Origin of the sequence: Bacillus sp. FSL R5-0659 (assembly GCF_038008785.1) — a bacterium.
In the GTDB taxonomy this organism is placed as follows: Bacteria; Bacillota; Bacilli; order Bacillales; family Bacillaceae; genus Bacillus; species Bacillus safensis.
In genome coordinates, this window is sequence record NZ_JBBOZU010000001.1 from 2,420,336 (window position 1) to 2,651,021 (window position 230,686).

Below are 230,686 nucleotides of genomic sequence, written 5' to 3' on the forward strand. Positions count from 1 at the left end.
AGTACATGTTCAACCTCACTTGTACCGATCCCAAAGGCAAGTGCGCCAAACGCGCCGTGAGTTGATGTATGACTATCTCCACAAACGATTGTTTTCCCCGGAAGTGTCAATCCAAGCTCCGGTCCAACGACATGGACGATTCCCTGGTCAACACTGTGGAGATCAGCAAGACGAACGCCAAATTCCGCACAGTTGCGCTCTAAGGCACTCACTTGCTTTTTAGCAATCTCATCTTTAATCACAAATCGATTCACAGTTGGGATGTTGTGATCCATCGTCGCAAACGTGTTTTGAGGTCTTCTCACCTTACGCCCTTTTTGTCTTAATCCTTCAAATGCTTGAGGTGATGTCACTTCATGCACCAAGTGCAGATCAATATATAAAAGGTCTGGTTTCCCCTCGCCGCTTTTGACTATATGCTGATCCCATATTTTTTCGATGATTGTTCGAGGCATAACCCTTTTCCTCCCTCTATCTAATTCCACAAGATTCTATTTATACAATGGTTTGCACGCGCTGCTTGAGTGCGTCTACAACCGCATTAGTGATTTCTTCAGTCGTTTGATATGTTCCCTCTTTTGCTGCTAAATCTTTTGTTCGTTTGCCAGAGGCAAGAACAGCTTCCACAGCGTCTTCTATTGCAGCCGCTTCTTCTTCTAATGCAAAGGATGTTCTAAGCAAGCTTGCTGCTGATAAAATGGTTGCCAGAGGGTTTGCAACGTTTTGCCCCGCAATATCGGGTGCTGAACCATGAATTGGCTCATATAAATGAAGGCCTGTGCTTGATAAACTAGCAGATGGCAGCATGCCGAGTGATCCAGTAATCATCGAAGCTTCGTCACTTAAAATGTCGCCGAACATATTCTCAGTCACAATGACATCAAATTGAGCGGGCTTGTAAATCAGCTGCATGGCTGCATTGTCGACTAGCATATGCTCAAATTCAACTTCTGGATATTGAGAAGCAACTTCCTCTACTGCTTCACGCCATAGTTTACTAGAAGCAAGAACATTCGCTTTATCCACAGACGTCACTTTTTTCCGTCTCGTTAAGGCCATATCGAACGCTTCTTTTAATACGCGGACAATTTCTTCCTTTGTATAAAGGAGCGTATCAACGGCAGCTTCTTTTCCTTCATCATCTGTATAGCGTTCGCTTGGTTCACCAAAATAGAGGCCGCCTGTTAATTCACGAACGATGACGAAATCGACTCCGTTAATGTGATCCTGTTTTAACGGAGATGCCTCGCTTAAGCTATCGAACACCTTTACAGGGCGGATGTTAGCAAATAAGTCCAGCTGTTTACGAATGGCGAGCAAGCCTTTTTCCGGACGAAGCTCTGGCGGGTTTTGATCCCACTTTGGTCCGCCGACTGCTCCTAATAAAATCGCATCAGCGCTTTTGCATACATCTACTGTTTCCTTTGGAAGCGGGTTGTTTTTTTCATCTATTGCGATACCGCCAATGAGCGCAGTTTCAAATTCGAATTCGTGCTGAAATTGAGCCGCTGTCTCTTGAAGGACAGCGACTGCAGATGTCACGACTTCCGGTCCGATTCCATCGCCGGGCAAAAGTGCAATTTTCTTTTTCATGAGAACCTTCCTCCTTTCCTATGAGATCGCGTGATGTTTCTCAATTTCAATTAGATTTGATTTGAAGATTAAATGTCTGTTCACTGCATTGACGTAAGCTTTCGCCGATGCTTCAAGCACATCTTGCGCTACACCACGTCCTGCTGTTTCTTTTCCTTCTATTGAAACAGTGACATATACTTCTGCTAGTGCATCTCTGCCTTTTCCATTTGATTGAATGCGGTAGTCCAGCAAATGAATTCTTTCTTCCATACAGCGCTCAAGCGTGTTGTACACAGCTTCTACACTGCCTGCACCTGTAGCTGCTTCTTGAATGACTGCCTGTGTTTCTTGGTTTTTCAGAGAAACTGTTGCTGTTGGCATTTGTTCTGTTCCATAATGCACTTGCAGACTTTCAAATTCGTAGCCAATTTTTCGATCTGCTACTTTTTCTTCTAATATAATAGAGATCAAATCATCATCTGTAATTTCTTTCTTCTTCTCTGTCAAGTTCTTGAAAGTCTCAAAGAATTTATTGATTTCGTCTTCCGTTAGTTTAAAGCCTAGTGTTTTCATGCGGTCTTTAAACGCGTGTCTTCCGGAGTGTTTTCCAAGGACAAGCACATCTGTTGTCACACCGACAAGCTCTGGAGAAATAATTTCATAGGTTGTTTTTTCTTTGAGGAAACCATCTTGGTGAATACCTGATTCATGTGCAAAAGCGTTGTTTCCAACGACTGCTTTATTACGCGGCACAATCATTCCTGAGTATTTGCTCACTACATCACTTGTACGCTTAATTTCATTCAATTGAATCGTTGATTCGACCTGGTAAAAGTCTTTTCGAATATGAAGAGCTACTGCAATTTCTTCTAACGCGGCATTTCCAGCGCGCTCGCCAATTCCGTTGACAGCCGTTTCAATTTGATCTGCTCCATTTTCAATGGCAGCAAGTGAGTTTGCCACAGCCATTCCTAGATCATCGTGACAGTGAGCGGACAAGTTAACGCGGTCGATATTTGGAACGTGTTCCTTCATATATTTAAAGATATTCCCGTACTCTTTTGGCGCTAGGTATCCAACTGTATCTGGCAAGTTAATGACACTCGCCCCAGCGTCAATGACCTTTTCTACAATTTCTGCCAAGAAAGCAAGATCTGTACGGCACGCATCTTCTGCTGACCATTGGACAACTGGAAAACGTTCTTTCGCATATTTCACCATTGCGACAGCCTGTTCTACGACTTCTTCACGTGTTTTCTTTAGTTTATGCTTCAGGTGAATGTCAGAAGTAGCAATAAAGACATGAAGCCTTGGCTCCACTCCATCTTTTAATGCTTCCCATGCAGCATCAATGTCACCTTTCACACATCGTGCAAGACCAGCAACAGAACAGTTTTTAATCGTTCTTGCTATTTCTTGTACGCCTAAGAAATCCCCTCGGGATGAAGCGGGAAAACCCGCTTCAATGATATTAACCCCAAGGCGCTCAAGCTGCTTTGCAATAATTAGCTTTTCTTGTGCATTTAAGTTCACTCCTGGTGATTGCTCTCCATCTCGAAGTGTTGTGTCAAAAAAATTAATTTTCCGCACCGACGCTCACCGCTTCCTTTTTCTTTCCTTGTTTAACGAAAGGCATCATTTCACGAAGCTTTCTACCAACGATTTCAATTTGGTGCTCATTTTCATTTGCATTGATTGCATTGAAACGTGGACGATTCACTTGGTTTTCAACGATCCATTCTTTTGCAAAAGTTCCGTTTTGGATATCAGTCAAAACAGCTTTCATCGATTCTTTTACTTTTGCATCTACAACGCGTGGTCCTGATACGAAGTCACCCCATTGTGCTGTATCAGAGATTGAATATCTCATGCCTTCTAATCCTTCTTCATACATAAGGTCAACGATTAATTTAAGTTCATGTAGACACTCGAAATATGCAAGCTCTGGCTGATAACCAGCTTCTGTTAACGTTTCGAATCCTGCTTTTACTAGTGAAGTAAGACCTCCACAAAGAACTGCCTGCTCACCGAAAAGATCCGTTTCTGTTTCTTCTTTAAATGTTGTTTCAAGAACGCCCGCTCTTGCTCCGCCGATCGCTTTCGCATAAGCAAGTGCTTTGTCTTTCGCTTGACCAGATACATCTTGATAGATAGCAAATAGGGCAGGTACACCAGCGCCTTGCTCATATGTTCTTCTCACAAGATGTCCTGGACCTTTTGGAGCTACAAGATACACATCTACGTCACTTGGAGGAACAATTTGATGGAAGTGAACGTTAAATCCGTGTGCGAATACAAGTGAGTTTCCAGCTTCTAATTGATCTTTGATTTCTTCATCATATACTTTCTTTTGCTGCTCATCTGGAAGTAGTACCATGACGACGTCTGCTTGTGCTGCTGCTTCTTTTACTGTGAATACTTGATGGCCGTCTTCTTGTGCTTTTGTATAAGATCCGCCTTTTCTCACGCCGACGATCACATCTACGCCGCTTTCTTTTAAGTTCAATGCATGTGCATGACCTTGTGAACCGTAACCAATGATTGCTACCTTTTGACCATTTAATACGTTTTCTTGAATATCACCGTTATAATATACTTTTACCATTTGACTCTCTCCTTTTGTTTAGACAATTGAAATTGTTTTATTTGTTTGCGGCTTTTGCTGATTATCTCTCGCAAAGGCCGTGGTGCCAGTTCTGGCGACTTCTTTAATGCCGTATGGCTTAAGTAATTCAATGAGTGCTTCAATTTTTGAAGACTCACCTGTCACCTGAATGACGACACTCTCTCTGCTCACATCTACAATAGAAGCTCTAAAAGGTTCAATGACCCCCGTGATCTCCATTCTAGATGCTGGTGCAGATACGACTTTTATCAAAGCCAGCTCTCGCTGAACGATTGATTGGTTTGTAATGTCTGTTACTTTCAGAACATCGATTTGTTTGTTCAGCTGTTTTGTCAGCTGTTCGATGTCTTTCTCTTGGTCTACATGGACGACGAACGTGATGCGTGATACATCTTGAATCTCAGAATGGCCGACCGTAATGCTTTCAATGTTGTAATGTCTTTTGGTAAAGAGGCCTGTGATTCTGTTCAGTACGCCTGATCGATTTAATACAGTCAACACAATAATTCTTTTCAAGGTTTCACCCCCACCATCTCATGAAGTCCTTTCCCCGGTGCTACCATCGGGAATACTTTTTCATCTCTCGCTACATTGACATCGATGAAAACAGGCTCTCTAGAGGTTAAGGCTTCTTCGAGTTTTTCTTTCGCCTCTTCGTCTGATGAGATTCTGATTCCTTTAATGCCATAAGCTTCAGATAATTTTACGAAGTCTGGCTGCTCTGAAAATTTAGAATGTGAGTAGCGTTCTTCGTAGAAAATTTCTTGCCATTGTCTTACCATTCCAAGGCTGTGATTATTGAGTACAATCACTTTGACTGGAAGGTTCAGCTCACGGATAACGGCAAGTTCTTGCAGGGTCATTTGGAAACCTCCGTCTCCTAAAATCGCTACAACGGTTGCCTCTTGATCAGCTAGCTGAGCGCCAATGGCTGCTGGTAATCCGAAGCCCATTGTGCCAAGTCCTCCAGATGTGACCCACTTATCTGCATTTTCAAATGGATAGAACTGTGCCGCCCACATTTGATGCTGTCCGACATCAGTTGCGACAATGGCTTCACCTTTTGTGAATTGATGAATGTATTCAATCAGCTTTTGAGGTTTAAAACCTTCAGCTTCGTTTTCAACGTACCAGAGTGGATATTCTTCCTTCCACTGATCTAATTGATTTTTCCATTCGTCTGATTCCCCTTGCTTCCCGTCTTGCTTGATCAGCTCTTCAAGAACGAGCTTACTGTCTCCAACAACCGGGATATGGGTATGAATGTTCTTGCCAATTTCCGCTGGGTCGATGTCAATATGAGCGACCTTCGCATGTTTTGCAAAATGATTGAGGTTGCCTGTTACCCTGTCATCAAATCTTGCTCCGATTGAAATGAGCAGGTCACATTGATGAAGAGCCATGTTCGCTGCATATGTGCCATGCATACCTGCCATCCCTAGGAAAAGAGGGTGCTTTGCCGGGAATCCGCCAAGTCCAAGCAATGTATGAGCGACTGGGATTTGCTGCTGCTCTACATACTGTCTTAATTCTTCAGATGCTTTGCCATGAAGAACGCCGGCTCCTGCTAGAATGACTGGTTTTTTCGCTCTGCTGACAGCTTCTACTAATTTGCGAATTTGCAAATAGTTCGGCTCTACTTTTGGCTGATAACCAGGTAAATCAATTGGCTGGTCATATTCAAAGGTTCCTTCAATGCCTGCGACATCTTTTGGAATATCAATCAAGACTGGGCCAGGTCTGCCTGTTGTTGCGATATGGAATGCCTCTTTAATAACACCAGGTAACTCCTCTGGATTTCTTACCTGGTAGCTGTGCTTTGTAATTGGCATTGTGATGCCGAGTACATCTGCTTCTTGGAAAGCATCCGATCCAATGACTGACGTTGCCACCTGCCCTGTGAATACAACTAAGGGAAGTGAATCAATCATCGCATCTGCAATTCCTGTCACAAGATTTGTCGCTCCAGGCCCTGATGTTGCAATGACAACACCTGGTTTACCAGATACTCTTGCGTATCCTTCTGCTGCGTGAATCGCTCCCTGCTCATGTCTTGGCAGGACATGAAATAAACCAGAATCGTAAATTTTATCGTAGATTGGCAAAACTGCTCCGCCTGGATAGCCGAAAATGACTTCTACTTTTTCTCTTTTGAGTGCTTCAATTAACATGAGTGCACCGTTCATCGTTTGTGGCGCTTTTGATTTTTCCGTCTCCATTTGTACATTTGTCCCCATTTGATTTCCTCCTCTTTGTCTTGCTTCAGTCAAGTCCTTTCACCCTTTTCCATTCAAGATAGAGATATGAGACCATATAAAAAAGCCTTCTCACCCCACAATGACACTACTTTTCACTAGGTCAAAGGGGCGAAAAAGCTTTGTTTTTCGCGGTACCACCCTTGTTCACGGCAAACCTTGCTGCCGTCTCATGGACATCTTTCGTCCATTTTGGTAACGAGTGAGCAATGTCACTCGGCCTGCCCTACTATCATTTCAAACAGACACTCAGAGGTGAGTTCACTTTAGAAAGTAACACCGGTTTCCAGCTAGCACCGGCTCTCTGTAGATACTGACTCTAAAGCTACTAGTCCTCTTCAACGTTTATCGATATCTATTTAACTTGCATGAATGTTTTCATCTGTAAAAACGACTTTTTCTCCTTCTTCAACTACTCGCTTACGGAATTGTTCAAGAAGTTTGTTTGTGTGGAACCCAGGTTTCCCTTCACCGATTGTACGGCCGTCAACTTTTACAACGGCGATGACTTCGGCTGCGGTTCCTGTTAGAAATACTTCTTCTGCTGTATACACATCATGTCTTGTGAAAGGTTCTTCTTTCACTTCGTAGCCTAAGTCTTCTGCAATTTCCATGATGGCATTTCTTGTGATGCCTTCGAGTGCGCCGATATAACCTGGCGGTGTATAAAGCTTGCCTTTTTTATAAATAAACACGTTGTCTGCAGAACCTTCCGCCACGTACCCTTGATCGTTCAGCATCAGCGCTTCACTCACACCGGCCATATGGGCTTCGATTCGGACAAGAATGTTATTCAAATAATTTAATGATTTCACTTTTGGGCTAAGGACATCTGGACGATTTCGTCTTGTTGGAACCGTCACAATGTCAATACCCGTTTCATATAGGTGCTTTGGAAAAATGGCAAGCGGCTCTACAATGATCACTGTGTTGGCTCTCCCGCAGTTGTTAGGATCTAATCCAAGATCACCCGCTCCTCTTGAGACAACAAGGCGGATATAGGCATCCTTTAGGCCGTTCCTTTCAACTGTTTGAATCATTTTTTCCGTGAGTTCCTCAAGTGAATATGGAATGTTCAGCATAATGGATCTGGCGGAATCATACAGGCGGTCTAAATGTTCTTTCATTCGAAAGATATTTCCGTTATACACGCGAATCCCTTCGAAAACACCGTCGCCATATAAAAAGCCATGATCGTAAACTGAAATTTTCGCATCCTCTTTTTTCACGAGTTCATCGTTCAAAAAGATCCACTGTTCCTTTTGGTCTTCCATTTTCAGTGAGCACCCTCTCTTTCAAACAAAAAGTAGTTGAATTTTCAGACACTTTATTTTGAAGTGTCAATCGCTTGCACTGCGTGTTTGTTTAGCTTTTGTTGAACCCATCTTACGCCGCTTTCCATACAGTGTCAACAGCATTTTTAAAATTATTAGACAATTTAGACTAATCAAAATTAAATGTATACGCTTACACCTTTGCTAGACAAGGAATGAAAAAACTTAAAATTTTTTGTATTTTTTCTTCAATTTATTTACTTTACATGAACGCTTTTCTTTTGAGAAAACTTTTGTGATATTTTTTCACATGATTTTTGATGAATATTGTGAGATTTCAATGACTTTGTTTTTTCTTTTGGCATGCCTTTCTAAAGCGTTTTCCTATGAATTTATGATAGAATGAGAGCATCTAATAGAAGGAGGGCAATACATGGCTAACATCAGAGGTTATATCGGTACGTATACAAAGGGAGACAGTAAAGGCGTTTATACGTTTACATTAAATACGGACAAGCAGCAGATTGAGCAAGTAGAAGTCGCTGCTGAGCTTGAAAATCCTACATATTTAACCGTGTCAGAGGATCAAAAGTTTGTTTATGCTGTTGTGAAAAAAGGATCACAGGGCGGCCTTGCTGCGTATCAAATTGATTCAACAACAGGCAGACTTCACTTCATCAACCAAGAGCTTGCCGATGGAGCTTCTCCTTGTCACGTCAGCGTGGACAGTCAAACGAAAACGGCGTATACAGCAAACTATCATAAAGGGACAGCAGAGATGTATGAGATCGATGCTGAAAATGGCTCAGTGATCCGCACGCTCTCACAGGCGCAGCATGAAGGAACTGGCCCTAACGAAGATCGTCAGGAAAAGCCACACACCCACTTTATGGGTCTCACGCCAGATGAACAATTTGCTGTGGCAGTTGACCTTGGAACAGATGGAATTTATACGTATAAGAAAGAAGACGGCAAACTTGAGCTTGCTCATACATTTGAAACAAAACCAGGCAGCGGACCTCGTCATATCACATTCCACCCAACGAAACCTGTGGCATATGTTATGACAGAGCTAAGCTCAGAGGTCATTGTGCTTCGTTACTTTGAAGATGGTCATTTTGAAGAGATTCAAACAATCGCGACCATTCCAAGCGATTTTACAGAGAACAATCAAGGCAGTGCTATTCATGTCTCTTCAGACGGCCAATTTGTTTATGCAGGAAATCGCGGTCATGACAGCATTGCGATTTTTAAAGCAGACGATGACGGCCAATTAAGCCTAGTCGAGATTGCTTCTTCTGAAGGAAACTGGCCTAGAGATTTTGTGCTTGATCCAACAGAAGAATTCCTCGTCGGTTCAAACCAAGAATCTAGCAATCTCGTGTTATACAAACGCGACAAAGAAACGGGACGACTCACTGTTTTACAATCAGACATTACCGTCCCTCATCCAGTTTGCGTGAAATTTTTAGGATAAAAGAAAAAAGCCTCCAATAACGGAGGCTTCAGATTGTTGACAAAGGGCTAAAATGAAAATCATTTTAGCCCTTTGTCTTCTTTTCAGCGTGATAGAAAACCTTTGCAGTCTAGGAAGGACGAGCACCGGAGCGGAGCGAATTGAAACATTCGTGAGCACTGGAGCGCAGACCTGACAACGAATGCGAGGGTTTGTCTACACGCTAAAGCCTCTAATAACGGAGGCTTTTCTTTATGCAGACGGCATACCGCCATCCTCAAGCTTTTGATCAATCAAAGACGTATCGGTTTTTTCGCCGAACCATTTTGACAGCCTGTCTTTTGCTTTTCCTTTCACATCATCATCAATGTACATTGCTACTTGAAGCAGAGCAAATGTAATGGCTCCTAAATCATCTGTATAGCCGACACCAATCAATGTATCCGGAATGAGGTCAAGTGGAAGGATAAAGTAGCCGAGTGCTCCAATAATCAAGGTCTTTGCTTTGACAGGCACTTCGGGTTTTTGCAATGTATAGTAAAGTAATAGCACAGCATAGACAAGAGAGACACCAGCTTTTTGTGCCGTCTTTTTTAGCTTTTCCCAAAAGGCATGATCATTAAAATGCTTCTTCGAACGCTTTAATAGTTCTTTTTTCTCAGAACGATTCATCATATCGCCTCCATCTACAGCATAGCCCTTTTCCCTCAGTTATACAAGATATCCGCTGATTCGACAAACAAAAAGCAGCAGAAAGCTGCTGCATTCTACTGCTCTTTGTAAAACTTTTCAATTGCCTTATCGATGTACACCCATCCTTTATAAGACACATGAATCGTATCTTTAAAGAAATATGGATCGTACTCATGCTTAGTCAAATCTGCGACTTCATACCCATTATCTCGAATTTGACGATTGATTTTTTCATAATAACCTGTACGGCCTTCTTTCGGAAAACCAGTGTAATCATACCACTTTCCGTTGACAGGAATCGTTACAAACAAAGGCTTTGCCCCTGCCTGTTTTAAAATATCCAGCATGATTTGAAAATCTTTATATTCTGGTGATTCGGCATAAGAATGACCTTCACGGGAATCCTTCATCTTCTTCATGATCGGTTTCAGTTTGCGGTCAAACAGTTTTTGATTAATATAAAACGGGTTGTCCCCTGCTCTTTCCGCACCAAAAATGCTCGCTTCTTTTTCAAGCTCAGCCCATGTTTTTCCTTTGACTGAAGGAGACGGTTGAAGCTTGCGCTCATGCCCCGATCCAATCGTATAGTACATGTCTTTCTTTTGAAGCATACCATAATACATTTTCGCAATAGGAGAAATCGCGCCATAAGCGAACTTGTTTCCAGATAGCTCTGCTTTAAAAAGCTCTGTAATCACCATGTCGTTTTTGACTGCTTTAAACTTCATGATTCTTTTGATCAGCTCTTTTTTCACAGTTGGATCAATTTCTTTATTATAGGCGAGATTCAGCGCTTGAAGCGCTGAATAGTTAGGTGCAAAGTGATTCTCGTCAGATCCCCATTTCACAAACCACTGCGGGGACACGATAAATACAAGCTTCTTCCCTTTTAATTCATCCATATGCGCTGCAAAGTTCATCGCATGAATTAATGATTGCGATCCACCTTTTCCAATAAGATAAGGTGTAAACCCTTGAGGATTCTCATGAAAGAAATTCGAAGGGTGATATGGATCAAAACGTGATAGTTCAGAAGAACCATAGATCGGCAAATAAGTTGGATCTTTTAGCATTTCATCTTGTAAATAAAGCCCTTGAAACATCCCTGGATCTAATTCTGTGGCTGACTTTTGTAATTTGTCTTTTGGGATCAGGTGTGAGAGCCATGCATTTGGTACAAGAAGAACACCAATGAATAGAACAGCCGCTAAAATAAGCGGCCCAAAAAAACGCTTTTTCATTACTTCATCTCTGCCAGCTGCTCAGCAATATGATTCGGCGTATCCCACACATCACGATCGAATTCTGTAATCGGAACAGTGATTCCAAGTTGACTTTCAATTGCCATAAGCAGTTCTACTGTACCAAATGAATCAAGAAGACCTTCTTCAAAAATCGCAATCTCTGGATTTTCTTTCACAACGTCATCCTGACAAACCTCTGCAATAATACCGTATACTTGATTTTTAAATTCCATAATTTTCTACTCCCTTAATGATTAATGATGAAATGGTTTTCCTGAAAAAATATAAAATCCGAAACAAATCACATGGAATGTAATAATGATAGACACAACCATTGTGACCTTATTATCCGGCCACCACTTGTGCTTTTTATTCCATTTCTCAAATAAATTGTAACCGGACATGACAACTGCATGATATAGTCCGTAAATAATATATTGAAGGGCAAGACCATGCCAAGCACCCATCAATAGAAAGAGGACAAAGTACCCGATATTTGATACAGCCATACGGTTCTTGATCCACTTCTTTTTGGTCATAAAGAACACAAATCTCATAAACACGTAGTCTCTGAACCAGAAGGACAGGGACATGTGCCAGCGATTCCAGAAGTCTTTAATATTGCGGCTGATAAACGGTTTATTAAAGTTCTCTGGCGATTTAATGCCCATAATATAACTCACACCTACAGCAAATGCTGTATATCCAGCAAAGTCAAAGAACAAATACATGCTGTAAGCATACATATACGTTAACTGCTGAACAAAGTGACTGCTGCTAATGTGATGAATATTCATCAGAATATACGTGTGAATCAGATAACCAATAATGAACTTATATAAGAAGCCAATGAAAATTTTATGAATACCGGAATACAGAAGATCACTGTATGCTTCCTTTTCAGGCGGTGTATCCATATCTTTTTCAAATCGGCGGTAACGGTCAATCGGACCTGATGAAATCGTCGGGAAAAAGACAATGAAATAGACCAAACGATGAATCGGAATTTTCTTCTTAATCAAGCCGTCTCTTGTCTCGATAATTAACTGAACACCTTTAAATGTTAAGTACGAGATCCCCAAAAAGCTCAACCAGTTAATTGGCGCCGGTTGGTGCGGGTGATGAGTTAAAAAGAACGGTAATACCTTTGACAGCACAAGCGGCAAAATTGATGCCACCACTGCTGCATAGAAAACGGATGCCTGATTCGCCTTTAACCGGTATGCAAGGTACAGGCGAATGATTAAGACTTGCCACACCGTGAACAAGAAGAGCAGCAGTGCGCCATGTGCATCCTTTGAGAAAATAAGCGCGAGTGCCACAACCGTTGCAAACATGTTGTAGCCCTGCATTCTTTTGCCGCGAAGACCAAGAATGATCGTCGGCAAAAGAAGAATACCAATTAGAATGAAGAAAAAGAATGAACTAAACGGAATCATAGAAGAACCTCTTTCGCGATTCTCTTACGGTCAACCTTCCCGTTTGGCGTCATGTAAAGCTGCTCAAGATAGACAAACTTTCTTGGAATCATGTACGCTGGCAGTGAATCCGCCATTTCTTTCTTAATCGCACTTGTCAGCTGATACTCTTTTTCAAATGAATGAGCTGCTGGAACAATCGCTGCAATCAAGTACTCGACATGACCGTTTGGCTGGAATGGCACAATCACACAAGCATTGACATAGGTTGTCTCGCTTACATGATATTCAATTTCTTCAAGCTCCATCCGGTATCCATGAAGCTTAATTTGATAGTCGAGACGACCGTGGCACGTAATTAATCCATCCTGCGCCACACCTGCGTCACCTGTGCGGTAAGCAGGGCGTCCTTCGTATTCAAAGAACACTTTATCCGTTAAGGCTTGTTCACCTAAGTAGCCTCTCGTGACGCTTGGCCCCACGATGACAATTTCGCCTTTCTCACCATCAGAAAGTGTCTTGCCTTCTTCATCTAAAATGACGATATCTGTATCAGGTTTGGCATAGCCGACTGGTAAAGAATCGTGCTGATCAAGAATCTCCTGCGTGACTTCAATCGATGTGATCGCAACAGTTGCTTCAGTTGGACCATACGTATTAAAGACCTGCGCCTTTGGAAAACGCTCCAGAAGTGCACTTGCTACAGCTACAGGAAGCGCCTCACCGCAGAACAAGAAAACTTTCAGCTCTGGTAAAAGCTCTCCTGTAAAGGAAGGGTCCATTAAGCACATTTGCACAAAGGATGGTGTTGATGTCCACACTTCAACGTCAGATTGACCAAGTGCTGCAAACATATCCTTTGGCTTATTGACAAGATCTTTTACTAAACAGTAAAGCGTGCCGCCTGATTGAAGCGCTGGATAGAGATCCATCACTGATAAGTCAAAAGAAAATGGTGCTTGATTTAAGAATGTGCGTCCCTCACCAATTGGGAAGTCGCGGCACATCCACTCTGTAAAGCTTTCTAAATTATTGGCTGTTACCTGAACGCCTTTCGGTTTTCCGGTACTGCCAGACGTATAAATAATGTAGAAAACATCATCTTGTTGAACCCACTGCGTGGATGGCGGTGCTTCTTTTTCAAGTGCTAAAAGCGATGCCGCACTTTTCACTTCAATGTGCTCTTCTACATCTAATACATTCTGCTCATTTGCACATATCAATAGACTGGCTTTTGAGCTTTCAATGATTGAGACGATGCGCTCAACAGGTATTGAGATATCGACCGGAATATAAGGTCTGCCTGATTTCACACTGCCTAAGAAAGAAATCAGCATCTCTGGCTCCATATGACCGTAGACAATGACAGGTTCACTGCCAGCTGCGACCGCATCGATCGCACCAGCCATTTGGTCTGATAAATGCCAAAGCTCATCATATGTGATCGACGTCTGTTGAGAAACAAATGCTGGCTGTGTTGGTTTCGTTTGCTGGTATTCATGAATCGTGTGTAATAGTTTCATAGTTTAATCTCCAATTAAAAATCGTTGTAAATGAATGATCCCGTATTTGCTGTGTGGAATCCGTAAATAAAGAACAATAATAGCAAAATAAGTAAGTAAAAGCTTGTATATCCTATCCATTTTACAGACTTATTTTCTGATAGCTTCTTGAATAGCATATTGATAACCTCTTTTCTTTTGACACTTATAGAGACGCATGGATCATCAAAAGAGTTTCATATCAAACCATAAAATTTTTAAGAATTGCTAAAAAAATGTCGAACCTTGGAATGTCTCTTTTGAGCAAAGCTGTCTTATTGTAACAAAGATTTAATACATTTGAAATAAAATCCGAGCTTAAATTTGCCTTAAAATTGCTGAAAGCTGTCGAGCTAACTCAAAAGCCACCTAGTTTGATTAGATGGCTTTGATTTCAATTACTTCTTATATTTATTGACTTCGAACATGAGAATGTTTTTAAACACTACATAATCCTTTTTACTTTCAAATGGACCTTTGTTATTGTCATGCTCGTCAATTTCATAAAAACCTGGTCCTTCTCCTGCATCACGTTTTTTGTACCAGGATAGGAAGGCGTTGACTTCTTTCATTGAAAGGTCATACTCTTTCTGTAAGCCATTGACCATTGTGATGATGAGTAGTGCATCGCCGTCTTCATTTGTTGCATCGTCTTTAGGAGGTGTTGTTGGTTCTGTGTCTTTGTCACCAGGTGGTTCGGTTTCAGTGTTGTTTGGAAATTGCAGGTCTTTTAAAGATAAAGAGATGACAGATTTGTAGTTTTGATCTGCAATCTCTGTATAATTCAGATTATAATCTCGACCGCCAATAACGTATAAAGTATCGTCAATAATGACAGATGAAGCACCTATACGAGGATTGTGATAAGGTACATCTACACCTATAATTTCTTCTTTATTAGCATCATAAATATTTAATTTTCTAGTTGAAGAGGCAGGAAATACCATATTCCCTTTATAAGTAACGCCAGTTAAATAACCTGAAAGATTTCTTTTCTTAAATGACCAAACTCCTTTGTTTGTGTCATACTCAAAAACTTGGCGATTATCGTTCTGTCCAATTATATAAAACTTCTCTTTTAAAACTAAACCTGTCGCACCCTCTGTTTTTACATTTAGAGGAGCTTCTTCTTTCCATGTTTGACTGGTTAAATCATAACTAAAAAATTCTTTACCGCCTAGTACATAAATTTTATTTCCAATAACACCCGCTTGAACGTTATATGAGCCTTTTGATTTGCTAACAAAGGGAATATCAGGTAGTGTTTCCCATTCATCTTTTTTTGTATCATACACTTCGAACTTATTATAAGTAAAACCCGTATGTTTTCCAGCAAGGACATATATTTTTGAACCTACTACTACTGATGCTGCTCCTCCTCTTCCAGTAGGTATATCTTTCTTTTTAGTCCATTTGTTTACAGATGGATCATATTCTAACGTTTCTTTGTCGGCATTAAACCCACCAATTACATAAATTTTCCCATCTACAGCATTAGCTACAGCTCCCACTCTTGCTGTTGGCAAATCAGCTAATTGATTCCATTCATCCTTAGCTGCATGTACCATTTGAACTGACTGCGTGAATGAAAGGATTACTAGTAACATCATGACGATCCATTTTTTCAAAAATAACACTCCCTTTTCATTATCTTACTTCTTCATTATCGGAGCGTTTTTTTATTTTTATAGAATCATTGAATTTTTTAAAGAGAAATTAATAGAAAAAAGCATCGGAAAAGTGACTTACTATAGAGTCGCTTAAAATAATAGGTTTAATCAAAAAATGCCTAAGTCTATAATCAAAGAACAATAAAAACCCATGATTTCATGGGTTTCTCGTCATTTCATGATAAGAAAATCCGTCACAAGGTAAGCAGGTTTCCCTTTTTGATCTAGCCCCCAAAAGCTTGGATACATCCCGTCACTGATGACTGTTGTAAACATGGCAATGTCCACCTTGTCATAAAAACGGGTGACGAGCCAGTCCCATGTGTGCTTGTAGTTTTGTTCAAGCGCTTCTGCAAATTCCTCATAAAGATAGAAATCATTGTCCTCTTTATATCGTTTATCCTCATAAGCTTATAAATATATTGCTGCTTCCGCATCCATGAAACAACCCATTCCCGTATTCACACCGTAGCCGAATAACTCGTCTTCTTTCAACTGATTGAGTTCCTGCCCTGCTCTTGTGGCAAGCTCCCATTCTATTGCTTGCTCGTTTGTAAACTTGATCATTGCATAGGCGACGCGTTCGTCACCGCTTTCTAATCGTTTTACTACAAGTAAAATGGAATATTTCCCTAGAGTAACTTTCCTCGTAAAAGATTGATCACCTTCTGAATCAAAAGGATCACAGGCAACGATATGCCCGCTCGTGATCTCGATATGGCCTAGCTGTTTAGCAAATTATTGATCACCTTCAGGGCTGCTTGTTGTTTCTCCATTTTCATATAATAGGTGTTTTGGTTTGATATTATAAAAGAGATCATTCCTTTCATTGTTTTTCTGATTACCTTCTACTATACACTTTAGTTTTTTTAATTGAGGAAGAAGAATATTTAAAAAAGAGATATGATTCCCTTTTTAAGAGAGCTGTCGTTTTTATAAACGGCAGTTTGTGAAGCTTTAAAAGTTCCATAAAACAAAAATCCCTCAAATTCTCTCCAGCTTTTCAGTAAAAAAGCCCCTTCATCAAGCGAAGGGGCTGGCAATTAATTATTTTTCAATAAGAACTCACATACAGTTGGCTGAATATGCTGTCTTTGAAGGCTCATTAATAAGTATTTGGTTTCGATATCAGAAGAAAATATTTTCTCCTTATAATGATCAAATTCTTGTCTTGTTGGCACTTCATTTTTCAACGCTTCTTCAACAGAAATCCCAACCGCTTTCAATTTTTCATTTGTGGATGCTTTCTTGATTTCTAGAGACTCTTCTTCTCCATTTAAACGATTAGAGAAAATCCCCAAAATTTCAACGACAGCATCTACTTGCTCTTTCCTTAAATTATGATCCAAAGCAAACATGAAAAATGGATGGTCATCTCCGTCAATGATTGTCTTAAGTAAATAATTTTGATACTTGAGGAGTTCTATCTCTCTTTCTAAATTCATCGTGTCACTCCTTTGTTAATTATGCAATAATGAACATAATTGCCCAAGCAATTGTTCTTGCAGAAGATGCTGGTATCCCCAATTCAAAGATCAGGAAATCAATTAATCTTGCTTCAATACTGTTTGTAACACTGTCAAGAAAATCGGCAATTTGTTTGGAGTACTTTTTAACGTAATCTGCATTTTTCTTACTCAAAATTTCCAGAAGGTCTCCTAGAAGTTTGCCGCCATTCCTTAATGCATAGACTAAAGCGTCTTTTTTCAAACCTTTTGTACTTAGTGTAGGATCATTTACTACAGTATTATTAATTTTATTCGTTAATTCGTTTTGAACTGTAGCGTTTTGTAGAACGGTACTCTGCAATTCAACTTTAACTAGATTTTTTTCTTTTTTGTTCTCTGCTGCATACGTAGAAACTGGGGCTACAATTGAAAATAAAGTAGTCAATGCTAGTGTTCCTGCAATAATTTGTTTTTTCATTTAAAATTCTCCTTAAAAGCAGATGCATCCGCAAGAGTTTATTGGCCTATAAAGAACATTAACAAATACAGGAATTTTTTTATACACTTTTTCTTATTTTTGAATAAAATTGGTATTTAAATCCTTATTTATTTAACAAAAAATAATCTTTATGTCTCTTTTTGTTAAATTTAATAATCTATTATTCTTACTACTTTTTATCTCTCTCATAAGGTTTTATGTGTGATCAACAACCGGTTTCATTTCGTTTACCTTGTAACATACAAGAAAGGTGCTAAAATCGATCATGTTAAATCAACAAAAAGTCCTTCCATTATGGAAGTACTTTTTGTTACACATCAGTATATTTTAGATGTAGCTGTGATATATGTCTGTTATTACTTATATTTTTGATACATTAACTTTCATGGATTTATTTTATCTGCTCTTTGTTTCAATAACTATTACACATGCTTTCAAGATTATTTAAATCTAATCGTTTGTTCCAATCCTGTTTTAGCTCCACTATGTGATGAACCATGACAGCAGGGACGACACAATCTTGTTTTAAACGGCTTTGACAAAGGTAATTGTCTCGCATTAGAACAAGTTGTCTTGTCTGTTTGTTTATCTTGAACATGATTGTTGTAATACTTCGATTCCTGCTGCTTACCATCAGCATGAGTAGGACAATAACCATCGCTTGTTAACTCTCTGCACCCTCGCACCTTACACTCCCTCAACGGTTTAGGTGGCATTGGATTCACCAGCTCTCCTCTCATCTATCATCGCAAACAAAACAAAGGCATGTAGATGCCCCACTTTCTGTACAGCATTAAACTCCCTGTACTCCCGTTGATATGATGCTAGATAGGATCGAGCTGCTTCATAGGTCAGAATCTGGCTGACATGTAGGAGACTGTATATAGCTTGCCTATCCCTCACACCATAAGACCCAAGCATCCCTAACCCCCTGATGATCTCCCCATCCGCCCATTTGCATCCCCTTTTATTAAGGGCTTTAAGACCGTTATACAATTGGTCTGTCCTTATTGCGTGTCCAATTGCTGTGTTAATAATTAATTCCCTGAGTGAGTTGTCCACGTTGTGTCCCTCCCCAAAATAAAAAGCACCCCGAAGGATGCTACATCTTTATTTTCTTATTATGTATCTTGTCTAAAAAACTACCTTGAAAATAATTTAAGTTTGCCGAGTAGTATTTGAAACTTGATACCGCAATAAACACTATTACAAGTTGGATAACTAACATAATCATTACTGGTAGCGGATAATACAACTTACCATACTTAAACAGTGATGCTATCACTATAAACCCGACAGCTAAACAATGACTTACCAACACAGTACCCAAAGCATGAATTGTCGATAGCAGATACCTATACCTTTCAACGATATAGTTTCTTTTATCTTCTTTAAGTTTTAATAAACTTTCGTGCCATAAAACTTCAAAATAAAAATAATCGTTCATATTGTTATCTTTCCAATTTGCAGGTTCGGGAAAATCCTCCACCTGCTTAATTGCATTATCAAAAATCCTATTTTTATTAAATATCCAATTCGCTACAAAGTATAAATGATGAATTATATAACCCACTACCACTCCAAATATACTTAAAGAAATGAAAACTCCTATTAATTTTCCAAACTCATTTAAATTTATGTGGGCTGATATATATGCATAATCAGTGATTGCAAAGTAGGTCCCAATCCAAAAAATTAACATCCATCCAGGTATGCCCCATCTTATTAAATACTTTGTTTCAAAGCTCACTCTATCAATCTCCAATCTTACCAACAAACAAGTAATCAAATCTATCTAAAAAGTTTTTCAAATAAAGAAAATTTACTTTTTTTAACTTTGTTTTTTTTGCTGTTTTCTTCGCTAGATTGTTCCAAAATGACTTCCTCTAACAACCCTCTATAAATACGAAATTTAAACGATTTCTTCCGTCTTCTTTCTGTGTTATGATACCATCCAAACCATAAGACGGCTTGCATCAATAAAAGAATCAAAAATACTGAAAATAAAGGCACCTTAGGTTCTCTTATCATTAAATTTGTTCCACAGGTCATTACCGTAAAAATTATAGAATAAAGGATTGGAGTAAACTTAGAATCTTCTTTTAAAATATCTAAATTATAATCTAAAATTTTTATAAGCTGTTCTATTTGAACTCTTGTGAGTTTGACCGCTTTAATTCTTTGTTTGAAATCTATATGATCCTGAAAATTTGCCCGTTTTTCATAAGGACATCCAAAACTTTCAAGATATTCTAGCACATTATCTATTTGATAAAACTTTTTTTGCTCTTTTACCTTTTTTTTGCATTTCAAGAATTTAAGGATCACTTTAGTAACTCCTTCTGATGTTTGACTAGGATAATTTAGTATTTTTTTTGCTGATTCTGAATTTATGTCTATCGAAACATCCCTGTAAATAAATTCTATATTTACTTTTTTACCTCCTGCCTCTTTATTAATTCTTTTCCATTCTGCTTTTAAGATCACTTGTTGAACATACTCAAACTGTTTAAATGTATCAAAAAATTCATACTTAGTAGGTGTAGAAGTAAGTTGTTCAATACATATTTCCATACGTTCAAATAAAATTTGATGTGGTTTCTCTCTAGGATTTAATAATAATTGGATATAACTTTGGGTCTTTTGCATAGTAGCAACTATTTCACTAAATTCATCAGATTTGTATATTTCATTTGCAGGGATTTTAGTTTTCAAACGCATTATCTGATAAATACAACCATTAAATTCAGCAAATGCATTTCTCAACCTATTAAGCCATTCTGCTCTCTCTTTAGTTATTGTGCTGATAATCATACTTTTTCGATTATTCTTAGAAGAGTTTTTAATAGAAAGATACACACCGAGTAAAGCTATTAACGAAGCCGAAATTAGAGCAAAAGGCTCTGGGTACTCAACAAAAAATTCAGTTATGAAATTCCATAAACCACTAATGATAAACAAATTGTTCCCCTCCTAAAATATATTTCGGAGTTTAAACAATTTTATTTAATCGCATGCAAATTTTGTCGAACGAAAAGCGACCTCCACAGTGGAAGCCGCTTTCAAATTATCACCTAATACCATCATAACCGTTCTCAGACAAAATGCTTTGCCAAGATCGTGCCAAAAGTGTGCCATTATCATGCCATAAAATAAGCAGCTAACAAAATGCTTATTTCATTTTTTTCACACTAACATCAGTGACATTATTTAATTGAATAAGATAATCTACTTCCAAATATTTATCAAAATGCTCAAACCAACCTCTATCAGAAGTAATATCGCTTAAAAGTTTTTCTTTGCTCTCAGCTTTCACTGTTAGAGTTCTTGTGTTTTCTTTATCAAAAGTAAAAACAACTCGGAATTTTTTCAATATAGTTCACTCCCTATCTTTAAACCGAGAAATGTGGTGAATTGTATTCTATTTACTAACTTTATCGAAAAAAGGGAGCGCTCTCAGAAGCCACTCCTCTCAAAAACTGAAGACATAAAGCTATGCACAATGTTTAATTCACTTAAAATTGTTCAACTGTTCTGTAAGTATAGAGATATCATTTTCTGTCTTTTCAAGAATGACAGACTGCATTTCTAACAAAAAATTTATGCCATTCATGGCATTTTCAAATTGTCCTTCTAGTATTAAGTGGCTCCATGAAGAAGGTTCTGAATCCATATAGGACTCTCCTGGTTTCATTAATGTTACTTTTTTGAAACCAGGATCATAAACAAAAACACGATTTGTATCACTCTCTATTCCTAATACAGGTCCAAGAGATGTATTAAAAGTAAAGTTAGGATGTGCAAATTTTAATTGACTAGTTTTATACCAATTAATTATTTCTTCAAACTCTTTAATTTTACTCTTAAGTTTTTTTAATTGTTTTTTTCTCAACTCTTTTATAGATTCAATATTAGTATCTACTTTTTCTCTTACATCTTCTAGTTCTGATAATAACTTTTTTGTATCCATTTAACCATCCTCTCATTAGATTAAATTCATAATACCACATTTATCCACACAATCCACCAATTAACCATATCTATTATTGTGTCTAACTCAGGGAATCGTTGAATCCTTTGTCCCTCTTGCTTTTCAGCCAATTCTTTAAAATGAGTTGGACATTTTCTCATTATGGTTAGTTGATGAAAAAGAGCGCAAAAAAGACCCACCTGCCATTTAAACAGATGAGCCTATAAGCCAAAGTCGTCCATTGTTCTATCCATTGTGTCCTGTGTGATCCCGATATATCTCAATGTAATATCTGGACTTGAGTGGTTGAATATTTCTTGCAGCAAGGCTACGTCCTTGAATTTCTTATAATGCCAGTAGCCGAACGTTTTTCGTAGCGTATGAGTTCCTATACTATCAAGCCCCACATACTCCGCTGCCTCTCTCAATATATTGTATGCACTGCTGCGGCTGATAGGTTTGTTTAGCCCCTCCCTGCTTCTAAATACATACTCTTGATCATCATGATCTTTAATATATTGATCTAGTGCTTTCCGAAGCGTCTTGTTTATCTTGATTCTTTTTTCTTTGCCTGTCTTCTTCTCCCTCAAAGACACATATTGTTTCTTAACGTCTTTGACACGTAATTGAAGAAGATCAGATATTCTCAAGCCTAAATTGATTTTGGCCACAAAAAGCAGCAGGTTTCGTTTGTTCCGCTCTTTAAGATATTTTTTAATGTAGTGATCTAGGATTAAGGAAAAGAGTGTGATAGTTGACATAATACATTATATTACTTATTTTCGAACGCGTTCAAATATCTAGAAATACCAACCTACTCATGAAAGCTTACTGAAACCCTTCAAATAACTCCTTCACAAGTTTATTCATTATTAATACTTGGATTAGCAGTAAACAACATAGATATTAAAAGGGAATAAGTACATTTGGAGGGAATTCAATGACACAAGAATCTGATGAGCGTAAGTTGCAACAAATCAAACAAATGCAACAGATGTTTTTAGAGAAAATGAAAACTCAGCCTTATCCCATGTACCCTAATTACGGAAAAATCACACGCTATGAAGAAATCCCAATTAATTTACCTGAACAACGTCAACTACGTCATCCTGGTGTAGAAGGTTTAATGGTACCACTTCCAATTATTGAAAATACAAATTACAAAGGGAGTGGTAAGTTAGCGGGAAAAGTTGCTCTTATTACAGGAGGGGATAGTGGTATTGGTGCAGCCGTAGCCATTGCCTTCGCAAAGGAAAGTGCTGACGTTGCGATTGCATACTTAGATGAACACGAAGATGCTAATAGAACAAAAGCAAGAATCGAAGAACTCGGGCAACGTTGTTTATTGATGCCAGGAGACTTGCGAGATAAAAGGCAATGTATCACCATTGTAGAGAAAACAGTAAAAACCTTCGGGCGTCTAGACGTTCTATGTAACCACGTTGGTATCCAATTTCAACAACCAAGCCTTCTTGACATTACAGACGAACAATTCGATGACACCTTTAAAGTCAACATATACTCACATTTTTACACAACCAGAGCAGCGCTTCCTTACTTAAAACCAGGCAGTTCTATTATCGGTACTTCTTCAGTCGTAACGTATGTAGGTGAGCAACAAATGATTGATTATACAGCCACAAAAGGTGCAATTGTTGGTTGGACACGTGCTTTGGCTAAAAATGTTATAAAACAAGGAATTCGTGTAAACGCCGTTGCTCCAGGTCGAATCTGGACGCCACTTATTGCAGCAAGCTTCTCGTCAGACCAAGTGGCTGTATATGGAGCGTTTAACCCAATGGAACGAGTTGCCCATCCATTTGAACTCGCACCAACATTTGTTTATCTAGCTTCTGATGATTCACGTTTTGTTACAGGTCAAGTGCTGCATGTTGACGGCGGGGAATCCACCCATTCCTAATATAAGGAGGTCATTGGATTGAGATATGAATTTAATCCAGAAGTAGAGTTATTACTTGTGAATCATTCAATGAAAAAAGTTACTATGGTTTATATGGAGCATTCATGGCCAATGTCTGAAATTGGACGTAGACCGCCTTATTATTGCTACCCAAATTATGAACTGAATTATCCAATCATTTAAATAAATCGCAGTTATTTAGGAACGTTTAGGGCATACAAAAATGGATACAACTATGTCAATTTACGCTCATGTCATTGAAGAAGCTGATCAGAAATCAACCACTCATTTTGATAGCTTCTTTGATACAAAAACAGGGAACGGAAATCCTTAAAAATAAATCCGCTCCCAAAACCCTGTTTTGGAGCGAGTTACGAACTTAAGTTCCAAAGAACAAAAAGCCTGAAACCCTTTATTAATAAAGGGTTTCAGGCTTTTAACTTAGTACGTCCCAGGAGAGATTCGAACTCCCGACCGACGGCTTAGAAGGCCGTTGCTCTATCCTGCTGAGCTACTGGGACATGTTGTTATGTAGTGTACTTTGGTATATTACCTCAGCGACAAGATTTATTATATTACTATTGTTCTTTAAAGTCAACGGTTTTTCGAAAGTTTTTTCATAAGGGGCAAATGCTGCACCCTTATGAAATACCTTCCAATGTGACAGTGTTTTCGAGGTCTGATATGACCTGACCTTCGTCCGTGAAAAACTGTACGTTTGCTTCGCTTCCATCTAGTGTCAGTATAGCATAGCTGCGCTCTTTTCGCACTCTTGGCAGGTGTACGCTGCCTGGGTTAATGAGGAGTTTTCCTCTTAGCAGTTCACTGCCCGGGATGTGCGAGTGGCCAAAGCAGATAATGTCTGCGCCTAGCTCTTCTGCACGGTAGTAGACTTGAAGTAAGGATTGTTTGATGCCATGCAGATGTCCGTGAGTGAGAAATAGTTTTCCGCCTCCATCGAGTGGGAGCAGGAGCTCTTCTTCAAAATCGCCCATAAAGTCACAATTTCCTTTGACGACTTTGTATCCTTCGAGTGCTGGGTGGTTCGTTTCGAGTTCTGAATCTCCGCAGTGGATCATCATGTCGACTTCAGCCGCATGCCGTTTGGCAATGGTTTGAAGTTCGTCTGTGAGTCCATGACTGTCACTAATAATGAGTATCTTCATGGCTTCATTCCCCCTTATTCATTTGCGTCTAGCAGTGATGAAAGCTTTTGAAGCGCAACCGCTCGATGGCTGATCTTGTTTTTCTCCTCTGGTGATAACTCGGCCATCGTCTGGTCTTTGTCTTTGACGATGAAAATTGGGTCGTATCCGAAGCCATTTTCGCCGATTGGCTTTTCTGCGATGAAGCCTTCTACTGATCCTTCTACCGTTTTTGTTTCTTTTCCCGGTATGCTGACAGCAAGGGCACATCTGAATCTGGCTGTGCGGTCTTCTTTTTCAATGCCTTGAAGTTCGCTCAGCACTTTTTCCACATTCTCCGCATCATCTTTATGCTCACCTGCGTATCTCGCTGAATACACGCCAGGTTTCCCGCCTAGATAATCAATCGACAGACCGGAATCGTCTGCAATGACCATTTCACCTGCTTTGGCTTGAATAGCCTCCGCTTTGATGATGGCATTTTCTTCGAAGGTTTGTCCTGTTTCTTCAATCTCTTCAGTAAAGCCAATGTCTGCTAGTGTTTTGACCGTGAATCCTTTTGGCTCAAGAATGGCTTTGAATTCTTTCGCTTTGCCCGCATTGTGCGTTGCAATGATGGCTGTTTTCATCCTGATCAAACCCTTCTCTTTATTCGATGACTTCTCCTGTTACTGCTTTTTGCTTTTCGATTAATTCTTTGATGCCCTTTTCGGCTAAATCAAGCAGTCCATTTAGCTGTTCTCTTGAGAATGTCGCTTCTTCACCTGTTCCTTGAAGTTCAACAAAGCGTCCAGCGCCTGTCATGATGACATTCATATCTACTTCAGCAGAAGAATCTTCTTCATAGTTTAAATCTAACAGAAGACCTTGCTGAGAATCAATTCCGACGGATATCGCCGCTAAATAATCAGTAATCGGGTTTTCTTTGATGACTCCTTCAGCTCGCAGCTTTTGAATCGCGAGTGTCATGGCAACAAAAGCACCTGTGATGGACGCTGTGCGTGTACCGCCGTCTGCTTGAATGACATCACAATCAATCCAAATCGTGCGTTCGCCAAGCTTTTCTAAGTCAACGACTGCGCGGAGTGCTCGTCCAATTAAACGCTGAATCTCCATCGTACGTCCTGTGACTTTTCCTTTAGATGATTCTCTTATCGTTCTTTGTGCGGTTGCTCTTGGAAGCATGCTATATTCTGCTGTAATCCAGCCTTTTCCTTCTCCTCTTAAAAAAGGAGGTACGCGGTCTTCGATCGATGCGTTACAAATCACCTTCGTATTTCCCGCTGAGATTAAGACAGAGCCTTCTGGGTGCGTGATGTAGCCTGCCTCTATTTCAATTTTTCTCAATTCGTCATATTGTCTTTCATCTAATCTCATGTTTTACCTCCGTTACGATATACATTCCGCGCGTATGCCAGCGGGGTTCTCCTACTAACTTTGACAACCTCGGCTTGTTCTAACCGCTTGGAATAAAAAAGAGGCAGCGAATATGCATGCCTCTTTTTCTCCATTATATCAATGTGTGACGTTAAAAACTACCTGTATTCACTTGTTCTGGTCGTGAAACCGGCTTTGTAAGCTCTGCGCCTTTTTCGTTCACAAGCTCAGCCTTGCCGTTGACCATAACAGATACGCTTTTGACGTCCGGCAGCTCGGTTAATGTGAGCACAATGCTATTAAGAACTTTTTGTGAAATCACCTTTTTCTTTTCATCCGCACTGCCAAAAATAGATTCGTTGAAATCAAGTGTCACATGTCCATCTTTTACTTTTGGTACATCATTCAGCTTCACATCTTGATCAAAGTCTGTAAGAAGATGGCTTTTTTTGCTTGGTCCAGAGACGAGCTCATCAATTGCTGCTGTAATCGGATCATCCTCGTCTTTTGGTGCTCTTGTGGTGACCGGAACATAGTAGGTCTGTTCATCAGATTCAGCTAAATAGTAGACAGTTACAGGCTTTGTTGAAGTCATATCAGCTGCAGCCTCGTGCTGGATATTAATCCCGTCTTCTCTGCTTAAATCATCTGAGATAGGTGTACCGTTCACAGGCATTTCTTTTAGTTCATGTCCATTCATCTTCAATTTGACTTTGGCTATGGAATCAAACTGTGTTAACGTCCAAGTAACAGATTGCAGGATTCGCTGTTCGTCTTCTTTTTTATAGTTTTTAAATTCATTTGAAAAATCCACAATCGCCGTTCCATCTTTAATATCGACAGATACGCTCGTGTCCGCAGGTAACACTGCTCTGAATCCGTTCGGCATTAAGTTAGAAATAGGTCCCCCGTCCACGAGATATTCAAGGGTTTGTTTGGCACTTCCTTCATTTTTCGGCAGCGGAATGGATTGAGATACGACATACCCGTTTTTATCAATTAAATATAATTCTCTCATGACTGTATCAGCCTGCTTCTCTTCTTTTCCTTCTTTGGCTGTTTGTTTGTCTTCTTTATTTTCTTTCACATATGTGACGTTTTGTGGTGGATCAATCTCTGTTTTCGCTTGGTCTGTTTGAAACAATCCGCATCCTGACAAAAGCATGGCTGACGCGATACACGTAACAGCTGCTGTAGATCCTTTTTTCAGCATACTTCACCCTCCTCTAGTAGTTTGTACTACTATGTATACGAGCTCCATCAGAGGATTAGACCCTTTTCATAAAAAAATAACCCGCTTCAAGTAGAAGGGGTTATTGCTGGTAGATGTGTTCAAGTGACACGGTTTCGACCTTTCCTGGCAGGTAGCCAAACCAGTCACGAGCGATGTTTTGGAAATTTTGCTGCTGTCCTGTTGTGTAAAATGTATGGACAGGTGCTTCTTTAGAGGTATTTAACAGCCCTTTATATGAAAGAATCGTACTCGCTTCTCTCGCTGTCTCATCCCCTGATGAAATGATGTTTACTTCACTGCCCATAAAGCGCTGAATCGGCTCTTTTAAAATCGGATAGTGTGTGCAGCCCAGAATAAGTGTATCAATCCCTGTTTCTTTCATTGGTTCAAGGGAGTCTTTCACCACTGCCTCTGCTGTCTGATCTAAAAACGTACCGCTTTCCACAAATGGGACAAGGAGCGGACACGCCAGGCTTTGAACCGTTAGACCTGCTTTTAGTGACAGCAGCGCTTCTTTGTATGCCTCGCTTTTGATCGTATTGACTGTGCCAATAACGCCAATATGCTGATTGTTTGTCACCTTGATCGCTGTACGGGCGCCGGGCTGAATGACACCAATGACCGGAATATCAAGCGTTGCTTTGATTTCGTCCAGTGCGATCGCTGTTGCTGTGTTGCACGCAATGACGAGCATTTTAATATGGTGGTGTTTTAATAAGTAGTGCGCCATTTCCCAAGTATATTGAAGAACTTCTTCTTCTTTACGCGGGCCATATGGACATCGTTTTGTATCGCCTACATAAATGATGTTTTCTTTTGGCAGTTGTCTCATGATTTCCTTTGCAACGGTTAAACCGCCGACGCCGGAATCAATGACGCCGATTGGTTGATCCAACAAAATCGCCTCATTTTCTTTTCATTTGCTGCTGTAGTTTCGTTAAGGATTGGTTGAAAACGATGGCTTCTTCTTCTGAGAAAGCCCCTAGAAGTTCACTGACGTATTCTTGGCGTTTAGCAATCACTTCTTGAATGATCCTCTCGCCTTCAGGCAATAAATGAATGCGAACCACGCGGCGGTCAGATGGATCTTTCACCCGTTCGACAAGTTCACTTTTTTCCATTCTATCAATTAAATCAGTGGTTGTGCTGCAAGCCAAATACATCTTTTGTGACAGCTCACCTATTGTCATATCTCCGAATTCATAGAGCCACTGAAGCCCGATGAATTGTGGAGGTGTAATTGTATATTGATTCAGGATTTCTCTGCCTTTTTGCTTAATAATTGCAGCAATGTGGCGCAATGATTTTTCAATCTCTGCAACATGGCCAGACTCATTCGTTTCCATTTTATTGATACCTCACTATAGCATCTCACTTTGATTAAAACGTACATGTCTATTTTCCTCGTTTTTCAAAGAAAATGCAAGAAGAGAGTCATGGAAACCATATAGAAATAACCGGTTCCTTCCCGATATGGAAGGAAAACCGGCTGACTTTAGAGCTCTAGCTCACCCATACGCAGAAGCTCGACTACGGCCTGTGAACGGCCTTTGACTCCTAGCTTTTGCATGGCATTCGAAATATGATTTCGAACAGTCTTTTCGCTAATAAAAAGCTCGCTTGCAATTTCTTTTGTTGTTTTATCTTGGACGAGCAATTCGAATACTTCTCTTTCTCTTTTGGTTAATAGCGGCTTGGATTGAAACTCTTTCTCCTTCAAGTATTGTAACCCTCCTTGCTAAGGTGAGAGCTCTAGTCTCTATAGAATGGGATTCTGTATAGTCGAGATATCATATGCCGGGTGCCTGAGGTAGGTGACGTTAAAATCAAGAAATCCCGCATATCAGCGTCCAATTTACTGCGCTTTCAGCCACGCAAAAAAGGACGAGTCTCCTCACCGAGACATCGTCCTTTTTTACGTGGTATTTAAAAGATTGTAATGGCGCCTGTTAACAATGCAATAAGTGTTGTAAAAAGGGCAGTTAACACGGTCCATAGGAGTGCGTATTTTTGCAAATCACCAATATCTTTGTTCAGCATACCAACAAGCAGCAGCGTTGAAGCCACAAGTGGGCTCAGTAAGTGGACAGGCTGTCCTATGATAGAAGCACGTGCAATCTCCACCGGATCAATCCCGTAAGCTGCGCCGGCTTCAGCCAAGATCGGCAGCACCCCGAAATAGTAAGCATCATTTGAAAGAATAAATGTAAATGGCATACTCGTCAAAGCAACAATCAGCGGGAAAAATGAGCTGTAGGAATCTGGAATCATGTAAATGACCAAATGGGCAATGGCCTCAACCATCTTTGTTCCTGAGAAGATCCCTGTGAAAATTCCTGCTGCAAATACAAGTGTGATAACCGTTAATGCGTTTCCTGCATGCGATAAAATTCGCTCACGCTGATCTTCAACCTTTGGATAGTTAATCATGAGAGCGATGACAAATCCAATTAAGAAAAGTACAGGAATTGGGATGATATCCATGACTAGTGTGACCATGACAGCAATTGTAAGGAAGAAGTTAATCCAAATCAGATTCGGCCTTTTGATATCGGCTACTCCATCCTCAATTGACGCAGCCAATTCAGGAGAAATGGACGGCTCTTCTTTGTACTGAATTTCTGCAATCCCAATTCGTTTTCTTTCTTTTTTTCCAAGTACGTAAGCAGTAAAAAGTATAAAAAGACCGCCTCCAACCATCGTTGGGAGTAATGGAATGAAAAATTCGCCTGCATCTAATCCAAGCGCCGCGATAGCACGAGTAGCCGGACCGCCCCATGGCGTCATTCCGCTCATAATTCCTAATGATAATAATGAAATTGTTCCTAAAATTAATGGGTTCATCCCAATTCTTAAGAAAAGTGGCAGCATAGCTGATACGGTAATCATATACGTTGTTGTTCCGTCACCATCTAATGCAACAAGCATAGACAAAATCGCTACCCCAAAAGCAATTTTGACAGGATCACCTTTTACAATACGTAGAATGAGTTTAATCAGAGGATCAAACAATCCAGCATCCAGCATGACACCGAAGAATAAAATCGCAAATAACAATAAAGCAGCTGATGGTGCAACAGTTTTCAGTCCATCAAGCATCATGTCCCCTAATCCTTTGTTAAAGCCACCGATCAATGCAAATATGATAGGTACAACGGTTAGAGCCACCACCGGATGCATACGTTTAGTCATAATGAGAAATGTAAATGTCAAGACCATCAAGATCCCTAAAATAGCTAGCACTTTATATCCCTCCATCCTCTTCTTTACATGATCTGCAAGCGCCCCCTTGCACTTGCGATCTATATGTTAGCGCTTTCTATTTCAAGGATATAATAGCTTTTTTTATAATGAAAATATCGATTTTTTCGTATATTCAATAAATTTCTTTTATAATCAACCTTGCTGATTTCTTAAAAACTCAATGAACGCTTTCACAACAGACAAATGAAGTGAGTCTGGCTGGTACATGAGCCATGTATCTCTTAAAACAGGCTGTCCATCTTTATACGAAAGACCTTTTACAAATAACTCATCACTTGGTCTGAGGCAAATTTCTGGGACAATGGCATAGCCTAAACCATGCTTCACCATCTCTTTTGATGTATCCTGACGGTCTGTCTCCATCGTGACAAGCGGAGGCATTGTGAATGTTTCCTGCCACCATCTGTTAATCAGCCGTTTCAATGAACTGTCTGTATGATAGTCAATGAGCGGCAGATTCGGGAGATCCTTTAGCTGGATTTCTGATTTTGAAATGATGCAAAGACGCTCTTTATCGAGCAAAAAACGCTCTCCATTCCAGTCATAATCGCCTCTTAAAATCCCTAAATGCACACTTGATGTTCCTAATAAATCCATTACCTTTGTGCTCCAGCCTGTGTTGACCATAAATTGAACATGTGGATACTGCTTAGAAAATTCTTTTAATATTTCTGGCAGTTTATACTGGGCAAAGTTACTTGAGACCCCTAACCGGATCGTCCCTTTGACCTTTTTTTGCATATTGAGCATGCCATCTTTTGTTTGCTGCAGCTGTTTGAGCATGTCATTTGCATATTTAGCCAAGTATTCGCCCTCTGATGTAAATTCAATTCCTCGTTTTCTTTTAAAGAAAAGCTTCATATCAAACTCCTCTTCAAGCTGTTTCAAACGATAGCTTAAGGCAGGCTGAGAGACAAATAATTTTTCTGCCGCTTTTGTGATGTTCTTTTCTTCATAAAGTACCTTTAAAAACCGCCAATCTTTTTCATCCATTGTTTGTCCTCCTTTTTTACTAATTATAAAATAATTTTATTGATTTCTCTTAAAATAATGTATTTAACTTATTTCTTATTATACTTTACCATTTTGGTTAGATAAACAGTTTATTAAAAATTGAGGGTGAGAGTAATGAGAAAAGTTCCAATCACAATCATGCGAGGCGGTACAAGCAAAGGGGTATTCATTCACGCGAACAATGCACCATATGAACACGATGAGCTCGAAGCATTTCTATTAGACATTATGGGCAGCCCTGATCGGCTGCAGGTCGATGGAATCGGCGGCGGTAATTCTTTAACAAGCAAAGTGGCGATCATCGATAAAGCCACACGCCCGGATGTGGATGTGAACTATACATTTGCACAAGTCAGCATTAATGAGAGATATGTCGACTTTAAAGGAAACTGCGGGAACATCTCATCAGCCGTTGGGCCGTATGCGATCATTAAAGGACTTGTTCAAGCGGTTGAGCCCATTACGACTGTACGTATCCTCAATACCAATACAAATAAAGTCATTACGGCAGAGGTCGAGGTCGAAAATGGAGAAGTAAAATTTGAAGGACAGGCAGAAATTCCAGGCGTAAAAGGAACTGGTTCTCCCATTTATTTATCCTTTGAGAAACCTGAAGGCGCTGTCACAGGTAAAACCTTTCCAACTGGAAACAAAATTGATACGATTCAAACAAAGTTTGGCGAGATTCCAATCTCGATCGTTGACATTGCAAACCCAATTGCCTTTATTCGCGCGAAAGATATTCAATTAAAAGGAACTGAATTGCCTGAAGAGTTTACAGACGAATTACTGGACGATTTAGAAGAAATTCGTTCCCTTGCTGCTGAAATGTGTCATTTTGCACCAAAAGAAATGGCCACATTACAGTCTCCAGCTGTTCCAAAGCTTGCGCTCATTAGTGAGCCTACTGATTATGTAGATACAAATGGAATCTTGAGACGAGCAGAAGATATGGACATTATCGTTCGTATGCTATCGATGCAACGACCGCACCAAGCACTTGCCATTACCGGCTCTGTCTGCGTGACAGCCAGCTGTTTCTTAGATGAAACGCTTCCTTCTCAGCTGTTTCAAGGAAAAGATGACACCCTTCGTATTGGGCATCCTGCTGGTATTATGCAAACTGAAATTGACATCTCTGAAAACAGAGTCAAAGTTATTCGAACCGCAAGAGAAATTCTAGACGGAGTTGTCTTCACAAAACAAGATTATGTGATTCAGCCTCAGATTAAAAGAGAAGCTTAAAGCAGACGAGAACATCGTCTGCTCAGATTGTTGACAAAGGGCTAAAATGATCTTGATTTTAGCCCTTTGTCTTCTTTTCAGCGTGATAGAAAACCTTTGCAGTCTAGGAAGGACGAGCACCGGAGCGGAGCGAATGTGACATTCGTGAGCACCGGAGCGCAGACCTGACACCGAATGCGAGGGTTTGTCTACACGCTGAGCAGACGATGCTCTCGTCTGCTTTTTTTAATGCTGTAGCGGTGCATCTATATCTCCGGCAGAATGAGCTTTTATCTGCCCTTTCTCATCTTTTAGCTGAAGATGACCGTTGTGGTTGACCCCGCAGCAAATACCCTCTTCCCATGTTTGTTTTTCACGGTCTAACGAAATCCGCAGCGGTTTATGAAGACGATATAACCGTTTGTTGTAGAGGGCAGTGAGTGCTTCAAACCCTTCATTCTTCCAGCGTGTATGATATTTTTCAAAAGCGGCTGCAAGTTCCTTCACAAGCTGATCCGATTTCACCTCTGTAAGCTCTGATAGGCAAATGGTTTTGTACGGAACATGCTCTGGCTTTGTCTTCACATTAATGCCAACCCCGATATAAATAGCGGTACGGTCCGCTTCAATCAATGTGCCTGATACCTTTGCTTCATTGATAAGAATATCATTTGGCCATTTAATCGCCAGCTGATCCTCAGCCCTTATGAGAGGTTTAAGTACATCGTAGATCGCTAGTGCCGTCAGCGGAGCAATCGTTGACTGGGTGGAGAGTTCTTCTGGCGGTAAAACTGTCATGGTCACAGCGACATTTCCTGCAGGCGTTTCCCACGGCCTGCCTAGCCTGCCTCTTCCTGCTGTCTGCTGATGTGCATAGACAGCAAATGAAGGTTTTTCTCCTTGCTGAATGAGCCTTTTCGCTTCATTATTTGTACTATCAATGGTGTCATATTGAAAAATCTTCATGTGTTCTCCTTTTGTTTCTTCTTGATATGGTCTTTTTATTATAACAAAATGAAGCTTACACGTTGACGAGGCTGCATACTACCCATTTCGCTGAGCTTGAAATGTCTCTTTTTCTTCCTCTGTAAATGGGACGGGAGCGCCTGTTTCTTTATTAATTTGGACCATGGTGACTGAGCCTGTAAAACATGGTTCCTGCTGCTCGTTTTCTCCTAAGTAATGAAGGATAAGTGAGCTTGACCCGACTTTTTCCGGCTTTACATACACACGAAGCCGCTCCCCTATCTCAACCTGTTTGATGTAATCACATTGCAGGTTTGCCACGACTGTAATCGTCTCTTTCACACGTTTCATTCGTTTATCCACAATTCCTGTTTTTTGAAAAAAGGCAATCCGTGCTTCTTCAAAATACACAAATGGGGTGACATTGTTCATATGGCCAAACATATCCGTTTCTGAAAAACGGACAGTCGTTTCGACATAAAATCGAAAGGATGCCCTCCACTCTTCAAACGGTTCCTCAATATATGACGGAAGTCTCACTTTATCATCTCCTTATTCATCAATAAACGCCTCTCCCATATTGGAAGAGGCGTTTATTCTGTGTTCCACCCAGCCTCTTTGTAAACACTCATCATGATTGGCAAAGAGGACTGAATGTGATGTTATTCTGCGTGATCGCTTCCGAAGAAGTTACGGAAAGCTTGTAATGTTGTATCTCGGTTAAGTGCTGCAATTGACGTTGTCAGCGGGATTCCTTTCGGACAAGCCTGCACACAGTTTTGAGAGTTCCCGCAGTTCGCAAGACCGCCGTCACCCATAATTTCTTCTAGACGGTCAGACTTATTCATCGCACCTGTCGGGTGTGCGTTAAATAGACGTACTTGTGAAAGCGGTGCAGGGCCCATAAAGGAAGACTTATCATTCACGTTTGGACAAGCTTCAAGGCAGACACCACATGTCATACATTTAGAAAGCTCATACGCCCATTGACGTTTTTTCTCAGGCATTCTTGGTCCAGGTCCAAGATCATATGTGCCATCGATCGGCACCCATGCTTTTACTTTTTTCAAGGAGTTGAACATACGGCTTCTATCAACCTGCAAGTCTCTCACGACTGGGAATGTCTTCATCGGCTGAAGACGGATCGGCTGATCCAACTGATCAATTAGTGCTGTACATGACTGGCGCGGTTTTCCATTAATGACCATAGAGCAAGCTCCGCACACCTCTTCAAGACAGTTCATATCCCAGTTGATCGCCGTTGTTTTTTCACCTTGTTTATTAACCGGGTTACGTCTAATTTCCATGAGTGCAGAAATGACGTTCATATTCGGACGGTAAGGGATTTCGAATTCCTCATCATAAGACTTTCCATCTGCTGTATCTTGACGTGTGATTATGAAATGAATTGTGTTTTTTTCACTCATCTTATTTCTCCACCTTTTTCTTCGAGTAATCTCGTTTACGAGGTGCAATTAACGATACATCGACGTCCTCATAGTGGAATGCAGGCTTTTGATTTTTCCCTTTGAACGTAGCCATCGTTGTTTTAAGGAATTCTTCATCGTTTCTTTCTGGGAATTCCGGTTTATAGTGTGCGCCTCGGCTTTCATTCCGGTTATATGCCCCGATCGTAATGACTCTTGCCAGCTGAAGCATGTTGTCAAGCTGACGCGTGAAGGCAGCGCCTTGGTTGCTCCATGATGCGGTATCGTTGATGTTGATCTTCTTGTAGCGCTCCATTAGTTCTTCGATCTTCTGATCTGTTTTTAAGAGTTTGTCATTGTAACGAACCACTGTAACGTTATCCGTCATCCATTCTCCAAGCTCTTTATGAAGCACGTATGCATTTTCTGTTCCGTCCATGCTGAGGATGTTGTCCCATTTCTCCTGCTCTTTCTTCACAGCGCTGTCAAATGTTGCAGAAGATAGGTCTTCCGCAGATTTCTCAAGACCGCTAATATACTTCACTGCATTTGGTCCAGCGACCATTCCGCCGTAAATCGCAGAAAGAAGTGAGTTTGCACCAAGTCTGTTTCCGCCGTGCATCGAGTAATCACATTCTCCGGCAGCGAACAGACCTTTGATATTCGTCATTTGATCATAATCGACCCATAATCCGCCCATTGAGTAATGAACAGCAGGGAAGATTTTCATCGGAAGCTTACGCGGGTCATCACCCATGAATTTTTCATAAATTTCAATGATTCCACCAAGCTTAATATCAAGCTCTTTTGGATCTTTATGAGAAAGATCGAGATATACCATGTTCTCTCCGTTGATGCCAAGCTTTTGCTCGACACATACGTCAAAGATTTCACGCGTTGCGATGTCACGCGGTACAAGGTTCCCGTATGCTGGGTATTTTTCTTCAAGGAAGTACCAAGGCTTCCCGTCTTTATATGTCCAAACTCGTCCGCCCTCACCACGAGCTGATTCACTCATGAGACGAAGCTTGTCATCTCCTGGAATCGCTGTTGGGTGAATTTGAATGAATTCTCCATTTGCATAATGCGCACCTTGCTGATAAACGATAGATGCAGCAGACCCAGTGTTAATCATGGAGTTCGTTGATTTACCGAACACGATTCCAGGACCGCCTGTTGCCATGATGACTGCATCTGAACGGAAGGATTGAATTTCCATTGTCGTTAAGTTCTGCGCGACAATCCCGCGGCATACTTCCTCGTCATCTAAAACAGCGCCAAGGAATTCCCAGCCTTCATATTTTGTGACAAGCCCTGCTACTTCATAGCGGCGAACCTGCTCATCCAGTGCGTATAATAGCTGCTGGCCTGTTGTAGCTCCAGCAAACGCTGTACGGTGGTGCTGTGTTCCCCCGAAGCGGCGGAAGTCCAATAATCCCTCTGGTGTTCTATTAAACATAACACCCATACGATCAAGTAAGTGGATAATGGACGGCGCTGCTTCACACATTGCCTTTACTGGCGGCTGGTTGGCTAAGAAATCTCCGCCGTATACCGTGTCATCAAAATGCTCATAAGGTGAATCCCCTTCACCTTTTGTATTGACCGCTCCGTTGATTCCGCCCTGTGCACATACAGAATGCGAACGTTTCACAGGTACGATTGAAAATAGTTGAACAGCTGTTCCCGCTTCTGCTGCTTTAATAGTTGCCATGAGACCAGCTAAGCCGCCTCCGACAACGATGATGCTAGAATTACTCATTGTAGCCCCTCTCCCTCTTCTACTAATCTATTTCCTCTTAAACAAAAGCGAAAATTGCTCTTAGCCCTACATATGAAAGCGCTATAAATATACCTAATGTCACATATGTGGAGATTCGTTGTGAGCGTGGTGAAACGGTAATTCCCCAGCTGACAGCAAATGACCACAAGCCATTAGCAAAGTGGAAAATAGTAGATAAAACGCCGACAATATAGAAGCCTAGCATAAATGGAGAGCTTAAAATATTCGCCATCATGTCATAGTTAACTTCAGCTCCAAGCTGAGCTTGAATGCGCGTTTCCCATACGTGCCAAGTGACAAAAATCAATGTGATAATACCTGAAATCCTTTGCAGTCTGAACAGCCAGTTTCTTAAGTAACTGAAGCGAGACGTGTTGTTTTGTGCCGTAAAGGCTATGTACACCCCATAAACAGCATGATAGATCAGTGGTAAGAAAATCACGAACAGCTCAAGTGCATATCTGAAAGGAAGCTGTTCCATAAAGTGTGCAGCTTTGTTAAACGCCTCTGGTCCATCCGTCGCAAAGTGGTTAATCACTAAGTGCTGTACTAAAAATAGACCGACCGGAATGACGCCAAGCAAAGAATGCAATCTCCGATAAAAAAATTCTTTGTTCCCCGACATTACTTTACCCCCTAGTAAAAAAAGTGCAATTGCTTGAAAATTGTCTTACCCCCGCTTCTTTCAATTGTAAGCACTTTATTCAAATTTATTGACAATTTCATTTTACTCCTATGTCAAAAAAGCGTCAAGAAACCGCGTACATAAATTAAAATTTTCCGAAATTTAAAAGTTTTAAATCAAAATTCGTTTTACTACAATAAGAATTTCTTAGACTTCAGGGAAAACTCTGTCATCATATGCCCACATAAGCTATAATAAATTGTTGAAAGAGGGGAGCCGTACAATGAATAAATTCGAATCTAACTTAGAACAGCTAAAAGAAATTGAAGTCAATGGATTTGCCTACGAGCTGATACGCGAAGTTCTGCTGCCTGATATTCTTGGTCAGGACCATTCATCTATGATGTATTTTGCGGGTAAACTGCTTGCTCGTAAATTTCCTCAAGAGTCATGGGAAAAGATCCCCGAATTTTTCCATGATGCCGGATGGGGGACTCTCACAATGGTCCATTCGAAAAAACAGGAAATTGAGTTTGAGCTCGAAGGTCCACTAGTATCCAATCGACTCACCTATCAAAAGGAGCCATGCTTTCAGATGGAAGCGGGTTTTATTGCTGAACAAATTCAGCTTCTAAATGAGCACGTGGCTGAATCCTATGAACAAGTGAAAAAGCGTGCTGAGAAAGTCATTTTAACCGTTAAATGGGATTTAAGAGACCCTAGCTAATCCTCTTGGTAAAAGGCGCGGACTTCAGGTCACGCCTTTTTTATATGCCTACATCTATCATAGCATACTTAATGAATGGGTTTACGTCCGTTTCAGCCGATTCCATATAGAAAAAAGAGGCGATCCTCTTTCATGAGATCACCTCTTTACCTTTTTAAGAGTGAGCAGCTGCGCTCACCTTTGATAAATCAAACGCATCATGCAGCGCTTCAACCGCTTTGACCATATCATCACGGCCGACCACTGTTGAGACTTTGATTTCAGACGTACTGACCATTTTCACTTGAATGTCTTTTTGCGCTAACACAGCGAACATTTCAGCAGCTACGCCTGGATTTGAGACCATTCCAGATCCCACAATGGATACTTTCGCTAATTTGCTTTCTGTCTCAATCTGCTCGTAGCCAAGCGCCCCTTTATATTCTTCTAATACTTCAACTGTTTTGGACAAATCATCCGTTTTCACAGAGAAAGAGATCGACGTCTGATTGGTGCTTGTGACAGACTGAATGATGATATCAACATTGATATTCTGTTTCGCAAGCGTCGTAAAAATGGTCGATAATGTTGTGAGACCGCTTGAAAGCCCGCATACTGTCACACGTGTAATCTGATCTTCAAACGCAATGCCTCTGACGACTAAATTTTGTTCCATGGATGATTCCTCCTCAATTAACGTACCCGATTCATTTTCAATACTAGAACGGACTTCTAGCGGGACTTGATAATTTTTCGCAAATTCAACCGCTCTTGGATGCAGGACCCCAGCTCCTAAATTAGCCAGCTCAAGCATCTCATCGTATGAAATACCTGCAAGTTTCCGCGCAGATGGTACATAACGCGGATCTGTCGTAAACACTCCTGGTACATCTGTGTAAATATCACATTTATCAGCTTTTAGTGCGGCAGCCAGTGCCACAGCAGTCGTATCTGATCCTCCGCGTCCAAGTGTTGTGATATGTAAGTCATCTGCAATTCCTTGGAAGCCTGCCACAACTACGACTTTCCCCGCACTTAATTCCTCTTTTATTCTTGCTTCATCAATGTCCACGATTCTTGCATTTCCGTGTACATGCTCTGTTTTCATACCAGCCTGCCAGCCTGTGAAGGAAATGGCATCATAGCCTCTTGCTTGGAGCGCCATCGCTAATAATGAAATGGTCACCTGTTCACCAGTTGCGAGCAGCATATCCATTTCTCTTTTGCTTGGATCGTCTGTAAGTTCTTTCGCTAGGTCTACTAGAACATCTGTTGATTTACCCATCGCTGATACAACCACAACCACATCATGTCCTGCCTCGCGTTCAGCGATCACTCTCTTTGCGGCATTGCGAATTTTTTCTGTTGACCCAACGGAAGTTCCGCCAAATTTTTGTACAATTAGTCCCATGTCTACCACCCTTTTTCAAAAGTTCACGTGTGAGAGAAGAGGCTGCTTTGGAGACTGTCCGCTCACTGCAAATAAAAAAGCAATGAGAGAACAAATCTCCCATTGCTTTAAAATCATCATTAAACGATGCAAACAATGAGATAGCCCTCCAAGAAATGAATTCTTGACAGCCCTACATTTCTTCAATGTACAGCCAGCGAATAAAATGAGTGGATTTTATTCACTTCGGCGACGCTCCCCTTTCAGCCCTCTTCTTAGATCCCATCGATCTCCGAAGGCTTACTCTTGAAGTTCGCACCTCTATCTTCAACAAACAACACGTTCATTTATTAAATTAGTCACATCTTAACAGACTTTTGGAAAAAGTACAATCTATTTTTTTAATGCTTCCATTAAAAGTTCAGCCGTCTGTTTTGGAATGCCCGCCTCCTGAAAGTCTTGGATAGAGGCTTCTTTCATCTTTTTCACAGAGCCAAAATGTTTGAGGAGCTGCTTTTTACGCTTCTCTCCGATACCTGGTACATCGTCTAAAATAGACTGGAATGCATTTTTTCCGCGCAGCTGCCGGTGAAAGCTAATGGCGAACCGGTGCACTTCATCTTGAATGCGCTGCAACAAGTAAAAGGCCTGGCTATTTCGCTCCAGCGCAACAATTTCAAGTGTATCTCCCATCATGAGATTTGAAGTCCGGTGTTTTTCATCTTTTACAAGACCTGCGACTGGGACAGACAGATTCAATTCATTTTCAAGCACATCGATGGCTGCGTTGATCTGTCCTTTTCCTCCGTCAATTAAAATTAAATCTGGCAGCGGCAGTTCATCCTTTAACACGCGGGTATATCGTCTTCTAATGACTTCACGCATGGATGCATAATCATCTGGTCCTGAGACGGTTTTAATTTTGTATTTTCGGTATTCCTTTTTATATGGCTTCCCGTCCTGAAAGACAACCATGGCAGAAACCGGGTCTGCTCCTTGAATATTGGAGTTATCAAACGCCTCAATTCTGTACGGCATATAAATATTAAGCGCATCCCCAAGCTGCTTCACCGCACCAATTGTCCGCTCTTCATCACGCTCAATGAGCGAAAACTTTTCTTTTAAGGCGATTTTGGCATTTTGATGGGCAAGTAAAAGTAAATCCTTTTTCTTTCCTTTTTTCGGCTGGTGAACGTTTGTCTCAAGCAATTGCTCAATCATCTCTTGATCGACACTGTCCGGTACCAAAATTTCCTTCGGCAGAAAATGGTTGTTCTTTTCATAAAATTGCCCCATAAACGTAAGGAACTCTTCCTCAGGGTCCTGATACATAGGGAACAGGCTGACATCACGTTCAATCAATTTCCCCTGTCTGATAAAGAAAACTTGGACACACATCCAGCCTTTATCATAGGCATAGGCAAAGACATCTCGATCTGATAAATCACTCATCGTCATTTTCTGTTTTTCCATCGTTGAGTCGATATAAGCGATTTGGTCTCTCAGTTCTTTTGCCCGTTCAAACTCTAAATTTTCAGCAGCTTCCTGCATCTTTTCGGTCAGTTCTTTTTTGATTTGCTGATGTCCTCCGTTTAGAAACCTTGTGATTTCGTCCACGAGCTGCTTATTCGTTTCCTCGGAAATGTCATACACACATGGTGCAAGACATTGCCCAAGATGATAATAAAGGCAGACACGGTCAGGAAGAGTGGCGCATTTTCTCAGTGGATATAAGCGGTCGAGCAGCTTTTTTGTTTCTCGTGCTGCTTGTACATTTGGGTATGGACCGAAATATTTCCCTTTGTCCTTTTTTACATTGCGGGTGACGATCAGCTTAGGGTGGCGTTCATTCGTAATTTTTATAAATGGATACGTCTTGTCATCCTTGAGCATGACATTGTATTTTGGGTCATATTTTTTGATTAAATTCAGCTCTAAAATGAGCGCCTCGATATTAGAAGAGGTGACAATGTATTCAAAGTCTTCAATTTCACTGACAAGCCGCTGCGTTTTGGCGTCATGTGATCCAGTGAAATAAGAGCGCACCCTATTTTTTAACACCTTTGCCTTTCCCACGTAAATGATCGTATTTTGTCTATCTTTCATTAAGTAACAGCCTGGTTGATCCGGCAGGACTGACAGCTTTTCTTTGATTAGTTTGTTCATATTTTCATCCGTCCTTGTTTTCCTCTTTCACTCCTTCTAGTGTATCACGAACATTTGTTTTATACCATGTTGAAAGAAAAGCGGCTCTCGTCTTTACGAGAACCGCTTCAATGATTATGCCGCTTGGACATAGATCGGTTTATAGATGTTTGTTGACAAGTTCAGCAAGTGCTTCTTTTGGTTTGAAACCAACAGAAGTTTCTACAACTTCACCGTCTTTTAAAACAAGAAGTGTTGGGATACTCATAACGCCGTATTTACCAGCAGTTTCTTGGTTATCGTCTACATCAATTTTTACAATTTTCATTTTGTCGCCCATTTCTTGATCAAGTTCTTCAAGAACTGGAGCAATCATTTTACAAGGTCCACACCATGGTGCCCAAAAGTCTGCAAGAACAACACCTTCTGCAGTTTCTTGTGAAAATGTTGCGTCAGTAGCTTTTACGATTGCCATTATTCATTCCTCCAATGTAAATTATGCTTTTTAGTATAGCATCTACCAATGTGACTTGCGAATGAAATGCTTACGAATCATTTTTTAGGAAATGAATTAAAAAACAAACCGTATAATCGCACCAATAACAACAATCGCACCGATGATCATTAGAATGGTTCTAAGCATATGACATGACACCCTTTCCGCTTCATTTACAATGTATGATGCCCCAACATTCTTCTCACCAAACATCGAAATATGCAATCAAGTGAGGTCCACAGTTATCATGACCACTGACATTGGCGGCAGCTCTACCGTTAATTCCCCGGGATTTACAGTCATTTGCTGAAAGTCTTTTGGCTGAACAGAATGAGGATCATCAAATGTATTATGCGCATTCATGCGATCAGCCGTCAGCACAAGTCCAGTGACTTTCGTTTGTGCATCAATCCCTTCAATGGCAAGGGATACCTCTTTTTGTTCATGCGGATTCAGGTGACAGTAGCTAATATGCATCTTACCTGATGAACGTGAGGCTGACACACTGACCTGAGGAATTTTTTCACCTTTTCGTTCATACGGCGGTGAAACGAACTCAACCTCAAGAGCTTCTTCCTCTTGATGTACTTGAAACATGTGAAATACATGATACGTAGGCGTCAGAAGCATCTTTTCGTCCTTTGTTAATACCATCGCTTGCAACACATTGACCGTCTGAGCAATATTTGCCATATGAATCCGCTCGCAATGGCGATGAAAAATATGAAAATGGAGGGCGGACACAAGGGCATCTCTTAGTGTGTTTTGCTGATATAAAAACCCAGGATTTGTCCCTGGCTCTGGGTCATACCATGTCCCCCATTCATCAATAATCATCCCAATTCGCTTGTCTGGGTCATAACGATCCATGATTTCTCCATGGTCCTCGACAAGCCGTTCCATCTCATAGGCTTTTTTCAGCGTGATAAACCATTCATCCTCATCAAATTCAGTCGCTGACCCTTTCTTCTCCCATGTACCAGGTACAGTGTAATAATGTAAACTGAGCCCATCCATCCACGGTGCAGCCCGCTCCATCAATACTTTCGTCCAATTCACGTCATTAGAGTTCGCGCCGCAGGCGATTTTATAAATACGCTGCCCGGCAAATTCTCTTACGTACGTTTGATAGCGTTTATATAAATCTGCATAGTATTCAGGCGTCATATTCCCGCCGCAGCCCCAGCTTTCATTGCCTACACCAACATAGGTCAGCTGCCAAGGTTCTTGTTTTCCATTTTGAATGCGCCAGTCGGACATAGGTGTCCCTTTTGGAAATGTCATGTATTCGACCCAATCGGCTAATTCTTGAACAGACCCGCTTCCCACATTGCCGCAAATGTATGGCTCACATTCAAGCAGCTCACACAATGCCATAAATTCATGCGTACCAAATGCATTGGATTCAACCGTACCACCCCAATGGGTATTTACCATCGGCTTTCGTTCACTGAGATCACCTACACCATTTGCCCAGTGATACTCGTCTGCGAAACAGCCCCCCGGCCACCTCAGCACCGGAATATGTAATGCTTGAAGCGCCTTCAGCACATCGGTACGAATCCCGTCAATATGGTCAATCTCTGAGTCTTTTCCTACCCAAATCCCGTCATAAATCCCTCTTCCTAAATGCTCTTGAAAGTGCCCATAAATGTGTTTAGAAATGCGTCCGATCACGTCATTGACTTTTACTGTCCCCTTCACTTGTCAACCGCTCCTTTTCTTCTTGATTACATACAAAAAAACCCAGAATACCTAGGCATTCTGAGTGTATGAGCGTTACGAGTGGATATTCATCTTTTTTAACTCTTCATTCAAAAGCGGTACCACTTCAAACAAGTCACCGACGATTCCGTAATCGGCGATTTTGAAGATTTCTGCTTCTGGGTCTTTGTTGATCGCCACAATGACTTTACTGTTAGACATTCCCGCTAAATGCTGAATCGCTCCTGATATCCCGCATGCAATATAAAGATCAGGTGTGACGACTTTTCCCGTTTGACCAATTTGCAGGGCATAATCACAGTAATCGGCGTCACAGGCGCCACGCGAGGCTCCGACTGCTGCCCCGAGCGTCTCAGCGAGTTCATTCAGCGGTTCAAAGCCTTCCTTGCTCTTAACACCGCGTCCTCCAGCAACAATGACCTTTGCTTCCGATAAATCTACACCTTCTGACGTTTTTTTAATGACTTCCTTCACGATCGTCCGAAGGTTCTGAATATCGACAGAAACCGGTGTGACTTCTCCGCCTCGTGACGCATCCCGCTCAAATGGCGCCACGTTGTTTGGCCGGATGGTCGCTAGAAGCAGGCGGTCTGTGGAAATGACTTTTTCGAAGGCTTTTCCAGAGTAAATCGGTCTAGTGAAAACAAGATGTTCACCGGTAACGCTTACATCGATCGCATCTGAAATCAAGCCAGTCTGGAGACGTGCGGCTATTTTAGGCGACAAGTCTTTTCCGATAGACGTATGGCCAAAGAGCACAGCATCTGGATCGACCTGATCTAATATGGCTTGAAGCGCCTGCGCAAAACCATCTGATGTATAATATGAAAGGTGCGGATGCTCCACAATCATGACATGATCTGCTCCATAGTAAAGCAGTTCATCCGCTAGGCTTTTGACGTCATCCCCTATTAACACGCCAATGACCTCACCGCCATCTGCCACTTTGTGAGCGGCAGCAATGGCTTCAAATGTCACATTTCTTAATTTACCGTCACGACTTTCTCCAAGTACAACAACTTTTTTACTCATCTTCAAGCTCCCCCTTGTTCTCGTGATATCGTAAAGTGGATGTTTAGATGACTTTTGCTTCATTTCTGAGTAGATCTGTCAGTTCTTTGACTTGATCCTGAAGCTCGCCGCTCAGCACCTTGCCACCCTCTTTTTTCTCCGGTAAGAAACGTTCAATTGTTTTGATTTTATATGGTACATCGTCTTCGTCCAGATCTAAATCATCAAGTTCCAATTCTTCTAAAGGCTTTTTCTTTGCCTTCATAATGCCTGGTAATGATGGATAGCGAGGCTCATTGAGTCCTTGCTGAGCTGTGACGACTAGCGGTAGTTCGGTAGAAATGACTTCCACATCACCCTCTACATCTCGTTCAATCGACGCAGAGCCGCCATCAATTTGAATACTTGTTATCGTTGTCACATATGAAAAGCCGAGTAATTCAGCAAGACGCGGGGCTACCTGTCCAGAGCCGCCGTCAATTGCTACATTCCCTGCTAAAATCAAGGAAGCCTCTTTGTCTTTTAAATAGTGATAAAGAATGGTAGAAGCTGAATATTGGTCCCACTCTTCTAAGTCATCTTCCACGTTTAATAAGACGGCCCTATCACAGCCCATTGCAAGCGCTGTTCTCAGCTGTTTCTCCGCATCCTCACCGCCTACTGTCACAACGGTCACTTCTCCCCCGTGCTCATCGCGAAGCTGAATGGCTTCTTCAATGGCATACTCGTCATAAGGATTAATAATGAACTCTGCTCCATCTTCTTGAATTGCACCAGACTGAATAGAAATTTTCTCTTCCGTGTCAAACGTACGCTTCATCAAAACAAATATATTCATCTATTTCTCCCCCTTGTGTCGTACTTATCCCTTATTCCCCTTTAAAATTCGGTTTGCGCTTTTCGATAAAGGCCTGGATGCCTTCTTTGGCGTCATTTGATTGGAAAACCTCACCAAACTTTTTGGCTTCCAGCTTCATTCCGCCGTCATACGAATACAGTTTTGTTGCGTTCAATAAATCAAGCACATATTCAAGTGATTTTGGGCTTTTCGCTGCAAATTTCCCCGCAAGTGTTTTGGCCGCTGTGAGCGCTTCTTCCTCTGTTTCTGCCAGCTTTGTAACAAGTCCGCAGGCAAATGCTTCTTCACCTGTAATCGGTTCAGCTGTTCCCATCATTTCAAGCGCTTTAGCAGAACCAACGTAGCGCGGGAGGCGCTGCGTGCCGCCGAATCCTGGAATAATGCCGAGGTTTAGTTCTGGAAGTCCAAGCTTCGCATCTTTTGTTGCGATTCGGATATCACAAGACATGGCAAGCTCAAGGCCTCCGCCTAATGCTGCCCCGTGAATCGAGGCAATGACTGGTTTTGGACATTGTTCAATCCGTTCAAAAACTTGCTGTCCTCTATCTGCGAGGCTTGCATAATCAGACTCTTCCTGTAAAGTGGTAAATTCTTTAATATCAGCACCTGCTGAGAAGAACCTGCCTTCTCCGTGAATCACAATCGCTCTTACTTCTTCATTCTGTTCGAGCTCATCGAACATGTCATTAAGCTCAGTGAGCAACTGAGAGGATAAGGCATTTGCAGGTGGGTTCTGAATTGTGATGAGCGCTGTCTGTCCTTCATGATGTAAGCTGAGTATCTTTTCCATGTCAATCATCCTTTTTCACATTGTCTTTAGGATTGATGTATTCCGCTTAACAGCAGATCATGTACATTTTCTGCGAGTGCAGGCAGATCATACTTTTGATCATTCATGACCCATGTTGTTGCGGTTTCATCAATCGTCCCAAATACCATTTGTCTCGCTAAGCGGACATCTAAATTTTGTCTGAATTCTCCGGTTTTCTTTCCTTCTGTTAAAATTGACTCGAGCATATTTAAATACCCTTTTAGCACTTCATTGATTTTTTGCCGCAGCTCAAGGTTTGACTGCCTGAGTTCAAGCTGTGTCACAAGAGCCAAATGATGATTTTGCGCCAACATGCGAAAATGCTCCTCAATCAACAGTAGAAGCTTTTCTTTGGCAGACGGCTTCTTTTGAATATCTGTTTCCATCCGTTCGATGAATTGTCCCATTTTTTCTTTGAACAATGAGATGAGAATATCCTCTTTGTTTTTGAAATAAAGATAAATGGTTCCGTCTGCGACCCCTGCTTGTTTCGCAATCTTTGAAACTTGTGATTGATGATAGCCATTCTCTGCAATCACCACAACTGCTGCATCAATAATTTGCATGTACTTCGGTCTTTTCTGCTTCAATGTGCTTCGTCCCTTTCTAAATTGAATGAGCATTCATTCATAACTTTATGTTAAAAAGAAACGGGTGATTTGTCAAGAGATCTTCTTCTTTCTTTTCAACCTTTATCATACCAGAGCAGACTGTCATCATTCAAATCATCCGGCCTCTCGACCGGATGATAAAGGTCGTTATTTCTTTAATTGATCAACAGGTGTTTCAGATGAAGCATGCTTTCTTTTTTCTTCTTCAATTAAAACTCTGCGCAAAATTTTTCCGACAGCCGTTTTAGGCAGTGACTCTTTAAATTCATACACGCGCGGTACTTTAAATGAAGCAATTCTCGTTCTCACAAAGCGATCGAGTTCATCCTCTGTTAAATAAGCATCCTTTTTCGGCACAACAAATGCTTTTACTGTTTCTCCTCTATAAGGGTCTGGTATACCTGCGACAACAACTTCTTGTACAAGCTCATGCTCATAAAGGGCTTCTTCGACCTCTCTTGGGTAAATATTATAACCGCTCGCAATAATGACATCCTTTTTCCGGTCAACGATATAGAAAAAACCGTCTTCATCCATATACCCAATATCTCCGGTAAAAAGCCATCCATCCCTTAATACAGCTGCTGTCTCCTCTGGCTGATTCCAGTATCCTTTCATAACCTGCGGTCCTTTGACGATAATTTCTCCGTGCTCATATGGCTCTTTGAGGCCACCCGTTTCCTCGCAATAAATACCTGCGTCTGTTACAGGCCACGGACAGCCAATGCTGCCTGTTTTGTTCGCTCCCCATAAAAAGTTAGAATGGGTCACTGGTGAGGTTTCAGAAAGACCATATCCCTCTACTAAACGCCCTCCTGTCAATTTCTCGAAGTTCTGTTTGACTTCAACAGGAAGAGCCGCCGAGCCGCTTAAACATGCAGTGATGGACGACAGGTCATACTTTTCAATGTTCGGATGATGCAGCAAGGCGATATACATGGTTGGTGCACCTGGAAAGAGTGTCGGTTTCTGTTTTTCAATCGTTTTGAGGGTATCAGCTGCGTCAAATCGAGGAAGGAGAATCATTGAATGCCCTTCTTTGACAGCAAGATTTAATACGGTCGTCATTCCGTATACATGAAAAAACGGAATAATGCCGAGGATTCGTTCTTTTCCTCTTGTCGTTTTATACATCCAAGAAGCGCACATTTCAGTGTTCGCTAAAATATTTTCATGCGTAAGCATGACCCCTTTTGGTAAACCGGTCGTTCCACCTGTATATTGCAAAACAGCGACATCCTCTTTCGGTTCAAAGGCAAGCTGCGGGATTTGTTCTCCTGATGATTCTTTCATGATTTGTGAGAAGTGATGAATGGTATCACTTTTCTCGACTTGGATGACCATTTTATTTTTTCTTTTTTGAACGATAGGAAACAGAATGTTTTTTGGAAATGGTAAATAATCCTGTAGTTTGGTGATGATCAAGTGTTCCATACTTGTCAGCGCTTTCATTTTATAGGCCTTTGGATACAATAAATCCAATGTAATCAGCACTTTGGAGCCGCTGTCCTCCATTTGATATGCCAGTTCTTTCTCCGTATAAAGCGGGTTCGTTTGAACGACGATGCCGCCTGCAATTAAAACAGCATAATAAGAAATGACCGATTGAGGACAGTTTGGCAGCATGATCGCTACTCTGTCGCCTTTTTTCACGCCAATTTCCATCAGGTGACCAGCTAGTTTCAATGCGTCTTCTTGGAGCTGCTCATAGGTGATGTTTTTTCCTAGAAAATGAATGGCTGTATGCTCAGGTGCAGCCTCTGCGGAGCTGAATAAGTAAGATTGTAACGTCTCATTTGGGATGGTGAGTTCGTGGGGAATTTGATTCGGGTAATGCAGAAGCCAACGTTTATCTGACTGCATAAAAACCCTCCTTCCTGAACTTTCGTACTATTTTATTATAGCAAACTTTTCCTTAAGGCAGTTTGCTTTTTTCAAATAGAGCTTGGTTCCATGACCTCTTTATTTCTTCGCTGGTGTTTCAATCGATGCTCTTTTTCCTTCATGATGCCACTGTTCATATAATCCACCGATTGCATGAAATGACTCATTTACTCTCTCCACAATCTGTTGATGGATACTTGGGTCATTAGGTAAATGCGTCTGGATGTTGTCGACTTGATACTGCCTCATCATGTCGATGTAGACTGTGAGAAAAATCGTGTCTTCTAAAATCCAGTAAATGACTTCATCCGCCTCTTTTGTTCTTTTGTGCAGCATTTGGATTCCTCGTTCATATTGAATGAGAATATAGCCGCTCGGATCAATTTGAACATAAGGGCTCAAATCATCAAAAAATCCAGTCGTTTGAAATGGACGTGCAATATACGGTTCATATATGTCTCTTGGCAGGGATGTTCTTTGGAGACATGTATCAATGCGCTTTATGATTTCGTCTTTTTGCAGAATTTGCTTCATATGATTCGCCGCCTTCGGGTGAGATAAAAGCTGCCAAGGGACCCCTGACAGCTTTCTCACTTTGTCTTTTTCATTTCACAGGAACATGTAAACGGCACCAATGACCGCAAAAGTGCAGGCAACTACGATTAAAACTTTTGCTAGCTTTTCCATGTCGTCTCCTTAAATGCCGGCTGCTACTACGTAAGACAGCCCAACTGAAATAATGAGTGAAATAAACCCGACCGCTCTATTATCATTCTCAATCTCTTTGTCTACTTTAAATCGTGGTGTTAAAAATTCAAAAATGAAATAGCTGACAAGCAGCATCACAAAGCCGTATACGCCCCATCCAATCATTTGCAGAAGGGAATTGTGCTGTGCAATAGAATGCTGAAACACATTCGCAATCCCAAATATCTTTCCGCCTGTTGCCATGGCAACAGCTAAGTTCCCACGCTGAATCTCTTCCCAGTTTTTATAGGAGGTGACGAGTTCAAAAATGGTTAGAAATAAGACAAGACATAGAACGGCTACGCTATAATAGGCGGCAATTTCCACAAGTTCATTTTCCCAAAAGGCTTTCATGCGTTTTCTCCTTTTTACTTTAATTCGACGATGGTAACGCCTGATCCTCCCTCGCCTTGTTCCCCAAAACGAGCATTTTTCACACTTCGGTGCTGTTTCAGTAATTCCTGAACCCCTTTTCTAAGGGCGCCAGTTCCTTTTCCGTGAATGATCGACACACGGGGATAACCGGCTAAGACAGCATCATCTAAATATTTCTCGACTCTGCTTAAGGCATTTTCATAACGCTCTCCCCTTAAGTCGAGCTCAAGCGATACATGATAGTCTTTTCCTTTGACTGCCGTAATGGCTTTCTCCTGCTTAAATTCAGGTGCTGATTTGATAAATTCCATGTCTTTTTCTTTTACTTTCATTTTCAGAATGCCCATTTGGACACTCCATTCTTTGTCACCTGTTTGTTCAAGCAGTGTTCCTTTTTGCCCGAAGGTGAGCACTTTCACTTCGTCGCCTGATTTTAGCTGTCTTGCTGCTTTTTTCGCCGGCTCTGGCTTTTTCTTCCGGTCAAACTCAGGCACTGCATCTTCAAGACGCTTTCTCGCATCGATGAGTTCATGCTCTTTGAATGAGCGATGCTCATTTTTTATCGAACGAAGCTCTTGAATGATGTCTTCTGCTTCTTTTGAGGCTTGTTCAATTTTTTCTGCCGCTTTTTGTTCAGCTTCTTCAAGCAGTTTGTCCTTTTGCTCATTCCATTCAAGAATTTGTCTCTGCAATTCTTTATGAAGTTTTTCTGCTTCTTTTCTATAGACTTCTGTCTCATGCAGCTCTTCTTCTGCTTGTTTCTTGCTGTCTTCTAATGAAGCAATCATTTGGTCTACTTCATTATGCTCAGCATGCATATCCGCTTTTGCCCGGTCAATGAGGTGATCTGGCAAACCAAGACGTTTAGAAATTTCAAATGCATTACTTCGTCCAGGCACACCGATGAGCAAGCGGTACGTTGGTGATAAGGTTTCAATGTCAAACTCCACGCTCGCATTTGTGACCCCTTCTCGGTTATATCCGTATGCCTTCAGCTCAGGATAGTGAGTTGTTGCGATGACGCGTGCATTTGTTTGATGCACCTCATCTAAGATACTCATGGCCAGCGCGGCACCTTCAGCAGGGTCTGTTCCTGCCCCTAATTCATCAAATAACACGAGTGAGTTAGATGTCAAATTCTTTAAGATATCCACAATATTGACCATATGAGATGAGAACGTACTCAAGCTTTGCTCAATCGACTGCTCGTCTCCAATATCAGCAAAGACTTGGTCGAATACAGCCACTTCAGAGCCTTCTTCAACTGGAATATGAAGGCCTGCCTGCGTCATCAGCGTCAAAAGACCAAGCGTTTTTAAAGTAACGGTCTTACCCCCTGTATTTGGACCAGTAATGACGATGGTTGAAAAATCTTTACCGAGCTCAATGTCGTTTGCCACAACCTGATCACGAGGCAATAAAGGATGTCTTGCCCGTTTTAAATAAATCTCCCCTTGATCGTTCACAGCAGGCTTTGTGGCTTTTTCTGCCTTTGCATACTTGGCTTTAGCAAAAATAAAATCTAGCGTTTGAAGCTCCTTTACATTGTGAAGCAGTTCTTCAATGTGTTCTGACACGCTCGCTGTCAGCATTTGCAGGATCTTTTCGACCTCTTGTTTTTCTTTTAAACGGGTTTGCTGCAAAGTGTTATTTAAATCCACGACCACTTGCGGCTCGATAAAAAGGGTTGCCCCAGATGATGACTGATCGTGAACAATTCCGCCGTAATTCGAGCGGTACTCCTGCTTTACCGGAATCACAAACCGGTCATTACGAATGGTAACAATCGTGTCTGACAGCATTTTTGAAGCAGATTGTGAACGAATCATGGATTCTAATTTATCTCGAACTTTTGATTCTAATGAACGTAATTGCGTACGTATTGTTCGTAGCGCCGGAGTTGCATGATCAAGCACTTCTCCATTATCACCGATACAGCTTTCGATTTCTTTTCTGACTTCAGGCAGTAATATCAGCGTCTCTGCATATGTATGAAGGCGCGGTATATCTACACCATCTTCATACAGGGACGTGAGAAAGTGCTTCATATTTTTCGCAGTGTATAATAGCGCTGCAATTTCCATGAGCTCAGATGGGCTTAATGTACTGCCGATTTCTGCCCGTTTGACCCCGCGTCTAATATCCGTCAGCCCGCCAAATGGCGCAGATCCCTTTAAACGGATGACATCCTGTGCTTCTGCTACCTCTTCAAGCAAATGCTGAATGGTTTCTATATCCGTCAGCGGCGTTAAATCCTGCGCTCTTTCTTTTCCTAATGAGGATGCGGTATAGGACATGACTTTTTCTTTTACTTTATGAAATTCTAATGATGCTAACACTTTTTGTTGCAGCATGGTCCAGCCTCCTAACGACTACCTGTCACGCGTTAAAAACTTTTTGATCTCGTTTAGAGAAAAAGTATTCACGACATTTGCTTTTGGTGTCCAGCCTTTTCTTGCAGCTGTTACACCAACTTCCATATGATCCAGCATGGTGATATTGTGCGCATCTGTATTGATCATGATGTTCACACCTGCTTCGTTTGCTTTCATTAAATGCTCTGTTTTCAAATCAAGTCTTGACGGGTTGCTGTTGAGCTCTAGTGCAGTTCCCGTTTTCTTCGCAAGCTCTATGAGCTGATCTATATTTAAGGCATAGCCGTCTCGTCTGCCGATCAAACGGCCTGTTGGATGTGCAATTAAATCTACATGCTGATTCCGCAGGGCATTTTCAAGGCGCTCCATGATGACTTCCTCCGGCTGAGAAAAGCTAGAATGGATAGACGCAATCACAAAATCCATGTCTGCTAAAAAGTCATCATCATAATCTAATGATCCATCCGGGAGAATATCCATTTCGACCCCTTTGAAAATGTGAAAATGCTCGAATTCTTGATTGAGCTTGTCAATTTCTTTTGCTTGCAGACGTAAACGTTCTTTTGTTAAACCGTTTGCTACTTTTAAATATTGCGAGTGATCTGTAATCGCCATGTATTCATAGCCTTTTGCGATACATGCCTCTGCCATTTCACGAATAGAAAATGCGCCGTCACTCCAAGTTGAGTGCATATGAAGGTCGCCTTTAATATCTTTTAGCTCGACAAATTGCATACTTTCTTTATACGTATCAATCTCCGCTCCGGTTTCACGAATTTCTGGCGGAATGAGCGGAAGTTGAAAATGCGCATAAAAAGCGGCCTCGTCTTCGAACGTTTTGACTTCTCCAGTTTCAATTGTTTCCACACCATATTCACTAATACGCTCTCCGCGTTCCTTCGCCAGCTGACGCATTCGAATATTGTGGTCTTTTGAGCCAGTGAAATGATGCAGCGTTGTTGCAAATTGGTCTGTTGTCACAAGCCGGAAATCTACACTGATCTCAAAATCAAGGGCAAGAATGACAGATACCTTCGTATCACCGCTTGCGATGACGTCTTTGACATCTTGAAGTGCAACGAGCTGCTCTCTGACTTGTTCAGGATTGTCAGTCGCGATGATATAATCTAAATCTTTGACTGTTTCCCGTGCACGTCTTAAACTGCCAGCTCTTGAAAAACGAAGAATCCCCTTCATCTGTTCAAGCGCATGATCAATCCGCTCTGCCACATCTAATGCAAAGCCAATTGGCAGTCGTTCTGGCTGTTTTCCAGCCTCCTCAAGAGCGGCGAGTATCTTTTCTTCGGTTTTTTTACCGAAGCCTGCAAGCGCTTGTACTTTTTCCGCTTCGCATGCTTCTTTTAATGATTGTGCATCATGGACACCAAGCTCTTGGTAAAGCTTAGCAATCTTCTTCCCGCCAAGCCCTTGCAACTTTAAGAGCGGAACAAGTCCTTCAGGCACTTCCTTTTTTAATTGTTCGAGTGTTTCTGATTGTCCTTTTTCGATATACTCTGTGATCACAGCAAAGGTTCCTTTTCCAATGCCGGGTAATGCTAATAGATCATCTATTTGCGAAAGGCTGCGGTCGTCTTGTTCCAGTGCCGCCGCTGCTTTACGAAAGGCAGAAATTTTAAAAGGATTATCTCCTTTTAGCTCCATATATACTGCAATTGTTTCAAGAAGTTTGATAATATCTTTTTTATTCATCTCTCATCCTCCAGCCGCTTTGGCATCTTCCTATATAAATATACAAACTTTCCCTTCATCCTACAACTTTCTGTCATGGAATGAGAAAAAACTTCTCCAGGAAAGGAGAAGTTTTTAAACTCCATACGTCGACCATAGGTCTTTGACAAGACCGGACAGGTAAGGGGTGTTGTTTACGATCACATCTGCTAACATTGATTTGCTCATCATTGTCTGCAGTGCATCTACTGGTAGTAATGCAGCGACAAACAATAGAATAAAAACAAATAGATAGGTTTCAAGAAATCCTAATACACCGCCAAGCAGTTTGTTCACCTGCTTAATCACAGGTATACTTGCAATGGTTGTGAGCAATCCGCCAATGATGGCGAGCAGGATTTTGGTCAAGATAAACAGAATGATAAACGCAATGGTATTATAATAAGCTGTTTCTAGATTTCCACTAAAGAAAGCGAGCTGCGGTTGACCGCCGCTAAAATTAGGTGCTGGAATCCACGTAAGCTGTGGTGCAAGTGACTGATAAAACATGGAAGCCACTAAGATAGAAACAACAAAGCTGATCAATTTAATAAATTGAAGAATAAACCCGCGTTTTAGACCGACAAGCGTTCCCATAAGAAGCAAAAACAAAATGATGATATCGATCACGGTAATTTCATTCCTTTTCTTTTAGCTGAATCTCTAATTTTTCGTATTGCTCTTTTAATTTCAAGTAGTCGTGGACGACATTGACTGCTGTCAGTACAGCTAATTTGTTTATATCAAGGTATGGATTTTTTTCATTTATTTCTCTCATTTTATCATCAACAATTGACGCAACATGTCGCATATGCATCTTCGTTTCTTGTCCGATGATCGTATAGGACTGTCCGTAAATCTCAACTGTTGTTTTCGTTTTACCGCCGTCAGACAACGTTTCTCCTCCATTCCACGAGAATCCTAGTCTCTATCATAACATGTTTAGACATTGAATGGAAAGACGAGCCCTTCCCTGTTATGGTACACTTTAGAAATCAATGATATCAAGGTAAAAAGGAGTTATCCACTGTGCCCCAATCCGTTTTAAAAGCAACATCAGAAGACCTCAAAAAGATGAAGAGCGCGTATGCGCACCATTTAACAGACACTTTGCCGCCAGGTGCCCTCTTTCAAGCAAAAGTCCCTGGCTGTACGATTACAGCCTATCGATCTGGGAAAGTGCTCTTTCAAGGACAAAAGGCAGAAGCTGAAGCCAGCCAGTTCAGCCACTTGCAAGCAGCTGATACGAAAAGTCAAAAAGCACCTGCTGTTACAAAATACAGTCCGCCGCCCGGCATCGCTTCCATGTCGGTCATCGGTTCAGATGAAGTAGGTACAGGTGATTATTTTGGACCGATCACAGTCTGTGCGGCCTATGTTGATGCCAGCCAGCTTGCTTTAATGAAAGAGCTTGGCGTAAAAGACTCAAAGGGATTAAAGGACCCTCAAATTATTAACATTGCCAAAGATCTCATCAAAACCATTCCGTTCAGCCTTCTCGTTCTCCGAAATGAAAAGTACAATACGATGCAGGAAAAGGGCATGAGTCAAGGGAAAATGAAGGCACTGCTTCATAACCAAGTCATTACCTCTGTGCTAGAAAAACTGGGCGGACAGCAGCCTGAGGCTATTTTGATTGACCAGTTTGCAGAACCAGGCATTTATTTCAGGCATCTGGCTGGGAAAAAAATCATTCGGGAGCGGACGTATTTTAGCACAAAAGCAGAAGGCATCCATTTGTCAGTCGCTGCGGCTTCCATTATCGCAAGGTACGCCTTTTTAATTGAAATGGACAAGTTATCAAAGGCTGCAGGCTTTGACATCCCAAAAGGAGCCGGCCCTCATGTAGACAAGGCCGCCGCCAAGCTCATCAAGCTGCATGGTGAAGATGCTTTACGTCAATTTACAAAGCTGCATTTTGCCAACACACAAAAAGCGAAAAAAATGCTATAAAAAAAGCTAGGGCCCATGAGGCCTTAGCTTTTTTTCTTTAACCGCGTAAGACGGCTTGATACGTATCTTCTAGTGCTTTCAATACTTTTGTATGAACAGCTGTGACTTCTTCCTCAGTCAACGTTTGTTCAGGGTTTAAATATTGAAGAGAGAATGCAACAGATTTTTTGCCTTCTTCCATATGTTCCCCTTCGTACACATCAAATACAGAGAGGTCTGTGAGTAGATGACCGCCTGCTTCATAGATGACTCGCTCCAGCTGTCCGCTTGAGATATGCTGATCGACAACAAGTGCGATATCTCTTGTCACAGCAGGGAATCTCGGAATCGCTGTATATTTCATATCCTTCGTTTCAGATGTCATCACATCTGTTAAATCAAACTCGAATACATATGTTTCTTTTAAATCCAATTCTTTTTCAACGACTGGATGCAGTGCGGCCACAAAGCCAATGACTTTACCATTTAAGTGAACATCTGCTGTTCGACCTGGGTGAAGACCCTCACGCTCTGCTTGAACATATGTGATTTGGTCTGACACACCAAGCTTTTCGAACAATCCTTCAGCAATTCCTTTCGCTACATAAAAATCGACGGCTTTTTTCTCGCCCTGCCAAAGATTTTTATGCCATAAGCCTGTCAGCGCACCAGCGACATGTTCTTTTTCCACTGGTTTTGCTCCTTCAGCTTCTGCTAAGAAAACAGATCCCGTTTCATAAAATCCAAATGAATCGGCTTGTCTTGCCAAGTTATATGCTACAGAATCAAGTAAGTTTGGCAAAAGACTTTGTCTCAGCACACTGCGTTCCTCACTCATTGGCAGAGAAAGCCTCGTTTCATAAGCTGGATGCAGGGCAAAAGCTGTGGACTTATGCTGATTCGTCAATGAATACGTAATCGCTTGAGAAAGTCCTGCGCCCTCTAAGAAACGTCTTACCTTTCTGCGCTTCACTTGGTATGGCGTGAGACCGCCAACCGTGCCAGCTGTTGCAGGCAGTGTAGATGGAATATTATCGTAGCCGTATAATCTTGCAACTTCTTCAATGAGGTCTTCTTCAATCGTAATATCCATTCTGCGGGAAGGAACTGTTACGACAAGAACATCATTTGATTCGCCCACTGTGAAGCCTAGTTTGTTGAAAATCTGAATCATATCTTCTTTTGAAATGTTCATTCCAAGCACCTTGTTCACACGCTCAGTTGATACGTGGATGACATTCATACTTGCTTCAAGGTGGTTTTCCTCAACTGTACCGCTTAGCACTTCGCCGCCTGCATACATGCTGATCAATTGAGCTGCTCTTTCTGCTGCCGGCTTCGTACGCTGCGGATCGAGTCCTTTTTCAAATCGTGTGCTTGATTCACTGCGAAGTCCTAAGTCTCTAGATGCTTGACGGACTGTTTGACCGTTGAAATATGCCGCTTCTAAAAGAATCGTCGTCGTCTCATCACGCACCTCTGATTCAAAGCCGCCCATGACGCCTGCTACCGCGTGCGCTTTCGTTCCATTCGTAATGACAAGATGCTTTGATGATAATGTACGCTCTTGTTCATCGAGTGTTTGAATGATTTCGCTATCAGTTGCTTTACGAACGACCACCTGTTTTGAACCAAAGCGGTCATAATCAAAGGCATGAAGCGGCTGGCCGTATTCAAGCAGTACAAAATTTGTAATATCCACGACGTTGTTAATTGGACGAATGCCTGCATTCATCAATCTTGTTTGCATCCAAAGCGGTGCTGGTCCAACCTTTACATTTTTAATGATCTTTGCTGCATAAAGTGGATTCGCTTCTTGATCCTCAATTTTTACAGAAATATAGTCTGCTGCTTTTTCAGAAGAAGTGTCATGTGCTGTTTCAGGAAGCTTGATGTCTCTTCCTAAAATGGCCGCAACCTCATAAGCGACACCTAGCATATTCAGGGCATCGGCACGGTTTGGTGTTAAGCCAAGCTCAAGTACCGCATCATCTAATTGAAGTGCTTGAAGAGCATCATCCCCTGGTTTCACGTCATTCGGGAAAACAAAAATACCTTCTGCATATTCTTTTGGTACGAGCTTGCTCTCTACGCCTAATTCTTGCAGAGAACAAATCATGCCATGAGACTCTTCACCGCGCAGTTTTGCTTTTTTAATTTTAAAGTTGCCAGGAAGGACTGCCCCAACTGTTGCGACGGCCACATGCTGTCCTTTCTCCACATTCGGAGCCCCGCAAATAATTTGCACCGGTGCGTCTTCGCCGATATCAACAAGACATTTGTTTAATTTATCTGCATTCGGATGCTGTTCACGTTCAATGACGTGTCCAACGACAACCCCTTTGATGCCTTCACCTTTATATTCAACGGCTTCCACTTCAATTCCACTTCTTGTGATTTTTTCTGCTAGTTCATCTGGCTTGATGCCTTCTAAATCGACATAGTCTTCTAACCATTTATATGAAACAAACATGTTGATTTCCTCCTCTTAGTCCTGCTTGAATTGCTTTGTGAATCTAATGTCATTTGTGTAGAAATGGCGAATATCATCAATGCCGTATTTCAGCATCGCAATCCGTTCCACACCCATTCCAAAAGCAAAGCCTTGGTAAGTTTCTGGATCAAATCCGCTCATTTTCAGGACATTCGGATGAACCATTCCTGCACCTAAAATCTCAATCCAGCCTGTTCCTTTACATACAGAGCAGCCCTTCCCGCCGCATTTAAAGCAAGACACATCGACTTCAACAGACGGTTCTGTGAATGGGAAAAAGCTTGGACGCAGTCTAATTTCACGATCTTCTCCAAACATTTTTCTTGCGACTGTCTCCAGCGTTCCTTTTAGATCACTCATGCTAATATTGTGATCGACGACAAGCCCTTCAATTTGCATAAATTGATGTGAATGAGTCGCGTCATCACTGTCACGTCTATATACTTTCCCAGGACAGATGATCTTCACAGGACCTTGTCCTTTATATTTCTCAAGTGTACGTGCTTGAACTGGTGATGTTTGTGTTCTCATCAGTGTATCTTCCGTAATATAAAAGCTGTCCTGCATATCACGTGCTGGATGCTCCTTTGGAAGATTCAATGCTTCAAAGTTATAGTAATCCGTTTCCACTTCAGGACCTTCCTCAACGGTATAGCCCATTCCGATAAATAAATCTTCAATGTCTTCGACAACTATCGTTAATGGATGTCTTGCCCCTATTTTGATTGGACTTGCCGGCAAAGTAACATCGATCGTTTGAGAAGCAAGTTTTTTCTTTACTTCTTCTGCTTCAAGCTGTTCATTTTTTTCAGCAATGGCACCAGCAATCTGCTCTCTTACTTCGTTTGCGAGTGCACCCATTTTTGGTCTTTCTTCCGCGGAGAGCTTGCCCATTCCGCGAAGTACTTCTGTAATCGGTCCTTTTTTCCCTAAATATTGAACCCGAATGTCATTGACCTCTTTGAGCGAGCTAGCTGCTTCAACCTTCGCTATCGCCTCTGTTTCAAGCTGTTTTAACGTTTCTTGCATGAGTGTAATCCTCCTTTTGATATACAAAACCGCTCGGATAAACGGCTGTTTGATCGTTTGAAGACAATAAAAAAACCCGTCCCTCCATAAAAGAAGGGACGAGTTGTGGTCGCGGTACCACCCTTGTTAAGCACAAATGCATGTGCGAATAAGCTTCATTGACATAACGGAATCAAACGAATCCGGTTCACCTTTACGCAAAGCAACGCCTGCGGTCCCGGTGACAACTCCAGAGGTGAATTCCTGTTTCAGCATTCCTTAAATGCACTTTCAGTCTACGATGCATTCTCCCTATAAGGCCGCTTCTTGAAACAATCTTCCTCTATCATGGTTTTTAAAATATTAGTTTTATTATAGTGAAAATGAACGCATGTTGCAACATTATCCACGCAAATGATAGACAAGAACAGCTGCTGCAACAGCTACATTTAATGATTCTGCCTGCCCATACATTGGTACATATAAATTTTGGTCTGTCATTTGCAGAATCTCTGGATCAATACCAGCTCCTTCATTTCCAACAATTAATGCAAATGGGCCTTCTGCCGTTACGCTTTTATACTCTTTCGCATCTTTTAAGGCACTGCCGTATACAGGTAAGCCTCGTTCTTTCAGTTCCATGATTGCCTGTTGAAGGGATTGCTTTAAGATAGGCAGGTGGAAATGAGACCCTTGTGCGGAACGGAGCGTTTTTCCGTTAAACGCATCAACTGTTCCTTCTCCTAAGATCACAGCATCAAGACCAGCCGCATCTGCTGTTCGAATGAGTGTGCCTAAATTCCCCGGATCCTGCACTGCGTCTAATAAAAGAAGCCGTTCAACCTTCTTTTCTTCAAAAACAGGAACTGTACAGACAGCGGCAATGTGCTGAGGCGTTTCTGTTTCTGTCATGGCAGAAAAGGCCTCTTCGCTCAGTTCATAAAGCTCAATGTCAGGCTGGATATGAGGAGGAAGCATATCGGGCGAAGTGACCATTAATTCCTTCACGATCCCGCTCTTTAATGCTTCTTCGACTAAGTGTATTCCCTCAACGAGAAACAGCCCCGTTTTCGTTCGTTCTTTTTTCGTATGGAGCTTTTTCCACTGTTTAATGTTTGTGTTTTTAGCTGATTCTATATATTTCAAGCGACGTTAACTCCTTTAATTATCATGAATTTATTATATCTCATGCACACTACATAATAAACCTGTCTTTGAGACAGAATAGGGCTATTACCATCAAAAAAGGAGTGTGGGCAATGGATTTTAATTTAAGAGGCGCAGTCATTCAAAACATTACTGGCCATAATCAAGAGCAGCTTGAACATACGATTTTAGATGCTATTCAAAGCGGCGAGGAAAAAATGCTGCCAGGTCTTGGCGTGTTGTTTGAGGTGCTATGGCAAGAAGCATCAGAAAACGAAAAAAATGAGATCCTTGAAACATTAGAGCAAGGCTTAAAGCCTCAGCAGCAGCAATAAAAGAAGCCGGTTTGCTTATAAAAGCAAGCCGGCCTTTTTCATTTAGCCAGTGATAGGCGTTTCCATTCGAAGCGCTGGATCACGCCAGATTTCAACCCATTTTTTAATTGCAAACACAATAATCACAAACCCTAAGATCAGCATGATGATCGAAAGCACCGCATTCAGCACACTATAGCCGGATGCTTCAGGATTGAGATATACATTCGCTACCATCCAATAGCCTGCATAATTCACCGTCACATATAAGTAAGCAAGCGGAATTAAACAAGTCAGCATATAACGTCTTTTATCTGCAATTTTTAATACAACCGTTGCCCCGATGATCAATCCAACCGAAGCCATTAACTGGTTTGAAACCCCAAACAGCGCCCAAATAGACCCGATGTCACCTGAGTAAAGTAAGTATCCCCACATAAAACAAGCAAGAGCACTTGCAAACACCGAACCTGGTACCCAGTCAGTTCGTTTAAGCGGTTTATATGCTTCACCTAAGAAGTCTTGAATCAAATAGCGTGCCACACGTGTCCCCGCATCAATAGCCGTTAAAATAAAAACAGCCTCAAACATAATGACAAACTGGAAGAAGTAAGAAGCCAAATGACTAAAGAACGGAATTCCCGTAAAGATATACGCCATCCCTACCGCTAATGTTACGGCACCACCCGTTCTTCCTTCTAAATCAAGGCCGATTTCCTTACTCAGCTGCGGAAGGTTTTCAACGCTCATACCGAGTGTCCGGAACACTTCTGGCGTACTGTTTATCGCAAAATAATCTCCTGGATGCAGGGCCGTAGCCGCAATTAAAGCCATAATCCCAACTAAGCATTCGACCAGCATTGCACCAAACGCAACAGGCTTCATATCACTCCAGCGGTCCAGCATCTTAGGTGTTGTCCCTGACCCAACAAATGCGTGAAAGCCAGAAATGGCACCGCAAGCAATGGTAATCGAAATAAATGGCCAGACAGGACCAGCTAATACAGGTCCTCCTCCGTTCACAAACTCTGTAAACGCCGGGAATTGAATGGACGGATTCACCACAAAGATGCCGGCAATCAGCGCAATGAATACACCAATTTTCATAAAACTACTTAAATAGTCCCTCGGTGCAAGCAGCAGCCAAACTGGTAGAGCCGCAGCAAAAAAGGCATAGATCGGCAGGGCAAGAGCAAGCGTTTTTGTATCAAGTGTTAAAAAATCACCTAGTGCCGTTCCTTGAATATTTGGACCAAGGAATACACCAAACATCAGCAAAATAAATCCCGCAGATGTCGCCAGCTTTAAATTGCCTGTTTTTTTATAATACAGTCCAACCCCCATCGCAATCGGAATCGTGATTCCAACTGCAAATGTCCCCCAAGGGTTTCGTTCTAAAGCATGAAGCACAACCATAGACAAACCTGCCATTGTGATTGTAATAATAAACAGCATCGCAAGCCCTGTACAAAACCCTGCAACAGGTCCCAGCTCTTCCTTCGCTACCTCTGATAATGATTTCCCCTTTTTTCGCATCGACGCAAATAAGACGACTAGATCATGTACAGCTCCGCCTATGACTGCACCAATTAAAAGCCAAAGGAGACCAGGTAAATACCCAAATTGAGCGGCTAATATCGGACCCACTAACGGACCAGCAGCTGCAATCGCAGCAAAGTGATGCCCAAATGTAACCCATTTGTTTGTCGGCACATAATCTTTCCCGTCCTCTAGTAGGTGAGCCGGTGTAGGATGATCATCTGTGACCTTTAATACCTTGACCATCATAAATGTGCCATAAAGACGATAGGCAATCGCTAAAATACACATAGATCCTATTACAATTGTAACCGCATTCATTTAACCATCCCCTTTGTATAAACAATTTGTTACAAATATAACATAAATTGATTGATTTTTCTTTCTTTTAAAACCAAGTTGACAAATAAGAATAATATGTTTATTCTTAAGGTAGCTTCACCTACTTCCATAAACTCTCTTTTGGCAGGGCATTCTATGGCTCTGTCCTTTTTATTGCTTTCATCTTACAAAAATAAACGCTTGATCACATGTGCCTTATTCACTAGGAAATATTCTCTTCTTTTGCCAAAAACAGTTCTTTTGGCGCATCTTTAAAAAAAACCGTTCATTTCCTGGGAAATTCAATAAAAAAAGCCTTTCCCCTGCTGAGGAAAGGCTTCCTTACTTATGAACCGTACGTAATTTGTTCGACAGTTTTTTGATCAAGTCTTTTGATCACTTCTGTTAAAAGCTTCACTGCATTTTCATAATCATCTCGGTGAATCATTGCAGCATGGGTATGAATATATCTGCTCGGAATCCCGATAGATAGTGATGGAACACCATGACCCGTTAAATGAATACCGCCAGCATCTGTCCCGCCGCCAGGCATTGAGTCATATTGATAAGGAATGTTCAGCTCATCCGCTGTTTGGACAACAAAATCACGAAGTCCTTTATGAGAGACCATTGAAGCATCAAAGACAACAATCGTTGGGCCTTTGCCAAGTTTGCTTGTTGCTTCTTTCTCAGTGATGCCTGGTGTATCTCCTGCCACACCTACATCAATGGCAAATCCAATATCAGGCTGAATTGTAGCCGCTGCTGTTTTAGCTCCGCGCAGGCCTACTTCCTCTTGGACAGTTGCGACGCTGTAAGCAATATTCTCATGCTGAGCGTTGTGTAAGTTTTTCATGACATCAACGGCCACGGCACATCCAATGCGGTTGTCCCATGCTTTTGCAAGGAGCATTTTTTCATCATTCATGACTGTAAACTCAAAGTAAGGAACGATTTGATCTCCAGGCAGCACACCCCACTCCATTGCCTGTTCTTTGCTTGACGCCCCAATATCAATAAACATATCCGTAATCTCAATTGACTTTTTGCGAGCTTCAGGTGACAAGACGTGTGGTGGTTTAGAACCAATGACCCCTGTGATCTCTCCCTTTTTCGTCACAATGGTGACACGCTGAGCGAGCATGACCTGTGACCACCAGCCGCCGACTGTTTGAAAACGAATGTAGCCTTTGTCATCAATTTTTGTCACCATGAATCCTACTTCATCTAAGTGACCTGCGAGCATAATTTTAGGCCCGTTTGCGTTTCCTTCCTTTTTAGCGATCAAGCTGCCAAGGCGGTCTGTAGAGACTTCATCTGCATATGATTCTATGTATGTCTGCATGACTTTTTTGACATCACGTTCATTTCCTGGGATCCCTTTTGCATCCGTTAGGTCTTTCAGCATAGTTAATGTTTGATCCAGCTTTGTCATTCCATTTATCCTCCTTTATCTTCATGGTGCATTCTTATTATACAAAACCTCTTTCGTTCAATACGATCTTTTTATGAATATTTTTTCGTTTTACGAAATATTTTTTTAAAAAAAGTTGAAACCTTTTGGCGTTTTCATTCGTAGTACATCAGATAACGGTATTGGAGGTGCATCCTGTCATGTTTGTAATCCTCATGAGACTAGCTCTTGTTGCACTGCTTGTCTACATCTTCTACATGGCGGTAAAATTCTTCTCAAATCCGAGAAGAAAGCTGAAACAAGCACAATTAAAAGAAGGCTTTTATTTTATGGACGAACAGCAAAACGCGCGCAAAAACTTTAATTTCGTCTATAAAGGTGTCTTGTTTGAAGGGGAGAAGCATGTTCCTTCTAAGGATCATCCTCTGTTTGTCCACTCCATTTACGTTTGGACGGAGTCACCTGAGAAGCTGAGTGAATTTACATTAGAAGACTTTGAAAAACTAGAGGAAAACATTATCGAGCGTTATCCTCAAACCAAAATTGATTGGGATCAGCCCATTAAAAAAATCAAACAAAAAAAAGGAGCAGACACGCCGTCCTGATGGCGTCTGCTCCTTTTTCAAGTAACTTGGATATAGCCCAATAGAATCAACTGCAAAATCATTAATACAGGCATGCCGATTTGAAAGGTAGGATGCTTTGTTTTATGCCGGAAATACTGCATTCCCAGATACGATCCAGCGGCGCCAAAAAGCACCGCAGCACTCCATAAATGCGCCTCTGAAATTCTCCATTTATGTGCTTTGGCTCGGCGTTTGTCCTCACCCATGAGAAAAAAGCCGTAACCATTCACTAAAATAAGCAGCAGGATCAAAGCCATATTCATTCATTTCACCTCACATGATGAGAAAAAAAGATCACCCCTCGAAGGAATGATCTTTTATAAAACTTACTTGTCTAGTTGTGCTTTTGCAGCATCAGCAAGCTGATTGAATGCATTTAGGTCATTCACAGCAAGGTCAGCAAGCATTTTGCGGTTTACTTCGATACCAGAAAGCTTTAAGCCATGCATTAAACGGCTGTAAGAAAGACCGTTCATACGAGCTGCAGCGTTGATACGAGTGATCCATAGTTTACGGAAGTCACGTTTTTTCTGACGACGGTCACGGAAAGCGTAGTTTCCAGATTTCATCACCTGTTGGTTTGCTACTTTGTATAATCTATGTTTTGAACCGAAATAACCTTTTGCTAATTTAAGAACCTTTTTACGACGCTGACGCGACACAGTTCCGCCTTTTACTCTTGGCATTGTAATTCCCTCCTATGATTCCTATTCCAAATTACTTGATGTTTGCAAGTTGTTGTTTGATACGTTTGAAATCTCCAGCACTTACGATTGCGCTCTTACGCAATTTACGTTTTTGCTTTGTAGATTTGTTAGCGAACAAGTGACTTGTGTACGCATGAGAACGTTTAAGTTTACCAGAACCTGTTTTTTTGAAACGTTTAGCAGATCCGCGGTGAGTTTTCATTTTTGGCATTGGATGTTTCCTCCCTCTGTTACTTTACTTTTCGACTTTTGGTGCAAGCATGAGGAACATGCTGCGTCCGTCCATCTTAGGTTTTGTTTCTACTGTTGCTACTTCAGCGCAAGCTTCAGAGAAACGGTCTAACACGCGCTGTCCGATTTCTTTATGCGTAATCGCACGGCCTTTAAAGCGGATAGAAGCTTTCACTTTATCTCCCTTTTCAAGGAATTTGATTGCATTACGGAGCTTCGTGTTAAAATCATGTTCATCGATTGTCGGGCTCAACCGAACTTCTTTTAAGCTAATGATTTTTTGATTCTTACGTGCCTCTTTTTCCTTCTTCTGCTGTTCGAATCGGAACTTACCATAGTCCATGATTCGGCAAACAGGTGGTTTTGCATTTGCAGCAACTAACACAAGGTCAAGATTAGCTTTAGCAGCAATTTCCAGAGCTTCCTGGCGGGTTTTAATCCCAAGCTGATCGCCATTTTGTCCGATCAAACGAACTTCACGCGCACGAATACCTTCATTAACTAATTGATCTTTGCTAATAGTGAGCCACCTCCATGAGATTTTGAATTGAGTTCACAATTCATTTTGACCATTTCGTTGTATGTTTTACAGGCAAACAAAAAGTGTGGGCATATAAAACACCCACACTGCGAACATTTGCATGAAAAAATAAATGTACGGTCAACCTGTCAACTACAAACATGTGTCAATCAGGTGAGAAGCGGGTGCTTCTGCTTGTGATATCTATTCAATTCGTTAACTATTCTACACAATTTTCATTTGTCCGTCAAGTAACCGAACTCTTGAAACAACTTTTTCAGTGTAACATGATGAGACGAATTGGGCAAGACTTTTTCACACAATGACGCCATCAAAGAATCAATTGCATAAAGATTGGGATGACGATAACGGTCACAACTCCTACGACCACAACGGCGATACTTGCCATAGCTGCTTCTACTTCTCCCATCTCAATTCCAACAGAAACCCCAAGCGCATGTCCTGATGTACCAAGTGCAAGACCTTTTGCCACTGGGTTTTTAATGCGGAACAATTTTAAGAAGAAGGCACCTAGTGCATAGACAATGACGGCATTAAATATGACCGCAAAGGCTGTGATATCTGCGATTCCGCCAATATCCTTTGCAATCGGGAGAGCAATCGCTGTTGTCGCTGCTTGTGGAAGCATGCTTTTCATCACAGCCGCATCTAAATGAATTCCTTTTGCGACGAGATATACGATCGTAATGGAACAAAGTGAACCTACAAAAATAGCGGATAAAATTTGCCACCAATATTTTTTAAGCAAGGCTCTCTGCTTATAAAGCGGGATAGCGAAAGCAATCGTGGCAGGCTCTAAGAAAAATTTGATAATCTTGCCGCCCTCATTATAATCTGCGTAGGAAAAACCGCCAACTTTCAAAAATAAAATGCCCAGTACCATCGCCACAAACAGCGGGGTGAACAAGAAGAAACCTTTTGATTTTTTAAATAAAAATGTCCCTATTCCAAAAGCGACTAATGAGACGACAATGCCAAAATAAGGACTCATTGTACTTGTACCCATTTTGCATCTCTCCTTTAATGCGTACTTGAAGCTGGTTTATTTGAATGAGAAGGAGCAGATTTACTCTCCTTTGTCTCTTTACGTTTCTGCGGTCTTTCTGATAATTGCATGAGAAGCTGTGAAAACAGCCCTGTCGCTGCAAGTAACATAATGGTTGCAATGATAATGACACCGACTACTTGCACACCTACTTCTTGCATGACACCTAGTGATTGAATAACTGAGATCCCAGAGGGAACAAATAGAAAGCTAATGAGTCCTGTCAATGATGTACCTAATTGCTCCACCTGCTCCAGTTTGACAATTTTCGTTGTTAACAAAACAAATAATAGAACCAAACCAATCACGGATGCGGGCATCGGAATCGGTAAATACATTGAAATGAGATTAGAAACGAACATTACGGTTGCAAAAATAAATGCTTGAGATAAAAATCCATATACTTTAGTGGCACTCATGCCCCTTCACCTCTTTCTTCGACTGCCCTCAGTATACGGCATGAAATAAATGAATAAAGCGTTTACAATAAAACTCACCAAATTCAATGACTGAAATGCAAAAAACGAGTATTGAAATACAAACAAAAAAAGCCCTCCTACTCTAGCAGGAGTGACTTCTTTAATTCTTTGGCATATGTGCGGCTGACAGGAATGATGGACCCGTCTGTCATATGCAGATTGTACGTCGAATTAAACCACGGCTGTACTTCTTTCATATGAGAGGTATTCACGATATAGCTGCGATGGACCCTCATAAAATAAGCCTCAGGGAGTTTCTTTTCAATGACCACCAGCGGTTCTGTGACCTCATACATGTGATCCTTTGTTTTCACAACCTTTTTCCCCTCGCTTAGTCCTACATACATGATCTCTTCAACTTGCAGGATCACAATAGAGTCATCAACTGATATCGCTAATTTTTGCTGATGGGGTATTTTCTCATCTAACAGCTGGTGCTCTTGCGTTTCAACAGATTTCCATTTTTTAAACTTTTGAATGGTCTGGAGCAAACGCTCTTCATCGAATGGTTTTGTTAAGTAATCAAGCGCACTTACCTCAAACGCCTTCAGCGCATATTGATCAAAGGCTGTCGCAAATACAACCGCTGGCGGATCAGACATCCGGTTGAGCCTTTTGGCAATATCAAATCCATTCTCACCAGATAAATCAATGTCTAAAAAGAGCAGATCCGGCTTCTGATCAACCATTCGATCAAAAGCAGATTCTATATTTTCTGCTTCCTCTATTTGAACTTCCTCTTTCGTTCTTCGTAATAAGTATTTTAATTCATCTCTTGCTAACACTTCATCATCTACAATTAATACCTTCATCAATGAGAATCATCCTTTTTTACATAATCCATTGGAATGCGAAATGAGATGTCAGTGCCTTGGTCACTATGAATCGATAAAGCAGCTTGTCTGCCAAAAATCCCTCTTAACCGCTGATCTAAATTAAAAAGGGCTGTCCCTGTTCCTTCTAGTGATTCGACAGGCGCTTTTAATAGTTGAGCCATCTTATCATCTTCAATTCCCTGCCCATTATCTGTTACTTTCATATAAACATGCCCATCTTTCATCAAAGCGGATACAATGACTTCACAATTTGTTTGATGTTTAGGAAAAGCATGTCTCACAGCGTTTTCAACAAGCACCTGAAGCACAAAGGGCGGAATCATCACCTGCTCCAGCTCCTTTTCAATTTGAAAGGTCACATGGTACTTATTTGGAAATCTCGCTTGTTCAAGTGACAAATATGCCTCCACATGCTGAATCTCTTTATGCATCGGAATCAGCAGCTGGCGGGCACCTTGCATATTTGAGCGAAAATAAATACTTAGTTGCAACAGCAGCTTCCTTGCCATCTCCACATTGGTTCTGCACAAAACAGAGATGGTATTAATGGCGTTAAATAAAAAGTGCGGGTTCACTTGTGCTTGAAGGGCTTTAATCTCTGCATCTTTTAGCAGGCGGCTTTGGGTTTCCGCCTCTCCAAGCTCAAGCTGTGTGGAAAACAGCATCGCCAAACCTTCTGCAAGCTCCTCTTCCACCCTGCTTAATCCGACCGGAGAATTGAAATACATTTTTAACGTCCCGATCGTTTGACCGTTAGAAGTGAGCGGCAGCACGATTGCGGCTTCAAGAGGGCAATGAGCGACGGAACAATTGATTTCGCCCTTCGAATGTGCCTTCATAATCTTGCCGCTCATCAAGACTTGTTTCGACAGCCCCGTAATCAAGCTTTTAGATGGAATATGATGATCTGTTCCATCTCCGACATGCGCTAAAATCTTTTCTGTATCTGTTAAGGAGACCGCATCTGTTTCAGTCAACCGATGAATGATCTCCGCCACACTTTTACAAGACTGTTCATTTAACCCTTGGCGGAAAAAAGGCAGTGTTTGATCGGCGATCAAAAATACACGATGCGTCTGCATCGCCTTTGCCTGCTCTTCTTGCCGAATGACTGACTGTAAAATAGATAAAAAGATAAAGCTGCCGATTCCATTCACAAAAATCATCGGCAGGGCAATGATACTGACTAGCCCCCATGCATCGGCGAATGGTCTTGCAAACAGAAGGATAATGATCATCTGTAATGATTCCATCGCCACACCAAAAAAAGCTGCTTGGCGAGGTGTCACCATTCGATTCCTCCGCTTAAACCTGCTGCCGACATAACCTGCAATGACACCGGCTAAAATGGAAGAAATCGCACAGCTGAGCGCGGTGCTTCCTCCAAGGGAATAGCGATGAATTCCAGCTAAAAGCCCTGCGCCAATCCCTACAAACGGCCCCCCGATCAAACCGCCCATTTCGATCCCCATAATTCTCGTATTGGCGATAGAGCTTGACGAGCCGAGATGATAAGAAAACTCATGATTCATGACAATTTGCTGCTGAATTTCAATTCCTGTGTAATTGCTGATAATGCTAAAAGAAGCAAAAATGAAGACAAGGATTGCCTTTTTCCGAAATCCTTGATTATGTAGCAATAGATTGCGAAAGCCCTTCACATGGGCAAGCACAAATCCTAGAATAACGATGATCCCTACACGCTCGATCATCATGATAATTAAATGAAGCAAACCGACCACCTCAAATGATGTATGTCATATCTACTGTCTTTCTATTCTATCATGTGCGGTCAATGATCAAAGATCTCTCAAATCTTTTCTTTATTGGCCTCTTCTTCTATTGTAAAATGAACATGAGCCTGTCACTTGCAATTGAAGGTAACACATACATAACAAGGGAGAAGATCATGAAAGCCGTATTTTTCGATTTAGATGATACTTTGCTTTGGGACGAAAAAAGCATTCACACAACTTTTCAGGAAACTTGCCGGGAAGCGGAAAAGAAATATGGACTCGATCCAGAATCATTTGAACAGATTGTACGTGAAGAAGCAAGAAAGCTGTACTCTTCCTATGAAACATATGATTATACTGTCATGATCGGCATTAATCCTTTCGAAGGACTGTGGTCCAATTTTAGTGAACCGATTAGCGAAGGCTTTCAAAAGCTGAACGCCATTGCACCAGAATATCGCAAAAACGCTTGGACCAATGGCTTAAGGGCAGCGGGAATTGACGATGAGGCATTTGGACAATATTTGGCTGATTTCTTTGCAGCAGAGCGCAGAAAACGCCCATATGTCTATGAAGAAACATACCCTGTTTTAAACCGACTGAAAGGCAGTTACGAATTGCTCCTTTTAACAAACGGAGATCCTAGCCTTCAAAAGGAAAAACTTGCGGGTGTTCCTGAGCTTGCTCCTTATTTTAACGAGATTGTGATTTCAGGAGATTATGGGAAAGGCAAGCCTGATCCAGGTATCTTTGAGCACTGCCTTCAGCTGTTAAACTTAACAAAAGACGAAGTGATCATGGTTGGAGATAATCCAAAAACAGATATTCTCGGCGCATCTCGCGTTGGCATCCAAACCGTTTGGATCAATCGCCATGACAAGAAAAATGAAACAGATGTGACGCCTGATTATGAAATCAAAGACTTACATGAATTGTTTGATATATTAAAATAAAACAAAAAAACACCCTTCTCCTGGGACTGACCCCCGTTTTTGAGACAGGGATCAAAACACCTTTATACAGCCAATTGCCGATAGTTTATCGGTGATTGGTTGTTTAGTTTCGTTTGAATACGAATGTTGTTATAATAATAAATGTATTCTTTGACAGTGCGTTCTACGATGGTGGTCGTAGTGCGATCAATCCTGTTAAGATAGAACGTTTCAGACTTTAGTGAGGAATGAAACGATTCGATGGAGGCATTATCAGCGGGTGTCCCTTTACGGGACATGCTCATGGTAATGCCTTTTATATGAACAGCTTTCTGATACTCGTAAGATGTATACACAGAACCTTGATCGCTATGTAACACGCAATTCTCAGGCAGTGCTGGGAGCTGATTAAGTGTGTTTAAGATAAAGTCTGTGTCCTGCTTATCACCAATCGTAAAAGCAATCACTTCTCCATTATATAAATCCAATATACTGGAAAGGTACAATTGTTTCTGTCCATAAGGCAAATACGTGATGTCCGTTACTAGTTTTTTAAGAGGGCGATCAGACTGAAAATTCCGATCCAGTATATTACCAGCCACGGCATAGGGCTGCCCATTCTTCTTACGCTTTTTCATTTTAACCTGGCATTGCCACTGGTTTTTCTGCATGATACGTTGAACAGTTTTATGGTTAATACGCATTCTCATTTTTAGTATGGCTGTGATTTTCCGATAACCATATCGATATTTGTGCTTTCGGCACAACGTGCCGATCTGTTTCTCTAATTGTCTTTTAGAATGATTTTGAGTATAATCCTTTTTCCATCTATAATACGAAGTACGTAAGATGCCTAAATGGACACAGATGTCCTGTACCGTCATCGTTTTGCACAATTCTTCTACCAGTTTGATTGACGTTTCCTTATCAACTTCCTTTCCAATTCGTTGTACTTTTTTAAAACTTCATTCTGTTGACTCAAATAGCGATTTTCTGCCTGCAGTCTCTCTAATTCGGAAGAGTACTCGGGACCCTTTCCATAGGTATATTGTTTTCCAACAGGTTGTTCGAACCTGTGTGTATCCCCAGCTTTATGCCACCTCACCCATGTCTGAACCTGCGTCTTATTCTTAATATTCAATTCCTGCATGATCTTTTTCATTGGTACGCCTGCCAATCTCATTTCCACAGCCTTCTGTTTGACTTCAACCGGATAACTCACTCTTGTCCCCATAGAAAAAACACCTCCATGTTTTATTTCGGATCACAACGATCCGTTTTCAAACTTGAAGGTGTTTTTTATTTGTCTCATCTTATGGGGTCAGTCCCCCTGACGAGATTGGGTGTTTTTTATTCACAGAGCTAAATGATTGATGCTAGACTTTGCGCTTGCCGGTCTAAGCCGCGTGCTGCTTCTCCTACAATGATGAATTCTTCGCTTGCCAGCTTTACAAGATCCCGGTTTGTAAACACGGTTGTCTTTGCCCTGCTTGTTCCGCTGCTGACCTTCTCTACTTCTGCATGGATCGCCTTCACATATTGATCTACCTTGACGATCGCTTCTTTTGAATTTGTCGCAAGCTTTCGAATTTCTGCTGCCACTACACTAAAGCCATTTCCATAGGAACCCGCATGTGCCGCTTCTATTGCCGCATTTAAGGCGAGCAGCTGGGTTTGCGAAGAAATACTATTAATGGTTGCCGCAATAGAGCTGATGGACTCTACCTGCTCCGTTAATCCTTTTAGCAAGCTCATATTTTGATCGGTTTCGTTTGCTATATGATTAAAGGATGTATTGACACTTTGACTATGCTGTATGCCAACTTCTGCTCGTTCCATTAATTTCGCAGACATCTCCTTTAAGTCTTCTACAACCTGTTTCATCGATAGTTCTCTCTCCGTAATATCTGTCGCCACTTTCACAACACCCACTACAGTTCCTTCTTCATCTCGAACAGGTGAATATGTCGCTTCAAGCCATAAGCTGCTGCCGTCTTTTGTGACCCGCTGCACTTTTTCCTGAAAGACTTGACCTTCTCTCAAACGCTTCCAAAACATGTGATAGCTTGTGTGTTCTGTAATATGTGGAGGACAAAACTGTCTATGTTTAAGACCGATCATCTCTTCTTTAGAATATCCCATGGCTTTTGCAAAAATATCGTTCACCCATAGAACTTCACCTGCCACATTAAATTCAATCATTGCCAGCGAGTGCTCTAATGCACGAAGAACAGCTGATTGCTCCAATACTTGTGACGATAAAGTGTTTGTTGTTTGCTTCATCGATTTCATTCCCCCAATTTGTCTCAAACCAATAGTACATACTTACCCTTACTTTTGTACTATCTAAACGTCTCTTTTTAGGAATTGGATCACTATTGGAGAAAGTTTTCCAAAAAGAAAAAAGCCAGTGATCTAAAAAAATCACTGGCTGCTTCATTATTTTTTCGCTTCTGCTACTGCATGTTTCACAAAGGCTTCAAGATCCATTGTTTCTGAATCTTGTTCCCCGTATTTTCTTACATTGACAGCGCCATTTTCTGCTTCTTGATCTCCGACAACAAGCATGTACGGAATCTTTTGCATTTGCGCTTCTCTAATTTTGTACCCAATTTTTTCATCGCGGCTGTCAAGCTCTACACGAAGACCTTCAAGCTGCAAACGTTCCTGCACTTTTTTCGCATAGTCTAAATGAACAGACGGTGAAACCGGGATGACTTGGAATTGTACAGGTGCCAGCCATGTTGGAAGGGCTCCTTTGTATTCTTCAATTAAGAAGGCAACAAAGCGTTCCATTGTAGAAACAACGCCTCTATGAATGACGACTGGGCGATGGTGCTTTCCATCTTCTCCGATGTATGTGAGATCGAAGCGTTCTGGAAGTAAGAAATCCAGCTGTACAGTGGATAATGTCTCTTCTTTTCCAAGAGCTGTCTTCACTTGTACATCAAGCTTCGGACCATAAAATGCCGCTTCGCCTTCTGCTTCATAGTAGTCGTGACCAAGCTCGTCCATTGCATCCTTCAGCATCGATTGTGCTTTATTCCACATCGCATCGTCATCGAAATACTTCTCAGTATCTTCTGGATCACGGTAAGATAAGCGGAATGTGTAGTCATTCAAGCCAAAGTCTTGATACACTTCTTCAATTAAGCGAACTGTACGGATGAACTCGTCTTTGATTTGATCTGGACGAACAAAGATGTGTGCATCGTTTAATGTCATACCGCGAACACGCTGAAGGCCGGATAAGGCACCTGACATTTCATAGCGGTGCATTGTACCAAGCTCTGCAATACGAATTGGCAATTCGCGATAGCTGTGCGGCTCGTTTTTGTAAATCATCATATGGTGCGGACAGTTCATCGGACGAAGAACAAGATCTTCGTTGTCCATTTCCATCACGGGGAACATGTCTTCTTGATAATGCGCCCAGTGTCCTGATGTTTTATACAACTCAACATTCGCAAGAACTGGTGTGTACACATGCTCATAGCCAAGACGCACTTCTTTATCGACAATGTAACGCTCGATGACGCGGCGGATCGTTGCGCCTTTTGGCAGCCAAAGCGGAAGTCCTTGACCAACCTTTTGGGAATTTGCAAACAGCTTCAGCTCTTTTCCAAGCTTACGGTGATCGCGTTCTTTCGCTTCTTCAAGCAGACGTAAATGCTCATTTAAATCTTCTTTGCTGAAGAAAGCTGTTCCGTAAATACGCTGAAGCATTTGGTTGTTACTGTCACCTCTCCAGTATGCACCTGCAAGGCTTAACAGTTTAAACTCTTTGATTTTCCCTGTAGACGGCAAGTGAATCCCGCGGCAGAGGTCAAAGAATTCACCCTGCTCATAAATCGTCACAGCTTCACCTTCTGGAATCGCCTCTAACAGCTCAAGCTTCAACTCATCACCAATCGCTTCAAAGCGCTTTTTCGCTTCTTCTCTTGATACTTCAATTCGCTCAATTGGCAGATTGCTGTTAATGATTTTCTTCATTTCTTTTTCAATCTTTGGTAAGTCTTCAGGTGTGATGGCTACATCGATGTCCACATCATAGTAGAAGCCATTTTCGATGACAGGACCTACGCCAAACTGAACGTGATGTTCTTTTCCATACAGGCGTTTGATCGCCTGCGCTAGCAAATGGGCTGTGCTGTGGCGCATAATGTCGAGTGCTTCTTCACTTTTATCTGTGATGATCTCGATTGTTCCACTTTCTAATAGCGGCGTACGCAGATCTATTTCTTTACCGTTCAATTTACCGGCAAGTGCTTTTTTCTTTAGGCCCGGGCTAATTGATGCCGCGATGTCTTCTGTTGTCGCTGTTTTGTCAAACTCCTTGACTGCTCCATCTGGAAATGTAAGTTGAATTTGTTCTGACATCTCTGGTCACTCCTTTTTTTGGCAATATAAAAACCTCGCCCCCTGGAAAGGGACGAGGTTGAATAAACGGAATCGTGGTTCCACCCTTTTTCCCGTACTTGCAGCTTGCTTTTCATAAGCAAATACGGCTTGCGGTTCGATAACGGGAATTCCCGTCAGCCATTACTAAAAAGTTCACAGCTGATGTTCAAAGGTGGTAAAGCAAATGGTCCTCTGCTAGGAAGCTTTCAGCCGCGGCTTCCCTCTCTTTAAGCGGGTGTTCATTTGTTCATGTCCTTATCAATACGGTCTCTGTATGAAGTTACACCGTATTATAAAACGTTTTTTCGTGAAAATCAAGAAAGCTTTTCACTTTTCTTGTCGAAATGGTCATGTACAAATTGAACATTGTGCTCTTGGAATGAATGAGATGGGAACACCTCGACCCTTTCTTGAAAAATATTTTGAATCGTTTGCACCATCGAGTGACCTGTATCATTTGTAAATAGGTCAATTTTTTGCGGTGCAATGGAGACAAGCGGTGCAATCAGCTGCGAATCAATATACATTGGATGCTCTCTTACAAACTGTCTGTCTATGTATTGTTTTTGATCACGCTCAGAAGCGTAGCGAAATTCCCAAATCACCAGGCGGTCCTGATGCACAACATGTACTTTTTCGAGCCTAGGCTCTCTTGCCATCACATAGTCTCGAAGCGATTGAATGAAGTTTTGATACTCTTGCTCCATTTTGTATTCTTCAATGGACACTTCAACATAGTTCTTCAGCCTTCGATCATACTCTGACAGCCTAAATGTCATAAATGAACCAATTGAAAAAACACCTTGCTGTAAAGAAATTGCCTCAAGCTCCTTTTTTAAAAGGGCTTCTCTTGACGGCTCTTGCTGAATGCCGGGAATACCATCTAAGTCCCCGTTCATGATACTGTGAGCGATGGAAAGAATTTGGTGCTGCTCTTCGGGATCTTTAAATAAATAGGTGTTTTCAAGGATGCTGCGCATGCGCTCATTTTCTTTGCATTCCAAAAAAAAGTGAACCAATAATGGCCGCACAATGTGCTCAAGTGCTTCTTCTGATTCCTTCGCCTCTATGAGAAGCCGGTCTTTCCCTTGTTGAATTGACATGTGATGCCGACTGTCCAAGTGTTCAGCAAGATGTAAAAAAGCGGCGGTATCATATTCATCTTCAAAGATTATTTCAAGCATGTTTGTCCCCCCTAACGACATCTGTTACATATATATGGGGGAAACATAAAAAATAGACGCCTAAAATAAATCAGGCATCTTTCTTTTTAAAATGAGTGGAACGGAGATAAAGATCAAATAAATCAAACAAACAACCACTAAGGCGGCATAATTGCCGCTGACAAAGCTTGAGCCGAGAACATTTAACGCAATTGTACCCGGTATTAAGCCTAAAAAGGTGGCTGCCACAAATGCACGATAATTTGCACGTGAAGCAGCTGCCGCATAGCTGACGAAATCAAAATGAATCGGTGCAATACGCAATAACAAAATATAAAGAAATCCATGCTCCTGAATGCGGGACGTCACCGCTTTCAGCTTTCGGCTGTTTGATTCCGTTTCCTTCTTTTTTGCACGAAAGGTTGAAGCAATCATGAAGGAGCCTGTTGCCCCGGCTGTAGCCCCAATGAGGGCATAAATCGTCCCAAGGACACTGCCGAATGCCAAACCTGCCGCCAAAGAAAAGACTGTAATCGGGACGAGAACAAACGGGCGGAAAAGAGATAAGAAAAGAAAAACAAAGGGAGCCAGTATCCCAAATTGAAGCACCCAATTCTTCACATCTTTCGGCGCGAGCTGAAGATGCTGTTTATTCAGCCACCACAGCGCAGCAGCAACAATGCCAATCACGAGAAAAAGCAGCCATTTTCGTTTGTTCATTTCATTTGCTCCTCCTTCAGGTGACATACGCTTTTATAAATGACGGCGGTTTTCTCCTTCGAGCAAGACCGGCTCTGCTAAATAGAGAATCCGTTCCATTAAACGAGCGGCTTTGACCTCTTCTTTTTCCCCGCGCTGTGAGTACGTAAAGTGATGCTTCAGCTCATTTGGTGAGAAATTAGAAGAGAAAAACGTCGGCAGCTGCTCTGCCATACGGTATTGTAAGATCGTACCGAGCAGCTCATCCCGCACCCAGCTTGTCATCGATTCTGCTCCAATATCATCAAGCATTAAAATCGGGGTGGATTTAACCATATTCAGCTTTTCTTCTAGCGTATGATCAGCTAACGAATTTTTTAACTCTCTCACAAATTCAGGCACGTAAACAAGGAGAGATGGGTATTCTTTCTCCGCTAGCTGCTGCGCAATGGCTGCCAGAATATACGTTTTTCCTACTCCAAATTTTCCGTGTAAATACAAGCCTTTTCCTTTTCCAGTCTCATCATAGCTTTGGAGGAATTGACCTACTTTTTGGATGACCTCTTGTCTTCCCACAACGTTCAGATCAGTGAACGTCGCTTGAAGGACATTTTGCGGAATATACATGCTTTTCATCAGCTCTTGCTGTTTTTTCTGTCTATCGAGCCGCAGCTTGACTGGACAAGGGGAATATTCAATATCAATACTCTGACCTTTGATTACAAGCTTCGGGTGATACCCATCTAAAATGGCATTGACGTTTTCGTCATCTAAGCAGTAAGAGCAACCCTTCGACTGCTGCACATATTCAAAGAGCCGGTTCAAGCTGCGATTGATCATGTCTTCATGTATTTCTTCTTGATGCTTCTGTAAAAAGGCCTTCACATCTTCATCAGATAACACACTTTCTTTAATCTGATTGTATCTCACGCGAAAATCTACTCGTCCTTTTAGCTGTTCAAATGAACGACCGATCGGTTTCATCCCATCTCACCTCACCTTAATGTGCATTGTACTTTTTCATATTTTTAAACTGATCTAACAGTTTTTCTTTTTCTCGTTCGAGGTCTTCTGTAGACAGATTGTCCGTTTGCTCTTTTGCCGGCTGTTCTTTCGTTTCGGTTTCTTTCATCCAGTCAGGCAGTTTCTCTTCCCTGACGACTTTTCCTGAACCGTATGTGCTGCGCTGCTTTTTCTGCTGCGCCCACTCTGTCATTTGTCTGTTCTCTTCTTTGGCAATTTTCATGGCCGCGGCAACGGTTTTGATTTTCTTTCTTACCCAATGAGCGGCAATTTTTTGCATGTATGTTTTCGACAGCTTCATATCTGTTTTGAGTAAGGTATAGTAGATGAGAACATTCATGACACCTGGCTCTAGCTGCTGCTCGAGCATGATATCTTCGACAATTCTTAAGTCGGCATACGTCGGCTCAATGCCATCTGCCATGTCTTTTAGCAGCTCTCTAGGCGAAATATGATCCAGCTTTTCAATCAATTTTGCATCTGGAGTATCCGCTGCCGGCGTCTTTGAAGCATCTTGCCGCAAGTGTCTTGGCTGTTTTTGATCAATCAGCTTTGGCTGTTCGCCTCTGTATTCAATTTGGTACCAGTCTCTTGCTGCTTTTCTCAGCTCTTCTGTTGAGATCATTTGATCCGAACCGCATGCACCTGCTACAATATTTTGCATTTGAAGCGGGGTGATGCCGTATACAACAGCTAACTTCTTAATTGTTTCTTTTACCTGCTTAGTCAAAGCCTTTCTTGGAATCATCATGTCAGACATACCCGCTAACAATAGATCGAAATCGAAGGATTCGTCTGAGAGCGGTGCCGGCTGACTCGATCCAACAGTCACATATTCATAGCCTTGATCAAGCGATGTCGCCTGATGAATCTCTTCTGTCATCTTGCGTTCGCCTGGCTGCAATACGTGAAAGACTTCTTCAAACGACCGTGAAATGTTCTTTGCTTCTGCAGGAACACCTGGGTAAGAGAAATAATCACGAAGCTGCATATATTTTGCTTTCTCTACACGATGGTACAGCAGGACATTCAGCATACCATCTTGGAAAAATTCATCCGGTCTTAGCGGCGGTACAAGCTCATATGTAAACAGTCTGCCTTCTTCCGTTTCCTGTTCATATGTGCGGAGTAAGCCGATTGCTTCAAGCTTTAAACGTTCCTCAAAAATATCATTTAAATTCGTCTGCAGCATGACCATGAGCTGCCGATGAGGTGCAGGTTTTCCCCACATACGATTTTGTTCCAGCTCTCCCCACAGCGTCATGTATAAGCTAAAAGCGGACATGCCAATAAGCGGCTGATATAAAAGAGTGATGAGCTGTCTATCGATGTCACCGAGCAATGAAGCGCTTTTGACGACATACGGATCGACGGCTAGCACTTCCTTCCAATGCTCTGTCATTTGCTGATCCTCCCCATGAATTGCGATTGTTTCCATTGTACACTCTTTTTGCGTTTTACGCTTTACGCAGGAAAAAGAGCATGAAGAATCTCCAGCTCTTTTTAGCGTTCTTTCTTTAATAGATCTTTTAATTCATCAATAAAGACATTGATGTCTTTAAACTGCCGGTAAACCGAGGCAAACCTGACGTAAGACACTTCATCAATTTTCGCCAGCTCGTCCATCACCATTTCACCTACAAGCTCGCTTTTCACTTCTGACATGCCTTGATTGCGCAGTTCTTTTTCGATATTAAAGCAGACATCCTCCAGCTGCTTTAAAGCGACAGGACGCTTTTCACACGCTTTGATGAGTCCTCTCAGCATTTTTTCCCGGCTGAATTCTTCTCGAATCCCTTCTTTTTTCACCACAATCAGCGGTAATTCTTCTAATTTCTCAAACGTCGTAAAGCGATATTGGCAGCTTTCACACTCTCTTCTACGACGGATGGATTTCCCCTCATCTACTGGTCTTGAATCAAGCACCCTTGTGCCAAGGTGCTGACATGTGGGACATTTCATATCATCAGCTCCGATCTATTCTTGGAAGTTGTTTGTCTAGTTCATCATAAAGGGACAGAACGGTCTTCTGACTATAGCCGAAATCTGTTGGCAGGGCCGTTTCTGTTGTTACATTAAAATCGACAGCTGTTTCAAAAGGACGAATTGAAATGACAGTCGCCACGAGAAAGGCTTTTTTCGGCAACCGTATGTTTGCGCTGATTTCACCTCGTTCTGCTGAAACAGATGTCACCTGATAGGAATCGTTTCGGGAAAGAATGGCTTCCACCGCTTGAAAAACTTGTGCATTCGTCGATTTGTAGTAATGGCTTTTCAGTTCTGACACTGGATGCTCGTCAGATGTTTCTGTATGGTTTGACATGAACCGTTTAAAATTTTGTCTTAAAATCATACACGTATCCCCTTTGCCATAATGACTCTTTCTTTATTTTATAAAAAAAACCTTTGTTTTCCTAGAACAAAAGTATAGACAAGCTGGGGAATGTTGGATTTTTTCTCAAATAAATATAAAAAGGAGCATAACACAAAGGCATTTAATGCTTTTGGCCAGCTCCCATTGCAATCTTTTTTATGTTTACAGTGCTTTGGCTTGTGCCTGTTTTACTTGTACAGGTCCCATGCCTCGAGGAATTTCGATGTTTTCTCTTGTTTCAGCACCTAATTCATCTCCGATATGATCTGCTGCAATATTCGGATCTAGGTCGCCGCAAGTATAAACATCTATGCTCGCATAACCATGTTCAGGAAAGCTGTGAATTGTCAGATGAGATTCAGAAATAATGACAACTCCACTTACTCCTTGAGGTGCAAATTTGTGAAAAGCAACCTCTCTTACCTCAGCTCCTGATTTCAAAGCTGCATTTACAAACGTTTTTTCAATAAAATCCATGTCGTTCAGTTTATCACAGTCGCATCCCCATAGCTCGGAGATAACGTGACGTCCGATTGTTTCCATCATGGACCCCCCTTTAAACAAGAATGAAAGAGTGAAGTTCTAAGCAGCCGGACCGGACATATACCACGGGGGAAAGTTAGTCCTAAGAGGTCCTAACCCTTTAAGTATACCCGAATGAGTCTGCGAACAAGAAGTTCACGAAAAATAGTATACTTTGTTTAGACCCATTTTGCAAGCTGTGTTTTTAGTGGGATTTTCTCTCATTTCTTGAAAAGGGACGATCGTCTTCTTCATTTCAAACAGCAGAAAGCTCTTTCATCTGTGCGCCGACAAATTTCACAAGGTCAACCACTCGGCATGAATAACCCCATTCATTGTCATACCATGCAAGAACTTTTACTTTTCTCCCTTCCATTACCATCGTTGTCAATCCATCAACGACTGCTGAGTAAGGGTTCGTGTTAAAGTCCGTAGAGACAAGCGGCTCATCTGTGTAATCTAAAATACCAGCAAGAGATGTTTTAGATGCATTTGAGAAGGCTGCATTGACTTCTTCTGCTGTGACATCTTTTTTTAAGTCTACAACAAGGTCAACCATCGACACATTGGAAACTGGCACGCGGAGTGCAAGCCCATGCAATTTCCCTTTCATGTGCGGAAGCACTAAAGAAAGCGCTTTAGCGGCACCCGTCGTAGTTGGAATAATGGACTGAGCACATGCTCTTGCGCGGCGCAGATCCTTATGCGGGTTATCGATATTTTTTTGATCATTTGTATAAGCATGAACCGTTGTCATTAACCCGTTGTCGATGCCAAATTCATCATCTAACAGTTTCACAACTGGTGCTAAACAGTTTGTTGTACAAGATGCGTTTGAAATAATGACGTGCTTTTCAGGATCAAGATCATCCTCATTGACACCCATCACAATCGTAATGTCTTCATTTTTACCTGGAGCTGTTAGAACGACTTTTTTCGCTCCAGCATCTATATGGCCCATCGCTTGATCTTTTGAATTAAATTTACCTGTTGCTTCAATGACGATATCAATCCCAAGCTCTCCCCATGGAAGCTGCTTTGGGTCTCTATTATTAAGCAAAAGCACTCTTTTGCCATTTACAATCAAGGCGTCATCTTCTGCTGTCACATCACATTCGTAACGTCCATGATTTGTGTCATATTTAATTAAATGTGCTAGCGTTTCGGCAGGATAGCTTGCGTTCACCGCTACAATTTGAATTTGATCATCAAGCATTGCTTTTCTGAAGACCATGCGTCCAATTCTGCCAAACCCATTGATCGCTGCTTTTACCTTCATGAACAGGTCACTCCTCTATTATGTGTTATACTCAATAAATTTATTTATGAAATTAGTATATCACATTAGAATGTAATTGCCAGTATATAAACGTATATTTTCTAAAAAGGGCTGTTCTTTTCAAAGGAAATAAGAATAAAGCATAAAAAAAGAAGAGTACGTGTATGTACTCTTACTTATCTGTATGTTCCCATTCATTTAATATGTTCTGCAATTGCTTTCTGATAAACGCGAGATCTTGTGTGTTCTCTATCACGCGGTCTGCTTTTTTACATTTCTCCTCAAGAGACTGCTGAGAGTGAATACGATTCAGTGCTTCTTCCTCGCTGAGGTCATTTCGATTCATGAGCCGCGACAGCTGCAATTCAGGCGTTGTATACACCACAATGATGCGGTCGACGAGGCTTTCCAGCTGACTTTCAAATAAAAGCGGGATATCGAGGACAACGAAGGTTTCTTGCTGACTAACTCCTTCATCTCTCTGTTTGAGCATTTCCTTTCTCACTTCAGGATGAACAATCGCATTCAGCTGCTTTCTTTTCCCTTCATCAGAAAAAATGATGGCTCCAAGCTGCTGCCGGTTCAGCTCCCCATTTGGCAGGAGAACATCCTCGCCAAAGGTTTGAACGATTTGTTGAAGAGCTGGTGTACCTTTGGCAACCGCTTCTTTTGCAATGACATCTGCGTCCACGACCCGGATGCCCTGCTCTTTTATCATTTGCGAGACGGTGCTTTTTCCACTAGCAATCCCGCCTGTTAATCCAATGACAAGCGTCAATTGATTTCCTCCTTTACAGCTTCCACACCCCAATTAAAATGAGCAGAAGCCCTGGTAAGCATGCAAGTTTATCGATCCAGCGCCAATTTGCCAAGTAATGACCAGAACGAAGCCCGATACACACAAAGAGTGAGCTCATTACGGCCACAGTGATACTCATGACAATTGGTGAAAAGCCTAGAATCGCAGCGCCAATCCCTGCGCCAAATGCATCAATGGATAAAGCAATCCCAAGAAGCACTGCTTCTATTCCATTGATCGTCCCAGAACGGTCAATATCTGCACTTGTCGGCTTGCGCAAAATTTGAATGACAAGACCAAGTGACTGCACTTCCACATTAAGCAATGTCTTTTCATGAAGTAGCAAATCACGCTCTTTCGCTGGTTTGTAAAATTGATAAAGGACCCAAAGTCCAATGGCGATCAAAATGCCTCCACCAAGTTTATCTGTCACTGAGACAGGGAGGAATGTCGTCAGCAGGCTGCCAATCAGCATAGAAATGAGCAGCACAATCCCTGAACAGCATGCAATAATGACAATCGCTTTAAATGGAATCTTCATTTTACGAAGTCCATACGTAAAGCCTACAGAAAAGCTGTCAATGCTGACTGCAATAGCTAAAAACAGGAGCGAAATCGAAATCATACCTGAACTCTTCCTTTCTGTTCATGCAACGATGATCAAGAGTCTCTAGGCGTCCTTAGACTCTTCTTCACTATATGAAGAGCAGGTGGGCTGTGTGTCAGTCTACACCTTGCTGAAAAATGAATGTTTTTTATCGTATGCACAGCAAAAAGGAAGCATGCTGATGGCTGATTTTTATTGAGGACGTTTTTGGCAGGTTACACAAAAATGTGTGCCGCGCCCTCCGACTACTGTTTTCTCAATGATGCTTCCGCATGTTTGACAAGGCTCTCCCCGCCGGTCATACACAAGAAGCTGCAGCTGAAATGATCCAATATCACCTTGTGAATTGATATATGAGCGAATCGTGCTTCCTCCTGCATCTACCGCTACTTGAAGTGTATCGATAATATGCCTGTGAAGCACTTTACACGATTCAAGGCTGAGCTGATTCGCTTTTGTTTCTGGATGAATGCCTGCTTTAAACAAAACCTCATCTACATAAATATTACCTAGTCCCACGACAATCTTTTGATCAAGCAGCGCTGTTTTGACCACACGAGATGTTTTTTTCAATTGCTCCCATAAATATTCCGGAGTGAATTGATCATCAAAAGGCTCATACCCCAGCTGTGAGAGCGGGATTTCCTTTTCCTCTTCCCCCGGCTGAAATAAATGCATTGTGCCAAATTTACGCACATCATGATACCGAAGCTCAGTACCATCTGTAAAAGTAAAGACGACGTGTACATGTTTATCGTATGGCTCATGCGCTTCATGTACACGGTATTTCCCTTCCATCCTTAAATGGGAGACCATTACGTAGTGGTCTAAATGAAAGAGCAGGAACTTTCCTCTTCTTTCAATGGTTTGTATCGTTTCTCCTACCATCCTTCTTGCGAACTCTTCCGGCTCCCCAGGACGTTTGATGATATTTGGCCATTTGATATCGACCGTTTCAATCGTTTTTCCTTCGACTAACCGCTTGAGTGTGCGCCGGACGGTTTCAACTTCTGGTAATTCCGGCATGCTCCTCGCTCCTTTTTCTCTCTCTATTATTTTGCGTCGTACCAAGATGGGCCTGAAGCAAAATCAACTTTTAGCGGCACATCTAGCTGAAGTGCATTTTCCATGACTTCAGGGACAATTTTTTCGAGTATGGCAATTTCTTCTTTCGGCGCTTCGAAGATCAATTCATCGTGCACCTGTAATAAAAGATTTGCCTGCAAGTTTTCTTCTTTTAACTTACGCGCCATATCAATCATGGCTTTTTTAATAATATCAGCTGCACTGCCTTGGATCGGTGTGTTCATGGCTGTTCTTTCCGCAAAGCTTTTGATATTAAAATTGCGGCTGGTGATATCCGGGATATACCGTCTGCGTTTGAGAAGTGTCGTGACATATCCTTTTTGTTTCGCTTCCTGCACAATCTCTTCCATATAGGTTTTCACGCCTTTAAAGCTTGTTAAATAGCGTTCGATAAAGGCAGCTGCTTCTTTTCTTGTGATCCCAAGATTTTGAGATAATCCATAGTCACTGATTCCATATACAATTCCGAAGTTGACAGCCTTGGCTTGTCTTCTCATAGAGGAAGTCACTTCTTCTTCTGAGACATGGAACACGTCCATCGCTGTTTTCGTGTGAATATCCATATCTTGCGTAAACGCTTCGATCAAATTCTCATCCTGAGAAATATGAGCGAGAACACGCAGCTCAATTTGTGAATAGTCAGCAGCAAACATAAGCCAGCCTTCTTTTGATGGAACGAATGCTTGACGAATCTTCCGTCCTTCCTCTAAACGAATTGGGATGTTTTGCAGGTTTGGATCTGTTGAGCTTAGTCTTCCTGTTTGCGTGAGCGCTTGATTAAATCGTGTATGCACTTTATGTGTATCCTTGCGCGTTACCTTCATTAAGCCTTCCACATAGGTCGATTGGAGCTTTCCAATTTGGCGGTAATGCAGAATAGACCGAATGATTTCGTGCTTATCTTCAAGCTTTTCAAGAACATCCGCAGATGTCGAGTAGCCTGTTTTTGTCTTTTTAATAATCGGCAGACCTAATTTTTCAAAAAGAATCACGCCAAGCTGTTTAGGAGAATTGATGTTAAACGTTTCTCCTGCTAAGCGGTGAATGGTTTCCTCATATTCTTTCAGCTTTTTCGCTAACTCTTCACCCATCTTCTCTAGGCGCTCAATATCTACCTTTACGCCAAGTGATTCCATTTCACCTAAGATGAGGGCAAGCGGCAGCTCTAAGTCTTCATACAGTTCATGTTGATCATTTTTTTCTAGTGCTTCAAGTGTTAAGTCATGCAGAGCAGAGATCGCCGCTGCTTTTCGCCCAAGATGTTCCTTCAGTTCATCTTCAGGTGGAATCGCCTGCTTTGCTCCTTTTCCGTACACTTTTTCATCACAAAATGCGATGTTCAGACCGTATTCCTTCGCCACACTTGCGACGTCCTCATAGGATTTCTGAGGATTGACGACATAGGAAGCGAGCAGGACATCGTTATCGACACCTTTTAGATCGACATCGTGCCATCTGAGGGCGACAACTGCTCTTTTTGAATCAAAGACCCATTTCTTCTTTGTTTCATCCTGTACCCATTGTTTAAATGCATCTGATTGAAGTGCATCTTCTTTCGTGATAAAAAACGCACCGTTTTCATTATGGATCGCAAAACCGATCAAATCCGCTTCATGATAATTATCTCCAAGCTGTTCTACCACAAGGGCGGCATGATCTGTCAGCATTTCATCCGTTACATCGGTCATTTTTTTCACTTCTAATGCTTCAACTTCGACCTGTTCACCTGTTTCTGGTGCTTCTCCTAGTCGCTCTAGCAGCGTTTGAAAGCCTAGTTCTTTATAAAGAGAGATCACTTGATCCATATGAGGACCTTCATATGCGAGATCCTTGCTTGATACATCAATTGGCGCTTCTACAAGAATCGTTGCGAGTTGTTTACTCATCACCGCTTGCTCTTTATATTCTTCAAGCTTTTCTTTGAGTTTTTTACCACTGACTTCGTCAATATGTTCAAGCAGGTTTTCTACCGTTTCAAACTGCTTTAACAATTTTATCGCTGTTTTTTCCCCTACACCGGGCACCCCTGGGATATTATCTGAGGAATCTCCCATCAAGCCTTTCATATCGATAATTTGATCTGGGCGCAGACCATATTTTTCTTCAATATGAGCCGGTGTGTAATATTCTACTTCTGTAATGCCTTTTTTCGTAATTGCCACCGTCGTATGGTCTGTTGAGAGCTGCGTTAAGTCCTTATCTCCTGAGAAAATTTTCACTTCAAAGCCGTCTTTTTCTGCCTCCACAGCCAATGTCCCGATAATATCGTCAGCCTCGTATTGAGGAAGCTCGTACCTTTTCACCTGATAGGCATCTAATAGTTCACGGATAAACGGCATTTGTTCTGATAGCTCTGGCGGTGTTTTTTGTCTTCCGCCTTTATATTCTTTAAATGTCTCGTGGCGGAACGTTGTTTTCCCCGCATCAAATGCGACAAGCATATGGGTTGGCTTCTCGTCCTCGAGCATCTTCATTAAAATCATTGCAAAGCCATAAATGGCATTTGTATGGACGCCTTTATCATTTGATAGTAGCGGCAAAGCAAAAAAGGCTCGATAAGCGAGACTGTTTCCATCCACTAGTACTAATTTCTTTTTGTCTGTCATGTTTTAATCCTCCATCGGCTGAGCCATTTCAGCCGTCTCTTTCACACATTGTATCATCATTTTATCAAAGTTTATTTTGAAAAGAAAATAGTCGAACCTGCATAAAAAAAGGGACGAAAACAACAAGTGTTTTCGTCCTTACAAAATTGGCTCCTTGGATGAAGGGGTTCCTATTCATCCTACCAATGATTGTTTAACTTAACATGAATCCATTGTAAAGATCATGTAAATTTTAACGTGACTTTCCTTTTTTCCCTATTTTGATTTCAGGCTCACTGTAAAAGTCGTTCCTTTGCCTTGTTTGCTATGGACTGAAATCGTCCCTTCATGCGCCTCCACAAGGTGTTTGACAATCGCAAGACCTAGTCCTGTTCCGCCTGAATTTCTACTTCTATCTTTATCAATTCGATAAAATCTCTCAAATATTCTTGGAATCTCTCTTTTCTTCATGCCGATTCCTGTATCTGCTACATCAAATTCATAGGCGCCTTTCCGCGGTCTTGCCGAAATGGTGACACTCCCTCCCTCTGGTGTATAGGTAAGGGCATTGTTCACGAGATTGAGGAAGATTTGCTTTAATCTCAGCGGATCTGCCATCACATAGACAGGCTCTTTCGGGATACGCACTTGTAATTGAATACCTTTTTCCGCAGCCTTTTGTTTTAAAAGGACTTCAATCTCTTGAATGATTTCTGACGCATTGGCGTCTTGAATATTTAGTTTGAAATGCTGCTGCTCGATTTTGGAAAGATCGAGTAAATCTTGAATGAGAGTTTCGAGTCGGACACTCTCTTTTAGAATGATGGAAAGGAATTGTGTCAGCGCTTCTTTGTCATCAATCGCTCCATCAAGAAGGGTTTCGGAAAATCCTTTAATCGACGTAATCGGCGTCTTTAATTCGTGAGACACATTGGCGACAAAATCTTTTCGCATCTGCTCGAGCTGCTTTGTTTCTGTCACGTCATGAAACACAAGGACAATTCCTTTCCATTCATCGTCTGTACTTAAAATTGGGACACCATCCACTTGGAAGTAGCGCCGTTCAATGTCAACGGCTAGGCGCAAAAACTTCCGCACCTTCGTTTCTGTCATAAAAATTTCGTCAATCAGCTCAATAATTTCGTCATGTGTAAATGCTTCATGATACAGCTTGTGCATGTAAATGTGCTTTTGCACCTTAAACTGCTTGCGGAAGGTTCGATTGACTAGGTTGATATACCCCATCTTATCAATCAAAATAATTCCTGCACCGATGTTTTCAATGACTGTTTGCAGACGGTCCCGCTGCATTTCCCCAGTGCTTGTCATTTCTTGAAGGCTTTCTGCCAGACGCTTCATTGATGTATTAAGCTCGCTTGTTTCAATGATCAGCTCTTCATAATGATTGGTATCATAGTTCCCGCGTTCCAGCTGTTTGGCTACCTTTGTGGCATAATCTATCGGTTTTACATATTTCATTGACATGCGGTATCCAAAGAAAACGATGATAATAATCGCCGAGCCAAGACAAACGGCTAATGCGAGCCAAAGCTGTCCGTCAATTTCATTTAAAGGCTGGAATGACGCATGGAGAAATAAATAGCCTGCCGGTTCGTTTTGTTTCAGAATAGGGACTGCGTAATGAAACAGCGCATCCTTCTCATCCTCAATGACGACGCCTTTTGTTTGAAGCCGTTCATTGTTCAGTGTGTTTTGAATGATGCCCCTTTGCTCCGCCTGACCCGTTGTATGTATGATATTCCCCTTCAGATCCACAATTGACGCATTCATATCGAGATGCTGCTTTGCCTGATTGAGGATCTCCTTGTTTTGCTTCGCCTGCAGATCATCACCATCCATGGAAGAAAGAAGAAAGCTCGATTCATTTTCCATTCGTTCCGTTAATTTTGTTTCATAAAACACATGGAACATGTGATCCAAGAAAAGGCCAAGTGCGACAAACACAATAAAAAGGAGAAAAATAAGTCCAGAAAACAGGCGGGTTCTTATTTTACTCATTTGGCTTTGGCTCCTCCAATTTGTAGCCTAAGCCGCGAATGGTTTTAATGTATGTTGGTTTTTTCGTATTCTTTTCAATTTTGTCCCGCAAGTGGCTGATGTGTACATCCACAATACGAGTGTCACCTGCAAAGTCATAATTCCAAACGGCACTTAGCAGAAGATCGCGTGTGAGGACACGTCCCTTATGCTTGGCCAAATAAAGCAGCAGTTCAAATTCCTTCGGCGTAAGCTCTAGGCGTTCTTCTTGGAAGTAGACTTCGTAGTGTTCTGGTAAAATGCGCAGTTCACCAATTTTGATTTGGTCTGCAATGACCTCTTCCTTGTCCTCTTGCGTGGGGACAGGCTGAGATTGCTGCGCTCTTCTTAAGATGGCTTTTACCCGAGCACCTACTTCTCTAGGACTGAATGGCTTTGTCATGTAATCATCGGCTCCAAGTTCAAGGCCGAGCACCTTATCAAATTCATCGTCCTTTGCTGTCAGCATTAAAATAGGGAACATCATTTTTTGAATTCTCAGTTGTTTGCACACTTCAATTCCGTCCATCTTCGGAAGCATTAAATCTAATACAATGAGATCAGGTTGTTCACTTGCTGCTTTTTCAAGCGCTTCTTCCCCATCTCTTGCTGTGACGACATCATAGCCCGCCCTTTCAAGGTTATAGCTTAGAAGTGTTACAATCGATTCTTCATCATCCACAACTAATATTTTTTTATTCATGTTGTGCCTCCAATTAGTGATTTCCCCTACATCCGTTTTTTTGTATCTTATGTGAAAAGCGAGAAGTCATGCTTTCTCTTTCATTTTAACGAAAGCTTAACAAGAGGACAATTTAAAATTTCGACAAGATTTGTTTTGTAAACAAAAAGAAGGCCCCTCATAAGAGAAGCCTTCCTTTTTCATATTAAGACAATACTTTCATGACGTTCTTAACAGATTCAACAGAACGGTCAAGCTGACTTCTTTCTTCTTCTGTCAGCTCAAGCTCAATGATCTGCTCAAGGCCGTTTCCACCTACGATTGTTGGTACACCAAGGTAAATGCCTTCGTAGCCATATTCACCTTCAAGGTATGCAATCGTTGGGATTACGCGGCGCTGATCTTTTAGAATCGCCTCAACCATTTCTACAAGTGAAGCAGCAGGTGCATAATAGGCACTACCGTTACCTAATAGGTTCACGATTTCGCCGCCGCCTTTTCTTGTTCTTTCAACAATCGCATCAATTCGATCTTTTGGGATCAATGTTTCAAGCGGGATACCGCCTGCATAAGAGTAACGAACAAGCGGAACCATGTCATCGCCATGTCCACCAAGGACAAAGCCCGTCACATCTTTGACAGATAGGTTTAATTCTTGAGCAACAAACGTACGGAAACGTGCTGTATCAAGAATACCCGATTGTCCAATGACTTTTTCTTTTGGTAATCCTGATTCTTTATAAACTGCATATGTCATTGCATCAACAGGGTTTGTTAACACAACAATAATGGCTTCTGGAGAATATTTAACGATTTCGCGTGTCACGCTGCGCATGATTTTTTCATTTGTTGACACGAGATCGTCACGGCTCATTCCCGGCTTTCTTGCAATTCCTGCCGTAATGACCACGACATCAGAACCGGCTGTATCTTCGTAGTTAGAAGTGCCTGTAATGTTCGCATCGAAGCCTTGAACAGGGCTTGCTTCCAGCATATCAAGAGCTTTCCCTTTTGTTGGGTTCTCAAGCTGCGGGATATCAACTAAGACGACATCCGCTAATTCTTTTTGAGCTGTTAAAAATGCTGTAGTTGCTCCAGTAAAACCTGCTCCGATGACAGATACTTTTTTACGCTTGTTTGCCATTTCCTTTTTCCCCTTTAACTTTAAAGTTTAAGAATCAAGACAAGTTTTTGATGAGCTCGTCAGCAAACTCAGAACATTTCACTTCTGTTGCGCCATCCATTAATCTAGCAAAATCGTAAGTGACGACTTTAGATGCAATTGTTTTTTCAACAGATTGAATCACTAGATCAGCTGCTTCCTGCCAGCCAAGGTGCTCAAGTAAAAGCACGCCTGATAGAAGAACAGAAGATGGATTCACTTTATCAAGACCAGCATATTTTGGTGCTGTTCCGTGAGTCGCTTCAAAAATAGCGTGTCCTGTTTCGTAGTTGATGTTCGCTCCTGGTGCGATACCAATTCCACCAACTTGTGCTGCAAGTGCATCAGAGATGTAATCTCCATTTAAGTTCATTGTAGCCACAACATCGAACTCAGCTGGACGAGTTAGGATTTGTTGAAGGAAAATATCTGCAATGCTGTCTTTGACAATGATTTTGCCAGCAGCTTCTGCTTCACTTTGCGCTTTGTTTGCCGCATCTTTTCCATCTTGTTCTACAATACGATCATATTGTGCCCATGTAAAGACTTTGTCGCCAAACTCTTTTTCAGCCACTTCGTAGCCCCAGTTTTTGAAAGCACCTTCTGTAAATTTCATGATGTTTCCTTTGTGAACAAGCGTCACAGATTTACGGCCTTGGTCAATTGCATATTGGATAGCCGCTCTGACAAGACGGGATGTTCCCTCTTCAGAAACTGGCTTGATTCCGATACCTGACGTTTCTGGGAAACGGATTTTGTTCACACCTAATTCGTTTTTCAAGAAGTCAATTAACTTCTTCACTTCGTCTGAACCTTTTGCATACTCAATACCAGCATAGATATCTTCTGTGTTCTCACGGAAGATCACCATATCTGTGTCTTCTGGACGTTTGACAGGAGAAGGTACGCCTTTGAACCAGCGAACTGGACGTAAGCATGTGAATAAATCAAGCTCTTGTCTAAGTGCCACGTTTAATGAACGGATTCCTCCGCCAATTGGTGTTGTTAGTGGTCCTTTAATCGCAATTAAGTATTCACGAATGTCTTCAAGCGTTTGCTCAGGAAGCCACTCTCCAGTTTTATTGTAAGCTTTCTCACCTGCATATACTTCTTTCCAAGTGATTTGCTTTTCACCTTTATATGCTTTTTCTACAGCTGCTTCAAGTACTCTTGATGCTGCTTTCCAAATGTCAGGACCGATTCCGTCCCCTTCGATAAACGGGATGATTGGATTATTTGGTACATTCAATACGCCGCCAGTAACTGTAATTTTTTCGCCTTGTGACAATGATATTACCTCCCAGGTTATGTAGTGAATATTTGAAACTTCTTGGCTTGATGTCTGCAAGCAAAAAAGTTTTTCACGTGATTCGTTTTTTGTTGATGTTGATATGGAGGCTGATTAGCCTTTTGAAATCAGCCCCCGCTTATTCTATAAACATTAGTCTCTTTCACTGATCGGAACAAAGGTTTGAAGATCAGGTCCAATGTAATCAGCTCTTGGACGGATGAGTCGGTTGTTGTCATATTGCTCTAGAATATGAGCAATCCATCCAGAGAATCGGCTGATCACGAAAATTGGTGTAAATAAGTCATGATCAATACCAAGACTGTGATATACAGATGCAGAATAAAAATCAACATTTGGTGGAAGATTTTTCTCTGATGTCACGATTTCCTCTGCGCGAACAGACATTTCATACCATTTCGGCTCGCCAGTGAGGTTTGTTAAACGCTGGCTCATTTCTTTTAGATGCTTTGCACGCGGGTCACCTTGACGGTATACACGGTGGCCAAAGCCCATAATTTTTTCTTTCTTCTCTAGCTTACCATGAATATAGGAATCTACGTTTTCAACTTCTCCAATTTCTGAAAGCATCTTCATCACGCCTTCATTAGCGCCGCCATGAAGCGGTCCTTTCAGCGCACCGATAGCCGCTGTCACACCAGAGTAGATATCTGATAGTGTAGCAACACATACACGTGCTGTAAATGTCGATGCGTTTAATTCATGATCCGCATGTAGAATAAGCGCCTTATCAATGGCTTCAATTTCTACTGGTGATGGCTCTTCGCCATTTAGCATATACAAGAAGTTTGCAGCATAGCTGTATTCTTCTTTTGGCTGTACAGGCTCAAGTCCTTTGCGAATGCGAGAAAACGCAGCGACTAGTCCAGAAATTTTCGCCTGTAAGCGAATTGCCTTTCTGTAATTCGCTTCTTTGTCCATAATCTCTGATTCGTCGTCTAGTAAACCTAGTAAGGATACTGCTGTACGAATCGCAGACATTGGATGAACCCCATCGAGCGAATAAGATTTAAAATGCTCAATGATTTCTTGCGGAATCTGAGCATTTTCATTGAGCTGCTGTTTTAATTCACTCAGCTCCTGCTCATTCGGCAGCTTTAAGTGCCATAACAGGTAGACAATTTCTTCGAATGTAGCTTTTTCAGTTAAATCATCGATATTGTACCCTACATAAGTAAGAGTATCATCAATAATTGAGCTTACGGATGAAGTTGTTGCCACGATACCTTCAAGACCTCTTGTTGCTGTCATGTTCAATCTCCCCTTTTTAAAAAGATTCCCCTTCGTTGCAGAATTCTCACTTTTTGAAAGCGCTATCCAATCCGAATAAGATGGCAGTTTCTGAAAAGAAAATGCTTACATTTACCTATACGGTTAGAGCGCTTTTAGCCTCATATCTCTTGTATGATCAATGAGTTCAAAATTAAGCCTATTCCCATTATAAACAATAATCAGACATTTGTTAAATGTTTAACTATAATTTTTTTTGATATTTTTTTTTCCAGTCTCCCATATCAGGCATGGAATAAAGGGAATTTGCTTCTTTTAATATATTTAATTATGTTTTTTTGCAAAAGCTCACGCAAGAAAAAATTTAAAAAAGAAAGTGGCAGGAACCACTCTCTTTTTCACCCGCTGAAAAATTTCACAGCCTGCATCGCCAAATAAGCAATTCCTGCCCCGATGAGCGGGCCAACAGCCACCCCTTTAAATAAGCTGACTGCCAAAATGGTACCGAACACAAGCGCTGCCGTAATATGCGGATCATTTTCGAGTAGCACAATCCCGTTTTTTGCAATTAATGCTACTAATATACCCGCTCCAAGAGCTATCCAAGCATAGGAAGATTTCATCGCTTCTCCAAGCTGCTTAAATCCAATGTCACCTGTTGCAATCGGGACCAGCACAGCAATGGTAATAACGGTCACTCCCCAATTAATGCCTTTAGATTGGAGAACCGGGAAAATTTTTTGATCCAGGCCAATCAGCTTAATTGCGATCAGTACAGAGACCGCTAAAATTAACGAATTGTTTTTTGCAATAAGTGCAATAACGAGTAAAAGTACCAAAAATAAATTTGCTTGAGTAAACATACGCCGCTCCTTTCTTTCTTTTTATTGCGACCTTTTCATATTACTAATCTTTTTGAATAAAATGAAGTATCGGACATGCTTGTTTTTTGGAGGGGATTGTGTGAATCACGCCTATGTGGCCATTTTTCTGCGAAGTTTGATGATAATCAGCATTGCTGTTTTTGCTGTTGTCTTTTTATATCAGTCTTTTCCGTTTTTATATCCTTTTTGGATCGCCCTTATTGTGTCATGTTTGATTCACCCTGCCGTCTGCAAAATCGAAGAGATTACCGGGATGCCAAGAGGACTTGTTGTGGTCATTGTACTGTTGCTCTTTTTAGTCGCAGCCGCCGGCTTCATGACGCTTTTAGTGGCTGAAATCATTTCAGGGAGTGCTTATTTGGCAAAGGTGCTGCCTGGCCATCTTGATCAATTGATTGGTATTGTAGAGCAATTTTTCACAGATAAAATTCTGCCTTTATATCATGATGTCACAGCCCAATTTAATACGCTTCAAGCAGGTCAAAAGGAATCGATTTTGGGACAAATTCAAGCACTCGGTGATGAAGCTGCCGCAAAAATCGGGACTTTTCTTTCAAAAACACTCGAGCTTATTCCGGCTTTTTTAGGTCTTTTGCCTGATGCAGCAGCCACTCTATTATTTTCTGCTCTGGCAACTTTTTTTATCACGAAAGATTGGTTTACATTAAAAACGTATGGCTCACGTATCTTTCCCGCAAAATGGATGCAGCATACACGCGCCATTTTATCTGAAATCAAAAAAGCCATTACCGGCTTTATGAAGGCTCAGCTTCTGCTTGTGGCCATGACGATTGGTATTGTATTAATTGGACTCATCGTTTTAAAAGTCGAGCATGCCCTTGTGATTGCTTTATGTATTGGGTTTGTCGATTTACTTCCATATATCGGGAGCGGCACTGTTTTTCTACCGTGGATCATTTATTCTGCTATGACAGGAAATCTCTCACTCGCCATTGGACTGGGCATTTTGTATATTGTTGTCCTCATTCAAAGACAAATATCAGAGCCAAAAGTCTTAAGCAAATCCATCGGACTTAATCCTTTAGCAACGCTTGTGGCGCTATTTGTCGGGTTAAAATGGTTTGGTTTTCTTGGACTTGTAATTGGCCCTGCTTCCCTTGTCGTGTGGCAGGCATTCCGTAATGCAGGAGTTTTCAGAGATATTTTTGAGTACATTCGGTATGGCATGCAAAAATAAAAGAGACCTAGGCTGAAGATCTCTTTAGCGAATGATTGTATAGCGGTTGCGATTAGACAAGTTTCTAAGCCAGCGTTCAAAGAGCGGCTTGATTCCCTTTCTCGTTACCGGAATGAGCAGCAAAGCCCCAATGAGATCCGATAAGAAGCCTGGAATGAGCAGCAGCAGACCGCCAATCAGAATACAAAAACCATCGACAATCGCTCCCCCTGGCATCTTGCCATATTGTAAATCTCGCTGTACTTTTTGGAAGGCTTCTATTCCTTGTTTTCTTGCGAAATAAGCACCTAATGCACTTGTCAGCACGATGAGCAGCATCGTTGGCAAAATGCCAATGATTTTACTTGAGATTAAAAATAAACTAATTTCCACCGCAGGGAACAGAATTAATAATAGTAGAAAATATTTCTTCAACCATATCACCTCATGGGGTATCTTTCATCGAAAGCTGTTTACTTTTTTTAGTGTAACATAAAAAAAGAGAGGAGTCAGACAACTCCCCTCTTGGATGATTTAAAGGACGCTTGCACGGCCTTTGTAGATCGCTCCGCGTGCTGGATCTACTGTAATCTCTTCGCCTTCTTTTAATAGTGTTGTTGCGCCGTCAAGACCTACAATTACTGGAATGCCAAGGCTTAATCCAACAACAGCTGCATGGCTTGTTAAACCGCCTTCTTCTGTGATAAGGGCAGATGCTTTTTCTAAAGCTCCCATCATATCACGATCTGTGCAGTTTGCGACTAGGATCGCACCGTCGTACATTTTTTCTTCTGCTTCTTTTCCGCTTTGTGCAATGACAACCGGTCCAAATGCAGATTTACGGCCAATACCTTGACCTTTCGCAATGATGTCACCGACAACATATACTTTCATTAAGTTCGTCGTACCTGTTTCACCAACTGGCACACCTGCTGTAATGACGATTAAATCGCCGTGTCTTACATAGCCTGTTTCAATAGACTTTTCTACTGCATTCTCAAGCATTTCATCAGTAGACGTCGTTTTTGATCCGCTCTTTGCAAATACACCGAATACGAGTGAAAGTTTTCTTGCGACTGATTCGTTTGCTGTAACTGCTACGATTGGTGCTTTTGGTCTATATTTTGAAATCATTCTTGCTGTATGTCCGCTTTCCGTAGGCGTCACAATTGCTGCCACATCAAGCTTCATTGCTGTATGTGCAACAGATTGACCAATCGCATCTGTAATGCTGACTTCTACTTCTTCGCTTCTACGAGAAAGAATTGCTTTATAGTTTAGTGCTTCTTCTGAACGTGATGCAATGTTATGCATCGTTTGCACAGCTTCTACTGGATATGTTCCGGCTGCTGTTTCACCAGAAAGCATAATCGCATCTGTACCGTCAAAAATAGCATTGGCCACGTCACTTGCTTCCGCGCGGGTTGGACGAGGGTTACGCTGCATGCTGTCCAGCATTTGAGTCGCTGTGATGACAGGTTTGCCTAAACGATTGCATTTTTTGATCAGCATTTTTTGAACAAGCGGTACTTCTTCTGCCGGGATCTCTACACCAAGATCTCCACGCGCAACCATTAAACCGTCAGATACCTCAAGGATCTCGTCGATGTTATCAACACCCTCTTGGTTTTCAATCTTAGGAATGATTTGAATATCAGTCGCATTGTTCTTTTCAAGAAGCTCACGAATTTCAAGAACATCAGAAGCTCGTCTAACAAAAGAAGCTGCGATGAAATCGACGCCTTGTTCAATTCCAAACAGAATATCATTGGCATCCTTTTCTGTAATACCTGGAAGGTTCACACTGACGCCAGGTATGTTGACACCTTTTTTGTTTTTGAGTGTGCCTGTATTCATGACTTTAGTGACGATTTCTTTGCGGTCCGTGTTAATTTCTTTTACTTCTAAACCAATCAGACCATCATCTAATAGAATCGTTGAACCTACTTCTACATCATGAATTAAATCTTCGTACGTCACACTAATTTTTTCCGTATTTCCAACAATGTCTTCCATACTCACGATAAGATCAGCACCAGCGACTAGCTCAATTGAGCCGTTTTCAACTGTACGCGTACGGATCTCTGGACCTTTTGTATCTAGAAGGATCGCAATGTCCTTGCCTAATGTTTTACCTGCTTTACGTATGTTTTCAATGCGTGCACCATGCTCTTCAAAATCTCCGTGGGAGAAGTTTAGTCTGGCTACATTCATTCCTGCTTCAATCAATTCAGTCAGCTTTTCAATGCTTTCACTTGCTGGACCGATTGTACAAACGATTTTTGTCTTTCTCATTACTGTTCCTCCTAAGGTCTTCTCGTTTTATATAGAGAGCTCTTGTGAAAGTCGGTACATATTTTTATCGACTGTATGTTTTTTATCTAAGATTTCTAAAATATCATGATGGACAAGTTCATTGCTTTGAATGCCTACACAGCGTCCGCCTTGTCCTTCAAGGAGAAGCTCGACTGCGTATGCTCCTAAACGGCTTGCCAGTACACGGTCAAATGCACTCGGAGAACCTCCGCGCTGAATATGTCCTAAGACAGATACACGTGTTTCAAGGCTTGTCTCCTCTTCAATCCGCTTACCAAATTCAACACCGCTGCCTACGCCTTCTGCAACGATAATAATACTATGCTTCTTGCCGCGCTCGTGACCTCTTCTTAACCTAGCAATAATTTCGTCCATGTCATAGTCTGCTTCAGGAATCAAAATAGATTCGGCTCCGCCCGCAAGACCTGACCAAAGGGCAATATCACCAGCATGTCTTCCCATTACTTCCACTACGTATGTACGTTCATGAGATGTGGCTGTATCACGAATTTTATCAATGGCATCAATGACAGTATTCAGTGCTGTATCAAAGCCAATAGTGAAATCAGTACCTGGAATATCGTTGTCAATCGTGCCAGGGACACCTACACATGGAAAACCGAGCTCTGTTAATTTCTTCGCTCCCATAAATGACCCGTCTCCACCAATGACTACAAGTCCTTCAATACCGAATTTTTTTAAGTTTTCAATTCCCTTTTCACGACCTTCAACTGTCTTGAATTCAGGACATCTTGCCGTGTAAAGTTTTGTTCCTCCACGATGAATGATATCGCCTACCGAACCTATTTCGAGTTTCTCAATTTTACCGTTAATTAGACCTGAGTATCCATTATAAATACCGTAAACTTCAACATTATGGTAAATTGCTTTCCTTACAACTGCGCGCACAGCTGCATTCATTCCTGGGGAATCCCCACCGCTTGTTAAAACTCCTATACGCTTCATCTTTTTCACCTCAGAGACCATATATGAATTAAACATACCATTTCCACTGCTTGAAAACAATCATGAGCAAATTTGGATGTTTTCAATACGAATTTCTAAAACCGTACTTATTATACAATTAAATAAACCGTTTTTAAACAAAAGTTAAGAACGTCGTGAAAGCAAATCTCTCTGAAATCTGTAAAGGCGAGTGCTATAAACCTTATCATATCAAGGTTTTCAGACGTTTCAAATTTTATGAAAACAAAAGAAAATTATTTTCAAATAGCGCTTACATGAGGTCGGTTTTCATGAAAAAAGATGAAAAAAATAAACGCCAGCCAAAAAGGCTGTACGTTTATTTAGTTTACCCCAATATATTGATTTTCAATCGATACTTTCCCGATTGCTTTGTATTTTTCATATCTTTGTTCGACTAGTTCTTCAGGTGTTAGTTTGAGCAAAGATGTAAGTGATTGTTTTAATACATTTTCCATGTAGGCTGCTTGTTGTTTCACGTCTCGATGTGCTCCACCTTGCACTTCTTTAATAACATCATCTATAATATCTAATTCTTTTAGGTCTGGAGCGGTAATTTTCATTGATTCTGCAGCTTTTTTCGCAAGTGATGAGTCCTTCCAGAGCAGTGCTGCTGCACCTTCAGGTGAAATCACTGAATACGTTGAGTTTTCTAGCATGAATAGGTGGTTTCCTACGCCTAGGCCTAGTGCGCCGCCGCTTCCGCCTTCTCCAATGACAATACAGACAACCGGTACACGAAGTCCTGCCATTTCGAATAGGTTTTTCGCAATTGCTTCACTTTGTCCGCGCTCTTCAGCTGCTTTACCAGGATAAGCTCCTTTTGTATCAATAAAGCAAATGATCGGGCGATTAAATTTATCTGCTTGTTTCATCAAACGCAGCGCTTTACGGTAGCCTTCTGGATGAGGCATTCCGAAATTACGGCGCAAGTTTTCTTTTGTATCTTTACCGCGCTGATGACCAATAACAGTGACAGGAAGCCCTTTAAACGTGGCAATTCCTCCAACGATCGCTTCATCATCACCATAAAAACGGTCACCGTGACATTCGAAAAAGTTGTCAAACAGCTCTTGAATGTAATCGAGAGTTGTTGGGCGCATCGCATGCCGAGCAATCTGCACTCTGTCCCACGGCTTTAAATTTGTATAAATGTCTGCTTCAAGCTTGCTCAGACGTGTTTCAAGGCGCTCAATTTCTGCACTTAAATCCATTTCTGAGTTTTGTGTGAACTTTTTCAGTTCATCAATTTTCGCTCGAAGTTCAATGACAGGTTTTTCAAATTCTAGTTCTCCAGCCACTCTCGTTCACCTCCTGTGCTGTGTAGCGCTAAGATTCGGCCTAGTGTTTCTTTCATTTCTGCACGATGGATGACAGCATCAAGCTGTCCATGCTTCATTAAAAATTCAGCCGTTTGGAAGTCCTCTGGCAGGTCTTCACGAATCGTTTGTTCAATGATTCTGCGGCCTGCAAAACCAATTAAAGCACCCGGTTCTGCAAAGTTGTAATCACCGAGAGACGCAAAACTAGCTGATACACCGCCAGTTGTTGGGTTCGTCATCACAGAGATAATCAACCCTTGATCTTCGCTGAACAGTTTTAATGCTGAACTTGTTTTTGCCATCTGCATCAGACTGAGAATTCCCTCTTGCATTCTCGCTCCACCAGATGCAGTAAAGATAATAAACGGAACCTTGTCCGCTTTTGCTTTCTCGATCGCCAGTGTGATCTTTTCACCAACAACCGATCCCATGCTGCCCATACGGAACGTGGCATCCATGACAGCAATCACAGCACTTTGGCCTTCAATCTCACCTTTACCTGTGACAATGGCTTCATTCAAAGATGTTTTTTCTCTGTCTTTCTCAAGCTTTTCTTCGTAGCCTGGGAAACCGAGCGGGTTTGCTGAAATGAGGTGCCCGTTAAATTCTTCAAATGTGCCTTCATCTACAAGGCTTTCGATACGCTGTTTTGCATTCATTTGCAAATGTCTGCCGCAATTCATGCAAACACGTAAATTTTTATCTAGTTCTTTGGTGAGCATTATTTTTTTACATTGCGGACATTTGGTCATGATGCCTTCAGGCACATCTTGGCTTGCCTGTTCAGAGGGTACAGATGCATATTTTTTCTTTTTACTGAAAATATTCTTGATTGACAAATGACTACCTCCCTTTTTGAAGGGTTTTTTCTTTACACGCACATCCACTATTATAGGACATGTCATAACTGTACCGAAACTATTGTACTTTTTTTGTCAAACGCTGTCATCCTTCATTCAATTTTTTCAGTGGGGAATTGATGAGAAATGAGTAGGTGTTTGGGGCGCTGAGCAGTTGATATGTTTGAATTGTGAACGTCTACAAAAAAATCTCATTCCGGATGAAAAATTTTTCGCGTAAGAGAGGAAATGTTGCACGTTTTTCCTCCAATTTCAGAAAAAACGTGCACACTTTTCCAGTTGATTATTCGCCGATAATCGTTAATTTTCTTGTTTTTTCAGCGACCGCTTCTGGGTCGACTTTGATTCTTGCAACGCCAGTTTCCATTGCTGCTTTTGCCACAGCTTTTGCTACCGCTGGTGCCACGCGTGCATCAAATGGTGCAGGGATGACATATTCAGCTGACAATTCCTCATCTGAAACAAGAGACGCTATCGCTTCAACAGCTGCGATTTTCATTTCTTCGTTAATGTGAGTTGCACGTACATCTAATGCTCCGCGGAAAATTCCTGGGAATGCCAGTACGTTGTTCACTTGGTTCGGGAAGTCAGAACGGCCAGTTCCTACAACACTTGCACCTGCTGCATGTGCATCTTCTGGCATAATCTCTGGATTTGGATTAGCCATAGCAAAGATGACAGGATCTTTTGCCATTTTTCCAACCATTTCTTTTGTTAAAGCGCCTGCTACAGAAACCCCGATAAAGACGTCTGCGCCTTCAATGACTTCTTCTAATGAACCTTCTTTGCGGTCTTGGTTCGTGAATTTAGCTACTTCGTTTTTCACTGCATTCATACCATTCGGGCGGCCTTCGTAAATGGCACCTTTCGTATCACACATAATGATATCACGTACACCGAAATGATAAAGAAGTTTGATAATCGCAATTCCTGCTGCCCCGGCGCCGTTTGCCACTACTTTGATTGAAGACATAGATTTTCCAGATAGCTTCAGTGCATTCACAAGTCCTGCTACTGTCACAATGGCTGTTCCGTGCTGATCATCGTGGAAAACTGGAATGTTTGTCTCTTTTTTCAAGCGCTCTTCGATGATAAAGCAGTTAGGAGCTGCAATATCTTCAAGGTTCACACCGCCAAAAGTCGGCTCAAGAAGCTTCACCGTTTCAACGATTTTGTCTACATCGTTCGTTGCAAGCGCGATTGGGAAGGCATCTACGCCTGCAAAGCTTTTGAATAATACGGCTTTCCCTTCCATTACTGGAAGAGATGCTTCTGCACCAATATTTCCAAGCCCTAAAACAGCGCTTCCGTCTGTGACAACAGCGACCATATTGCCTTTCATTGTATAATCATACACTTTGCTTGTGTCGTCATAAATATCTTTACATGGTTCTGCAACACCAGGTGAATAAGCCAAGCTCAAGTCTTTCGCATTTTTCACTTGTACTTTTGATTTTGATTCGAGTTTGCCTTGATTCTCTTTGTGCATATGTAATGCTTCTTCTCTTAATGACATGTGATGAACACTCCTTCAAGTGGAAAATGATTTAATGATTTGCTAAATTGATAAGCACATACTGGCAGTTTTAAATACACAGAATCTTTAAAATGATAACACAATAGGTGAATTTGTAAAACATATTCAGGCGATTTGTCATCATTTAATCACAACGTTTTGTTCACCGAGCAGCTCTTTTAACTGGAAAATCACAGCATGATCTGCATGAACTTTGTATGCATCTGGAAGTCTCATCGTCTTTTTTTGCTTCTCATAATACAAATAGACATCTGCTTCTCCGCTGTGCATCGAGAGGACTCGTTTTACTTGCTCTAGCAGCTCCTGCGTATGATTCTCTTCTTTCACCCGAATGTAGACAGACTCTTTTCTTTTTGCGTCCATCTCTTCCAGCAAAGCAGCTTCTTGCACGATGATTTGACTGCTGTCATTTCTGATCTCTACTCTGCCTTCCACATAAAGCATGGTGCCCTCCTCAAGTAAGGGGGACAGCTTTCTAAATTGCTCTGGAAAGACGACGCCTTCCATTTCTCCCGTTTCATCCCCAAATGTAACAAATGCCATCGATTGTCCATTTTTTGTCCGAATCGATTTCACTTTTGTCAAAAGACCACCCATTGAAATCTTCCGCTTAATATAGGAAGAAAGTCTGATTATTTCCACTGCACCATTCTCTCTTAAGCGGTCTCGGTATGCTTGTACTGGGTGATTTGATAAATATAACCCGAGTGCCTCTTTTTCAAATTGCAGGAGATCAACAAGCGGCATTTCTTCTATCTCCGCATATTTTGGCTTAATGGAGAAGGTTGTATCCCCAAGAAAGTCCAGCTGATCCTCTGGATTTAAAAATGACACGTGGTCTAACGCAATATCTATCGATGCTAATAACGAAGCACGATTGGGATAAAACTCATCCATCGCTCCTGAAAAAATGAGCGCTTCAATCGTTTTTCGGTTGACACTCTTTGGTGATACTCTTGCGCAAAAATCAAATAAATCTTCAAACGGCTTTTCCTGTCTTGCTCTGTATATATCCTTTACAGCTGACACTCCGACATTTTTAATCGCTCTTAAGCTGTAGCGGATCTCCCCTTTTTCAACCGTAAATGGAAACTCACTCTTATTAATAGAAGGCTTCAACACAGATATCCCTTTTTCCTTCGCCTCATAGAAATATTGAGCAATTTTGTCTTCATTTCCAATTACACTCGTTAAAAGACCGCACATAAAATATAACGGATAATGCGCTTTTAAATAAGCAAGCTGAAAGCCAATCATGCTATATGCAACAGCATGGCTTCTATTAAAACCATAGTTTGCAAATTTGACGATTAAGTCATAAACGTCATTTGCAATGTTAACAGGATACTCCTTTTTTAGGCATCCTTCAACAAAATGGCTTCGCTCTTCATCAAGGACCTTTTTATCCTTCTTCGAAACAGCTCTTCTTAATAGATCAGCCTCGCCCAGCTGAAAACCAGCCATCTTCGCTGCAATCAGCATGATTTGCTCCTGATAGACGATGACCCCATATGTATCCTTTAATATGTCATACAAATCAGGATGAGGGTAGGAGACCTTGACTCTGCCATGCTTTCGGTCGATAAAAAGCGGGATATTTTCCATTGGACCTGGACGATAGAGGGCATTGACCGCTACGATATCTTCTAAACTAGAAGGCTTCAGGCGTCTCAGCACCTGACGCATTCCCTGTGATTCAAGCTGGAATATTCCAGTTGTATCGCCCGCAGATAACAATTCAAACGTTTTCTGATCCTCATATGAAATGTCACTAAAGTTAATGTGGACGTTTTCCTGTCTTTCAATCTGGTTTTTAATGGATTCAATTAATGTTAAGTTTCTGAGCCCTAAGAAGTCCATCTTTAAAAGTCCGAGATCTTCTAAATAATTCATGGCATACTGCGTTAAATACACACCTTCATGGCCGTCTTGAATCGGAACGACCTCTGTCAGCGGCTCTTCGCTCAGCACAACGCCAGCTGCATGTGTCGAGGTGTGTCTCGGTAAGCCTTCTACCTTTAAAGCAGTTTGGAAGACCTTTCGAAGCTCTTCAGATTGCTGAAGCATCGTTTTTAATTCAGGAGATGCAGTCACCGCTTCTTTCAGCGTCGTTCCTGGCTTTGATGGAATCAGCTTGGCAAGACGGTCCGCTGCCTTTGAATCGATTCCCATCACACGTCCAACATCCCTTAAAGCAGCCTTTGCTGCAAGTGTTCCAAACGTGACAATTTGCGCCACATGCATGTCTCCGTATTTGTCTTTTACATAAGAAATGATTTCGTCTCTTCTCGTGTCGGGGAAATCAATATCAATATCTGGCATACTGATTCGCTCTGGATTTAAGAAGCGCTCAAATAAAAGACCGTGACGGATCGGGTCGACATCCGTAATAAACAGAACATATGCAACAAGTGAACCCGCTGCTGATCCCCGTCCAGGGCCTGTGACAATCCCTCTGTCATGCGCATACTTCATAAAATCCCACACAATGAGAAAATAATCACTGAAATTCATTTTTTGGATAATGCTCAGTTCATATTCAAGTCTTTTGACATACGTGTCATGTGAAGCAATCTTTCTTTGCTTCATCCCTTCTGCGCACACTCTGCGTAAAAACTGATCAGCTGTTGATTGATCAGGAGTTGGATAGGATGGAAGTTTTGTCTGCCCAAGATTTAAATCGACCTCGCAGCGGTCTGCAATCTCCACCGTTCTTGTCAGCAGCTCTCGATCATCTCTATACCATTCCAACATTTCTTCAAAGGATCTGAAATGCTTTTCTCCTCGGTCTTCCTCTATCTCTGAAAGCTGCTCCCCTGCTTTAATAGCCTTTAAACACGTATAAGCCATTTTATCCTCTCGATTGATGTAGTGAACATCCCCCGTCGCAACAAGAGGTATGTCCACACTTTGTGAGACGTCCCGCAGTTTGCTGGTGAGCGATTCGTCCTGCTGAAATGGCTGAAGTGCGATGTACACGTGGCCCTCGCCGAATATATGCTTTAATTGTTTGGCGGCTTCACGCGCTTCTTCTATCTGATCATGCTGCAAAAGCGTTTCAATATACCCAGATGCACCTGGTGTGATCGCAATGAGCCCGCGATGATAGCTTTTTAGCCATTTTTCTTTCAGTCCGGCTTTTGATTTTGATTTCAGCACACTGCTGATTTTGATCAGATTTTGATAGCCTTCGTTGTTTTTTGCAAGGAGTACCAAGGGATAAGCCTCTGTCTCTTGTTCATCTATGAAGACAGAAGCTGTTAAACCGATAACCGGCTTGATGCCATGTTTTTTACATTCCTTATAAAATTCAACCGTTCCATACATCACATGGTCATCGGTAAGAGCGAGCGCCTTGCAGCCAAGTTCTTTTGCTTTCAGTACAAGCTCCTTTACTTTAGCTGCACTGCTTAACAAGCTGTATCCACTGTGGACCTGAAGATGAACATAAGACATGCTAAATCCACTCCTTTCGTCTAAAGTCATTCTTTCATTATAAAACGCGATGCGATGAGAAACAAATGTTCTTTCTTTTCTGTCCGTTCATACTTGTCCAGCACACACCATATATTGAATAGAGTGAGGTGGACAAAATGGATGTGAAGGAAGCTTTTATTCCGAATTTTATCAGCTGTTATTTTATCGCCCTTGGGGTCATTTTGGGTGGTGCTATCATAGGCGGTGTTGGTGCGTATTTATCTGGTCAGCCGCCTTTATCCATTATTACTAGTCTTGCCAACCGTTTAAAGATTTGGGCGCTTGTCGCCGCTATCGGCGGAACATTTGATGCTGTTTATAGCTTTGAACGAGGCATTTTCGAAGGAAACACGCGTGATATTTTCAAGCAGATTTTATTAATTATCTCTGCCATGGGCGGCGCACAAACGGGGTATCTCATTATTACGTGGCTTACACAGGAGCATGTGTCATCATGAGGGTGCCGGAGCTGTATAAACGCCCAGGCTGGCAGCGTTTTTTTGCAGGAATGATGTTTGGTGCGATTGTAAGCTGGCTCATTTTTCTCTTTACATACGGAACCTTTCAGGAAAAGCAAGTGACACTGCTGAGAAGCCAGCAGCATCATATGGACAGTTTGAAGGAACAAATCACACTCTATCGGGAAGATTTGCATAAGTTAAATGAGGATAATAAGAAGCGGCTGCTGATCCAAAGCGTAGATGTTCATCTCGTGAATCGTGAGCAATATAAAATCCCAGAGCCAGATACGCTAAAGTTTGAAGACCAGGTCAAGGAGGATATCTCAGAAGTCATTACAAAGGATATTGAAAGTGTCTATAAAACAAAGGAATTACTAAAACGGACAGTGGAAAATAAAGAATATACCATTCGGGAAAAGGCATACCGAGCGAAAGTGACAGAGCTGACAATTTATACGAAGCTTTCACTTGAAGTACGTATTTCATTTGCTGAATAAAGAGGTTGTGGAATTTTTATGAATTTCTGCCCTCAATGATCGCTTTTCACGCTTCATTTTTATACACTAAAAGTAGAACGAGATCTTAAATAGAAAGAGGTGAGGACAATGGAGGTTTACAGCTATCGTCAAATGGCACGAGACAAAGCAAGCCGGATCAAAGACGGCATGTGTGCTTATGCTGAGACAGAAATGATGGCTCATTTAATTAAAAAAGAATTAAAGCATCAAAATCTCCAAGCCTATGAAGATTCAACAGACATCGGCTGCTGGTTTATCCCTGTGTGCAAGTAACCCTTTTCTCCATGACAAAAAAAGAGAGAAGGGACTTCATATCCCTCCTCTCTTATGATGATGATTTACATACTTCTTCTAAATCACGCAAAATCTCATCTGCTACGGCCCAATCATAAATGGACGCACCGGCTGCAAGAGGGTGGCCGCCGCCATGATATTTTTTCGCAATGGTGTTAATGACGACACCTTTAGAGCGGAATCTGACACGAATCTGATCGTTTTCTTCCACAAAAAAGACCCATGCCTTAATGCCTGCAATATTTCCTAGTGTCCCAACAAGCTGTGAGGCCTGCTGCGCTGTTGTTTGGAACGATTCCAAAATTTCACGCTTAATGAACACAGATGCAACCCCGTTCTCTGACAAAGAAATATGTTGAAAAATATAACCATTTAATTTCACGACATTCAAATCTGTCTCATACAATTGATTGAAAAGATCTGAAGATGAAAACGGATATTCGATGAGTTCCCCTGCATATTTGAGTGTCTTTTTCGTTGTGTTTGGGAAAAGGAAGCGGCCAGTGTCTCCTACAATGCCGGCATAGATCAATTCAGCCGCCTTTGTATTCAGCTGATATCCTTCTTCTTTCCCCTCTAAGTACAATTCATAAATCATCTCGCTCACAGAGCTTGCCTCTGTATCCACCCAAAGCAAATCACCATAAGGATCTTCATTCGGGTGATGGTCGATTTTCATCAGCTTATCGCCCATTAAATAGCGCTGATCATCAATTCTTGCTTGATTGGCCGTATCACAGACAATGACAAGGGCCCCTTTATACACGTCGTCTGGTACCTCATCGAGTTCATATAAAAATGAAAGGGATGGCTCAGGGGTTCCTGTCGCATAAATATTTTTTTCTGGATAGGTGGCACGCAAGATTTCCGTAAGGCCGCACTGCGATCCATACGCATCAGGATCTGGTCTTACATGTCTATGAATGATGATGGTGTCATATAATGATATGGTTCTAATCAGTTCTTTTTTCATAAAAACTCCTTCTCATGCGATACTCTTTTTATTATTAAATCATAATCTATCGTGACGGAAAAGTGAGGAATAGACAATTTATTCTAGTAAGCAAGCCTATTTACGTTTAAAATAGGGTTGTAACCACTTACAATGGAGGCTTGGCACATGCTTGTTTTGATTGTGTTTATTATTTGTTCTGCCATGTTTTATTTATACTACAAAGCGAAAAATGTCCGTACGAACCGGCCAGTTGAGAAAAAATTCTGGTCGGCGAAATCCAGTATGGCCCTTGGCTGCTTTGTCCTGCTTTTCGGTGTGAATCAATTATTTTTAAACCGCTCGTCACTCGCATTTGTCATCGGATTTATTTTTGTTGCTGTCGGTATCGGCAGTACGTGGGCTGGGTATAAAGCCTACAAGCATTACCTTCCGCTCTTTTTAAAAGAAGGCGAAAAAGATCACGCGTAAAAGGAAAGGGGCGACATGGGTTCGCCCTTTTTATCATTATCCCCTCTCCATCAGCTGCACCATCAGCATCGCTTTACCTACGATATTCGATTGGTGATAAACCTCGACTTCCAGCTTTCCAAACTTGCGCCCTACTTCTAAAATATTCGGCTTGATCTGGATTGTGGATTCCATTTGAACTGGTTTTAAGAAGTAGACAGAAAGACTCTCAACGATCAGCTCGCCCTTTTTATGAGATTTTAAGAAGCGGTTGGCTGATTCGATTAAAATTTGTGTGAACACCCCATATGAAATGTTTCCAAGCTGGTTCGTCATTTGCGGGGTGACCTCATATTGATAAACCGCATCTGCTTTTGGTTTTTCTGTATCAGTTTCTTTAAACCCTCTTGAGACAACATCATCCAGCTTTTCTCCGACCTGCGGCTGCTTTTGAATCATTTGGAGTGCCTTGAGCACATCCTGACGGCTGATCATCCCGATCAGCTTCGCATGATCATCCACAACTGGCAGCACCTCAATGCCTTCCCACACCATCATTTGGGCAGCTGAGGCGACAGATGTTTTGCCAATGACCGTCAGCGGATTTTTCGTCATCACCTTTTCAATCGGTGTGGAGCGGTCATGCCCCGCAATATCCTTTGAGGTGAGGATGCCGTGAATCTTCATTTGATCATCTGCGACCGGGAAACGGCCGTGGCCAGTTTCATAATTCTTTTCATACCATTTTTCAAGCTTATCCTCTGGTGATAAATACACAGTGCGTTCAATCGGCGTTAAAATATCTTCTACAAGCACAATCTCTTTTTTAATTAATTGGTCATAAATGGCTCTGTTAATGAGAGCCGCTACGGTAAATGTATCGTAGCTTGTTGATAAGATTGGCAGCTCTAGCTCATCTGCGAGCTGAATGATTTCATCATCTGTTGAGAATCCGCCGGTGACCAGCACAGCCGCCCCTGCCTCTAATGCCTGCTTATGGGCATTGATCCGGTTTCCGACGATCAGCAAGTTGCCAGCTGCCGTATAGCGCATCATCGCATCCAGCTCCATCGCTCCGATGACAAATTTATTTAACGTTTTATGTAAGCCTGCTCGTCCTCCAAGCACCTGTCCATCAATGACATTAACCACTTCTGCATATGTCAGTTTTTCAATATTTTCTTTTTTCTTCTGTTCAATTCGAATGGTCCCGACTCGTTCAATGGTACTGACGAATCCTTTATTTTCAGCATCTTTGATGGCCCGATAAGCGGTACCTTCACTCACTTTCATTTCTTTCGCTATGCGCCGGACAGAAATTTTCTCTCCGACATCTAAAGAATCAATATACGATAAAATTTGCTCATGCTTTGTCGCCAATCCCGTTCACCCTTTTTGTTTTCAGCGTTTTCATCTATGTTTCATTATAAGGGCAGGAGGCTTTTAATAGCAATTTGTCTTTTCTTTCAGCAGATGAAGGTAAACAAAAAAGCCGGCATTTGTGTGCCAGCTTCTTTCATATGGGGATTAAATCTCGATTGATTCCCCGCTGTTTAACACATGACCGACGCCGCCATGCAGGCTGTCTGCAAATGCATGCGGATCCTGTTCAATTGGCGGGAATGTGCTGTAGTGAATCGGAACGACCTGTTTTGCCCGCAGCCATTCTGCTGCAATTCTTGCATCCTCCGGCCCCATCGTGAAGTTATCGCCAATTGGAAGGAATGCGAGCTCAATATGATTCAGCTCACCAATCAGTTTCATATCTGAAAAGAGTGCAGTGTCTCCAGCATGATAAATTGTTTTGCCCTCTGCGGTAAATAAAATACCTGATGGCATCCCTGTATACGTAATTGTCTGTGCCTCTTCATCAATGACAGCAGAACCATGGAACGCTTGCGTGAGCTTCACTTTACCAAATTCAAACTCACGGCTGCCTCCAATAGAAAGCGGGTGCGTTTTCACCCCTTGCCAGCTTAAATATGTGGCAAGCTCGAAAGGCGCGACAACAAGTGCATCATTGTTTTTAGCGATTTCAATGGTGTCACCGATGTGATCTCCATGTCCATGTGTCAGTAAAATGACATCTGCTTTCACATCTTGCGGATTGATATCCGTGTGCTTATTTCCATTTAAAAATGGATCAATCCAAATATGGTATCCGTTTGTTTCAATGTGTACGACTGAATGTCCATGATATGTAGCTTTCATGTAGTATATCCACCTTTCAATTTTGATCTCATATCATTTATTCCCTCTATAAAAAGCTGAAAAACTTAATGCCTGTGAATGACGTTAAGACCACCTGTTGCTTCAATGACGGTGCCTGTAATGAGGTCTGAACGGTCATCACATAGAAATGAGATGATACGTCCTATATCCTCTCCAGTACCAGACCTGCCTATTGGCGTTTCTTCGTCTTTGATTTGGCGGGCTTCCTCTATTGTCGATTCTTTCATGTCTCCAACGATTTTGCCTGGACAAACCATATTGGCGGTGATGCCGTTTTCGGCTTCTTCAATCGCAATGGTTTTCGTCAATGACGCAAGGCCCACTTTTGCCGCTCCAAAGGCTGATCTGTGCATCCAGCCTGGCGCATGGTCTGCACCTTGAAAGCCATAAGTGATAATGCGGCCAAAGCCTTGTTTTCTCATCATTGGGATGACCATTCGGAACAAATGGAATACTGCTGATAAGTTGCCTTCCATCATTTGATACCATTCATCTTCAGAGTAATCCGCCAGTTTTTTTCGTTCAAAAATATAGGGACCAGCATTATTAATCAAGGCATCAATCCGCCCAAATCGCTCTATTGCCAGCTCTACCATGTTTTTTAGATCTTCTTTTTTTGTCACATCACCTTGGACAAATTGAAGCTTATCTTCGTACTGCTGTAATTCTTCTCTCATCTGCCGGACAGCTTCATCATCACTTCGATAATTCACTGTCACAGAATACCCCATATTCAGTAAAGACTCGGTGACTTTCCGGCCAAGTCCTTTAGAACCCGCTGTTATTAATGCGTGTCGCACACAATCTCCTCCTAAAGCAAAGGTTGCAAGTTCACGTGTTTCTTATCTTATCTTTTACTTTACTATAAACCGGCATCTGGCGCACTTATGAACCCTTTATCAATAGGAGTAAAACAGTATAGGGTGATTCATCCACTTTTTCAGATCCCATGAGCCATGGATATCGAGAAGCAGCGAAACAAAACGATAGCATTCTCTCACCTCTTGAAGCCCGCGAGGAAGCGGACAAATCTCTTCATACCCCAATTGGACATCGCGGGCAGCTTCTTTCGTCAAAAGGTATTCCAATGCAATAAAATCAAACGCAGCTGGTCCATATACGACATATTCTGTATCAACTAAACTCGTTACTTGATCATCTTTTTCAATATATTGAGACGGATCTAAATCAATTAAAATGAGACTGGCTGAATCAGGAGGCTTCAGCTTTTCAATCTTTTGCAGCACAATTTCTGCATAACAGTGAAATTCAGGCTGATCTGCGTAATAACGCTCTATGAGTTTGGGTACAGCCTTTTTTAACACCGCATGAAATTCTCTCAAATTTTTCTTTTCAGCTCCGTATACTGCACCAAAAAAGTCAGTTCGATATGAATGAAGATGTGCTAGTTTCCTCCCATAATCCTTATAAAAGTTTGATGAACGTCCATCGAAAGATGTGAAAGGTGTTCCTTCTACTTTCTCCATTACATAAAAATGTCTCCCTGCCTTCTTCACTTTACGAACAACTTCTGGAATCTGAAAGGAATTCGTATGAGACAGTTTTTGATTAATTTGATCGATATACTTTTGTGTAGTATGAGCATCTACTCCATAGATCATATTGATCCCAGTCACAAATTCACTTTCTTCTCTTACAGTTTTAGGAGATTTGATCACATACTCCGTTTTATCTTGTAAGGAGATCAGCCAAACATCATTGGCCCGTCCGTCATATTGTTCTCCTAACGTATTCACTGATACGATCGGTTGATGAAACAAAGCCTCAAGCGTTTTCTTCATGATCTGCTGTCACTCCCTTTTCTGCTTGACGCTAGTATGCTTTCATTTTCTCCAATGGTCATCAAACTCCTTTTTCCATGACAAAAAAACCATCCGTATCATACGAATGGTTTTTTGCGTGTTATGCCAGACAGGCTTTTGCTTTTTCTAAAGCGAGCTGGATTTGTTTGAATCCAGTTCCACCTGCACTTGTTCTTTTTTCAACCGCCACATACGGATCAAGAACAGTGTAAATGTCTTGTTCAAAAAGATCGCTTGCTTCTGTAAAAGTTTCAAAAGGAAGATCACTTAAGTAGATGCCTTTTTGAATACATGTATACACAAGCTTGCCAACGATTTCGTGCGCTTCACGGAATGGCATGCCTTTTTTCGCAAGGTAGTCTGCCACTTCTGTCGCATTTGAGAAATCTTCTTTTGTTGCCTTTTTCATGACATCTTCGTTGACTGACATCGTTTGAATCATACCTGTGAAGATTTGCAGGCTGCCAGTGATGGTTTTCACTGTATCAAACATGCCTTCTTTATCTTCTTGCAGATCTTTGTTATACGTAAGCGGCAAGCCTTTCATAATCGTGAGAAGCCCCATCAGGTTGCCATACACACGGCCTGTTTTCCCGCGGATTAATTCAGCCATATCGGGGTTTTTCTTCTGCGGCATCATGCTGCTGCCTGTTGCATACGTATCATCGAGTTCAATGAATTTGAATTCTTGCGAGCACCATAAAATGATTTCTTCACAAAAACGTGAGAGGTGCATCATCACAAGACTGCTATTAGACAAAAACTCTAAAATGAAGTCCCGATCACTCACACCATCAAGGCTGTTTTCGTAAATGTGATCAAAGCCAAGCTGCTCTGCAGTATATTCACGATCAATCGGGAATGTCGTTCCTGCTAACGCTCCGCATCCAAGCGGAGATACGTTAATTCGCTTCAATGAATCTTGAAAGCGCGCTTTGTCACGCTCAAGCATCCAAAAATAGGCGAGCATATGATGGGCAAACGAAATAGGCTGTGCACGCTGCAGGTGCGTATATCCTGGGAAAATCGTTTCAACGTGCTGTTCTGCCTTCTCTACAAGCACCGTTTGAAAGGAAGAGATCAGTTCAATGATATGCTCGACTTGGTTATTCAAATATAGGTGCATATCGGTTGCGACCTGATCATTCCGGCTTCTCGCTGTGTGCAATTTGCCGCCAAGCGGACCAATCTCATCAATGAGCATTTTTTCAAGGTTTAAATGAATGTCCTCATAATCTACTGAGAATTCCAGTTCATCCTCCTCTGCCTTTTTCATGAGCGTATTTAGTCCGTCTTTGATGGCAGCGGCCTCCTCATCACCGAGGATACCGCATTTATTCAGCATACTTGCATGAGCAAGGGAGCCGGTCAGATCTTCTTTCACTAATTGTTTGTCGAAATGAATGGACGCGCCAAACTCATCGACCCATTTTTCTGGTGTTTTTTGAAATCGGCCTCCCCAAAGCTTTTTCATGCTTTAACCTGCTCCTTTTTATTCACGATGCTGTTTACTTTTGTCGGTAAGCCCCAAAGGTTAATAAATCCTACAGCTGCATCATGATCAAATTCATCTGCTTTTGTATAAGTTGCGAGATTTTCATCATAAAGTGAATATGGTGATTTACGTCCTTCTACAATGGCATGACCTTTAAATAGTTTCACACGTACAACACCTGTTACGTTTTGCTGTGTTTCTTGTAAGAACGCATCTAGTGCTTCTTTAAGCGGTGAGAACCATAAGCCGTTGTATATTAATTCAGCCATTTTTTGTTCCACGATTGGTTTAAAGTGTGCGACTTCTTTAACAAGCGTTAAGTCTTCAAGCTCTTTATGTGCTTTAAGAAGTGTGACTGCGCCTGGGCACTCGTACACTTCACGAGATTTGATCCCAACAAGACGGTTTTCAACGTGATCGATTCTGCCAACACCATGCTGACCAGCGACTTCATTTAAATGAAGGATAAGATCAGATAATGAATACTGGATACCGTCAATCGCTGTCGGTTTTCCTTTTTCAAACGTGATTTCAATGATTTCTGGTGTGTCAGGTGTTTTTTCAAGTGGATTTGTCAGATCATATGCACCTTCTGGCGGCGCAGCCCAAGGATCTTCTAAAATGCCACATTCGTTACTTCTGCCCCAAAGGTTTTGGTCGATTGAATATGGGCTGTCTAAGTTAATCGGAATTGGAATACCATGTTTTTGTGCATAATCGATTTCCTCATCACGAGACCATTTCCATTCACGCACTGGCGCAAGAACTTCTAGATCTGGATTCAATGCTTTAATGGATACTTCAAAACGAACTTGGTCGTTCCCTTTTCCAGTACATCCATGAGCAACAGCTACTGCATTTTCTTTTTCTGCTACTTCCACTAATTTTTTTGCAATAAGCGGACGGGATAGTGCAGATACTAGTGGGTATTTTCCTTCATACATTGTGTGTGCTTGTAATGCAGTGAGTGCAAACTCTTCAGCAAATTCTTCTTTTGCGTCAATCATGTATGATTGAACCGCTCCGACTTGAAGCGCTTTTTGTTGAACGAATGCCAAGTCTTTTCCTTCACCTACGTCAAGGCAGCAAGCAACAACTTCGTATCCTTGCTCTTGTAACCATTTAACTGCAACAGAGGTATCAAGACCTCCGGAATATGCTAATACAACTTTTTTATTTTGTGACATGATTGAAAAGCTCCTCTCGCTTGTTTTGATTCTGTGAATGTTTTTTGCATAAAAATAAGTTTTAATTTATAAACATGCATTTAGTATGTATACACTGTAACAAGGAAAAATTGTTTTTTCAACCCCTTTATGAAAAAAACTCTGCCAAATTTTCTTGGCAGAGTCATTTTGGGCTATTTTTGATCTTTTTCAAGCTCTCGTAAGACGTGAGGAAGCTCTGGAATCACGAGTTTTGTCATGGCTAAACGAACGGCTCCGGTAGATCCCGGCGTGGCAAAGACAGCCTTTTGATTGACGACCCCTGCCGCTGCCCGGGACAAGATAGCAGCTGAACCTATGTCTTCTGTATAGCTGAGCATGCGGAAGATTTCACCAAAGCCAGGCAGCTCCTTGGAAAAAAGAGGGGTAATCGCTTCAATGGTCACATCCCTTGCAGCAATTCCTGTTCCGCCATTTAACAAGACGGCATCTATTTTCGGTTCGCTTGTTCCTTCCAGCACAGCGTCTTGAATCGATCCAATATCATCTTTTACAATATCGTATGCAAGAACAAGATGTCCCTGTTCTTTGAGCAAATCAATCATCAGGCGCCCGCTTTTATCTGTTTCCTTCGTTCTTGTATCACTGACCGTAATGACCTTCACATAAAGCCTTTCTTTCGCCTCTCGTTTATGTTCTGTCACGCTCATTTTCCGCAACGCTCCCTTTTACTTCATATTGGACAACATTATAGCATGCAGCTTTTAACAGAAAAAAGCTCTTTTCCTTATTGGAAAAGAGCTCAGATTGTTGACAAAGGGCTAAAATGATTTTGATTTTAGCCCTTTGTCTTCTTTTCAGCGTGATAGAAAACCTTTGCAGTCTAGGAAGGACGAGCACCGGAGCGGAGCGAATTTGACATTCGTGAGCACCGAAGCGCAGACCTGACAACGAATGCGAGGATTTGTCTACACGCTGAGCTTTTCAAACTTGATTACGCTAAACGCATAACGTCTCTTGCAATCATTACTTCTTCGTTTGTTGGGATGACGATCACTTTTACAGGAGAGTGCGGGTAGCTGATGAATGCTTCTTCGCCTCTCATGTTGTTTAGGGAAGGATCCCAGTAAACGCCCATGAATTCTAGACCACGAAGTACACGTGCTCTTACTTCTGAACTGTTTTCACCGATTCCAGCTGTGAAGATGATCGCATCTACGCCATTCATTCTTGCTGCATAAGAGCCGATGTATTTATGAATACGGCTCGCAAAAATATCAAGAGCAACTTCTGCACGGTCGTTTCCTTCTTCTGTTGCTTCTTCAATATCACGAAGGTCACTTGACAGACCAGACACACCTAAAAGACCACTCTTCTTATTCAAAGTAGAAAGCACTTCTTCAGCAGTATGTCCTGTTTTTTCCATAATGAATGGAATAAGAGCAGGGTCAATGTTACCTGAACGTGTACCCATTGCAACACCAGCAAGTGGTGTAAAGCCCATAGATGTATCGATTGATTTTCCGCCTTCAACTGCTGCGATACTCGCACCATTTCCAAGGTGGCAAGAAATCAAACGAAGCTCTTCTAGTGGACGGCCTAATAGCTCTGCTGCACGCTCTGTAACGAACTTGTGGCTTGTCCCGTGGAATCCGTATTTACGAATACCAAAGTTTTTGTAGTAGTCGTACGGAAGGCTGTATAGATAAGACTGCTCTGGCATAGTTTGGTGGAACGCTGTATCGAACACAGCAATCGCTGGTACGTCAGGCAGAATTTGTTTGAATGCTTTGATTCCTACAACGTTTGCAGGGTTGTGAAGTGGTGCAAGCTCTGAAAGCTGATCAATGTCGTTAATCACTTCATCAGTTAAAAGTACAGAATCGCTGAATTTCTCTCCGCCGTGAACAACACGGTGTCCTACGCCATCAATTTCATTAAAGTCTTTGATGATGTGAAATTCAGTTAGTTTTTCAAGCAGCATTTTGACCGCTACTGCGTGATCTGGAATATCTGTCACTTCTGTTTTCTTTTCTCCATCTACAGAAATCGTGAAGATACTGTTGTCCATTCCGATTCTTTCAACAAGACCTTTTGTTAAAACGGTTTCTTCTGGCATGTCGAACAATTGGAATTTAAGAGATGAGCTTCCTGCGTTGATTGCAATAATTTTGGACATTACTGTCGCTCCTTTTACTCAGTTGTTATATAAGGTTTCACGTTTTTTCCGGTGCTATATTCAACCTGTTTGACGGGTCTTTTATAGTTTAACGATAAGTCCGAAAAATATCTGACTTTTTCATTTAAACATTGAAAACTTTGCATTTCAAGTGCACCTTCAAACTGTTATCGCTTACATCAATAAGTCATTATTTTCTGAATAGTAAAATAGCCAGAATTAACTCTGGCTATTTTTTCGTTTCTTTTTCTTCTATAAACCACTGGTCTAGTTTTCTCATCACACCGACCATTGCTTCCTTTTGTGAGAAAGATGGAAGATTGGCAAACAGCATTCGTTTTGGTGCTTCCAGCCCTTCTTTTTTCTTTTGCATCACAAATAAGCTTTTGGCGTGTTTTTTATCCTTAAACATGGACACTGGCAGCTGAATTAACGCATTCATATACGCATGATCTTTGATGAAATCCTTTAATTGTACGCTCTCTTTTCCTTCAAACAAGTCGTTTGGAATGATGAAGAATAAGAAGCCGCCTTCTTTTGTGTAGCGGAGGCTTTGTTCAATGAATAAATAATGGGCAAAGGCATGTCCTTCTTTTGCCTGCAATTCAAAGTCTGCTGCACGCTCATCATTTGGATAATAGCCGACTGGCAGGCTGCATACAGTGACATCTGCCGGTGAGATTAGAAGCGGTTCAAGACTGTCCTGGTGGAAAAGCTCGACTTCCTTCTCCTCTAAATTCGCCTGGGCCCAAGCAATTTTAATGAGCACATCATCAATTTCAGACGCAAAGCCGCGCTTTGTTTCTGCAGTGAGATTGTTTAAAACCGCAAGAAGTAAGTTTCCTGTTCCCGCTGCTGGATCAAAGACAGCAAGCTCTTTTTGACCTTCTAAAAATTTATTCACCAAATAGCTGACAAACAGTCCAATCGTATCTGGCGTCATCTGGCGATTTGGATGAGAAATATCCTTTTGACCTTTCAATACGGCGAGCTGAAACGCTTTACGAATCTGCTCATGATCATAAGAAGCAAAATCTGCTTTCTCTATTAAATCCTTTAATAAACCGTTTCGATCATTTGCTTGGAAAAAGGCTTCTCCTGCTTCTGCCAATGCCTCAATATAGGAAATGCTCTGTTCCTTTTTCAATCGAATAGAAGCTGTATCGAGCAGTTCAAAAATAGTACTTACTTGATCTTTCTGCAATGCTTTTCTCTCCTCGCTTTGTTAAAAGCTATATGTTCTCATTGAAAAGAGCCCCAGGTTGAAGCCGGAGCTCTTGTCGATGCTGCTTTTATAACAGTGATTTTGCAACTTCAATGGCTTTTTCATAATTTGGGTGATTCGTTGCTTCACTTACGTATTCAGTGTAAACCACTTTTCCGTTAGGGTCTAATACGAAGACTGCGCGCGCCAATAAACGCAATTCTTTCATATACACTCCGAATGCTTCACCAAATGACATATCTCTGTGATCAGATAATGTTTCGACATTTTCAATTCCGTTTGCTCCGCACCAGCGTGCTTGTGCAAATGGAAGGTCTGCACTAATCGTATAAATATTGACCGGACCTAAACCCGCTGCCTCTTCATTGAAACGTCTTGTTTGTGCGTCACACACACCTGTATCAATAGAAGGAATCACTGAGATGATCGTCACTTTTCCTGCTAAATCAGAAAGTGAAACTTCTCCAAGTGAGTTCGTTAAAACCGTAAAATCAGGAGCCTGCTCGCCTACTTTTACTTCATTTCCTACAAGCGTGACAGGACTTCCTTTAAATGTGATCGATGCCAAAACAATTCCTCCCTTTTCAAATGTATGGTTCTATCATAGTAGAGAAAGCAAAAAACTGCAAAGCCTAATCGTCCATTTTGAAAAAAAAGTTAACTGCAGCGCAGCTAACTTTTTAAAGGTCTATGTCATCTAGTTTTCGTTCTTTATGACGGTGCTCCCGCTCATCCTTCTTAAACATGTGCTGAAGACGTTCAATTGCTTGAGGAGCAGAATCCAATATTTTATCGAGCAGATGTGTGTGTTCATCCAAATGAAGCATTCGAACTCCGTTTGTTCCTACAATTAAGAAGGCAATTGGTGTAATCGACACCCCGCCGCCGCTTCCGCCGCCAAATGGGAGTCTCGGTTCTTTTCGTTCTTGATCATCAGAACGCTTTTCCTTCTTTTGGTTCCCGTTAAATTCACTGCCGCCGGCTGCAAATCCAAAACCAACTTTTGACACAGTGAGAATGACACTGCCGTCAGGGGTTTCGACTGGATCGCCGATGATTGTATTCACATCTATCATTTCTTTTAAGTTTTCCATCGCTGTCTTCATGAGACCTTGGATTGGATGATCTGCCATTTTCGGGTTCCTCCTTAAACAGATGATTCATTCTTCGTTGCTTGAAGAGAGGCACTTTTTCTCGCCTTTCTCCCTTTTAACCAATGGACAAGTAAACGAATGGCTGCAAGCATAGCATGTCCAATACGAAAAAAAGCTATACATGTAAACTGAGTCTGTGATACGTTGTGCTGAAAGGCCGGAATGACTTCATATACTGGTTTATGCTTAAAGGTGAGATGCTCCTGCATAAAGGCAAGCAGCGCTCCTTTAACTGACCACACACCGCCGGCTGCTACACCTGTTAAAGCGGCGTCATGAAAGCCGATCCATGTCGACCAGTGAAATGAGACAACCCTTATGTGAATGAAGAACTTGCGCATGATCCGGTTTAAATCGACAATCTCTTTTGTGATGCGTTCCATTTGATGAAGAATTTGCTTCATATCACGTTTTCCTACTTTTTTATGCATCGATTCTTTTTCGTGATCAGGGGTTTTGGCGCTCTCCATTTTCTTTTCACGAATATCAATCGTTTGGTCTTCTGGATTGACCCTCACCATCGGAATCTCTTTTTTGAGTCTGACCAATCCATATAAGGTGATGACCTTCAGTGCAATATGGTCATTGTCGTTTGTATGCGAATAGTCCAGCGAAATGGTTACTTTCATGAAAATCAATAAGATCACAAGAAACAACAACGCGGCGATCCAAACGTAAAGCACTGTGCTCACTTCCTCCATAACAAATGATGCTTCCCCTACGATTATGGCTCTCATTCTGGATTTTATACCCAATCAACAAAAAAAGAGTTTGACCGGTACGCGGCCAAACTCCTCTGATTATACGTTTGATTCTGTTTTTTCATATAAATGTTCATGGACAACCACCGTATCAGCAAAGTAATCATGAACCCCTTGCTTTTTCGGCGAGAACCCAACGATAGCATAGAGAACAAAGATCGTATTAATGTAACGCCCCACAATCTCTCTAAAGAAAATAACATCCCATGCCAGCTTCTTCTCAGGCTGAAGTGAGACCACTTTAATCCCAAACACCATCTTGCCAAGTGTTTGCTGAAAGATTTTCGTCATGATGGCGAAATAAAGGAGAAATACAATTGTCGTTGTGACGGAAAATGGAGAAAACCATCCCCCTCCTTTGGACCAGCCAAACAGACTAAAGATTGGAGAAACCGTCAAATGGTTGACACCCCAGACGACGAGCCAATCAAGAATAAACGCCCAAAATCTAATCCAAAAACCTGCAAACGCCTGTGCTTCAATTGAAGCGCGCTTCACAAAGGCCGGCTTCGATTCTTCCTCTTGGCTGCGGCTTTCGCTTACTTCATCGAATGTAGAATCCATCTATGATCCCTCCTTTATTTTGAATAGAGATACATCGGTTTAGACCCATTTGAGCCAGCCAGTGTTTCTTTTAAATTCAGAAAATCGATTTCGCTTTTAAAGAGCTTGCTTGCACTCATGTTAAAGAGTGAGTTCCAGCCAAAGCTTTGAGAATAGCTGACCACTGTTGCTCCTTTTAAGCCTTTTTCATTTTTCTTCATCGCTTTTAATGCATCTTCATAATACCCAAGCTCATCGACTAATCCGTTCGATTTTGCCTGTGTCCCGTCATATACTCGGCCGTCAGCAATTTTCTTGACTTCCTTTTTTGACATGCCTCGTCCTTCAGAGATCACTTTGACAAATCCTTCGTAAGAGTTATCGACCATGCTTTGCATGATATTACGCTCATCTTTTGTCATATCACGGTTAGGAGACATGATGTCTTTGAACTTCCCGCTCTTAATTGTTTCATATTTAATCCCCAAATTATCTGCCAGCTTTGAATAATTCAAGCTCTGCATAATAACACCTAGTGATCCTGTTAATGTTTCAGGTGAAGCAAAGATTTTCTTCGCTGGAGTTGACACGTAGTAGCCGCCAGAAGCTGCCATTGAGCCCATAGATACGTAAATCGGCTTCTTCGCTTTTTTCACTTCTTCTAATTTTTTATGTATTTCAGCACTTTCATAGACACCGCCACCAGGAGAGTTAACGCGCAGCAGTACGCCTTTTACCGAAGCATCCTCTTTCGCTTTATCTAGTTCCTTGAGGAATGCACGATGATCATACCCTTCTCCGCCTAGTAGGCTCGATGCGCCGCCATTATCTTGAATGGTTCCATTAATCTCAAGAACAGCAATCTTGCCTGCACCGCTGCCATTCTCTAGTACCTTCTCTTCTATTTCATCCCCGAATTGATAGCTCATTTTATTGTCATTGAAGCTATCGAACAAGGCCATCGTGACACTAATCACAATTGAAAATCCGAAAACACCAAGTGCAATAATTAGCGCTACCCATCTTTTCGCATTCATCTTTTTCTCCTCCTTTTTGTCTCACTTCATTCATACGAATGCCCACATGAAATGTTTCACAGGAATTGTGGTTTTTTTACATTTCATGTAGGCATATGATAGCACCTCTCTTAAATAACGATCAACTTTACATCGTCTACGTAGATAAGCGCATGACGAAAAATTGGCTTTTTTATCCTCTCCCTGAACCTAATAGGCTAGATCTTCACCGCAACGAAACACCTAAACCATTCTTCCATGAGAAAACGGCTATTCAATTATGCTCAGGATTCAGCCATTTCGAATCACTCACATCGACTCATTTCTCATCATGCAAATATGATCATCAGATGGTTCTTTCTAATGTTTTTACTTTCATATGAAAAAAGTGTAAAATGTGAGCAAGGGTTTTCATGTAAGCCCTTTATTATTGGAAATTATTTTTGACAGCAAAGGGGAGAACGTCAATGACAGACAATCGACGCAATGTATTTTTCTTTTACAAAAAAGATCATGAATTGGATGGACACATTTCTTCTCTCGAGAAGCTCGCTACCGATCAAGGCTTTCACGTCGTCAAGCGTGCAGAGGATGCCCATATTATTGCTTCAATTGGCGGGGATGGCACATTTCTTCAAGCAGTCCGCAAAACGAACTTCCGGGATGACTGCTTGTATGTAGGGGTATCAAAATCAGAGAATACGCATCTATACTGTGATTTCTCGTTAGAGCATTTTGATAAAATGATTGATGCCATGAACACTGAACAGCTTGAAGTGAGAAAATATCCGATTATCGATGTAAGCGTTGACAGTACAAATCAGTTCCATTGCTTAAATGAACTGTCGATCCGCTCCAGCATTATTAAAACATTTGTGATCGATGTGTATATAGATGATTTCCATTTTGAAACTTTTAGAGGCGACGGCATGATTATTTCCACTCCGACTGGTTCAACGGCTTACAATAAATCCGTGAGCGGCGCCGTGGTTGATCCGATGCTTCCATGTATGCAAGTCACAGAGCTTGCATCTCTGAATAACAACTCGTACCGTACATTAGGCGCTCCTTTCATTTTAAGCAGTGACCGTAAGCTGACGCTGAAGGTGGTGCAGGATGGAAACGATCATCCAATTATCGGGCTTGATAACGAAGCGCTCGGTACAAAACACGTCAAACAAATTGACATTGGACTTTCAGGAAAAGTGATTAAAACGGTGAAATTAAAAGACAACTCTTACTGGGAAAAAGTAAAACGAAGATTCCTTTAATCTTTCAGATTATTGAGGGTTTAAAGCTCCTTTATGGGGCTTTTTTTTATGTCTTTTCATTCACGGTCATGGTTATGGTATGATGTCACAAGTATGATTGTACGAAAAGGAGAACACGATGACATTACAACATTTTGATCAATATCCATTAAGTGATGAATTGAAACAAGCGCTAGAAGCGCTTCACTTCCATACACCTACACCCGTTCAGCACGAGACATTATCTGTTGCTTTTTCAAAGCAGGATTTAATCGTCAAATCTCAGACTGGCAGTGGCAAGACTGCAGCATATGGTCTGCCGATTTGTGAAATGGTTGATTGGGCTGAAAATAAGCCTCAAGCCCTTATCCTCGTTCCGACACGAGAACTCGCCATGCAGGTCAAACAAGACCTCACAAGCCTTGGACGATTCAAACGAATCAAAGCCGCAGCCATTTTTGGAAAAGCCTCTTTTCAAGCGCAGAAAGTAGAGCTTTCACAGAAAAACCATATTGTGTGCGGGACACCAGGCCGCATTTTGGATCACCTTGAGAAAGGCACCCTTTCTTTAGAAAATCTCAAATTTTTCGTGTTAGATGAAGCGGATGAAATGCTGAACATGGGATTCATCGATCAGGTTTCTTCTATTATTCAGTATCTGCCGCCAAAGCGCATGTCGATGCTATTTTCAGCGACAATGTCTGAAGATATGAAGAAATTGAGCGAACAATTTTTACAATCACCGAAAATCATTGAGATCGCACGTGAAGAAACGTCTGTACAGCAAATCACCCATACCGTAATTGAAACAGAAGAGGAATCGAAATTCTCCCTTCTTCAGCGGACGATCGTCATTGAAAATCCAGATAGCTGCATTATTTTCTGTAATACACAGGACCGGGTGAATGAACTCACGATGAAGCTGGATGAATGGGATGTGCCTTGTGACAAAATTCATGGCGGCATGAGACAGGAAGACCGCTTTGATGTGATGGATGAATTTAAAAAAGGTGAATTCCGTTATCTGATCGCAACAGATATAGCAGCCCGGGGAATTGATGTCAGTGATATGACACATGTCATTCATTATGATCTTCCTTATGAAAAAGAGCGCTATATTCACCGAACTGGTAGAACAGGCAGAGCGGGAAAAAGCGGAAAAACGATTGCGTTTATGACAAAGAATGCTAAGCCGCTTATTGATGAATTAAAGCAGGATGCCGGCATAGATTTTCAAACTCAGCCTTATCCAACGAAGGAAGAAGCAGAAAAGCATGTAGAAAGATTTGAAGAGAAAATTGAAACGCCTATTCAAAAGGAAAATAAACAGGCAGGCGTTGAGAAGGATATTATGAAGCTTTATTTTAACGGTGGAAAGAAAAAGAAGCTGCGAGCTGTTGATTTTGTTGGGACTATTGCCAAAATAGAAGGCGTTGCATTCGATGACATTGGGATTATTACGATTCAAGACACGAAAACATATGTAGATATTTTAAACGGCAAAGGCCCTCTTGTGCTGAATGCCATGCGTCACACAACCATTAAAGGCAAGCAGTTAAAAGTACATGAAGCACGTTCATAAAAAGTAAAGGCCCAGCGCCTTTATTTTTTTATTGATGATGTAATAAGCGCACAAACGTTGATCCCATCAGCCTTTTTGATGACAAACATGACAAATGTCATATTGAATACATGATGGGTGCTACTATGAGCATGACACCTTCCCTTCTATACTTTGAAGTAGAAAGAAACGGAAAGGACTTGAACGTTCATGACGACTTCAACAAACACAAAGCAGCAAGCCACTTTAAGAAAACAAGTGGGTCAATTCTCTGGTGCTGATTCGAAAAAAAGTATCATTCAACTCTTTAATACATTCATTCCATTTTTAGGGCTTTGGTTTCTTGCTTATTATAGCCTGAATATCTCCTACCTTTTAACCCTCTTCTTTGCGGTTATTGCAGCTGGATTTTTAGTACGTGTCTTTATTATTTTTCACGACTGCTGCCATCAATCCTTTTTTAAACAGAAGCCGCTAAATCACCTGTTCGGTTTTTTAACGGGCGTACTCACCCTTTTCCCTTATCTTCAATGGCAACGAGATCATTCAATTCACCATGCCACAAGCAGTAATTTAGACAAACGAGGTACTGGCGACATTTGGCTCCTAACAGTCAAAGAATATCAAGAAGCATCAGCATGGACGAAATTTCGCTACAGATTTTATCGTAACCCGTTTGTGATGTTTATTTTAGGACCGATCTTTGTCTTTCTCTTAAAAAACCGTTTCAACGTCAAAAATGCTCGTAAAAAAGAGCGTTGGAACACGTATTTCACAAACGTGAGCATCATTGCGTTAGCAGCCGCAACATGTCTTCTTTTTGGCTGGCAGGAATTCCTGCTTGTTCAAGGTCCGATCTTCCTAATCTCAGGATCTATCGGTGTATGGTTGTTTTATGTACAGCATACGTTTGAGGACTCTTACTTTGAAGCAGATGAACATTGGAACTATGTGCAGGCAGCTGTAGAAGGCAGTTCTTTTTACAAATTGCCAAAACTACTTCAGTGGTTAACAGGCAATATCGGTTATCACCATGTCCATCATTTAAGTCCGAGGGTACCGAATTATCACTTGGAGCATGCACATGATCATAGTGAGCCGCTTCAAAATGTTCCAACCATCACTTTAAAAACAAGTATCGAGTCAATGAAATTTAGACTTTGGGATGAAGAAACGAAAGCATTCGTTACCTTTAAAGAAGCACGGCAATCTAAGAAGATACCCGCACCTGTCATTAAAGGAGACATTCTAAAGAAAAATGCATAATTGGTTCAAGCTCTTTCTTACACTAGAAGGAGCTTGTTATCATTTACAGGATGCAGCCGCATGTTGAATTTGATAAAGTAAGGAAAAAGAATGAAAAAGGTGGCACACGGATGAAAAAACAGTTTAAAATTCAAAAATTGCATGGGATTTCCCCTTATATATGGGCCATTTTTTTCATCCTGCCCTTCTATTTTATCTTTAAGACACCTTCGACTTTAGGCATTGTGATCGGCATTATTTTGAACGTCGTCTTTTTCGCTGTGTATCGTTTTGCGTTTGTCGCAAAAGGCTGGTCTTTATATGTCTTCGGTCTTTTATTGATCGGTATTTCAACTGGTTATGTGATGCTCTACAGCTATATTTATTTCGCTTTTTGCATCGCCTATTTTAACGGACATATCAAACGAAAAGTCCCCTTTTATATCTTGTACTATATCCATCTGGCGAGCGCCGCCGTGGCAGTGAACTTTAGTTTGATCTTAAAAAAAGGCTGGTTTCTCACACAAATTCCTTTTGTCGTCATCACACTGATTAGTGCCATCCTTCTTCCCCTAAGCATTCGAAGCAGGAAGGAACGTGAACGGCTTGAGGAGAAATTAGAATATGCCAATGAACGGATTGCTGATCTTGTGAAACTTGAAGAAAGGCAGCGCATTGCACGCGACCTGCATGACACCCTTGGACAAAAGCTTTCTTTGATCGGTTTAAAAAGTGATCTTGCCCGTAAACTCGTGTATAAAGACCCTGAACAGGCTCGGGCCGAACTCAAAAGCGTCCAGCAGACTGCCAGAACGTCTCTCAATGAGGTGCGAAAGATTGTTTCCTCTATGAAAGGCATCCGAATTAAAGATGAAATGTCGAACATCGAGCAAATTCTCGAAGCAGCCGGAATTGAATTGGTCTATGATGAAAAGGAAGCACCGAAACATATCTCACTTCTGAACGAAAACATTGTGAGTATGTGCATCAAAGAGGCGGTGACGAATGTCGTCAAACATAGTGGCGCGACGGTTTGTAAAATCACCATTCACCAAAAATCAAAGGAAGCGATCATCACCGTTGAGGATGACGGAACATTTAAAGGCGACTATCCATCCTCTCAAACGAAAGGACACGGCCTTTTAGGAATAAGAGAAAGATTGGAATTTGCAAATGGCCGCCTGCGTATTGAGACAAAGGACGGGACAAAGCTCATTATGATCATTCCAAATGATTCAGCAGCAAAAGAAAAGGAGGGGATGAAATGATCAACATCTTTATCGCAGAAGATCAGCAAATGCTGCTTGGTGCACTCGGTTCACTTCTCGATTTAGAAGACGATATGACGGTTGTTGGAAAGGGTACGAATGGTCAAGATGCCATCGATTTTGCCAAAAAACACGCTGTTGATATTTGCTTAATGGATATTGAAATGCCGGGAAAATCCGGACTTGATGCAGCGGAAGAGCTCAAAGGATCAGATGTGAAAATCATCATTTTGACAACCTTTGCCCGCTCTGGTTATTTCCAAAGAGCGTTAAAAGCTGGCGTCAGCGGCTATATGCTGAAAGACAGCCCCAGCGAGGAACTCGCAAGTGCGATTCGCAGTGTGATGAAAGGGAAAAAGGTGTATGCCCCTGAATTAATGGAAGACTTATATAGTGATGAAAATCCTTTAACGGAGCGAGAGAAATCGGTCCTTGAACTCGTCGCAGACGGTAAAAACACAAAAGAAATTGCAAAAGAACTCAGTATTAAAAGCGGCACTGTTCGTAACTACATTTCCATTATATTAGATAAGCTCGAAGTGAAAAACCGCATCGAGGCCATTACCCGCTCAAAAGAAAAAGGCTGGTTTAAATAAGAAAAAAGATCAGGACACACGCTGCCTTGATCTTTTTTTTTTGATAAAAAATCTCTTCTTTATTTTTTATCACCAGCTATCAAAATGTCATTGACAACAGCCCACAGTCCTATGATATGATATCCGAGTGATAATAATTATCATTATCACTAATTCAACCAAATATACGGCTATGTGCCGATTTCAAAGGAGTCTACATTCATGAAGAAAATATTGTTCCCTCTGATGCTCATCTTTGTACTTGCATTGAGCGCATGTGGCAATAGCAGCAGCTCTTCCTCAAATAAAGGAAATCAATCAACATCATCAGACAAAATTACATATCAATCTGAAAATGGCCCTGTGAAGCTGCCAGCGCATCCAAAACGTGTTGTTGTTCTAGGTTCTTACGCAGGTAGTGTCATGTCACTTGGTGTGAACATCGTTGGCGTTGACTCTTGGTCAAAAAAGAATCCGCGCTTCCAAAAAGAATTAAAAAATGCGGAAGAAGTATCGGATGCTAATGTAGAGAAAATTATGAAGCTAAAGCCTGATGTCATCATTGGCTTAAGCAATACTAAAAATGTAGAAAAACTCAAAAAAATCGCACCAACCGTTTTGTTTACGTATAACAAAGTCGATTACCTTCAGCAGCACATTGAAATTGGAAAAGTATTAAACAAAGAAAAAGAAGCCAAAGCTTGGGTAAAAGATTTCAAAAAACGTGCAGATGAAGCTGGAAAAGAAATCAAAGCAAAAATCGGTAAAGATGCAACAGTTTCTGTCTTTGAAAGTGGCACAAAAGAGCTCTACGTCTTTGGAGATGCATGGGGCCGCGGAACAGAAATCCTCTACCAGGAAATGAAACTGAAAATGCCTGAGAAAGTGAAAGAAAAAGCATTAAAAGCCGGCTACTATGCAGTTTCACAGGAGGTCATTCCTGAATTTGCTGGAGATTATATGATCATTAGTAAAAACAGCGAAATGGACAATTCCTATCAAAACAGTAAAATTTACAAGTCCATCCCAGCTGTCAAAAAACATCGTGTGTATGAGGCCAATGCAGAAGAATTCTATTTTAATGACCCGATCACACTTGAATACCAACTCTCATTCTTTAAAAAGCACTTTTTAGGTAAATAAGCTGAAGCAAGGGATCTCTTCCCTTGCTTTTTTCTTGTCTACTTCTAGCGGCATGGTCCTTTTTCCGCTACAATGACAACAAGCGAATACAAAAAGTGTGGTGCTGATTTTGTTTAAGATTTTACTAATTGAAGATGATACAACCCTCTTCCAAGAAATCAAAGAACGTCTAGTCAACTGGTCCTATGATGTTTATGGGATTCAAGATTTTCATCAGGTGCTGCAGGAATTCACATCTGTCCAGCCTGATCTCGTCATTATTGATATACAGCTGCCAAAATACGATGGCTTTCACTGGTGCCGGATGATTCGGCATCATTCAAATGTTCCAATTATTTTCCTCTCCTCAAGAGACCACCCTGCTGATATGGTCATGTCGATGCAGCTCGGAGCCGATGATTTTGTGCAAAAGCCCTTCCACTTTGACGTGCTCATTGCCAAAATTAATGCTGTTCTTCGCCGCGTGCATGATTATAATGCAGAACCGGCCAGCCTAAAGGTGTGGTGCGGCGCTGCCATTGACCTAGAAAAAAACACCGTAACAAATAATCACGGTGAGGTTGAATTAACAAAAAATGAGTTATTTATTCTCAAGGAATTGATTCAGCATAAAAATCATATCGTCAGCCGGGAATCACTCATTCAAGCATTGTGGGAGGATGAACGGTTTGTCAGTGACAATACACTGACTGTAAACGTCAACCGGCTCAGAAAAAAACTAGACGAGATCTCCCTTGGCGCCTTCATTGAGACAAAAGTGGGTCAAGGCTATCTTGCAAAAGAAAAGGATGATCAATGATGCTGCAAGCATTTTTAAAAGAACGAAGAAGCTGGATTCTTTTCTTTCTTAGTTTGCAGCTCCTCATTCTATTTGTTGCTTATTTGGATACGACCATTCCCATCGCTTCTCTTTTCTATATTGTGCTATTGTCTACGTTTCTCATGATTGTATTTCTCTTTTTTCGATACCGAAAAGAAACGGCTTATTATGAGAGGTTGAAAGAATGGGATGATGACATTGAACATCAAATGCGGCTAACCCCCTCTTCCCCATTTGAGCAGCTCATACATGATGCGACGTCAGAGCAAATTGCACGCTACCGGCGAATGGCAGCAGAGCAGAAAATCGCTCTCGAAGAAGAAAAAGATGAATTGCTCTCTTGGATACATGAGGTCAAAACCCCCCTTACAGCGATGCGCTTAATGATTGACCGCTTAACAGATCAGCAGCTGAAATTCAATATGACATACGAGTGGCTCAGAATACATTTATTACTTGATGCCCAGCTGCACCAAAGCAGAGTACGTCATATCGAAAATGATTTATTCATTGAAAAGCTGGACCTGCAAAGCATCATCGCAAAGGAAATCAAAGCGCTCCAATCATGGTGCATGCAAAAAGGAATCGGCTTTGAGCTGGCGCTGGAGGAACGGACCGTATTAAGTGATATAAAATGGTTATCCTTTATGATCAGACAGGTACTCACAAATGCAGTCAAATACAGCCATTCATCTGATATTGTCATTGAAAGCAAGCAAATAAATGACCAAGTCATGCTGACGATCACAGATCAAGGCAGAGGAATTGATTCAAGAGACATCTCTCGTATTTTTGAAAAAGGCTTTACCTCGACAAGACATCACAATGACACCGCCTCAACAGGAATGGGGCTCTATTTAACGAAAAAAGGAGCAGACGCTCTTCATATCACAATCGAGGTCAACTCCACGATAGATCAAGGTACAACCTTCACCTTCACCTTTCCGAAAAAGAATGATTTTGTTCATATTGCGAGCATGTGACAACAATGTCACATGCTCGTCTGTTTTGTTCGCCAAATCGAAGGACGTCTGGCAGGCTTCTTTTTATACTAGAGTTATCAATTAAAAGAAAAAGGGGTTCAGCAAATGAACATTTTAGAAGCTCGTAAAATTTATAAAAGCTACGGAAATAAATTCAACAAACAAGAGGTGCTGAGTGGTATTGATTTAACCATTGAAGCCGGGGAATTTGTCAGTATCATGGGGCCATCAGGCTCGGGGAAAACAACCCTTCTGAACGTATTGTCGTCTATCGATCATGTGTCCAGCGGATCCATTCGTATTGCAGATGCTGAGATGACGCAAATGAAGGATCAGCAGCTTGCGGAATTTAGAAAAAAGCAGCTTGGCTTTGTTTTTCAAGATTATAATTTACTTGATACACTCACAGTCAAAGAAAACATCCTTTTGCCTTTATCCATCTCCAAAACGCCAAAAAAAGAAGCTTTTGAACGTTTTCAACAGCTTGCAGAAGACATGGGGATTTATGAACTAAGAGACAAATACCCGAACGAACTCTCTGGCGGACAAAAGCAGCGGACATCGGCGGTTCGTGCCTTCATTCATGAACCAAGTCTTATTTTCGCTGATGAACCTACAGGGGCACTTGATTCCAAATCGGCATCTGACCTGCTCAACAAACTGCAAGATTTCAATCGCAAACGAAAAGCGACCATTGTGATGGTGACACATGATCCTGTCGCAGCCAGCTATTCAAGCCGCGTCATTTTTATCAAGGATGGACAGATTTATACACAGTTGAATAAAGGCGCTTTAGAAAGAAAAATGTTTTTCGAGGATATTATGAAAACGCAAGGTGTCTTAGGCGGTGTGAAGCATGAACATTAATCAGCTCATCTTTCGTAACCTGAAGAAAAATTTGAAGAATTACTATTTATATGTGTTTGCTCTCGTGTTTAGTGTGGCGCTCTATTTTTCCTTTGTCACCTTGCAATACTCACCAGCACTTGATGATGTAAAAGGCTCCATTAAAGGCGGTGCTTCGATTAAAGCCGCTTCGGTTCTGCTTATAGCCATCGTCGGTATTTTCCTGCTATATGCGAATAGCATTTTTATTAAGCGCAGAGGAAAAGAAATAGGTCTCCTGCAGCTCATTGGTATGACGAAACAAAAAATTTCCAGACTGCTCAATGCAGAGAACTTTATTCTATACGTGACAGCCATGACTATCGGCATCATTGCAGGCTTTATCGGTTCAAAGCTGATGCTGATGGTGTTATTTAAAGTGACTGGTGTTAATGCCATCGCCAATCTGCATTTTTCGGGCATGGCCCTTCTGCAAACACTCATTGTCTTTTTTATTATCTATGGATTGATTATGCTGAGAAATAGACGTTTTATTAATAAACAAACGATTTTATCTTTGTTTAGAACAACGTCTTCGACAGAACAGCGTGTGAAAAAGATCTCTGTGTTTGAAATCATCATTGGAGTGTTCGGTATTGTCTTGATCAGCTCAGGCTATTATATTTCTTCTAAGCTTTTTACCGGCTCATATACGTCCATGTTTGAGTTACTTTTAGCCATGATTTATATTCTAGCCTCTGTTATCATCGGTACCTTTCTTTTTTACAAAGGCTCTGTTTCTTTCATTGCCAATATTGTACGTAAAAGAAAAAATGGCTATCTCGCCATTCATGAAGTATTATCTCTGTCATCCATTATGTTCCGGCTAAAATCAAATGCACTGCTTTTAACGATTATTACAACCGTATCTGCACTTGCCATCGGTTTGCTGGCTCTTAGCTACATTTCCTATTACTCAGCAGAAAAAACCGCTGAGCAGATGATTCCAGCTCATTTCGCCATGGGCTCAGAAAAAGAAGCAGCAACCTTCACTCGTGCACTTTCTGACAAACATATTGCTTATGATCAAAAGCAGTTCAAAGTGATTCAAGCGAAATTTGATGCGAAAAAAATAGTGGATTCAGAGGTGAAAAATATGAAGAATGATCCAGGCGTATTGACACTGCCTGTGATCAGTGAGAAAAATGCACCAAATTTTCATGTGGAGAACAACGAAGTTATTTTAAGCGGCTACAGTGATCTATTAAAGAAAATCATGCCGATTCAAAGCTCAGGCGATGTGAAGCTTCTCATTAAGAAACCGCTTGATTTGAAAGTCATAGATATGAAGAAAGATTATCTCATTTCTTACAACTTCACTTTTGGCGGTCTACCTGTTGCCGTCGTGAGTCAAGATGTTTTTGAGCAGCTCGATCAACAAAAAGATCCAAAGCTACAGCTTGAAAATAGCCAATATATCTCAGTCAATATAAAAGATGATAAAAATCTTGAACAAGCAAATAGCGTGTTTACATCTTTAAAACTAAGTGACAACAGCATGTCTCAATTAGCTTCAGCTCAGCAGCAAAAACAAACAATAGGACTGATGATGTTTGTGGTCGGGTTTTTAGGCCTTAGCTTCCTTGTCACATCTGGCTGTATTTTATACTTTAAACAAATGAATGAAAGTGAAGAGGAACAAAGCTCCTATACGATCTTGCGTAAGCTTGGTTTTACTGAGAAGGACCTATTAAAAGGCATCCGGCTTAAACAGCTGTTTAACTTTGGGATTCCGCTCATCGTCGGATTGCTGCACAGCTACTTTGCTGTACAATCAGGCTGGTTTTTATTCGGCGGAGAATTGTGGACTCCAATGCTCATCGTTATGTCGATTTACACTGTCCTCTATTCTATCTTCGGATTCCTATCTGTCCAATATTATAAAAAGGTCATTAAGGATTCCTTGTAATCAATTCCCCATAGGCAACGCCTATGGGGTTATTTTATTTATGAAGGTGTTGATTCAAACTTGTGTGATAAAATATGGTCTCTTGCCTCATAAGCTTTTCGTTTGACCTCTTCTAGGTTCACACCGACTAGCTTTCCGTTTTGTTTCACTGCTTTTCCAGCAACATAAACAGAATCAACATTTGAAGGATGTGCCGTTTGGACAACCGCTCCAGCCGGATCTGTCATCGGAAGAAGATTCATGCTTGTCCGATCGATCAAAATAAAATCCGCTTCTTTCCCAGGTGTAAGCGACCCAATTTTATGATCAAGCTGTAATGCACGAGCGCCATTGATCGTCGCAGCCTCAAGCATTTGATGAGCTGACAGCCCAAGTTCAGGTCCCGGCATGATCCCATCCATTAACAACGATTGATTTTGGATCGCGCGCTCTGCCTGAAGCCCGAATTTCATTTGAGCAAACAAATCTCCTCCTGTCGCTGTCACTACGTCTACACCGAGCGTTGGAAGAACACCTTGTTCAATCGCAAGTCCTGTGACAGGATAACCGTGACCCATCATCATTTCAATTTCAGGGGTAATGGAGATGGAGCTTCCGCTGTCTGCCAGCATCTTCATTTGATCCGCATCGATTGCGTTAATATGCACCATGTTCAAATCAGGTCCGAGCAGCCCTGCTTTGTGAAGCCGCTCAATCGATCGATCCTCCGCTCCCCAATTTCCAAAGCCGATGTGCATACTACATAGAGCATCTAGAGACCGAGCTGTTTCAATTTCAAATACCGACGTCTCCCATGAAGAAAACTCTGGACCACGAATCGCAAGTCCCATTGTTAAAAGCTGATCTGATGATTGAAAATGCGCTTTTTTCACACGTGCTGCGTCCTCCATATTGGTGAGCGTACTCTCTCTATCCCAATATTCAGCATCTCCAGAGGAACCAAAAGCAAAAACAGCTCGTATACCCGCATCTTTTAATCCTCCAATGAGCTCTTCTGTATGATCCATTGAATTGATCATCGTCCAATCTAAAAACGTGGTCACACCTGCATCTAAAGCCTCTAATGCCCCTAAATAATTGGCGATTCGATCGTCGGATGGGCGTCTCATTGCTCCATAGTTGCCATAATAGATTTTGCTTAAATATGTCTGCAAAGACCAATCTGTCCCTATGCCCCGGATGACAGACTGCCACACATGCCGATGTGTATCTACAAGACCTGGCATAATGACCATATCAGATGCATCAACAATGTCTGCATCACTTACTTCAATTGAAGGTCCAACTTCTAAAATGTGTTTCCCTTCAATTAATAAATCTCCCTTTTCAAGAAAACCTAAAGATGGATCAAGTGTTAAGAGTGCTGCATCTTTAAACAATGTTTTCTTCATCCATATCCCCCTTTTCAAATGACGAGGATAAGTGACCCCGCCTCAATGTCATTTTAAAACAGAACAGGATCAAATTAGAAGAAAAGTGGCTTATCAAAATATATTAAGAGCTGATGTTTCTGAAATAGTTGTATGTGCGTTTTAATTTGATGTCATGCTTCCCTTTTGGACTTTCCATCATCCCAAACTCAAAGAACTTCACAGGTTTGATTCCGACATATTGCAGGAGAGCTCGTTTCATTAACATCTTGTGCGCATTTTGTAAAAAGAACAAAGGGTAGTTGGTTGGTCCTTGCATTGTCGATACACAAACGGCACTTTTCCCTTTTAATAATCCTTCTGGCAACAGACCGCTTGTTTGACGATAAGCGAAATTCGCAGCAAACATGCGGTCAATAAAGCCAAGCAGCATAGCTGGCGGCCGCCCCCACCAAATGGGATAAACGAACACGATTTTATCCGCCCACTTGATCTTATCCTGATACTGGCGAATGTCAGGATCTTTATGCATATCACGTCTCTTTTTCTCTTCATTAAAAACAAGTACAGGATCAAATTTTTCTTGATATAAATCGATGATTTTCACTTCTTGAACGATTGGATTTTCTTCGCTGCCTCTAACAATTTCTTTAAAAAAAGCACCATTTAAACTATTGTGATGAGGGTGAGTATAAATAATGAGTACATTCATCTTTTTCTCCTTTAGTTATCATTTGATAATAAAATGATATACCCCAATCGATTAGTTGTCAAATGATAATTGTTTTTTGATAATAAATTTGATATGTTACGTAGGAGGTGATCATCATGCAACATCCACATTTCTTCAAGGAATTCGTCGCATTTGCTTCTACTTTTTCAGAGTTAAAACATAATATGATGAGCAAAGTCAAACTACCAGAATTAACACCCTTGCAATATTTAATTTTAGAGCAGCTAGCGGTCAGCGAACCGCTTACCCCTAGTGACATCGCAGACTGCCAGCATATGTCTCTTCCAAATGTCAGCAGAGAACTGAAAAAGCTGCAAGAAAAACAATTCATTGCTAGAGAAGAAGACCGTAATGACAAACGAAAGCATGTCATTATACTTTCTGACAAAGGCCGGGCCTGTATGAACGAGGCCTTTCAGCATATCGAAAGGATGCTAATAGACAGCCTATCTTCCTCAGATATAGAACAAATGGATGATATCGTACAAGCTCTCCGTCTATTAAATCAAACGATTTTTAAAAAATGACCCAATGAAAAAAGCATGAGCGCTACGCTCATGCTAAGGATTTTGTATCTTATTAATGAAGGGATGCTAAAAGATACGTTATGAAACCAACAATCGGAATGATCGGGATCATTAATTTCAATGTTGTATTCGTATTCTTATATAAATTCCATAGCAATACTGGTATACCAAATGTTAACGTATCTAAAACAGCAAGAACTACTCCTTTACGCTGTTCTTTATGAGCCATTTTAAAAACCCCCCTATTCACCAAACTTTTTTCACACAATAACCGGCCAATCCCGCTGATATACCTCCATTAATCACTGCGCATGCAATACAGCTAGCAGGTCCAGTAAAACAAATATAATAACACGCTCCTAGAACCATTGAACGTAACGGAAGAGATTCATTAGGGCCGCTTTTCTTTTTTAAGCAGTCCCAAAACTTGTTCCAATTAAAACTCGTTTGAATTTCCGAATCATCTATTTGAACAATTTTTCTATTTAATTCCATCATATCTTGCTTTACACCATTTTCACCATAGGTAAAAGATCCTTTTAAAAACTCCCCTTTTTGGTTGATATGAAACTTATTTTTCAATTTTCCATTTTGAAAAAAATATGAGTGCAAATTCCCTTTCCCATCGTATTCTGCAAGTTGAATATAGTGAGCTTTTATTTGACTCAGTGAAACTGAAATGAAGGAAACATTGTTAAGCAGCTGATTATCTGACTTCTTCTTTTTCAGATAAAAATAAACAACATCTGTTTTAGCAGCGTTTATATGAACCGCCGCACTTTCTCCATTTAATAGATAACCTTTCTTTTGGGCTAATTCTTTTGCCTGTAAAAATTGAGAGCTTTTTTTGCTTTTTTTATGAGTTTTTCTGCTGTTTTATCATTTTGTATCTTTTCAAAAGGCTCGTCCTCTTTTATGGTAACAGCGTTACCTACAGGATATTGTCCGAATAAAAGTGATATGAACAAAAACATACAAAACATTTTTCTTATCTTCATCATACAGACTCCTTTAGTAAAGTTAATAAAAATCATAACCTTTTAAGGAAAAATTTTACCAATAAAATCCACTAGTGATAATGTAGCATATAACCTATTCTTTATCATTTCCTCTAGGCAATTGAATCTGATCTTCCTCCCTGAATCATGATGACACTGGCTGAAAAGTCTTATCGATACACAAAAAAGCGCTGGATCATTACGTCCAAACGCTTCTTTGTTTTATTCTCTATGTACCTTTACACAATCAATTGATACGCAATGTATAACGCAACCAGCCAGATCATGACCGCGGAAGCTTTATTGATACGGTTCATCCATATGCCGTTTGTATCTAACTTCCCTAACATCTTCCCTAAAAGGGCAAGCCCAATAAACCATAACCAGGACACGATGATACAGGCAAGTGTGAATGCCAGCTTTTCTGCGCCGCTATATTGCAGCGAATTTGTCCCAATGACACCAATCGTATCGAGAATCGCGTGGGGATTTAAAAGAGAAACGGAACAAGCAAATACAATTTGTTTTCTTGCAGGCATTAATTTCTGCTTCTCTTGATTACCTGATGATGAGCTTGTGTTCCATACGGACCATCCCATATAAACTAAAAAACAAAAACCAATGATATAAAGACCAATTTGCAGTACTGGAATGGTAAACACCACAACAGAAACACCTATGACAGCTAAAGCAATTAAAAGTGTGTCACAAAGAGCAGCCGTGATGACGACAGGCATTGCTCGATATAATCGAGGCTGCAGCGCTCCTTGTTGAAATACAAATACATTTTGTGCGCCCAAAGGTAAAATGAGACCAAAGGCAAGTACAATTCCATGAATGATCGCAATGGACATCTACTAACATTCTCCTTTTTCAGAAATTCCTACATATTTTAACATAAAGCACCCTGCCTGCTTTCAACAAATTTCATTTTCCGTACAAAAAAGCGCTGGATGCCTCCATCCAAACGCTTCTCATTTCTTCATTATTTACTTTTTCGTGCAAGCTCTCTTTCTCTCAGCTCTACACGGCGGATTTTCGCTGACGGTGTTTTTGGCAGTTCGTCAATGAATTCGATTTCTCTTGGGTATTTGTATGGTGCTGTTGTGTTTTTCACATGTGTTTGCAACTCTTTGATCAGTTCATCACTTTGCGCCACTCCATCACGAAGGACGACGTATGCTTTCACGATTGATCCTCTGATTTCATCTGGGCTCGCCACAACTGCACATTCCTTCACTGCTGAATGCTTGATCAGCGCATCTTCTACTTCAAACGGTCCAATCGTATAGCCTGAGCTGACAATGATGTCATCTCTGCGGCTTTCAAACCAGAAGTACCCATCTTCGTCTTTTTTCGCGCGGTCACCCGTAATGAAGTAATTTCCTCGGCGCTGCGCCTTTGTACGCTCTTCATCTTTGTAATATTCCTTAAATAGAGCCGGTGTTTCGAGATGGACCGCAATGTCACCAATATCTCCAGGTGCGCAGACGTTTCCATCCTCATCAATGATATCTACTTCGTTGCCAGGGGTTGGTTTTCCCATACTTCCTGGCTTGATATCCATTCCTTTTAGCACCCCTACAAGCAGTGTGCTTTCAGTTTGGCCATAGCCGTCTCGTACTTCTATATCGAAATGCTTTTTGAATGTATCAATGACTTCACGGTTCAATGGCTCTCCCGCAGAAACAGCACTATGCAGCTTCGGCAGCGCGTACTGACTCAAATCATCTACTTTTGCCATAAAGCGATATTCTGTCGGTGTACAGCATAGGACATTGATTTCATTTTTTTGAAGCAGCTCTAAGTATGTATTTGGATTGAATTTCCCTCCATACACAAAGCCTTCTGCTCCACTTCCTAACACAGATAAGAGGGGGCTCCACACCCATTTTTGCCAGCCTGGTCCTGCTGTCGCCCATACTTTATCTCCTTCATTAATGGAGAGCCATGCTTTGGCAGCTGTGCGTAAATGTGCATACGCCCATCCGTGTGTATGAACAACCCCTTTTGGGTTCCCTGTTGTACCTGATGTATAGGATAAAAACGCCATGTCTGTGCGTTTTGTATCTGCCAATTCAAGTTCGTTTGATTGTTGTTCCTTTTGGGCTAGAATGTTTGTCCAGCCATGATCGTTTTCACCGATTGAGAATGTTTTAAAATCGTTCGGCTGTTTGGTTCCGTCGAACGATTGAATGAATGAAGAATAAACGATCGCTCCCTTTGCTTCTGCGTGTTCAATTCGGTAATCTAAATCTTTCGCACGCAGCATTTCAGAACAAGGAATCACGACCATTCCTGTTTTCAAAATCGCTAAATAAATGCTGTATGCCTCGAGCATGCGCGGCACCATCACAATGATTTTATCGCCTTTTTTGAAGCCTGCATTTAATAAAACATGTCCAATTTTATTTGCCTCTTCCACTAATGCTGCATATGTTACATGCGCTTCGTGACCATTGCCGTCCTGCCAGTGCAGGGCCATTTTCTCCTTGTCATGACTGAACGCTTCAATCTCACTGACTAAGTTATATTGTTCTGGTGCAATTAAGTCTTCTCTTTTCATGGTACAGCTCCTTTTAGCCTCTTTCTTATGAAACGAAACATGTTTCAATTTACCTATTCTAACACTCATAACTGAAAAATGCTTGAATTAGGACCTACTCCTAGTATTATGCCATAATTTTTTAAATCCGTCTTCTTTTTTAAAAATATTCTAACTATTTATATGTACAAAAAGAAAAGAGCGGGAATCATCCCGCTCATAAGCCATAGCTTTTAAATTGTGTGTCTTAGAAAGATCCGCCACCCATATGTTGTTGAGCGTAAGATACAAGACGCTTAGTGATTTCTCCACCAACTGATCCGTTAGCGCGAGATGTTGTTTCTGCACCAAGGTTTACACCAAATTCAGAAGCGATTTCGTACTTCATTTGGTCGATAGCTTGTGCAGCGCCTGGTACTAGTAATTGGTTAGAACTGCTTTGTCTGTTTTGTTGAGCCATGTGTTCTCACCTCCTTGTGAATATAGAATGTGTAGAAACACATGACTTCATGCGATTGATTTTATGGTAATTATTATGAAATTTTCGTTTTAGAATAAATCAGCGAATTCATCTGCCGTTTTCTTTTCATTTGTCGCAATAATCGTTTCAATTTGCTCTACTGCCTCGTCCAGCATCGGCTCGAAATCAGCAAAGCTTTCGTAGCGTTCTACCTTCTCAAGCTTTGGTTTTGTTTTAGGGGACGGCGGCGTAAAGATCGTACAGCAATCCTCGAAAGGCTGAATGCTTGTATCGTATGTGCCAATTCTTCTTGCTTCATCAATAATGTCATTTTTATCGACAGCTATGAGCGGGCGGATGATTGGTGTATTAGTCACATGATTAATGGCATACATGCTTTCAAGTGTCTGACTTGCCACTTGCCCAAGGCTTTCACCAGTAATAATCGCAAGGGCATCACGCTTTTCTCTTATTTTGTCAGCTATTTTCAGCATCATTCTTCTTGTTGATGTCATCGTATAGTTTTCAGGTACTTGTTTGTGGATCAGCTCTTGAATTTTTGTAAAAGGTACGATATGAAGCTTCACTTCGCCTCCATATGCTGCTAGGCATTCTGCAAGATCAATCACCTTTTGTTTCGCACGTTCACTTGTATACGGAGGGCTAAAGAAATGCACAGCTTCAATTTGAATTCCGCGTTTCATTGCTTGATAGCCGGCAACTGGGCTGTCAAAGCCGCCTGAAAGCATGAGCATCGCTCTTCCGCTAGAACCAACCGGCAGGCCGCCTGCACCTTTGACATCTTTAAATGTAATGTACGTGGCTTGCTCTCTGATTTCGATGCGTAAATGCACATCTGGCTGTTTCACATTGACTGTTAAGTTTTCCGTATTTCTTAGAACATGTCCGCCAATTTCGCGATTCATTTCATTTGAATCAAGTTCAAATTGTTTATAAGAACGTTTCGTTGACACTTTAAATGTATTCCCCTGTTCATACACTTCCTGTACCGCTGTTAGTGCCGCATTTTTAATCGCATCTAGATTCGTCTCACATTTAACCGCAAGACTAAAGCTCTGAATGCCAAATACACTTTTGAGCTGTTCTGAAATCGGTTCAGGGTCTTCTCCGTTCAGCATAATCGTGATACGGTCTCTATCAGATGCATACTTTAATGCTTCAAAATCCTTTAAGACGTACCGAATGTGCTGTCTTAGTTTTTCAATGAATTTCTTTCTATTCTTCCCTTTTGTTGAGATCTCACCAAAACGGACTAAAATATGATCATATTTCATGCTGTTATCTCATTCCTTTTAATTTTTTCACACTTTGTGTGATCGATGTGATGATTTGCGATGCAAGCTCTGGTCCTTGTCCATACGTCAAGCTGATTCTCATACTGCTTTTGGCCACTTCCTCTGGTTTTCCCATCGCCAGCAGTACACGGCTCGGCTCTTTTTTCTTGGCTGAACAGGCAGAGGTTGTAGAAACATATATGCCTTCTTTTTCAAGCATATGGAGGAGGACTTCAATTTGAATACCTGGCACTGAAAAATTCACAATGTGCGGTGCACTTTGCGTCCTCGGTGTGTTCATCACAATACCTTCTATGTCTCCAAGCTGTTTTTGCAGCTGCGTTTTTAAGTTCAGCATCTCATCGTGATGCTTGTCAAGCTGTTCATATGATTGTTTCATGGCTTTTGCCAAGCTGACAGCTCCAGCAGGGTTTTCAGTACCTGAACGAAGCCCTAATTCCTGCTCTCCGCCTGTAATGAAAGGGGCGAGAATGACATCTTTCTTTAAAAAGAGTGCGCCTGTGCCTTTTAAGCCATGAATTTTATGACCTGACATCGTCAAAAGATCTACATCCAGCTGTTTATTAAGTGCTACTTTGCACATTCCCTGCACCCCGTCGACATGAAAAAGCGCGTTTTCAGTATGCTCACGAATGATGCCAGCAGCTTCTTCAATCGGCTGGATGGCACCCGTTTCGTTATTGACGTGCATCATGCTGACAAGCACTGTATCAGGGCGAAGCACTTCTTTTAAATGCGTCATATCTGCATGGCCTTGCTCATTTACTTGAATATAGGAGATGTCAAAGCCAAATAACGCCTTTAGCTGTTCAAACGATTCAATGACAGAAGGATGCTCAATTGCTGTCGTCACAATGTGCTTGCCCCGATTCATTTTGGCAAGTGCTGCTCCTTTAATGGCAATGTTATTCGCTTCTGTAGCACCAGAAGTAAAAATAATCTCATATTGTTTTAAGCCCGTGTAGTGAAGCATTTGTTTTCTCGTTTCATTTAACAGCCGGCTTGCATCTATTCCGAGCTGATGAAGCGAAGATGGATTTCCAAAATAACGCTCACTCACTTGCTGATATACTTGTAAAACTTCAGGGTACGGTTTTGTGGTTGCACTATTATCAAGATACATCATTGCGAAACTCCTTATCCTCTTGCGTTTAACTAATATGATCTGAATTCCTTTTATTTCAATATAAAGCGGTATATTGACAACCTCATCAATTCACTATATCATGCATAGTGCCATTGTCATATTTTTTCCTAAATTAACAGAATATTTAAACATGGCGGAAAAATAAAATAATAGGGGGATAACCTTATGAAAAATAAGTTAAGTCAAACAGACACATTAGCCATCGGCTTAATGTTGTTTGCACTCTTTTTTGGCGCAGGCAATATGATATTCCCTCCTGTACTTGGACAGTATGCAGGTGAAAACGTATGGCTTGCGATCGGTGGATTTTTACTGACAGGCGTGGGACTACCGCTGCTAGGCATCATTGCCGTTGCCTTGACAGGAACAGGTGCAAAAGGGCTTGCTGATAAAGCTCACCCTACATTCGGTACCATTTTCACCGTCATTTTATATTTATCCATTGGACCTTTCTTTGCAATCCCTCGTACTGGGACGGTTTCTTATGAGATTGGGCTGGCGCCGTTTCTGTCTGAAGCGCAGACTGAATCATGGATTCCATTATTCTTGTTTTCGATTGCTTTTTTCGGCATTACCTATGTTCTTGCTTTAAATCCATCGAAGCTTGTTGACCGAATCGGTAAAATTTTAACACCAATTTTACTCGCTGTCATTGCTTTAATTGTGATCAAAGCGATCGCGACACCAATGGGTGGAATTGGAAGTCCACATCCAACCTATGCAGGAAGCCCGCTGTTTACCGGCTTTTTAGAAGGCTACAAAACGATGGATGCTCTAGCTTCAATCGTTTTCGGAATTGTCGTTGTCACGGCTGTGAAAGAGCGTGGTATTACAGAACGTAAATCGATTGCAGCAGCCTGTATTAAAGCAGGGCTTGTCGCAGCTGCTGGACTAGCTCTTGTGTACATATCACTCGCTTATGTCGGAGCATCAAGTCCTGAGGCAACCGGTATGGTCGGGGCAAATGATGGCGGAAAACTCCTTTCGCTTGCGGCTAACTTTTTATTTGGTTCTGCTGGAAATATTGTGTTAGGGGCTGCGATTTTATTTGCTTGTTTGACCACAAGTATTGGACTTGTTTCATCCTGCGGGGAATATTTTTCTTCGCTATTTCCACGCTTTTCTTATCGTACAGTTGTTTTAGTTGTATCTTTATTCAGTACATTTGTAGCAAACCTTGGACTGGCACAAATTATTTCGCTCTCTGTTCCCGTGCTTGTTGCGATTTATCCGTTAGCCATCGTGATCATTCTCTTATCTTTTCTTGATCGCTGGATCAACGGAAGACGGATTATTTATTTGACTTCACTCATTTTTACAGGTATCTTTGCCGTAATCGACGGGTTAGTGGCAGCGAAGATCCCTCTAGGCGGATTCCCTAAATTTTTAGAAGCTGTTGTTCCTTTATACAGTCTTGGGATCGGCTGGGCCATCCCTGCCGTTCTTGGAGCTATTATTGGACTTCTTATTTCTTTATTGACGAGTCCACCTAAACAGCTTGCTTAATCAAGCATTAAAACAAAAAACATCCCTTTCCATAGGAGAAGGGGATGTTTTTTTATGTTCTTCATATACTAAAATAGAAAAATTCATGACTTTTGTATGAAAACACATGTTGACATCAGGCGTACATCCTTTATAATTAGTGAATGTTAATGAAGAACGGTTTTAACAACTAATTAACAGAATATTTCAACATAATATTGGAGGCTTTATATTCAATGAAGGCAACATTGTCGACGAAAGATACGGTTATTATAGGTTTTATGTTATTTGCTTTATTCTTCGGCGCCGGAAATATGATTTATCCACCAGAGCTTGGGCAATATGCTGGAACAAATGTATGGAGAGCAATGGGCGGATTTTTATTAACAGGTGTCGGTTTACCTCTACTAGGTATTATTGCGATCGCTTTAACAGGACGTGATGCAAAAGGACTTGCGGATAAGGCTCACCCAGTGTTTGGAACAGCATTCACCGTCATTTTATATTTATCCATTGGGCCGCTTTTCGCTATTCCGCGAACAGGAACGGTTTCGTATGAAATTGGTGCATTACCATTTTTATCAAGTGTGCCAGCTTGGCTGTCCCTTCTTTTATTTACACTCATCTTTTTCGGTATTACGTATTACCTTGCTTTAAATCCAACGAAAATCGTGGATCGTGTAGGGAAAATATTAACACCAATTAAATTTACGATCATTTTTATTATCATTGTAAAAGCCATTTTGACACCGATGGGCGTGATTGGTACACCAGATGTATCTTATAGCAACGGATCGTTTTTCAAAGGGTTTTTAGAGGGCTATAAAACGATGGATGCTCTTGCTTCTATTGTATTTGGAATTGTTGTCATCAACGCGATTAAAGGACGCGGTGTGACAAGTAAAAAGGCACTGGCTTCTGCTTGTATCAAAGCAGGTTTGATTGCAGCTGCTGGATTAACCTTCGTTTACCTATCACTTGCGTATCTAGGTGCTTCTAGTACACATGCCATTGGATTCGTTGGAGATGGAAGCAAAATCTTAGCTCAGTCTTCTCAGTTCCTTTTCGGAAGTCTTGGAAATATTGTATTAGGTGCTGCCATTACAGTCGCTTGTTTAACAACAAGTATCGGTCTTGTCACATCATGCGGAGAGTATTTCTCAAAGTTAATTCCTAAACTTTCTTATAAAATGGTCGTGACACTTGTTACATTATTTAGTTTCATCATTTCTAACTTTGGACTTGCTCATATCGTTGCTTTCTCTGTTCCAGTCTTAACAGCGATTTATCCTCTGGCAATTGTGATCATCGTTCTATCACTAGCTGATAAATGGCTTGGACATAGAAGACCAGTATATGTCCTCTCGTTAATTTTAACAGGGTGCGTCAGCTTATTTGACGGATTAGCAGCAGCAAAACTTCCAATCGGTCCAGTAAAAGACATCTTCCAAACAGTGCTACCTTTTTATGACCTTGGCATTGGCTGGCTTGTCCCTGCGATACTTGGAGTCGCAATTGGATTCCTGATCTCACTTTTCACTTCTTCTGCTTCAGAAGAACGCCAAAAACAGGCGTCATAATACAAAAAAGCTGAAGTCCTATCAATGGACTTCAGCTTTTTTATTGATGCTGATATTCTTTTTCGTGCTGAGCTAATAGCTTCTGAACGGCTCCAGGTGATGCTTTTTCAACAGCTGCTGCTGCTACATCAAATGAACCGTTATAATCGTATGCATAAAATCTTCGCTCTGCCTCTTTTAATTGTTCAGAAAGAATATGATTTTGGCTTCTAAAACGATTACCGTATTGAATGATTCGTTCAATTTGATCCACTTTAGTGAGCATTTCTTCCGTCTCATCCACAACATGTCTCACTGTGTCAGAGGCTTCTTTTAATTGCTCATTCACGGCTGGCATGTTGAGCGGCAGGTTCTCCAGCTGCTGCTGCACTTGCTGAATCATCTCCTGCGCTTTTTCAGCCTGCTCTTTCATGTCAGCAGGTACACCTGGAATATTGCTTTTTTGCAGCTGACGCACTGTATCTGTCAGCATCGTTTTAAGCTCAGCCAGTGTTTCTCTCGCCTGCAGCTCTTCTTTTCTTAATGATTGAAGGTGATCTTTAAACGTATCATGCAATGCTTTTGCATCATCGATAAAGGTCTCAAGCTGATTGATTTCATCCATTAATAATGAATATGCGACATGGTCACGATCAAGCTTCTCTCGAATTTGTTTCATGAGCTTTTCAATTTCTTCTAAGCGTTTTTCGAACGCCTTCTGTTGATCAAGCTCTCCGGCTGTCAGTTTGTAGCTTTCTTTTACAAGAGCTGTTTCTGCCTTTGTTTGGGTGTGATCCTGCTCGAGCTTTTCAAATGCTTCCGTCAGCTCAGGCATTTTGCTTTTAATTTCCTGTCCTGCTTTTACTTCCGCTTCCAGCTGATCATATAGCGTCTGAATTGCATCATCAATCATTTGCAGAATACTTGATGCTTCATCCAGATTGAGTTCATCAATCAGCAGTTTTTCCGCACGGATCAGCTGTTTGTTTAAATTCTCAAGCTCTTTAGTGATCTGGATGTGCTCGAGCTTGTAGCCTTTGTCTGTCATTTCTTTATATCCGTCTTTCAGCTTCGTCAGCTGGCCTGGTACGGTTTGTTTGCAGTCTGCAATGAGCTTCGGTACATCATTAATATACAGCTGCAGCTGATCGAGTCTACGGTCTTGCTCAAGCAAAATCTTTCTTGCTTTCATGTAGTTTCCGTTTTCTGTCTCTTCCTCATACTGCTTGATCCCTTCCCAGGCCTCATCTAAGTCCTGCTCCATTTTGTCATAAAGGGTGCCGTATAAATGGCTGTACGCAAGCAGATTTTTTCGAACTGTTTGATATTGTTCTTTGACCTTTTCAATGTCCTTGCGATTTTGCTCCTCGCTTGTGACAAGGTCTGCAATCTCTTTTAAAATGTCTTCAATGTTCGAATCAGCAGCACTCAGCAAGTCCTCAATGTGCGTAAGAACCTGCTTGGCTTTGGAGAATCGATATTTATCAGAATACTCTTCTGCATCATATAATAGCTCCTCAACCTTTGGAAGATGGGCTGTGACGATATCGTCCCACTCTGCACGCCATCTTTCAAAAAATTGCTCTGTTTCTCCGGTCATTTTTAAATGTTTGATTTTTGAAATTTCTTCTACAATTGATCTGTTTAAAATTTCAATTTTCCATGCTTCCAATCGGTCAATCTCTTTATATATATTTTTTCGCAGGAAATAACCGACTGAAAACAAAGCAAGCAAAATGACAATTAAACCGATGATTAACTCCATAATGAGCCCCCTTGTTGTGATCTAAGTGATGTCAGGGTAAAAGTGTCCCGAGTAGACCTGAGAACCCTTTCGTGTCCGCTTTGCATTTGTTTTTATAAGCAGGATCGTATGTTTTCCAATACCATCCATTCACGGTTTTATGTATGTTTTTTCAAGAAAGTATTTGTGCGCTTTCTATCATTTGATCACACGTATCAATGTGACCTGCTTTTATGTATGCGGAAGCTGTCGTTTTCATTGTTATTATGATACCATGTAACCAGCATTTTTGGTCATGATTTTTCATTATTTTCGCTGATAAACATCACGTTTTTCAAAATATCGACAAGAGGTGACGACATGCTGAAACAAGATGCACATCTACATACACCGTTTTGCCCGCACGGTTCGCTTGATTCTTTTCATTCTTATATTGAAAAAGCCATCAAAAAGGGATTTGATTCCATAACCTTTACCGAGCATGCCCCGCTGCCTCCATCGTTTCAAGATCCAACACCTGAGCAGGATAGTGCCATGAAGCTCCAAGACCTTGAAGCGTATATCACGAAACTGGCTCAGCTGAAACAAGAATACAAAGGACAATTAATAGTAAAAACTGGGCTTGAGGTTGACTTTATCAAAGAGTATGAAGAGGAAACTAGAACCTTTTTAGACTGCTACGGTCCAGAGCTAGACGACGCCATTTTATCTGTACACTTTCTTCCTGCTGGCGATGATTATATTTGCCTTGATTTTGACGAGCATGCCTTCCAGCAGCTAATAAGCATCTATGGCAGCATCGAACAGGTCTACCAAAGCTACTATGACCAAATTCATTCTTCTATTCTATCATCTTTAGGCCAATATAAGCCAAAGAGAATCGGTCATATCACCCTTGTCCAGAAATTCAAACAGCTTTTTCCATATGAAATGTCATCTGAACTTTGTCAAAAGGTCACCCTTTGCCTTGAAGAAACGGCAAAAAAAGGCATGTCCTTAGATTTTAATACATCAGGTCTTCGTAAAACATATGCCAGAAGTATCTATTTAGATCCATGGATGATTGACCTTGCCAAAAAGAAAAAAATTCCGCTCATATTCGGCTCTGATGCCCATCAAGCGGAAGATCTCGGATATGCGTATGATCAATTCGAGGACATCATGAGGTTCAGATGAGAATCTAATGCCGGCTCTTTTGGTTCTAACAGATGATGAAGCGAGCGGCTCAGCTCTTTAAAGTACATTTGATAGAAATACGGCTCACTTGGGTTCAAATAAAGCACCTCTGTTAAATATTGCGGCTGTAAATATGGCATCATGAGAAGTGATTTCAGCTGAATCATAAAGGATGCGAGTGACAGCTGCTCACAAATAACATGGGTGCTTTTTCCTTTTTCAATGATAAGCTGAAACAAATACTTTTCTTTTGTTAAATATGTCGACATGATTTCTCTGATGAGTGTCGAATCAATCGTCACCTCCCGATAAACGAAACGGGTTAATTGACGGTGCTTGTGCTGATAAGATAAAATATCAAAAACCACATGTAGTAAGCATTCTTTTGCGTGACGGGTTTCCATGTGATGAAGATGTGATTCAATCATATGAATGTAACCTTCATAAAAATCGGATACGAGCTGCTCAAGCAGCCCTCCTTTTCCTTGAAAGTAATAAGAAATGTGGGCAACGTTGACATTCGCTTCCTTCGCAATCTCACGGACAGAGGTTCCAGAAAATCCTTTTTGGTTAAAAAGTCTGATGGCAGCATCCATAATACGGTCTTTTGTTTGCACGGTTGTTGATGTTTTCATCCGCTCACCCCTCTTCATGTGTACATACTTCAAGATGAAGGCGGAAGTTCCTTTTACAATTGCTCGACAAATCCCACATGCGAAACGCAAGTTATGTATTTTTAAGATAGAAAGTAGGAGATTTTCATGTTTCATGTCGAAAAACAGTCTGGCGATCCTTCAAAAGACTATCAATTGCTTGTCAAACAGGTAGAAGCCATTACAGATGGTGAACCTGATCTGATTGCCAACTTGGCAAATGCAGCTGCGCTACTCTATCACTCACTTCCTGAAGTTAATTGGGCAGGGTTTTATTTAGCAAAGGACGGCGAGCTTGTGCTTGGGCCATTTAACGGACTGCCTGCATGTGTGCGCATCCCTTCTGGAAAAGGCGTTTGCGGTACAGCGTTTGCGACAGGTGAAGTGCAGCGTATCGCTGATGTCCATGCATTCCCTGGACATATTGCGTGTGATGCCGCATCGCAATCTGAAATAGTCATTCCGCTCAAGGTCAATGGACAGATCATTGGGGTACTCGATATTGACAGTCCTGTGAAAGACCGCTTCAGTGAAGTAGATGAGACCTACCTTATTCAATTTACAGAAATTCTCCAACAGGCGTTATCTGTCTCTACGGATGCGTAATCACAGAAAAAGCAGGCACATTGTCTGCTTTTTTATGTTTCTTTATATAATGGGGAACGTCACCTTTGCCTCTAAATAGGTTGACTTCTCATACCCAGCGTCATATAATAGAGTTTGTGTGAAATATGGCAGCCTTTTTGTTCGGCTTTTTTGTATCATTTTGTTCCTTCTATATGAAGGTGCATCTTGTAACTCCCTGCTGCTGGAGCGAGGATGCATGAAAACATAATGACGAAGAAGAGGAAGAACAGACGGTTTTTATTTTTCACAAATAAAAACAATAAGGAGGAGTCACATTATGGCTCGCTATACAGGTCCAAGTTGGAAGATTTCCCGCCGTTTAGGCATTTCATTAAGCGGAACAGGTAAGGAACTTGAAAAACGCCCTTACGCTCCAGGCCCACATGGTCCAGGACAACGCAAAAAACTATCTGAATACGGTTTACAATTACAAGAGAAGCAAAAGCTTCGTCACATGTACGGTGTCAACGAACGTCAATTCCGTACACTATATGATAGAGCTGCTAAACTTCCTGGTAAACAAGGTGAAAACTTCATGATCCTTCTTGAAACTCGCCTTGACAACCTAGTATACCGTCTTGGCCTTGCTCGTACTCGCCGCCAAGCTCGTCAGCTAGTAAACCATGGTCACATCCTTGTTGATGGAAGCCGTGTAGACATCCCATCTTTCTCTGTGAAACCAGGTCAAACGATTGCTCTTCGTGAGAAATCTCAAAACCTTGCAGTAGTGAAAGAATCAGTTGAAGTAAACAACTTCGTTCCTGAATACCTTTCTTTCGATGCTGAAAAGCTTGAAGGAACTTTCACTCGTCTTCCAGAGCGTTCTGAATTAGCGCCTGAAATCAGCGAACAACTAATCGTTGAGTTCTACTCTCGTTAATTTCATTACTTCTCTAAGAGAGAGCAAACAAACCCTAGATCCCTTGATTGTTCAAGGATTTCTAGGGTTTTTTGTATGTTCTCAATTATACATGAAATCATTTGAAGTCATCTTCCATTTTCAACACTTATTTTCCCCGGCTGCCTGCTCCATTCTTACTTCAATCAAACCTGTCTCAATTTTTATATACAAATATAGGAAACATTTCATTGAAGTGCCTTTTTTCTATTGGTACAATAATGATAGATGACGTATCAGTCGTATTGTTCTCTATAGTACTTAGATGGAGGAGATCCATGTTTAGTATCATAATCATTCTATTTTTACTCTTAATCTTATCAGTGATTGCCTATTCTCTTTTAAGAAAAAAACAGATTATCGATGAGCCGCCCAATAGATTTGCTGCATGTATGTTTATCTTCCTGCTCTTTTTTTCTATCTGCTTTGTGATCGCGATTCCTAGTGTATTGCTATACATCACCGTTTTAGGCGTGAATTTTCTTTTTGGAGAAACCATCACGTATGATTCATTTTTTTCTTTAATCTCTTTCTCTTTGTTCGTGAGTGTTATCGTTGTTTTTTGGTCACCTTTCCTTCTATTCATAGGAAAAGGACTATCTTATCTCCTTAAACTTCCTGTATGGCTCACTTATGTTTTGGAATGGGTGAGTTCTTGGATCGTTTTACATCTCTCCATCAAGTATGTCCTTTACTTAAATTTAATGAATATATCGATAGGGGATTCCGGCGTATTGATTTTATCATTCTTTGTCAGTTTTTTATTTATTGAGATTGATCTCTTTTACTCACGTAAGAAACAACGAAAACAATCACTGGACACATATCATTAGCATGATAAAAGCTCCTAGATCTCTTTCTAGGAGCTTTCAAACGTTCATTCTGGACTTGTCCATTTTGCGATGAGCTGCTCTGTTGTCATAACAGTCGCAAATTCATCATGCAGGGTTGCAAGTGAGAGCCGGTGGATCGTTTCTGGGTCAAAATATGTACCATTTTGATCCGTTAATCCAAAGGCAGCTGTTGCATCTGAGATCAAGTACGTATCAAAGCCAAGATTTCCGCTCATTCTTGTCGTCGTTGAAACGCAGTGAGGGGTTGTTAATCCTGCGATGACGACCGTGTCAATCTGGTTTGATCTTAGATGTTCCTCTAAGTTAGTACCAATAAAGCTGCTGTTGACTTTCTTTTGTATCACCGATTCTTCCTCTAGCGGTTTAGCAATATCTTTAAAAAGGTGCCCTTCATTTGCTGGATGAAAGACAGATTCCGGATTGTCGGATGTATGCTGAATATGAATCACTTTCCAGCTTTTCTCTCTCCAAAACGTCAATAGCCGGCTAATATTTTCCTCTGCCTTTAGGTTATTGCGTTCTCCCCATTTTTCATGCTCGAACGCTTTTTGTACATCTACAATGATGAAAGCCTTTTGATTCGTTTTCACAAACGCCCACCTCCGAAGATTCTTATTCACTACATGTAGTGTACGGAATGGCGAACGTTTTGTACATGTTTTTATTCGGTTATATACGATCCTTTATCTGTTTTGTGTCATCGTTATACTTCCCTTTTCAAGATCTCTTTCATCTAACAGCTGCCATATGCCAATTGACATTAAAAAAGACAGCATATACCGCTGTCTTTTTTCGTTTTTTAATTCGTATTCTGTCCTCCGCCGTTCAGTCCTTCTTTAATATAGCCTTTGACTTGGCTTGAGGTTAATAGACCGATATGTCCAACGCCGTGAATCAGGACGTTTTTTGCGCCAATTAAACGAGAGAGGCTGTTGACGACGATGAGATCGGCTGAACTATAGACAGATGTGTAAAGAATTTTTTGATTTGGATCTGTGCCAGGTAATGCTCTGTTTGAAACGAGTCCATTTGCTCCACCAATCGTGACAACGTTTTCAATTTTATCTCCGCCATCAAGATTCTTAATATAGTATAATGTGTTCGCCCCGCCCATACTATGAGCCACAATATCTACTTTTTTGGCACCCGTTTTGTCTAACACATCTTGGACGAATCTGGATAGACGCGGACCATTGTTGCGGTTATTTCCTGTTTTGTCTATGAAATCGATAGCATATAATTGATTTCGATCCCAGCCTTGTCCAACCAAGTAACTTTTAATAGAATAAAAGTTATAAGAGGCACCACCAATACCATGTACCATCACAACCGGATTATGCTCAGCCGCCTTCACCTCTTTCGGCTGGATAAAAGCCATTGAACCAATCACCAATGCAAGTGCAACGAGAATTTGCAAACTCCTTTTCTTAACAAAAATCACTTTCATTCCCCCTTATTCATCTTATACGACTCTATTTTATAAAAGAAAAATATGTCAGAAAAGTGAACAAGGTAATGTTTATGAGATGATTTTACAGAAATATAAATAATCAAAAAGCACCTTGGACTTTTTTAAATTCAAACAAAAAGACTACGAGACCTTCTTTCTTTCATATATAATATCAATAGAAAAAGGAGGTTCTACTAGATGCTATTTACGCAAACCCCTGCTCCACCCTACTATGCCGTGATTTTCACATCAAAACGAACAAATGTTGAGCAGAAAGAATACGCTGCGGCTGCTCAAAAAATGGAAGAATTAGCGAAAGGTCTAGATGGGTTTCTTGGAATAGAAAGTGTACGAGATGAACGTGGTGTTGGGATCACTGTATCTTACTGGGATTCATTAGCAGCCATCAAAGAATGGAAAGCACATACAGCACATCAGCGTGTTCAAAAAAAGGGGAAAAAGGATTGGTATGAATCCTATACTACCCGAATTTGTAAGGTAGAACATGCTTATACAAACAAAGATTCACTCCTTGAACAAGAAGCAGACGAATGAGCTACTTCTACATAAAAAAGAAAAGCACCTCAATGTACACGAACATTTGAGGTGCTTTTCCATGATGTTTACTGTTTCATAAAGATTTATTTATACGTCACAAGGAAGTATTTCTTTTTCCCTCTTCTTAAAACGGTAAATTGGTTTTCAATTCGGTCGTCAGCTGAGAGCACATAGTCTTTATCTGTTTGTCTCTCTCCGTTGATGGAGACAGCACCATTTGTGATATCTTCACGTGCTTGACGCTTTGATGGAGACAGCTTTGATTCCACAAGAATATCAACTAGTGTTAATTCTTCTGTACTGCTTTTCTCCATTGATGGAACATCCTTAAAGCCTACTTTCACTTCTTCAGCTGTAAGAGATTTGATCTCGCCTTTAAATAGTGCATTTGAGATGTTGACTGCCTGTTCTAGTGACTCACGGCCATGTACAAGTGTTGTCACTTCCTCTGCTAGACGGCGCTGCGCTTCACGCTTTTCAGGTGCTGTTTGCACTTTTTCTTCATACGATGCGATCTCTTCTTTTGATAAGAACGTAAAGTATTTTAAGTATTTCACGACATCACGGTCATCTGTGTTAATCCAGAATTGGTAGAACTCGTATGGAGACGTTTTTTCTTTATCTAACCAGATAGCGCCGCCTTCTGTTTTACCAAACTTTGTGCCGTCTGCTTTTGTGACAAGCGGCATCGTCAGCCCGAATGCTTTTGCCCCTTCTGCTTCAGACTTACGGATCAACTCAAGTCCAGATGTGATATTTCCCCACTGGTCACTTCCGCCGATTTGCAGCTTACAATTTTCATTTCTGTAAAGGTTTAAGAAGTCTAAAGACTGCAGGATGACGTAGCTGAATTCTGTGTAAGAAATCCCTGTTTCGATACGTGAGCTCACGATATCTTTTGCCAGCATAAAGTTTACACCGAAGTTCTTTCCAATATCACGAAGGAACGTGATAACATTCATTTGGCTGATCCAGTCGTAGTTATTCACGATGACGGCTGGGTTCTCGCCTGCTTCAAAATCAAGAAATTGAGACAGCTGTCCTTTGATTTTATCTGACCACTGTTCGACGATTTCTGCTGGGTTGAGTGAACGTTCTGCTTTTTTGAAACTAGGATCGCCAATGAGTCCAGTTGCACCGCCAACAAGAGCAATCGGGTGATGACCTGCTTCTTGGAATCTGCGTAATGTTAAAATTGGCAATAGATGACCAATGTGTAAGCTGTCAGCTGTCGGATCAAAGCCGGAGTATAGCTTGATTTTCTCTTCTGCTAATAATTTTGTTAAACCTTCTTCATCTGTTTGCTGCTGAATTAATCCTCTAAACGATAGCTCTTCCATCAATTGACTCATATCCAAATCTCCTTTGTTTAAAATGAAACATAAAAAACGCCCCTTCGAATGAACGAAGGGACGATATATATCGCGGTACCACCCTGCTTAAAAGACAAAAAATCTTGTCTTTTCACTTACACTGATAACGGACAGATCCGTTCTTTCACTAATCAGGGCATGCTCCTTTTCGTAAAAGCGGTTCGTGAGGGTAATTCGAATATCTCTTTGTACTGACTTGCACCAGCCGTCAGCTCTCTTAAACAGGGAAAGATCATTCTACTGAATCTCAGTCAAAACCTTTTCATATTCAACTAATGTCATTTTTAACACACTTTTGATATCAAGTCAACTGATGAAAAAATTAATCTTCCATTGTCGAAAGGTCGCCAGCAGGTAAATTCAGCTCCCACGCCTTTAGCACACGTCTCATAATTTTTCCGCTTCTCGTTTTTGGCAGTTTGTCTTTAAATTCAATTTCTCGCGGTGCCGCATGTGCTGCGAGTCCTTTTTTCACAAACGTACGAATCTCTTCTTTCAGCTCATCTGTCGGCTCATATCCGCTTCTGAGCGCAATAAATGCTTTAATAATCTCACCGCGGACCGGATCTGGCTTTCCAATGACACCAGCCTCTGCAATGGCTGGATGTTCAACCAGTTTACTTTCTACCTCAAATGGACCGACCCGCTCTCCTGACGTCATGATGACGTCATCGACACGTCCCTGGAACCAAAAGTATCCGTCTTCGTCCATATAAGCTGAATCTCCTGAAACATACCAATCTCCCGGCATAAAGTAAGATTCATATTTTTCAGGATTGTTCCAGATCGTATGCATCATAGAAGGCCAGCCTTTTTTAATCGCAAGGTTGCCCATCCGGTATGGCGGAAGTTCATTTCCTGCATTATCAACAATCGCCGCTTCTACGCCTGGAATTGGTTTTCCCATCGAGCCCGGCTTGATGTCCATGCATGGATAATTACAAATCAGCTGTGCACCCGTTTCTGTCATCCACCAAGTGTCGTGAATTCGTTTGCCAAAAACAGTATCTCCCCAGCGGATGACTTCTGGATTAAGAGGCTCTCCCACACTTAGCACATGACGGAGCGAGCTGAGGTCATATTTTTGAATGAGGTCATCCCCTGCCCCCATGAGCATTCTAAAGGCTGTCGGGGCACTGTACCAAACGGTTACACCGAGTGATTCAATGGTTTCATACCACGTATCAGGATTAAACCGGCCGCCTAAAATCACATTCGTCGCCCCATTAAACCACGGTGAAAAAATACCGTACACTGTGCCTGTAACCCAGCCTGGATCAGCTGTACACCAGTAAACGTCATCTTCTTTCAAGTCAAGCACCCATTTACCAGTCTGGCCTTGCTGCACCATTGCACCATGGACATGAAGCACACCCTTTGGCGTACCGGTAGATCCTGATGTGTAATGAAGCAGGAAGCCGTCTTTTTCATCCATCCATTCAATTTCAAGCTCCTTTGCTGCCTCCTCAAACGCCTCTTCATAGTGAATTGTCCGAACGCCATCGACGTCTTCATTTTCACCGCCGACAATGATGACAGATTCAAGCTTTGGAAGCTCTGCAAATGGAATTCGTTCAAGTAGATCGGGTGTTGTCACGATCACCTTTGCTTCACTATTTTCTAAACGGTCTTTGACGGCACCTTCCATAAATGCCTCAAATAACGGGCCAACGATCGCCCCAATTTTCACTGCGCCTAGCAGAAGAAAATAGAGCTCAGGTGATCTTGGCATAAAGATAAACACGCGATCCCCTTTTTCCACATGTGCCTTTTCTTTGAATAGATTTCCCGCTTTGTTTGTGTTGATTTTCATATCCCTGAACGTATACTTTTCATCCCGCTGTGAATCTTTGTAGTGAAGCGCCACCTTGTTCTGACGAAACGAGTCCGCATGTCTGTCAATCGCTTCATAGGCTGCATTTATTTTTCCTGTTTCATACCAGGAGAAGTTTTTTCTAGCTTCCTCCCATGAAAAATCTTTGTATGCCTGCTCATAATCATTTAAATGATAATCCCCTTTTACTGATGGTAGCGTTTCCAATTTCATCAAACAGTCCCCCTTTGCATACGTTTACAATGACCATTATAGTATAGATGACTTTTTTTCTCAATTTTTAAAAAACTTCTGATGAAACCGTTTTAATTCTTACAAGATTTAAGATAGAATAGAGACGACTCACTAGAATTAGGGGCGGTGGATACGTGGAGCATCCTAAAACTTATTATTCAAAAACCATTGAGCGAGAAACAGGTTCCATCCTGATTGAAGGACCGGTACCTGCATCAGAGCTTGCGAACTATACGTTTCATGAAGGACTAACGGCATTTCGCACGCCTGAGGAACAGAAGCAAGCACTTGTTGAAATAGCAGATCTTCCAGAAGGACGTATTATCATTGCAAGAGTGAATGAGCTTGTCGTAGGCTATGTCACGTATTTGTATCCTGATCCACTTGAGCGCTGGTCAGAGGGCAAAATGGAGAATTTAATTGAGCTTGGCGCAATTGAGGTCGCTCCTCCATTTAGAGGATGCTCACTTGGCAAGCATTTGCTTGATGTGAGCATGATGGATGAGCAAATGGAGAATTACATCATCATTACAACTGAATATTACTGGCATTGGGATTTAAAGGGGACAAAGAAAAACGTTTGGGAGTACCGCAAAATGATGGAGAAAATGATGAACGCAGGCGGTCTTGTCTGGTTTGCAACAGACGAGCCAGAGATTAGCTCACATCCAGCCAATTGTTTAATGGCCAGAATTGGGAAACATGTGAGTCCTGATTCGATCGAGCGTTTCGATCGTCTTCGCTTCCATCAGCGCTTTATGTATTAACGTTCAATTCGTTTTTTTGGCAAAGGGGATTGGTAAACAATGATGATTGAACAAATTATGGAGCGTGATGTGATCACGCTGCGAAAAACCGATACGATTGAAGAAGCCATTCAAAAAATGAGTGCACACCACATCCGGCATATTCCGATCGTATCTGATCAAGGATCTGTCATTGGGATGGTGACAGATCGGGATATTAAAAATGCCAGTCCAAGTATTTTTGAGACAGAGAAAAGAAAGCTCTTTATTCAGCGGCCAGTCGAAGAGATCATGGTATTAGAGACGATCACTGCTCACCCGCTTGATTTCGTTGAGGAGATATCAAGTGTCTTTTTTGAGCACGGAATTGGCTGTCTTCCGGTGGTGAGACGTGGCAAACTTGTAGGCATTATCACAAAAACAGATCTGCTTCGTACGTTTGTAAGACTGACAGGTGCAGATCAGCCTGGATCGCACTTAGAGGTTGAAGTGGAGCAGATGACTGAAGGCCTCGCAGACATTACAGCCATTTTAAAGGAGCAGCATATTCAATTGCTGAGTGTGCTTGTGTATCCTCATGCCAATGAGGCTTCTAAAGTGCTCGTATTCCGCCTTCAAACCATTCATGCAGATCATGTGACGAAGCTGATTCGCGCAAAAGGCTATAAGGTGCTCTGGCCTATGGAGCAGACGATCAAATGAAGGAAGCGACCTTTGTTTTTTCACCATCTTTTCAAACGTACCAATTTAACCAAGATCATCCCTTCAATCAGCTTCGTGTCTACTTAACTTATGATCTTCTTCAAAAAATGAAGGCGTTAACAGAGAATGAAATTGTCGCACCGCGTATGGCTACTCTGGAGGAATTAAAGCTCGTCCATACAGCAGATTATATCCAGGCCGTGCAGCGGGCAAGTGAAGGAAAGCTGTCTACAGCAGAGGGGGAACGCTACGGTCTTGGCACAGAGGATACACCGATGTTCGCAGGCATGCATGAGGCGGCATCTCTCCTTGTTGGCGGAACGTTAACAGCAGTTGATCAAGTGATGCTCGGTCATTCCCAGCATGCACTCAATCTTGGCGGCGGGCTTCACCACGGGTTCAAAGGGCGTGCATCTGGCTTTTGTATTTATAATGACAGCTCTGTGGCGATTCAATATATTCAAAAGACATATGGCGCTAGAATTTTATATATTGATACGGATGCCCATCACGGCGATGGTGTCCAGTTCAGCTTCTATGACGACCCAGAGGTATGTACAGTCTCCATTCATGAAACAGGACGCTACTTGTTCCCTGGAACGGGACAAGTACAGGAAAGAGGCCACGATAAAGGCTATGGCTACGCCTATAATATTCCGCTAGATGCATTTACGGAAGATGAATCGTTCCTCGAAGCATACCGAACAGCAGTGACTGAGATTGCTGCTTTTTTTAAACCTGATGTGATTTTGACGCAAAACGGAGCTGATGCACACTACTATGATCCGTTAACTCATTTATCTGCCACTATGAAAATATATGAGGAAATTCCTAGACTTGCCCATGAACTTGCGCATCAATATTGTGACGGCAAATGGATCGCTGTTGGCGGAGGGGGATATGATATTTGGCGCGTCGTTCCAAGAGCGTGGAGCCGTATTTGGCTTGAGATGAAAGGCATTACACCGCCAGATGAACTCCCTCGGGATTGGATTCAAGCCTGGAATAAGCAATCGCCTGTTACCCTTCCACCTACGTGGAGAGACCCTGACGATTTATATCCATCGATCCCAAGAAAAGCTGAAATTACAGAAAAGAATGCTCAAACAGTAGAAAAAGCACTCATGCCTGTTAGAAGAGAAAAGAAAAAGGCATAAGAAAAGCAGGCTTTCCGTCATAAGGTAAGCCTGCTTTTTTGTTTTATTTCGTTGATTGTCTTTCTTCAATTCTGTGCGGAAGCTCAACAATTTGATCGTCCACTTGTTCTTTGTTCATCAGCTTTGTGAGCAGTCTCATGGCAACAGCACCAATATCATATGTCGGCTGAACAACTGTTGTCAACTGAGGACGCACCATGAGAGAAAGTCTTGTGTTATCGAAGCCAATCACTTCTAAATCTTCAGGAATGGATACCCCTCTGTCTTGTGCTCCATGAATGACACCTAGCGCCATTTCATCTGTAGCTGCGATAACAGCTGTCGGCTTGTCAGATTGCTCAAGCAGATGAGCAAGTGCTTCAATTCCAGAATCATAAGAGTAATCGCCTTCAGCGACGAGTGCATCGTCAAACGCGATGCCCGCTTCTTCAAGCGCACGCTTATAACCTGCAAGTTTTCTCACGGAATTAATTGGTTCTGACATTGGACCAGAAACAAACGCAATTCGTTTATGTCCTTTTTCAACTAACAGCTGAACTGAATCATAAATGGCCTGCTCATAGTTGATGTTGACAGATGGTGTTTGAGCTTGCTCTTCAACAGATGCTGCAAGCACAATCGGAACAGGAGAGCGCTTAAATTCTTCCACATGCACGTCTGTGATGTTTCCGCCCATAAAGACAATTCCGTCTACTTGTTTACCGAGCATCGTATTTAACAAATGAAGCTCTTTATCAGTATTTTGATCTGAGTTGCTCAAAATGATGTTGTATTTATACATCGTGGCGATATCTTCAATACCGCGTGCTAATTCCGAATAGAAGATACTAGAAATATCAGGGATGATGACCCCAACTGTCGTTGTTTTTTTACTTGCTAGGCCTCGTGCCACTGCATTCGGACGATAGCCAAGGCGATCAATCGCTTCAAGCACCTTTTTTCTTGTTGTTGGTTTTACGTTTGGATTACCATTTACTACGCGTGATACCGTTGCCATACTTACATTTGCTTCTCTTGCTACATCATATATTGTAACATTATTCACATAAATCACTCCTTCAAATACACTTCATATCTATAGCATTCACCAATTGGATAGAGACATGTCAGATACGAGGAAAATAATATCCTATTTGTCATTAAAATGATGAAAAGAGACACATAATTTTTCAATCTACATCAAAATGACATTCTTTTATGAAATTATACACGTTTTTTTGTCATATGAAAACGTTCCCTTTCTTTTTATAACTAAATTAAACAAACTTTAAACAGCTTGTTACCTGTAATTTGAATCATATTTCATAAAAAACCATCGAGAACGCCAGCTATGACAATGATCTTAACAGATTCTATCGATTTTTAAAAATGAAAACATTGTGAACAAGCTCTTTTTGAACTTGCAATGTGCTTTCTTCCTTTCATTCCCAAACTTCATCGTATTTATTCCATAAAAAAACCGCCGGGCAGTTTCCGGCGGCTATTTCTATCTATGATTACGCGTGAATGTTGACAAGTGGTCTTAACGCATCTAACCATTTTTCGAATTGTGGAATGTCCATTTGCTGCGCTGAATCAGATAGAGCAACAGATGGATCTGGATGTACTTCTGCCATAACACCGTCTGCTCCAATCGCAAGAGCTGCTTTTGCTGTTGGAAGGAGAAGATCTCTACGTCCAGTTGAATGTGTCACATCAACGAAGACTGGTAAATGTGTCTCTTGTTTCAAGATTGGCACTGCCGAGATATCTAGTGTATTTCTTGTTGCTGTTTCGTATGTGCGGATACCGCGCTCGCAAAGGATGATTTGATCATTTCCTTGGGCGATGATGTATTCAGCCGCATTGATGAATTCTGAAATGGTCGCTGCAAGGCCGCGTTTTAAAAGAACTGGTTTCTTCACGGAACCGGCTTCTTTTAACAGTTCAAAGTTTTGCATGTTACGTGCCCCAATTTGGATGACATCAATATGCTCAATCGCTTCTTCAATATGAGCAGGATTAACAATTTCACTAATGACAGCAAGACCGTATTCATCCGCTACACGCTTTAGAATCTTAAGACCATCTACACCAAGTCCTTGGAAATCGTATGGACTTGTACGAGGTTTAAATGCGCCTCCGCGTAGTAGTTTTAACCCTTGTTGTTTCGCTGCTGCAGCTACTTCTGCAACTTGCTCGTAGCTTTCAACAGCACATGGTCCAACGATGAAGCGCTGCTTTCCATCACCGATCGCTTCCCCATTGATGTTCACGATTGTGTTTTCTGGTTTTTTCTTACGAGAAACAAGAAGTGCTTTGCTGTGGTCATCTTCTTGAAGCTCTAGACCCGCTTTGAAAATCTCTTTGAAAATATGCTGAATGGTTGAGTTTTCAAATGGTCCATCATTTTCTTCAAGAATTTGGTTCAGCATTGTGCGCTCTCTGACAGGATCATAACGGTTGACACCTTGCGCTTCTTTCGCTTTTCCAATTTCTTTTACAATGTTTCCTCTTTCATTGATCAGTTTTAAGATTTGAAGATTTAGTTCATCTGCTTGCTGCCTCAATTTTTCTAGTTCATTGTTGCTCATTTTTGTCATCCTTTCCTCTGCCTGTTCTCGCTTTTTATTTTTTCATTTTTGCATGATAGGGTTTATTATAAACAAAGATTTCGGAATTGTCACGAAAATTTTCTTTATTACCCAAACGCTTTTAAGCGGTAAAGTATTGTATGTAAGATTATAGCATACTTTTCGTTCAAGTAAACCTTTTTTTATAAAAAAACGTCAGCCGCTGCTGACGTTTCTTTCTTTTACAGGTTATGTTCAAGCGCTTCTTTTGTAATGCTTGAGTGGGATGCATGCCACTTCACTTTTCCACCACTAAAGACGAGTGCTTGAGGACTTTCGTGCTTTACACCCGATTTTTCAGCCACGTAGGATGAAAGCTCTCTCGTATTTTGAATTTGCAAGAAATACGTTGGCACGTCTTCATGTGCAGACGCAAATGCTTCAAACTCATGAAAAGCCGCTTGGCTGATCGGACATGTCAAACTGTGTTTAAAAAAGACAAAGGTCCCATCTTGATTCGTTAGTTGATCAAACTGTTCTTCTGTTTCAATGAGTTGTTTTGACATGATGTTCTCCTTCTTCACTTCGAGCTGTGAGGGTTAGCCTTTAGTAGATTGTTCTACTTTTTCTTTGATATCTTTGATGCCGTCTTCAATTTCTGATTTTGCTTCTTGTGCTCGTACTTTTGCTTCATCAGCTACATCTGATGCTTCGCTTGCTAAATCAGCTGCCGCATCTTCTGCTTCACTTTTCACATGATTAGCTTTACCAGCTGCACGGTCTTTTATGTCTTTCACTTTGTCTAAAATCTGATTTGACTGCTCTGCTACAAGCTGAGACAATTCAGACGTTTTATCTTTCGCAATCGTCACATATTCAGTGCCTCTTTCTTTTGCATCTGTTGCGAGTCGATCTGTTTTTTCTTTTAAAACATTCGCTTGGGTGTTCAAATCATCGCGAAGCTCTTTCCCTGACTTCGGTGCTAAAAATAATGCTGTTGTTGCACCAACAATTCCACCAATAAGTGTTCCGATCAAAAAGTCTTTGCTATTGATTCCGTCTTTGCTCATGATTATTCCTCCTATGCGAATATGGTTTATTTTTGGTGTTTACGCTGTTTCCATTTTTTATAAATTTCAAGTGCTGCGTTACTCCAGCTAACCACATCCGTCACTTTTTCTTGATTTCTTTCAACGGATGAAGAAACCGCACCAGCTGCCTGCTTTATGCTTGTATTAAATTGGTTGATCGAGCCACCAATTCCCTGCACCGCATCCACAACTGTGTTAAGTTTTGCCGATTTGTCTTGAATATCTTCAGCAAGCTGATTCGTCTTATGTAGCAACTGTGCTGTCTCTGTGGTGATACCTTGCATCTGACCTTCAAGACCTTCTAAAGTTGATGCAACATTCTTTAATGTCAGCTGTAAGGATTTTAATGTTTTGGACAAATAGATGACAAGAATGAGGAAAGCAATTGCGATCAGTGCAACGCTTAGATATAGAATAATAATCATCTGATACCTCCTTTGCTGCGGGCATATTCAATTCATTACCCTCTCGTTGTATCATTCAAACATCGCCTAGAATGACCGATTGAATAATAATTCTACACTTATTCGCTAATTCCTGTCCACAGCGAACGAAAAAAAGCGGCACATGTTGACACATTTAGCTCTTTTGTCACATTTTATTCAAAATAAAAAAAGTGCCGTTTTACACGGCACTTTTCGTTTAGCATTTATACAGCGACTTTTTCATAAGCACGCAAATATTTTTGAATGTCTCCTGCTCCCATAAAGATCAGAATTGCATCTTCGTGCGCTTTCAGCACAGATGTATCTTCTTCCTCAATCAATTGGGCCTGCGGGATTTTTTCTCTTAAATCTTCAATGCTCAGCTTCCCAATATTTTCGCGGGCTGAACCGAAAATATCACAAAGGTAGACATAGTCGGCTTTCTTTAGACTATCAGCAAATTCACTTAAGAATTGCTGTGTACGTGTGAAGGTATGCGGCTGGAAGACAGCCACAATATCACGGTCCGGATATTTTTGGCGAGCTGCTTCAATTGTGACTTCAATTTCAGTTGGATGATGTGCATAATCATCAATTAAGACCTGCTCACCGACCACTTTTTCATTAAAGCGTCGTTTCACACCGCCAAATGTCTTTAATGCGCCTTTGATAAGCTCTACATCAATGGACTCATAGTGACATAATGCGATAACAGCTAACGAGTTGAGGACATTATGATTTCCGTAGGCAGGAATGTAGAAGGTATCATAAAATGTATTGCGTACAAATACATCAAATGTAGTGCCTTCCGTATTTTTCACAACATTGCGAGCTTGGAAATCATTTTCTTCGTTGAAACCGTAGTACACAACGGGTACCTTCGCTTGAATTTTTGGCAAGTGCTCATCATCACCGCAAGCAATAATCGCTTTTTTCACTTGAAGCGCCATGTTTTGAAACGCATCAAATACGTCATCAATATCTGAGAAATAATCAGGGTGATCAAAATCAATATTGGTCATGATCGCATAATCTGGATGATAGCTGAGGAAGTGTCTGCGGTATTCGCATGCTTCAAAGACAAAATACTCGCTGTTTTCTTTCCCCATTCCAGATCCATCACCTATTAAGTACGAAGTAGGTTTTGCTGCCTGCATGACGTGAGCAAGCAGTCCTGTTGTCGATGTTTTGCCATGAGCACCAGTAATCGCAACGTTTGTGAATGAATCCATGTATTCTCCAAGAAATTTATGGTAACGAATGACAGGAATCCCTTCAGAAAGGGCACGTTCAATCTCAGGGTGTGTATCAGGGAATGCATTTCCTGCGATGACCGTCATCCCTGGCTGAATATTATCTGGGTCAAATGGTAGGATTTTAATATTTCGTTCTTCTAATGCTTTTTGTGTAAAGATATGTTTTTCGATATCCGATCCTTGGACAGTATACCCAGTATCATGAAGAATTTGGGCCAGTGGACTCATACCTGTCCCTTTTATTCCAACAAAATGATAAACAGTCATAATTGTACCTCCAACAAACGTCTATCTGACTTACAGTATATGACGCTCATTTCAATTTGCAACTTGTGATTTTTGCCTCTAGCTGATCACAGATCGCAGCTCCAAATAAAGATTTTTTCCGATCTTCCTATTCTAATCAATATTAACTATGATTAGTATCCGACAACTTTCCCATTTCTAACACCTGTTTCCGCTTATTTTACATAAAAAAGCGTTCTGACAGACATGCGAAAAGCGTCCAATTACAAAATTGCACCTATGTGCTATCATACCATGTTTATAAAAAAAATGAAGTGGTTTGTTTAGATCAACTGTTCTAAGTCACTCAGCGTCATGAGTACTTCTCTTGGCTTACTGCCTTTCGCACCAGAAATCATGCCCTCGCGCTCCATCATGTCAATCAGTCTGGCTGCACGATTGTAGCCAATTCTAAATCTTCGCTGCAAACTTGATGTACTAGCGCTATTCTGCTCGATGGCAAAACGACAGGCATCCATAAACAATTCATCTTCGTCTGTAATCGCAGAGCCTTGAAGCATTAGTTCCTCCTGTTCAAAGAGGAACACTGGCTTGCGCTGCTTTCTCACATGTGCCACCACTTGATCAATTTCCCGATCTGATACAAAGTTCCCTTGCAGCCTTGTCGGCTTGCCGGAGCCATTTTCTAAGAAGAGCATGTCTCCTTTTCCAAGAAGCTTTTCAGCACCGGCCATGTCAATGATCGTTCTTGAATCAACCTGACTTGAAACAGAAAACGCAATTCTTGTTGGGATATTGGCTTTAATAAGACCTGTGATGACATCAACAGAAGGTCTTTGTGTCGCAATCAATAAGTGAATGCCGCATGCTCTTGCTTTTTGAGCAATTCGGCAGATGCTTTCTTCGACTTCATTTGGTGCGACCATCATTAAATCAGCCAGCTCATCGATCACCACGACGAGATAAGGTAGTTTTTCACCCATTTGTTTTTCTTTTACAAGCTCATTGAATCGTTTAATTTCTCTCACGCCAGAGTGTGCAAATAGTTCATAGCGTCTTTCCATTTCATCCACTACCCATTTCAGAGCAGCTGTTGCTGTCTTGGCATCGGTAATGACAGGACTCACAAGGTGCGGAATGTGGTTATACGGCGCTAATTCAACCATTTTAGGGTCAATTAAGAGCATTTTCACTTCATCTGGTGATGCTTTAAACATTAAGCTCACTAAAATCGTATTAATGCAGACACTTTTTCCTGAACCAGTTGCTCCAGCAATTAAGCCGTGCGGCATTTTTTGCAGATCAACCACGACAGGCTGGCCTGAGATATCTAATCCAAGTGCTGCTGTTAAAGGAGATGGATTGTCTCTAAATGCACTGCTTCTGATCATTTCTCTTAAGAACACCATTTTACTGTGCAGGTTTGGCACTTCGATCCCGATCGTGTTCTTCCCTGGAATCGGTGCTTCAATTCGAATATCCTTTGCGGACAAACTAAGTTTAATATCATCTGACAGGTTCGTGATTTTGTTCACTTTGACACCTGGTTCTGGATGTACTTCAAACCTTGTCACAGAAGGACCCTGTGTGACATGGACAACACTTGCTCTTACATTGAAATTTTTAAGCGTCGCATTAAGCAGCTCTGCCCGCTCTTTCACCCATGTCCCGTCCTCTTCTTTTTGAGCTGGCGGTACGTCTAAAAGGGCGAGACTTGGAAAAACATACCCTTGTGTGTCGGCTGCTTTCTTTTGCCCTTGCACGCGCTGATCGCTTTTTAACATCATGACATTAAACGGAACCGTAGAGGTTTGACCGCTTGCACGTGGTGGCTGCGGAGATGTCTGTTTTGGTTCTTCTTTCTTGACTTCGTGCGTTTGTTCTTGCTGCTCTGTCTGTTCTATGACCGTTTCTGCCGGTTCAGATGCAGTTTGTTCCTCTGTTACTTGTTCTACTGGCATCACTTGTTCTTCTTCAATTTCAGCTTCTTGAACCAGCTGATCTTCCTGCAGGTCATGTTGGACTGGCTCAGCTTCTTCATATGCTGCCGCGGGCGCTTCTTCTTGTTTGTCTTCTATTGGATTAGCTTCTACTTCTTCCACTGGTTCTGCTGACATATTTTCTGTTAACGCCGCTGCTTCTTCTGCTAGAATGTCTGCTTCCATTTCAATCGCTGGCTGCGAAGGTTCCGGTGTTTCGAAGGTCAACATGTCTATTTCCTCAGTATGATCTTCAAACTGATGGACAGGCTCGTCTTTTATTTCTTCTTCATCGCTGGTGGCAGCCTGTTCCGGCTCGGACTGTACCGCCTGCTCCTGATAGACTTCGGCTTGCTGCTTATGTAAATCAGCTTCATGATGATCTTCTGGCTCGTTTTCTTCTAGCTGGAAAGGCTCGTCTGTTAAACGTTCCATCGTCGATTGAACATGATCTTGATAAGCGAGTTCCTCTTGCAATGTATGCGGGATTACTTCTGGCTCCTTATCCGCTCTCTCTTTTGCTGATGCTGAAACCATTTCCTCGATACGTTTTTCTTTCTGAATAGATGGGATGTTCATTTGCTGCCTGACATTCCGTTCACGCTCTGCCTCTTCTGATAACAGTGTGACACGCTGCGCCGTTTCTTCTGTTGCTTTCCTTTGAACTGATCCTGCTTCTTCTTTTGCTTCTGCCTTTTTTGGACGCATATCCTGATGGTAGCCATAAATCGGTGATGGAATTTGCTCTGGCTTGAATGGCTTTTTATTCATATCAGGCTGAAGCGTTTGTTTAGGCTGATAGGTTGTCTGTCTGGTCTTTGACTGTCTTGGTTTGGCGTGTTTTCTCTCCGGCTTCACTCCGTCACGCAGAGGTTCATCTGGAACGAGCGGAAACCGAAAGTTGCCTTTTGGATATTCATAATACACTTTCGTATCTTCGATTTTTTTATATTCTTTATGCTGTTCAAAAGCTGGCTGCTTTGGTGCAGCTAGATCTTCTTCAGGTCTTACAGCTTTTTCTTCTTTCTTTTCTTCTCCTAAAAATACACTAAAAAATTTATCTAACCAACTCATCATTTATCACTCACTTTAACTCCCCTTACGTTTTCTTGGGCGATTTTTAGTATACCATTGCTTTTTCATGCAGAAAAGCGAGAAAAGTGCCGGTTTATGCTGTTCATGCTGTCTGTAGATGAAAAAAAGTCACTAAGTACGTACTTAGTGACTTTTGGTATAACACATTCTTCGCTCCTATGTGCCCGTTTATGGGAGGTTATGCTTTAAATGGTTCGCCAGCTTGATGGCTATCATCTAAAACAAGTATCCCTTTTTCAGCAGGTGCGTCTGGAAGATCTAACTCTTTTGCTGAACAAATCATGCCGCTTGATGGAACCCCTCTTAGCTCAGCATCTTTGATGACCATACCGCTTGGCATCACTGCGCCGACTTTCGCCACCACGACATATTGGCCTTGGTCAACGTTTGGTGCACCGCACACGATTTGTAAGGTTTCATCGCCCACATCAACTTGGCAAATGTTTAATTTATCTGCATTCGGATGCTTTTCTTTTTCCTTTACATAGCCGACAACAAATTTTGGTGATAGATCCACAGTCAACGTTTCACTGACACCGTTGCGGTTTAAAATTTCATTGATATCTTGAACAATGGTTTCAGAAAGCGGGACAGATCCGTTTTCTTCAATTTTCATGTAAGTAGATGCATTGAAGATATTAAAGCCTGTTGTTTCTTTTGTTTCTTGATTGAAGATTCGTACAACATCTCCAAACGTCTCATGTCCTACTTCTTCTCTCGTCACATCTTTCAATGAAATAAGGAGTGTGTCGCCTACACCTTCTGCATTATAAAAAACATTCATTCTTCAAAATTCCCTTCTACTGCTGTTTTGGTCTGCTTTTTGCAAGTATAAAGATCGGTTCAAGCTTACCCTCATCATATAAAAATGACAATGCGGTAATCGGAACCGTACCGCTGGCGAAGAAGCTCATCGACATCTGTCCTAAAATATCATAGCCTGAATCATTGCGAACATCTGCAATGATGAATACATCTTGATGAGGAACAGAAATCGCCATTTGTCCTTCTATTTTTTGCGCGTATTCTTGTAATAACGACTCATTTAAAAGTCTGCTGGCGTCATATCCGTCATTTGCACGGAAGAAATAAAACAGGTTGCCTGCCACTTCATCCATTTTCACTACAGTTTCTAGTGAACGAACGTTGAAGCTTGCAGTTTCTCTGATTCGCTCTTTTGTCCAGTTTTCCTTTTGAAGCATCTTTTCATCAATTAATCGGTAGGTGCTTCCAAGGTCAAGTGCATAGTAGATTCTCGTTTCAGCTGTATGCTCATCAAATACGAGCGGAATTCCATCACTTGATGCCTCAGGAAAGGAAGTGGAACGAATGACCGGATAGATATGCTTTTCTTTTCCTGAAATGTGCTGCGCTTCGCCTTTCATGGCACTCAGCGCTTCTTTCACATAATAAACAATCTCATCAATTGTTTCATCAGGCTTTACTTCCCACTTTGCAATAATTGGCGGGAGCTCTAGTGTGATGCCTTTGCCTGTTTGTTTATCTTCAATACGAAGCGTATCTTTTTCCCGATCAAACTGGTGTGACCAGCTGTCGTTCGTCAGACGGCTTTTGAGTTCATTCGCAAGCTGTCTTGATGTCATTTTTGCCATCGTTTTAGACTCTCCTTTCGTTATTTAGAAAGAGAATCTGTTAAAAATGCTTCTATCTCTTCCTTTGTCTTACGATCTTTGCTAACAAAGCGGTTAATCTCTTGTCCGTTTTTAAAGACTAAAAAGCTTGGAATGCCGTAAATTTCCCACTCTGCACAAGTGTCAATGAACTTGTCTCTATCGACATAGAAGTACTCAAATTCTGGGTAGTTTGCTTCAAGCTCTGGCAAGAATGGCTCAATAAATGTGCAGTCCGGGCACCAGTCAGCTGAAAATAGCAATACCGTTAAGTCTTCTTGAATCACTTTTTGTAATTCTTCGTTAGATTCAATTTTTTTCATGTTTCATTCCTCCAGTTTGTATGGTTAAATCTCCGAATTGTATATAGCCTTTCTTTCTCATCCATTCTGATACTACCAAACTAATCACTGCCGGGCCAACGATATGCAAGAGAGCTATCGCCAGAAATACAGATGGATGAAACCCCATGACAGTGAGGGTCATGAGCTGTCCAACAAGCCCGCTCGTTCCCATTCCCGCTCCTGCCGCATTATTGACCATCCCAAAGCCAATAATACCAATTGGCGCGAGAATCAGACCAGCAATCGTCGGCGGAATCAGGATGAGGGGGTTTTTCACAATGTTCGAAAGCTGCAACTTTGACGTCCCAATGCCGACAGCCGCAAGCCCGCCAAAGCGATTTTCTCTAAAACCTGCAGCAGCAAAGCCAACCATTTGGGCACAGCAGCCAATCGTTGCAGCACCAGCAGCTGTTCCGCTTAAGTCAAGCATGAGCGCAAGTGCAGCACTTGAAATCGGAGAACTTAGAGCAAGTCCAACAATGGTCGCTACTAGCATGCCCATGATCAGCGGGCTTTGGTCTGTCCCCCACATGATAAGTCTGCCAAGCCCTGTCATCATCGCCTGAATGCCAGGACCGATGAAAGCAGCAGTGAAAAAGCCAGTGATAATGGTGACAAGCGGCGTTAAAATAATATCAATTCTTGTCTCACCACTAACCAGTTTGCCGAGTTCCACCCCAATTAGAGCAGCCACGAAGCTTCCGGCTGGTCCCCCAAGCTCTGCTCCAGCGGCACCTGAGACAACACTTGCAAAAATGATTAATGGAGAAGCATTTAAGCGATAAGCAACTGCTACACCAATTGCCGGTCCCATCAGACCCATAGCAAGCGTACCCATTTTCACAATGAGAGAAAGTGATAACAGACCACCTGCTGTTTTTAAAATCAGACCTACCACTAATGTAGCAAATAGACCTAAAGCCATATAAGAAAGTGCATCAATGAAATACACCTTTGGCGAAAGGGAGATCCCCTTTCTTTTCAAATAAGTCATCAACGTCGTCTTCCTGCTTTCTCATAGGAAAGACGAAGAGGCCTGTCCTTCCCATTATATGTAGTATTCTTACGATGAAAAATTGTCTCTACCATGAATATCATAATCATATTTTTTTTGCTTTATCAAGCACTTCTTGTGTAACATGAAAAGAAACAGGACAAACCTTTACTAAGTTTGTACAAAAGGAGGAGTTCGTTATGCAATTAACTGTTTATTTAGCTGGAGAAATTCATAGCCAGTGGCGTGATGAAATCAAGGAAAAAAGCCAATCTTTGAAGCTTCCGGTGACATTTGTCGGTCCAATGGAGAATCATGACCGCTCAGATAACATCGGTGAGGATATTTTAGGTGAGCAGCCGAATGCCATTTTCAAAGATGATGCAGCGTCTGATTTGAACAATTTTCGTACTGAAATTTTATTAAACAAAGCAGATGTCGTCATTGCACGCTTTGGTGAGAAATATAAACAGTGGAACACAGCCATGGATGCGTCTGCTGCAATTGCAAAAGGGAAACCTCTTATTTTAATCCGTCCAAAAGAGCTGCACCATCCGCTAAAAGAACTCTCAAACAAAGCAAATATCACTGTGGAAACTGTAAACCAAGCGATCAAGGCGTTATCTTACGTGTTTGAACAGCAATAAGAAAAAAGGCTGCTCTTATTGAAGAAGCAGCCTCAGATTGTTGACAAAGGGCTAAAATGATCTTTATTTTAGCCCTTTGTCTTCTTTTCAGCGTGATAGAAAACCTTTGCAGCCCTAGGAAGGACGAGTACCGGAGCGGAGCGAATTGTACATTCGTGAGCACCGGCACGCAGGACTGACAAAGAATGCGAGGGTTTGTCTACACGCTGAAGCTGCTCTCATTGAAGAAGCAGCCTTTTTCTATTCTATTTATACTTGTTGATAAATAGAATCCACTGTACTTTGATCACAATTTTTCACTAGGCGGACAATTAACTCTTTTGCCGCTGCGTAATCATCCACATGTAACACAGAATGACTTGTATGAATGTAGCGTGCGCATACCCCAATGACAGCAGAAGGCACACCTTGGTTTGAAATATGAACACGTCCAGCGTCCGTACCACCCGGTGATACGAAATATTGATATGGAATGTTGTTTGTCTCAGCAGTATCGAGTACAAAGTCTCTCATTCCGCGGTGCGTAATCATTGTGCGGTCAAAAATACGCAGAAGTGTACCTTTTCCAAGCTGGCCGAACTGTGTTTTATCACCTGTCACATCGTTTGCAGGACTTGCATCTAAAGCGAAGAAAAGATCTGGCTGAATCATGTTTGCAGCTACCTCAGCTCCTCTAAGCCCTACTTCCTCTTGAACAGTTGCTCCTGAATACAACTGGCATGAAAGTGATTCATCTTTTAATTCTTTTAATAATTCAATTGCAAGGCCGCAGCCATAACGGTTATCCCAAGCCTTTGCCAAAATCTTTTTTGGATTCGCCATTGGGGTAAATACCGTTGCAGGAACGATTTGCTGTCCTGGGCGAACGCCAAGCGCTTTTGCCTCTTCTTCACTGTCTGCACCAATATCAATAAGCATATCTGACGGCTTCACAGGTTTGCTTTTTTGTTCTGGCGTCAGAAGATGAGGAGGTGTACTCGAGACGACACCAGGAATTGGCCCGTGATCGGTATGAACGTCCACACGCTGCGCCAGCATGACTTGACTCCACCAGCCGCCAAGGGTTTGAAAACGAATCATTCCGTTTTTCGTAATCGATGAGACCATGAATCCGACTTCATCCATATGACCTGCTACCATAATTTTCGGTGCGTTTTCCGGCCCCTTGCGTACGCCAAACACTCCGCCAAGACGGTCTTGGATGAGTTCATCAGAATATTTCTCAAGTTCTTTTTTCATAAAAGCACGCACATGGTGCTCATTTCCTGGAGTTCCCTGTAATTCTGTTAAATTTCGGAAAAGCGACAATGTTTCTTCGTTCATTCTACAGTTTACCTCGTTTCTATGTAATGACCATATATATTCCTATAAAAATAACACTCACTTTATACTATAAGAATTCTTTCGGTTTTCCAAGTATCTCTCTAAAAATTTTGAATATGCTTTCAAGTATTCGGATTCCTTAACATCAATGGACAAGTTTTGTATAATGGAAAAAACAGCAATACGGAGGTGCAGCACGTTGAAGTTAAAACATGTTCTGATTGGTGCGAGTATTGGCGTAGCCGCTGCAATTGTTGCAAAGAAAGTATTTTTCCCTACGTATATTTCGTCTGAAAAAGCATTAAAAATTGTGAAATCTGCTTTTAAACAGCGCGGCCCGATTGATGGCTCTTGGATTTATACTGTACCAGAACCGTATACCGTAAATGGTGAAACGATTGATGTGTACAAATCTGGTATTACCCGCTCTGCCTTTGGCGAGCTTGAACAGTATGAAGTGATGATTGATGCCAAAACAGGCATGATCGTTGATGTAATTGATTCTGTTGCTTGATCAAGAAAGCTTCGCAAAGACATGTCCTTGCGAAGCTTTTTTTATATGGCTTTGATTTTTTTGTACACAGGATGCCACATCGCGTCCTGCACAGCCTGAATGAGGTCATCAGGCGTTTCTTCTGCTATTCCTTCATCAATTGCTGCCTGCGCCACGCGGACGGCCACTGTTGCTGAAACGGTTCGAAGCTGATCGACACTTGGCAGCATCGCTGCACCCGGCTTCCCCACATTGACCATGCTTGCAATGGCTTCAGCACTCGCAACAAACATACTGTCTGTCATCAACCTGGCTTTTGACACAATCGTGCCTAGACCAAGACCTGGGAAGACAAGGGCATTATTCGCTTGTCCAATTTCATATGTGACGCCTCCATATTCAACAGGATCAAATGGGCTTCCCGTTGTCACAAGTGCGCGTCCTTCAGTCCACTCAATCAGATCTTGCGGCTTTGCTTCTGAAAGAGGTGTCGGATTCGACATCGGTAAAATGGCAGGGCGCTCCACGTGTGACGCCATTTCTTTTACAATTTCCTCTGTAAATGCTCCTCCGACCGTCGAGGTGCCAATTAAGATTGTAGGTTTCGCCTGTTTGACGACCTCTAATAGATCAATCGAATGCTTTGGACCATTACGGGCATAATCCTTTACTTCGTCAGAACGTCTTGCATACGGCTTTTGAAATGGCAGAATGTCAGGTGAATCATCTGTGAGCAGCCCTGTTTTATCAATACACCAGAAATGATCATAGGACTCCTCTTCTTTGACTCCGTCTCTGACGATCGCATCACGGATTTGCTCGGCTATGCCAATACCTGCCGTACCCGCTCCAAAAATGACGATACGGTGATCTTTCAGCGGAACCTTCGAAGCTTTTGCACACGCCAGAACTGCAGCAAGTGAAACGGCGCCAGTTCCTTGAATGTCATCGTTAAATGTACAAATGCGGTCCTTATATTTTTCCAATATCGCACGGGCATTCTTTGTACCAAAGTCTTCCCAGTGAAGGAGCGCGTTTGGGAAAGTAGCACGGGCAAGCTCGACATATTGATCAATGAACTGATCATAGCGCTCTCCTCGAACGCGGGAGTGCTGATTGCCAACATAAAGCGGATCATTTAAGAGACTTTCCTGGTTCGTCCCGGCATCAAGCACTACCGCCAGAACGCGGCTAGGATCAATGCCTGCTGCAGCTGTATAAACAGCAAGTTTCCCGACTGAAATGGCAATCCCGCCAACGCCCCAGTCTCCAATGCCTAAAATGCCTTCTGCATCAGTTGCAACGATTAAATCAATTGATTCATCAACACCATAAGAAGCAAAAATCTCTTCCATGCCTTCCAGATCATCAATCGATAAATAAAGCCCTCTCGGCTTTCGATACTCATGGCTATAACGCTGAATAGCCGTTCCTACAGTCGGCGTGTAGACAATCGGAAGCATTTCCGCCAAGTGCTCATTAAGTAATTTGTAAAAAAGCACTTCGTTTCTATCATGAAGTGATGTTAAATACACATTTTTCCCTAGCTCATCCGGCTGTGCCTTGAACTGCTCATATGCACGCTTTGCTTGATCCTCTAAAGTTAAAACCTTAGGCGGAAGAAATCCCTTTAACCCGAGCTCCTTCCGCTCTTCCTTTGTAAATGCAACCCCTTTGTTTAAATAAGGGACTGACATGACTTCCATCCCTCTTAATGGTGTTTCGATCACATCACCATGTACACGATAAAATTGGTTCACCTGCACTCTTCCTTTCACAAGTTCATTTTGTCGTTATTTTGTGTGAAAGGCGAAAAAAACATACAGATGATCTTTTATCTTCCTGTTTCTCTTTTGATTTCGTGTGTAATCTGCCCGTCTTCGTCCCATTTTACAGCACGATAAATGGCATCATGATAAAACAAATACCACGCATTTTTTTCTTCTGCAAATGCCTGCCACTTTTGCTTGGCTGGAATCGACGTCATTGGGTAATCATCATATGCCAAAACCCAGAGTGGATTTTTATGAGCGTGTGTAGGCATGATATCAGCTAAATGAATCGCTGTTTCGCCCTCACTTGTGAGCGTTAAAATACTATGACCATTGCTATGGCCGCCTGTATGGTGGAGCTCGATGCCTTCTATCACTTCAATACTTTCTTCAAATGTGACCACTTGATCTGCCACAGGCTCCCAGTTTTCTTTCCAATATGTATTTCTTGAGCGAATGTTCGGCGCTCTCATTTCATCCCATTCGATTTTCGATGTGATGATTTTTGCCTGCTGAAAAACAGACACGAGCTTATCGCCTTCACGTTTTGTTAATCCGCTGGCATGATCAAAGTGCAGGTGTGTCATTAATACGTAATCTATATCTGATGGGCGCAGACCAAGGGCCGCTAGAGATTCTTCCAATTTGGTTTCCTCTGTCACGCCGTAATTGCGTTTTTGTTTATCTGTCAGCTTCCCTGACCCGATGCCGGAATCCACTAACAGATGCAGTCCCTTCCACCGAATGAGGATTGGATCACATCGTAATTCAATTTGATTGCGTTCATTAACCGGGTATTTTTTTGACCATAAAGGCTTTGGCACGACACCGAACATTGCACCGCCGTCCATGTGCGTATCTCCCCCGTTTAACCAAAACAGTTCCATTTCACCTATTTTCATTGTCTCCATTGCTGTCATCCCTCCTTTTTCTATCGTAGCAAATACAGCCAAAAATCGCATGCACCAATCTTTTCATAAAAAAAGCTGACTGCAATTTTTTTGCAGCCAGCTTGATGTCACTTGTTATTCTGGGAATTTGACTTCTGATCGATAGATGGGTTGTCCCATAGATGAGAATTTCTCTTCATATTCAGTCATCACGTTTCCTTCTAAGCCGTCCTCATGTAAATCTAGGCTGACATACGTTAAAAGAAGGCCATAGGCAGAAAAACTTTTTAAGGAATATTCAAATAACCCGCGGTTATCAGTTTTAAAATGTAATTCACCGCCTGGACGAAGAATATGTTCATATCGCTCTAAAAAGGTTTTAAACGTCAATCTGCGCTTTTCGTGTCTTGCTTTTGGCCACGGATCAGAGAAATTCAAATACACCCGGTCAATCTCATTTTCCGCAAACACATCTGTCAGCGTCTCAGCATTAATGTTCAAAAGCTTTACATTTTCAACATCTGTCTCTTTGATTTTATCTACTGCCGTCACAATGACACTTTTAAATAATTCAATGCCAATATAGTTGATATCAGGATGAAGCTTGCCCATTCCAGCAATAAAGCTCCCTTTTCCTGTCCCAACTTCGATATGCATTGGATGATCATTTCCAAACAGCTCATGCCATTTCCCTTTATATTGCTCGGGACTTGCTAAAGCAATATGAGCATTCTCAGCTAAGTAATCATCAGCCCATGGTTTATGTCGCATTCTCAATTTGATACACCTCTATTTTCTTTACATTTTATCAAGATACCATGAAACATAAAGACCCGCAAGACAGCATCTTCTATGTCCATATAAAAAGACCAGCCCTTCGCTTGAGCTGGTCTGCCGCATGTATAAATTGGGCGCTGATTGCACAGTTTAACCTCATAAATGACACGCAGGAAAGGAGCATTTGTATGGGTTTAAACCGTCAACATCAGCTTCAATTAATCAAAGATATTTTAACCGATCACCAGCTGGATTGCTGCGGGACTGTTGCAGAATATGAACAGGTGGGACGCGTAATTCAATTAATGCTGGCAAAAGAAGATCTGGATCCCGACATTCGTCAGCTGTTAACAGATATTTATGATTACAGCCAAAAGGGCACCTCTGTCAGTTCAATTGATGCACATATCGAGGAGCATCAATCACATCTGTCTGAGTGGGTCGAAAACATTCCACTGTCTTAATGGATGTTTAACCTTTTTAAGAGTGCATTTAGCTCCGCTTGCACTTCTTTTTGGGCCTTTTCATTCCCTTTTCGTTTATGCCAAACGACAAACGATACGGTTTCAGCGAGCACGTACCACGCCATGCGCTTTCGCAAATTATCCGTCAGCGGGGCGCCGTACATAGAGAGCCAGCTTTCCCAGTTCTCTTCCTCAACATAATGGTATAAAAGCGGTCCAAGATCAATCGCTGGGTCTGCAATCATCGCCCCATCCCAATCGATCAAATAGAGCTGGTTTTCATCTGTCAGCAGCCAATTATTATGATTGAGATCACAATGACAGACGACCTTGTCCTCAAAATGGACAGCCTCCACATGCTTCTCTAAATACTGAATGGCAAGCGTGATGTCTTGTGAAACAATTTGCTCGTTTAAAATGGACTGTTTTAGATGCATCAGAATGGATTCTGGATCTAGAGAGTGCTTCTCTAATCGTTTCAGCATATCGAGCAATTCTTTTGATGTATGAATTTTTCTTAGCTGCTCTGCTACAGGACGATCATTCATGTCCTTTGGCTTCAGCTCTCTACCGCTCAGCCAGTGCTGTGCAGTAATTACATCTCCATTTTCCATCCGTTTTGTCCAGACAAGCTTCGGCACAATGCCTTCAGCTGACAAAACCGCAAGAAACGGTGACGTATTGCGTTTTAAAAATAGCTTTTGGTCATTGTGTGTTGCGAAGTACGCATCTCCCGTAGCGCCTCCAGCCGGAGAGATGTGCCATTCGCTACCTAATATTTGTCCCAACCAGTTCATATCAATTTTCAACCCATCATTTCTTAAAATATTTTAAATCTTGCTTTTTTAGTCGACAAAATTCAGCCGATTGAGGATCAATTGGCTGTTTCTTTTTTTTATTTATATGATCATAAAAACAAAAAGGACAGCTATTGAGAATGAGATGCTAAACAATAGCCGTCCTATAGATTTTATCGTTACCTTCTTATACTCGTCAAGCAAAACTAAAAAATCAGGACAAGAACCTTACGAAAAAGAAGCCTTTTTTCATGGTTCTTTGACTGCGGACATACCGCAAGTTATTTAAGCACGTAATTTTAAGGATCGTTCACTTGCCTTCACAAAGACAGGCGTTGCACCGATCACTTCTCCATCTGCGTGAAATAAGATTTTTTCATCTGCTTCTAAGTACGCTTCCTCATGCTGAAACAGGGTAACCCCCTTCATCCCAAGGTGCTTTCGAAACACCATTGCACTTAGAAACAAGAGGACTTTGAATGGATTCAAATCTGTGACAACGATCGTTTGAAAACCTGGCTGCCTTGCACTCACTTCCGGTGCTGCTTCGAGCCCTCCCCCGTAATACGGGTGATTGCATACGATCACAAACCACACTTGTCGAAAGACTTTCTTCTCATTTTCAATAAATAACGCAAGATCAAATGGCTTAAACGACCATAGAGAATGGAGAAATGACAGCGGGTAGATGATAAAGCCAAGCCCCAGCCGTTTCAGCCACTTTTTTCCTCTAAAATGCACCGTTTTCCTCAGCACATGTGCGTCAAAACCCACACCGATATGATTGAGAAAAAGAACAGATTGCGGACTTTCGGCATGATCTTGAAAGGAGCCGAGAGAAAATGTTTTGGTGAGCATTCTCTTTTGCTTTCTCACTTCTTTTAGGACATCATGACGATGGATACCGAGACCCTTCGCAGCATCATTCCAATGACCAGCAGGGACAAAACTAAGCTGCACATGATCGATTTCCTTTAAGCCATTCAGCACTTCATGAATCGTTCCGTCACCGCCAATAACAATCAATCGCTTCAGCCTGTCATCCTGCATGGCACTGATTTGTCTTGCCAAAACTTCGGCATGGCCTTCATGCTGGGTGAGAAACGATCGATAAGAGACCTCCACCTTTTGTAATTCTTTCTCTATGCTCCTCCATGTGCGGAGTCCTTTTCCATGTCCTGCTTCTGGATTAACGATAAAGTACCATTCATTCATATATTAGCTCCACTCGGGTCTCATTTTTCGTGACCTTCCATCATGCCTTTAATCGAGCCATTCCTGCCTTCTTTTGCTGTCTGTTTCACCATAAGCAAGCAACGCCTTTGTCGCCTTAAATTGCTGATGCTTTGTCGGTGCCGTATTTTTCCGCTGCTTTTCAAACCACTCTTCTGCCTTCTTCTTATCGATAACCTCCATCCCATATGGAACTTCAGGTAAATCAATATAAGAGGTTCGGCTGATGAGGATTTTTTTCACAGGAAGGTCTACACCACTTTGCTGTAAGATCTTTGACACAACGGTGCCAGAACGCAGAAGGCTTGCACAAGGATTTAAGACGGACTGAACAGCTTTCCCGGTCGCCCGTTTTTCCCAAAAACGTTCCTTCGTTCCGATATAGACGCTGTCTGGCTCGGCCTCTAAGAAGGATAAACAGATTACTTCGAGCGGCGTTATGAGTATCGGACATAATTCCATCTCAGCTTTTTGAATGAGCAGCACCGGCTTGTACATCACAAAATAAGAATCTGGAAGCTGCCTCGCAAGCATTCGCAGCTTTTCATCATATCGAATATGATGGGAGACGGTTGAAATATGTGAAATCGTTGAGCTCGCCCATTTTAATTGCACTTCAAAGAGATGATCCTTAAAAAAGTGAATCAGCTTCGTTTCATCGGTAGGGACGTTTCTGAAAACCCCTTGCTCTATATCTGTCGGCTCGTTAAAAAGACTTAGGTCCCGTTCCTTTTTCATATCGGCTTCTTTTTGCTTTCTCTTTAAGGAGAATTTCTTTCTCTTTTCTTCCTCCTGTTCAGGCGCTTGTTGAGGAATTTGGTCAAATGGTTGCTGCGCCTCCTCTTTTGAAGCCTTTTTCAACTCGTCCCATCTTTGTTTTTTCAACCGATTGAATTGATTGATGTAGTGATGCGGGTCTTGTTCATATCGTGATATATAATCTTGAATTTTGATAATTTGCGCCATCTGCTGCTCACTCCAACTTCTAGAATCATTTATGTAATGTAAATTGTTTGATTGCGTGATAACGAGGGGTTTCCTTCGGACGTATTTCAAATAAAGTGATACGCGAAACCTCCATCACATATGGCTCTTTGCGTAAAGGCGCTTGTTCTTCATAAAGGTCATCCGCATTCCATTTGCGTGCAATCGTCATATGCGGATGAAACGGTCTCTTTTCAACAGGGTGTCCTGCTGACAAGACAGCCTCCTTTACCTTTTCTCTTAAATGCATGAGCGGCTCACTTTCATGAGGCTTTGCAAAAAAGACTCTCGGGCGTTCCTTCGCACCAAACTGCCCTACCTCATTCAGCTCTAGTGGAAATGCAGATGCTTCATTTGAAAGGAGGTCAAGCAGCTGGATGATCTTTTTTAAACGCTCTTCTGGAATGGCGCCTAAAAAGACAAGGGTTACATGATAATCATGTGGTGCTGTCCATTTTTGAAAGAACAGTCCGCTCCTTTGATCAATGTCTTGTTTGATTTGATGCGCAAGTTGTTCAGGGATGTGAATCCCTATAAAATAATGACGGTTTTCTGACACAATATCACCTGTCCTTTTTTAACAAACTTTACGAATCCCCATTGATGATAGTATAACTAAAGAAATGCGGAATGAGAAGAAAGGGTGTCATCTGATGAAAGTTGCACAAAATATAGCTGAGCTGATTGGCGATACACCGCTTGTCAAATTACAGCGGCTCCAGCCAGAAAATGCGGCAGCTGTTTACTTAAAGCTGGAATCATTTAATCCTAGCGGAAGTGTCAAAGACCGCGCGGCTTACAATATGATCGTTGAGGCAGAAAAACAAGGGAAACTCACAAAAGGAGCAACCATTATTGAACCTACGAGCGGGAATACAGGGATTGGTTTAGCCATGAATGCTGCCGCAAGAGGCTACAAAGCTATCCTTGTCATGCCTGATACGATGACAAAGGAAAGAATCAATATTTTGAAGGCATACGGGGCGCAGGTCGTCTTAACCCCAGGAGAAGAAAAAATGCCAGGCTGCATCCGCAAGGCGGAAGAACTGGCTGCTCAAATTCCTCACAGCTTTATTCCGATGCAATTTGACAATAGAGCAAACCCAGATGCACATAGAGGAACAACAGCGGTCGAAATCATGGAAGCTGTGAAACAACTTGGACAGCCCCTTGGCGCCTTTGTCGCAACAGCTGGAACTGGCGGTACTATTACAGGAACTGGAGAGGAATTAAAAAAGGCATTCCCTCATTTAACCATCCGTGTAGCAGAACCTAAGGGATCTCCAGTCTTATCTGGCGGGGAACCTGGCAAACATAAGCTCGTTGGCACAAGCCCAGGATTTATCCCCCACATCTTAAACGAGGATGTCTATGATGAGATCGTGCAAGTAAGCGACGAAGATGCGTACCACATCACACGGGAGCTCGCTATGCTTGAAGGCATTTTAGTAGGCCCATCCTCTGGGGCGGCTTGCTATGCAGCCATTGAAACAGCGAAGCAATTGCCGGCAGATCAAATCGTGATCTGTATGACAGCAGATACGGGTGAACGATACTTATCAAGTGATGTTTTTCAAGATTAAAAAAGGAACAGGGTGATGAATCCCTGTTCCTTTTTCTTCTTTCACGGTTAAGATGCTTAGACAGATTTCACCTCAGCCTGCTCCCCTGTGACGAGTAAAGCCTGTTCATCAGTAAGCGGACATAAATCAAGTGTCTGCTGATGCTTCTCCATGATTAGCTCCGCAGCCTCGCCTAAATAGGCATTGTGCATATGCGGTACTGGATAGCGGCTTATTTCATTGAAACCTTGAAATGATGAAAGCTCCGGCGCCTTCTCCTGATCATCCATCATGGAGATATATTCAATGCTCGGCGCCATAATGATACTCCCCGCAGACTCTCCGATGTACAGCTTGCCTTTGTTGATTTCTTCTTTCAACACGTCATCGAGACGATGTTTTCTTAACTCCTGCAATAAATAAAAAGTGTTGCCTCCTGAAACATAGATCACATCATTTTGTTTGATCATCTGTGTGATCTCTTCTACGGATTGTTCATCTACCTGCACAGTCTCAAGCTGCATCCCTAATTTCTGAAAGGCTTCCTTCGCTGCCTCCACATAGTGCGTGACTTCTTCTACAGCACTTGCCGTTGGAAAGAAAGTCACACGCTTTCCTTTTAATGATTCACCTGCAAAGTCAGACAAGAGAGAATAGCTGTCTTTGAATGAAGAACTTAAGAACATTTTTTTCACTATGAATCCCCTCTTCTCTTTTCCAATTTCTATTTTGCTAATTCATACATAGCTTGTGCATAAAGAGCTGCTGCTCTTAGTAAGTCATCAATTTCAATATATTCATCCTTTTGATGGGCGCAGTCTGGTCTGCCAGGAAATAGAGGTCCGAAGGCAACGCCAGCTTCTAAAGATCTCGCATACGTTCCTCCCCCAATGGCAATAAGGGTTGCAGGATCTCCCGTTTGCTCCTCATATACCCGCTGCAAGGTTTTCACAAGCGGATGATCTTTTGAGACGTGATGAGGAGGGCTGTCTTCGAATTTTAGAAGGGACGCCCCTTTGATGCTTTCAATTCCTTTTTTGACGTCCTTGCCGTCTGCAGTTACTGGATAGCGTACATTTAACCCTAGCTTTGCTTCCTCATTCTGTTTATAGCGGATTGTCCCAACATTCAATGTCAAATCTCCACTAATATCATCTTTGCAAGCAATTCCTAGCTTTTTCCCTCTTGTATCCTGATCAAATAAAGCGTTGATTTGGGAAGTAAAGGCGAGTCCCTGCTCATCTAATTCATGTCCGCATAAGAAATTCGCCATATGAATGCCCGCATTTGTCCCATGCGCCGGCTCCATGGCATGAACGGATACCCCTTTTAATGTAAAATGCAGTCCATCCGCTGTGCTTTTTACCTCACCAGATAATTGATGATCAGCAAGATAGGCTTCGAAGGCCGTTTTTAATGATTCAGCATCATGTGCCTGTGCAGCAGTCACAGTAGCAGCTGCCTCATCTGGCACCATATTGAGCCTCATACCCGATGCAAATTGCTTAAGCGTATAGCGCTGATGATTCGCTGTTTGTTGATATGTAAATGACAGGATGGCATCAATAATTCCTTTTTCCGCATGAATAATGGGAAAATCGGCGTCTGGTGCAAATCCGATTTGCGGCATTGCCTCATGCTTGAAATAATGGTCCACACAGCGCCAATCACTTTCTTCATCTGTCCCAATGATCATTCTGATTTTTTTCGACAGCTGCAGACCAGAATCTTTTAAGATCTTCAGCGCATAGAACGCTGCCATGGTTGGGCCTTTGTCATCAATAGCGCCGCGTGCAAAGATTTTATTTTCTCTGATATCCGCTGAAAATGGCGGGGTTGTCCAGCCGTCGCCAGCAGGCACAACGTCCACATGGCACAGCACACCCACGATGTCTTCGCCTTCCCCGTATTCAATATGACCTGCATAGCCATCGACATTCTTGACTGTGAAACCTTCGTCTTCTCCTTTTTTCAGCATATACTTGAGGGCATTATCAACTTTTTCACCAAATGGCTTTCCTTCTTTGCCGCCTTCTTCATCAAGGACACTTTCAATTTGTAAGAAAGATTGTGTGTCCTTGATCAAGTCATCTTTTTTTCGTATTACTTCAGCTTCCCAATTCATTTTTTCCATTCCTCCTTGAAAAAAGGTTGCAATCCACCCTTAAAACGAATATTATATAAATTGTTTTGTAATAATGTTCGTAAATGGAGGATTTTATGTTTCAGTTAAAAGAAAATCAAACCAACATAAAGAAAGAAATCATCGCTGGTATGACGACATTCTTTACCATGGTCTATATTGTTGCCGTCAACCCAGGAATTCTTTCAAAAGCAGGTATTCCTTTTGACCAAGTCTTTACTGCAACAATCATCGCTGCTGTCGTCGGTACGCTCTGGATGGCACTATTTGCAAATTATCCGATTGCCATTGCACCAGGCATGGGGCTGAATGTCTATTTCACCTTTACCGTTGTCGGCGGTGGCGGCATCAGCTATCAAACAGCGTTTAGTGCGGTATTTGTTGCTGGTATACTCTTTATTATTTTATCGTTAACATCCCTTAGAAAACAACTGATTCAAGCCATTCCAGATAATTTAAAGTACGGCATTACAGCAGGAATCGGGCTTTTCATTGCGTTCATCGGCCTCCGCCAGTCTGGAATCATTGCTGCTGATCCAGAAAACCTTGTGAAGCTTGGCAATTTAAGCTCGCCTGTTGTCGTTTTAACGCTTGTCGGCTTAATGATTTCGGTTATATTAATGGTTCTGCAAATAAATGGTGCACTGTTTATCGGCATGTTAGCGACCACATTGATTGCGCTCGCAACAGGCCAGCTTCATTTCCCTAAAATGCTGATGGACGTCCCTGCACTGCCTGAAGGCATGCTGATTACCAATCCAATCGCTGCCTTTGGTGATGTGTTCTCTCATCATTTATATGCTGTCGTCTTCTCCTTCTTACTGGTGACGATTTTTGATACAACAGGCACTATGATCGGCGTTGCCGAACAAGCCGGATTAATGAAAAACGGCCAGCTGCCAAAAGTGCGCAGAGCCCTGCTCGCTGACTCTGCTGCAACAACGGTTGGTTCTATGTTTGGTACAAGTCCAACCACTGCTTATATTGAGTCATCATCAGGAGTTGCTGCTGGCGGAAGAACTGGGCTGACTTCTTTAACAGTCGCTGCACTGTTTATTGTGGCATTATTTTTTGGCCCGCTCGTTCAAGCGATTTCGTCTTTACCATCCATCACATCACCTGTTTTAATCATTGTTGGCTGCTTGATGATGAACTCGGTGTCACGCATTCGCTGGAACGAACTAGACGAGGCATTCCCTGCTTTTCTTGTCATTCTTTCGATGCCGCTGACTTCTAGTATCTCTACAGGAATTTCACTTGGATTTATTTCATATCCGCTTGTGAAATTGGCGAAAGGGAAATGGAGAGAAGTACATGTGCTTGTTCTCATCTTTGCCATCTTATTTTTCATTCAGCTCTTTTTCTTAGAAGGATAACAGAAACAGAAAAGGCACATCCTTACATGGAATGTGCCTTTTTTGCCTTCACTGTATTTTTTATTTTGTAAATTTTCTGAGTTTATTTTTCGAACGTTTGAATGTGACAGCTTCTATCGTATCCCTTATCATTAGTGGGTTGTAACCGGATTCAAATCATGATATATACCATATTTCATTTCATGAAGACAAGTTTAAAAACACGTAAAGTTGACTTTTTGGTGGAACTAGATGCATAATAACGTGTATAATAGAATAAAACATTAAGAAACACGAACATTTACCATTGTTGCATGTCCTTATTTCGCAGTTTTAGTGTAGTAAGTTGTGGTTAGTCAAGTCCATCCGATCTTATTGATAGGGAGTGGTTTTTTGAAACCTTCAACAAACCGTATGATGACTCGAATTAAATCAGTTTATATGTTCATTCAAGAGAAAGGTCTTGTGACGACACAAGAGCTGGTTGATGAATTCGGGATCACACCTAGAACCATTCAAAGAGACTTAAACGTGCTTGCCTATAACGATCTTGTTCATAGTCCAAGCAGAGGCAAATGGGAAACAACGAGAAAAAAAGTAAAAATATCATCTTAAGCGTATAATGAATTGTCCATATAACAAAAAGAACCGGCGATATGCCGGTTCTTTTCTTTTGCAGATTGTTGACAAAGGGCTAAAATGATTTTTATTTTAGCCCTTTGTCTTCTTTTCAGCGTGATAGAAAACCTTTGAAGTCTAGGAAGAACGAGCACTGGCGCGGAGCGAATTTAACATTCGCGAGCACCAGCGCGCAGGACTGACAAAGAATGCGAGGGTTTGTCTACACGCTGAAGAACCGGCGATATGCCGGTTCTTTTCTTTTGTTCTTATGTTATTCACGATTCATTAAGCTGTCTAATTCTTCATCCGTCAATTCACGGTACTCTCCAGGTGCTAGATCTTCATCTAATGAAACAGCCCCCATCGTGAGCCTTTTTAAAAAGATCACTTCATTACCCACCGCTTGGGCCATCAGCTTCACTTGATGGTACTTCCCTTCAGTAATCGTCAATCGGATGCGTGTATCTTCCTCTTCATTCGCATCTACTTCGACCTTCGCCGGCTTCGTGTGATAATCATCTAAGATAACAACACCCTCTTCAAGACGCTTAATGTCTTGATCACCTAAAGGATATTTCAAATGAACTTCATACGTTTTTGGCACATGCTTTTTTGGAGAAAGTAATTGATGAGCAAGCTGTCCATCATTTGTGAGGAGAAGGAGACCGACCGTATCCTTATCCAGTCTCCCCACAGGAAATGGCTCCCTTGCGATATCCTCCGGCTCGAGTAAATCCACAACCGTTTCATCCCGCAGATCTTCAGTTGCTGAAATCACCCCGTCCGGTTTGTTCATCATTAAGTAAATGAATTCTTTATATTCTACACGCTCTCCGTGTACGAGCACTTCATCATTTGATGGATCAACATGATCTTTCACCTGCTTCGCCACTTCCCCATTCACTGTGACCGCCCGGGCCTTGACAAGCTTTTTCACATCTTTTCTTGAACCAAAGCCGCTGTTAGCAAGTAATTTATCAAGCCTCATGAATATCTACCTCTTCTTAACTCTTTTTTCTTAAAAATTTCGGCATACGGCTGCCAAGTACACGCTCTAGTAATCCCACCTTATAAGATAAGAACATATACACACCGCCGCCAGTGATCATGGAAATCAAAATGACGATACCCGCTTGTACTATTCCGCCTTCATAAGAAATCACTTGGCTCACAAGCTGACATGTCACATAAGCCACCACAGCCATGATCGCCGTTAAAATACCAATCAGAATAAAACGTTTGAAAATTCTGCGGAACGAATAGCCAGCATGGCGTTTAATCATGATAAACATATACAAGATAGATGCACTGTAGCCTAATGCCGTTGCCAGTACAGAACCATTTCCTTGCAGCCAGCTGATCAGCGGGATGTTCAGAACCGTTTTAATAATGATCCCTAACAAAAGACTAACGATAGCAAATTTTTGTTTGTTAATCCCTTGCAGAATCGCTGCATTAATGGTGAATAAAGAAAACAATAATGCAACAGGTGCATACCAGAACAAAATGGAGATCCCAATCTCAGGGTGAACTGATGGATAGAAAAACCAATAAACCGGTCCAGCCAATGCTGAGATACCAAATGATGCAGGCAGTACGAAAAATAAAATGATCTGCATCGTCTGGTCAATTTGTCTATTGAGCAGCTTATAATTACGTGCTGTAAATGATTCCGTAATCGTCGGAATCAAGGTTAAGCCAAACGCTGTTGCAAGAGACACAGGAATCATCACAAGCTTCGGTAAATATAACGTCACAATGGACAATACCGCTGTACTTATATCCTGATGCCCTGATGCAATCATGGCTCTGTTAATTGTGTTTGTATCAATATAAGAGTAAATTGGAATCGCAAGTCCAACAAATACATAAGGCGCCGCATAGCTAAACAGCTCTGTAAACATTTGCTTATAAGATAAATCAGAGTGAGCGCCTGTATTCGGCTGCATAGATAAGAGCCGGTCCTTCCGCTTCAGCCAATATAAATAAAGCGTAAATAAACCGCCAAATGCACCGATCAGTGCGGCAAATGTTGCATACCCGACAGCAATGACAAGCCCGCCGTCAAGCACCTTTAAAATAATAAACGTCGCCGTTAATAGGAAGATGATTCTGACAAGTTGTTCAATCACTTGGGAAACAGCTGTTGGTCCCATCATGGAGTGCCCTTGGAAGAAACCCCGTACAAGACTCATGATCGGCACAACCAAAAGGCCTAAGCTGACCATCCGAATCACATATACCACTTGATCGACAGTCAAACCGCCTGTTTCATTTGATCCGCCAAGCTGAATCTTGGCAAAAATCGGTGCGGACAAATATAAAATAGAAAAGGCGATAATCCCGGTGACAAGCATGACCGACATACCCGCCCTGAACATTTTTCTTGTTGTCTCATAATCGCCAATTGCATTATATTTGGAAACAAATTTTGATACCGCTGTTGGAAAACCAAGCGTAGCAATACTTAAAAAGATCGTATACTGATTGTATCCATATTGAAATAGCGCACCACCAGTAGCTCCAACCATTGCGCTAAATGGAATTAAATAAATCATACCAAGAATACGAGAGAGATACGTCCCTATCGTTAAAACCAACGTACCACGAAGCAGTTTATTAGACATGCGCTTAACCACCATTTTTCTAATGAATATTCAACTTAACTATTTTACCACATCAACTCAACACACAGGTAACAAATCCAATACTGAAGTCACAAAACCAATCAATTCATATTTCAGCCTTCCCTAATCTTCGTTATAATAGAAAAATGACTGAAAGTAGAAAGAGGAATGTAACATGAAACATTATGATGTCATTGTCATTGGCGGCGGACCTTCTGGACTGATGGCCGCGATTGCATCAGCAGAGCATGGCGCTACTGTTCTGTTAATTGACAAAGGAAACAAACTTGGCAGAAAGCTGGCCATTTCTGGCGGCGGACGGTGTAACGTCACTAATCGCCTTCCAGTAGAAGAAATCATCAAGCATATTCCCGGAAACGGCCGTTTTCTATATAGTGCATTTTCTGAGTTCAACAACGAGGATATTATTTCATTTTTTGAAAACCTTGGCATTGAACTAAAAGAAGAAGACCATGGACGTATGTTCCCTGTATCAAACAAAGCACAATCTGTTGTGGATGCCCTTCTAGACAGGCTCCGCGCCCTCAATGTCACCATTCGAACGAACGAAAAGATTAAAACGGTTCTGTATCAAGACGGACAAGCAGCTGGAATTGTTACAAATAATGATGAAAAAATTTCAAGTAAGGCTGTCGTCATTGCTGTAGGCGGAAAAAGTGTACCGCATACCGGCTCTACTGGTGACGGCTATGCATGGGCAGAAGCAGCAGGTCATACCATTACAGAGCTTTTCCCAACAGAGGTACCGGTCACATCAGATGAACGATTTATTAAAGAAAAAGTGCTTCAAGGTCTTTCTTTAAGAAGTGTGGCTGTCAGTGTTCTAAATAAAAAAGGGAAACCCGTCGTCACACATGTCATGGATATGATCTTTACTCACTTTGGTTTATCGGGTCCAGCTGTTCTTAGATGCAGCGGATTTGTTGTGAAAGAATTGAAAAAGCAGCCGGCAGTCCGCCTGCAAATTGACTTATATCCGAAGCTGAATGACGAGGAGCTGTTCCAAAAGCTTCATCGTGACCTAAAAGATGAACCGAAGAAAGCCATTAAAAATGTCCTTAAATCTTGGATGCAAGAACGCTATTTATTGTTTCTATTAGAACGGAACGGTATTGATCCACAAGACACATTCTCTGGTCTAGCCAAGGATAAACTGCGTGCATTTGCCCATGATTGCAAACATTTTATTGTGCATGCAAATGGTACCCTATCCTTGGACAAAGCGTTTGTGACAGGAGGCGGCGTTTCTGTGAAGGAAATTGAACCGAAGAAAATGGCGTCTAAAAAAATGCCCGGTCTTTATTTCTGCGGAGAAATTCTAGATATCCATGGCTATACAGGCGGTTACAATATCACGTCAGCACTTGTGACAGGCAGGCTTGCCGGCATGAATGCTGCACTAGAAGCAAAGGAGAGAGTTCAATGATCAGACGTGCACTACCGATTGTTCTTGCGGTCGTTATTAGTTTGACAGCTGCTGTTTTCTTGAAGCTGTCGATTACCCCGTTAAAAGTCGCCATTGTTTTGGCGTTTACCATTTTCGCTGTATGTTTAAAAGAATACGTCTACCGTCTTCGCAAACGAATTGAGGAAAAATCGTCTTCCCATATCGATAGTTGATAAATGGAAGCAAAACATGTTACGGTAAAGTAGAGGTCGAGTGAGAAGCTCGCCTCTTTTTGTTTGAAATAAGTTGAGTTAGGGGATATTAAGCTAAGTCCTCTGCTTAAACGTGTAGAACAACAGGAGAGTGAGATGGTGTGAAAAACGTATCAAGTGTATTTTGGATTGTGATTGCGATCACATTTGTTGCCGTGATGTGGGGAGCGTTTTCTCCAGACACATTGCAAAATGTCACAGATCAAATTCAAACATACATTACAAATGACTTTGGCTGGTATTACTTGTTAGTGGTATCACTGCTTGTCGGCTTTTGTCTATTCTTTATCTTTAGCCCAATCGGTAAGATTACGCTAGGAAAACCGGGGGAAGAGCCTGAATTCGGTCTATTTTCTTGGTTTGCTATGCTATTTAGTGCCGGTATGGGAATTGGTCTTGTTTTTTACGGAGCAGCTGAACCGATCAGCCACTATGCTATTCAGTCACCAACAGGGGAGACTGAAACTGCACAGGCCTTCCGCGATTCCCTTCGCTATACATTTTTCCACTGGGGGCTTCATGCATGGGCTATTTATGCCATTGTTGCACTTTGCATTGCTTATTTTAAATTTAGAAAAGATGCACCTGGCTTAATCAGTGCAACGCTGCAGCCTGTTTTAGGAAATAAAACGAATGGATGGATCGGAAAAACCATCGATTGTATTGCGGTATTTGCAACTGTAGTTGGTGTTGCGACAAGCCTAGGATTAGGTGCAGCACAAATAAACGGTGGGTTGAATTATCTTTTTCATATTCCAATTGCCTTTAGCACACAATTGATCATTATTATCATTGTGACGGTGCTTTTCCTTGCATCTGCTTTGAGCGGAATTGGAAAAGGCATTAAATACTTAAGTAATATCAACATGGTATTAGCAGCTGTTCTGATGTTTTTCTTACTTTTGGTAGGTCCAACTGTTTTTATCTTAAATTCATTTACTGACTCGATTGGACAATACTTATCCAATATCGTTCAAATGAGCTTCCGTCTATCTCCTAATGATCCTGAAAAGAGAGAATGGATTAATGGATGGACGATCTTTTATTGGGCATGGTGGATTTCTTGGGCACCATTTGTCGGGATCTTTATCGCTAGAGTGTCACGCGGGCGAACGATTCGCGAATTTTTAGTGGGTGTCTTAGTCGCTCCTTCTATCCTAGTATTCCTATGGTTCTCGATTTTCGGTGTATCTGCAATGGACTTACAGCAAAAGAATATTGTCGATGTAGCAGGTCTATCAACTGAAACGATGCTCTTCGGTGTGCTTAATGAATATCCGCTGGCGATGATTACATCGATACTAGCACTCATATTAATCGCCGTATTCTTTATTACATCGGCTGATTCAGCTACATTTGTGCTTGGAATGCAGACAACCTACGGATCATTGAATCCTTCTGGCAGTGTCAAAGTCAGCTGGGGCATTATCCAATCTGCTGTTGCTGCTGTGCTTTTATTTTCAGGGGGACTCGAAGCCTTGCAAAATACAGCCAAGCTCGCAGCCTTGCCGTTCTCCGTTGTCATCATATTGATGATTGTCTCGCTGTATAAATCACTAAATGATGAACGAAGAATCATCAAACAAGCCAATCAAGTCAATAAACCAAGAAGTCCAAGAGTAAAAAAAGCATAATCGCAAGCAAGAAAAAGCCGTTCCTCATCCGAACGGCTTTTTTCTATATACACAATTTAAGATTGTCTGGAGCTTGAGGATTCCTTTAAAATAGTATTGAATTATCACTTTCTACATAATGGAGGTTTATATGACGTTACCTACGTTCAAGTACAACCCAGACCCAGTTTTGTTAAACGTGATTAAAAAAGAGCATACGACATGTCCTGTTTGTGAGAAAGAAAGAGATTATGTGTACCATGGCCCTTTTTATGCTGTTGAAGATGTGGAGGGAATTTGTCCTTGGTGCATTAAAGATGGATCAGCGGCTAAAAAATACAATGGAACCTTTCAAGACGATGCGAGCTGTGATGACGTCGATCAAGAGGAATATATCGATGAGCTGATCTTCAGAACGCCAGGCTATCGCGGATGGCAGCAGGAATATTGGTTAAGTCATTGCGGAGATTTTTGTGCAATCGTCCAGTATGTAGGCTGGAAGGAGATTGAACATCTAGAGGAAGAACTCGCCGAGGATATCGAAGACATTTGCAGCGGCGAAGGATTAACGAAAGAGAACCTAAAGCAATGGCTCGTCAACGGAGGAGACTTACAAGGCTACCTCTTCCAATGTATTCACTGCAACAAGCACCGTTTATATATTGATGCCAGCTAACCAAAGAAAAAGGACCCTTCAAGCAGGTCCTTTTTTGATACCGTCTATTTTTTATATAAAATGAGTGCAGAAAAACAGTAGAGTTGTTCCCCTCCCTGCTCACAGATCACCGCTACATTGTACTTGATGTCAATGATTTGGTCGTCATCCATTCCTTTTAAAAAATGATTGATTTCACTCTGCAAATCTTTCTCATGCTCTTCATCAAATACAGCTACCTTTAGCACCTATGCCACTCTCCCTTCTCTCACTACTCTATCTTTATGCACATAGAGAGAGGCATATGAACAAAAAAACCTTTCATCATAGATAAGATGAAAGGCCTTCTGTTTACAGCTTCGGTTTTGTTTCTCCTGTCCAAGCAAGCATCCCACCAACAACATTGGTCGCTTGGTAGCCTTGATCTTCTAGGTAATAGCAGACATTTTCACTACGTTTACCAGAGCGGCAAATAATATAATATTCCTGCGTTTGATCGAATGCATCCAGCTTCTCAGGGATATCGCCCATTCGAATGTGGACTGCTTCCGGAATCATCCCTTCTGCTACCTCTTCATCCTCACGTACATCGACAAGCTGAATGGCGTCTTCCTGCTCCAGCTTTTGTTTTAATTCTTCTATTGAAATTTCTTTCACTGACACGAGTCTCATCTCTCCTTTTCATCACGGTGACACCATTATAGCAGATGGTTCACTTCACTGCGTATTCACCCGCTTCGATTGAAGGAAAGACGGCAGCAGCTTCTTCACTTCGGCTGTCTCGTGCTCACTTTCAAACTCTACCTTTTTAAAGACTTGATAGGCCAGCCACATATGACCGTAGGCAAGTATGCTCACACTAAAAAATGGCACGATTCCCGGTAAATAAGCAAACAGAACAAACAGCACAGCCGAGAAAACAAGCATAGAGAGTGTATATTGCAAATATGACACACCAAGCAGAAGAGAGAATTTCAGATAGAGACGTTTTTTCCAATCGTAATGAGCAAGCAGCGGAAAAATATAAAATAAGCTCACAATAAACAGAAAACCAAAAATATATATAGCAAAGCGAAGTACATGTAAGGGCCAGCTCGTCGGATAGATATAAGCAAGGTCGACATAAATAATCGTTCCAATGATGAACAGCACCACTCCAATCATGTTAGAGCGGACAAACTCCTCCCGGTATACCTTCCAAAAAGTGCGGAATACATTGACCTGCTCATGCCCTTGTATCCACTTTCTCATCACGGAAAATAACGCAGTAGTCGCAGGCATCAAGCCAAAGATCCCAAGCCCTAGGATAGTGAACAAAAGCCATAACAAATTCGTATAGGCGAGTCTCATCACCCACTCACACATCCTCAGCATTCTGCTCATTGAACCATCATGATCCATCTCTTTCCCCTCCTCTCTTTCTCTTTACACCTTCTCTTTATGAAACAATTCATCAATTTCAATTGGGCGTTTTTCTGCGGCAGATCGCCACATGCCTTCCCCTAGAGCAATCGAATAAGCACCAGCCTCTGCACCTGCTAAAATGTCATAGTGAATCAAGGGATCTTTTCCTATAAATAAATCAGCCAAAAGCAGAGGATCTCCTCCTCCATGTCCACCTGGCTGCTTGACGACTTCAATTGTCTCCTTTGATCCAAACATCGGGTAATAAGAAATTGTTTGTTCTGGGAATTGAAAAGGAATTCTTGATGGCACATGAAACTCATTCGTTTCAATACGCCCCTTCGTCCCATTAATAGCCAGACGATAGCCTTCATATGGGGCGGAGAATTGAATCGAATAGCTGAGCAGAGCCCCTTGATCATAAGCGACTGACGCCACATATGTATCCTCAATATCAATTTCCTGATCAAAAATACACGCATCCGGGCGATAATTTGAGTACTGCTGCGTTTGCTCCTGACCGGATTCAATATGGTCGTCCTCCACCTTCGAGCGCTCAACCCGCGGATTCCACCTTGCTTCATAACGACAAATATCCTTCACATGACATGTTCCGCAAAATCTATTTTCCTCCCCGTGCAAGGGATTCCAAGGGCTTTCGCTGCCGTAATAGTTCAGCGCCCCGTAGGCAAATACTTGCTTCGGCTTTTGATCAATCCACCAGTTGACCAGATCAAAATGATGCGTCGACTTATGAATAGACAGTCCGCCAGAAAATTGACGTGTACGGTTCCACCTTTTGAAATAACTAGCACCATGATACGTATCAATCAGCCAGCTCAGTTCAACGGATGTGATCCTTCCAATTTTCCCGTCTAGAATCAGTTCTTTTATCTTTCGATGGAAGGGATTGTAGCGATAATTAAAGGTGACCGTGACCTTTCCTTTACTTTCAGCCTCTTTTTCCATCACTTTTTTGGCGTCTTTTGCTGTTGTCACCATCGGCTTTTCGGTGATGACATCTAGATCATGGTCAAGTGCCTGCATGATATACGCGACATGTGTATCATCCCTGCCTGCCACAATGACGATATCTGGTTTTGCTTTCTTGACCATCTGATCAAATGCATCTTCATGAAAAAACGAAACGCCCCGGAGTGATGGAAAACGCTCCTGACAAAGTGTATACCGCTGATGATCTATATCTAGGAGCCCTGTAATCTTATACTGCTCATTGAAATCCTCTGTAAGCGGTCGAATAAACATATTGAACGCACGATGACTCAGCCCGCAAATCACGACCCGTTTCACATTCCTCACCCCATTTTCTATTGGTTTTCACGAAGCTGTTTCATGAGAGACAGCGCCTCTTTCGTCTTGTCAGCATACACGGGAATAAAAGCGACCATATCTCGATGTAATTGAAAGGTATAACCGTTGAGTTTTTTCTTTCCTTTATTGATTTGTACCGCATAATCGACCGTTTTCCCTGTCTTTTTGTCCTCGACCGTATATGGTCCTGCTGCTTGATCGCCTATTTCCATCTCTTCCAGCAGCTGAAAGCTTTCAGGATCATCATACGTTCTAAACATTTCTTCTGGGACAAGCATCACGTCCCCCTCTTTTGAGGTAATTTCAACAAGAAGCTTTTCAGGAACCGCCGGAAAGATGTGGACGCTATAAGTCTCTTGTTCCGGCTGAAAAGCCTTCTCCACTAATTGATCCTTCATTCCCTTTGACATATCAGAAAAAATCAGGACATTGATACCGTTTGTTTTCCCCTGACAGGCAGATAAACAAAAGGCAGCGATGAAACTGATGAGCCATACGGCGGCTCTTTTTTGCCTTCTCATGCCTTTTGAAAAACAGACAGCTTTTCTAGCTCAGTTAACGCCATAATAAAAGCGCCTGCCCCGTGCAAGTCATTTGTGCTCCGCTCTCTTCCAACGTAATAATCATAAAATCCCGCAGATGTTCCAATACAGATATCGTTGATAGTAAAATCACCATTTTCTTTCTCAGCCGTCTTATGCTGAATCAAGCCTTGATATGCTTTGACCACATGATCAACATAATGGAGACCTACATACCCTTCATTCATCGCCTTTGCCATGGCGTACATGAATAAACACGATCCCGAGCTTTCAAGCCAATTGTCACTGTGATCTCCTTTATCAATGATTTGATGCCAGAGACCTGTCGTTTGATCCTGGTACTTTGCCACACTTTCCAGCATGTCTGTCAGTGTTTCCTTCCACACTTTCCGCATTTCATGCTGCTCGGGCAGGTCCTCGATCATATCCGCTAATGCAAGGACATACCAGCCAAACGATCTCGCCCAAAACTCTGGGGAACAGCCGGTCTTTTGATCAGCCCATGGCATCGTTTTTCGTTCATCCCACGCGTGATAATATAGACCTGTTTGTTCATCTTTCGTATGCTTTCTCATGAGATGCTCTTGATGGATGACCATATCCACAAGTGACTCTTCACCTTTAAGCTGAGCATACTTTAAGGCAAAAGGACCGCCCATGTAGAGACCATCGAGCCACATTTGATAAGCATAATTATCTTTATGCCAAAATCCGCCCTCAGACGTGCGGTTTAGCGTACGATAAAGTCCGCGCAGCTTCTCCGCTGCGAGCACATACCGCTTTTCTCTCGTTCGTTCGTAAAGAGGGAATAAAATGAGCCCTGCTTGTATGGCATCAAGCTCATCCCTGCGAAATAATAGATTTCCGTACTCATCAATAAGTGAGTCCGCATAGTTTTTCACATAATCGAAATAAGCCTCGTTCCCTGTTGCCTCATATAGCTTCATAACGCCGCAAAGGAAAACCCCTTGATGATAATGCCACCTTCCAGCTGGCGGCAGCTCAATCGGTGTATACGCTTTCATAATGGTTTGTGCTAATTTCTCTGCATGCTCAAGCGGTGATCCCTTTTCAATCGATAATGTCATTCTTCCTCATCTCCCTTTTTAATAAATACCTTCTTCCCCGAATTTCTTCGCTAAACGGTTTGCCAGCATGACCAAAATAAGTCCAACGGCTGCTTTAAATAAACCAACAGCGGTACTATAGCTGAATTGTCCTTGCTTAAGACCTGCTGTATAAACGTACGTATCAAAAATCTCCGCTACTTCCCGGTTCGTTGCGTTCAGTAATAGATAGACATGCTCAAAGCCAAGCTCAAGCGTATCACCAATTTTCAAAATAAGCAGAACGACAATGACACTTTTGATGGCAGGAAGTGTGATGTGCCACATTTGTCTCAATCTCCCCGCACCATCCATTTTTGCTGCTTCATATAGCTGCGGATCTACCGCTGTAATCGCCGCAAGGTAAATGATCGTCGACCAGCCTGCTTCCCGCCAAATCACCTGTAAAATGTACATTGGTCTAAACCATTCCTGACTAAGAAGGAAGTTAATCTTTTCCCCTCCAAAGAAAGCAATCAATTCATTAATTAACCCGCCATCTACTGTTAACAAAACAAAAGATAAGGACACGACAATGACCCATGACATGAAGTGAGGGATATAAATCATCGTCTGTACAAACTTCTTAAACAATGCCAATCTCACTTCGTTTAAAAGAAGAGCTAATAAGATCGGAATTGGAAAGAAAATCACAACATTCATGGCAAATAAAATCAGCGTATTTTTTAATAAGATGAAAAATGTTGGTTCTGTAAACAAGCGAATAAAGTGTTTGAAGCCTACCCACTCACTGCCAAGAATACCGAGAAACGGCTGGTAATCTTGAAAGGCAATGATGAGCCCCCACATGGGCACATATTTAAAAACAAGAAAATAAATGAGCCCCGGCAAAATCATTAAATACAAAAACTTTTGACTAAGCAGTTGATTAAGTAAGCGCTTTCTTTTTTCAATTTTCAAAGCTGCCGCAGGCACACCCTTGGCAGTGACATCCTCTGTTTTCATTGATAAAGCCTCCCCTCATGCTGATGCATGTGTTAACTGTATCTTAAGGATGAAAAATCCGTCTACAATCATATCAACAGATCATATTTTCATAGGTGATGCTACTCAAAACGTTACATAAAACATAAGAAAATGATCCTAATCTCAGAAAATGATTATTGACAAACCTACCAGATTTTTGGATTAATAAATTAAGGGGAAAAGATTGTTTGTTTCGTTTGAAATGGGGGGTTTTATGAAAAGAAGGCAGTATAAATTTTATTACAAGCTTGTGACGTTTTTTTTCATACTTAGTACGATTCCTGTTATCATTGTCGGTATTTTTTCTTATCAGCATTCGCAAAAAACAGCACTTGAAAATATCTCAAATGAAAAGCTCGACAGCGTCAAACAAACGCAATCCAATATTGAGCATATTTTAAAAACGGTTGATCATTCTCTCACTCACTATGTCAGTTCGCCACCTCTCCTTCAAACACTGGCAGAACCTTTAAATCCAGACCAATTCCAGCTTTATAATCAAGTACAGCAGGAACTGAACTACCTGCAAACCTTTGACACCGACCTTTCCAATATTACACTCGTCAGTAAAATGGAAGACTGGTACATGAACAATTCGGGGCTTTATCATGTCACAAGCGAAGACCAAGAAAAAGCGCTGACCTCTTACCTCAATATACCAAGTCACTCCAGCTGGGCACTTGAAGAGAATAATCCACTTGTTGCGACTAAAGAAGGTAAAGCATCCTTTTGCAAGTACAATGTGAATTTAATCAAACAACTGCCTATGAACAGCGTTCAAAAAAAGGGAATCGCTGTCGCCAGCATTCCAAGCTGCGTGATTGCTGATAACATGCCTGACTTCTCTCAATCAGATAGCATGTTTGTCATCGACACAAACGGAAAAGTGCTGCTACATAATCGCAAAGAACAAATTGGTGAATCGCTGAAACATCAAGATTTCGTCAAGCATGTGCTCTCACTTGAAAAACGATCAGGACAATTTGATATGAAGATCGACGAACTCAACTATCAAATCACATTTCAAAAATCAGATTATAATGAATGGACGTACCTATCCTTTGTTTCTATTCCAGAACTTAAGCAGCAAACGAAATCAATCGGGTGGATTACCTTTATTATCTGCACTATTTTGTTAGCGCTTTCATTATTATTTTCATGGTTTGGTTCCAGACACTTTTATAAACCCATCCGCTTATTATACGAGTCATTTGCACGCAATGAATCATTTTTGCAAAAACAGCCTTTTCAAAATGAATTTGAGTTAATTGAATCGAGTATTAAACAAATGAAAGATCAAAACAATGATTTAGAGGAACGGATTGAGCAGCAAGTGACACACTTACAGCAATATTTTATGGTACGTCTGCTGCTTGGAAAGCTGACAGATGAAGAAGTAAACAACCGGTTCCAAAGCTTAGGCTTTCCTCAGGGCTGGTCTCAATTGTCCATGCTCGTGACCCAAATCGATACGTTAAAAGGAACTCCTTATGAAAAAAAAGATGCTGATTTGCTTTTATTTGCGATCAATGGACTGATCGAGCAGATTATTCCGCAAGAGGAGCACCTTCAGCCAACCGTTGTCAATGAACATCAAACAACGATTATCCTTAACCACTCAAAGTCAGACGAAGAGTTTACTGAATATTTAAACCAATTAGCAGAAACCATTCAGCAGCGTATCGAAGAAGAGCTTGGTTTATCGATCAGCATTGGGATCAGCCGCCAGTTTAAGGAGCTTACGATGGCAAAACACGCTTACATTGAAGGAAAAGAAGCCTTAAAATACAGACTCAAAGCAGAGAAAAAATCCATTATCTTATATGAGCATATCCAGCAAGGAAAGGCGTTCAAAACCCATTTTCCAAAGCAGCTGCAGCATGATTTATTTGATGCGGTGAAAGCTGGCGATCAAGGCAAGGCGGATCACTATTTACATGTGCTCTTGCAATCCATTTTCTCTAAAAATGCAGGACCGCACGAATACCAGATCGCCCTCGCTCGTTTTTTAAACAATTTAATTGAGCTGATGCATTTGCTAGGTATTGAATTATTTGAGATCGAAGACAACAAAATGCTCTATGATACGATTTTTGAATTTAAAACCTTTGAAGATACAGAAGCATGGCTGAAACATGAGATCATCCGGCCAATTATTGACCAGCTTGCTGCACGTGAAGACTCACAATACAAAAACATCTCAGAAAAAATCATTCATATTATTCATCAAGAATTCGACTCAGATCTCACCTTGGATGAAATCGCCACACGCCTGCATTACAATCCTAATTATTTAAGCAGTATTTTCAGAAAGGAAATGGATATCTCCTTTAGTGAATATCTCTCTTCCTACAGACACCATGTCGCTAAAAACTGGCTTGTAGAAACCGATATGTCCGTCAAAGAAATTTCGGAAAAACTGAAATATAAAAACCCGCAAAATTTCATCCGATCCTTTAAAAAGTTGGAAGGCACAACTCCTGGTAAATACCGTGACCAGAAAAAAGGCACGTAAGACAAAGAGTCCCGCTCTCACACGAAAGCGGGGCTCTTTTATTTAAACTGTTCATTTAAGATGCTGTCTTCCAGCACTGAAAGCGGCTCTCCATACACACGTTCAATATGAGCTGCTCCCCAATCGCATAGCGCATTGAGAATTCTTTCGAGTGACTGTCCGTATTCACTTAATTCATATTCCACTTTAGGCGGCACCTGTTCATAGACAATCCGGTTAATGACGCCATCACTTTCAAGCTCTCGTAGCTGCTGCGTCAGCATTTTTTGTGTGATGTTTGGCATAAGCCGCTTCAATTCGCTCGTACGTTTTTTCCCGTGTGTCAAATGACATAAAATCACACACTTCCACTTCCCGCCTATGACATCAAGCGTTGCTTCCACAGAGATATTATATTTTTTCTTTTCCATCGAATATTCACTCCTCTTTGTACGAACAGGCACTTTTTAGTACCTATATTACAAAAAAGTACGTACTTTTTTTTTCGTCATCTATGTTAGATAATAACTCTTGCCGATCGGCTTCGTCTATCAAAATGTCATCACAGAAGGATGTGAACTTACTGATGAAGAACAAGCAAAACCATTTTGCTCTGCTCGCACTAGCGATTAGTGCTTTTGCTATAGGAACAACTGAGTTCATTAGTGTCGGTCTTTTGCCAATGATCTCAGAGGACTTTGGAGTGAGCGTCAGTCAGGCGGGCTGGACTGTCTCTTTATATGCACTTGGTGTGACATTTGGAGCGCCTATATTGACTTCCCTTACTTCCACGATGAAAAGAAAGACATTGCTTTTGCTCATTATGCTCGTCTTTTTGATTGGTAATACACTTGCCACCATTGCCCCGACCTTTTCAGTGCTGTTAATTGGCCGGGTGATTTCAGCCTTGTCCCATGGAATCTTCATGTCCATTGGCTCTACGATTGCTGCAAGCCTTGTCGTGAAAGAAAAACGGGCAAGCGCCATTGCCTTTATGTTCACGGGTTTAACAGTAGCGACTGTGACAGGTGTGCCATTCGGGACATTTCTTGGTCATGAGTTCGGCTGGCGGACATCATTTGGTGTGATTGTGATCATTGGTCTGATCGCATTGATATCCAACTATTTTCTTGTTCCGTCTCAATTAAAGCAGGGTGTGAAAACATCTTTTAAAGATCAAGCTGTCTTATTAAAAACAAAAAGAATCTTGCTTTTATTTGTCATTACAGCCACAGGGTACGGAGGAACCTTTGTCGTCTTCACATATTTATCTCCTCTCTTGCAGCATGTGACAGGTCTTGCGCCTGGAGCTGTGGCGTTGATCCTGCTTTTATACGGCATCACGATCGCAGCCGGAAATGTCATTGGAGGAAAAGCTGCTAATGCACAGCCAATGAAAGCACTGATCTATATGTTTATTATCCAAAGCATCATCTTGTTTATCCTTAGCTTCACTGCAGGATTCACAGTATTAGGCATTGGAACCGTCATGCTGATGGGGCTGTTTGCTTTCATGAATGTACCTGGACTGCAAGTAGCCGTCGTTGATTTTGCCGAAAGATACACCCCTGGAGCAGTCGACGTCGCATCTGCTATGAATATCGCTGCCTTTAATGCCGGTATTGCCATTGGCTCATTTTTAGGCGGCATCGTGACAGATTCACTTGGTCTTGTGCATACAGGCTGGGTCGGCGGCATCATGGTCCTCATCGCAGCCATTCTTACGATGATCAGTTATCAAATGGAACAAAAAGAACAAATACAAACCAACTAAAGGAGTTTTTATTATGGAACATTTACAAAGTACAAAAACATTAAACAATGGAGTCCGCATGCCAGGCTTTGGCCTTGGTGTATTCAAGGTGGAAGATGGAGCAGAATTAGTTGATGCTGTCAAAACAGCCATTCAATTAGGCTATCGCAGTATTGATACAGCAGCTATTTATGGAAATGAAGAAGGTGTTGGACGAGGCATACAGCTTGGTTTAGCAGAAACAGGACTGCGCCGCGAGGACATTTTTGTCACATCAAAAGTGTGGAATGCCGATTTAGGATATGAATCTACCCTTCATGCACACGAAGAAAGCTTGAAAAAACTTCAGCTTGACTACCTTGATCTGTATTTAATCCATTGGCCGGTTGAAGGAAAATACAAAGAAGCTTGGCGTGCACTGGAAACCTTGTATCGTGAAGGAAAGGTCAGAGCCATCGGAGTGAGCAACTTCCAGCCGCATCACTTAGACGAGCTATTAAAAGATGCAGAGATCAAACCAGCTATCAATCAAGTAGAATTTCATCCAAAGCTAACGCAGGAAACACTCTATACGTATTTGAACTCTCATGGCATTCAAATGGAAGCTTGGTCACCGCTGATGCAGGGTGAACTGCTGCATCACCCGCTGATCACAGAGCTGGCAGACACGTACAGTAAAACACCTGCTCAAATTATTTTGCGCTGGGATGTACAAAAAGGTGTCATCACCATCCCAAAATCAACGAAAGCACATCGTTTAAAAGAAAACGCTGATATATTTGATTTTGTCTTAACTGATGAGGATATGAAACGTCTTTCTGACTTAAATGAAAACAAACGTATCGGTCCAGATCCAGACAACTTCGACTTTTAATCAAAACACCCCCGCTTTTTTGCTTTGCGGGGGTGTTCCTATTGATCATTTTGATTTTTTAAAGGAAGCCTCATATTCTTCTATGATTTTATTCCCACCATTTGATTTCCATTTCTCTACATCTTTCTGAAATTGATCTTCACTGATGTCTCCAAGAATGAACTTATACGTCGCATCATCGATGATTTTCTTCAATTCGTTTCCACGCTCTGATGCTGTTTCTGAATACAGGCTTTCAGCAGGATTGGCAACGATGATGTTTTTATTGTCTTCTTCTAGCTCTTCATATTTAGAACGAACTGCATCCCCTTTATTTTTCAAGTAACGTTTATCAATTCCTACAAGACTGACAAGTGGCTGGACATCTGTCTGCCAGCCTTTCACTTGGCTTTCTTCCCTGACAAATGTATTTCCTTCTTCTTTCTTATAATGCTGGCCATCGATACCGTACGTCATGAGACCATACACATCTTCTTCAGCAATGCGGTCAAAGAAGGCCAAAATCCGCTTTAATTCTGCCTCTGATTTCACGCTTGTTTTAGGGAATGCGAAGATGCCATTATGACCACCTGATGCCCACACACGTTCTTTGCCATCTGGGCCTTTGATTCGGTTGATAATATCTACTTTCATGTTTTTATCTGTCGCATCATCTCGCAGGTTCACGGCATCTACCATATTTCCAACATAGATGCCTGCTTTTCCTTGTGAGAATAATTCCTGCTGCTGTGTTTTGCTTGTCACTGGGAAGTCTTTGTTGATATAGCCATTATCACGCAGCTTTTTCATGTATTTCATTGTATTCATATATTCATCTGTCATAAAGTCTGGCGTGAATTTCCCGTTTTCTTCTTTCCAGTCTGTAGGCATACCTTCATATGAACCAAGTGTTTTAAATGCTCCATAAATTAAATCGTTCCGATCCGTAAAGCCAATTGTATCCGCTTTTCCGTTTTGATTCGGGTCTTTTTCAGTAAAGGCTTTGGCTACTTCATATAGATCATCCAATGTTTTTGGTGTATCCAAATTTAAATTTTCAAGCCAATCCTTTCGAATGACAATCCCTTGTCTTGAAAGTGGTCTTTCTCTATAGATGCCATAAAGCTTGCCGTCTATAGAGGCGTTTTTATTAATCAGTTCGTTCATCTTACTTAAATTTGGATAATCCTTTAAATACGGACCGACTTCCCAGAACATGCCTGATCTGAACGCATTAATCGCAGACGAATTTTTAATGTCTTGAATCGTCACAATTTGCGGCAAATTCCCTGCTGCAAGTGCGGAATTTAACCGATCTTCCTTCACAGCATCAGGCACCCATGTAATATCAAGCTCTGTATTTGTGAGCTTCTCAATCTCTTTTAAAACGGAATTCTTCGGCGGCTGCTGATGATATAAAATCGCCATCCATGTCAGCTTTACCTTTTTGTCTAAATCAACCTTCTCATCTGATGAGTTTGCCCCTTTACTTGAACATGCTGACAAAATACCGCTTGCTGCAAATAACAGGACAAACGCAATCAGCCATAATTTCTTTCTCCCCATAAGATCCCTCCGTTGTTCCATCTTTTTAACCCTTTACAGAACCTAGTAATGCCCCTTTGTTGAAATGCTTTTGAATAAATGGATAGACAAGCAGAACCGGAATGGTCGCCACAACAATGACAGCCATTTTAATCGTTTGGTCTGGCGGTGGTGTGGATGAGCCCATATCCGACATATCTCCCTGCATTCCGCTTGAGACAATGACAATCTGTCTCAGCAGCACCTGAATCGGCCATTTCACTGAATCATTTAAATACAGAATGGCGGTCATATACGTATTCCAATACGTCACGGCATAAAAAAGTGAAATGGTTGCAATGGCTGGCAAAGAAAGTGGCAGCACAATTTTAAAGAAAATCCCTAAATCGTTACAGCCGTCCATCTTCGCTGATTCCTCAAGACTTGCCGGTATGTTTTGAAAAAAGTTTTTCAAAATGATTAAATTGAACGCATTGATTGCAACCGGTAGAATAAGTGACCAATACGTATCAAGCAGACCAAGTGTTTTCACCACAATAAACGTCGGAATCATACCTCCGCTAAACAGCATCGTGAAGACAACGAGAAACATCAGTGTTCTCCGGCCTTTTAGCTCCTGGCGAGACAGCCCGTATGCCATAAGCGAGGACAAAAACATGCTGACAGCTGTTCCAACAAGCGTCACAAAAATGGACACAATGAGACTGCGATACACAATATCTGTAGAAAAAATGTATCGATATGCCTCTAAAGAAAACGTCGTTGGGAACAAGATAAACTTCTTCGTGATGACCTCTTCTACTGTTGCAAAAGAGGCGGCAATGACATGGATGAACGGAAGCACACAAATTAATGCGAACATGAGTAGAAAAGAGTAATTAAATAAATTGAACAATCGGCCTTTAATAGAACGATCTATGTTCATCACGCCCTTTCTTTGAAAGCGTTATCATTTCAACTGAAAGTAAGCTGCAGCCTGTGACGATATCGTGATTAAAATGTAACAAACGAGGGAAGAAAGCGTCTATAATCATCTTGACAGACCAACTGAATAGATCATGTCAGCCGTGCTTTTATACTCATGAAACAAAAGAATAAGATCATTAGCTCTTGACATGATTATGCCCTATGCCTGATCATTTTCTTCGAGTATTTCCGTCGTATTGACATCTGGTTTGTAGCCTAACTCCTGCTTCGTTTTCTCAGTAGACCATGGCTTTCCTTCATTCTCTGATACAGCATAATAGGTCCCAAAGGGAATATCCGATTCAATCGCTGCCTTTGTCATACCTGCAAGATCCTCATGTGACAGCAGTGTTCTTTTTGTTCTTTGTTTTTTGTGTAATGCCTTCATTTCATCTGTTACAACTGTTCCAATCCGTAAATTGATGACAGACATTCCCGTTTGATCGTGGAACAAACGGCCCAGCTGTTCGGATGCAAATTTTAAAATGCCATATACATTTTTAGTCGCAGGCACATCGTCAGTTGTAATCTGCCGTCCAAGTAAGGAGCGTCCATCCTCTTCATAACGATCCGTCACATGGTTGCTGCTTGCAAAAATGACTTTTCGTATGCCAAGCCGCGCGGCTGAACGAAACATATAATAGGTACTCCTCCAAAAAATATCAGTCATTTTTGCAAATTCTTCATGATCCATCACATCATGCGTCATGTCAATGTTTAGAAGATGCAAGATGACATCTGTATCCCGCGGAATTGCCTCATATACATTCTGTTCATTCGCTGCATCGGCTAAAATGACTCCTTCTACACAGCTCGTCAGATCAATAATCGTGACACTGTATTCAGTAGAGAGCGCTTTTGTTAAAAGGCGTCCAATTACACCGCACCCGCCAATGATGGTGATTTTTTTCATCTGTCTCCTCCTTTCTTTTGACGTAGTATGTCCAAGCGTTTTCTTGATTACAGCCACTTTTTCAAAAATCGTGTCGCCTCGTGACGCATAGCGGCTGTTTCAAAATGACCTGCATGAAGATGGGCAAGCTGATATCGTTCTTTCAATGAAGCAGCTTGATAGGTTTGACTCAATACCTTTTGAATCCTTCCAACGCCTTCAGCAGGCGTGAGCTGATCAAGTTTTCCAACTAAGCTTAAATGCGGTCTTGGAAAAATCATTTCTTGAATGTCCGCTGCTGTAAAATACTTTGCTAATCTCGGTACATAGTAATAAAAGCCATGCCTATCCAAATTGTTCGTTTCAATTAATGTATGATGATCCACCTGTGCGCAAAGATCAATACACACACTTACCCTCTCATCAAGTGCAGCCGTCCACCAGGAAAGGAGACCGCCCATTGACATCCCAAAGACAGCTAACCGGTCCGCCAGTACATCAGATCGAGATAGCAAATAATCAATCGCACACATGCTTTCATACAGCATCATGCCCCACATCACTTTTCCTGTTAAAAGCATTTCCTTAAAAATTTCACTTTCTGTTCTTCCCCTTCTCTCACCAAACCCTGCATGATCAATGGCCAGTACACTATATCCTTTTGACGTAAACTCTTTTGCATATGAAGGCGTTTGCAAATAATGAGCACCCTCTAACAGCTCTTCCTTCCCGTTGACATAATTACCGCCATGAGAGTGCTGAAACAGTACTACGGGTCTTTTTTTCACCGTATCCTTCGGTTTCACGAAATAAGCAGGGACTTCCTCTACGCCATTTATGGAGAGAATGAGTGTTTCCACTACATATGATTCACGTTCCTCCATTTTTAACGTATAAGCCTCCACGCGATGACGTTCTGGCATTTCTCCTAACAGACTGAGCAGTTGTTCACGTTTGTTTTCCTTTTCCATTGACGTCACTCCTCATTTTCTTGATCACCTGTTAAAATACGAGACCGATGCAGGAATCACCTTGTTTTCGACAAAATTATGTCCCGGGAAATAAAGAACACCCACCGGTTAAATACCGATGGGTGTCATCATTAGTTCGCAACAATATTGACAAGCTTCCCAGGAACCGCAATCACTTTACGAATGGTTTTCCCTTCCAGCTGTTCTTTTACTCGTGCATCATTTTTCGCAAGCTCTTCTAACTGCTCCCTTGTTGCATCAGCAGGAACGGTTAATTTTGCTTTCACTTTACCGTTAAGCTGTACGACAATTTCTACTTCATCGTCGACAAGCTTTGACTCATCATATTGAGGCCATGCTTCATAAGAAATAGACCCTTCATGACCAAGTTTATTCCAAAGCTCTTCTGCAAGATGCGGTGCAATTGGAGAAAGAAGCTTTACAAAGCCTTCTGCATATTCTTTCGGCAGTGTATCAGCCTTATAGGCATCGTTGATAAACACCATTAATTGTGAAATGCCTGTATTGAAACGCAAGCCTTCATAATGATCAGTTACCTTCATGACGGTTTCATGATAGCTGCGTTCTAATGCGCCGCCAGATTGCTCTGTCACTTTATCACTGAGTGAGCCATCTTCATTTGTAAATAGACGCCATACACGATCAAGGAAACGACGAGCACCATCAAGTCCTGTTTCAGACCAAGCAATTGACGCATCTAAAGGTCCCATGAACATTTCATAAAGTCGTAATGTATCTGCACCATGAGATTCTACGATATCATCCGGGTTGACCACATTTCCTTTTGATTTACTCATTTTTTCATTGTTTTCCCCAAGAATCATGCCTTGGTTGAACAATTTCATGAAAGGTTCTTTTGTTGGAACAACACCGATATCATACAAGAATTTATGCCAGAAGCGTGCATATAGAAGATGCAGTACAGCGTGTTCTGCTCCGCCGATATACACATCAACTGGAAGCCATTTCTTCAGCTTCTCAGGAGATGCAAGCTCTTCTGAGTTATGAGGATCAATATAACGTAAGAAATACCAGCAGCTTCCTGCCCATTGCGGCATTGTATTCGTTTCACGGCGGCCTTTCTTACCTGTTACAGGATCTACAACCTCAACCCAGTCTTTAATATTGGCTAATGGTGATTCACCTGTACCACTTGGCTTAATCTCAGTCGTCTTAGGCAAGATCAGTGGAAGCTCTTCCTCTGAAACAGCTGAAGATGTTCCGTCCTCCCAATGAATGATTGGAATCGGTTCACCCCAGTAGCGCTGGCGGCTAAATAGCCAGTCTCTTAAACGATATGTGACTTTCTTTTCACCCTTTTGATGTTCTTCAAGCCATGCAATCGCTTTTTCAATCGCCTCTTCTTTTCCTAAGCCATTTAGGAAATCAGAGTTAATGTGCTTTCCATCACCTGTGTAGGCTTCTTTTTCGATGTCTCCGCCTTCTACAACTTCTTTGATTGGAAGATCAAAGGTTTTGGCGAATTCATAATCACGTTCATCATGAGCAGGTACGGCCATAATCGCCCCTGTTCCATAAGTGGCTAACACGTAATCTGCAATCCAGATCGGCATTTTTTCACCATTTAACGGATTGATAGCATATGCCCCTGTGAAAATACCCGTTTTCGTTTTGGCAAGATCTGTCCGCTCTAAATCACTCTTCGATTGAATTTCTTTGATATATGCTTCGACTGCTTCTTTTTGAGTAGCTGATGTAATTTTTTCAACTAGTGCATGTTCTGGAGCAAGCACCGCATAAGTTGCACCAAATAGTGTATCAGGACGCGTTGTAAAAACCGTAAACTGTTCGTTATGCCCTTCTACTTCAAAATGAACGTGCGCACCTTCAGAGCGTCCGATCCAGTTACGCTGCATATCTTTGATGCTTTCAGGCCAATCAATGTCCTCTAAATCTTCTAACAGCCTGTCCGCATATGCTGTAATCTTTAGCATCCACTGCTTCATAGGACGTCTTTCAACAGGATGGCCTCCGCGTTCACTTTTTCCATCAATGACTTCTTCGTTTGCAAGCACTGTGCCAAGCGCTGGGCACCAGTTCACTGGTACTTCATCGATATAGGCCAATCCTTTTTCGTACAATTTTAAGAAAATCCATTGTGTCCATTTGTAGTAATTCGGATCTGTCGTGTTGATTTCTCGATCCCAATCATACGAGAACCCTAGTGATTGAATTTGGCGGCGGAAGTTATTGATGTTCTCTTCTGTAAAGGCCGCCGGGTCATTCCCTGTATCAAGTGCATACTGTTCTGCCGGGAGACCAAATGCGTCCCATCCCATTGGATGAAGAACATCATATCCCTGCATACGTTTCATGCGTGATAAAATATCCGTTGCTGTATAGCCCTCAGGGTGCCCGACATGAAGCCCTGCTCCTGATGGATATGGAAACATATCAAGCGCATAAAACTTCGGTTTATCTTCCGAGTCAGATGTGGCGAATGTTTTATGTGTCAGCCAATAATCCTGCCACTTCTTTTCAATTTCCCGATGCTGAAAACTCAATGTGAAAACCTCCTTTAATATGTACGGCTTTATCTGCTTAGATGACCACTGCAAGAATTCAGATTTTTCTAAAATCAACAAAAAACCCTCATCCCTGGAAAGGGACGAGAGATTTTTTGGTTCCCGCGGTACCACCCTTGTTAGCGTAACATGCTGTTCGTACGCTCACTTAATATCTTTAACGCAGACATGCGACAGAAGCTTTAACGCAACTGCAACTCTGAGGCGAGTTCAGAAGCAGATTTGATTGACTTTCACCAGCCGTCAATTCTCTAAAGACAAATACTGCTTTCCTACTACTCCTCTTCACTGTTCTTATCGTAACCGTCATCTAAGTAGTATTTTATAGAATTATGATCATAAGTGCAAGCAGGTTTGTATACAATGGGAATGTACCCTAGACTAGGGTAAAGTAGAGGATATTATTCGTGTGGAGATCGGTTATGACGGCTGGAGTCTGCATCCTGTGAACGCTGATCTCTTACAAAATCAAAGCTTCGCAGAACTGCTTCTCCTCCGTAACCTGAAATAATTGATAAGATGATCAAGTGCAGACTAGATTCGGGATTTGAGGATAAGACAAGCAGTGTAGCGGCAATCATCCCAACGAGCCAATCTTCAATAAACCCTAAGTAAATAAACTTTTTTGTCATTCTGGGCTTCTCTAGCCTGCCTTTTTTCTTTACGTGACCGAGAATGCCCATGACCCCTCCAATGGCGCAAGCAATAATGACTTGTTGCAGCATTTTCATCACCTTCCTAAAGCCCTTAGAATAGTAAAGCGACTTCAGGCTGTCCAGCCCCCTGTAATGCCATTCTGCTGTTCCGTCATAATCCATGTAAAAGGTCTATTCTCTCTAACGAAGAAAAAAAGCTTGTTTCTTCCATTATATGTGAATGACCTAAAAACAATCTTGATGCATTGGAATCATTTTTACCTAATCCATATTAACTATTTTTGTCATTTTATGAATGTTGAGTAATTGATTCCTTCTTTTTCTAATGAAAAGTCTCCTTACTTACTCTATTCTAATGGAGGACAAACTATGATGACAAATTTAACAAAGCGTTTGCAATCGTTGAAACAGAACATATGTTATGTTACGTTTATAAGGATTCATTTGGTTGAAAAGACAACCATTTGATATGTCTTATAGCAGCAAAGGAGGGTAATATGGTCAGCTCGAACATTTTCGGCTTGCAAAAACAGCTTGAACTCATCAAAAAAGCGCTGGATCATGCGCGCATCGGTGTTGTCATTACAGACCCTTCCTTAGAGGATAACCCTATCGTTTATGTGAATCATGGCTTTACACAAATGACTGGATACAAACCAGATGAGATTCTTGGGCGTAATTGTCGATTCCTTCAAGGAAAAGACACGGATCAAAAGCAGCTTGCTTTAATTCGTCATGGAATTCAAAACAAAACACCTATTACCACACAGCTAAAAAATTATAAAAAAGACGGCACTTTTTTTTGGAATGAACTCAATATAGATCCTCTATACATTGAACAAGATGACAAAACATTTTTCATTGGTTTTCAAAAGGATATTACGAAACAGAAAGAATATGAACAGCTCCTAGAAGATTCCTTACAGGAAGTCACCTCTCTTTCGACGCCAATCGTCCCAATCAAAAATGGTGTATCTGCCCTTCCGCTTATCGGGAAATTATCTGAAGAGCGCTTTGATGCCATTGTCGCTAAGTTAACCTGTATATTAGATGATTCAAAGGATGATTATTTAATTGTCGACCTTTCTGGTTTAATAGAAGTCGATGATTCCGTCGCAGCACGCATTTTCAAACTGCATCATCTTCTCAATCTAACGGGAACCGAACTAATCATCACTGGAATCAAACCGCAGCTTGCGATGAAAATGAAAGACCTCGATACAGATTTCCAGAATACGATCACTTATTTGACAGTAAAAGAAGCCATAAAAGGATTACCATTAGCTGAAAACCCTGTGTAAACAGGGTTTTTTTAGTTGAACCGCTTCCCAAAATGGAAAAATGAGGTATGATAGGTGTAAATAGCAATTTAGGGGGGCTGTTAGATATGTTGTTACTCATCATAGGTCTTTTATGTGTCTGTTTTGCCATCGGATATGCCGTCAATTTCTTCTTACTCAAACGCAAGAACGAGCTGATTTTTTCAAAGAAACTATTCTATCCTTTTTTGATCATTGGTCTCTTCTTTTCCATTATGTCATTACCGCTTGCTGCTGCAAATTCACCAAAAGCACAAGCCGATCCATCTTCCGAACAGCTTTTAAAGGATCAAAAGGAGCTCTCAGCTGACATTTCGAGCTTAAAAGCTGATAAAGAGTCGCTTACCTCCTCTTTAGAAGACGCGGAGAAGGAAAAAGAAAAGCTGGAAAAAAAGCTAGAAACGATCACCTCAGAAAAAGAAACGGTCAAACAGCAAGAAAAGACCATTCAATCGCTTGAAAAGAAAATAGACAAGCTTACCTCCAGCAATGAAACACTCAAACAAGAAAACAAGAATAGCAGCAGCGATACGAAGTCTTCCACCGTCCAGCGCTCTGCTCCTAAAGATGAAGGAAAAAACACAGGCGGTCATGAATCACAAAAGGAAACAAAGAAAGAATCAGCTGCCTGTAACATTAAAGGGAGTGTCAACGGTATTTATCACACACCAAGCAGCAGATACTACTCTAGAACAAAAAATGTAACCAAAATGTTCTGCTCCGTAGAAGAAGCAGAGCGTGCCGGATACAGGGCACCTAAGCAATAGCGATGTTTAATTAAGATTAAAAAGAACCTCCTGAGCGCCCAATCGGGTTTCCAGGAGGTTCTTTTTTAAATTTCTCTTCTTAAAGCTGATAATACATTCGTTTTTGTTGCCTTACGTGCCGGGTTCAGCCCTGAGATGATCGCTACCCCTGCGCTGATCACTGTTGCTGTAATCACAAGGCTAAGCGGAATATAGGAAAAAGTAATCGAGAATTGATCGCTTGATCCTCCCTCAGACATGGACGACAAAATGGCTGGGATGATTAAATTAACGGCGAAACTAATCAAATATGAGATGATAATACCGATGATTGATCCGATGACTCCAATATAAGCACTTTCCATTAGGAACATTCGCTTGATAATGGATGGATTCGCGCCAATGGCTTTCATAATCCCAATCTCTTGTGTTCGCTCTGTTACCGCCATGGTCATCGTATTGAAAATACCGATGGCAGAAATAATGACTGCAATACATCCGACAAAAATAAGTCCAATTTTGAAGACTGTAAAGAACATAGCCATTCCTTCTAGCTGATTCGTCACAGAGATGACTTGGTAGCCTTCATCTGTTAGTTTATCCGTGAGTGCACCGACATTGTCGAATTTATCTGCATAAACAGAGGTCATTTTCTCGACATTTCCTGCTTCAGGAGACAGGTCGAGTATTTGGCCAAATTCTTTTTCATAAGCATTCGGAATCAGAATTTTATGATCCTCCTGCCACTCCAAATTCGGCTTTTTCAAAACACCTACTACACGGAAATCAAATGTTTTTTCTTTAACGACTTCATTTTCTTCATTTAGTTTTGGCACTTTGATTTGAATCACTTTATTTAAAATATCCTTCGTGTAGCCTTTAGGCTCCTTCGGTGTTTCTTCACCATTTGACGTCTGGTTTAATTCTTTTTCATAGGCTTCGCGTTCTTTTTTTGTCCACAGTTGCTGCGCCATATGATACCCAACCACAATTTCGTTCGCTGACGTTGGGACTTTTCCTCGGTCTAGTTCAAGCCCTGCTTCTTTTTCTTCTTTCATATCGGTCAAAGCAGCATGTGTTTCACTTGAACGGTCATCGAGCTCGACGTTAACCAATGGAATGATCGATGTTCTTGAGACGACAGATTTCACATGATCATATTTCTTTAAATCATCAATCTTGACGTCTCCTTTTTCTTTTCCTAACACTTTAATTTCTGTGATGATTTGCTGCTTCATAATTTCATCTTGAGCTGATTTTTGCAAACCAAAACCGACAGAAGCTAAAACGATTAAGAAAGAGCATGCCATTGTCGTTGCAAGAATGGTCATAAACACACGCAATCTATTTTTCTTCATATTTCTTCTAATGAATTTGACCTGATCTCTAAATTTCAATGGACTGTTCCCCTTTCTTTAATACACCATCGTGAAGCTGGAACGTTGTGTCTGCGATTGAAGCGACTTCATCGTCATGTGTAATGATGACAAATGTAATTCCTTTTTCACGATTGAGCTGCTGGATAAAGGCTAGAATTTCTCCTTCAGTTTCTGAATCGAGACTCCCTGTAGGTTCATCCGCTAAAATAATAGATGGATTTAAAATCAAGGCTCTTGCAATACTCACACGCTGCTGCTGTCCGCCTGACAGCTCATTTGGGTAATGTCCTGCGTGATGTTCAAGACCTACTCGTTTCAGCATTTCTTTTACTTTCTCTTTTCGTTCAGACGGCTTCACACCTTTTAAAGTGAGCGGAAGTTCAACATTCTCATACGTTGTTAAGCTCCCAATCAACTGAAAGCTTTGAAAGATAAAGCCAAAGTGATCTAAGCGAAAGTCTGCCCATTCTTTTTCATTAAAGCCAGTCACATTGGTGCCATCAATGGTAATTTGTCCACTCGTTGGCGTAATATAACCTGATATTAAGTTCAACAAAGTCGATTTCCCTGAACCACTTCGTCCAACAATACAAGCAATATCGCCTCTTTTAATGGACAGGTCAATCCCTTTTAGTACAGGAATTTCATTTTCCCTGCCTTTTTTACCAATTTTAAATACATGATCTAATGCTTGAATCTGAATCATCTCTACTCCCCTGCTCTCTGTTTATCTTTTTCGATAGATTAAGAAATAACTCGTTAGTGCGCCCACAGCTCCACCGATGAGCATGCCAGCGATATAACCAAATATGGAATTGTCTGAAGAAAATCCAACCCAGCCAAATCCTAGAACTCCGAAGACAATGACCATAATTTGAATTGGTCGATCGATCTTTTGATAAAGAAAGAAGCGGCCATTTCGTTCAATTGGATGTTTTATAAAGCTAATTAAGCCAATTAGATAGAACAGAACCATCATGACAATAGGTATAATGATTTTTTCGCCTGAGAACCAAAGAGGATAATCAGATCGGAAAGGTTCATCTATAATATAGTTGATTGGAGACATAGGCGATATCAAATAAGCGAAGCTCTTATCTAACCAACTTCCACTTGTCTTTATAATAAAATCTAAATGAACAAGCGGTAATCCGATCACTAAAAAGGGTAAAATAGCTGTGCTGAACCCAACGATTGCTTGCGCAATGGAACTTCCGGTTAAAGTACCCGCTGCAAAAAATAAACTATAAAACATCAAGGAGGACACAAGCGAAATGACATAACCGCTATGAAAGCCAGGTGTCTCTAGTGGGTTAAGTCCTAAAATAAGTAAATAAGTAAGAACATAAGAAACGGCATGAACGACTGCAATGATTCCAGCACCTAAGAAAAACTTTGTGTGATAAATTGCACTTCTGCTAAACGGTAAAGATAAGGTAAAGTCCATGTGCCCTTTATTTCTCTCAAATCCCAGCTGAATGACAGCAAAGAAGAGCCCCATTAACCAAGAAAGGGAGAGGAAAGCATCTGTATTAAAGAAATATGAAAAACGCGGTGAATCGACAATACACTCTGTATCGTTTAGACACGTTTGAAAAGAAGAATATTCCATTAAGAATGCGAAGGGTGTCGCAAGCGTAGCAACGAGCATCACTAAAATGAATGTCAGCTCAGACTGCTTCCACTCCTTATATAATAATTGCCGCTTTACCATCTGCGTTTCCCTCCAAACTTCGCAATGAATACTTCTTCTAAATTCACAGGCAGTTCATGCCATACTTTTGGCTTTAGTGACTTCAAGTACTCTTTAGCCTCCACGTCGGTTTTAAGAACAAGCGCTGTATAGAAAACGCCCGCTTGATCCAAAATCGCAACGCCATTTTTACGAATACTTAAGTTCATATCTTCTTCAAAGGCCATTTGGATTTTGACATAGTCATCCTTTAATTCATCTAAATCCATGACACTTGTGAGTTCATTTCCTTCTAAAAATCCGATTCGATTACACATACGCTCAATGTCTTCTAAACGGTGAGATGTAATGAGAATCGATGTTTCACGTTCTGCCACTTCGTCGATCATGAGCTGAAGCACATCATTTCTTGTCACAGCGTCGATTCCATCAGTCGGCTCATCCAATAAAATGACCGCTGGTTTGATCGCAAAGCTTAAAATGAGCGACAGCTGTTTCTTTAATCCTGTCGACAATTCACGATATTTCACTTTTTCCGGGATCTCATACCGGTTCACAAGCTCATTGGCATAAGTTACATCAAATCTCGGATAAATATGCTTTAACAGCTGGACAAGCTGTCCGTAATTGTATCTGTCAAAGAATGGATTCACAACTGGCATAAACACAATATTTTGCTTCACTAGAGGGTGGTCTTTCACCAGCACGTCTTTGAAATAAATCTCTCCTTCATCCGGAAGAAGAATTTGCTGTATCAATCGGAGAAGCGTTGTTTTCCCGGAGCCATTCCGCCCTAACAGACCGAAGATCTCACCTTTTCCTATTTTGAAGGAAACGTCACTGAGGACTTGGCGTCCATTTAAAGTTTTTGATACATTTCTGACCTCAATCAACTTGTTTTCCTCCTTTAAGACTTGAGCCGATCTCTTCTAGCCATTCCTTCAGTTGATGAATATCAATACCGGCATAATGAGCTTCTATGATGAGTTGTCTTAACTGTTCTTTCATCTCGAGCACCTTCCCTTCATTCAGCTTTAACTGAGCACCTTCTGTTACATACGTACCACGGCCTCTTAGCGTTTCAATAATCCCTTCCCGTTCAAGTTCTTTATACGCTTTGCTGACGGTGTTTGGGTTGGCAATAATAATGGTGGCGAGCTCTCTGACAGAGGGCAGTTTGTCACCTGGCTTCATCACGCCTTTTAAACATAAAATTTTGAGCTGCTCAATGATTTGTTCATATATTGGCGCAGCGCTTCTTGGATCTATTTGGATCATGATGGCTCCCTCTTTCCTCATTCATGCTTTTGCAGTCCTATCGCTTGTTCATGTCCTTGCATTAAAGGGACCGAATTGGGTATCAAATCTTTTTGAACTTCAAAACCAATGAAAACGAGAACGAAAAAAAATGTACATGCTAACGCAACAGCCAGCACCATCCACTTCAAATTGATTGGCTTTTTTTCTTTTTTCATGGTTGAACACCTTTCTTCACTTTTTAAGTGTCTGTAGTGTATTAGTTGATGTAGTACACTTAATACAATATAGACACTTAATTGAAAAGTCAAGAGACTCTAGAAAAAAATAGGCTGTTTTCGTAAAGATTGTTGCTCTCTTGATTATACTGTTAAAAGGTTGTTACAGTGGGCATTCGGGAGGCGTTTAAGTATGTGGGAAAATGTTTATGAAGAGTTCAGCAATTTAACCAAATCAGAGCAATTAGCCTTGTTTAACGTAATGAAACAAGACTTGTTTCCAGACGAACCAGATAAAATGACAAAACTACTTAAAAGCATTCGTGAAGCCAGATTTGCTTCTGGTTTATGGTTGTACCCAAAATTGCTGAACGCCTTAAAATACACATTTCCGCCGCATTTTATTGGAGACATAAAATCTTGAACGCATCAGGCAGTTTCGGATTTAATCAACTTTAAGGTATCGTTGAAAGTGATGAAACTTTCTTTCGTGAGTCTATGAAGGGGCGAGAAATCACCCATAGAAAAGCCAAAAAGTGTGGAGAAAAGGACGAAAAGAGAGGTATTTCTAACCTTAAAATGCTGTTGTCGTAGCACAAGACCGTAATGGAAGTGTAATTGCTCGTAAGGCAGGAACAGATCGTGTTAAAGCAGAAGGGTGAGTATATTCACCCTTCTGCTTTGCTATGCACTGAAACAGCAACAAATTATAAAAAGTTCGCAAAGATAACAGGATTACAACATGAACAGTCAATGAGCGTCAAAAACAGCGTGTAAAGAAGTGGATTTACCACATTTAACACGTTAATAATTTTTCATAATCGCCTGTAAAAGTGGATGGAGCGTTCTCAAGGAGTTGCAACAAAATATTTGGACAACTACCTCTACTGGTTCCGATGGCTTGATAAGGAAAAGAATTTAGCATTTGAAAAACGAGTAGAGCAAAGGCTTGTTTTAGCGTGTCAAAAATCTAATTATAGTACAGTTGAGATGTTGAGAAGTGCAATAATAAAAGACCCCAATATTAAGGTCTCTACAAGGTTTTAATTAGATACTATTACTTGGTTTTTGGACTTGCTTTTGAACAGGATTAGCACCCACCATACTAATAAAAATATATAGCCTATAACTGTATAGATAGACCAAACTGCCCCCTGTTGCAATTGACTAAATAAGTGTTCAAATTCATTCATTCCTTCTACTCTACCAATGCTATTTATCAGGCTAATAATCGGAATTGTAACAGTAAATACAATGGTTAGAATGGACAATCCCCTATGTTTATTTTTCACAACACTGAATATTGCAGTTCCAAATGTTGCTAAGAAAAACAAGTAATATAATGCCCAAAACCAATTAGGAAGAGTCTCCAACATTTTTTCTACCCCCTTGATTAAAGATATTTGCAATTTCTTTATATAACATATTTTAACAGAATAAAAACCAATTACAAATATATGTCCAAAAACAACAATCTTTGCGAAAACATCCAAAAAATAAAACAGACCCTTAAAAAAGGATCTGTTCATCAAACATTATCGTAAGAAATTCCTAATATCATTTGGTTTTGCAAGCTCTGAATTTGAACACGCGCCCTGTCTAACCGTTCTCTTTGCTGGTCATTGGCGACATCTTTTAATTTTTCTAATTCGTTGACCGTATTCTCAAGCATGAGCTGTGCTTTAGAAAATTCTTCCTCATTATAATGTTCCTGTCGTGAGCTCAAATCAAATTGCTCACTTGCAAACTCAAGGGTTTCAGTACTTTTTTGGATAAATTCATCGATCGACTGCCTTGTTGCCATCTTACATTCCCTCCATTTCATCATCGCTCCCGCCTATTTTGCCCATATAAAGCTTTTTCACTAAAGAAAATGTTGGACAGATTCAATTGTCCTCCTTCATGATTTTTGTTAAACTTTAAGGATGCCTATTATTACGCAAGGAGGTTACTGACTTGGATCAGCATAACCCTTTTTTATATTCAAACAGCGAAAAACGTTATCACACATGGAACTACCATTTACGTGAACATTTTGGTCATAAAGTATTTAAAGTAGCCTTAGACGGCGGCTTTGACTGCCCAAACCGTGATGGTACCGTAGCCCACGGCGGCTGTACATTTTGCAGTGCCGCTGGTTCTGGTGATTTTGCAGGAAACCGGGCTGATGATCTCATCACTCAATTTAATGAAATCAAAGACCGGATGCATACAAAATGGAAAGACGGAAAATACATGGCGTATTTTCAGGCGTATACAAACACACACGCGCCGCTTCCTGTCCTAAAAGAAAAATATGAAACCGTCATGAACCTGGATGGTGTCGTAGGTCTATCCATTGCAACAAGACCTGACTGTCTGCCTGATGACGTAGTGGAGTATTTAGCCGAATTAAACGAACGCACTTACCTATGGGTAGAGCTCGGTCTTCAAACGGTACATGAACGAACAGCTATGCTCATTAACCGTGCTCATGATTATGAATGCTACGTTGAAGGTGTAGAAAAGCTGAGAAAACACGGAATTCGTGTCTGCTCGCATATTATCAACGGATTGCCTCTTGAAAACCGGGACATGATGATGGAAACAGCAAAAGCTGTTGCGGATTTAGATGTGCAAGGAATTAAAATTCATTTGCTTCACCTTTTAAAAGGGACCCCAATGGTTAAGCAATACGAAAAAGGAAAGCTTGAGTTTTTAAGTCAGGAGGAATATGTTCAGCTTGTTTGTGATCAGCTGGAGATTCTGCCGCCAGAAATGATTATTCATCGTATTACAGGAGACGGCCCAATTGAATTAATGGTTGGTCCAATGTGGAGTGTAAACAAGTGGGAAGTACTAAATGCCATTAATGCTGAGCTCGAAAGACGTAACAGCTACCAAGGGAAACGTTTCGTCAGATTGGAAGAAGCAGCAAAATGATTTTGAAACGCATGCTTCCTTTTAGTAAAGAGCTGTTGGAACGCGCGTGTCAAAAAGGCGACATCGTTATAGATGCAACAATGGGAAACGGCCACGATACACTCTATTTAGCTGACCTTGTAGGAACTGATGGACAAGTGTTTGCATTCGACGTGCAAGAGGAAGCCTTGCAGCAGACAAGCAAAAGGCTTGGCGATCAATATCCTTACGTTCACCTGATCCATGATGGACATGAAAAAATGGCGGAGCATCTGCCGAAGGATGTTTATGGACATATATCTGGTGCAGTGTTTAACCTTGGGTATCTGCCTGGAGGCGATAAAGCCGTTACCACTCAGGCGCATACAACCATTGAAGCGATTAAACAACTCCTCGAATGGCTCAAACCCGGAGGACTGATCGTCCTTGTGATCTACCATGGACATCCCGAAGGTAAAAGAGAAAAAGAAGTGCTTCTCGACTATTGCAGATCACTGTCTCATGAAGAAGTACAAGTTTTATCATATCAATACATGAATATTCAAAACGACCCGCCTTTTGTGGTCGCAATTGAAAAAAAGCTAAAATGATGTGCATTTTAGCTTTTTTTCTTCTTTTCAGCGTGATAGAAAACCTTTGCAGACCTGACACCGAAGGCGAGGGTTTGTCTACACGCTAAAGCTCAAATCTTATTGGATTTGAGCTTTTTATGATGATTTCATCCAAGGCATTTTCTGATAGGTCCGATAGGCTCTTCCGTTAATATAGAAAAAGAACGATGTTTTCCCGCTTGATTTGATCAGCCTTTTTGCCAGCTTGTTCATCTCTTTTTGGGCTGTCACTTTTTCATCGGACAAATAGACCGCCAGTAATCCTCTGTTAATCAATTTGTGAAAGTTCTCATGCGGAATGCCTTTCAGCTGCTCATCCGCTTTTTCGATAAAATGCTGTAGTCTATCCATCATCTCATGATGAGAGTCATAGTATGAGCAAAAGTTCAGATCTCCCCCAAGCCGGTCCTCTTCTTGATCAATTAAATAATCGAGTAATATGTGCAGACCTTGAATATAAGGGAAATAGCTTTCGTAAATTTGCTTCGCCTGCTTTTCTGTAAAATCGGGCTGCAGCGCATACGCCACAAGACAGAATATCCCTAACGTTGATCCAGCACAAGCTGAAAACTCATACCATTCCATCTTCGGCAAATCTTTTTCATATTGGCGGAACCACGACTCTAGCCTTGGCACTCGCTCATGAGGAACAACGTGCTTATGTACTTGCAGATCACTATAGTAATCACACAGCGTATGTAAATATGGCTGAATGATTGGATAATGCTCAACGCGCGTAAGCACGTCTTGACATGTGCGGACAAGCGCATGTAAGTATCCATGATCCTCTTGATCCTCACGGAATTGATAATATGGCTTGAGCTCAGCATGAATATCAAGCGCATCTCTCATCGCTTGATGTAGCATATGAAAATCCTTTGGATCAAGCGACGTGCTGCGGTCACATAGGTTATCTAAGTAATCACTGATGGTTTGATATGCCACGATGAATTCAATACACGTTTCTTTCTCTTCACCTGCTAGAAGTGATAAAATACCTCCGCCTTCACAGTGAAACGTTTTACTAGATATGCTCGCTAGTGCCTGCGTTCTCAGTTCTTCATTTTCAATCATTTCTGCATGAGCCCGCCACTTTTTCAGCTCCTGATGAACAAGCGGAAAAATATCTTTATACACCTTTGTCATCAGTGCAAAAGGACGCTCTGGTACTGACAAATCACTCCACCCCCAACTTAAAGCTCGCAATCAAATATATTGATCGGTAAAGGCTCTTGCCGCCTTAAATACATCTTCTCTTTCCGGTTCATTAAAAATTTCGTGATACAGCTCTTCCCATTCACGGTATGATTTATTGGTTGATTCTATGCCATTGAACCATTTGATCACCCTTGTTTTATCGACGATCTTATCATCGCCAGCCTGCATTAAAAGGAGCGGGATCGATTTAAAGACATTCGTCGGCTGCATCGCTGCATCGATATTTTTGATCAGCTCTCGATACCAGCGAACCGACACCTTTGTCACGTAAAGAGAATCATTTGAGTCTGCCTCAATGACCGCTTGATTTCGTGTCGCTAGTTCAATCGACAGCCCTGACTCTACTTTAAAAGACGGTGCCAGCACATTTAGACCTTTTGACGCAAAATCCATCAGCTTCTTCGGTTTAAATTGCAGACCTAAACAAGGTGATGATAAAATAAGGCCATTCAACTTCGTATGGGTATACTGCTTCATCCACTCAATTGAAATGAGTCCACCCATACTGTGTCCAAGTAAAAATGTAGGAAGCCTGAATGATTTCGCATGTTCGATCCATTCATCGACTGTATCAATGTATTCTTGAAATGAACGAATGTGGCCTCGCGCACGTGTCGATGTGCCTTGCCCAGGCAAGTCACCCATGACGACATGATAGCCTGCATTCCGCCACATTTCAATCAGCCATTTATATCGGCCGTGATATTCACTCGCACCATGTACAATCACAATTGTACCAACTGGTCTTTCAGCATGCCAAGTCCACAAAGTAAACACCTCACAAATGTTGTATTAAGAAAGGAAGTCGAAAAAGTGATTTATCCATATCATCAGTTTACACCTGAGATTCATGAATCGGTCTTTGTCGCAGAAAACGCCACCATTACCGGTGATGTCACAATTGGAGAATATTCGAGCGTGTGGTTCCAAACTGTCATCAGAGGCGATGTCGCACCTGTGAGAATTGGAAAGAACGTCAACATTCAAGATTTATCGTGCCTGCATCAAAGTCCTGGAAAAACACTTCTTATTGAAGATGGTGCTACCATTGGACACCAAGTCACATTACATAGCTCAATCATTCGAAAAAATGCCCTCATTGGCATGGGGTCCATCATTCTCGATGGTGCGGAGATTGGCGAAGGCGCCTTTATCGGTGCAGGAAGTCTTGTCCCTCAAGGCAAGGTCATCCCAAAAGGATCACTCGCTTTTGGCCGTCCAGCCAAAGTCGTTCGGCTGTTAACAGATGAAGACATTCAAGACATGGACCGAATCCGCAGAGAATATGTAGAAAAAGGACAATACTATCGTTCCCTTTTATCTCGTTAACATCATACGTGTATCTTCACTTTATCATGTTTTTTTCAGGATATTAAGCAATAACTATGAACCGCTTGTTATTTTACCCTTTTCCACCGCTTTCTATCATGACAAAAAAGGTTTTCAGCACAAAGCTGAAAACCTTTTTTCATTAACTGAAGATGACTTCTTTTGGTTGATGATTCAATTGCTCTGGATCAATACTGCGCTCCACATAAATGCTGTGCCAAATCATAAAGATCAGAACGGTCCAAATCTTACGGCTATGATCTGCCTTACCAGCACAATGTTCATTTAATAAATCAAGCACATACGCTTTGTTAATATATTCGTCCGTTTGACTGTTTTTAATGATGTCTTTCGCCCAAGCGTTCATCTCATTTTTCAGCCAATGACGAATTGGAACAGGGAAGCCCAGCTTCTTGCGGTTTAACACGTGATCAGGCACAATGCCTTCTGCTGCTTTACGCAATAAATATTTCGTTGTGCCATCTTTTGTTTTCAGCTCTTCTGGAATTTTAGAAGCCGCTTCAAATACGACCTTATCAAGGAATGGAACACGAAGCTCAAGGGAATTCGCCATTGTCATCTTATCTGCTTTCAATAAGATGTCACCGCGCATCCACGTATGAATATCAACATATTGCATTTTGTTAATATCACTGTAGCCTGCACTTTCCTCGAAGTATGTCTTCGTCACATCACGATATGTAATGTTCGGATCATACTGCTTTAAGAGATTTTTCTTTACTGGCTCTTCAAAGATTTTCGCATTACCGATATAACGCTCCTCTAATGGTGTACAGCCGCGGACGATAAAGCTTTTTCCTTTCATTCCTTCTGGCATTAAGCGCGCCAGACGAAGAAGAAGCTTTTTCAGCATAGATGGAACAGATTCAAATGGTTTAAGAGAAAGCGGCTCACGGTAAATATTATATCCACCGAACAGCTCGTCTGCTCCCTCACCAGAAAGAACAACCGTCACTTGTTTCTTCGCTTCCTTTGCCACGAAGTACAATGGAATCGCCGCCGGATCAGCTAAAGGATCATCTAAATGCCAAACAATTTTTGGAAGCTCATTCATATATTCCTCAGGAGAAATCACAGCGCTGAAGTTTTGTAAGCCCAGCTTATCAGCCGTTTCCTTCGCCACATCAACTTCACTAAAGCCATCCTGCTGGAAACCAACAGAAAACGTCTTCAGCTCAGGATGAAATTCCTTTGCGACAGATACGATGAAAGAAGAATCGATACCACCTGATAGGAATGAACCAACAGGAACATCACTTCTCATGTGAATTTTCACAGAATCATAGATTGCATCGCGGACTTCTTCAATCAGCTTTTGTTCTTGTGTTTGTTCAGGCTTGAATTGAACTTTCCAGTAAGTCTTAAATTCAATCTCCTGTCCTGGGCGTAAAGTAAACTGATGACCAGGCTCTACTTTGTGCACCTTTTGATCAAGTGTATTTGGCTCAGGTACGAACTGGAATGACATGTATTGCTGTAAGGATGTCTCATCAAATAAAATGTTCTCGTTCACTGCCATCAAGCTTTTGCGTTCAGACGCAAAGTACACTTGCTCATCCATTTGTGTAAAATAAAGCGGTTTGATGCCAAAAGGATCTCTTGCGCCATATAATAATTGCGCTTCTTTATCCCAAATTAAAAATGCAAACATGCCGCGAAGCTTTGAAGCCGCTTCTTCTTTATAATGACGGTATGTGGCAAGAAGTACTTCCGTATCTGAATCTGTGCTGAATGTATAGCCTTTTTTCACAAGCTCTTCCTTCAGCTCCACATAGTTATAAATTTCTCCGTTGAAAATAATCCAGTACTTTTCATCTTCATAAGAAAGCGGCTGCTTTCCGTGCTCAACATCTATAATACTTAAACGTCTAAATCCAAATCCTACATGCTCATCATGAAAGTAACCCTCATCATCCGGACCGCGATGAACGATGAGACGATTCATTTGTTTAATTAGCTCTTCCTGTTCAGTAGTTTCGGACAATGGACGGTGATTAAATACACCAACAAACCCACACATATTATTGCCTCCACGTTATGTTATTTCTTAAAAGTAGACCTATAATTAGACAGTATTTTGTCCGATTTTGTTTCACATTTTTTCGGTTTTTGTAGATTTTTTTTTAATCAAAAGGAAAACCGCTTAAAATAAGCGGTTTTCTATGTTGTTATTGTTCCAATGCTTCTTTACGAAGTGTTTCGGCTTTATCCGTTTTTTCCCACGGAAGATCTAAGTCGTGACGGCCGAAATGTCCGTATGCAGCTGTTTGTTTGTAGATCGGACGGCGCAGGTCAAGCATTTTAATAATGCCAGCTGGACGAAGATCAAAGTTTGCACGAACCACTTCAATTAATTTTTCTTCAGAAGCTTTTCCTGTTCCGAATGTATCAATTGAAATCGATACAGGCTGTGCAACACCAATTGCATAAGCAAGCTGTACTTCACAAGAATCTGCAAGGCCGGCAGCTACGATGTTTTTCGCTACGTAACGAGCAGCATATGCCGCAGAACGGTCAACCTTCGTTGCATCCTTACCTGAGAAAGCACCGCCGCCATGACGAGCATATCCGCCATACGTATCAACGATGATTTTACGTCCAGTTAAACCAGCATCCCCTTGAGGTCCACCGATCACGAAACGGCCAGTTGGGTTAATAAAGTATTTTGTCTGTTCATCAATCAGTTCACTTGGAACGACAGGGCTGATGACATGCTCTTTTAAGTCACTTTGGATTTGTTCAAGCGTCACTTCTGGTGCATGCTGCGTAGAAATAACCACTGTGTCAATACGAACTGGTTTGTTTTGCTCATCATATTCAACTGTGACTTGTGTTTTTCCGTCTGGACGAAGGTATGCAAGTGTCTCATTCTTGCGTACTTCTGTTAAACGGCGAGATAATTTATGCGCTAGTGAAATCGGCAGCGGCATGAGCTCTTCGGTTTCGTTGTTGGCAAAACCAAACATCAATCCTTGGTCACCTGCACCAATCGCATCAATTTCTTCTTCAGTCATTGTTCCTTCACGTGCTTCAAGCGCTTTGTCTACACCTTGCGCAATATCAGCAGACTGTTCATCAATTGATGTAAGGACCGCACATGTTTCCGCATCAAAACCATATTTCGCACGTGTGTAGCCAATTTCCTTAATTGTGTCACGCACCGTCTTTGGAATATCGACATAAGTAGACGTTGTAATTTCACCGCTTACTAATACGAGACCGGTTGTAACAGAAGTTTCACAGGCAACACGTGCATTTGGATCTTTCTTTAAAATTTCATCCAAAATGCTGTCTGAAATTTGATCACAGATTTTATCCGGATGTCCTTCTGTCACTGATTCTGAAGTAAATAAACGACGATTTTGACTCATAATGGCTATTTCCTCCTGTACAAGACCACATCATCCCAAGATGAGGCCTCCAATATGATACGGAACTCGTTCCCTCTTATATTTAATAACGTTTATATTAGAGATGTTATTGGCAATTTGTTCATATGATATCCCAAAAATAAAAAAACCATTTCCTTCATTGCGAGGAAAGGGTCTGAGATCGCATGCCTTTCACTCTTATCGCTCAAGGTGTTCTTGTACCTTGCATCAGGTTAGCACCTTGGTTTCTCAGCATGTTCATGCCTTTTTCATAAGAAACCGGTTGCTGGGCTTCATCGGGCCTGTCCCTCCACCAACTCGGGATAAGAGTATCCGTTCAATAAGATATCTTATCTTAAACCCTTGCGTCATGTCAATGCTTCATAAGAATTATCTCCCTCTTTTTTCTCCTCACCATTAGCATCACCAAAAAGCATATTTTCATAGCAGAAATGAAAAAACACACACAAAAATTTTTAAATAGTATAGACTATTATTATTAATGTGTTATACTAATCGAAACAAACAAATTCAACGGTAAAGGAAGGGTTTTTTTATGAACTCAGTGGATTTAAAAGAAGATTTGCAGTCATTGCTCTCATTAGAAAATACGCACCAAAATTTATCTGTTCCGAAACTTGTTGAAAAGATTTTGGCACGTAATGAAGGCGTTTTAACATCAACAGGAGCTGTCCGCGCGACAACTGGAGCCTACACAGGACGTTCGCCTAAAGATAAATTTATCGTCAAAGAAGAAAGCTCTGAACATAAAATCGATTGGGGTCAAGTCAACCAGCCGATCTCCAAAGAAGCATTTGACCGTTTATATACAAAGGTTGTGTCATACTTAAAAGAACGTGATGAACTATTCGTCTTTGAAGGGTTTGCAGGCGCTGATGAAAGATATCGTATGCCAATTACAGTTGTAAACGAATTCGCATGGCACAATCTTTTTGCCAAGCAGCTATTTATCAGACCTGACGGGTCAACACCTTCTTCAAATGAAAAACCTTTCACCATCTTATCTGCACCGCACTTCAAAGCAGATCCTGCAACAGATGGCACAAACTCTGAAACGTTTATCATCGTTTCTTTTGAAAAACGCACGATTCTTATCGGTGGAACAGAATATGCAGGAGAAATGAAAAAGTCCATTTTCTCTGTGATGAACTACCTGCTTCCTGAGCAAGATATTTTATCCATGCACTGCTCAGCAAACGTAGGTCAAGAAGGCGATGTAGCCTTATTCTTTGGACTTTCAGGTACTGGGAAAACGACGCTTTCTGCAAGCGCAAGCCGCAAGCTGATCGGAGACGATGAACACGGCTGGTCTGGCACAGGGGTCTTTAATATCGAGGGCGGATGCTATGCGAAATGTGTGAACTTAAGTGAAGAAAAAGAACCACAGATCTACAAAGCGATCAGCTTCGGATCAGTTCTTGAAAACGTTGTGCTTGATGAAGAAACACGTGAAGCGGATTATGATGATACATTCTTTACTGAAAATACACGCGCTGCTTACCCAATCGAAATGATTGATAACATCGTGAAACCAAGTATCGCAGGACATCCATCTGCCATTGTTTTCTTAACAGCTGATGCGTTTGGCGTCTTACCTCCAATCAGCCGTTTAACAAAAGAACAGGCAATGTACCATTTCTTGAGCGGGTACACAAGTAAATTAGCGGGAACTGAGCGCGGTGTCACATCACCAGAAACGACATTCTCAACTTGCTTCGGTTCACCATTCCTCCCGCTTCCAGCTCATGTCTATGCTGAAATGCTTGGCAAAAAGATCGATGAGCACGGTGCTAAAGTATTCCTTGTGAATACAGGCTGGACTGGCGGAGGCTATGGTACAGGCAAACGAATGAATCTCGCTCATACAAGAGCAATGGTGCAGGCAGCAATCGAAGGTGACCTT

At 41.5% G+C, this 230,686-nt stretch carries 224 protein-coding genes, 1 tRNA gene, 3 pseudogenes, 2 riboswitches and 5 other annotated features (2 of these 235 cut by a window edge); of the genes and pseudogenes, 53 read left to right on the top strand and 175 right to left on the bottom strand.

Annotated elements, in window-relative coordinates:
• The 7 genes from leuC to ilvE form a co-directional block, all read right to left on the bottom strand.
• A protein-coding gene (gene leuC, locus NSQ72_RS12415) for a 3-isopropylmalate dehydratase large subunit (protein WP_039180431.1) crosses the window boundary here: on the bottom strand, nt 1-455 show its 5' portion. The gene continues 961 nt to the left of window position 1, outside the view; the window shows 455 of its 1,416 coding nt (coding positions 1-455); its start codon is at nt 453-455; its stop codon lies beyond the left edge, outside the window.
• Nucleotides 456-495: 40 nt separating this feature from the next.
• Nucleotides 496-1,593, bottom strand: coding sequence for a 3-isopropylmalate dehydrogenase (gene leuB / locus NSQ72_RS12420; RefSeq protein ID WP_064497856.1), 1,098 nt, complete (start codon nt 1,591-1,593; stop codon nt 496-498).
• Between the two features lie 18 nt (nt 1,594-1,611).
• Nucleotides 1,612-3,165, bottom strand: a complete 1,554-nt coding sequence (locus NSQ72_RS12425) for a 2-isopropylmalate synthase (protein WP_039180437.1) — start codon at nt 3,163-3,165, stop codon at nt 1,612-1,614.
• Nucleotides 3,152-4,180 (bottom strand): ketol-acid reductoisomerase, encoded by a 1,029-nt coding sequence (ilvC, locus tag NSQ72_RS12430; protein ID WP_024423187.1) that lies wholly within the window; start codon nt 4,178-4,180, stop codon nt 3,152-3,154. Before ilvC ends, NSQ72_RS12425 begins: the two co-directional genes overlap by 14 nt.
• Nucleotides 4,181-4,198: 18 nt before the next feature.
• Nucleotides 4,199-4,717 carry an acetolactate synthase small subunit gene (gene ilvN / locus NSQ72_RS12435; protein WP_007501584.1) on the bottom strand — a complete coding sequence of 173 codons (519 nt, stop codon included), beginning with the start codon at nt 4,715-4,717 and terminating at the stop codon, nt 4,199-4,201.
• Nucleotides 4,714-6,438 carry an acetolactate synthase large subunit gene (ilvB, locus tag NSQ72_RS12440; protein ID WP_025092480.1) on the bottom strand — a complete coding sequence of 575 codons (1,725 nt, stop codon included), beginning with the start codon at nt 6,436-6,438 and terminating at the stop codon, nt 4,714-4,716. Before ilvB ends, ilvN begins: the two co-directional genes overlap by 4 nt.
• Nucleotides 6,439-6,560: 122 nt before the next feature.
• Nucleotides 6,561-6,807: a binding site (T-box leader), on the bottom strand.
• A gap of 8 nt (nt 6,808-6,815) precedes the next feature.
• Nucleotides 6,816-7,730, bottom strand: coding sequence for a branched-chain-amino-acid transaminase (ilvE, locus tag NSQ72_RS12445; RefSeq protein ID WP_106025796.1), 915 nt, complete (start codon nt 7,728-7,730; stop codon nt 6,816-6,818).
• A gap of 433 nt (nt 7,731-8,163) precedes the next feature.
• Between ilvE and NSQ72_RS12450 the strand changes: the two genes are divergently transcribed.
• A complete protein-coding gene (locus NSQ72_RS12450; RefSeq protein ID WP_034279790.1) occupies nt 8,164-9,207 on the top strand; it encodes a lactonase family protein in 1,044 nt (347 codons plus the stop codon).
• A 231-nt stretch (nt 9,208-9,438) separates the two neighbouring features.
• Here NSQ72_RS12450 and NSQ72_RS12455 read toward each other — a convergent pair whose 3' ends face one another.
• From NSQ72_RS12455 to NSQ72_RS12535, 17 genes and pseudogenes are all read right to left on the bottom strand, one after another.
• Nucleotides 9,439-9,858, bottom strand: coding sequence for a YkvA family protein (locus NSQ72_RS12455; protein ID WP_034279788.1), 420 nt, complete (start codon nt 9,856-9,858; stop codon nt 9,439-9,441).
• Between the two features lie 95 nt (nt 9,859-9,953).
• Nucleotides 9,954-11,120 (bottom strand): D-alanyl-lipoteichoic acid biosynthesis protein DltD, encoded by a 1,167-nt coding sequence (gene dltD, locus NSQ72_RS12460; protein WP_039180447.1) that lies wholly within the window; start codon nt 11,118-11,120, stop codon nt 9,954-9,956.
• The gene (gene dltC / locus NSQ72_RS12465) at nt 11,120-11,356 is read right to left on the bottom strand and encodes a D-alanine--poly(phosphoribitol) ligase subunit 2 (protein ID WP_024423191.1); all 237 of its coding nucleotides are present in this window, start codon (nt 11,354-11,356) and stop codon (nt 11,120-11,122) included. The genes dltD and dltC overlap by 1 nt, the downstream gene beginning before the upstream one ends.
• A 21-nt stretch (nt 11,357-11,377) precedes the next feature.
• Entirely contained in the window at nt 11,378-12,562 is a 1,185-nt protein-coding gene (gene dltB, locus NSQ72_RS12470; RefSeq protein WP_039180449.1) for a D-alanyl-lipoteichoic acid biosynthesis protein DltB, read from the bottom strand.
• Complete coding sequence (gene dltA, locus NSQ72_RS12475; protein ID WP_341084157.1) at nt 12,559-14,064, bottom strand: D-alanine--poly(phosphoribitol) ligase subunit DltA; 1,506 nt, start codon at nt 14,062-14,064, stop codon at nt 12,559-12,561. The genes dltB and dltA overlap by 4 nt, the downstream gene beginning before the upstream one ends.
• Nucleotides 14,065-14,078: 14 nt before the next feature.
• Nucleotides 14,079-14,228: a teichoic acid D-Ala incorporation-associated protein DltX gene (locus tag NSQ72_RS12480; protein WP_024427820.1), complete on the bottom strand. Its 150-nt coding sequence runs from the start codon at nt 14,226-14,228 to the stop codon at nt 14,079-14,081.
• Between the two features lie 252 nt (nt 14,229-14,480).
• Complete coding sequence (locus tag NSQ72_RS12485; RefSeq protein WP_251180559.1) at nt 14,481-15,710, bottom strand: Kelch repeat-containing protein; 1,230 nt, start codon at nt 15,708-15,710, stop codon at nt 14,481-14,483.
• A 213-nt stretch (nt 15,711-15,923) separates the two neighbouring features.
• Nucleotides 15,924-16,469: pseudogene (locus NSQ72_RS12490) on the bottom strand (DUF4241 domain-containing protein).
• 326 nt (nt 16,470-16,795) lie between these two features.
• Nucleotides 16,796-17,197, bottom strand: a complete 402-nt coding sequence (locus NSQ72_RS12495; RefSeq protein WP_144494540.1) for a DUF1878 family protein — start codon at nt 17,195-17,197, stop codon at nt 16,796-16,798.
• A 19-nt stretch (nt 17,198-17,216) separates the two neighbouring features.
• Nucleotides 17,217-17,678, bottom strand: coding sequence for a hypothetical protein (locus tag NSQ72_RS12500; protein ID WP_075611730.1), 462 nt, complete (start codon nt 17,676-17,678; stop codon nt 17,217-17,219).
• 433 nt (nt 17,679-18,111) lie between these two features.
• A pseudogene (locus tag NSQ72_RS12505) lies at nt 18,112-18,415 on the bottom strand (HNH endonuclease).
• Nucleotides 18,405-18,761, bottom strand: a complete 357-nt coding sequence (locus tag NSQ72_RS12510; protein ID WP_251180560.1) for a hypothetical protein — start codon at nt 18,759-18,761, stop codon at nt 18,405-18,407. Before NSQ72_RS12510 ends, NSQ72_RS12505 begins: the two are co-directional and overlap by 11 nt.
• 40 nt (nt 18,762-18,801) lie before the next feature.
• Nucleotides 18,802-19,449 carry a hypothetical protein gene (locus tag NSQ72_RS12515; protein ID WP_251180561.1) on the bottom strand — a complete coding sequence of 216 codons (648 nt, stop codon included), beginning with the start codon at nt 19,447-19,449 and terminating at the stop codon, nt 18,802-18,804.
• 41 nt (nt 19,450-19,490) lie between these two features.
• Nucleotides 19,491-20,660 (bottom strand): hypothetical protein, encoded by a 1,170-nt coding sequence (locus tag NSQ72_RS12520; protein WP_251180562.1) that lies wholly within the window; start codon nt 20,658-20,660, stop codon nt 19,491-19,493.
• Nucleotides 20,661-20,871: 211 nt separating this feature from the next.
• Nucleotides 20,872-21,072, bottom strand: a complete 201-nt coding sequence (locus NSQ72_RS12525; protein ID WP_251180563.1) for a hypothetical protein — start codon at nt 21,070-21,072, stop codon at nt 20,872-20,874.
• Nucleotides 21,073-21,210: 138 nt separating this feature from the next.
• Complete coding sequence (locus NSQ72_RS12530) at nt 21,211-21,669, bottom strand: hypothetical protein (protein WP_251180564.1); 459 nt, start codon at nt 21,667-21,669, stop codon at nt 21,211-21,213.
• 221 nt (nt 21,670-21,890) lie between these two features.
• Nucleotides 21,891-22,430, bottom strand: coding sequence for a site-specific integrase (locus tag NSQ72_RS12535; RefSeq protein WP_251180565.1), 540 nt, complete (start codon nt 22,428-22,430; stop codon nt 21,891-21,893).
• 179 nt (nt 22,431-22,609) lie between these two features.
• On the opposite strand from NSQ72_RS12535, the gene NSQ72_RS12540 reads away from it, so the two are divergent.
• Nucleotides 22,610-23,590, top strand: a complete 981-nt coding sequence (locus NSQ72_RS12540) for an SDR family oxidoreductase (RefSeq protein WP_251180566.1) — start codon at nt 22,610-22,612, stop codon at nt 23,588-23,590.
• Nucleotides 23,591-24,037: 447 nt separating this feature from the next.
• Here the strand turns inward: NSQ72_RS12540 and NSQ72_RS12545 are convergent.
• From NSQ72_RS12545 to NSQ72_RS12590, 10 genes are all read right to left on the bottom strand, one after another.
• Nucleotides 24,038-24,111, bottom strand: a tRNA-Arg gene (locus tag NSQ72_RS12545).
• A gap of 120 nt (nt 24,112-24,231) precedes the next feature.
• On the bottom strand, nt 24,232-24,756 hold the full coding sequence (locus NSQ72_RS12550) for a YfcE family phosphodiesterase (protein ID WP_041086507.1): 525 nt from the start codon (nt 24,754-24,756) through the stop codon (nt 24,232-24,234).
• Nucleotides 24,757-24,770: 14 nt separating this feature from the next.
• Entirely contained in the window at nt 24,771-25,373 is a 603-nt protein-coding gene (locus NSQ72_RS12555) for an XTP/dITP diphosphatase (RefSeq protein ID WP_162860205.1), read from the bottom strand.
• Nucleotides 25,374-25,383: 10 nt separating this feature from the next.
• Nucleotides 25,384-26,112: a ribonuclease PH gene (rph, locus tag NSQ72_RS12560; protein ID WP_024427165.1), complete on the bottom strand. Its 729-nt coding sequence runs from the start codon at nt 26,110-26,112 to the stop codon at nt 25,384-25,386.
• A 151-nt stretch (nt 26,113-26,263) separates the two neighbouring features.
• Entirely contained in the window at nt 26,264-27,325 is a 1,062-nt protein-coding gene (locus NSQ72_RS12565; RefSeq protein WP_341084171.1) for a GerMN domain-containing protein, read from the bottom strand.
• A gap of 100 nt (nt 27,326-27,425) precedes the next feature.
• The gene (gene racE / locus NSQ72_RS12570) at nt 27,426-28,244 is read right to left on the bottom strand and encodes a glutamate racemase (protein ID WP_099663515.1); all 819 of its coding nucleotides are present in this window, start codon (nt 28,242-28,244) and stop codon (nt 27,426-27,428) included.
• 7 nt (nt 28,245-28,251) lie between these two features.
• A complete protein-coding gene (locus NSQ72_RS12575; protein ID WP_024423206.1) occupies nt 28,252-28,692 on the bottom strand; it encodes a MarR family winged helix-turn-helix transcriptional regulator in 441 nt (146 codons plus the stop codon).
• A gap of 149 nt (nt 28,693-28,841) precedes the next feature.
• Nucleotides 28,842-29,066 carry a spore germination transcription factor GerE gene (gene gerE / locus NSQ72_RS12580; RefSeq protein WP_003184172.1) on the bottom strand — a complete coding sequence of 75 codons (225 nt, stop codon included), beginning with the start codon at nt 29,064-29,066 and terminating at the stop codon, nt 28,842-28,844.
• A 206-nt stretch (nt 29,067-29,272) separates the two neighbouring features.
• Nucleotides 29,273-30,589, bottom strand: coding sequence for a CitMHS family transporter (locus NSQ72_RS12585; RefSeq protein ID WP_047202680.1), 1,317 nt, complete (start codon nt 30,587-30,589; stop codon nt 29,273-29,275).
• 153 nt (nt 30,590-30,742) lie between these two features.
• The gene (locus NSQ72_RS12590; protein ID WP_024423208.1) at nt 30,743-31,603 is read right to left on the bottom strand and encodes a LysR family transcriptional regulator; all 861 of its coding nucleotides are present in this window, start codon (nt 31,601-31,603) and stop codon (nt 30,743-30,745) included.
• Between the two features lie 135 nt (nt 31,604-31,738).
• On the opposite strand from NSQ72_RS12590, the gene NSQ72_RS12595 reads away from it, so the two are divergent.
• The gene (locus tag NSQ72_RS12595; RefSeq protein ID WP_039180474.1) at nt 31,739-32,869 is read left to right on the top strand and encodes a 2-methylaconitate cis-trans isomerase PrpF family protein; all 1,131 of its coding nucleotides are present in this window, start codon (nt 31,739-31,741) and stop codon (nt 32,867-32,869) included.
• A gap of 225 nt (nt 32,870-33,094) precedes the next feature.
• Here NSQ72_RS12595 and NSQ72_RS12600 read toward each other — a convergent pair whose 3' ends face one another.
• The 5 genes from NSQ72_RS12600 to NSQ72_RS12620 all read right to left on the bottom strand — a co-directional run bounded on the left by NSQ72_RS12600 (nt 33,095) and on the right by NSQ72_RS12620 (nt 37,649).
• On the bottom strand, nt 33,095-33,814 hold the full coding sequence (locus tag NSQ72_RS12600; RefSeq protein ID WP_224929098.1) for a biotin--[acetyl-CoA-carboxylase] ligase: 720 nt from the start codon (nt 33,812-33,814) through the stop codon (nt 33,095-33,097).
• A gap of 78 nt (nt 33,815-33,892) precedes the next feature.
• Nucleotides 33,893-34,354: an acyl-CoA thioesterase gene (locus tag NSQ72_RS12605; RefSeq protein WP_039180479.1), complete on the bottom strand. Its 462-nt coding sequence runs from the start codon at nt 34,352-34,354 to the stop codon at nt 33,893-33,895.
• A gap of 122 nt (nt 34,355-34,476) precedes the next feature.
• Nucleotides 34,477-35,241, bottom strand: a complete 765-nt coding sequence (gene sdhB / locus NSQ72_RS12610; protein WP_024427169.1) for a succinate dehydrogenase iron-sulfur subunit — start codon at nt 35,239-35,241, stop codon at nt 34,477-34,479.
• 1 nt (nt 35,242) lies between these two features.
• Entirely contained in the window at nt 35,243-37,003 is a 1,761-nt protein-coding gene (sdhA, locus tag NSQ72_RS12615) for a succinate dehydrogenase flavoprotein subunit (protein WP_039180483.1), read from the bottom strand.
• A 37-nt stretch (nt 37,004-37,040) separates the two neighbouring features.
• Nucleotides 37,041-37,649, bottom strand: a complete 609-nt coding sequence (locus tag NSQ72_RS12620; protein WP_058838308.1) for a succinate dehydrogenase cytochrome b558 subunit — start codon at nt 37,647-37,649, stop codon at nt 37,041-37,043.
• Nucleotides 37,650-37,932: 283 nt separating this feature from the next.
• Between NSQ72_RS12620 and NSQ72_RS12625 the strand changes: the two genes are divergently transcribed.
• Entirely contained in the window at nt 37,933-38,376 is a 444-nt protein-coding gene (locus NSQ72_RS12625) for a YslB family protein (protein WP_024423214.1), read from the top strand.
• Nucleotides 38,377-38,530: 154 nt separating this feature from the next.
• Here the strand turns inward: NSQ72_RS12625 and NSQ72_RS12630 are convergent, their stop codons facing one another.
• The 15 genes from NSQ72_RS12630 to zapA form a co-directional block, all read right to left on the bottom strand.
• Nucleotides 38,531-39,766 carry an aspartate kinase gene (locus NSQ72_RS12630; protein ID WP_059374744.1) on the bottom strand — a complete coding sequence of 412 codons (1,236 nt, stop codon included), beginning with the start codon at nt 39,764-39,766 and terminating at the stop codon, nt 38,531-38,533.
• Between the two features lie 133 nt (nt 39,767-39,899).
• Nucleotides 39,900-40,077, bottom strand: a riboswitch (Lysine riboswitch).
• Nucleotides 40,078-40,138: 61 nt separating this feature from the next.
• Nucleotides 40,139-41,911 carry an excinuclease ABC subunit UvrC gene (gene uvrC, locus NSQ72_RS12635; RefSeq protein ID WP_024423216.1) on the bottom strand — a complete coding sequence of 591 codons (1,773 nt, stop codon included), beginning with the start codon at nt 41,909-41,911 and terminating at the stop codon, nt 40,139-40,141.
• Nucleotides 41,912-42,050: 139 nt separating this feature from the next.
• The gene (gene trxA / locus NSQ72_RS12640; RefSeq protein WP_007501629.1) at nt 42,051-42,365 is read right to left on the bottom strand and encodes a thioredoxin; all 315 of its coding nucleotides are present in this window, start codon (nt 42,363-42,365) and stop codon (nt 42,051-42,053) included.
• A gap of 246 nt (nt 42,366-42,611) precedes the next feature.
• On the bottom strand, nt 42,612-44,090 hold the full coding sequence (locus NSQ72_RS12645; RefSeq protein ID WP_341084181.1) for an alpha-N-arabinofuranosidase: 1,479 nt from the start codon (nt 44,088-44,090) through the stop codon (nt 42,612-42,614).
• A gap of 75 nt (nt 44,091-44,165) precedes the next feature.
• Nucleotides 44,166-45,143, bottom strand: a complete 978-nt coding sequence (locus NSQ72_RS12650; RefSeq protein ID WP_024423218.1) for an electron transfer flavoprotein subunit alpha/FixB family protein — start codon at nt 45,141-45,143, stop codon at nt 44,166-44,168.
• Between the two features lie 43 nt (nt 45,144-45,186).
• Nucleotides 45,187-45,960: an electron transfer flavoprotein subunit beta/FixA family protein gene (locus tag NSQ72_RS12655; RefSeq protein ID WP_039180495.1), complete on the bottom strand. Its 774-nt coding sequence runs from the start codon at nt 45,958-45,960 to the stop codon at nt 45,187-45,189.
• A gap of 31 nt (nt 45,961-45,991) precedes the next feature.
• Nucleotides 45,992-46,771, bottom strand: a complete 780-nt coding sequence (locus tag NSQ72_RS12660) for an enoyl-CoA hydratase (RefSeq protein ID WP_024423220.1) — start codon at nt 46,769-46,771, stop codon at nt 45,992-45,994.
• A 26-nt stretch (nt 46,772-46,797) separates the two neighbouring features.
• Entirely contained in the window at nt 46,798-47,382 is a 585-nt protein-coding gene (locus NSQ72_RS12665; RefSeq protein ID WP_039180499.1) for a TetR/AcrR family transcriptional regulator, read from the bottom strand.
• 168 nt (nt 47,383-47,550) lie between these two features.
• Nucleotides 47,551-49,266, bottom strand: a complete 1,716-nt coding sequence (locus NSQ72_RS12670; protein ID WP_144490389.1) for an AMP-binding protein — start codon at nt 49,264-49,266, stop codon at nt 47,551-47,553.
• A 99-nt stretch (nt 49,267-49,365) separates the two neighbouring features.
• Nucleotides 49,366-49,821, bottom strand: coding sequence for an immunity 63 family protein (locus NSQ72_RS12675; RefSeq protein WP_341084192.1), 456 nt, complete (start codon nt 49,819-49,821; stop codon nt 49,366-49,368).
• A 162-nt stretch (nt 49,822-49,983) separates the two neighbouring features.
• Nucleotides 49,984-50,388 carry a DUF350 domain-containing protein gene (locus NSQ72_RS12680; RefSeq protein ID WP_008345990.1) on the bottom strand — a complete coding sequence of 135 codons (405 nt, stop codon included), beginning with the start codon at nt 50,386-50,388 and terminating at the stop codon, nt 49,984-49,986.
• A gap of 14 nt (nt 50,389-50,402) precedes the next feature.
• Nucleotides 50,403-52,760: an endonuclease MutS2 gene (locus tag NSQ72_RS12685; protein ID WP_341085032.1), complete on the bottom strand. Its 2,358-nt coding sequence runs from the start codon at nt 52,758-52,760 to the stop codon at nt 50,403-50,405.
• A gap of 21 nt (nt 52,761-52,781) precedes the next feature.
• Nucleotides 52,782-54,494: a DNA polymerase/3'-5' exonuclease PolX gene (polX, locus tag NSQ72_RS12690; RefSeq protein WP_039180509.1), complete on the bottom strand. Its 1,713-nt coding sequence runs from the start codon at nt 54,492-54,494 to the stop codon at nt 52,782-52,784.
• Nucleotides 54,495-54,608: 114 nt separating this feature from the next.
• Nucleotides 54,609-55,142 carry a CvpA family protein gene (locus NSQ72_RS12695; protein ID WP_024423226.1) on the bottom strand — a complete coding sequence of 178 codons (534 nt, stop codon included), beginning with the start codon at nt 55,140-55,142 and terminating at the stop codon, nt 54,609-54,611.
• A gap of 7 nt (nt 55,143-55,149) precedes the next feature.
• The gene (gene zapA / locus NSQ72_RS12700) at nt 55,150-55,407 is read right to left on the bottom strand and encodes a cell division protein ZapA (protein ID WP_012010831.1); all 258 of its coding nucleotides are present in this window, start codon (nt 55,405-55,407) and stop codon (nt 55,150-55,152) included.
• Between the two features lie 134 nt (nt 55,408-55,541).
• Here zapA and rnhC point away from each other — a divergent pair, with 134 nt between their 5' ends.
• On the top strand, nt 55,542-56,465 hold the full coding sequence (gene rnhC / locus NSQ72_RS12705) for a ribonuclease HIII (protein ID WP_080967160.1): 924 nt from the start codon (nt 55,542-55,544) through the stop codon (nt 56,463-56,465).
• A 37-nt stretch (nt 56,466-56,502) separates the two neighbouring features.
• Here the strand turns inward: rnhC and pheT are convergent, their stop codons facing one another.
• The 3 genes from pheT to NSQ72_RS12720 all read right to left on the bottom strand — a co-directional run bounded on the left by pheT (nt 56,503) and on the right by NSQ72_RS12720 (nt 61,092).
• Nucleotides 56,503-58,917, bottom strand: coding sequence for a phenylalanine--tRNA ligase subunit beta (gene pheT, locus NSQ72_RS12710; protein ID WP_212043779.1), 2,415 nt, complete (start codon nt 58,915-58,917; stop codon nt 56,503-56,505).
• A 15-nt stretch (nt 58,918-58,932) separates the two neighbouring features.
• Entirely contained in the window at nt 58,933-59,967 is a 1,035-nt protein-coding gene (gene pheS, locus NSQ72_RS12715) for a phenylalanine--tRNA ligase subunit alpha (RefSeq protein WP_047202641.1), read from the bottom strand.
• Nucleotides 59,968-60,348: 381 nt separating this feature from the next.
• Nucleotides 60,349-61,092, bottom strand: a complete 744-nt coding sequence (locus NSQ72_RS12720) for a TrmH family RNA methyltransferase (RefSeq protein WP_039180522.1) — start codon at nt 61,090-61,092, stop codon at nt 60,349-60,351.
• A gap of 113 nt (nt 61,093-61,205) precedes the next feature.
• Between NSQ72_RS12720 and sspI the strand changes: the two genes are divergently transcribed.
• Complete coding sequence (sspI, locus tag NSQ72_RS12725; protein ID WP_024425725.1) at nt 61,206-61,427, top strand: small acid-soluble spore protein SspI; 222 nt, start codon at nt 61,206-61,208, stop codon at nt 61,425-61,427.
• Between the two features lie 42 nt (nt 61,428-61,469).
• Here sspI and cstA read toward each other — a convergent pair whose 3' ends face one another.
• Entirely contained in the window at nt 61,470-63,266 is a 1,797-nt protein-coding gene (gene cstA, locus NSQ72_RS12730) for a carbon starvation protein CstA (RefSeq protein WP_039180524.1), read from the bottom strand.
• A gap of 346 nt (nt 63,267-63,612) precedes the next feature.
• Complete coding sequence (locus NSQ72_RS12735) at nt 63,613-64,701, bottom strand: M42 family metallopeptidase (RefSeq protein WP_144464200.1); 1,089 nt, start codon at nt 64,699-64,701, stop codon at nt 63,613-63,615.
• 179 nt (nt 64,702-64,880) lie between these two features.
• Between NSQ72_RS12735 and NSQ72_RS12740 the strand changes: the two genes are divergently transcribed.
• Nucleotides 64,881-65,285, top strand: a complete 405-nt coding sequence (locus NSQ72_RS12740; RefSeq protein WP_024426127.1) for a hypothetical protein — start codon at nt 64,881-64,883, stop codon at nt 65,283-65,285.
• A 17-nt stretch (nt 65,286-65,302) separates the two neighbouring features.
• On the opposite strand, the gene NSQ72_RS12745 is transcribed toward NSQ72_RS12740, so the two are convergent.
• The 8 genes from NSQ72_RS12745 to NSQ72_RS12780 all read right to left on the bottom strand — a co-directional run bounded on the left by NSQ72_RS12745 (nt 65,303) and on the right by NSQ72_RS12780 (nt 70,878).
• A complete protein-coding gene (locus NSQ72_RS12745) occupies nt 65,303-65,569 on the bottom strand; it encodes a DUF1294 domain-containing protein (RefSeq protein ID WP_144491327.1) in 267 nt (88 codons plus the stop codon).
• 63 nt (nt 65,570-65,632) lie between these two features.
• Nucleotides 65,633-65,992 (bottom strand): 50S ribosomal protein L20, encoded by a 360-nt coding sequence (rplT, locus tag NSQ72_RS12750; protein ID WP_007501659.1) that lies wholly within the window; start codon nt 65,990-65,992, stop codon nt 65,633-65,635.
• 31 nt (nt 65,993-66,023) lie between these two features.
• Nucleotides 66,024-66,224, bottom strand: coding sequence for a 50S ribosomal protein L35 (gene rpmI, locus NSQ72_RS12755; RefSeq protein WP_003216324.1), 201 nt, complete (start codon nt 66,222-66,224; stop codon nt 66,024-66,026).
• Nucleotides 66,225-66,248: 24 nt separating this feature from the next.
• Nucleotides 66,249-66,764, bottom strand: coding sequence for a translation initiation factor IF-3 (infC, locus tag NSQ72_RS12760; RefSeq protein WP_024425720.1), 516 nt, complete (start codon nt 66,762-66,764; stop codon nt 66,249-66,251).
• Nucleotides 66,765-66,835: 71 nt separating this feature from the next.
• Nucleotides 66,836-66,967: a sequence feature (ribosomal protein L20 leader region), on the bottom strand.
• A 128-nt stretch (nt 66,968-67,095) separates the two neighbouring features.
• Entirely contained in the window at nt 67,096-67,791 is a 696-nt protein-coding gene (lrgB, locus tag NSQ72_RS12765) for an antiholin-like protein LrgB (RefSeq protein WP_024425719.1), read from the bottom strand.
• 14 nt (nt 67,792-67,805) lie between these two features.
• Nucleotides 67,806-68,249, bottom strand: coding sequence for an antiholin-like murein hydrolase modulator LrgA (gene lrgA / locus NSQ72_RS12770; RefSeq protein ID WP_024425718.1), 444 nt, complete (start codon nt 68,247-68,249; stop codon nt 67,806-67,808).
• Nucleotides 68,250-68,386: 137 nt separating this feature from the next.
• The gene (locus tag NSQ72_RS12775; protein WP_039180535.1) at nt 68,387-69,124 is read right to left on the bottom strand and encodes a LytR/AlgR family response regulator transcription factor; all 738 of its coding nucleotides are present in this window, start codon (nt 69,122-69,124) and stop codon (nt 68,387-68,389) included.
• Nucleotides 69,121-70,878 (bottom strand): sensor histidine kinase, encoded by a 1,758-nt coding sequence (locus tag NSQ72_RS12780; protein ID WP_341084201.1) that lies wholly within the window; start codon nt 70,876-70,878, stop codon nt 69,121-69,123. The genes NSQ72_RS12775 and NSQ72_RS12780 overlap by 4 nt, the downstream gene beginning before the upstream one ends.
• Before the next feature lie 176 nt (nt 70,879-71,054).
• Here NSQ72_RS12780 and NSQ72_RS12785 point away from each other — a divergent pair, with 176 nt between their 5' ends.
• Nucleotides 71,055-71,834, top strand: a complete 780-nt coding sequence (locus NSQ72_RS12785) for an HAD family hydrolase (protein ID WP_039180540.1) — start codon at nt 71,055-71,057, stop codon at nt 71,832-71,834.
• A 62-nt stretch (nt 71,835-71,896) separates the two neighbouring features.
• Here NSQ72_RS12785 and NSQ72_RS12790 read toward each other — a convergent pair.
• From NSQ72_RS12790 to NSQ72_RS12890, 21 genes are all read right to left on the bottom strand, one after another.
• Nucleotides 71,897-73,047 (bottom strand): IS3 family transposase gene (locus NSQ72_RS12790; protein WP_341084203.1). Its coding sequence is split into 2 segments (ribosomal slippage): nt 71,897-72,774 and nt 72,774-73,047, totalling 1,152 coding nucleotides; the frame shifts between segments, so codons are not numbered across the junction.
• Between the two features lie 128 nt (nt 73,048-73,175).
• Nucleotides 73,176-74,096 (bottom strand): methyl-accepting chemotaxis protein, encoded by a 921-nt coding sequence (locus NSQ72_RS12795; protein ID WP_341084206.1) that lies wholly within the window; start codon nt 74,094-74,096, stop codon nt 73,176-73,178.
• A gap of 156 nt (nt 74,097-74,252) precedes the next feature.
• Nucleotides 74,253-76,193: a threonine--tRNA ligase gene (gene thrS / locus NSQ72_RS12800; protein ID WP_024425713.1), complete on the bottom strand. Its 1,941-nt coding sequence runs from the start codon at nt 76,191-76,193 to the stop codon at nt 74,253-74,255.
• A 45-nt stretch (nt 76,194-76,238) separates the two neighbouring features.
• Nucleotides 76,239-76,485 (bottom strand) — a binding site (T-box leader).
• A gap of 43 nt (nt 76,486-76,528) precedes the next feature.
• Nucleotides 76,529-77,398, bottom strand: a complete 870-nt coding sequence (ytxC, locus tag NSQ72_RS12805) for a putative sporulation protein YtxC (protein WP_341084209.1) — start codon at nt 77,396-77,398, stop codon at nt 76,529-76,531.
• A gap of 60 nt (nt 77,399-77,458) precedes the next feature.
• The gene (locus NSQ72_RS12810; RefSeq protein ID WP_059374803.1) at nt 77,459-78,097 is read right to left on the bottom strand and encodes a TVP38/TMEM64 family protein; all 639 of its coding nucleotides are present in this window, start codon (nt 78,095-78,097) and stop codon (nt 77,459-77,461) included.
• 33 nt (nt 78,098-78,130) lie between these two features.
• Complete coding sequence (gene dnaI, locus NSQ72_RS12815; protein WP_341084212.1) at nt 78,131-79,060, bottom strand: primosomal protein DnaI; 930 nt, start codon at nt 79,058-79,060, stop codon at nt 78,131-78,133.
• A 16-nt stretch (nt 79,061-79,076) separates the two neighbouring features.
• On the bottom strand, nt 79,077-80,501 hold the full coding sequence (locus tag NSQ72_RS12820) for a replication initiation and membrane attachment family protein (RefSeq protein WP_058838328.1): 1,425 nt from the start codon (nt 80,499-80,501) through the stop codon (nt 79,077-79,079).
• Nucleotides 80,502-80,602: 101 nt separating this feature from the next.
• Nucleotides 80,603-81,061: a transcriptional regulator NrdR gene (gene nrdR, locus NSQ72_RS12825; RefSeq protein ID WP_003216720.1), complete on the bottom strand. Its 459-nt coding sequence runs from the start codon at nt 81,059-81,061 to the stop codon at nt 80,603-80,605.
• A gap of 4 nt (nt 81,062-81,065) precedes the next feature.
• Complete coding sequence (locus tag NSQ72_RS12830; RefSeq protein ID WP_047202651.1) at nt 81,066-81,452, bottom strand: hypothetical protein; 387 nt, start codon at nt 81,450-81,452, stop codon at nt 81,066-81,068.
• A 183-nt stretch (nt 81,453-81,635) separates the two neighbouring features.
• Entirely contained in the window at nt 81,636-82,016 is a 381-nt protein-coding gene (gene speD / locus NSQ72_RS12835; protein ID WP_003216492.1) for an adenosylmethionine decarboxylase, read from the bottom strand.
• Nucleotides 82,017-82,251: 235 nt separating this feature from the next.
• Nucleotides 82,252-83,274, bottom strand: coding sequence for a glyceraldehyde-3-phosphate dehydrogenase (locus tag NSQ72_RS12840; RefSeq protein WP_024425707.1), 1,023 nt, complete (start codon nt 83,272-83,274; stop codon nt 82,252-82,254).
• Between the two features lie 172 nt (nt 83,275-83,446).
• Nucleotides 83,447-84,052, bottom strand: coding sequence for a dephospho-CoA kinase (coaE, locus tag NSQ72_RS12845; protein ID WP_268464412.1), 606 nt, complete (start codon nt 84,050-84,052; stop codon nt 83,447-83,449).
• A 13-nt stretch (nt 84,053-84,065) separates the two neighbouring features.
• Complete coding sequence (gene ytaF / locus NSQ72_RS12850) at nt 84,066-84,698, bottom strand: sporulation membrane protein YtaF (protein ID WP_034279660.1); 633 nt, start codon at nt 84,696-84,698, stop codon at nt 84,066-84,068.
• Between the two features lie 174 nt (nt 84,699-84,872).
• Complete coding sequence (mutM, locus tag NSQ72_RS12855) at nt 84,873-85,706, bottom strand: DNA-formamidopyrimidine glycosylase (RefSeq protein ID WP_341084213.1); 834 nt, start codon at nt 85,704-85,706, stop codon at nt 84,873-84,875.
• 26 nt (nt 85,707-85,732) lie between these two features.
• A complete protein-coding gene (gene polA, locus NSQ72_RS12860) occupies nt 85,733-88,372 on the bottom strand; it encodes a DNA polymerase I (protein ID WP_341084215.1) in 2,640 nt (879 codons plus the stop codon).
• A 255-nt stretch (nt 88,373-88,627) separates the two neighbouring features.
• Nucleotides 88,628-90,370 (bottom strand): two-component system histidine kinase PnpS, encoded by a 1,743-nt coding sequence (gene pnpS, locus NSQ72_RS12865; RefSeq protein ID WP_058838291.1) that lies wholly within the window; start codon nt 90,368-90,370, stop codon nt 88,628-88,630.
• Entirely contained in the window at nt 90,363-91,091 is a 729-nt protein-coding gene (locus tag NSQ72_RS12870) for a response regulator transcription factor (RefSeq protein ID WP_041086581.1), read from the bottom strand. The genes pnpS and NSQ72_RS12870 overlap by 8 nt, the downstream gene beginning before the upstream one ends.
• A gap of 184 nt (nt 91,092-91,275) precedes the next feature.
• Complete coding sequence (gene mdh / locus NSQ72_RS12875) at nt 91,276-92,214, bottom strand: malate dehydrogenase (RefSeq protein ID WP_008356047.1); 939 nt, start codon at nt 92,212-92,214, stop codon at nt 91,276-91,278.
• A 34-nt stretch (nt 92,215-92,248) separates the two neighbouring features.
• Nucleotides 92,249-93,520 (bottom strand): NADP-dependent isocitrate dehydrogenase, encoded by a 1,272-nt coding sequence (icd, locus tag NSQ72_RS12880; protein ID WP_024424789.1) that lies wholly within the window; start codon nt 93,518-93,520, stop codon nt 92,249-92,251.
• A gap of 153 nt (nt 93,521-93,673) precedes the next feature.
• Nucleotides 93,674-94,792, bottom strand: coding sequence for a citrate synthase (gene citZ, locus NSQ72_RS12885; RefSeq protein WP_024424790.1), 1,119 nt, complete (start codon nt 94,790-94,792; stop codon nt 93,674-93,676).
• Nucleotides 94,793-95,169: 377 nt separating this feature from the next.
• Nucleotides 95,170-95,634 carry a DUF441 domain-containing protein gene (locus NSQ72_RS12890; RefSeq protein ID WP_007501699.1) on the bottom strand — a complete coding sequence of 155 codons (465 nt, stop codon included), beginning with the start codon at nt 95,632-95,634 and terminating at the stop codon, nt 95,170-95,172.
• Nucleotides 95,635-95,734: 100 nt separating this feature from the next.
• On the opposite strand from NSQ72_RS12890, the gene ytvI reads away from it, so the two are divergent.
• Nucleotides 95,735-96,853, top strand: a complete 1,119-nt coding sequence (gene ytvI, locus NSQ72_RS12895) for a sporulation integral membrane protein YtvI (RefSeq protein ID WP_039180561.1) — start codon at nt 95,735-95,737, stop codon at nt 96,851-96,853.
• 24 nt (nt 96,854-96,877) lie between these two features.
• Here ytvI and NSQ72_RS12900 read toward each other — a convergent pair whose 3' ends face one another.
• From NSQ72_RS12900 to dnaE, 7 genes are all read right to left on the bottom strand, one after another.
• Entirely contained in the window at nt 96,878-97,267 is a 390-nt protein-coding gene (locus NSQ72_RS12900) for an FxsA family protein (RefSeq protein ID WP_039180564.1), read from the bottom strand.
• Nucleotides 97,268-97,366: 99 nt separating this feature from the next.
• The gene (gene pyk / locus NSQ72_RS12905) at nt 97,367-99,127 is read right to left on the bottom strand and encodes a pyruvate kinase (protein ID WP_126681485.1); all 1,761 of its coding nucleotides are present in this window, start codon (nt 99,125-99,127) and stop codon (nt 97,367-97,369) included.
• Between the two features lie 27 nt (nt 99,128-99,154).
• Nucleotides 99,155-100,114: a 6-phosphofructokinase gene (gene pfkA, locus NSQ72_RS12910; protein WP_024424794.1), complete on the bottom strand. Its 960-nt coding sequence runs from the start codon at nt 100,112-100,114 to the stop codon at nt 99,155-99,157.
• A gap of 341 nt (nt 100,115-100,455) precedes the next feature.
• Entirely contained in the window at nt 100,456-101,433 is a 978-nt protein-coding gene (gene accA / locus NSQ72_RS12915; protein ID WP_039180569.1) for an acetyl-CoA carboxylase carboxyl transferase subunit alpha, read from the bottom strand.
• Entirely contained in the window at nt 101,418-102,293 is an 876-nt protein-coding gene (accD, locus tag NSQ72_RS12920; protein ID WP_034279640.1) for an acetyl-CoA carboxylase, carboxyltransferase subunit beta, read from the bottom strand. Before accD ends, accA begins: the two co-directional genes overlap by 16 nt.
• 304 nt (nt 102,294-102,597) lie before the next feature.
• Entirely contained in the window at nt 102,598-103,830 is a 1,233-nt protein-coding gene (locus NSQ72_RS12925; protein WP_025092260.1) for an NAD(P)-dependent malic enzyme, read from the bottom strand.
• Nucleotides 103,831-103,971: 141 nt separating this feature from the next.
• The gene (gene dnaE, locus NSQ72_RS12930; protein ID WP_341084219.1) at nt 103,972-107,307 is read right to left on the bottom strand and encodes a DNA polymerase III subunit alpha; all 3,336 of its coding nucleotides are present in this window, start codon (nt 107,305-107,307) and stop codon (nt 103,972-103,974) included.
• Nucleotides 107,308-107,444: 137 nt separating this feature from the next.
• Here dnaE and NSQ72_RS12935 point away from each other — a divergent pair, with 137 nt between their 5' ends.
• The 3 genes from NSQ72_RS12935 to NSQ72_RS12945 all read left to right on the top strand — a co-directional run bounded on the left by NSQ72_RS12935 (nt 107,445) and on the right by NSQ72_RS12945 (nt 108,580).
• Nucleotides 107,445-107,786 (top strand): YtrH family sporulation protein, encoded by a 342-nt coding sequence (locus tag NSQ72_RS12935; protein ID WP_024424798.1) that lies wholly within the window; start codon nt 107,445-107,447, stop codon nt 107,784-107,786.
• Complete coding sequence (gene ytrI, locus NSQ72_RS12940) at nt 107,783-108,286, top strand: sporulation membrane protein YtrI (protein ID WP_003216226.1); 504 nt, start codon at nt 107,783-107,785, stop codon at nt 108,284-108,286. Before NSQ72_RS12935 ends, ytrI begins: the two co-directional genes overlap by 4 nt.
• A gap of 108 nt (nt 108,287-108,394) precedes the next feature.
• Nucleotides 108,395-108,580 (top strand): hypothetical protein, encoded by a 186-nt coding sequence (locus NSQ72_RS12945; protein ID WP_003216400.1) that lies wholly within the window; start codon nt 108,395-108,397, stop codon nt 108,578-108,580.
• Between the two features lie 52 nt (nt 108,581-108,632).
• Here NSQ72_RS12945 and NSQ72_RS12950 read toward each other — a convergent pair whose 3' ends face one another.
• Nucleotides 108,633-109,574 (bottom strand): DHH family phosphoesterase, encoded by a 942-nt coding sequence (locus NSQ72_RS12950; protein WP_024424800.1) that lies wholly within the window; start codon nt 109,572-109,574, stop codon nt 108,633-108,635.
• A gap of 147 nt (nt 109,575-109,721) precedes the next feature.
• Here NSQ72_RS12950 and NSQ72_RS12955 point away from each other — a divergent pair, with 147 nt between their 5' ends.
• Nucleotides 109,722-110,024 carry a YtpI family protein gene (locus NSQ72_RS12955; protein ID WP_003216665.1) on the top strand — a complete coding sequence of 101 codons (303 nt, stop codon included), beginning with the start codon at nt 109,722-109,724 and terminating at the stop codon, nt 110,022-110,024.
• A 36-nt stretch (nt 110,025-110,060) separates the two neighbouring features.
• Here the strand turns inward: NSQ72_RS12955 and NSQ72_RS12960 are convergent, their stop codons facing one another.
• The 14 genes from NSQ72_RS12960 to sppA form a co-directional block, all read right to left on the bottom strand.
• Nucleotides 110,061-111,383 carry a CBS domain-containing protein gene (locus NSQ72_RS12960; protein ID WP_039180580.1) on the bottom strand — a complete coding sequence of 441 codons (1,323 nt, stop codon included), beginning with the start codon at nt 111,381-111,383 and terminating at the stop codon, nt 110,061-110,063.
• 147 nt (nt 111,384-111,530) lie between these two features.
• On the bottom strand, nt 111,531-112,214 hold the full coding sequence (locus tag NSQ72_RS12965; RefSeq protein WP_039180583.1) for a metal-dependent hydrolase: 684 nt from the start codon (nt 112,212-112,214) through the stop codon (nt 111,531-111,533).
• A 65-nt stretch (nt 112,215-112,279) separates the two neighbouring features.
• Nucleotides 112,280-113,035 carry an SDR family oxidoreductase gene (locus tag NSQ72_RS12970; RefSeq protein ID WP_224929123.1) on the bottom strand — a complete coding sequence of 252 codons (756 nt, stop codon included), beginning with the start codon at nt 113,033-113,035 and terminating at the stop codon, nt 112,280-112,282.
• 99 nt (nt 113,036-113,134) lie between these two features.
• Nucleotides 113,135-114,037, bottom strand: coding sequence for an aminoglycoside phosphotransferase family protein (locus tag NSQ72_RS12975; RefSeq protein ID WP_341084222.1), 903 nt, complete (start codon nt 114,035-114,037; stop codon nt 113,135-113,137).
• A gap of 121 nt (nt 114,038-114,158) precedes the next feature.
• A complete protein-coding gene (gene argH, locus NSQ72_RS12980; protein ID WP_341084224.1) occupies nt 114,159-115,532 on the bottom strand; it encodes an argininosuccinate lyase in 1,374 nt (457 codons plus the stop codon).
• The gene (locus NSQ72_RS12985; protein ID WP_024424806.1) at nt 115,529-116,740 is read right to left on the bottom strand and encodes an argininosuccinate synthase; all 1,212 of its coding nucleotides are present in this window, start codon (nt 116,738-116,740) and stop codon (nt 115,529-115,531) included. Before NSQ72_RS12985 ends, argH begins: the two co-directional genes overlap by 4 nt.
• 173 nt (nt 116,741-116,913) lie before the next feature.
• Nucleotides 116,914-117,429 carry a MogA/MoaB family molybdenum cofactor biosynthesis protein gene (locus NSQ72_RS12990; protein ID WP_039180591.1) on the bottom strand — a complete coding sequence of 172 codons (516 nt, stop codon included), beginning with the start codon at nt 117,427-117,429 and terminating at the stop codon, nt 116,914-116,916.
• Nucleotides 117,430-117,713: 284 nt separating this feature from the next.
• On the bottom strand, nt 117,714-118,898 hold the full coding sequence (locus NSQ72_RS12995) for an acetate kinase (protein WP_039180594.1): 1,185 nt from the start codon (nt 118,896-118,898) through the stop codon (nt 117,714-117,716).
• Between the two features lie 229 nt (nt 118,899-119,127).
• Nucleotides 119,128-120,102, bottom strand: a complete 975-nt coding sequence (locus NSQ72_RS13000; RefSeq protein WP_144464224.1) for a class I SAM-dependent methyltransferase — start codon at nt 120,100-120,102, stop codon at nt 119,128-119,130.
• An 88-nt stretch (nt 120,103-120,190) separates the two neighbouring features.
• Nucleotides 120,191-120,691, bottom strand: a complete 501-nt coding sequence (gene tpx / locus NSQ72_RS13005; protein WP_144464226.1) for a thiol peroxidase — start codon at nt 120,689-120,691, stop codon at nt 120,191-120,193.
• A gap of 112 nt (nt 120,692-120,803) precedes the next feature.
• A complete protein-coding gene (ytfJ, locus tag NSQ72_RS13010) occupies nt 120,804-121,256 on the bottom strand; it encodes a GerW family sporulation protein (RefSeq protein WP_024424811.1) in 453 nt (150 codons plus the stop codon).
• Between the two features lie 14 nt (nt 121,257-121,270).
• Nucleotides 121,271-121,978, bottom strand: coding sequence for a DUF2953 domain-containing protein (locus NSQ72_RS13015; protein WP_144464228.1), 708 nt, complete (start codon nt 121,976-121,978; stop codon nt 121,271-121,273).
• Between the two features lie 99 nt (nt 121,979-122,077).
• A complete protein-coding gene (locus NSQ72_RS13020) occupies nt 122,078-122,602 on the bottom strand; it encodes an RDD family protein (RefSeq protein WP_041086612.1) in 525 nt (174 codons plus the stop codon).
• A 14-nt stretch (nt 122,603-122,616) separates the two neighbouring features.
• Nucleotides 122,617-123,618, bottom strand: a complete 1,002-nt coding sequence (gene sppA, locus NSQ72_RS13025; RefSeq protein ID WP_059374781.1) for a signal peptide peptidase SppA — start codon at nt 123,616-123,618, stop codon at nt 122,617-122,619.
• Nucleotides 123,619-124,064: 446 nt separating this feature from the next.
• On the opposite strand from sppA, the gene NSQ72_RS13030 reads away from it, so the two are divergent.
• The 10 genes from NSQ72_RS13030 (at nt 124,065) to NSQ72_RS13075 (ending at nt 135,236) form a co-directional block, all read left to right on the top strand.
• Complete coding sequence (locus NSQ72_RS13030) at nt 124,065-124,868, top strand: NAD kinase (protein ID WP_024424814.1); 804 nt, start codon at nt 124,065-124,067, stop codon at nt 124,866-124,868.
• A 118-nt stretch (nt 124,869-124,986) separates the two neighbouring features.
• Nucleotides 124,987-126,429 carry a DEAD/DEAH box helicase gene (locus NSQ72_RS13035; protein ID WP_341084228.1) on the top strand — a complete coding sequence of 481 codons (1,443 nt, stop codon included), beginning with the start codon at nt 124,987-124,989 and terminating at the stop codon, nt 126,427-126,429.
• 189 nt (nt 126,430-126,618) lie between these two features.
• Nucleotides 126,619-127,674 carry a fatty acid desaturase gene (locus tag NSQ72_RS13040; protein ID WP_064497828.1) on the top strand — a complete coding sequence of 352 codons (1,056 nt, stop codon included), beginning with the start codon at nt 126,619-126,621 and terminating at the stop codon, nt 127,672-127,674.
• A 110-nt stretch (nt 127,675-127,784) separates the two neighbouring features.
• On the top strand, nt 127,785-128,921 hold the full coding sequence (locus tag NSQ72_RS13045) for a sensor histidine kinase (protein ID WP_039183258.1): 1,137 nt from the start codon (nt 127,785-127,787) through the stop codon (nt 128,919-128,921).
• Complete coding sequence (locus NSQ72_RS13050) at nt 128,918-129,517, top strand: response regulator transcription factor (protein WP_058838277.1); 600 nt, start codon at nt 128,918-128,920, stop codon at nt 129,515-129,517. The genes NSQ72_RS13045 and NSQ72_RS13050 overlap by 4 nt, the downstream gene beginning before the upstream one ends.
• A 201-nt stretch (nt 129,518-129,718) precedes the next feature.
• Nucleotides 129,719-130,639, top strand: a complete 921-nt coding sequence (locus NSQ72_RS13055; RefSeq protein ID WP_341084230.1) for an iron-hydroxamate ABC transporter substrate-binding protein — start codon at nt 129,719-129,721, stop codon at nt 130,637-130,639.
• A 109-nt stretch (nt 130,640-130,748) separates the two neighbouring features.
• Complete coding sequence (locus NSQ72_RS13060) at nt 130,749-131,438, top strand: response regulator transcription factor (protein WP_268474251.1); 690 nt, start codon at nt 130,749-130,751, stop codon at nt 131,436-131,438.
• Nucleotides 131,438-132,442, top strand: a complete 1,005-nt coding sequence (locus NSQ72_RS13065; protein ID WP_039180619.1) for a sensor histidine kinase — start codon at nt 131,438-131,440, stop codon at nt 132,440-132,442. The genes NSQ72_RS13060 and NSQ72_RS13065 overlap by 1 nt, the downstream gene beginning before the upstream one ends.
• 105 nt (nt 132,443-132,547) lie before the next feature.
• On the top strand, nt 132,548-133,309 hold the full coding sequence (locus NSQ72_RS13070; protein ID WP_024426158.1) for an ABC transporter ATP-binding protein: 762 nt from the start codon (nt 132,548-132,550) through the stop codon (nt 133,307-133,309).
• Nucleotides 133,299-135,236, top strand: coding sequence for an ABC transporter permease (locus tag NSQ72_RS13075; protein WP_064497823.1), 1,938 nt, complete (start codon nt 133,299-133,301; stop codon nt 135,234-135,236). Before NSQ72_RS13070 ends, NSQ72_RS13075 begins: the two co-directional genes overlap by 11 nt.
• 38 nt (nt 135,237-135,274) lie before the next feature.
• On the opposite strand, the gene NSQ72_RS13080 is transcribed toward NSQ72_RS13075, so the two are convergent.
• Together NSQ72_RS13080 and NSQ72_RS13085 are read right to left on the bottom strand one after the other, a co-directional pair.
• Complete coding sequence (locus tag NSQ72_RS13080; RefSeq protein WP_059374790.1) at nt 135,275-136,627, bottom strand: amidohydrolase family protein; 1,353 nt, start codon at nt 136,625-136,627, stop codon at nt 135,275-135,277.
• A 103-nt stretch (nt 136,628-136,730) separates the two neighbouring features.
• Nucleotides 136,731-137,318: an NAD(P)H-dependent oxidoreductase gene (locus NSQ72_RS13085; RefSeq protein ID WP_341084234.1), complete on the bottom strand. Its 588-nt coding sequence runs from the start codon at nt 137,316-137,318 to the stop codon at nt 136,731-136,733.
• A 116-nt stretch (nt 137,319-137,434) separates the two neighbouring features.
• Here NSQ72_RS13085 and NSQ72_RS13090 point away from each other — a divergent pair, with 116 nt between their 5' ends.
• Complete coding sequence (locus NSQ72_RS13090; protein WP_341084235.1) at nt 137,435-137,866, top strand: MarR family winged helix-turn-helix transcriptional regulator; 432 nt, start codon at nt 137,435-137,437, stop codon at nt 137,864-137,866.
• A 52-nt stretch (nt 137,867-137,918) separates the two neighbouring features.
• Here NSQ72_RS13090 and NSQ72_RS13095 read toward each other — a convergent pair whose 3' ends face one another.
• From NSQ72_RS13095 to NSQ72_RS13130, 8 genes are all read right to left on the bottom strand, one after another.
• Nucleotides 137,919-138,095, bottom strand: a complete 177-nt coding sequence (locus NSQ72_RS13095; RefSeq protein WP_180272423.1) for a hypothetical protein — start codon at nt 138,093-138,095, stop codon at nt 137,919-137,921.
• A 17-nt stretch (nt 138,096-138,112) separates the two neighbouring features.
• Nucleotides 138,113-138,478, bottom strand: coding sequence for a hypothetical protein (locus tag NSQ72_RS13100; protein ID WP_341084237.1), 366 nt, complete (start codon nt 138,476-138,478; stop codon nt 138,113-138,115).
• Between the two features lie 200 nt (nt 138,479-138,678).
• A complete protein-coding gene (locus NSQ72_RS13105) occupies nt 138,679-138,864 on the bottom strand; it encodes a hypothetical protein (RefSeq protein ID WP_341084238.1) in 186 nt (61 codons plus the stop codon).
• Between the two features lie 239 nt (nt 138,865-139,103).
• Nucleotides 139,104-139,718, bottom strand: a complete 615-nt coding sequence (locus NSQ72_RS13110; protein ID WP_144490410.1) for a LysE/ArgO family amino acid transporter — start codon at nt 139,716-139,718, stop codon at nt 139,104-139,106.
• A 131-nt stretch (nt 139,719-139,849) separates the two neighbouring features.
• Nucleotides 139,850-141,430, bottom strand: a complete 1,581-nt coding sequence (gene mbcS / locus NSQ72_RS13115; RefSeq protein ID WP_341084239.1) for an acyl-CoA synthetase MbcS — start codon at nt 141,428-141,430, stop codon at nt 139,850-139,852.
• A gap of 226 nt (nt 141,431-141,656) precedes the next feature.
• Entirely contained in the window at nt 141,657-141,869 is a 213-nt protein-coding gene (locus NSQ72_RS13120; RefSeq protein ID WP_024424829.1) for an alpha/beta-type small acid-soluble spore protein, read from the bottom strand.
• An 89-nt stretch (nt 141,870-141,958) separates the two neighbouring features.
• Complete coding sequence (gene thiI, locus NSQ72_RS13125; protein ID WP_341084240.1) at nt 141,959-143,164, bottom strand: tRNA uracil 4-sulfurtransferase ThiI; 1,206 nt, start codon at nt 143,162-143,164, stop codon at nt 141,959-141,961.
• Nucleotides 143,165-143,168: 4 nt separating this feature from the next.
• Nucleotides 143,169-144,311: a cysteine desulfurase family protein gene (locus NSQ72_RS13130; RefSeq protein ID WP_341084241.1), complete on the bottom strand. Its 1,143-nt coding sequence runs from the start codon at nt 144,309-144,311 to the stop codon at nt 143,169-143,171.
• A gap of 186 nt (nt 144,312-144,497) precedes the next feature.
• Between NSQ72_RS13130 and brnQ (NSQ72_RS13135) the strand changes: the two genes are divergently transcribed.
• Both brnQ (NSQ72_RS13135) and brnQ (NSQ72_RS13140) read left to right on the top strand, forming a co-directional pair.
• A complete protein-coding gene (brnQ, locus tag NSQ72_RS13135; protein ID WP_341084242.1) occupies nt 144,498-145,838 on the top strand; it encodes a branched-chain amino acid transport system II carrier protein in 1,341 nt (446 codons plus the stop codon).
• A 215-nt stretch (nt 145,839-146,053) separates the two neighbouring features.
• Complete coding sequence (gene brnQ, locus NSQ72_RS13140; protein WP_047203475.1) at nt 146,054-147,397, top strand: branched-chain amino acid transport system II carrier protein; 1,344 nt, start codon at nt 146,054-146,056, stop codon at nt 147,395-147,397.
• Between the two features lie 40 nt (nt 147,398-147,437).
• Here brnQ (NSQ72_RS13140) and ezrA read toward each other — a convergent pair whose 3' ends face one another.
• Nucleotides 147,438-149,141, bottom strand: a complete 1,704-nt coding sequence (gene ezrA, locus NSQ72_RS13145; RefSeq protein WP_341084243.1) for a septation ring formation regulator EzrA — start codon at nt 149,139-149,141, stop codon at nt 147,438-147,440.
• A gap of 339 nt (nt 149,142-149,480) precedes the next feature.
• Between ezrA and hisJ the strand changes: the two genes are divergently transcribed.
• On the top strand, nt 149,481-150,296 hold the full coding sequence (hisJ, locus tag NSQ72_RS13150) for a histidinol-phosphatase HisJ (protein ID WP_064497819.1): 816 nt from the start codon (nt 149,481-149,483) through the stop codon (nt 150,294-150,296).
• Here the strand turns inward: hisJ and refZ are convergent.
• Complete coding sequence (gene refZ, locus NSQ72_RS13155) at nt 150,266-150,931, bottom strand: forespore capture DNA-binding protein RefZ (RefSeq protein ID WP_034624245.1); 666 nt, start codon at nt 150,929-150,931, stop codon at nt 150,266-150,268. The genes hisJ and refZ overlap by 31 nt on opposite strands.
• A 126-nt stretch (nt 150,932-151,057) precedes the next feature.
• On the opposite strand from refZ, the gene NSQ72_RS13160 reads away from it, so the two are divergent.
• Together NSQ72_RS13160 and rpsD are read left to right on the top strand one after the other, a co-directional pair.
• Nucleotides 151,058-151,555 carry a GAF domain-containing protein gene (locus NSQ72_RS13160; protein WP_025092283.1) on the top strand — a complete coding sequence of 166 codons (498 nt, stop codon included), beginning with the start codon at nt 151,058-151,060 and terminating at the stop codon, nt 151,553-151,555.
• 298 nt (nt 151,556-151,853) lie between these two features.
• Nucleotides 151,854-152,456, top strand: coding sequence for a 30S ribosomal protein S4 (gene rpsD, locus NSQ72_RS13165; protein ID WP_039180654.1), 603 nt, complete (start codon nt 151,854-151,856; stop codon nt 152,454-152,456).
• Between the two features lie 895 nt (nt 152,457-153,351).
• Here rpsD and NSQ72_RS13170 read toward each other — a convergent pair.
• Both NSQ72_RS13170 and NSQ72_RS13175 read right to left on the bottom strand, forming a co-directional pair.
• Complete coding sequence (locus tag NSQ72_RS13170) at nt 153,352-153,918, bottom strand: cysteine hydrolase family protein (RefSeq protein ID WP_339208086.1); 567 nt, start codon at nt 153,916-153,918, stop codon at nt 153,352-153,354.
• A 209-nt stretch (nt 153,919-154,127) separates the two neighbouring features.
• Nucleotides 154,128-154,706: an esterase/lipase family protein gene (locus NSQ72_RS13175; RefSeq protein WP_371412188.1), complete on the bottom strand. Its 579-nt coding sequence runs from the start codon at nt 154,704-154,706 to the stop codon at nt 154,128-154,130.
• A 270-nt stretch (nt 154,707-154,976) separates the two neighbouring features.
• Here NSQ72_RS13175 and NSQ72_RS13180 point away from each other — a divergent pair, with 270 nt between their 5' ends.
• Nucleotides 154,977-155,333 (top strand): antibiotic biosynthesis monooxygenase family protein, encoded by a 357-nt coding sequence (locus tag NSQ72_RS13180; RefSeq protein ID WP_144464250.1) that lies wholly within the window; start codon nt 154,977-154,979, stop codon nt 155,331-155,333.
• An 86-nt stretch (nt 155,334-155,419) separates the two neighbouring features.
• Here NSQ72_RS13180 and tyrS read toward each other — a convergent pair whose 3' ends face one another.
• Nucleotides 155,420-156,688 (bottom strand): tyrosine--tRNA ligase, encoded by a 1,269-nt coding sequence (gene tyrS / locus NSQ72_RS13185; protein ID WP_039180668.1) that lies wholly within the window; start codon nt 156,686-156,688, stop codon nt 155,420-155,422.
• Nucleotides 156,689-156,741: 53 nt separating this feature from the next.
• Nucleotides 156,742-156,973: a binding site (T-box leader), on the bottom strand.
• Between the two features lie 58 nt (nt 156,974-157,031).
• Nucleotides 157,032-158,756 (bottom strand): acetate--CoA ligase, encoded by a 1,725-nt coding sequence (gene acsA, locus NSQ72_RS13190; protein WP_341084250.1) that lies wholly within the window; start codon nt 158,754-158,756, stop codon nt 157,032-157,034.
• A gap of 155 nt (nt 158,757-158,911) precedes the next feature.
• Between acsA and NSQ72_RS13195 the strand changes: the two genes are divergently transcribed.
• Genes NSQ72_RS13195 through NSQ72_RS13205 form a run of 3 tightly spaced genes read left to right on the top strand, consistent with a single transcriptional unit; the run spans nt 158,912 to nt 161,382 of the window.
• On the top strand, nt 158,912-159,544 hold the full coding sequence (locus NSQ72_RS13195; protein WP_269103170.1) for a GNAT family N-acetyltransferase: 633 nt from the start codon (nt 158,912-158,914) through the stop codon (nt 159,542-159,544).
• A 39-nt stretch (nt 159,545-159,583) separates the two neighbouring features.
• Nucleotides 159,584-160,225: a CBS and ACT domain-containing protein gene (locus tag NSQ72_RS13200; protein ID WP_024424849.1), complete on the top strand. Its 642-nt coding sequence runs from the start codon at nt 159,584-159,586 to the stop codon at nt 160,223-160,225.
• Nucleotides 160,222-161,382 carry an acetoin utilization protein AcuC gene (locus NSQ72_RS13205; protein ID WP_268417664.1) on the top strand — a complete coding sequence of 387 codons (1,161 nt, stop codon included), beginning with the start codon at nt 160,222-160,224 and terminating at the stop codon, nt 161,380-161,382. The genes NSQ72_RS13200 and NSQ72_RS13205 overlap by 4 nt, the downstream gene beginning before the upstream one ends.
• Nucleotides 161,383-161,425: 43 nt before the next feature.
• Here NSQ72_RS13205 and ccpA read toward each other — a convergent pair whose 3' ends face one another.
• The 11 genes from ccpA to NSQ72_RS13260 all read right to left on the bottom strand — a co-directional run bounded on the left by ccpA (nt 161,426) and on the right by NSQ72_RS13260 (nt 172,995).
• Nucleotides 161,426-162,427, bottom strand: a complete 1,002-nt coding sequence (ccpA, locus tag NSQ72_RS13210) for a catabolite control protein A (protein ID WP_024424851.1) — start codon at nt 162,425-162,427, stop codon at nt 161,426-161,428.
• A gap of 451 nt (nt 162,428-162,878) precedes the next feature.
• The gene (locus NSQ72_RS13215; protein WP_034279528.1) at nt 162,879-163,955 is read right to left on the bottom strand and encodes a bifunctional 3-deoxy-7-phosphoheptulonate synthase/chorismate mutase; all 1,077 of its coding nucleotides are present in this window, start codon (nt 163,953-163,955) and stop codon (nt 162,879-162,881) included.
• Nucleotides 163,956-164,176: 221 nt separating this feature from the next.
• Nucleotides 164,177-164,500 (bottom strand): bacillithiol system redox-active protein YtxJ, encoded by a 324-nt coding sequence (ytxJ, locus tag NSQ72_RS13220; protein ID WP_039180682.1) that lies wholly within the window; start codon nt 164,498-164,500, stop codon nt 164,177-164,179.
• A 33-nt stretch (nt 164,501-164,533) separates the two neighbouring features.
• The gene (locus tag NSQ72_RS13225; RefSeq protein WP_039180684.1) at nt 164,534-165,004 is read right to left on the bottom strand and encodes a YtxH domain-containing protein; all 471 of its coding nucleotides are present in this window, start codon (nt 165,002-165,004) and stop codon (nt 164,534-164,536) included.
• A 26-nt stretch (nt 165,005-165,030) separates the two neighbouring features.
• Nucleotides 165,031-165,450 carry a DUF948 domain-containing protein gene (locus tag NSQ72_RS13230; RefSeq protein WP_024424855.1) on the bottom strand — a complete coding sequence of 140 codons (420 nt, stop codon included), beginning with the start codon at nt 165,448-165,450 and terminating at the stop codon, nt 165,031-165,033.
• A gap of 224 nt (nt 165,451-165,674) precedes the next feature.
• Nucleotides 165,675-166,973 (bottom strand): UDP-N-acetylmuramate--L-alanine ligase, encoded by a 1,299-nt coding sequence (murC, locus tag NSQ72_RS13235; RefSeq protein WP_039180691.1) that lies wholly within the window; start codon nt 166,971-166,973, stop codon nt 165,675-165,677.
• A 302-nt stretch (nt 166,974-167,275) separates the two neighbouring features.
• Nucleotides 167,276-170,008: a DNA translocase FtsK gene (locus NSQ72_RS13240; protein ID WP_341084261.1), complete on the bottom strand. Its 2,733-nt coding sequence runs from the start codon at nt 170,006-170,008 to the stop codon at nt 167,276-167,278.
• Nucleotides 170,009-170,204: 196 nt separating this feature from the next.
• Nucleotides 170,205-170,810, bottom strand: coding sequence for a YtpR family tRNA-binding protein (gene ytpR / locus NSQ72_RS13245; protein ID WP_039180694.1), 606 nt, complete (start codon nt 170,808-170,810; stop codon nt 170,205-170,207).
• Between the two features lie 16 nt (nt 170,811-170,826).
• Nucleotides 170,827-171,639 (bottom strand): DUF1444 domain-containing protein, encoded by an 813-nt coding sequence (locus NSQ72_RS13250; protein ID WP_064497808.1) that lies wholly within the window; start codon nt 171,637-171,639, stop codon nt 170,827-170,829.
• Between the two features lie 20 nt (nt 171,640-171,659).
• Nucleotides 171,660-171,980, bottom strand: coding sequence for a thioredoxin family protein (locus NSQ72_RS13255; protein ID WP_024424860.1), 321 nt, complete (start codon nt 171,978-171,980; stop codon nt 171,660-171,662).
• Nucleotides 171,967-172,995, bottom strand: a complete 1,029-nt coding sequence (locus tag NSQ72_RS13260) for a PTS transporter subunit IIC (RefSeq protein ID WP_058838261.1) — start codon at nt 172,993-172,995, stop codon at nt 171,967-171,969. Before NSQ72_RS13260 ends, NSQ72_RS13255 begins: the two co-directional genes overlap by 14 nt.
• A 200-nt stretch (nt 172,996-173,195) precedes the next feature.
• On the opposite strand from NSQ72_RS13260, the gene NSQ72_RS13265 reads away from it, so the two are divergent.
• Nucleotides 173,196-173,642, top strand: a complete 447-nt coding sequence (locus tag NSQ72_RS13265; RefSeq protein WP_024426182.1) for a YtoQ family protein — start codon at nt 173,196-173,198, stop codon at nt 173,640-173,642.
• Between the two features lie 249 nt (nt 173,643-173,891).
• Here the strand turns inward: NSQ72_RS13265 and NSQ72_RS13270 are convergent, their stop codons facing one another.
• Nucleotides 173,892-174,965, bottom strand: a complete 1,074-nt coding sequence (locus NSQ72_RS13270) for a M42 family metallopeptidase (RefSeq protein ID WP_251180607.1) — start codon at nt 174,963-174,965, stop codon at nt 173,892-173,894.
• A gap of 199 nt (nt 174,966-175,164) precedes the next feature.
• Between NSQ72_RS13270 and NSQ72_RS13275 the strand changes: the two genes are divergently transcribed.
• Nucleotides 175,165-175,479 (top strand): PepSY domain-containing protein, encoded by a 315-nt coding sequence (locus NSQ72_RS13275; RefSeq protein ID WP_003217759.1) that lies wholly within the window; start codon nt 175,165-175,167, stop codon nt 175,477-175,479.
• Nucleotides 175,480-175,520: 41 nt separating this feature from the next.
• Here the strand turns inward: NSQ72_RS13275 and NSQ72_RS13280 are convergent, their stop codons facing one another.
• The 3 genes from NSQ72_RS13280 to trmB all read right to left on the bottom strand — a co-directional run bounded on the left by NSQ72_RS13280 (nt 175,521) and on the right by trmB (nt 178,897).
• Nucleotides 175,521-177,218: an NAD-dependent malic enzyme gene (locus tag NSQ72_RS13280; protein ID WP_144494616.1), complete on the bottom strand. Its 1,698-nt coding sequence runs from the start codon at nt 177,216-177,218 to the stop codon at nt 175,521-175,523.
• A 74-nt stretch (nt 177,219-177,292) separates the two neighbouring features.
• On the bottom strand, nt 177,293-178,141 hold the full coding sequence (locus NSQ72_RS13285; RefSeq protein ID WP_126681463.1) for a YtnP family quorum-quenching lactonase: 849 nt from the start codon (nt 178,139-178,141) through the stop codon (nt 177,293-177,295).
• Between the two features lie 114 nt (nt 178,142-178,255).
• Nucleotides 178,256-178,897 carry a tRNA (guanosine(46)-N7)-methyltransferase TrmB gene (trmB, locus tag NSQ72_RS13290; RefSeq protein ID WP_341084265.1) on the bottom strand — a complete coding sequence of 214 codons (642 nt, stop codon included), beginning with the start codon at nt 178,895-178,897 and terminating at the stop codon, nt 178,256-178,258.
• Nucleotides 178,898-179,085: 188 nt separating this feature from the next.
• On the opposite strand from trmB, the gene NSQ72_RS13295 reads away from it, so the two are divergent.
• Nucleotides 179,086-179,361 (top strand): YtzH-like family protein, encoded by a 276-nt coding sequence (locus NSQ72_RS13295; RefSeq protein WP_025092409.1) that lies wholly within the window; start codon nt 179,086-179,088, stop codon nt 179,359-179,361.
• Here the strand turns inward: NSQ72_RS13295 and NSQ72_RS13300 are convergent.
• The 4 genes from NSQ72_RS13300 to thpR all read right to left on the bottom strand — a co-directional run bounded on the left by NSQ72_RS13300 (nt 179,358) and on the right by thpR (nt 182,934).
• Complete coding sequence (locus tag NSQ72_RS13300; protein ID WP_039183266.1) at nt 179,358-180,158, bottom strand: phosphotransferase family protein; 801 nt, start codon at nt 180,156-180,158, stop codon at nt 179,358-179,360. The two genes, NSQ72_RS13295 and NSQ72_RS13300, sit on opposite strands and share 4 nt — an antisense overlap.
• 285 nt (nt 180,159-180,443) lie before the next feature.
• A complete protein-coding gene (locus NSQ72_RS13305) occupies nt 180,444-181,373 on the bottom strand; it encodes a YegS/Rv2252/BmrU family lipid kinase (RefSeq protein WP_341084267.1) in 930 nt (309 codons plus the stop codon).
• 48 nt (nt 181,374-181,421) lie between these two features.
• Nucleotides 181,422-182,357 carry a hypothetical protein gene (locus NSQ72_RS13310; RefSeq protein WP_039180723.1) on the bottom strand — a complete coding sequence of 312 codons (936 nt, stop codon included), beginning with the start codon at nt 182,355-182,357 and terminating at the stop codon, nt 181,422-181,424.
• A 25-nt stretch (nt 182,358-182,382) separates the two neighbouring features.
• Entirely contained in the window at nt 182,383-182,934 is a 552-nt protein-coding gene (thpR, locus tag NSQ72_RS13315; RefSeq protein WP_058838254.1) for an RNA 2',3'-cyclic phosphodiesterase, read from the bottom strand.
• Nucleotides 182,935-183,028: 94 nt separating this feature from the next.
• Between thpR and cysK the strand changes: the two genes are divergently transcribed.
• Nucleotides 183,029-183,958: a cysteine synthase A gene (cysK, locus tag NSQ72_RS13320; RefSeq protein WP_151284616.1), complete on the top strand. Its 930-nt coding sequence runs from the start codon at nt 183,029-183,031 to the stop codon at nt 183,956-183,958.
• Nucleotides 183,959-184,014: 56 nt separating this feature from the next.
• Here the strand turns inward: cysK and NSQ72_RS13325 are convergent, their stop codons facing one another.
• The gene (locus NSQ72_RS13325) at nt 184,015-184,632 is read right to left on the bottom strand and encodes a Type 1 glutamine amidotransferase-like domain-containing protein (RefSeq protein ID WP_341084269.1); all 618 of its coding nucleotides are present in this window, start codon (nt 184,630-184,632) and stop codon (nt 184,015-184,017) included.
• A 29-nt stretch (nt 184,633-184,661) separates the two neighbouring features.
• Nucleotides 184,662-186,062 carry a dipeptidase PepV gene (gene pepV / locus NSQ72_RS13330; RefSeq protein ID WP_341084271.1) on the bottom strand — a complete coding sequence of 467 codons (1,401 nt, stop codon included), beginning with the start codon at nt 186,060-186,062 and terminating at the stop codon, nt 184,662-184,664.
• A 95-nt stretch (nt 186,063-186,157) separates the two neighbouring features.
• Between pepV and NSQ72_RS13335 the strand changes: the two genes are divergently transcribed.
• Complete coding sequence (locus NSQ72_RS13335) at nt 186,158-187,456, top strand: NCS2 family permease (protein ID WP_099663548.1); 1,299 nt, start codon at nt 186,158-186,160, stop codon at nt 187,454-187,456.
• Between the two features lie 372 nt (nt 187,457-187,828).
• On the top strand, nt 187,829-188,050 hold the full coding sequence (locus NSQ72_RS13340; RefSeq protein ID WP_008356419.1) for a DeoR family transcriptional regulator: 222 nt from the start codon (nt 187,829-187,831) through the stop codon (nt 188,048-188,050).
• A 277-nt stretch (nt 188,051-188,327) separates the two neighbouring features.
• Here the strand turns inward: NSQ72_RS13340 and NSQ72_RS13345 are convergent, their stop codons facing one another.
• Together NSQ72_RS13345 and NSQ72_RS13350 are read right to left on the bottom strand one after the other, a co-directional pair.
• Nucleotides 188,328-189,044, bottom strand: a complete 717-nt coding sequence (locus NSQ72_RS13345) for a pseudouridine synthase (protein WP_047203498.1) — start codon at nt 189,042-189,044, stop codon at nt 188,328-188,330.
• Between the two features lie 16 nt (nt 189,045-189,060).
• Nucleotides 189,061-190,683: a putative polysaccharide biosynthesis protein gene (locus tag NSQ72_RS13350; RefSeq protein ID WP_047203499.1), complete on the bottom strand. Its 1,623-nt coding sequence runs from the start codon at nt 190,681-190,683 to the stop codon at nt 189,061-189,063.
• Between the two features lie 175 nt (nt 190,684-190,858).
• Between NSQ72_RS13350 and NSQ72_RS13355 the strand changes: the two genes are divergently transcribed.
• The 4 genes from NSQ72_RS13355 (at nt 190,859) to NSQ72_RS13370 (ending at nt 194,652) form a co-directional block, all read left to right on the top strand.
• On the top strand, nt 190,859-192,130 hold the full coding sequence (locus NSQ72_RS13355) for an NAD(P)/FAD-dependent oxidoreductase (protein ID WP_058838208.1): 1,272 nt from the start codon (nt 190,859-190,861) through the stop codon (nt 192,128-192,130).
• Nucleotides 192,127-192,324, top strand: coding sequence for a hypothetical protein (locus tag NSQ72_RS13360; protein ID WP_024424878.1), 198 nt, complete (start codon nt 192,127-192,129; stop codon nt 192,322-192,324). Before NSQ72_RS13355 ends, NSQ72_RS13360 begins: the two co-directional genes overlap by 4 nt.
• A 140-nt stretch (nt 192,325-192,464) precedes the next feature.
• Nucleotides 192,465-193,997, top strand: a complete 1,533-nt coding sequence (gene opuD, locus NSQ72_RS13365) for a glycine betaine transporter OpuD (RefSeq protein ID WP_039180749.1) — start codon at nt 192,465-192,467, stop codon at nt 193,995-193,997.
• A gap of 130 nt (nt 193,998-194,127) precedes the next feature.
• Complete coding sequence (locus NSQ72_RS13370) at nt 194,128-194,652, top strand: CbrC family protein (RefSeq protein ID WP_126681453.1); 525 nt, start codon at nt 194,128-194,130, stop codon at nt 194,650-194,652.
• Nucleotides 194,653-194,696: 44 nt separating this feature from the next.
• Here NSQ72_RS13370 and NSQ72_RS13375 read toward each other — a convergent pair whose 3' ends face one another.
• The 7 genes from NSQ72_RS13375 to NSQ72_RS13405 all read right to left on the bottom strand — a co-directional run bounded on the left by NSQ72_RS13375 (nt 194,697) and on the right by NSQ72_RS13405 (nt 199,981).
• A complete protein-coding gene (locus NSQ72_RS13375; RefSeq protein WP_024424881.1) occupies nt 194,697-194,879 on the bottom strand; it encodes a sporulation protein Cse60 in 183 nt (60 codons plus the stop codon).
• A gap of 103 nt (nt 194,880-194,982) precedes the next feature.
• The gene (locus tag NSQ72_RS13380; RefSeq protein ID WP_099663551.1) at nt 194,983-195,294 is read right to left on the bottom strand and encodes a rhodanese-like domain-containing protein; all 312 of its coding nucleotides are present in this window, start codon (nt 195,292-195,294) and stop codon (nt 194,983-194,985) included.
• Between the two features lie 54 nt (nt 195,295-195,348).
• Nucleotides 195,349-196,032 carry a YesL family protein gene (locus NSQ72_RS13385; protein ID WP_064497800.1) on the bottom strand — a complete coding sequence of 228 codons (684 nt, stop codon included), beginning with the start codon at nt 196,030-196,032 and terminating at the stop codon, nt 195,349-195,351.
• Nucleotides 196,033-196,056: 24 nt separating this feature from the next.
• The gene (locus NSQ72_RS13390) at nt 196,057-197,346 is read right to left on the bottom strand and encodes a Gfo/Idh/MocA family protein (RefSeq protein ID WP_341084277.1); all 1,290 of its coding nucleotides are present in this window, start codon (nt 197,344-197,346) and stop codon (nt 196,057-196,059) included.
• 17 nt (nt 197,347-197,363) lie between these two features.
• The gene (locus tag NSQ72_RS13395; protein ID WP_144494632.1) at nt 197,364-197,888 is read right to left on the bottom strand and encodes a lipoprotein YteS; all 525 of its coding nucleotides are present in this window, start codon (nt 197,886-197,888) and stop codon (nt 197,364-197,366) included.
• Nucleotides 197,885-198,997, bottom strand: a complete 1,113-nt coding sequence (locus NSQ72_RS13400) for a glycoside hydrolase family 88/105 protein (protein WP_341084279.1) — start codon at nt 198,995-198,997, stop codon at nt 197,885-197,887. The genes NSQ72_RS13395 and NSQ72_RS13400 overlap by 4 nt, the downstream gene beginning before the upstream one ends.
• 18 nt (nt 198,998-199,015) lie before the next feature.
• Nucleotides 199,016-199,981, bottom strand: a complete 966-nt coding sequence (locus tag NSQ72_RS13405; protein WP_039180771.1) for an ABC transporter permease — start codon at nt 199,979-199,981, stop codon at nt 199,016-199,018.
• 235 nt (nt 199,982-200,216) lie between these two features.
• On the opposite strand from NSQ72_RS13405, the gene NSQ72_RS13410 reads away from it, so the two are divergent.
• Complete coding sequence (locus NSQ72_RS13410) at nt 200,217-202,517, top strand: helix-turn-helix domain-containing protein (protein ID WP_341084280.1); 2,301 nt, start codon at nt 200,217-200,219, stop codon at nt 202,515-202,517.
• A gap of 38 nt (nt 202,518-202,555) precedes the next feature.
• On the opposite strand, the gene NSQ72_RS13415 is transcribed toward NSQ72_RS13410, so the two are convergent.
• Nucleotides 202,556-202,927 (bottom strand): winged helix-turn-helix transcriptional regulator, encoded by a 372-nt coding sequence (locus NSQ72_RS13415; RefSeq protein ID WP_034322520.1) that lies wholly within the window; start codon nt 202,925-202,927, stop codon nt 202,556-202,558.
• A 155-nt stretch (nt 202,928-203,082) separates the two neighbouring features.
• Here NSQ72_RS13415 and NSQ72_RS13420 point away from each other — a divergent pair, with 155 nt between their 5' ends.
• Together NSQ72_RS13420 and NSQ72_RS13425 are read left to right on the top strand one after the other, a co-directional pair.
• Complete coding sequence (locus tag NSQ72_RS13420; RefSeq protein WP_039180778.1) at nt 203,083-204,270, top strand: MFS transporter; 1,188 nt, start codon at nt 203,083-203,085, stop codon at nt 204,268-204,270.
• A gap of 10 nt (nt 204,271-204,280) precedes the next feature.
• Nucleotides 204,281-205,123 (top strand): aldo/keto reductase, encoded by an 843-nt coding sequence (locus tag NSQ72_RS13425; RefSeq protein WP_341085034.1) that lies wholly within the window; start codon nt 204,281-204,283, stop codon nt 205,121-205,123.
• A gap of 45 nt (nt 205,124-205,168) precedes the next feature.
• Here the strand turns inward: NSQ72_RS13425 and NSQ72_RS13430 are convergent, their stop codons facing one another.
• From NSQ72_RS13430 to NSQ72_RS13455, 6 genes are all read right to left on the bottom strand, one after another.
• On the bottom strand, nt 205,169-206,668 hold the full coding sequence (locus NSQ72_RS13430) for an extracellular solute-binding protein (protein ID WP_058838201.1): 1,500 nt from the start codon (nt 206,666-206,668) through the stop codon (nt 205,169-205,171).
• 25 nt (nt 206,669-206,693) lie between these two features.
• A complete protein-coding gene (locus tag NSQ72_RS13435) occupies nt 206,694-207,554 on the bottom strand; it encodes a carbohydrate ABC transporter permease (RefSeq protein WP_106025828.1) in 861 nt (286 codons plus the stop codon).
• 219 nt (nt 207,555-207,773) lie between these two features.
• Nucleotides 207,774-208,526, bottom strand: a complete 753-nt coding sequence (locus NSQ72_RS13440) for an NAD-dependent epimerase/dehydratase family protein (RefSeq protein WP_059375128.1) — start codon at nt 208,524-208,526, stop codon at nt 207,774-207,776.
• 47 nt (nt 208,527-208,573) lie between these two features.
• Entirely contained in the window at nt 208,574-209,476 is a 903-nt protein-coding gene (locus tag NSQ72_RS13445; protein WP_106025774.1) for a dienelactone hydrolase family protein, read from the bottom strand.
• A gap of 131 nt (nt 209,477-209,607) precedes the next feature.
• Nucleotides 209,608-212,022 carry a leucine--tRNA ligase gene (gene leuS, locus NSQ72_RS13450; RefSeq protein ID WP_039180797.1) on the bottom strand — a complete coding sequence of 805 codons (2,415 nt, stop codon included), beginning with the start codon at nt 212,020-212,022 and terminating at the stop codon, nt 209,608-209,610.
• A 97-nt stretch (nt 212,023-212,119) separates the two neighbouring features.
• Nucleotides 212,120-212,341, bottom strand: a binding site (T-box leader).
• Between the two features lie 103 nt (nt 212,342-212,444).
• Nucleotides 212,445-212,774 carry a DUF4257 domain-containing protein gene (locus tag NSQ72_RS13455; protein ID WP_228280384.1) on the bottom strand — a complete coding sequence of 110 codons (330 nt, stop codon included), beginning with the start codon at nt 212,772-212,774 and terminating at the stop codon, nt 212,445-212,447.
• Nucleotides 212,775-213,196: 422 nt separating this feature from the next.
• Here NSQ72_RS13455 and NSQ72_RS13460 point away from each other — a divergent pair, with 422 nt between their 5' ends.
• Both NSQ72_RS13460 and NSQ72_RS13465 read left to right on the top strand, forming a co-directional pair.
• Complete coding sequence (locus tag NSQ72_RS13460; RefSeq protein ID WP_039180805.1) at nt 213,197-214,000, top strand: PAS domain-containing protein; 804 nt, start codon at nt 213,197-213,199, stop codon at nt 213,998-214,000.
• Nucleotides 214,001-214,086: 86 nt separating this feature from the next.
• Nucleotides 214,087-214,785 (top strand): sunset domain-containing protein, encoded by a 699-nt coding sequence (locus NSQ72_RS13465; RefSeq protein WP_341084281.1) that lies wholly within the window; start codon nt 214,087-214,089, stop codon nt 214,783-214,785.
• 65 nt (nt 214,786-214,850) lie between these two features.
• On the opposite strand, the gene NSQ72_RS13470 is transcribed toward NSQ72_RS13465, so the two are convergent.
• Genes NSQ72_RS13470 through NSQ72_RS13495 form a run of 6 tightly spaced genes read right to left on the bottom strand, consistent with a single transcriptional unit; the run spans nt 214,851 to nt 219,311 of the window.
• Nucleotides 214,851-216,161, bottom strand: coding sequence for an ABC transporter permease (locus NSQ72_RS13470; protein ID WP_341084282.1), 1,311 nt, complete (start codon nt 216,159-216,161; stop codon nt 214,851-214,853).
• The gene (locus tag NSQ72_RS13475; RefSeq protein ID WP_039180816.1) at nt 216,151-216,849 is read right to left on the bottom strand and encodes an ABC transporter ATP-binding protein; all 699 of its coding nucleotides are present in this window, start codon (nt 216,847-216,849) and stop codon (nt 216,151-216,153) included. The genes NSQ72_RS13470 and NSQ72_RS13475 overlap by 11 nt, the downstream gene beginning before the upstream one ends.
• A 21-nt stretch (nt 216,850-216,870) precedes the next feature.
• On the bottom strand, nt 216,871-217,857 hold the full coding sequence (locus NSQ72_RS13480; RefSeq protein ID WP_099663562.1) for an ABC transporter permease subunit: 987 nt from the start codon (nt 217,855-217,857) through the stop codon (nt 216,871-216,873).
• Nucleotides 217,851-218,729, bottom strand: coding sequence for an ATP-binding cassette domain-containing protein (locus tag NSQ72_RS13485; RefSeq protein WP_041086754.1), 879 nt, complete (start codon nt 218,727-218,729; stop codon nt 217,851-217,853). The genes NSQ72_RS13480 and NSQ72_RS13485 overlap by 7 nt, the downstream gene beginning before the upstream one ends.
• Complete coding sequence (locus NSQ72_RS13490) at nt 218,722-219,114, bottom strand: GntR family transcriptional regulator (protein WP_019743690.1); 393 nt, start codon at nt 219,112-219,114, stop codon at nt 218,722-218,724. The genes NSQ72_RS13485 and NSQ72_RS13490 overlap by 8 nt, the downstream gene beginning before the upstream one ends.
• Nucleotides 219,115-219,131: 17 nt before the next feature.
• Entirely contained in the window at nt 219,132-219,311 is a 180-nt protein-coding gene (locus NSQ72_RS13495; protein ID WP_039180825.1) for a hypothetical protein, read from the bottom strand.
• A gap of 193 nt (nt 219,312-219,504) precedes the next feature.
• Between NSQ72_RS13495 and NSQ72_RS13500 the strand changes: the two are divergent.
• Nucleotides 219,505-220,358: pseudogene (locus NSQ72_RS13500) on the top strand (IS1595 family transposase).
• Here NSQ72_RS13500 and NSQ72_RS13505 read toward each other — a convergent pair.
• Both NSQ72_RS13505 and NSQ72_RS13510 read right to left on the bottom strand, forming a co-directional pair.
• Complete coding sequence (locus NSQ72_RS13505; RefSeq protein WP_039183270.1) at nt 220,355-220,687, bottom strand: hypothetical protein; 333 nt, start codon at nt 220,685-220,687, stop codon at nt 220,355-220,357. The pseudogene NSQ72_RS13500 and the gene NSQ72_RS13505 overlap by 4 nt on opposite strands.
• Before the next feature lie 152 nt (nt 220,688-220,839).
• Entirely contained in the window at nt 220,840-221,115 is a 276-nt protein-coding gene (locus NSQ72_RS13510) for a YtzC family protein (RefSeq protein WP_039180834.1), read from the bottom strand.
• 152 nt (nt 221,116-221,267) lie between these two features.
• Here NSQ72_RS13510 and NSQ72_RS13515 point away from each other — a divergent pair, with 152 nt between their 5' ends.
• Both NSQ72_RS13515 and NSQ72_RS13520 read left to right on the top strand, forming a co-directional pair.
• Nucleotides 221,268-222,233, top strand: a complete 966-nt coding sequence (locus tag NSQ72_RS13515) for a TIGR01212 family radical SAM protein (RefSeq protein ID WP_017358356.1) — start codon at nt 221,268-221,270, stop codon at nt 222,231-222,233.
• The gene (locus tag NSQ72_RS13520) at nt 222,230-222,802 is read left to right on the top strand and encodes a tRNA (mnm(5)s(2)U34)-methyltransferase (protein ID WP_341084284.1); all 573 of its coding nucleotides are present in this window, start codon (nt 222,230-222,232) and stop codon (nt 222,800-222,802) included. The genes NSQ72_RS13515 and NSQ72_RS13520 overlap by 4 nt, the downstream gene beginning before the upstream one ends.
• Nucleotides 222,803-222,919: 117 nt before the next feature.
• Here the strand turns inward: NSQ72_RS13520 and NSQ72_RS13525 are convergent, their stop codons facing one another.
• Nucleotides 222,920-223,999, bottom strand: a complete 1,080-nt coding sequence (locus NSQ72_RS13525) for a tetraprenyl-beta-curcumene synthase family protein (protein ID WP_039180839.1) — start codon at nt 223,997-223,999, stop codon at nt 222,920-222,922.
• Between the two features lie 30 nt (nt 224,000-224,029).
• Nucleotides 224,030-224,809 (bottom strand): alpha/beta hydrolase, encoded by a 780-nt coding sequence (locus tag NSQ72_RS13530; protein ID WP_024424906.1) that lies wholly within the window; start codon nt 224,807-224,809, stop codon nt 224,030-224,032.
• A 45-nt stretch (nt 224,810-224,854) separates the two neighbouring features.
• On the opposite strand from NSQ72_RS13530, the gene NSQ72_RS13535 reads away from it, so the two are divergent.
• Complete coding sequence (locus NSQ72_RS13535) at nt 224,855-225,370, top strand: gamma carbonic anhydrase (protein WP_047203523.1); 516 nt, start codon at nt 224,855-224,857, stop codon at nt 225,368-225,370.
• 142 nt (nt 225,371-225,512) lie between these two features.
• On the opposite strand, the gene asnB is transcribed toward NSQ72_RS13535, so the two are convergent.
• Nucleotides 225,513-227,411 carry an asparagine synthase (glutamine-hydrolyzing) gene (gene asnB / locus NSQ72_RS13540; protein ID WP_024426217.1) on the bottom strand — a complete coding sequence of 633 codons (1,899 nt, stop codon included), beginning with the start codon at nt 227,409-227,411 and terminating at the stop codon, nt 225,513-225,515.
• A gap of 148 nt (nt 227,412-227,559) precedes the next feature.
• Nucleotides 227,560-228,762: a methionine adenosyltransferase gene (metK, locus tag NSQ72_RS13545; RefSeq protein WP_341084286.1), complete on the bottom strand. Its 1,203-nt coding sequence runs from the start codon at nt 228,760-228,762 to the stop codon at nt 227,560-227,562.
• A gap of 195 nt (nt 228,763-228,957) precedes the next feature.
• Nucleotides 228,958-229,092, bottom strand: a riboswitch (SAM riboswitch).
• Between the two features lie 226 nt (nt 229,093-229,318).
• Between metK and pckA the strand changes: the two genes are divergently transcribed.
• Nucleotides 229,319-230,686, top strand: partial view of a phosphoenolpyruvate carboxykinase (ATP) gene (gene pckA / locus NSQ72_RS13550; protein WP_039180849.1) — the 5' portion only. 219 nt of this gene lie beyond the right edge of the window; the window shows 1,368 of its 1,587 coding nt (coding positions 1-1,368); the start codon lies at nt 229,319-229,321; the stop codon falls past the right edge of the window.

What these genes read in the sequence shown, in the direction of transcription:
- leuB (WP_064497856.1), bottom strand. Translation starts at nt 1,593, where the DNA reads ATGAAAAAGAAAATTGCACTTTTGCCCGGCGATGGAATCGGACCGGAA.
- ilvC (WP_024423187.1), bottom strand. Translation starts at nt 4,180, where the DNA reads ATGGTAAAAGTATATTATAACGGTGATATTCAAGAAAACGTATTAAAT.
- ilvB (WP_025092480.1), bottom strand. Translation starts at nt 6,438, where the DNA reads ATGGGGACAAATGTACAAATGGAGACGGAAAAATCAAAAGCGCCACAA.
- ilvE (WP_106025796.1), bottom strand. Translation starts at nt 7,730, where the DNA reads ATGGAAGACCAAAAGGAACAGTGGATCTTTTTGAACGATGAACTCGTG.
- NSQ72_RS12450 (WP_034279790.1), top strand. Translation starts at nt 8,164, where the DNA reads ATGGCTAACATCAGAGGTTATATCGGTACGTATACAAAGGGAGACAGT.
- NSQ72_RS12455 (WP_034279788.1), bottom strand. Translation starts at nt 9,858, where the DNA reads ATGAATCGTTCTGAGAAAAAAGAACTATTAAAGCGTTCGAAGAAGCAT.
- dltD (WP_039180447.1), bottom strand. Translation starts at nt 11,120, where the DNA reads ATGAAAAAGCGTTTTTTTGGGCCGCTTATTTTAGCGGCTGTTCTATTC.
- dltC (WP_024423191.1), bottom strand. Translation starts at nt 11,356, where the DNA reads ATGGAATTTAAAAATCAAGTATACGGTATTATTGCAGAGGTTTGTCAG.
- dltB (WP_039180449.1), bottom strand. Translation starts at nt 12,562, where the DNA reads ATGATTCCGTTTAGTTCATTCTTTTTCTTCATTCTAATTGGTATTCTT.
- dltA (WP_341084157.1), bottom strand. Translation starts at nt 14,064, where the DNA reads ATGAAACTATTACACACGATTCATGAATACCAGCAAACGAAACCAACA.
- NSQ72_RS12495 (WP_144494540.1), bottom strand. Translation starts at nt 17,197, where the DNA reads ATGAATTTAGAAAGAGAGATAGAACTCCTCAAGTATCAAAATTATTTA.
- NSQ72_RS12500 (WP_075611730.1), bottom strand. Translation starts at nt 17,678, where the DNA reads ATGAAAAAACAAATTATTGCAGGAACACTAGCATTGACTACTTTATTT.
- NSQ72_RS12530 (WP_251180564.1), bottom strand. Translation starts at nt 21,669, where the DNA reads ATGGATACAAAAAAGTTATTATCAGAACTAGAAGATGTAAGAGAAAAA.
- NSQ72_RS12535 (WP_251180565.1), bottom strand. Translation starts at nt 22,430, where the DNA reads ATGTCAACTATCACACTCTTTTCCTTAATCCTAGATCACTACATTAAA.
- NSQ72_RS12540 (WP_251180566.1), top strand. Translation starts at nt 22,610, where the DNA reads ATGACACAAGAATCTGATGAGCGTAAGTTGCAACAAATCAAACAAATG.
- NSQ72_RS12550 (WP_041086507.1), bottom strand. Translation starts at nt 24,756, where the DNA reads ATGAAGATACTCATTATTAGTGACAGTCATGGACTCACAGACGAACTT.
- rph (WP_024427165.1), bottom strand. Translation starts at nt 26,112, where the DNA reads ATGAGATTAGATGAAAGACAATATGACGAATTGAGAAAAATTGAAATA.
- NSQ72_RS12565 (WP_341084171.1), bottom strand. Translation starts at nt 27,325, where the DNA reads ATGCTGAAAAAAGGATCTACAGCAGCTGTTACGTGTATCGCGTCAGCC.
- NSQ72_RS12575 (WP_024423206.1), bottom strand. Translation starts at nt 28,692, where the DNA reads ATGGAAACGAATGAGTCTGGCCATGTTGCAGAGATTGAAAAATCATTG.
- NSQ72_RS12590 (WP_024423208.1), bottom strand. Translation starts at nt 31,603, where the DNA reads ATGGATGAAAAAGATTGGCGGTTTTTAAAGGTACTTTATGAAGAAAAG.
- NSQ72_RS12595 (WP_039180474.1), top strand. Translation starts at nt 31,739, where the DNA reads ATGAGAAAAGTTCCAATCACAATCATGCGAGGCGGTACAAGCAAAGGG.
- NSQ72_RS12600 (WP_224929098.1), bottom strand. Translation starts at nt 33,814, where the DNA reads ATGAAGATTTTTCAATATGACACCATTGATAGTACAAATAATGAAGCG.
- sdhB (WP_024427169.1), bottom strand. Translation starts at nt 35,241, where the DNA reads ATGAGTGAAAAAAACACAATTCATTTCATAATCACACGTCAAGATACA.
- sdhA (WP_039180483.1), bottom strand. Translation starts at nt 37,003, where the DNA reads ATGAGTAATTCTAGCATCATCGTTGTCGGAGGCGGCTTAGCTGGTCTC.
- NSQ72_RS12620 (WP_058838308.1), bottom strand. Translation starts at nt 37,649, where the DNA reads ATGTCGGGGAACAAAGAATTTTTTTATCGGAGATTGCATTCTTTGCTT.
- NSQ72_RS12625 (WP_024423214.1), top strand. Translation starts at nt 37,933, where the DNA reads ATGAATAAATTCGAATCTAACTTAGAACAGCTAAAAGAAATTGAAGTC.
- NSQ72_RS12630 (WP_059374744.1), bottom strand. Translation starts at nt 39,766, where the DNA reads ATGGGACTAATTGTACAAAAATTTGGCGGAACTTCCGTTGGGTCAACA.
- uvrC (WP_024423216.1), bottom strand. Translation starts at nt 41,911, where the DNA reads ATGAACAAACTAATCAAAGAAAAGCTGTCAGTCCTGCCGGATCAACCA.
- trxA (WP_007501629.1), bottom strand. Translation starts at nt 42,365, where the DNA reads ATGGCAATCGTAAAAGCTACTGACGCAACATTTTCACAAGAAACTGCA.
- NSQ72_RS12650 (WP_024423218.1), bottom strand. Translation starts at nt 45,143, where the DNA reads ATGAGTAAAAAAGTTGTTGTACTTGGAGAAAGTCGTGACGGTAAATTA.
- NSQ72_RS12655 (WP_039180495.1), bottom strand. Translation starts at nt 45,960, where the DNA reads ATGAATATATTTGTTTTGATGAAGCGTACGTTTGACACGGAAGAGAAA.
- NSQ72_RS12660 (WP_024423220.1), bottom strand. Translation starts at nt 46,771, where the DNA reads ATGGAAAAGATACTCAGCTTACATCATGAAGGACAGACAGCGCTCATC.
- NSQ72_RS12670 (WP_144490389.1), bottom strand. Translation starts at nt 49,266, where the DNA reads ATGCAGTCAGATAAACGTTGGCTTCTGCATTACCCGAATCAAATTCCC.
- NSQ72_RS12675 (WP_341084192.1), bottom strand. Translation starts at nt 49,821, where the DNA reads ATGAAGCAAATTCTGCAAAAAGACGAAATCATAAAGCGCATTGATACA.
- NSQ72_RS12680 (WP_008345990.1), bottom strand. Translation starts at nt 50,388, where the DNA reads ATGAAAGCCTTTTGGGAAAATGAACTTGTGGAAATTGCCGCCTATTAT.
- polX (WP_039180509.1), bottom strand. Translation starts at nt 54,494, where the DNA reads ATGAATAAAAAAGATATTATCAAACTTCTTGAAACAATTGCAGTATAT.
- pheT (WP_212043779.1), bottom strand. Translation starts at nt 58,917, where the DNA reads ATGTTTGTTTCATATAAATGGTTAGAAGACTATGTCGATTTAGAAGGC.
- pheS (WP_047202641.1), bottom strand. Translation starts at nt 59,967, where the DNA reads ATGCAAGAAACGTTAAAACAGCTTGAAACAGAGGCGATAGCGAAGGTT.
- sspI (WP_024425725.1), top strand. Translation starts at nt 61,206, where the DNA reads ATGGATTTTAATTTAAGAGGCGCAGTCATTCAAAACATTACTGGCCAT.
- cstA (WP_039180524.1), bottom strand. Translation starts at nt 63,266, where the DNA reads ATGAATGCGGTTACAATTGTAATAGGATCTATGTGTATTTTAGCGATT.
- NSQ72_RS12735 (WP_144464200.1), bottom strand. Translation starts at nt 64,701, where the DNA reads ATGACAAAGCTGGATCAAACATTAACTATGCTGAAAGACCTAACGGAT.
- NSQ72_RS12740 (WP_024426127.1), top strand. Translation starts at nt 64,881, where the DNA reads ATGTTTGTAATCCTCATGAGACTAGCTCTTGTTGCACTGCTTGTCTAC.
- NSQ72_RS12745 (WP_144491327.1), bottom strand. Translation starts at nt 65,569, where the DNA reads ATGAATATGGCTTTGATCCTGCTGCTTATTTTAGTGAATGGTTACGGC.
- rplT (WP_007501659.1), bottom strand. Translation starts at nt 65,992, where the DNA reads ATGCCAAGAGTAAAAGGCGGAACTGTGTCGCGTCAGCGTCGTAAAAAG.
- rpmI (WP_003216324.1), bottom strand. Translation starts at nt 66,224, where the DNA reads ATGCCAAAAATGAAAACTCACCGCGGATCTGCTAAACGTTTCAAAAAA.
- lrgB (WP_024425719.1), bottom strand. Translation starts at nt 67,791, where the DNA reads ATGGGTACAAGTACAATGAGTCCTTATTTTGGCATTGTCGTCTCATTA.
- lrgA (WP_024425718.1), bottom strand. Translation starts at nt 68,249, where the DNA reads ATGAGTGCCACTAAAGTATATGGATTTTTATCTCAAGCATTTATTTTT.
- NSQ72_RS12785 (WP_039180540.1), top strand. Translation starts at nt 71,055, where the DNA reads ATGAAAGCCGTATTTTTCGATTTAGATGATACTTTGCTTTGGGACGAA.
- NSQ72_RS12795 (WP_341084206.1), bottom strand. Translation starts at nt 74,096, where the DNA reads ATGAAGCAAACAACAAACACTTTATCGTCACAAGTATTGGAGCAATCA.
- thrS (WP_024425713.1), bottom strand. Translation starts at nt 76,193, where the DNA reads ATGTCAGAACAAATTCAACTTACATTTCCAGATGGAGCAGTCAAGGAG.
- ytxC (WP_341084209.1), bottom strand. Translation starts at nt 77,398, where the DNA reads ATGCTTGAAATAATCTTTGAAGATGAATATGATACCGCCGCTTTTTTA.
- NSQ72_RS12810 (WP_059374803.1), bottom strand. Translation starts at nt 78,097, where the DNA reads ATGAACAAACGAAAATGGCTGCTTTTTCTCGTGATTGGCATTGTTGCT.
- dnaI (WP_341084212.1), bottom strand. Translation starts at nt 79,060, where the DNA reads ATGAAACCGATCGGTCGTTCATTTGAACAGCTAAAAGGACGAGTAGAT.
- NSQ72_RS12820 (WP_058838328.1), bottom strand. Translation starts at nt 80,501, where the DNA reads ATGACAGAGCATTGGAAGGAAGTGCTAGCCGTCGATCCGTATGTCGTC.
- nrdR (WP_003216720.1), bottom strand. Translation starts at nt 81,061, where the DNA reads ATGAAATGTCCCACATGTCAGCACCTTGGCACAAGGGTGCTTGATTCA.
- NSQ72_RS12830 (WP_047202651.1), bottom strand. Translation starts at nt 81,452, where the DNA reads ATGATTTTAAGACAAAATTTTAAACGGTTCATGTCAAACCATACAGAA.
- speD (WP_003216492.1), bottom strand. Translation starts at nt 82,016, where the DNA reads ATGGAAACAATCGGACGTCACGTTATCTCCGAGCTATGGGGATGCGAC.
- NSQ72_RS12840 (WP_024425707.1), bottom strand. Translation starts at nt 83,274, where the DNA reads ATGAAGGTAAAAGCAGCGATCAATGGGTTTGGCAGAATTGGACGCATG.
- ytaF (WP_034279660.1), bottom strand. Translation starts at nt 84,698, where the DNA reads ATGATTTCGATTTCGCTCCTGTTTTTAGCTATTGCAGTCAGCATTGAC.
- mutM (WP_341084213.1), bottom strand. Translation starts at nt 85,706, where the DNA reads ATGCCGGAATTACCAGAAGTTGAAACCGTCCGGCGCACACTCAAGCGG.
- polA (WP_341084215.1), bottom strand. Translation starts at nt 88,372, where the DNA reads ATGACAGACAAAAAGAAATTAGTACTAGTGGATGGAAACAGTCTCGCT.
- pnpS (WP_058838291.1), bottom strand. Translation starts at nt 90,370, where the DNA reads ATGAGTAAAATAAGAACCCGCCTGTTTTCTGGACTTATTTTTCTCCTT.
- NSQ72_RS12870 (WP_041086581.1), bottom strand. Translation starts at nt 91,091, where the DNA reads ATGAATAAAAAAATATTAGTTGTGGATGATGAAGAATCGATTGTAACA.
- mdh (WP_008356047.1), bottom strand. Translation starts at nt 92,214, where the DNA reads ATGGCAAACAAGCGTAAAAAAGTATCTGTCATCGGAGCAGGTTTTACT.
- citZ (WP_024424790.1), bottom strand. Translation starts at nt 94,792, where the DNA reads ATGACAGCAACAAGAGGTCTTGAAGGTATCGTGGCAACAACTTCATCC.
- NSQ72_RS12890 (WP_007501699.1), bottom strand. Translation starts at nt 95,634, where the DNA reads ATGTTTACTCAAGCAAATTTATTTTTGGTACTTTTACTCGTTATTGCA.
- pyk (WP_126681485.1), bottom strand. Translation starts at nt 99,127, where the DNA reads ATGAGAAAGACAAAAATCGTTTGTACAATCGGTCCAGCAAGTGAAAGC.
- pfkA (WP_024424794.1), bottom strand. Translation starts at nt 100,114, where the DNA reads ATGAAGCGTATAGGAGTTTTAACAAGCGGTGGGGATTCCCCAGGAATG.
- NSQ72_RS12925 (WP_025092260.1), bottom strand. Translation starts at nt 103,830, where the DNA reads ATGTCATTAAGAGAAGAAGCATTACATATGCACAAAGAGAATCAAGGC.
- dnaE (WP_341084219.1), bottom strand. Translation starts at nt 107,307, where the DNA reads ATGTCTTATGTTCATCTTCAGGTCCACAGTGGATACAGCTTGTTAAGC.
- NSQ72_RS12935 (WP_024424798.1), top strand. Translation starts at nt 107,445, where the DNA reads ATGGATGTGAAGGAAGCTTTTATTCCGAATTTTATCAGCTGTTATTTT.
- ytrI (WP_003216226.1), top strand. Translation starts at nt 107,783, where the DNA reads ATGAGGGTGCCGGAGCTGTATAAACGCCCAGGCTGGCAGCGTTTTTTT.
- NSQ72_RS12945 (WP_003216400.1), top strand. Translation starts at nt 108,395, where the DNA reads ATGGAGGTTTACAGCTATCGTCAAATGGCACGAGACAAAGCAAGCCGG.
- NSQ72_RS12950 (WP_024424800.1), bottom strand. Translation starts at nt 109,574, where the DNA reads ATGAAAAAAGAACTGATTAGAACCATATCATTATATGACACCATCATC.
- NSQ72_RS12955 (WP_003216665.1), top strand. Translation starts at nt 109,722, where the DNA reads ATGCTTGTTTTGATTGTGTTTATTATTTGTTCTGCCATGTTTTATTTA.
- NSQ72_RS12965 (WP_039180583.1), bottom strand. Translation starts at nt 112,214, where the DNA reads ATGAAAGCTACATATCATGGACATTCAGTCGTACACATTGAAACAAAC.
- NSQ72_RS12975 (WP_341084222.1), bottom strand. Translation starts at nt 114,037, where the DNA reads ATGAAGAAAACGCTTGAGGCTTTGTTTCATCAACCGATCGTATCAGTG.
- argH (WP_341084224.1), bottom strand. Translation starts at nt 115,532, where the DNA reads ATGAAAAAGCTTTGGGGAGGCCGATTTCAAAAAACACCAGAAAAATGG.
- NSQ72_RS12985 (WP_024424806.1), bottom strand. Translation starts at nt 116,740, where the DNA reads ATGTCACAAAATAAAAAAGTTGTATTAGCATATTCCGGAGGTCTTGAT.
- NSQ72_RS12990 (WP_039180591.1), bottom strand. Translation starts at nt 117,429, where the DNA reads ATGAGCGTGACAGAACATAAACGAGAGGCGAAAGAAAGGCTTTATGTG.
- NSQ72_RS12995 (WP_039180594.1), bottom strand. Translation starts at nt 118,898, where the DNA reads ATGTCCAAAATTATTGCAATCAACGCAGGAAGCTCATCTCTTAAATTC.
- ytfJ (WP_024424811.1), bottom strand. Translation starts at nt 121,256, where the DNA reads ATGGCAGATCATCCAATCCAAGGTCTCATGAAGACAGCGATGGAAAAC.
- NSQ72_RS13015 (WP_144464228.1), bottom strand. Translation starts at nt 121,978, where the DNA reads ATGGAGGAAGTGAGCACAGTGCTTTACGTTTGGATCGCCGCGTTGTTG.
- NSQ72_RS13020 (WP_041086612.1), bottom strand. Translation starts at nt 122,602, where the DNA reads ATGGATTCTACATTCGATGAAGTAAGCGAAAGCCGCAGCCAAGAGGAA.
- sppA (WP_059374781.1), bottom strand. Translation starts at nt 123,618, where the DNA reads ATGAATGCGAAAAGATGGGTAGCGCTAATTATTGCACTTGGTGTTTTC.
- NSQ72_RS13030 (WP_024424814.1), top strand. Translation starts at nt 124,065, where the DNA reads ATGACAGACAATCGACGCAATGTATTTTTCTTTTACAAAAAAGATCAT.
- NSQ72_RS13035 (WP_341084228.1), top strand. Translation starts at nt 124,987, where the DNA reads ATGACATTACAACATTTTGATCAATATCCATTAAGTGATGAATTGAAA.
- NSQ72_RS13040 (WP_064497828.1), top strand. Translation starts at nt 126,619, where the DNA reads ATGACGACTTCAACAAACACAAAGCAGCAAGCCACTTTAAGAAAACAA.
- NSQ72_RS13045 (WP_039183258.1), top strand. Translation starts at nt 127,785, where the DNA reads ATGAAAAAACAGTTTAAAATTCAAAAATTGCATGGGATTTCCCCTTAT.
- NSQ72_RS13050 (WP_058838277.1), top strand. Translation starts at nt 128,918, where the DNA reads ATGATCAACATCTTTATCGCAGAAGATCAGCAAATGCTGCTTGGTGCA.
- NSQ72_RS13055 (WP_341084230.1), top strand. Translation starts at nt 129,719, where the DNA reads ATGAAGAAAATATTGTTCCCTCTGATGCTCATCTTTGTACTTGCATTG.
- NSQ72_RS13065 (WP_039180619.1), top strand. Translation starts at nt 131,438, where the DNA reads ATGCTGCAAGCATTTTTAAAAGAACGAAGAAGCTGGATTCTTTTCTTT.
- NSQ72_RS13070 (WP_024426158.1), top strand. Translation starts at nt 132,548, where the DNA reads ATGAACATTTTAGAAGCTCGTAAAATTTATAAAAGCTACGGAAATAAA.
- NSQ72_RS13075 (WP_064497823.1), top strand. Translation starts at nt 133,299, where the DNA reads ATGAACATTAATCAGCTCATCTTTCGTAACCTGAAGAAAAATTTGAAG.
- NSQ72_RS13080 (WP_059374790.1), bottom strand. Translation starts at nt 136,627, where the DNA reads ATGAAGAAAACATTGTTTAAAGATGCAGCACTCTTAACACTTGATCCA.
- NSQ72_RS13085 (WP_341084234.1), bottom strand. Translation starts at nt 137,318, where the DNA reads ATGAATGTACTCATTATTTATACTCACCCTCATCACAATAGTTTAAAT.
- NSQ72_RS13090 (WP_341084235.1), top strand. Translation starts at nt 137,435, where the DNA reads ATGCAACATCCACATTTCTTCAAGGAATTCGTCGCATTTGCTTCTACT.
- NSQ72_RS13095 (WP_180272423.1), bottom strand. Translation starts at nt 138,095, where the DNA reads ATGGCTCATAAAGAACAGCGTAAAGGAGTAGTTCTTGCTGTTTTAGAT.
- NSQ72_RS13105 (WP_341084238.1), bottom strand. Translation starts at nt 138,864, where the DNA reads ATGAAGATAAGAAAAATGTTTTGTATGTTTTTGTTCATATCACTTTTA.
- NSQ72_RS13110 (WP_144490410.1), bottom strand. Translation starts at nt 139,718, where the DNA reads ATGTCCATTGCGATCATTCATGGAATTGTACTTGCCTTTGGTCTCATT.
- mbcS (WP_341084239.1), bottom strand. Translation starts at nt 141,430, where the DNA reads ATGAAAAGAGAAGACTTAATTGCACCAGAACAATATAACTTAGTCAGT.
- NSQ72_RS13120 (WP_024424829.1), bottom strand. Translation starts at nt 141,869, where the DNA reads ATGGCTCAACAAAACAGACAAAGCAGTTCTAACCAATTACTAGTACCA.
- thiI (WP_341084240.1), bottom strand. Translation starts at nt 143,164, where the DNA reads ATGAAATATGATCATATTTTAGTCCGTTTTGGTGAGATCTCAACAAAA.
- NSQ72_RS13130 (WP_341084241.1), bottom strand. Translation starts at nt 144,311, where the DNA reads ATGATGTATCTTGATAATAGTGCAACCACAAAACCGTACCCTGAAGTT.
- brnQ (WP_341084242.1), top strand. Translation starts at nt 144,498, where the DNA reads ATGAAAAATAAGTTAAGTCAAACAGACACATTAGCCATCGGCTTAATG.
- brnQ (WP_047203475.1), top strand. Translation starts at nt 146,054, where the DNA reads ATGAAGGCAACATTGTCGACGAAAGATACGGTTATTATAGGTTTTATG.
- ezrA (WP_341084243.1), bottom strand. Translation starts at nt 149,141, where the DNA reads ATGGAGTTAATCATCGGTTTAATTGTCATTTTGCTTGCTTTGTTTTCA.
- hisJ (WP_064497819.1), top strand. Translation starts at nt 149,481, where the DNA reads ATGCTGAAACAAGATGCACATCTACATACACCGTTTTGCCCGCACGGT.
- refZ (WP_034624245.1), bottom strand. Translation starts at nt 150,931, where the DNA reads ATGAAAACATCAACAACCGTGCAAACAAAAGACCGTATTATGGATGCT.
- NSQ72_RS13160 (WP_025092283.1), top strand. Translation starts at nt 151,058, where the DNA reads ATGTTTCATGTCGAAAAACAGTCTGGCGATCCTTCAAAAGACTATCAA.
- rpsD (WP_039180654.1), top strand. Translation starts at nt 151,854, where the DNA reads ATGGCTCGCTATACAGGTCCAAGTTGGAAGATTTCCCGCCGTTTAGGC.
- NSQ72_RS13175 (WP_371412188.1), bottom strand. Translation starts at nt 154,706, where the DNA reads ATGGCTTTTATCCAGCCGAAAGAGGTGAAGGCGGCTGAGCATAATCCG.
- NSQ72_RS13180 (WP_144464250.1), top strand. Translation starts at nt 154,977, where the DNA reads ATGCTATTTACGCAAACCCCTGCTCCACCCTACTATGCCGTGATTTTC.
- tyrS (WP_039180668.1), bottom strand. Translation starts at nt 156,688, where the DNA reads ATGAGTCAATTGATGGAAGAGCTATCGTTTAGAGGATTAATTCAGCAG.
- acsA (WP_341084250.1), bottom strand. Translation starts at nt 158,756, where the DNA reads ATGAAATTGGAAACGCTACCATCAGTAAAAGGGGATTATCATTTAAAT.
- NSQ72_RS13200 (WP_024424849.1), top strand. Translation starts at nt 159,584, where the DNA reads ATGATGATTGAACAAATTATGGAGCGTGATGTGATCACGCTGCGAAAA.
- NSQ72_RS13205 (WP_268417664.1), top strand. Translation starts at nt 160,222, where the DNA reads ATGAAGGAAGCGACCTTTGTTTTTTCACCATCTTTTCAAACGTACCAA.
- NSQ72_RS13215 (WP_034279528.1), bottom strand. Translation starts at nt 163,955, where the DNA reads ATGAGCAACAATGAACTAGAAAAATTGAGGCAGCAAGCAGATGAACTA.
- ytxJ (WP_039180682.1), bottom strand. Translation starts at nt 164,500, where the DNA reads ATGTCAAAACAACTCATTGAAACAGAAGAACAGTTTGATCAACTAACG.
- NSQ72_RS13225 (WP_039180684.1), bottom strand. Translation starts at nt 165,004, where the DNA reads ATGAGCAAAGACGGAATCAATAGCAAAGACTTTTTGATCGGAACACTT.
- NSQ72_RS13230 (WP_024424855.1), bottom strand. Translation starts at nt 165,450, where the DNA reads ATGATTATTATTCTATATCTAAGCGTTGCACTGATCGCAATTGCTTTC.
- murC (WP_039180691.1), bottom strand. Translation starts at nt 166,973, where the DNA reads ATGACTGTTTATCATTTTGTTGGAATAAAAGGGACAGGTATGAGTCCA.
- NSQ72_RS13240 (WP_341084261.1), bottom strand. Translation starts at nt 170,008, where the DNA reads ATGATGAGTTGGTTAGATAAATTTTTTAGTGTATTTTTAGGAGAAGAA.
- ytpR (WP_039180694.1), bottom strand. Translation starts at nt 170,810, where the DNA reads ATGAATGTTTTTTATAATGCAGAAGGTGTAGGCGACACACTCCTTATT.
- NSQ72_RS13250 (WP_064497808.1), bottom strand. Translation starts at nt 171,639, where the DNA reads ATGGCAAAAATGACATCAAGACAGCTTGCGAATGAACTCAAAAGCCGT.
- NSQ72_RS13255 (WP_024424860.1), bottom strand. Translation starts at nt 171,980, where the DNA reads ATGAAAAAAATTGAATCTAACGAAGAATTACAAAAAGTGATTCAAGAA.
- NSQ72_RS13260 (WP_058838261.1), bottom strand. Translation starts at nt 172,995, where the DNA reads ATGACTTATTTGAAAAGAAAGGGGATCTCCCTTTCGCCAAAGGTGTAT.
- NSQ72_RS13265 (WP_024426182.1), top strand. Translation starts at nt 173,196, where the DNA reads ATGCAATTAACTGTTTATTTAGCTGGAGAAATTCATAGCCAGTGGCGT.
- NSQ72_RS13270 (WP_251180607.1), bottom strand. Translation starts at nt 174,965, where the DNA reads ATGAACGAAGAAACATTGTCGCTTTTCCGAAATTTAACAGAATTACAG.
- NSQ72_RS13285 (WP_126681463.1), bottom strand. Translation starts at nt 178,141, where the DNA reads ATGGAGACAATGAAAATAGGTGAAATGGAACTGTTTTGGTTAAACGGG.
- NSQ72_RS13295 (WP_025092409.1), top strand. Translation starts at nt 179,086, where the DNA reads ATGGGTTTAAACCGTCAACATCAGCTTCAATTAATCAAAGATATTTTA.
- NSQ72_RS13300 (WP_039183266.1), bottom strand. Translation starts at nt 180,158, where the DNA reads ATGAACTGGTTGGGACAAATATTAGGTAGCGAATGGCACATCTCTCCG.
- NSQ72_RS13305 (WP_341084267.1), bottom strand. Translation starts at nt 181,373, where the DNA reads ATGAATGAATGGTACTTTATCGTTAATCCAGAAGCAGGACATGGAAAA.
- NSQ72_RS13310 (WP_039180723.1), bottom strand. Translation starts at nt 182,357, where the DNA reads ATGGCGCAAATTATCAAAATTCAAGATTATATATCACGATATGAACAA.
- cysK (WP_151284616.1), top strand. Translation starts at nt 183,029, where the DNA reads ATGAAAGTTGCACAAAATATAGCTGAGCTGATTGGCGATACACCGCTT.
- pepV (WP_341084271.1), bottom strand. Translation starts at nt 186,062, where the DNA reads ATGAATTGGGAAGCTGAAGTAATACGAAAAAAAGATGACTTGATCAAG.
- NSQ72_RS13335 (WP_099663548.1), top strand. Translation starts at nt 186,158, where the DNA reads ATGTTTCAGTTAAAAGAAAATCAAACCAACATAAAGAAAGAAATCATC.
- NSQ72_RS13345 (WP_047203498.1), bottom strand. Translation starts at nt 189,044, where the DNA reads ATGAGGCTTGATAAATTACTTGCTAACAGCGGCTTTGGTTCAAGAAAA.
- NSQ72_RS13350 (WP_047203499.1), bottom strand. Translation starts at nt 190,683, where the DNA reads ATGTCTAATAAACTGCTTCGTGGTACGTTGGTTTTAACGATAGGGACG.
- NSQ72_RS13355 (WP_058838208.1), top strand. Translation starts at nt 190,859, where the DNA reads ATGAAACATTATGATGTCATTGTCATTGGCGGCGGACCTTCTGGACTG.
- NSQ72_RS13360 (WP_024424878.1), top strand. Translation starts at nt 192,127, where the DNA reads ATGATCAGACGTGCACTACCGATTGTTCTTGCGGTCGTTATTAGTTTG.
- NSQ72_RS13370 (WP_126681453.1), top strand. Translation starts at nt 194,128, where the DNA reads ATGACGTTACCTACGTTCAAGTACAACCCAGACCCAGTTTTGTTAAAC.
- NSQ72_RS13385 (WP_064497800.1), bottom strand. Translation starts at nt 196,032, where the DNA reads ATGGATCATGATGGTTCAATGAGCAGAATGCTGAGGATGTGTGAGTGG.
- NSQ72_RS13395 (WP_144494632.1), bottom strand. Translation starts at nt 197,888, where the DNA reads ATGAGAAGGCAAAAAAGAGCCGCCGTATGGCTCATCAGTTTCATCGCT.
- NSQ72_RS13400 (WP_341084279.1), bottom strand. Translation starts at nt 198,997, where the DNA reads ATGACATTATCGATTGAAAAGGGATCACCGCTTGAGCATGCAGAGAAA.
- NSQ72_RS13405 (WP_039180771.1), bottom strand. Translation starts at nt 199,981, where the DNA reads ATGAAAACAGAGGATGTCACTGCCAAGGGTGTGCCTGCGGCAGCTTTG.
- NSQ72_RS13410 (WP_341084280.1), top strand. Translation starts at nt 200,217, where the DNA reads ATGAAAAGAAGGCAGTATAAATTTTATTACAAGCTTGTGACGTTTTTT.
- NSQ72_RS13415 (WP_034322520.1), bottom strand. Translation starts at nt 202,927, where the DNA reads ATGGAAAAGAAAAAATATAATATCTCTGTGGAAGCAACGCTTGATGTC.
- NSQ72_RS13420 (WP_039180778.1), top strand. Translation starts at nt 203,083, where the DNA reads ATGAAGAACAAGCAAAACCATTTTGCTCTGCTCGCACTAGCGATTAGT.
- NSQ72_RS13430 (WP_058838201.1), bottom strand. Translation starts at nt 206,668, where the DNA reads ATGGGGAGAAAGAAATTATGGCTGATTGCGTTTGTCCTGTTATTTGCA.
- NSQ72_RS13440 (WP_059375128.1), bottom strand. Translation starts at nt 208,526, where the DNA reads ATGAAAAAAATCACCATCATTGGCGGGTGCGGTGTAATTGGACGCCTT.
- NSQ72_RS13445 (WP_106025774.1), bottom strand. Translation starts at nt 209,476, where the DNA reads ATGGAAAAGGAAAACAAACGTGAACAACTGCTCAGTCTGTTAGGAGAA.
- NSQ72_RS13455 (WP_228280384.1), bottom strand. Translation starts at nt 212,774, where the DNA reads ATGAAAATGCTGCAACAAGTCATTATTGCTTGCGCCATTGGAGGGGTC.
- NSQ72_RS13460 (WP_039180805.1), top strand. Translation starts at nt 213,197, where the DNA reads ATGGTCAGCTCGAACATTTTCGGCTTGCAAAAACAGCTTGAACTCATC.
- NSQ72_RS13465 (WP_341084281.1), top strand. Translation starts at nt 214,087, where the DNA reads ATGTTGTTACTCATCATAGGTCTTTTATGTGTCTGTTTTGCCATCGGA.
- NSQ72_RS13475 (WP_039180816.1), bottom strand. Translation starts at nt 216,849, where the DNA reads ATGATTCAGATTCAAGCATTAGATCATGTATTTAAAATTGGTAAAAAA.
- NSQ72_RS13480 (WP_099663562.1), bottom strand. Translation starts at nt 217,857, where the DNA reads ATGGTAAAGCGGCAATTATTATATAAGGAGTGGAAGCAGTCTGAGCTG.
- NSQ72_RS13490 (WP_019743690.1), bottom strand. Translation starts at nt 219,114, where the DNA reads ATGATCCAAATAGATCCAAGAAGCGCTGCGCCAATATATGAACAAATC.
- NSQ72_RS13495 (WP_039180825.1), bottom strand. Translation starts at nt 219,311, where the DNA reads ATGAAAAAAGAAAAAAAGCCAATCAATTTGAAGTGGATGGTGCTGGCT.
- NSQ72_RS13505 (WP_039183270.1), bottom strand. Translation starts at nt 220,687, where the DNA reads ATGTTGGAGACTCTTCCTAATTGGTTTTGGGCATTATATTACTTGTTT.
- NSQ72_RS13510 (WP_039180834.1), bottom strand. Translation starts at nt 221,115, where the DNA reads ATGGCAACAAGGCAGTCGATCGATGAATTTATCCAAAAAAGTACTGAA.
- NSQ72_RS13520 (WP_341084284.1), top strand. Translation starts at nt 222,230, where the DNA reads ATGATTTTGAAACGCATGCTTCCTTTTAGTAAAGAGCTGTTGGAACGC.
- asnB (WP_024426217.1), bottom strand. Translation starts at nt 227,411, where the DNA reads ATGTGTGGGTTTGTTGGTGTATTTAATCACCGTCCATTGTCCGAAACT.
- metK (WP_341084286.1), bottom strand. Translation starts at nt 228,762, where the DNA reads ATGAGTCAAAATCGTCGTTTATTTACTTCAGAATCAGTGACAGAAGGA.